General features: G+C 39.5%; 146 protein-coding genes, 3 tRNA genes and 2 riboswitches. Of the genes, 91 read left to right on the forward strand and 58 right to left on the reverse strand.

The features are described from left to right. The first annotated feature begins 134 nt into the window (after positions 1-134). The 25 genes from ACKTS5_RS04730 (at position 135) to ACKTS5_RS04850 (ending at position 30668) form a co-directional block, all read left to right on the forward strand. A complete protein-coding gene (locus ACKTS5_RS04730; protein ID WP_408042696.1) occupies positions 135-1058 on the forward strand; it encodes an RHS repeat domain-containing protein in 924 nt (307 codons plus the stop codon). A 442-nt stretch (positions 1059-1500) separates the two neighbouring features. Next, complete coding sequence (locus ACKTS5_RS04735; protein WP_408042697.1) at positions 1501-1779, forward strand: hypothetical protein; 279 nt, start codon at positions 1501-1503, stop codon at positions 1777-1779. Further along, positions 1776-2906: an RHS repeat-associated core domain-containing protein gene (locus tag ACKTS5_RS04740; RefSeq protein ID WP_408042698.1), complete on the forward strand. Its 1131-nt coding sequence runs from the start codon at positions 1776-1778 to the stop codon at positions 2904-2906. Before ACKTS5_RS04735 ends, ACKTS5_RS04740 begins: the two co-directional genes overlap by 4 nt. Before the next feature lie 9 nt (positions 2907-2915). Beyond that, positions 2916-3428, forward strand: a complete 513-nt coding sequence (locus ACKTS5_RS04745) for a hypothetical protein (protein ID WP_408042699.1) — start codon at positions 2916-2918, stop codon at positions 3426-3428. 787 nt (positions 3429-4215) lie between these two features. Next, a complete protein-coding gene (locus ACKTS5_RS04750) occupies positions 4216-5133 on the forward strand; it encodes an ABC transporter ATP-binding protein (RefSeq protein WP_408042700.1) in 918 nt (305 codons plus the stop codon). A 15-nt stretch (positions 5134-5148) separates the two neighbouring features. Then, a complete protein-coding gene (locus tag ACKTS5_RS04755; RefSeq protein ID WP_408042701.1) occupies positions 5149-7335 on the forward strand; it encodes a redoxin family protein in 2187 nt (728 codons plus the stop codon). A gap of 621 nt (positions 7336-7956) precedes the next feature. Beyond that, entirely contained in the window at positions 7957-8181 is a 225-nt protein-coding gene (locus tag ACKTS5_RS04760) for a hypothetical protein (RefSeq protein ID WP_408042702.1), read from the forward strand. 84 nt (positions 8182-8265) lie between these two features. Beyond that, the gene (locus ACKTS5_RS04765; protein ID WP_408042703.1) at positions 8266-9741 is read left to right on the forward strand and encodes a glycosyl hydrolase family 18 protein; all 1476 of its coding nucleotides are present in this window, start codon (positions 8266-8268) and stop codon (positions 9739-9741) included. 9 nt (positions 9742-9750) lie between these two features. Further along, a complete protein-coding gene (locus tag ACKTS5_RS04770; RefSeq protein ID WP_408042704.1) occupies positions 9751-10080 on the forward strand; it encodes a hypothetical protein in 330 nt (109 codons plus the stop codon). Between the two features lie 4 nt (positions 10081-10084). Next, positions 10085-10666, forward strand: a complete 582-nt coding sequence (locus ACKTS5_RS04775; protein WP_408042705.1) for a DUF4255 domain-containing protein — start codon at positions 10085-10087, stop codon at positions 10664-10666. Between the two features lie 3 nt (positions 10667-10669). Further along, positions 10670-11698 carry a hypothetical protein gene (locus ACKTS5_RS04780; protein WP_408042706.1) on the forward strand — a complete coding sequence of 343 codons (1029 nt, stop codon included), beginning with the start codon at positions 10670-10672 and terminating at the stop codon, positions 11696-11698. Between the two features lie 20 nt (positions 11699-11718). Continuing rightward, on the forward strand, positions 11719-13386 hold the full coding sequence (locus ACKTS5_RS04785) for a phage tail sheath family protein (protein WP_408042707.1): 1668 nt from the start codon (positions 11719-11721) through the stop codon (positions 13384-13386). Positions 13387-13441: 55 nt separating this feature from the next. After that, positions 13442-13903, forward strand: a complete 462-nt coding sequence (locus ACKTS5_RS04790) for a phage tail protein (RefSeq protein ID WP_408042708.1) — start codon at positions 13442-13444, stop codon at positions 13901-13903. Positions 13904-13906: 3 nt separating this feature from the next. Next, positions 13907-14353: a phage tail protein gene (locus ACKTS5_RS04795; RefSeq protein ID WP_408042709.1), complete on the forward strand. Its 447-nt coding sequence runs from the start codon at positions 13907-13909 to the stop codon at positions 14351-14353. 3 nt (positions 14354-14356) lie between these two features. After that, entirely contained in the window at positions 14357-14515 is a 159-nt protein-coding gene (locus ACKTS5_RS04800; RefSeq protein WP_408042710.1) for a DUF5908 family protein, read from the forward strand. Beyond that, complete coding sequence (locus ACKTS5_RS04805) at positions 14516-15196, forward strand: CIS tube protein (RefSeq protein WP_408042711.1); 681 nt, start codon at positions 14516-14518, stop codon at positions 15194-15196. A gap of 7 nt (positions 15197-15203) precedes the next feature. Next, positions 15204-16997, forward strand: a complete 1794-nt coding sequence (gene vgrG, locus ACKTS5_RS04810) for a type VI secretion system tip protein VgrG (RefSeq protein ID WP_408042712.1) — start codon at positions 15204-15206, stop codon at positions 16995-16997. Between the two features lie 3 nt (positions 16998-17000). Then, a complete protein-coding gene (locus tag ACKTS5_RS04815) occupies positions 17001-17516 on the forward strand; it encodes a GPW/gp25 family protein (RefSeq protein ID WP_408042713.1) in 516 nt (171 codons plus the stop codon). Positions 17517-17531: 15 nt separating this feature from the next. Next, positions 17532-21206: a hypothetical protein gene (locus ACKTS5_RS04820; RefSeq protein ID WP_408042714.1), complete on the forward strand. Its 3675-nt coding sequence runs from the start codon at positions 17532-17534 to the stop codon at positions 21204-21206. After that, positions 21196-21951 carry a hypothetical protein gene (locus tag ACKTS5_RS04825; RefSeq protein WP_408042715.1) on the forward strand — a complete coding sequence of 252 codons (756 nt, stop codon included), beginning with the start codon at positions 21196-21198 and terminating at the stop codon, positions 21949-21951. The genes ACKTS5_RS04820 and ACKTS5_RS04825 overlap by 11 nt, the downstream gene beginning before the upstream one ends. 8 nt (positions 21952-21959) lie before the next feature. Further along, entirely contained in the window at positions 21960-24833 is a 2874-nt protein-coding gene (locus ACKTS5_RS04830) for a hypothetical protein (protein WP_408042716.1), read from the forward strand. Between the two features lie 5 nt (positions 24834-24838). Then, positions 24839-28612, forward strand: a complete 3774-nt coding sequence (locus ACKTS5_RS04835) for a contractile injection system tape measure protein (protein ID WP_408042717.1) — start codon at positions 24839-24841, stop codon at positions 28610-28612. Beyond that, a complete protein-coding gene (locus ACKTS5_RS04840; RefSeq protein WP_408042718.1) occupies positions 28600-29949 on the forward strand; it encodes an ATP-binding protein in 1350 nt (449 codons plus the stop codon). The genes ACKTS5_RS04835 and ACKTS5_RS04840 overlap by 13 nt, the downstream gene beginning before the upstream one ends. Before the next feature lie 15 nt (positions 29950-29964). Further along, complete coding sequence (locus ACKTS5_RS04845) at positions 29965-30354, forward strand: DUF4280 domain-containing protein (RefSeq protein WP_408042719.1); 390 nt, start codon at positions 29965-29967, stop codon at positions 30352-30354. 56 nt (positions 30355-30410) lie between these two features. Next, positions 30411-30668: a hypothetical protein gene (locus tag ACKTS5_RS04850; protein ID WP_408042720.1), complete on the forward strand. Its 258-nt coding sequence runs from the start codon at positions 30411-30413 to the stop codon at positions 30666-30668. Positions 30669-30706: 38 nt separating this feature from the next. Here ACKTS5_RS04850 and ACKTS5_RS04855 read toward each other — a convergent pair whose 3' ends face one another. From ACKTS5_RS04855 to ACKTS5_RS04875, 5 genes are all read right to left on the reverse strand, one after another. Continuing rightward, positions 30707-31303 (reverse strand): hypothetical protein, encoded by a 597-nt coding sequence (locus tag ACKTS5_RS04855; RefSeq protein WP_408042721.1) that lies wholly within the window; start codon positions 31301-31303, stop codon positions 30707-30709. A gap of 27 nt (positions 31304-31330) precedes the next feature. After that, positions 31331-33055, reverse strand: coding sequence for an eCIS core domain-containing protein (locus ACKTS5_RS04860; RefSeq protein WP_408042722.1), 1725 nt, complete (start codon positions 33053-33055; stop codon positions 31331-31333). 196 nt (positions 33056-33251) lie between these two features. After that, on the reverse strand, positions 33252-35594 hold the full coding sequence (locus ACKTS5_RS04865; RefSeq protein WP_408042723.1) for an eCIS core domain-containing protein: 2343 nt from the start codon (positions 35592-35594) through the stop codon (positions 33252-33254). 134 nt (positions 35595-35728) lie between these two features. Further along, positions 35729-36286, reverse strand: a complete 558-nt coding sequence (locus tag ACKTS5_RS04870) for a hypothetical protein (RefSeq protein ID WP_408042724.1) — start codon at positions 36284-36286, stop codon at positions 35729-35731. Positions 36287-36465: 179 nt separating this feature from the next. Beyond that, a tRNA-Asp gene (locus ACKTS5_RS04875) sits at positions 36466-36539 on the reverse strand. Positions 36540-36775: 236 nt separating this feature from the next. Between ACKTS5_RS04875 and ACKTS5_RS04880 the strand changes: the two genes are divergently transcribed. Both ACKTS5_RS04880 and ACKTS5_RS04885 read left to right on the forward strand, forming a co-directional pair. Next, entirely contained in the window at positions 36776-37354 is a 579-nt protein-coding gene (locus ACKTS5_RS04880; RefSeq protein ID WP_408042725.1) for a Crp/Fnr family transcriptional regulator, read from the forward strand. A gap of 103 nt (positions 37355-37457) precedes the next feature. After that, positions 37458-37877: a MoaF-related domain-containing protein gene (locus tag ACKTS5_RS04885; protein ID WP_408042726.1), complete on the forward strand. Its 420-nt coding sequence runs from the start codon at positions 37458-37460 to the stop codon at positions 37875-37877. Positions 37878-37934: 57 nt separating this feature from the next. Here ACKTS5_RS04885 and ACKTS5_RS04890 read toward each other — a convergent pair. From ACKTS5_RS04890 to trxA, 5 genes are all read right to left on the reverse strand, one after another. Further along, positions 37935-38008, reverse strand: a tRNA-Asp gene (locus ACKTS5_RS04890). A gap of 80 nt (positions 38009-38088) precedes the next feature. Continuing rightward, positions 38089-38162: transfer RNA gene (locus ACKTS5_RS04895), tRNA-Asp, on the reverse strand. A 55-nt stretch (positions 38163-38217) separates the two neighbouring features. Next, on the reverse strand, positions 38218-39141 hold the full coding sequence (locus ACKTS5_RS04900; protein WP_408043123.1) for a DUF58 domain-containing protein: 924 nt from the start codon (positions 39139-39141) through the stop codon (positions 38218-38220). A gap of 57 nt (positions 39142-39198) precedes the next feature. Further along, entirely contained in the window at positions 39199-41736 is a 2538-nt protein-coding gene (locus tag ACKTS5_RS04905) for a M1 family aminopeptidase (protein WP_408042727.1), read from the reverse strand. 86 nt (positions 41737-41822) lie between these two features. After that, positions 41823-42140 carry a thioredoxin gene (gene trxA / locus ACKTS5_RS04910; protein ID WP_408042728.1) on the reverse strand — a complete coding sequence of 106 codons (318 nt, stop codon included), beginning with the start codon at positions 42138-42140 and terminating at the stop codon, positions 41823-41825. 297 nt (positions 42141-42437) lie between these two features. On the opposite strand from trxA, the gene metK reads away from it, so the two are divergent. Both metK and ACKTS5_RS04920 read left to right on the forward strand, forming a co-directional pair. Further along, the gene (gene metK / locus ACKTS5_RS04915; protein WP_408042729.1) at positions 42438-43691 is read left to right on the forward strand and encodes a methionine adenosyltransferase; all 1254 of its coding nucleotides are present in this window, start codon (positions 42438-42440) and stop codon (positions 43689-43691) included. A 1386-nt stretch (positions 43692-45077) separates the two neighbouring features. Then, positions 45078-45443, forward strand: a complete 366-nt coding sequence (locus tag ACKTS5_RS04920; protein ID WP_408042730.1) for a hypothetical protein — start codon at positions 45078-45080, stop codon at positions 45441-45443. On the opposite strand, the gene ACKTS5_RS04925 is transcribed toward ACKTS5_RS04920, so the two are convergent. After that, positions 45444-46421: a polyprenyl synthetase family protein gene (locus tag ACKTS5_RS04925; RefSeq protein ID WP_408042731.1), complete on the reverse strand. Its 978-nt coding sequence runs from the start codon at positions 46419-46421 to the stop codon at positions 45444-45446. A 64-nt stretch (positions 46422-46485) separates the two neighbouring features. On the opposite strand from ACKTS5_RS04925, the gene ACKTS5_RS04930 reads away from it, so the two are divergent. Beyond that, positions 46486-47001, forward strand: coding sequence for a hypothetical protein (locus ACKTS5_RS04930; RefSeq protein WP_408042732.1), 516 nt, complete (start codon positions 46486-46488; stop codon positions 46999-47001). Positions 47002-47106: 105 nt separating this feature from the next. Here the strand turns inward: ACKTS5_RS04930 and ACKTS5_RS04935 are convergent, their stop codons facing one another. The 11 genes from ACKTS5_RS04935 to ACKTS5_RS04985 form a co-directional block, all read right to left on the reverse strand. Then, positions 47107-47460 (reverse strand): hypothetical protein, encoded by a 354-nt coding sequence (locus ACKTS5_RS04935; protein WP_408042733.1) that lies wholly within the window; start codon positions 47458-47460, stop codon positions 47107-47109. Between the two features lie 941 nt (positions 47461-48401). Further along, positions 48402-50063 (reverse strand): hypothetical protein, encoded by a 1662-nt coding sequence (locus ACKTS5_RS04940; protein ID WP_408042734.1) that lies wholly within the window; start codon positions 50061-50063, stop codon positions 48402-48404. 353 nt (positions 50064-50416) lie between these two features. Beyond that, positions 50417-50995, reverse strand: coding sequence for a hypothetical protein (locus ACKTS5_RS04945; RefSeq protein ID WP_408042735.1), 579 nt, complete (start codon positions 50993-50995; stop codon positions 50417-50419). Positions 50996-51057: 62 nt separating this feature from the next. After that, positions 51058-52098, reverse strand: a complete 1041-nt coding sequence (gene rlmN, locus ACKTS5_RS04950) for a 23S rRNA (adenine(2503)-C(2))-methyltransferase RlmN (protein ID WP_408043124.1) — start codon at positions 52096-52098, stop codon at positions 51058-51060. A gap of 100 nt (positions 52099-52198) precedes the next feature. After that, positions 52199-53248 (reverse strand): tRNA preQ1(34) S-adenosylmethionine ribosyltransferase-isomerase QueA, encoded by a 1050-nt coding sequence (queA, locus tag ACKTS5_RS04955; protein WP_408042736.1) that lies wholly within the window; start codon positions 53246-53248, stop codon positions 52199-52201. 72 nt (positions 53249-53320) lie between these two features. Beyond that, positions 53321-54547: a 3-phosphoshikimate 1-carboxyvinyltransferase gene (locus ACKTS5_RS04960; RefSeq protein ID WP_408042737.1), complete on the reverse strand. Its 1227-nt coding sequence runs from the start codon at positions 54545-54547 to the stop codon at positions 53321-53323. A 4-nt stretch (positions 54548-54551) separates the two neighbouring features. Beyond that, positions 54552-54800, reverse strand: a complete 249-nt coding sequence (locus ACKTS5_RS04965) for a hypothetical protein (protein ID WP_408042738.1) — start codon at positions 54798-54800, stop codon at positions 54552-54554. Next, positions 54801-55127: a nucleotide pyrophosphohydrolase gene (locus ACKTS5_RS04970; protein ID WP_408042739.1), complete on the reverse strand. Its 327-nt coding sequence runs from the start codon at positions 55125-55127 to the stop codon at positions 54801-54803. It lies immediately after the preceding gene. Positions 55128-55441: 314 nt separating this feature from the next. Continuing rightward, entirely contained in the window at positions 55442-55819 is a 378-nt protein-coding gene (locus ACKTS5_RS04975; RefSeq protein ID WP_408042740.1) for a VOC family protein, read from the reverse strand. A gap of 48 nt (positions 55820-55867) precedes the next feature. Further along, positions 55868-57394: an MFS transporter gene (locus ACKTS5_RS04980; protein WP_408042741.1), complete on the reverse strand. Its 1527-nt coding sequence runs from the start codon at positions 57392-57394 to the stop codon at positions 55868-55870. Between the two features lie 333 nt (positions 57395-57727). Further along, a complete protein-coding gene (locus ACKTS5_RS04985; RefSeq protein ID WP_408042742.1) occupies positions 57728-58126 on the reverse strand; it encodes a rhodanese-like domain-containing protein in 399 nt (132 codons plus the stop codon). A 126-nt stretch (positions 58127-58252) separates the two neighbouring features. On the opposite strand from ACKTS5_RS04985, the gene ACKTS5_RS04990 reads away from it, so the two are divergent. Continuing rightward, positions 58253-59149 carry a LysR family transcriptional regulator gene (locus ACKTS5_RS04990; RefSeq protein ID WP_408042743.1) on the forward strand — a complete coding sequence of 299 codons (897 nt, stop codon included), beginning with the start codon at positions 58253-58255 and terminating at the stop codon, positions 59147-59149. A 463-nt stretch (positions 59150-59612) separates the two neighbouring features. Here the strand turns inward: ACKTS5_RS04990 and ACKTS5_RS04995 are convergent, their stop codons facing one another. Genes ACKTS5_RS04995 through ruvC form a run of 3 tightly spaced genes read right to left on the reverse strand, consistent with a single transcriptional unit; the run spans position 59613 to position 62094 of the window. Next, positions 59613-60362, reverse strand: a complete 750-nt coding sequence (locus ACKTS5_RS04995; RefSeq protein ID WP_408042744.1) for a cyclase family protein — start codon at positions 60360-60362, stop codon at positions 59613-59615. A gap of 13 nt (positions 60363-60375) precedes the next feature. After that, the gene (hemW, locus tag ACKTS5_RS05000) at positions 60376-61512 is read right to left on the reverse strand and encodes a radical SAM family heme chaperone HemW (RefSeq protein ID WP_408042745.1); all 1137 of its coding nucleotides are present in this window, start codon (positions 61510-61512) and stop codon (positions 60376-60378) included. Between the two features lie 24 nt (positions 61513-61536). Next, positions 61537-62094 (reverse strand): crossover junction endodeoxyribonuclease RuvC, encoded by a 558-nt coding sequence (gene ruvC / locus ACKTS5_RS05005; RefSeq protein WP_408042746.1) that lies wholly within the window; start codon positions 62092-62094, stop codon positions 61537-61539. Between the two features lie 177 nt (positions 62095-62271). Between ruvC and ACKTS5_RS05010 the strand changes: the two genes are divergently transcribed. From ACKTS5_RS05010 to ACKTS5_RS05055, 10 genes are all read left to right on the forward strand, one after another. Then, a complete protein-coding gene (locus tag ACKTS5_RS05010) occupies positions 62272-62757 on the forward strand; it encodes a hypothetical protein (protein ID WP_408042747.1) in 486 nt (161 codons plus the stop codon). A 91-nt stretch (positions 62758-62848) separates the two neighbouring features. Then, entirely contained in the window at positions 62849-64585 is a 1737-nt protein-coding gene (locus tag ACKTS5_RS05015; RefSeq protein ID WP_408042748.1) for an ATP-binding protein, read from the forward strand. Then, positions 64578-65324, forward strand: coding sequence for a LytR/AlgR family response regulator transcription factor (locus ACKTS5_RS05020; protein ID WP_408042749.1), 747 nt, complete (start codon positions 64578-64580; stop codon positions 65322-65324). The genes ACKTS5_RS05015 and ACKTS5_RS05020 overlap by 8 nt, the downstream gene beginning before the upstream one ends. A gap of 541 nt (positions 65325-65865) precedes the next feature. After that, the gene (locus ACKTS5_RS05025; protein ID WP_408042750.1) at positions 65866-66258 is read left to right on the forward strand and encodes a DUF1842 domain-containing protein; all 393 of its coding nucleotides are present in this window, start codon (positions 65866-65868) and stop codon (positions 66256-66258) included. 127 nt (positions 66259-66385) lie between these two features. Next, on the forward strand, positions 66386-67729 hold the full coding sequence (locus ACKTS5_RS05030; RefSeq protein ID WP_408042751.1) for a sensor histidine kinase: 1344 nt from the start codon (positions 66386-66388) through the stop codon (positions 67727-67729). Further along, a complete protein-coding gene (locus tag ACKTS5_RS05035) occupies positions 67726-68466 on the forward strand; it encodes a LytR/AlgR family response regulator transcription factor (RefSeq protein ID WP_408042752.1) in 741 nt (246 codons plus the stop codon). The genes ACKTS5_RS05030 and ACKTS5_RS05035 overlap by 4 nt, the downstream gene beginning before the upstream one ends. A 116-nt stretch (positions 68467-68582) precedes the next feature. Further along, positions 68583-75473, forward strand: coding sequence for an InlB B-repeat-containing protein (locus ACKTS5_RS05040; protein WP_408042753.1), 6891 nt, complete (start codon positions 68583-68585; stop codon positions 75471-75473). A 273-nt stretch (positions 75474-75746) separates the two neighbouring features. Further along, positions 75747-76325, forward strand: a complete 579-nt coding sequence (locus tag ACKTS5_RS05045) for an AidA/PixA family protein (RefSeq protein ID WP_408042754.1) — start codon at positions 75747-75749, stop codon at positions 76323-76325. 12 nt (positions 76326-76337) lie between these two features. Beyond that, positions 76338-76808, forward strand: a complete 471-nt coding sequence (locus tag ACKTS5_RS05050) for a hypothetical protein (protein ID WP_408042755.1) — start codon at positions 76338-76340, stop codon at positions 76806-76808. Between the two features lie 67 nt (positions 76809-76875). Further along, the gene (locus tag ACKTS5_RS05055; protein WP_408042756.1) at positions 76876-78228 is read left to right on the forward strand and encodes a beta-1,3-glucanase family protein; all 1353 of its coding nucleotides are present in this window, start codon (positions 76876-76878) and stop codon (positions 78226-78228) included. A gap of 49 nt (positions 78229-78277) precedes the next feature. Here ACKTS5_RS05055 and ade read toward each other — a convergent pair whose 3' ends face one another. The 3 genes from ade to ACKTS5_RS05070 form a co-directional block, all read right to left on the reverse strand. Further along, positions 78278-79900 carry an adenine deaminase gene (gene ade, locus ACKTS5_RS05060; protein WP_408042757.1) on the reverse strand — a complete coding sequence of 541 codons (1623 nt, stop codon included), beginning with the start codon at positions 79898-79900 and terminating at the stop codon, positions 78278-78280. A 79-nt stretch (positions 79901-79979) separates the two neighbouring features. Continuing rightward, positions 79980-81593, reverse strand: a complete 1614-nt coding sequence (gene pckA / locus ACKTS5_RS05065; RefSeq protein WP_408042758.1) for a phosphoenolpyruvate carboxykinase (ATP) — start codon at positions 81591-81593, stop codon at positions 79980-79982. 81 nt (positions 81594-81674) lie between these two features. Continuing rightward, positions 81675-82061 carry a DUF423 domain-containing protein gene (locus tag ACKTS5_RS05070; protein ID WP_408042759.1) on the reverse strand — a complete coding sequence of 129 codons (387 nt, stop codon included), beginning with the start codon at positions 82059-82061 and terminating at the stop codon, positions 81675-81677. Positions 82062-82143: 82 nt separating this feature from the next. Between ACKTS5_RS05070 and ACKTS5_RS05075 the strand changes: the two genes are divergently transcribed. Continuing rightward, positions 82144-83514: a saccharopine dehydrogenase family protein gene (locus tag ACKTS5_RS05075; RefSeq protein ID WP_408042760.1), complete on the forward strand. Its 1371-nt coding sequence runs from the start codon at positions 82144-82146 to the stop codon at positions 83512-83514. Positions 83515-83541: 27 nt separating this feature from the next. Here the strand turns inward: ACKTS5_RS05075 and ACKTS5_RS05080 are convergent, their stop codons facing one another. Together ACKTS5_RS05080 and ACKTS5_RS05085 are read right to left on the reverse strand one after the other, a co-directional pair. Beyond that, on the reverse strand, positions 83542-84261 hold the full coding sequence (locus ACKTS5_RS05080) for a tRNA1(Val) (adenine(37)-N6)-methyltransferase (protein WP_408042761.1): 720 nt from the start codon (positions 84259-84261) through the stop codon (positions 83542-83544). Next, on the reverse strand, positions 84262-84393 hold the full coding sequence (locus tag ACKTS5_RS05085) for a hypothetical protein (RefSeq protein WP_408042762.1): 132 nt from the start codon (positions 84391-84393) through the stop codon (positions 84262-84264). Positions 84394-84677: 284 nt separating this feature from the next. Between ACKTS5_RS05085 and ACKTS5_RS05090 the strand changes: the two genes are divergently transcribed. Genes ACKTS5_RS05090 through ACKTS5_RS05100 form a run of 3 tightly spaced genes read left to right on the forward strand, consistent with a single transcriptional unit; the run spans position 84678 to position 88669 of the window. Further along, positions 84678-85193 (forward strand): RNA polymerase sigma factor, encoded by a 516-nt coding sequence (locus ACKTS5_RS05090; RefSeq protein ID WP_408042763.1) that lies wholly within the window; start codon positions 84678-84680, stop codon positions 85191-85193. A gap of 2 nt (positions 85194-85195) precedes the next feature. Next, a complete protein-coding gene (locus tag ACKTS5_RS05095) occupies positions 85196-86104 on the forward strand; it encodes a FecR family protein (RefSeq protein ID WP_408042764.1) in 909 nt (302 codons plus the stop codon). 3 nt (positions 86105-86107) lie between these two features. Then, complete coding sequence (locus tag ACKTS5_RS05100) at positions 86108-88669, forward strand: TonB-dependent receptor (RefSeq protein ID WP_408042765.1); 2562 nt, start codon at positions 86108-86110, stop codon at positions 88667-88669. On the opposite strand, the gene mnmD is transcribed toward ACKTS5_RS05100, so the two are convergent. From mnmD to ACKTS5_RS05115, 3 genes are read right to left on the reverse strand one after another with little or no spacing between them, the layout of a single operon-like run. After that, positions 88666-89331, reverse strand: coding sequence for a tRNA (5-methylaminomethyl-2-thiouridine)(34)-methyltransferase MnmD (gene mnmD, locus ACKTS5_RS05105; RefSeq protein ID WP_408042766.1), 666 nt, complete (start codon positions 89329-89331; stop codon positions 88666-88668). The two genes, ACKTS5_RS05100 and mnmD, sit on opposite strands and share 4 nt — an antisense overlap. 1 nt (position 89332) lies before the next feature. Next, the gene (locus ACKTS5_RS05110) at positions 89333-89755 is read right to left on the reverse strand and encodes a hypothetical protein (RefSeq protein ID WP_408042767.1); all 423 of its coding nucleotides are present in this window, start codon (positions 89753-89755) and stop codon (positions 89333-89335) included. Further along, complete coding sequence (locus ACKTS5_RS05115) at positions 89755-90258, reverse strand: DUF4920 domain-containing protein (protein WP_408042768.1); 504 nt, start codon at positions 90256-90258, stop codon at positions 89755-89757. The genes ACKTS5_RS05110 and ACKTS5_RS05115 overlap by 1 nt, the downstream gene beginning before the upstream one ends. A 120-nt stretch (positions 90259-90378) precedes the next feature. Between ACKTS5_RS05115 and ACKTS5_RS05120 the strand changes: the two genes are divergently transcribed. Together ACKTS5_RS05120 and ACKTS5_RS05125 are read left to right on the forward strand one after the other, a co-directional pair. Then, positions 90379-91428, forward strand: coding sequence for a branched-chain amino acid aminotransferase (locus ACKTS5_RS05120; protein WP_408042769.1), 1050 nt, complete (start codon positions 90379-90381; stop codon positions 91426-91428). A gap of 51 nt (positions 91429-91479) precedes the next feature. After that, positions 91480-92307 carry a TlpA family protein disulfide reductase gene (locus ACKTS5_RS05125; protein ID WP_408042770.1) on the forward strand — a complete coding sequence of 276 codons (828 nt, stop codon included), beginning with the start codon at positions 91480-91482 and terminating at the stop codon, positions 92305-92307. A 10-nt stretch (positions 92308-92317) separates the two neighbouring features. Here ACKTS5_RS05125 and ACKTS5_RS05130 read toward each other — a convergent pair whose 3' ends face one another. From ACKTS5_RS05130 to ACKTS5_RS05140, 3 genes are read right to left on the reverse strand one after another with little or no spacing between them, the layout of a single operon-like run. Next, on the reverse strand, positions 92318-92704 hold the full coding sequence (locus ACKTS5_RS05130; protein WP_408042771.1) for a pyrophosphohydrolase domain-containing protein: 387 nt from the start codon (positions 92702-92704) through the stop codon (positions 92318-92320). Between the two features lie 5 nt (positions 92705-92709). Beyond that, positions 92710-93402, reverse strand: coding sequence for an HAD family hydrolase (locus tag ACKTS5_RS05135; RefSeq protein ID WP_408042772.1), 693 nt, complete (start codon positions 93400-93402; stop codon positions 92710-92712). Further along, positions 93402-94127, reverse strand: a complete 726-nt coding sequence (locus ACKTS5_RS05140; protein ID WP_408042773.1) for an SDR family NAD(P)-dependent oxidoreductase — start codon at positions 94125-94127, stop codon at positions 93402-93404. The genes ACKTS5_RS05135 and ACKTS5_RS05140 overlap by 1 nt, the downstream gene beginning before the upstream one ends. Positions 94128-94166: 39 nt before the next feature. Here ACKTS5_RS05140 and ACKTS5_RS05145 point away from each other — a divergent pair, with 39 nt between their 5' ends. Then, on the forward strand, positions 94167-94358 hold the full coding sequence (locus ACKTS5_RS05145) for a hypothetical protein (protein ID WP_408042774.1): 192 nt from the start codon (positions 94167-94169) through the stop codon (positions 94356-94358). Here the strand turns inward: ACKTS5_RS05145 and ACKTS5_RS05150 are convergent. The 3 genes from ACKTS5_RS05150 to ACKTS5_RS05160 all read right to left on the reverse strand — a co-directional run bounded on the left by ACKTS5_RS05150 (position 94355) and on the right by ACKTS5_RS05160 (position 98003). After that, positions 94355-95275 carry an ion channel gene (locus ACKTS5_RS05150; protein ID WP_408042775.1) on the reverse strand — a complete coding sequence of 307 codons (921 nt, stop codon included), beginning with the start codon at positions 95273-95275 and terminating at the stop codon, positions 94355-94357. The two genes, ACKTS5_RS05145 and ACKTS5_RS05150, sit on opposite strands and share 4 nt — an antisense overlap. 80 nt (positions 95276-95355) lie before the next feature. Then, positions 95356-97389 carry a dipeptidyl-peptidase 3 family protein gene (locus ACKTS5_RS05155; protein ID WP_408042776.1) on the reverse strand — a complete coding sequence of 678 codons (2034 nt, stop codon included), beginning with the start codon at positions 97387-97389 and terminating at the stop codon, positions 95356-95358. A gap of 50 nt (positions 97390-97439) precedes the next feature. Further along, positions 97440-98003 (reverse strand): DNA-3-methyladenine glycosylase I, encoded by a 564-nt coding sequence (locus tag ACKTS5_RS05160; protein ID WP_408042777.1) that lies wholly within the window; start codon positions 98001-98003, stop codon positions 97440-97442. Positions 98004-98107: 104 nt separating this feature from the next. On the opposite strand from ACKTS5_RS05160, the gene ACKTS5_RS05165 reads away from it, so the two are divergent. The 3 genes from ACKTS5_RS05165 (at position 98108) to ACKTS5_RS05175 (ending at position 101695) form a co-directional block, all read left to right on the forward strand. Beyond that, positions 98108-98518, forward strand: a complete 411-nt coding sequence (locus ACKTS5_RS05165) for a DUF6146 family protein (RefSeq protein WP_408042778.1) — start codon at positions 98108-98110, stop codon at positions 98516-98518. A 48-nt stretch (positions 98519-98566) separates the two neighbouring features. Next, positions 98567-100312, forward strand: coding sequence for a signal peptide peptidase SppA (gene sppA, locus ACKTS5_RS05170; RefSeq protein ID WP_408042779.1), 1746 nt, complete (start codon positions 98567-98569; stop codon positions 100310-100312). Positions 100313-100630: 318 nt separating this feature from the next. Next, complete coding sequence (locus ACKTS5_RS05175) at positions 100631-101695, forward strand: DUF3179 domain-containing protein (protein WP_408042780.1); 1065 nt, start codon at positions 100631-100633, stop codon at positions 101693-101695. 26 nt (positions 101696-101721) lie between these two features. Here ACKTS5_RS05175 and ACKTS5_RS05180 read toward each other — a convergent pair whose 3' ends face one another. The 11 genes from ACKTS5_RS05180 to miaB form a co-directional block, all read right to left on the reverse strand. After that, positions 101722-104136, reverse strand: coding sequence for a hypothetical protein (locus ACKTS5_RS05180; RefSeq protein ID WP_408042781.1), 2415 nt, complete (start codon positions 104134-104136; stop codon positions 101722-101724). A gap of 132 nt (positions 104137-104268) precedes the next feature. After that, entirely contained in the window at positions 104269-106728 is a 2460-nt protein-coding gene (locus ACKTS5_RS05185; RefSeq protein ID WP_408042782.1) for a hypothetical protein, read from the reverse strand. Between the two features lie 179 nt (positions 106729-106907). After that, positions 106908-109295, reverse strand: coding sequence for a hypothetical protein (locus tag ACKTS5_RS05190; RefSeq protein WP_408042783.1), 2388 nt, complete (start codon positions 109293-109295; stop codon positions 106908-106910). A gap of 158 nt (positions 109296-109453) precedes the next feature. Next, entirely contained in the window at positions 109454-111088 is a 1635-nt protein-coding gene (gene groL, locus ACKTS5_RS05195; RefSeq protein WP_408042784.1) for a chaperonin GroEL, read from the reverse strand. A 59-nt stretch (positions 111089-111147) separates the two neighbouring features. Continuing rightward, a complete protein-coding gene (locus ACKTS5_RS05200; protein WP_408042785.1) occupies positions 111148-111423 on the reverse strand; it encodes a co-chaperone GroES in 276 nt (91 codons plus the stop codon). A 161-nt stretch (positions 111424-111584) separates the two neighbouring features. Continuing rightward, positions 111585-111923 carry a preprotein translocase subunit SecG gene (secG, locus tag ACKTS5_RS05205; protein ID WP_408042786.1) on the reverse strand — a complete coding sequence of 113 codons (339 nt, stop codon included), beginning with the start codon at positions 111921-111923 and terminating at the stop codon, positions 111585-111587. Further along, entirely contained in the window at positions 111923-112651 is a 729-nt protein-coding gene (locus ACKTS5_RS05210; RefSeq protein ID WP_408042787.1) for a hypothetical protein, read from the reverse strand. Before ACKTS5_RS05210 ends, secG begins: the two co-directional genes overlap by 1 nt. Before the next feature lie 8 nt (positions 112652-112659). Further along, complete coding sequence (locus ACKTS5_RS05215) at positions 112660-113166, reverse strand: LptE family protein (RefSeq protein WP_408042788.1); 507 nt, start codon at positions 113164-113166, stop codon at positions 112660-112662. A gap of 7 nt (positions 113167-113173) precedes the next feature. Next, complete coding sequence (locus tag ACKTS5_RS05220) at positions 113174-114403, reverse strand: sigma-54 interaction domain-containing protein (RefSeq protein ID WP_408042789.1); 1230 nt, start codon at positions 114401-114403, stop codon at positions 113174-113176. Positions 114404-114409: 6 nt separating this feature from the next. Continuing rightward, the gene (locus ACKTS5_RS05225; RefSeq protein ID WP_408042790.1) at positions 114410-114556 is read right to left on the reverse strand and encodes a hypothetical protein; all 147 of its coding nucleotides are present in this window, start codon (positions 114554-114556) and stop codon (positions 114410-114412) included. Positions 114557-114577: 21 nt separating this feature from the next. After that, positions 114578-116032 carry a tRNA (N6-isopentenyl adenosine(37)-C2)-methylthiotransferase MiaB gene (miaB, locus tag ACKTS5_RS05230; RefSeq protein ID WP_408042791.1) on the reverse strand — a complete coding sequence of 485 codons (1455 nt, stop codon included), beginning with the start codon at positions 116030-116032 and terminating at the stop codon, positions 114578-114580. A gap of 219 nt (positions 116033-116251) precedes the next feature. On the opposite strand from miaB, the gene topA reads away from it, so the two are divergent. The 8 genes from topA (at position 116252) to ACKTS5_RS05270 (ending at position 127474) form a co-directional block, all read left to right on the forward strand. Further along, positions 116252-118726 carry a type I DNA topoisomerase gene (topA, locus tag ACKTS5_RS05235; RefSeq protein WP_408042792.1) on the forward strand — a complete coding sequence of 825 codons (2475 nt, stop codon included), beginning with the start codon at positions 116252-116254 and terminating at the stop codon, positions 118724-118726. Positions 118727-118789: 63 nt separating this feature from the next. Beyond that, positions 118790-119947 (forward strand): formimidoylglutamase, encoded by a 1158-nt coding sequence (locus ACKTS5_RS05240; RefSeq protein ID WP_408042793.1) that lies wholly within the window; start codon positions 118790-118792, stop codon positions 119945-119947. 101 nt (positions 119948-120048) lie between these two features. Further along, positions 120049-121416 carry a T9SS ring complex lipoprotein PorK/GldK gene (gene porK / locus ACKTS5_RS05245; protein ID WP_408042794.1) on the forward strand — a complete coding sequence of 456 codons (1368 nt, stop codon included), beginning with the start codon at positions 120049-120051 and terminating at the stop codon, positions 121414-121416. 63 nt (positions 121417-121479) lie between these two features. Beyond that, on the forward strand, positions 121480-122133 hold the full coding sequence (gene porL / locus ACKTS5_RS05250) for a type IX secretion system motor protein PorL/GldL (RefSeq protein ID WP_408042795.1): 654 nt from the start codon (positions 121480-121482) through the stop codon (positions 122131-122133). A gap of 43 nt (positions 122134-122176) precedes the next feature. Beyond that, positions 122177-123721: a type IX secretion system motor protein PorM/GldM gene (porM, locus tag ACKTS5_RS05255; protein WP_408042796.1), complete on the forward strand. Its 1545-nt coding sequence runs from the start codon at positions 122177-122179 to the stop codon at positions 123719-123721. A gap of 19 nt (positions 123722-123740) precedes the next feature. Then, complete coding sequence (porN, locus tag ACKTS5_RS05260; RefSeq protein WP_408042797.1) at positions 123741-124604, forward strand: type IX secretion system ring subunit PorN/GldN; 864 nt, start codon at positions 123741-123743, stop codon at positions 124602-124604. An 86-nt stretch (positions 124605-124690) separates the two neighbouring features. Further along, on the forward strand, positions 124691-124984 hold the full coding sequence (locus tag ACKTS5_RS05265) for a hypothetical protein (protein ID WP_408042798.1): 294 nt from the start codon (positions 124691-124693) through the stop codon (positions 124982-124984). A 9-nt stretch (positions 124985-124993) separates the two neighbouring features. Beyond that, positions 124994-127474 (forward strand): Hsp70 family protein, encoded by a 2481-nt coding sequence (locus ACKTS5_RS05270; RefSeq protein ID WP_408042799.1) that lies wholly within the window; start codon positions 124994-124996, stop codon positions 127472-127474. Between the two features lie 2 nt (positions 127475-127476). Here the strand turns inward: ACKTS5_RS05270 and ACKTS5_RS05275 are convergent, their stop codons facing one another. Next, positions 127477-129405, reverse strand: a complete 1929-nt coding sequence (locus ACKTS5_RS05275) for a hypothetical protein (RefSeq protein WP_408042800.1) — start codon at positions 129403-129405, stop codon at positions 127477-127479. A 101-nt stretch (positions 129406-129506) separates the two neighbouring features. Between ACKTS5_RS05275 and ACKTS5_RS05280 the strand changes: the two genes are divergently transcribed. Next, complete coding sequence (locus ACKTS5_RS05280) at positions 129507-130547, forward strand: NAD(P)/FAD-dependent oxidoreductase (protein WP_408042801.1); 1041 nt, start codon at positions 129507-129509, stop codon at positions 130545-130547. On the opposite strand, the gene ACKTS5_RS05285 is transcribed toward ACKTS5_RS05280, so the two are convergent. Continuing rightward, complete coding sequence (locus ACKTS5_RS05285; protein ID WP_408042802.1) at positions 130548-130943, reverse strand: DUF983 domain-containing protein; 396 nt, start codon at positions 130941-130943, stop codon at positions 130548-130550. Between the two features lie 117 nt (positions 130944-131060). Between ACKTS5_RS05285 and ACKTS5_RS05290 the strand changes: the two genes are divergently transcribed. From ACKTS5_RS05290 to ACKTS5_RS05300, 3 genes are read left to right on the forward strand one after another with little or no spacing between them, the layout of a single operon-like run. Beyond that, positions 131061-132980, forward strand: coding sequence for an ABC-F family ATP-binding cassette domain-containing protein (locus ACKTS5_RS05290; protein ID WP_408042803.1), 1920 nt, complete (start codon positions 131061-131063; stop codon positions 132978-132980). After that, entirely contained in the window at positions 132973-133917 is a 945-nt protein-coding gene (locus ACKTS5_RS05295) for a 1-aminocyclopropane-1-carboxylate deaminase/D-cysteine desulfhydrase (RefSeq protein WP_408042804.1), read from the forward strand. The genes ACKTS5_RS05290 and ACKTS5_RS05295 overlap by 8 nt, the downstream gene beginning before the upstream one ends. A 12-nt stretch (positions 133918-133929) precedes the next feature. Next, complete coding sequence (locus tag ACKTS5_RS05300; RefSeq protein ID WP_408042805.1) at positions 133930-134730, forward strand: glucosaminidase domain-containing protein; 801 nt, start codon at positions 133930-133932, stop codon at positions 134728-134730. Between the two features lie 51 nt (positions 134731-134781). Here ACKTS5_RS05300 and ACKTS5_RS05305 read toward each other — a convergent pair whose 3' ends face one another. Next, positions 134782-135909: a vWA domain-containing protein gene (locus ACKTS5_RS05305; protein WP_408042806.1), complete on the reverse strand. Its 1128-nt coding sequence runs from the start codon at positions 135907-135909 to the stop codon at positions 134782-134784. Positions 135910-136166: 257 nt separating this feature from the next. Here ACKTS5_RS05305 and ACKTS5_RS05310 point away from each other — a divergent pair, with 257 nt between their 5' ends. Genes ACKTS5_RS05310 through ACKTS5_RS05320 form a run of 3 tightly spaced genes read left to right on the forward strand, consistent with a single transcriptional unit; the run spans position 136167 to position 139639 of the window. Continuing rightward, complete coding sequence (locus ACKTS5_RS05310; protein ID WP_408042807.1) at positions 136167-138395, forward strand: histidine kinase; 2229 nt, start codon at positions 136167-136169, stop codon at positions 138393-138395. Beyond that, positions 138392-139123: a LytR/AlgR family response regulator transcription factor gene (locus ACKTS5_RS05315; protein WP_408042808.1), complete on the forward strand. Its 732-nt coding sequence runs from the start codon at positions 138392-138394 to the stop codon at positions 139121-139123. Before ACKTS5_RS05310 ends, ACKTS5_RS05315 begins: the two co-directional genes overlap by 4 nt. Beyond that, complete coding sequence (locus ACKTS5_RS05320) at positions 139124-139639, forward strand: gamma carbonic anhydrase family protein (RefSeq protein ID WP_408042809.1); 516 nt, start codon at positions 139124-139126, stop codon at positions 139637-139639. Positions 139640-139665: 26 nt separating this feature from the next. Here the strand turns inward: ACKTS5_RS05320 and ACKTS5_RS05325 are convergent, their stop codons facing one another. Beyond that, positions 139666-140838, reverse strand: a complete 1173-nt coding sequence (locus ACKTS5_RS05325) for a metallophosphoesterase (RefSeq protein WP_408042810.1) — start codon at positions 140836-140838, stop codon at positions 139666-139668. A 202-nt stretch (positions 140839-141040) separates the two neighbouring features. Between ACKTS5_RS05325 and ACKTS5_RS05330 the strand changes: the two genes are divergently transcribed. Together ACKTS5_RS05330 and ACKTS5_RS05335 are read left to right on the forward strand one after the other, a co-directional pair. Continuing rightward, positions 141041-141859 (forward strand): sensor histidine kinase, encoded by an 819-nt coding sequence (locus tag ACKTS5_RS05330; RefSeq protein ID WP_408042811.1) that lies wholly within the window; start codon positions 141041-141043, stop codon positions 141857-141859. Further along, on the forward strand, positions 141856-142563 hold the full coding sequence (locus ACKTS5_RS05335; RefSeq protein WP_408042812.1) for a LytR/AlgR family response regulator transcription factor: 708 nt from the start codon (positions 141856-141858) through the stop codon (positions 142561-142563). Before ACKTS5_RS05330 ends, ACKTS5_RS05335 begins: the two co-directional genes overlap by 4 nt. 74 nt (positions 142564-142637) lie before the next feature. On the opposite strand, the gene ACKTS5_RS05340 is transcribed toward ACKTS5_RS05335, so the two are convergent. Then, entirely contained in the window at positions 142638-143117 is a 480-nt protein-coding gene (locus ACKTS5_RS05340; RefSeq protein WP_408042813.1) for a hypothetical protein, read from the reverse strand. Positions 143118-143254: 137 nt separating this feature from the next. Here ACKTS5_RS05340 and ACKTS5_RS05345 point away from each other — a divergent pair, with 137 nt between their 5' ends. The 22 genes from ACKTS5_RS05345 to ACKTS5_RS05450 all read left to right on the forward strand — a co-directional run bounded on the left by ACKTS5_RS05345 (position 143255) and on the right by ACKTS5_RS05450 (position 168608). Next, on the forward strand, positions 143255-144235 hold the full coding sequence (locus ACKTS5_RS05345) for an endonuclease/exonuclease/phosphatase family protein (protein WP_408042814.1): 981 nt from the start codon (positions 143255-143257) through the stop codon (positions 144233-144235). Between the two features lie 104 nt (positions 144236-144339). Next, positions 144340-144455, forward strand: a riboswitch (SAM riboswitch). A gap of 128 nt (positions 144456-144583) precedes the next feature. Next, the gene (locus ACKTS5_RS05350) at positions 144584-145876 is read left to right on the forward strand and encodes an O-acetylhomoserine aminocarboxypropyltransferase/cysteine synthase family protein (protein ID WP_408042815.1); all 1293 of its coding nucleotides are present in this window, start codon (positions 144584-144586) and stop codon (positions 145874-145876) included. Positions 145877-145891: 15 nt separating this feature from the next. Beyond that, positions 145892-149293: a bifunctional aspartate kinase/homoserine dehydrogenase I gene (gene thrA, locus ACKTS5_RS05355; RefSeq protein WP_408042816.1), complete on the forward strand. Its 3402-nt coding sequence runs from the start codon at positions 145892-145894 to the stop codon at positions 149291-149293. A gap of 20 nt (positions 149294-149313) precedes the next feature. Next, the gene (locus tag ACKTS5_RS05360; RefSeq protein ID WP_408042817.1) at positions 149314-150480 is read left to right on the forward strand and encodes a trans-sulfuration enzyme family protein; all 1167 of its coding nucleotides are present in this window, start codon (positions 149314-149316) and stop codon (positions 150478-150480) included. Positions 150481-150506: 26 nt separating this feature from the next. Next, positions 150507-150914, forward strand: a complete 408-nt coding sequence (locus ACKTS5_RS05365; protein ID WP_408042818.1) for an RrF2 family transcriptional regulator — start codon at positions 150507-150509, stop codon at positions 150912-150914. 111 nt (positions 150915-151025) lie between these two features. Next, positions 151026-151280 (forward strand): DUF2061 domain-containing protein, encoded by a 255-nt coding sequence (locus ACKTS5_RS05370; protein WP_408042819.1) that lies wholly within the window; start codon positions 151026-151028, stop codon positions 151278-151280. An 11-nt stretch (positions 151281-151291) separates the two neighbouring features. Continuing rightward, positions 151292-151900, forward strand: a complete 609-nt coding sequence (locus tag ACKTS5_RS05375) for a phosphoadenosine phosphosulfate reductase domain-containing protein (protein ID WP_408042820.1) — start codon at positions 151292-151294, stop codon at positions 151898-151900. Positions 151901-151911: 11 nt separating this feature from the next. Beyond that, positions 151912-152817 carry a sulfate adenylyltransferase subunit CysD gene (cysD, locus tag ACKTS5_RS05380; protein WP_408042821.1) on the forward strand — a complete coding sequence of 302 codons (906 nt, stop codon included), beginning with the start codon at positions 151912-151914 and terminating at the stop codon, positions 152815-152817. 29 nt (positions 152818-152846) lie between these two features. Next, entirely contained in the window at positions 152847-154097 is a 1251-nt protein-coding gene (locus ACKTS5_RS05385) for a sulfate adenylyltransferase subunit 1 (RefSeq protein WP_408042822.1), read from the forward strand. A 20-nt stretch (positions 154098-154117) separates the two neighbouring features. Continuing rightward, complete coding sequence (locus tag ACKTS5_RS05390; protein ID WP_408042823.1) at positions 154118-154465, forward strand: 4Fe-4S dicluster domain-containing protein; 348 nt, start codon at positions 154118-154120, stop codon at positions 154463-154465. Positions 154466-154501: 36 nt separating this feature from the next. Then, positions 154502-156604, forward strand: a complete 2103-nt coding sequence (locus ACKTS5_RS05395; RefSeq protein ID WP_408042824.1) for a HEPN domain-containing protein — start codon at positions 154502-154504, stop codon at positions 156602-156604. A gap of 14 nt (positions 156605-156618) precedes the next feature. After that, complete coding sequence (cobA, locus tag ACKTS5_RS05400) at positions 156619-157386, forward strand: uroporphyrinogen-III C-methyltransferase (RefSeq protein WP_408042825.1); 768 nt, start codon at positions 156619-156621, stop codon at positions 157384-157386. After that, positions 157386-157967 carry a precorrin-2 dehydrogenase/sirohydrochlorin ferrochelatase family protein gene (locus ACKTS5_RS05405; protein ID WP_408042826.1) on the forward strand — a complete coding sequence of 194 codons (582 nt, stop codon included), beginning with the start codon at positions 157386-157388 and terminating at the stop codon, positions 157965-157967. The genes cobA and ACKTS5_RS05405 overlap by 1 nt, the downstream gene beginning before the upstream one ends. A gap of 5 nt (positions 157968-157972) precedes the next feature. Continuing rightward, positions 157973-159028: an NAD(P)/FAD-dependent oxidoreductase gene (locus ACKTS5_RS05410; RefSeq protein WP_408042827.1), complete on the forward strand. Its 1056-nt coding sequence runs from the start codon at positions 157973-157975 to the stop codon at positions 159026-159028. Further along, positions 159028-159360, forward strand: coding sequence for a 2Fe-2S iron-sulfur cluster-binding family protein (locus ACKTS5_RS05415; RefSeq protein ID WP_408042828.1), 333 nt, complete (start codon positions 159028-159030; stop codon positions 159358-159360). The genes ACKTS5_RS05410 and ACKTS5_RS05415 overlap by 1 nt, the downstream gene beginning before the upstream one ends. A gap of 32 nt (positions 159361-159392) precedes the next feature. After that, positions 159393-160154: a serine O-acetyltransferase EpsC gene (gene epsC, locus ACKTS5_RS05420; RefSeq protein WP_408042829.1), complete on the forward strand. Its 762-nt coding sequence runs from the start codon at positions 159393-159395 to the stop codon at positions 160152-160154. Beyond that, a complete protein-coding gene (cysM, locus tag ACKTS5_RS05425; RefSeq protein WP_408042830.1) occupies positions 160151-161038 on the forward strand; it encodes a cysteine synthase CysM in 888 nt (295 codons plus the stop codon). The genes epsC and cysM overlap by 4 nt, the downstream gene beginning before the upstream one ends. A gap of 212 nt (positions 161039-161250) precedes the next feature. Continuing rightward, positions 161251-162840, forward strand: coding sequence for a T9SS type A sorting domain-containing protein (locus ACKTS5_RS05430; protein WP_408042831.1), 1590 nt, complete (start codon positions 161251-161253; stop codon positions 162838-162840). Between the two features lie 136 nt (positions 162841-162976). Continuing rightward, a riboswitch (SAM riboswitch) is annotated at positions 162977-163081 on the forward strand. A 49-nt stretch (positions 163082-163130) separates the two neighbouring features. Next, positions 163131-164138, forward strand: coding sequence for a homocysteine S-methyltransferase family protein (locus ACKTS5_RS05435; protein WP_408042832.1), 1008 nt, complete (start codon positions 163131-163133; stop codon positions 164136-164138). Further along, positions 164128-166818, forward strand: coding sequence for a methionine synthase (gene metH / locus ACKTS5_RS05440; protein WP_408042833.1), 2691 nt, complete (start codon positions 164128-164130; stop codon positions 166816-166818). Before ACKTS5_RS05435 ends, metH begins: the two co-directional genes overlap by 11 nt. A gap of 39 nt (positions 166819-166857) precedes the next feature. Continuing rightward, a complete protein-coding gene (gene metF, locus ACKTS5_RS05445; protein ID WP_408042834.1) occupies positions 166858-167814 on the forward strand; it encodes a methylenetetrahydrofolate reductase [NAD(P)H] in 957 nt (318 codons plus the stop codon). A 161-nt stretch (positions 167815-167975) separates the two neighbouring features. Next, positions 167976-168608 carry a Crp/Fnr family transcriptional regulator gene (locus ACKTS5_RS05450; protein ID WP_408042835.1) on the forward strand — a complete coding sequence of 211 codons (633 nt, stop codon included), beginning with the start codon at positions 167976-167978 and terminating at the stop codon, positions 168606-168608. Here the strand turns inward: ACKTS5_RS05450 and ACKTS5_RS05455 are convergent. The 3 genes from ACKTS5_RS05455 to ACKTS5_RS05465 form a co-directional block, all read right to left on the reverse strand. Continuing rightward, positions 168605-168865 (reverse strand): hypothetical protein, encoded by a 261-nt coding sequence (locus ACKTS5_RS05455; protein ID WP_408042836.1) that lies wholly within the window; start codon positions 168863-168865, stop codon positions 168605-168607. The genes ACKTS5_RS05450 and ACKTS5_RS05455 overlap by 4 nt on opposite strands. Before the next feature lie 132 nt (positions 168866-168997). Further along, the gene (locus tag ACKTS5_RS05460) at positions 168998-170206 is read right to left on the reverse strand and encodes an acyltransferase family protein (RefSeq protein WP_408042837.1); all 1209 of its coding nucleotides are present in this window, start codon (positions 170204-170206) and stop codon (positions 168998-169000) included. 104 nt (positions 170207-170310) lie between these two features. Further along, positions 170311-171165: a LytR/AlgR family response regulator transcription factor gene (locus tag ACKTS5_RS05465; RefSeq protein WP_408042838.1), complete on the reverse strand. Its 855-nt coding sequence runs from the start codon at positions 171163-171165 to the stop codon at positions 170311-170313. A gap of 991 nt (positions 171166-172156) precedes the next feature. On the opposite strand from ACKTS5_RS05465, the gene ACKTS5_RS05470 reads away from it, so the two are divergent. After that, positions 172157-172702 (forward strand): VOC family protein, encoded by a 546-nt coding sequence (locus ACKTS5_RS05470; protein WP_408042839.1) that lies wholly within the window; start codon positions 172157-172159, stop codon positions 172700-172702. Positions 172703-173527: the final 825 nt, after the last annotated feature.

The raw sequence follows: 173527 nt of genomic DNA on the forward strand, positions 1-173527 counted from the left end.
CTTGAAAATTACCGGAACTGGAGGAGTTACTTCAAATAAAAGAATTGCTGAGGTCATTCAATAAAATGAGGAAAAACCAGATTAGGTAGTTGATGAGATAAAGTAATTACTATACCTTTGGACTCAGATACACAGTGTACAATAATGTAACGAATTCATTAGGTAATAGTGTTGCTCAGAAGTTTGAGGCTAATGGAAAAGAGTTAAACGAAGAACCAGGTATACAATGGCACGACTTCGGGGCTAGGAATTATGATGCTGCTTTAGGTAGATGGATGAATTTAGACCCTCTAGCTGAAAAATATTATGAATACACTCCATATAATTATGTCGGATCAAATCCGATAATAAGAACAGACCCTACGGGTATGGATTGGTATACAGATAAAGATGGTAATTATCATTTTAATCCTGAATTAAATGAAGAAAATTCTAAAGAAATTTTAAAGAAAGGGCAAAAATATGTAGGTCAAGAAAAATTTCTTTTTAGAAGTACTTATAAAGGACAGGGAGTCGGTGGTCAATCTTATATGCTGAATTCAGACGGATCAGTTACAGATTATAACAAAGATGATAATGGTGCCATTGATTCGGGAAGTTCAGTTGAGATTTGGGGTAAAACAATTACTGCGTATGACGACAAACCATCTGAAAACTTAACAAAAAATGGAGACACTTTTAAATCAATTGATGGAAATACTTATAAATTTCAGAACAATGAATGGGTTAAACTATCTGGAAATTTGATGGACGCTTCGTTTTTAAGAGTTGGTTCTACTGGTCTTGTTTCTGCTGGTAACAATACTATTATTATGGATCAGGCTCAAATTACTCAAATGATGAAATCGAACTTAAGTAATTTAACTGATATTCAGGGGTTTACTTCTGGGATGGTGATAGGAACTGTTGTAAGTAAAAAGCCTCCATTACCTAACGGGATTGCTGTAAGTTTGACTATTTTATATAATCAATGTAAAGGACTCTTTGATCAATTAGAACAGAATAAAACACATGATGTAAAAGTAGATAAGGCTAGAAAACAAATAAAAAAGAAATGATGAAAGTAAATAAGATAATAGGGTACTTTATATATTTAGTTGTGTTTTGTTTATTAGCAATACTAGTTAAATATATTTTTATGAGCATGAAAAACGAACAATTAGAAATGTTAGATTATATATTTGGAGGGGGATATGGTTTTATGATGTGGTTATTTTATTTGTTTTCAGGAAGGTTAAATAAATCTTAAATAATAGACATTTAATATTTGTGAATAAGTCTAATTCATCAAATGCTACTGTAGAAGGTAGTTCTTAGTAGTGAAGTAACATAATTAAAATAAACAAGAAGATGAACTTAGGTTCATCTTCTTGTTGTTTAGGGCTATAGTTTATTGGGGGTATTGTAATTTTATAAGGTTTAGAGATATAGGTCAAGTAAGGCTGAACGGGTTCTTATATATACAGACAGGATGCTTTTCGGATAACATTAGCCAAGACAGTGACCGGAAGTTTATCGAGTCCGGTAACCACGGAACACGACGGGAACTATATTTACAACAAGGTTTCGGGGCGTGGAGTGTCGGTGAACTTAGCCTTCTTTTACCACCCGGAGGGCTATGTAAGTAATGATAGTGGAAATTTAAACTATGTATACCAATACAAAGATCATTTTGAGGGCGGAGCGTTAATAAAAGGTAAGGTATACCTTTTTAGCGAACGAGCCAGCTGGCGAGTTGGCAAAGATTATCCTATACCGATGCGAACAAAGATGGAGTGATAACAGCTAGTTCCGAGATTGTTGAGGAAAATAACTATTATCCATTTGGGTTAAAACAAAAGGGATATAACAATGTAGTTAACTCTCTAGGAAATAGTGTTGCACAGAAGTTTGGGTACAATGGAATCGAATTAGAGGAATCTCTCGGGTTAAATCTAATGGAAATGGATTCCAGGCAATACGATTCAGCTTTAGGGAGATTTAATGGAATTGACCCTGTTACACATTATGATTTTTCTACTTTTAATGCTTTTGATAATAACCCTATATTATTTGCTGATCCGTCTGGTGCTGATGCCACTACCTTAGTTAATACATTATGGAATAAATCAGGTTCAGGAGCAACAACTTGGACTAATAATAATGGTACTTTTTCTGATGGTAATGGTAACGATGTAATAGTTGATCCAAATGGTAATGAAGCAAACTTTGCAGATGATTGGTATGCTGCTGTAGATGGTAATCTTGTAATGACAAATGGTACAGATTATCAAGTTTGGAATCCAAATACAGGAAAGTATGAAGCTGGTAGGAAACCTAAACATCATAGGGGATCTTCAGGTATGAATTATGATGAATTTCCTGATGATCTCCAAATTGGAGATACTTATTCTCAATATTTGTATGATCCATATGGAGTTTTATTTACTGCTGCTGGAGATTCAAGAACTTTATTATATTTAGGTGAGGAGAGTTGGTTAGTTGATAAGGATTTTTCGTCCGCAACAAATAGAAAGATCGCAGCAAGTTTCATGACCTTAGGATCTGGTCTAAGATGGGGAGGGAAACTACTTGGTTGGATTTCAAAGTTTAAAGCGGGAAAACAGATAATTTCACTTACTCAAAAAATAGGTAATAAATTAGCAATAAAGCTTAGGCAGACATATGGAGGTAATGTTACGGTAATGAAAAATGGAACTCCTGTTTTTAGAGTTCATCCACCTGGCACTCATGGACAAACGAATGCTTCAGTTTCTTGGTTTAGACAGGGTACTAGTCCTAATAATGGTAGAACTTTTAATATTCCAAATAAAACCACATCTCCATTTGATATGAAAACGCTTAAAATATTAAAAAAAGCATCAAAAGGAAAAGGAGGTTATAGTCTTAAAACAAGAGGAAGATAAAAATAAATTATGGATATAATTTTTATAGGAGTTTATAACTCTAAACAGAAAGATAAATTAGATCACTTAGTAAGCAACTTTAACTCATTAGAGTTAGTTTGGGATTTTCAAAATTATAAACTTGAAAGTGAGGAAGGAATTTCCTTATTAGAGGAGAAATTCAATTTAGAAACTATCGGTATATTAATTAAAAAAGATGAAAAGAAGCCTTTTAGTTCCTATCCTTTAATTTCTGAAATAACAGATTTTGTGATTAATCAAGAAGTTGAAAAACCTATTTTGATGAATTTCTTTGAAGCTCTAAAATCACTAAACATAGATAAACTAATTATTGCCTTTGCTAATGAATGGGATAGAGAGTCTTTGATTCGATTAGAAAATACTCATTTTAATGAAATCACTAATAGGATTAATAATCTTTATGTTTGGTGTGATTGCTATGTTAATCTTGAGAATAACTCCGAAATAAGGATCGATTATTACCCTTTGGTTTTAGATGTAAAAGAAACCCGCTCGCTCTGATATGCCGCACAAGTGATAGCCCAGATAGCTCGGATTTGCCACACGGGTGATAGCGCAGAAATGCTTTCTGTGCCGAGCAAGAGTAAGTAAAACGAAATATAAATTTAGAAAAGCACAGCAGTAGTGTTGTGGTTTTGTTTGTTTTATAACTTGTATTGCTTAATAAGGATAAAGTATTTTTAAATACTATTATTTTCATCTTGTCTTAGATACAAAACGAAACAAAAAATCAAGTCCAAACAAGGAAATTACTGCGTACCGCTCGATTTCGAAATTCCATGCTTTTGTGCTTTCGCACCGCAATTTCATTTCTTCACGCGCTATTTCTTAGTTTGTACAAATACTTACCTTCATAAGGTTACAAGCCGAAGATATATCTGCTCCCACTAGAATCCTTTATGGTGGTAATGACTAAAGAAAAAGGAATTAATTTAAAAAATAATACAAGATAAAGTCACAGCAGAGATGTTGTGATTTCCTGTTTTTGGAAACGAGATGGTTGGTTGTATTTATTAGCATTGCGATTCAGTGAAAAGAAAATTGAATGTTGAGAGTCTTTCTTCGATGCTGCAGGTAAGCGTGAGGAACTCTTTTTTAGTGTAACAAGGAAAGCTATATCTACAAATCGAACAGCTTAAGGCAAAAAACCGATTCATATTCCAAACGCACTTAGTACATGTCGAGTAAAATCAAGAGGTATTCGATCACTGCCCTTGTTTGGTCGATTATATTTTTTTGATTGATGATTCCATAGCACATTTGCTAGTGAATCCAGAAAATATAAGTGATGAGTCAGCAGCCTATCGTTGAAATTAAAGACCTAAGTTTTACGTATCCAGGTGCGAAAAGCCCCGTGATCAAAAATGTAAGCATGCGTATCCCGCAAGGTGCTATTTATGGTTTTTTAGGAGTTAATGGTGCAGGGAAATCAACCATGATGCAATTACTAACGGCCAGTTTAATCCCTGAGAAATCAGTAGACTTACAGTTGTTCGGAACTCCCCTCGAGCAGCAAATACCAGAAGTTTTCAAAAAAATGGGCTGCCTTATAGAGGCCCCAGCATTGTATACTCACCTTACTGCTCGCGAAAATTTACAGGTAGTAGCAAGCTTGAAAGACTCAGCGCCCACAGAGGTGGTAATTGTCCTGCAGCGGGTAGGACTGGAGGCTAAAGCTGATCAAAAGGTCAGCGAATTTTCTATGGGTATGAAACAGCGGTTGGGAATTGCCATGGCTTTGTTAGGGAGTCCTGAGTTATTAATTCTCGATGAACCTCTCAATAGCCTAGATCCACAAGGGGTCATCGATATCAGAACGCTGTTGCGTACCTTGAATGAGGAAGGTGTAACCATTGTGATCTCCAGTCATCTACTCGATGAAATAGAGAAGATATGTACTCATTTGGGCGTACTCGATAAAGGAGCATTAGTTTTTGAAGGATCATTAAACGAGCTACAGCGACAATTTCAGCAACATTTTGACCTGCGTATAGAAACGCAACCCTATGCGTATTGGTACCAATGGATATCCGAGCATTTTCCTGGAATTCCCGTGGAAATTGAAGCGTCAGCATTACTCGTTTCTCCCGCCTCTCAAGAGCAGCAAAATGCTTTACTCATAGCGCTGCTTAAAGCAGGTGCTGTCATAGAGAAACTGACGACACATAAAAGTTTAGAACACCTCTTTTTAAATCTCACGCAATAAGTAGCTACCACCATTATGAATGCAATTACTCAATTTTATAAGGCGTTACAAGCCGAAAAGATAAAAGTTAAAAGAACAGGAATCGTGCTGCTCGCCGTACTTATGGGAGCCTTGTCACCCATCATACTATTTGTATTTCGATGTATGGGCAGTACGAGGTTTATTCCTAAACAGCCACATAACCTGTTTGTGAACTACCTTGAAAACGCGTTGGAGATATTTGCTTATTATTTATTTCCCTTTGCAGTAATCTTGATAGCGAGCCGCTTAGCGTTTTTAGACCACAAGACAAACGGATGGCGTATGCTCGAAAGCTTACCGGTAAAACGCAGCTATTATTATACAGCCAAGTTTACGATACTCGTCCTGAACAATGCAATCATCGTTGCGTGTTTTTTATTGAGTAGTGTACTCTCTGTATATCTGTTGGCATTGCTGAATAAGGTACCTGTAGTAGGGCTACTAGAGTTACCGGTACTGTACGTGTGCGTCTTGTTTTTTAGACTGTGGCTGGGAAGCATATTTTTAGTAGCCTTCCAGTATGGATTGTCAGTGCGCTATTCAAATTTTTTATGGCCTTTGTGTATCGGACTTGTAGGTTTTGGGATAAATGCCTATTTAAATGAAGTGAATCTTGAAGTTAACTGGTTCCCCTATACTGGAATTGCCAATGTGTTTAACCATCCGGAGGGAAGTGCTATCGGACTTGTTTTGACTTATGTTGAATGGATTGCCCTGCTGTTAGGAGGGCTGGGAGTGTATTGGGGAGTATCCCTCTTTGTGGCGAAGTATCGATACACTAAAAAGCTACTGGTGCAAACAGTTGGCGTAATCGTAATGGGAGGGCTGGCGTATACAGTATTGGCCCAACCGAGATATATGGAGAAACATAAAACGACAGTTCTGAAAGGTAGTGTCGTTACAGATGTTCCAGTGACGAAAGTTTGGGTAGTGGAACCCTTCGTAAACGATACCGTTGCAACGATTCCCGTATTGAAGGGAACATTTTATCATCAATTTAAAAAAGAGTTACCCTTGAGCCGTTATGAATTACACTTTGGTCATCGCCTGCGGGCCAAGTTGTATTTTGGTAGTGAGGATAGCTTGAATGTAAAGGTTTTGGGCAATCGTAATCACGTGAAATTGGCAGTGACAGGGACACGGTTGGCTGAAAATACCTGGAACGGACAAAGAAACTATATGACCTGGCTAGGATATCGGTTAAAAGATACCGCAAATCTCATGGAACCTGATGAGTTTTTTAGATTGTTACGTTCAGAATGGTCACAGAACTCAGTATTCTTGGAGAGGTACAAAACTCCTGATAACTTTAGACTTCGCAACGATTTTAAAGCCTTACAAACGACGTTGTTCAAAGCTGAGTTCGACGATAAAATTCAGGAATATCAACAGCGATACAGGCTTAAATACCCCAATAAAAATTTGGTATTTCCAGCAGATTTAAAGAGCCTAAAAGAAGAATTGCCATACAGCAAAGCCATGCTGTTTTCGAGAAGGTATCAGGAGGTTATTAAAGAACAATTACTAAAAAGAGTAGCTGGAGATGAAGATCAGTTAACTAAGTTGATACAAGCTGTTGTCAGCATCAAAGATCGCGCTTTTAAGGAAGCTTACCTGTTTAAAATCTACAGTCAGCAGCTCAATGTGTCGAAAACGACCGATGACGTGGAGCAATGGTTAACCTCCGCTGCAAAAACCATCCATAATACAGTGTTCTTAGAACGATTGACAAATCAGGCGCAAGTGGTGAAGCGTTTAATGAAAGGAGAACCAGCACCCGACTTCAGGGCAGTGGATCGTCAGGGAAACCTTCGGAGCTTACAAGAATTCCAAGGACGTTATGTGCTGATAGATGTTTGGGCAAGTTGGTGTGGTCCTTGTAAACGCGATGCACCCTATTTTGAGAAATATGCAAAACGCTATCAGTCAAAAAAACTTGCTTTTCTTTCGTTGAGTGTTGACCGCAGTAAAACAGATTGGCTTTTAGAAGTTGCCGATAAACCCAAAGAAATCACTCAGTGGCGCGTGGAAAATAAAGATCAGTTCATGCGGCGTTTCAACATACAGTCCATTCCGAGGTACTTACTAATAGACCCGGAAGGAAGGATTGTACACTTGCAGTTGCCCAAACCGACGAAGCCCGCATTTGAGTGGATACTCAAAAAGGAACTTGGAATCTGATAAAACAGCACAGCGTGTTTTCGCATTTAATTGGTGAAGACACGTTGTTTTTTGTCCCTTTTGGTTCTGTATGGTGCCTGAAGGAAATAAAATAATCAAAAACTTTTTTCGTTTCTTAAGGTCTAAATAGAGGTGCTGCATGTCTGGAAGCAAGATTCTTACCAAAAAAGAGGCTTGTTTGCTTACAAAAGCATCTAAAATAGAGGGAAATTATTAATAGTACTCCTAACATTGGTAAAGAACCAGTTTGAATTTTTAAGCAGAATGATCAATCTGGTTTACAAAACCAAAATAAAATGAAAATTTATTAATAGAATAATGTTAAAAGGAGAGGGGCGAAAGCTTTGGCCTTATCAAAAAATAAGTATATTTACCTCCAATTATAGATATATAGAATACCCCCGAAAGGATATCGAATACCTATTAAGCTTCAAAAAAGCCTAATAACTTTCCATATAATTCTCAATATCTATACACCTTAAATTAGCAGACATTTTAGCTCTAACCAGTAGGTTAGAAGAAACTTGTGTCAATTTGCGATGAGTGGTCGTGAGTTGAGGGTGTATAGTAATGTCCATTTTTTAATGGCTTGAATTGTATAGTAAGTTAAATTGATTTGTAATGAGTTACAAAAGTGCTTTTTTAATGCTTGTCTTCTATTGGAGTGTCGCGATATCTTCGCAGGCGAGAGTATGGGCTTCCATACCTTTTCAAGATACTCCCAAAGCAACCAAAAAGAAAACGGCAGTAGGCAAGTTTATCTATAGTATCTTTCACCATAACGACTCTGCAAAACAGGCTAGGAAATTTATACATCAGCATCACAAGTTGCTGAAAGACAAGTAATCTTCAACCTTCATTGAAACACTGAGTCCGGTAAAGGCCGTAGCCGCAAATACACCGCATAATTTTCAGTTAAAATACGAAGTATTGGGATGGTACCCTTATTGGGAAAAAGACTATTATAAAAAGCTGAATTTATCACTACTTACGACCGTAGCCTATTTTTCGTACGAGGTAAATCCGAAAACCGGAGACCCCATTAGTGTTCACGATTGGGAAACAACTCCATTTATTGACACGCTCAAAACCAAAGGGAAAAGAGTGTTGTTAACTGTGAGTAATTTTGGGTTGCACAACAATAAGCGCTTTCTAAAAAATACTTCGGCTACCGAAGTGTTGATTGCGAACTTGATTAAATTGCTTAAAAAGCGAGGGGCTCATGGAGTGTGTATCGACTTCGAAGGGGTGTCTAAAAATGAAAAAACAGCGTATACGAACTTTTTGTTAACCCTCTCTAATAGACTCAAACAAGCAGATAAAAATTATCAGATCTACATGACCGTTCCCAATGTCAATTGGAGTGATGCAATTGATTTTAAAGCGATCAATCAGGCTATTGATTGTTTTGTAATTATGGGCTATGATTATTACGGTAAAGAGAGTAAAGTAGCGGGGCCAGTGGCCCCTATGGCAAGCGCGAAAACGTGGGAGCCATTCAACTTGACAACTACGGTTGATTACTATACCAAAAACCTTCCGAGCACGAAAATTTTATTGGCCTTACCTACCTATGGAAGTTTGTGGGAAACCAAAGATCTCAACTTGCAATCGAAGGTGAAAAAGTTTTTGGGGAGCAGGACGTTTAGCTATATCAAAACAAATATTGAAAAAAATGAGGCGGTATATATAGAGCCTATTAGTAAAAGTGCTTACAGCGTATATGCCGTAAAGGGCAAAAAAACAACCTACCGACAGTGTTGGTTTGAAAATGCTACTAGCTATGAGTACAAAACTCAGTTGATAAAAGATAAAAAGCTGCGAGGTCTGGGAATTTGGGCCCTGGGCTATGCAAAAGGATACAGTGATTACTGGGATGTAATTGCGAAACAACTCGGAGGAGTTCCAACGGCAACGACGGCTGGTGGTGGTTTGGCCGCTGGTGGTTTTGCAGGTGTCGGTGGAGGTACTGGAAGCAATGGGTTGGCGAGTAATACGGCTAATGGGGTAAATGCCCAGCAGTCGCCGACGGTAGTTTCCGCTGTGGTAAACACTCTTGGACTCAGAGACCCTAATAGTAAAATAAACAGAGTCGAAAAGAAACTGGTAACCGTAACCAATTATAAAACCATACTGTTATACGTAATGTCATTCGTGATTTTCTTTGCCTGTGTCGGGTTTGTAATTGCCATGTTTTCTGCCAATACAAGAAATAATTTTTTCAATAATGCAGCTTTAAAGAAATACTATGCCGCAACGGTATTGGTTTTGTTGATTGTCGTGTTTCGCATGCAAAATTGGATTACAAATGGAAATGTGCATATGATTATTGGTTTTGTGACCGGAGCCTATGCTTTTTACTTGATCAATAAATACATAGAGGAAAAACAAAAGGATTTACCGTAAATGGAGAAAATGCAGTTAAATACCAAAAGCTTACAGCAGGATACTGGAAAGTTTAAGAAGATTTTAAAAATGGTTCAAAAGACTGTTTCTAAGGAGTTCTTATGGATACTTTTTGTCGTGATTTTGAGTATTCCGTTAGCCTTAATTGTGTCCTATATCATCAGTGCCGATGCCAAATGGATCAATGCGCAAGTAGCGAAAGACTTTGAAGAAGTAGCGCAAATAATCAGTACCCAACACCCGCGATTTACGGTGGTGTTTGGCCTTTGTGCTGCCGGAATTTATTTTGCCAGAATGGTAGCGGCCGCGGTTAAAAATATGTTGGAGGATAAAAAATAGAAGTATGCTGGATAAGGTATTAGTGTTTATAAGTGATTTGTTGAATAAGGAACTAAAAATGGCCTTCGGATTAACCGACGATGTGGTCGTGGTAAGCAGTCTTATCAACCTCGACGGAACCATAACTCAAAACATAGAAAACAAAGTCATTTTATCGGTGATCAATCTTGAACAAGAACGCACCGTTAAAACGCAACAAGAATATTTGATGACAGGGTCAGGAGGGTTTAATAGAGTAAATCCACCAGTGTTTTTGAACATGTATTTGTTGGTGTCGGCCAATTATAATGCAGCCAATTATATCGAAGCTCTCAAGATGCTTTCAGCCGTGATCGGAATTTTTCAGACGTCAAAAGTCTTTACTCCAGAAAACAGCCCTGAACTCGACAATTCAATTGAACGATTGATTTTTGAAATATACAATGTGCCCATTCAGGAGTTGAGTCATTTATGGAGTGGTATCGGAGCAAAGTACGTGCCCTCAATGGTGTATAAAGTTCGCATGATAGGAATCCAAAAAGGACAAGTAAAAGGACAAGTGGCGGGTGTAGGACACTTACAGTCAAATACAAAAAAAAGTGAATAGTAAATGAGTAGTACGCAACAACATTGGTTTACACTGAGTTTGGCACATACCTATTTTGCCGAACAACAATGTAGAGTGTTTGAGGTAAAACCCACCCCGAGTACTCTCCGAATTTTAAAAAATTACGGAATACGCTTGCAAATGATAGGGAGCGTTATTCGCCTGCACGCTGAGGTAAGTCCTAATAGACAAGTATGGGAAGAACTCGCTACCGCGGAGGACCTCTATTTTCAATTGGTAAATACAGATCCAACTTTCGATAATTATACAGAGGTGGTACTTCCTAAAAAAGAAGATACGGTTGCTTATATGACCAATGCTGAGGTTAGCAATCGCCTTCACGAAGTAGATGCGACCATACCTACGTACAACCTGCCTATTTCTCCACTTCGTTTCGGAGTAGAGGTCGACAAAGATGCAGTGAATACCATACAACTAAAGCAGGGAGGACAGGTAGTGTACGAGGTGGTATCATTAAAAAAACAAGGAACGGCGCGTGTTGATATTTCGGCGCTTGGGCAAGGGGTATACGAGTTGTGGGTTGACGGGGATAAAAGACAACAATTTTTTGGGACCACCGATAGTCTAGAGTCCCAAGTATACGGATTGGTTCATATTAATATGAGAAATAGCGTAGAATCGTTAAAAGAAAATGCGATTCCAGAACTAAAAGTACAGTTTCAGGCACGAAAAACCTACCGTGAGTACGTCGTAGTGCTGTCTCCTGAAAAGATGATAGAAATTAAAAACATGGAAGTGGCGGGGACGAGTACCGAATTGTACGGTGAAATTGAAAAAAAAGAAATCATCGAAGGGCAAGGACTAACGGATGTCTTTAGGACTACCCAGCCCGTACCCCTCAGACAAAAGGCAACGGAGCATCCCGTACTAAAAATTCAGTACGTAAATCAATATTCAGATGTGATGTTGGATTTGGATATCAAACTGCCTGTGGCAGATGCTTCTATGGTGATCAATAGAAAGAAAAACAATGAGGATATTTATGTATCTCAAACAATAATTTATGTCTAACCTTTAAAAAAAAAAGACGAATGTCAGTAACAGAAATGAAAACGCCCGGAGTGTACATTCAAGAATTGGATGCATTTGGAAATGCGGTGGTACCTGTACCAACGGCGATTCCAGCATTTATTGGATACACGGCGAAAACCAGTTACAACGGTAAAAACCTGGTGAACAAAGCAGTGAGAATTACTTCATTGGCAGAGTTCAACGCGATTTTCGGAAGCCAGCCACCACAAATTCAATTTGGGGTAACGGTTGCCGGAGCACCTGCAGCAGATGCAAAGCCAGCACCAACCGACAATTCAAAGAAAAAAGGAGGAGATGCCCCTAAGGCAGACCCAGCAGCAGCAAAAGGACCCGCAGCCCCTGCCGATTTCCACATCGGAACAGATGCGTATTCCTTGGCGACAACAACGGTAAACTACCGCTTGTTTAGTGCTATCAAGTTTTTCTACGAAAATGGAGGAGGTACTTGTTATATCGTGTCTACAGGAGCGTATGATTACAGTGCAACGGCATTGACATCAACCAAGCCTTTTACCGATGCCTTAACGGTTTTAGAGAAAGAAACGGAACCAACCATGATTGTGATTCCAGACGCAGTAGAATTAGCCGATACTACGCAAACAGACCTGTCTAAAAAGTACGCTCTTTGCTATTCTTTGCAAAAGGACGCGATTAACCACTGTGGTGAATTAGCAACTCGTGTGGCAATTTTAGACGTACCAGGTGGGTACAGCGAGCCGTTGGTAGGAACTACTAGCGTGGAAGCTTTTAGAGATAATGTAGAGCCAATTTTACCGAAGTTTAATAGCTATGCGGCTACCTATTATCCTTGGTTACACACGACTATCAATCAGTTGACTGATATTTCTTATAAAAACATTGCACCTGCAAGTTATCCTGCAGTTAAAGCAATGCTCAACAAGGAATATCCTAATGTGATTGATCCAAAAACCAAAGCGAGTGTGCCAAATCCGATCAACAAATACATCGATGCGTTGTTTGGAGCGAAACCAGCAACCGATGAGGTAGCACAGGGAAAGGCCGATACCGTACTTAAAAACTTAAGTGCTTCGTATAAGTTGTTATTAAATCACATGTTAGAGAAGTTGAACTTGATGGCACCGAGTGCTGCGATGGCCGGACTCTATACTGTTGTTGACAACAACGAAGGAGTATGGGTTGCCCCTGCAAACATAGGTGTTCAAGGAGTAATTTCTCCATCAATTAGAATCGATTTAAAAGGTCAGGAAGATCTCAATATGCCTTTAGACGGGAAGTCTATTTGTGCTATCCGTTCATTCCCAGGAAAGGGCGTGTTGGTTTGGGGAGCGAGAACCCTTGATGGAAACTCTAACGATTGGCGTTACATCAACGTACGTAGAACGTTGATTTACATTGAGCAATCGGTAAAAGAGGCTGCCAGTGCGTATGTCTTTGCTCCAAACGACGCAAAAACATGGGTATCTGTAAAAAGTATGATTAGTAATTTCTTATTGGGCTTGTGGAACCAAGGAGGATTGGTTGGACCGAAACCAGCAGATGCCTTCTCTGTAACTGTAGGTTTGGGGAGTACCATGACCGGTGATGATATTTTGAATGGACGTATGATTGTCGCTGTAAAAGTGGCGGTATCGCATCCTGCAGAATTCATCGAAATTACCTTCCAACAAGAAATGCAGAAAGGATAAAAACTAGTAAATCGAATCTAAAAAAGAATAAAATAACCACTAAAACATAACTATTATGGCAGATGACGGATCAGCACAAGGCTCAATATGGCCATTAACTAAATTTTATTTTACAGTTAGTTTAGGCTCTCAAGACAATACCGCTTCGTTTCAAGAAGTATCAGGTTTAGATACCGAAACACAAGTTGTAGAATACCGACATGGTGATAGTAAAACCTTTAGTACGATAAAAATGCCAGGATTGGCGAAATTTAGTAACGTAACACTTAAAAAAGGGGTGTTCGTGAAGGATAACAACTTCTGGAAATGGTATGATGCTATTAAAATGAATACCATTAAAAGAGAAACTGTAGTGATCAAATTATTAGACGAAAAAGGATCACCTACAATGACTTGGACATTAACCAATGCTTGGCCAACAAAAATTACCGCTACCGATTTAAAGTCGGAAGCAAATGAGGTGGCTATAGAAACCTTAGAATTGGCTCACGAAGGCTTGACTATTGCTAATAGTTAACATATGAGTGATTATCCAATACCTGGGTTTTATTTTAGACTCACATTTCCATTGGAATTAGGACTTGCCGATACTTCTTTTAAAGAAGTGTCAGGCATGTCCATGGAAATGGGAATAGAAGAAATCGAAGAAGGCGGGGAAAATCGGTACAAACACCGAGTACCTACCGGAGCTAAATATCAGAATTTGGTGTTGAAACGCGGAGTTACGTCGAGTATCTCTGCTTTGTCTTTATGGTGCCAAGCTACGATTGGTGGCGGTTTGAGCTCTTCTATTATTACCCAAACAGTGATCGTAAGTTTGTTGAATGAAAACAGTTTCCCGATAAAAAACTGGAGTTTTGTCAACGCTTGGCCTGTAAAATGGGAGTTTTCACCATTGAATTCCATGAATAATGAAATATTAATCGAGTCACTTGAATTGTCGTACGATTATTCCATAGTTATATAAAAGATGCCCATAGAAATAAGAGAATTAGTGATTAAGGTGAAGGTGGAAGAAAATAACACACAGCCTACCGAAGCCATCGATATGAATGCCTTGAAAGAAACGGTTGCTAATTTGTGTAAGAAAGAAGTAAAGAGACAGTTGCAAAAACTAAAAGAACGCTAGATGTCAAAAGATCTAATGACCATCACTGCGTATTCCGATAACGAATACTCAAGTCAAACCGGTGACAGTTGTACGGTGCAAATTAATCCTGCATCTTATTCCCACGAACACAGTATTGAATACAACAAGTTTCAGCCTGTGGGGTCGCCTGGTACCTCGGTTTGGTATAAAGGAACACCGCCCGAAAAAGTGTCGTTCGATATTTTTTTCGATGCTACAGGGGCAATCAGTTCAAGTAGTTTGAGTAGTTTGTTGTCGACCAATACACCAGTGGCCGATCAGATAGATAGCTTTAAAAGTACCTGTTTTACGTATAACGGAAGTATCCACGAACCCAATTACCTGCTCCTCTCTTGGGGAACCTTGGTGTTCAAGTGTAAGTTGGTGTCTATGAATATTTCCTATACCCTGTTTCAAAGTGATGGTACTCCCTTGCGAGCAAAGTTGAGCGTGGCTTTTGAAAGTGCTATCTCTGCTGATGATATCGCCGCGGAGGCCGACAATCAGTCCCCCGATTTAACCCATTATATCGAGGTGAAAGAAGGAGATACCTTACCCTTATTGTGTTATAAAATATACGGAGATAGTAGCTACTATACCGAAGTAGCATCGTATAACAAGTTGTTGAATTTTAGAAATTTGGTACCGGGAACCAAATTGTATTTACCCCCCTTAAAGTAAAGAGTCCATGGCAAGCTCACCCATTATTAGCGGAAATAACCTCGTGTCTTTTACCATTACCTCAGAAGGAGCAGCAATCCCTGAGTCGTATGGTATTATGAGCGCGAGTATTACCCAAGAAATAGATTCGATTGCACAGGCTCAAATTACTGTTCGCGATGGAAACCCGTCGAAACAAATGTTTGAAATAGCCGATGCAACGACCTTCAAAATTGGAAATACCATTGAAATTGCACTGGGATATGCCAATGATACCACCACTATTTTTTCGGGAGAAGTAACCAAACAATCCATAAAAATAGACGAAGGTGGTACAACCTTTCAGGTTACCTGTAAAGACGCTTTGATAAAAGCAGTAAAAAGTAAAAGTAAGGTAGTCTTAACAGATTCCTTAGATAGCGACGCTATCAAACAGATTGCGGGGAATTTAGGAGTGAGTGTAGATATCACCGATACCACCGTAACGAAAGAAAAAATTATACAATATCAGGCCACGGATTGGGACTTTATAGTGAGCAGAGCGCAGCGAAACGGAATGGCAGTTGTGACCGATAACGGTTCGTTGAGCATTAGTGAAATATCCGTGGACAGCGAAGCCGTACTCGAATTAGAATACGGTCGTGATATTATGGAGATGGACGTAGAATTAGAGGCTGAAGAACAGCTCAACTCCATCGCTTACAATTCTTGGTCTTTGTCTGATCAGGCTTCTGTGAGTTCAGATGCTACAGAACCCTCGGTAAATGATCAAGGAGATGTGTCCGAGTCTGATTTGGAAGAGGTAATCGATGTCGATGAAACAATTTATACCTCGGTACCCCTTACCCAAGATGAAACTCAAGAATTGTCAGATGCCATGCTTTTGAGGTTGCGCATGTCTAAGTTTCGTGGGAGCATTACCTTTCCGGGGTCGGCAGCAGTAAAACCCAATACCCTGATCACCTTAAAAGGATTGGGAGAACTGATGGATGGAGACGCCTATGTATCTAGTGTACATCACAATATAACAGGAGGAAAGTGGATTACCGAAGTTCAAATAGGGGTTGTTCCTGAATTTCACAATCAGAAAGTAAAGAGTAATCCTTCGGAACCCCAAATTAAAGATACCTTAATTGATGTAAAAGGATTACAGGTGGGGATCGTACAAGATGTTTATGACGAAGATGGAGGTGAGTTTCGCGTGCAGGTAGAAATTCCTATGCTAAATGATACCACTGAATTTGTATGGGCACGCTTGGCTTCCTTTTACGCGAGTAATTCCTTTGGAGCCTATTTTTATCCCGAAGTAAACGATGAGGTAATCCTCGGTTTTATCGATGGGAACCCTGCGTATCCGGTGGTGCTAGGAAGTATGTACAGTAGTGCCTTACCACCAGCCGAATCCTTACAGCCAGCTGATAGTAATAACAATCTAAAGGCCTTGTTTACCAGGAGTAATTTACAAATGCAGTTTGATGATGAAAACATTATCATGACTTTCCTAACACCCAACGGAAATACAATGGTGTTAAGTGATCAGGATGAGAGTATTACCATCACCGATCAAAATAGCAATCAAATACTAATGAATGGTGATGGAGTAACGATTACAAGTGCTTCTGCAATGACCATAAAAGCAACCGACGATATGACCATACAGGCCTCGTCTATAACCATGACTGCTGACAATGATATCAGTATCAGTGGTAATGGTATCACAGTTTCTGCTGATGATTCCTTGTCAATGAGTGGGTCGAGTAGTGCCGATTTGAGCAGTAGTGGTGATACGAGTATCAGCGGAAGTACGGTTAATTTAAACTAACATATGAAAGTAAATAATAAAGACACGGAAAAGCACAACCTATTTTTAGGTACCGGTTGGAGTTTTCCTCCAACTTTTCACAAAGAAAGCTCTTTGGGCGTTGAAATGGTGTCTAATGAACGAGATATTCAACAATCGTTGCATATTTTGCTCAATACAAAACTCGGTGAACGCATTATGACACCGAGGTATGGGTGTGATATTTATACCTATTTGTTCGATACAATTTCGAATTCACGGGTACATGTGATCACCGAAATGATTCGTACCGCAATCCTCCGATATGAGCCTAGAATTAAACTGATCAAGGTATATGTCGATGAATCGGAGTATTTGGACGGAGTGATTAAGATAAATTTAGATTATAGAATTCCCCATACCAATAACCGCTTTAATTTGGTGTTCCCGTATTATAAAATTGAAGGGACGGATATTCCTAAATTGTTTAAGAAAACCCCAAAGCAACCTACGAGTTTGGCCGAATTAGTAGCGCTGCATAAATCGAAGAATAACCAGTAAGCTCATGGATAGCGAATGATGGAAAGAAGGAAAGGAACCATACAGCGTCGACGAGTTGAGAATCAGTTATTGAATCAGGAATTCAAAATTGATGAACGCTCCTTTGACGATTTGTTAGCGTATATAAGTGACTATGTAGCCTATATTAATTTTTATACCACCGAGAATGTAATCGATGGAAATTGGCGCAGCCTTATTGAGCAAGACCCACTTATCTATATCATAGGTATTGTTAAAGAGCCTATCAGCGACCTGCGTCTTGATGAACAAGACTCCGCAGTGGTAATCCCCGTGATGCTAAATTGGTACTACCGCATTGAAGGCTGGTACCAACAACTCTTGCATTTTGAAGAGCTCGTACTTGCCGATAAAATTAGGAATGTGTTGTACGATGTGTTGGAGCGTAAAAAAGACCTGTTACAAGCGGCGTTGGAAAACCAAGAGCGCAGTAGTGACGAAACCAGTTCTTTTGCTTCTACCTTGCAGTCCTATACCAATCCGGATGGACGTGGAACCGCTTTAGATTTGTCGGAAATGGTGCATACCTTCCGCAAAATGGTCATCTATATTCAAAATTTTACCAGTGCCTACGTAAAGGCGACATTGTTTGATAAAGATAACCATTTGCCTAACAATGCGATGTATATCGCATTTAGCATTTTAGTAAAGAAAATTCAAGATCAGCTCAATACCCTTGGGCAACGTCATCTCGACTTTTATTATAAAGAGGTGCTGAAACAGACTCCGAGTGAAGGTATTGAGACCAAATCAGTGGTTTGTTTTGATCTTATTCCTATATCAAAGGGGGCCTTGATTCCAGAAAAAACCCAACTTTCCGCGGGGAAACTGTTTGGGAGTAAAAAAAATACACTATTTGAAACGGTAAAACCACTGTTGGCAGTGCCTACGGTGATTGAAACGGTTCAGGCCTTCTATCTAAATCAAAGCCCGTTTATAAAAGTAGGAACTCAATACCCTACCATAGCAAATATTGTTAAAAATACCTTTGTCAGCAAAGGAAAACCGCAGGTAGTAGCGAACAGTTCGTTGTTCGGAGCTGATGAAAATTCAATTATAGATTCTGAAATCACAGAGAGCACCACTACGGATATCGGTTTTATGATCGGTTCCCAGGTGTTGTTTTTGGAGGAGGGCCGTCGCCAAATTACCTTGGTGTATCGCCTGGAAAAAGAATCGGCAAAGAACAGTTTGTGGAGGTTGCTACACGAAATGGAAGTCAATCAGGATTTGCCCATGGATATCGTGTTTAACGATGTTTTTGAAAAGGCTTTTGACATCGCCTATACCTCGCAAAAAGGTTGGGTGGTACTCGACGATTATTACGTAACTTTTGAGGAAGCGACTGATGAATTTAGGTTAAAGTTTGTACTTGAAAATACAGCGCCCGCAGTAGGATTGTTAGCAGGGGAATCACAGTTTGATTGGCCCATGATTCGTGTGGTGCTCTCAGAGTATGCACCGATTTATGCCTATTCTTATTTGAAGGGAGTGCGTATTGAAGAGCTGCGAATTGATGTGACCGTAGAAGGCATGAAAAACTTATCAGTGTATTCCGATGTTGGAAAGCTACCCTTAACGAAATCCTTCCCGATTTTTGGAAAACACCCCGAAGTGGGGAACCACCTATTGATAGGGAAAAGTGAATTGTTTAAAAAGGAATTGGATGCTCTCGATATCCATATCGAATGGGAACAAGTACCCGAGGATTACGGTGGATTTGAAACCTATTACCAAGGGTATTCGAAACCCTTTAGCAACAGTTCCTTTTTAGTGAATATCTCAGCCTTGTCCAATGGCTTTTGGATTCCTCAGCTGGAGCACGAGCGCGAAGTCACTACTTTGTTTAGTACCGTTCCGGCAAGAACTCCTGAAGGTTATGAAAGTATTTTACTGAGCAAACATCGTATTTTGAGTTTGCAAAACTTAGCCAAGTATCAGCTGAACAAAGATTTTCGCCTACGCGATCCATTGGTGTATGATATCCATGCCAATGACGGGTTTTTTAAATTGACTTTTTCAGCACCTCAAGAAGGTTTCGGAAAAGATTTGTACAAAGAAGACTATTTGCGCATTGCTACTTTTAATGCACAAAATAACGGACGAGAACCCTTGCCGAACAAGCCTTTTAATCCAAAGGTAAAGCAATTGACCTTGAGTTATCGAGCGAGCGACACGATTTATTTTAACAATTCTTTCGACGGTAGTTCTGATAATTTATTGGGCGCATACATACATATCACACCGTTTGGATTGCAGCAGACGGTGCAAGATAGCAAGGTGTTTAAAGACACGATGTTGTCTAATTTTGAAGGGGAAGGCTATTTGTATTTGAAATTGAAAAAAGTACAACCCGATACGACCATTACTTTGTTTTTTGATTTGGAAAGTAGTGTTGCCAGCCAGTGCGAAACCCCCAATAATATTCGTATCGAATACAAAAAACTCGATCAATGGGTGGCACTGCCCAAAAAGAATGTAGTATCAGACAGCACGGATCAGTTGAGTAAAGCCGGGATTGTAGAGTTATTAGTACCTCATTTTTCAACTGAATTTGCTTCTGATGAAATAGAATTCCGCTTTGTAGCGTTTCACGAAGCATTCCGCTATCCGGTGCTTAAAGGGATTTATCCCAATGCCGTTGAGGTCGTAGGGATTGATTCAGAAGAAACACATATAGGGAAAAAAGTACCTGCCGGAAGCATTCGAAAATTGACTGCTAAAATAGCCGACGTCAAAAAACTTACCCAGCCTCAAGATTCCTTTGGAGGAAAGTTGCCAACCAGTCCCGAACTTTTTTATACGGAAGTAAGCGAGCGTTTGCGCCATAAGGATCGAGCTTTGACCATCTGGGATTACGAACATTTGATATTGCAGTACTTCCACGAAGTAATGGCTGTAAAGTGTACGAACTTAAACCAGTTTTTTAAGCCTCAAGCGGGAAAAGTGCGTTTAGTGGTGCTTTCCAACCAGTGGAAACACGATAAGCATCATTATTTTAATGTCAATGAATTGGCTATTATCCATGAATTTATTCGAAAAAAAGCCAATTCGTTTATCAAAATACACGTACAGAATCCAGTAGTAGAGTGGCTGTTGGTGACCTGTATCGTCACCTTTGAAGCAAATGAGCAAGGAGGCTATTTTATCAATGCACTCAATGAAGAACTCAATAAGTACCTCTGCCCAGTAACTCATGACGCAACGACCAATGTTGAAGGTATAGGGGGGACTGTAGTTCCGAGGATGCTCAAGAGTCACCTAGAAAATTTATCCTATATCCAGTCGGTACAAAAGCTGGAAATAGAACACATAATAAAGAAGGGGATTGATAATTATTCTTTGAAAGTCCACAAAGAAAGTGAGGAAATAAAACCCACAACTCCCTGGTCCATGTTAGTGCCTAAATTGAGGCATAACATTTATTCATCAGCTATTTTAGAAGATGAAACGATTACCGAAATAGAAAGTCAAAATTTCCGCATTGGATTGGATTACATCATTGCCGATGATGCCGAAGAGCCTCAGGAAATTACGTTTTCACCCGATGAAGAAACTCCGCTGGAAGCATTTGATGAAACGGATGAAGAAGTGCGTGAAGAAGCCTTGACCACTATTTTGAATTTTAAATTAAACAAGCATTCAACCAAACAGAAAGACAGTGAAAATTAAGCTACTGAACAGACAAAGTTTAAAGGTATTGTTTACCGCTGGGGCAAGGCCTAAAGAGAGTAATTTCTTTAGCCTAATTGATTCTATGGTAAACAAGGTAGATGATGGTATTTCTAAAACCGAAGAAGACGGATTAATCCTATCTCCCGAAGGTAAAGAATCGGATCGCGTGATTAGCGTATATCAAAATGTAGAAGACGAACTACCCCAGTGGAGTGTTTCCTTACAACAAAAAGAAGACCGTTCATTAAGTATAGAGGCGCCGGTGACTAAAAATGATCAAAAGACAGTCATGTCGTTTCAGAAGTCAGGTGAAGTCGGTATCGGTACGCAAAAGCCGCGTACAACACTTGAAGTTGCTGGAGTATTAGGAGCTGAAACTCGTGTCGGAACCTATAAAATAGGACAGGTTAAGGCCGATGGTGAATGGCATAGTATCGTCACTGATTTAGACGGATGCATGGCTTTCGAAATCATGGCCCAAGTGGGTAAGAAAAAAACCGGCCGCTATGCCCTAATGCATGCACATGCACTGAGTACTTTTGGTAAATCACATCATAAAATTCGAAAAACCCAAGCTCACTACGGATGGTTTTGGAATAAAATCGATATACGATTTACGGGGAGTACGTATAATTACAAGCTACAACTTCGTACCCGTTCGAATTACGGCCCCGGACATATGATTAACTATCACATCACCAAACTTTGGGATGCCAATATGGATGCCCTGTTTAACGAATAGTCAGCTGAATGAATAGAAGCACGAAAGGATATATAGCTAAAAAGAAACCGGGTACTAGTCTGTACGAAAATCTGCACCAAGAGGCCTTGGAGTTATTGCAAAAACTCAGTGGTGCGACTTGGACAGATTACAACGAGCACGATCCCGGAGTAACGCTCCTTGAAAACATTGCATATGCAATGACTGAGGTGGCTTATAAAATAGCATTGCCCATTGAAGATATTTTGCATTCTTCTAAGGGAGCAGCGCTAGCATCAGGTGATAATGGCCTGTTTGAAGCAGCGGATATCTTGACCACCAGCCCCGTAACCTTTGAAGATTATCGCAAGCTTTGGATCGATGAAATTCCGAATATTAAAAATGTTTGGATTTATCCCGTTGATAGTTACGAAAAGGAACTCGCCAATATTAAGGGCTTACTCCACGTTTATGTGGAAAAGTATGAATACCACGCCAATCGGAAAAATGAGCAGCGTGAAAATGAGGAGATCAAACAGCAAATGCGATCATTGTATCAGGCAAATAGAAATCTCTGTGAAGACCTATACGCGATTGAGGTGTATAAACCTTTATCTTTAGTCATGGATTTTCATATTACCTTGTCTGATTTAGTTGAGGGAGAGGAAGTGCTGGCGAGTATTATCCATAAAATAAACGATTATCTAGCACCCGAAGTTACCTATCGCTCCTTAGGTCAAATGCAAGAGCAAGGCCATGCTGTCAATACCATTTTTAACGGACCGTCCTTAAATAATGGTTTTATTGAAGACGTCAGTTTAAAAGATCCTAAAAATTATATCAACATTCCAGAAATCATCAAGCTCATTTCTCGAATTCGTGGAGTGGTCAATATCAGTGATTTTAGCCTGAGCTTTTTAGATCCCGTGGCTAAGAAACAGCACGTAATCCGCGAGAGTCTGCGCATACCCAAAAACATGACGGCTCGGGTATTGTTTCCGAAAACGAATGAACAGTTAGTCTTTGAGAATTCAGGAGTGGTGTTTTACCCCGATTTAGTTCAAACTAAAAAGCAATTGTCCTTTATTCAGGCGTTGGATGCTAGCAAATTTAAAGCGGCTTCTCACGCCGATAATACGATTGATATCCCTACCGGAAGCGCCTTGGATATCGAGGAGTATTTTCCGATACGAAAGCAGTTACCAGAATTGTACGGAGTAGGAGATCACGGAATTAGCCAAGGCGCGAGTCCTCTGCGGCAAGCGCAAGTACAACAGTTAAAGGCATACCTATTGCCCTTTGATCAGTTGTTGGTGAACTTTTTAGCACAATTGAATAAACTCTACACTTTGTACGATGTTCGCACTGAGGATAAACAAACGTATTTTACCAATACACTTCCAGATGTTGCTGAACTGACCGAATTGTTAATGCCTCAAACTACCGATATGGAGTTGGAGGAATTAGAGCGGTATTGGTCGGTGGTTACGCATGAATTGATGCGTTATTTTGACAGACATGCCTCGTCGCGTTTGCACGCCATTGCCGACCAGTTATTAGCGAGGTACAGTGAGGTATTTCAGGGATATGCACTGGAAAAAATTAACAAGGCTAGCTACCTTGGGTTAATACCTGAAGAGACGTACAAAAACCAAATACTCAAATCGAAAAGACAACTTGTTGCCGAGTACGGAACGCTGAGTTATCAGCGTGCTAAATCGTTTGATTATACTGCTATAAAAACAGCATTGGGCGATCAGGAACAGCGGTGCTTAGCAGGGGTGTTTAAAAAAATAGCGATAGCAACGGGCATTGAGTCCCTCGAAATTAAGTCGTTTACCAAAACGGTTATGGACGCAGGGATCCACCTGCATGCCCCTACAGAAGAATTGGCTTTAAAAATTTCAGAAATAACCATCGATACTCCATTAGGTCAGGTCGAAATTGATGAGGTTTCTGTACAGTTTACACATGTAGAATTACAGCGCGAATTGCGAGAAGGGATGCATTTTGTGGGAGGTGATGAAGGGGTGTTAAGTACAGTACTCAAGGAGGGTATCAATGTTGAAAATTACAGTATTCAACCCCATCCTCACAAAGAAGGTGCCTATTTGGTATTGCATAGAAGCCGGGTAGGAGCCTATCATGTTGTGCACATCGCCACGAGCAAAGAGGCAGCAGTATCTGCCGTGCATCAGGCGGTAGCATATTTGCTGGAATTAAATAAGAGGTCTGAAGGGTTTTGGATAGTCGAGCACCTTTGGCTATTGCCAGATTTTAAAGCGGAAACCTTTGGCTTTTGCATCGATTTTTCGAAAATCGTTGCCAGTTTTGACCTGGTCTTGAACCAGTATAAAAAAATGAATTTCGCTACGAGAGATGAGCAAATTTCAAAATTATTACACGGAATTCAAGAGGGAACCGTTCAGTTTGAAGGTCTGAAACGAGAGGGCGGTTATGCTTGTTTGGTATTAGACGAAGGAGGAGAGGAGTTGGCCATTTCAGAAAATGTATACCCATCAGTTCCGGCCTTAGAAGAAGCCATTGGAGGACTCGCTAGGGTGCTAAAGAGTACAACTGTCGAAACGGTTGAAGAACTCACGACTTGTTATGTGTATTACGGGGACGAAAAAGTTGATGAAACTTTTTTTTCGTTTACCATGAGTTGGGTACTTCCAGCTTGGCCTGTTCGTTTTCAAAATGATAATTTCCGCAAGGTTTTTGAACACACGGTGTACGAAAGTTTACCCATCCATATCGTATCAGAATTTCATTGGTTGACCTTTGAACGCCTGCAGGCTTTTGAAGAACTGTATTTTCAATGGTCCGATTTGTTTCAACTACAAAGCGAAGATCCCTCGGTTATAGAGGCAAGGAATTTTTATGCGTTCGAATTGATTAAAATGTTACAAATGTTTGCTTAAAGCTGATGGAGGAAGAAGCGATACATATTATCCGACGACAGCGGTTTGAGCTCGAAATAGGAGATGCAGCTGAAGGACATGCGTATCAGTCGCGTGTCAGCCAGCTACAAGAACACAGCATTCAGCACGTGATACAACGCGTGTTGGATAAGTATCACTCTCCAAAATTTTTAGATGTATACAATGAAATAGAACTCGATTTAGGCAGTATTTCAGCGGTGAATTTTGAACGTGAGTTAACGTATAAGTTAGAAGAGGCTCTGGCGAGCTTTTTCAAATCAAATGTCTTTGAAAACACACTGCTCAGAGGTACTCGACAGCCTATACACAAAACACAAGTAGACCGCTTTATCTTTTTTCTGAAAAATGGGTATCTGCAATGGGATGTGCCTTCGGCTACCAACCCGGTGAGTTTATTAAAAGATGCCCTTCGAGATGATGCTGAAACTTTGATAGAGGTGCTGAAAGTAGAAGGAAAGAAAGAACGTATTCGAAAGCGTTTGATATCGCAGTTGCAAGATGAATCTCTAGAAGAAATTGTCACCGCAGTGAAAAGCGAAGAGGCTAGCTTTATCAACCAATCGAGAAGAGATATTATAGGATACCAACAGGAATATCGACTGGTGGAAACCAACCCGGGATATTTTCGCCAAGCTACCTGGGATATCGTGTTGGCCTATATTTTTACGGAGGTTTCTGGTTATGCCAATCAGAAGAACTTTTTGCAATACTTAATTAAGGAAGTTGCAGCGAAGTACAATTTGAGTTATGCGAGTTTATTGCAGAGTTTAGCGGCTGGAGTTCGTAAATCTCAACAAACAAACATCCCAAACTTCGGGAAGCTGGTTTTCCAGTTGGAAGAAGAATTACAGAAAACAACCATATCGACGACGACGAGTGCTAAAAGTTTGGTTAAAACAATAGGGTATTATTTACAGTACCAGTCCTTGCCCAGCAGTAGTAGCCTTTCGGAAGCGACTTTTTGGACCCAGGTTTCTGAATTAGTACACAAAGATCCGCGGGCTTTTAAGACCGTGTTTTATAAATTTCTTCAAGAGGATAGCGATCATATAACCTTGGTATTGCAGCGCATTTCCAGACAATTATTACGAAAAATAGCAAGGGTGCTTCAAGAGCAGCAAGTACAGCGATTGTTTCAGTTTTTTGAAGAATTACAACAGTATTCACAGCAACTTTCTTTGCTGTCTAAAACGCTACTTGTGGTAGAAGAACAACTTGAGCGAATGAGTTGGGCTGTATTTGCTAAAGAACAGCAATCCAAACAACCCTTGCTCGCTGCGTTCTTATGGGAATTGGTACAGGATTTTCGAATTGATGAAGATTTCGTGACGATTTTGGAGTTTTACGAACAAAAAAATACCACGAGTGTTCACAGGTGGTTACCTGATTTTATAAAATTACTTCGCAAGCAAAAGGGATTTGAACAACACGTTCAAAAAACCGTATATAGGCCAGTTGTATTGGAGCTGTCGGAGCAGTTGTATGCGTATTACAAAGCCAAACACAATGTGAGTCAGTTTACATTCTATGAGCAGCTGTTAGCACAGCAATATACTACCTCAAGTTTGAAGTTTGTATGTGCATTTATAGAAGCGTCACGAAAATCGGGAGGAAGCACCGAACGCTTATTACTGCATTGGAGTCTGGAACGTTTGCACGAGCTGGAAAAGAAAGGGGCGGAAGTGGCAGCAGTTTTACAAGAGGTAAAGCGCCTATTGCGTTCCTTGGAGATAACGCCGGTTATGAAAACGGTATTGGAGCGTTTAATAGCCCACTACCCAACAAAGTATGAATCTAAGGGAAAGTTGGTACAAGATAAAAGTACCAATGTTATGTTGCACCTAATTCCACAGGAAGCCTTTTTGAAATTACACCGTGAAATTGAACAGAGTTTTTATCAAAGATCTGAGGTTCATTTGTACCGTCACCTTCGAAATGTGATTCTCAGCTTTTATCAACAGCACGGGGTACGCTTGCAGTCGATTCGGGTTTTGTTAAATCAAGAAGCCTTTTTAAAACAGGCTAGTACATCGGTAATAGCCTTGATAGAACGTGTGATAGCTCATGAAGAAAAGTTAAAAAATCAAGTTGCCAAGCCCTTGAATTACGCTTGGGATATGTTGGTGTTTTTTTCTGAGAAAGGAGGACTTCCTTGGTGGGCAAAAGCAAAGACTCGAGAAGCCTTGCAAATTTGTATGACGGCAATGTTGCAAGAACAACCAAAACAGTTTGTAAAGTTATTTAAAAAATCAAAGTTCCAAAAACAATGGATCGAGCATATGACCTCGCAACTATTCCAGTTGTTTTTGTCCGAAATAACACCGATGAACTCAACGCTTATATCGGAGTTGTTTCTCAGTATTCAGGAGTTTGTGTTACGAGAGTTAGCTGGGCTGGTTCCCGTAACATCCACACTGTTGTTTGAGTTGAAAATAAAGCTGTTAAGCAGGTTGGCTAAAAATTCACAGGTGTCAATAGCAACTTTGGTGGATGAATTGTTAATAACTGTGTCTAATGTCCAAGGAATGAGTGTTTTGAAGCTGAGTCACTTATATGTGAGTTGGGTTGTTCAACAGCACGGGATGTTGTCTAACTTGTTGTCTAGTAGTGAGTTTGGGTTATTTTTGAATGCGAGAGAGAGTGCTTTTCAGGATGGAAATGAAGGTTATCAACAGTTGTTAATAACGTTGTTAACAAGTGAAGGAGGGTGGGGAGTTGTTAACAATCCGCAGCGTTCTCAACAGTCTTTGGAACGTTTAATTCAATGGAAATCGGAGCGGAAAAAAGATTTTGAAGTATTGATAAGGCATAAGGAGTTTCGAGCATTTGCCATCAACAAGCTTGAGGTGACAGCGCAACATTCTTTGTTGTTAATACTCGTTGATGATCGGAGTAAAAAAGAGTTGGGCTATGTTTATGAGTTGTTTAGAGTGTTTCAGAAAGAGCTATCTTCAAGTCACTACCAAAGTCTGTGGATGCGCTTTGTAACCTTAGTATTACAGAAGTTAAAGCTGGGACACAGCTCGACCTGGCAGGTAGCTGATTGGGCTTTGTTGCTACAGTCGAGTATGGAAGAATTACCGCGAGAACGCATGGGGCGTTTATTGGAGGTTTCTGAGAAATTTGTTGATAAGTACGATTTTTTAAAGCGTTTGTCAAAGCAAATTGTTAATAACGTGAAGAAAAAACATCAGGAGTTGTTTGAGCGAACTACGGAAGCAGTCCCAGTAGTAATAGAAAAGGAAACCATAGAGGGGACAGTATTTGTCGAAAACGCAGGGATGGTGTTATTAGGACCTTATATACCCATGTTATTCGAGCGAATGGGCTTACTGGAAAACAGGGTTTTTAAAGATTACCAGTCCCAACAAAAAGGGATGTATGCATTGCAATATGCGGTACACGGAACAAACAGCCCCGAAGAGCAGGAGTTGCTACTCAATAAACTCGTTTGCGGGGTGCCACTTCAGGAACCTTTGGGGCCAGAAGTAATGTTGACTGTGGATGAAAAAACCTTAATTGATGGGATGTTGCAAGCTATTATTAGCCATTGGAGTATCATAGGAAATACTTCGGTAGAAGGTTTGAGGGTGTCCTTTTTAGCAAGAGAGGGAAGCCTAGTTGAGGAAGAAAAAAAGTTTGTATTAACGGTTGAAAAAAAGTCGTTTGATATGTTGATAGATCAAATTCCATGGACCATAGGTCAATTGCGATTGAATTGGATGGAAAAATATATAGAAGTATTATGGAGAACGTAATGGTGAAACCGCTGACCTTGGCTTTAGATATTGCCTGGTTAGAGTCGGTAATCGATGTCGGAATAGCATTGTATTTTAAAAATGAAAGTCCCTTTAAAGCTGTACAAGAATTGGAAGTTCCGGAAGTACCTGAAGAGGATACTTCGGGCTATGCCGCCATAGTGCGAAAATACGGTGTCAGATTTGAGGAGCGCTTGATATTGGTGATGACCATGGCACGTTATATAAAACCCCAAAGTTTGGATTTGTTTTTGCTTAAAAACAAAACTATTGATGCGGAGTTTTCGGAGTTTGGTGGAGTAAAAGATGCCAATCATCACGGTTTTATTCCTACCCTAGAAACCGTTTGTTTTTTGCTAGGAGGAGCGGATGATGTACTTATTAGAATGAACTTTATGCGCGTGATTTACGATACTAGTTTACTGTACAAAGAAGGTGTGCTGGATGCTCATAAGTTCCCTGTTGAGTTGAAAGAACCTTTGCGTTTGTCAGAAGAGTACCTCAGTATGATTATTACGAATAAAAAGTACATACCGAAATACAATTCCAAATTTCCGGCAGAAGAGATCAGTACCAAATTGGAGTGGGATGATTTAATTTTGGAGTCGAGTATCAAAAGTCAATTGCAGGAAGTAAAGGCCTGGTTGCAGCACAGTGCGCTCATTTTAAACGAATGGAAACTCGACAAAACATTAAAGCCAGGATATCGCGTGTTGTTTTACGGTCCACCAGGGACAGGAAAGACTTTAGCGGCCTCTTTGTTGGGAAAGTCTATCGAGGCACCGGTATTTCGCGTAGATTTATCAGCGATAGTTTCGAAGTATATCGGTGAAACTGAAAAGAACCTCGGACAGTTGTTTGACACGGCAGCTTCGAAAGGATGGATTTTATTTTTTGACGAAGCTGATGCCTTGTTTAGTAAGCGTACGGATACGAGTTCGTCGAACGATCGACATGCCAATCAGGAAGTGGCATACTTACTGCAGCGCATTGAGAGTTTTGATGGTTTGGTGGTTTTAGCCACCAATTTACAGACAAATATTGACGAGGCTTTTTTACGTCGCTTTCAAAATACGATCAATTTTAGTAAACCGCGATACAGAGAGCGAAAGCTCTTGTGGCAGAAAATGATTGGTGAGGTGTTTGAAATAGAAGAAGGAATAGCGGTATTGGACAGTATTGCACAAAAATATGAGCTATCGGGAGGAGAGATGATCAATGTCGTCAGGTACTGTGCTATTAAGGCAGCGGAAAGTGGCGCAAAGCGAATTAGTCATAAACACATTATGACAGGAATAAAGCGGGAATACCAAAAGTCAAATAAAACGTTTAACTAACTATAAATTATACACATGGCGAATTTAACTTGTAGCGGAGCGAGCATTTCTTGTTCGTACGGAACGGCGACTTCTAGTTTAACCATATTACCCATTAATGAAGTAAACACCGATAAGATGCCAGCGGCAACAGTCAACGATTTTATTCCGTTGTTAAATATTATGTCGTTTGGAGAGTGTTCTTCAGAAACGAATCCGGCCGTGATTGCGGCAACGGCAGCAGCTAGTGGAGTAAAAACTCCGGCACCTTGTGTGCCGGCAACCGTTTCACCCTGGTCACCGGGAATAGAAGATGTATTGATAAACGGAATGAATGCCCTTGACGATGGTAGTACTTGTGATTGTCTTTGGGCTGGTTCGATTTCTTTTAGCAATGCAGGAGAAGAAGATGTCGATATTTCTTAAGTATATTTAGACCATTAAAAACTAACAACTACAGAACCCTTTTATAATTATTGTATATGAAGAAAGTGATGGGAATCATATCCAAGATAACAGAAAATCACTATGTGAATTTACTGATATCAATAGGATTAATAGTCATAGGATTTGAAGAATTGTACAAGCAAGATGTGCTTCATATCGAAATTCATTGGAAGCACGGTATTAGCATCTATGCTATTTTAATGTGTATTCGAGCTATTTATAAAATCATCAAAGGCTTTGTGGAAGCTTATAACCGCTTAACAAAGAAAGAAACGCCTGTAAAAGCTTCTTAAAAGTAAAAAGGATCGTGTTTTTCACGATCCTTTTATTGTTAATGTATGGTATCCAAACCGAGGATATTGTTCGCAAAGTACATGTGGTATTCTGTACTTTTATCTTCTAGTTTTTGAATTCGTTTTTTCGCCAATCTTACTTGTCTACCGTCTCCAGCATTTGCTCGTAAGTGTTGGTCACAAGCTCTGTTTAAATCTTGTGCCATGGCATGTGGAGATGTTGAAGTATGTCGAATGCTTCCGTTGAGGAAATTGTAATCGTGAGCGATGGTATTGAATCCGCTTCTAAGGTAAGCATCTTTCATTTCAATTAAACTTCTAAAAATACGTTGGAAATTTGCAATCACAAATTCGCGTCCTGCATTGAGCTCATTGAACAATTGCAACTTGAGCTCATCAACATAGGCTGAGTACCCCATTTCTTCAACTCCTTTAATACCTGAAGGTATGCGTTCAAAGATGCGTTCTGCTTCAAAGTATAGTTTGGATTTAAGTTCATTATAACGAGCATCGTCAATCTCTTTTTGTAGACGAAGATTTCCTCTACCTCCACCAGCGTCAATATGTTGGTTATAGGTGAAAATAGCTTTTCTTGCAGGGTCTGCCATCATTTCTTTTCTCGCTCCTAAATACATGGTGCTTCCTCCTCCGTATTTTTTTCTCTATGCCTCTGAGGCGTCATTATAACGACGCATAAAGTCGGCTTTGAAGTCAAAAAAGTCATATCGAGACATGGTATATTGGAAAAAGGCATCATCTTCTTCAAGTCGGTCACCGTGTAAGAAAAATTCCCAAGTATCATCAAATACATTCAGTCCCGAAGCGGCAAAACCTTCTATGGTTACAAAGTCGGTGTCATCGGCAAATATTTTGGTTGAAAAATGGGTGTGATCATCCGAGTGACTATTCATGAAAAAGCGCATTGAAAACGGCATGGGAGTATCCATGTCTGTTGGTTTTCCCATGGTGGTACCCGCAACAATGTCACAACCTCTCGGAAGCAGTAGCTCACCTCTTCCTTGTTGGGCTAATTGCCTGTTTAAATGTCCCTTGTTTACGAGGTGGGTGCTCGATGTGTCAGGAATATGTTGTAAGAAATTTTGCATTTCACCAGTGGTTTCCATGACTTTTATAAGCAGAGGGTTTACGGATACAAAAGGAAAGGAGTTGGTAAATAGTTGTAAAGCCTGAGCCACATCCGTTTTGTTAGCACCACCTTTAAAATAACGATTGATCACCTGATAGACAAGGATGAATTCACCTTTAACACGTTCAATAGTATCATCTCCTTTATCCGTATATCCTAATTGCGAAAGGCTTTTGCGAATAAATTCCGTTTTCATTTTAAATTCATACACATTTTCTGCCGGTCCTGTATTCGTGGTGAATTCTTGGGTTTTGGCTTCCTTGTCGTATTGAGCTTCAAAATCTGCGTCAAAGGTTTCATTGTTATAAGAGTTTGTCGCATCAAGTTGCGTTCTGTATTGTTTTTTTGCAAGATTGTTTACCAAGGTGTTTCGTATACCCACATCTAAGGCATCCGTGTCAATTGCGTTGTCTCCTTGAGTTTTGTGAATAGGCATAACCTTGTAGTACCTCTCGGCGGTATCGTTAAAGCTAATAGATCGAGCTCCTGCATTGGTAAAGCGCAGTAAACTGGCATCTAAATTGTTATTTAAGGCATCAATCATACCCGTATCTCGAATGTATAGCTCGTGGTTGGGGTATCCAAGTCCTACTAAAAAATGCCCGTTGTTAGATTTATTATAAACGGTCCCGGCATCGTCTTGAACTACGCTATAACGCTGAACAGGTTGGGCATTTGAACTGATACTTTTACGTTGCAAGGGAGCATGAGTATCGGTTCTCATTTGTAGCGCCTTGGCTCCCATTACATCTGCTTCTCTTTCTAAGCCTGCATCATCATTGATAGGAGTTTTTCCTTTGAGCTGAGTGGTTGCTTTGACGCGGCCTTGCTTTTGTTGTACCACGTGCCAAGCTTCGTGAGCCAAGTGTTTTTCTTGCCCAGGAGCTAGGTGGATGTCAGTACCTTGAGCATACGCATGAGCTTGTAACTGGGCAGGTTTCGCCGAGTTGTAATGTACTCGAGTATCACTCATATCCAGTCCTGATAATTGTTCGATGCCAGATTTTAATTGATCGGGTAAGCCAGTATTGTTTATCTGACGTTGTATTGGTGCCGTTGGAATTTGGCGAGCCTTTAATTGCATAGCTCCCATTTTGGGGCTCGAATCAATAGATTCTTGAGTGTCTTGTTGACGTTGGTGAAACTGGTTGTTGCTTTGAAGCTGCACAGTTTGCGCTTGCTTTTTTGAAGGGGGAGCAACAGTGGGTTTCTGCGATTTGGATTCGCGTAATGAACTCATGTTAGCGTAGTTTTTGTTGTCGTAAATAATTGTTTGATAATGTTAAAACGCTTGTAGTACGCTGGGTAGTATACGAGGGGTTTTAACTTTTTGAAGATAAGTAGATTTTTCTAAAAGCGAAAAACAAGGGGGACTTTTGTATGGAGAAGGCCAAAATAAAAACACCTCCCTAAAGGAAGGGAGGTGATGAAAATGCTTATACGATATGGTTGAGCCCTGTTAAATTATTGGCTAGATACAGGTCTAATTCTTGAAATTTTCTTTTAAGCTGGTTAACTTCGTTTTTGATAAGTGTGGCAGGTCCGTAACTGAGTTTGTTTTTACTGATACGGTTATTACAACCAGTAATCACATCGTCAGCTTTAGCATTAAAGCTCAAAGAACTGTCTTGTATGCTGTATTTTAAATAGTTTTTAGAATCTGCCAATTCGAGCAATCGGAATTCATGATAGCCCATTTTAGCCTTAACTAAGGTAGTAAGTGCTAACTGAAAACTATGGATTGTAGCATTTCTTCCACTATTTAGTACCCCCATCAACTCGGTGTTCATTCTGTTTTTTACCTCGGTATACGGAGTTTCGGTAACCGTTCTGTAACTAGCAGGAATTGCTTCGATAATCCTGTTAGCTTCATTGTACAAGAGCGGTTTTAAGCGGTTTAACTCTTCTAGATCTCTACGGGCTTTGGTTTTGAGCGTTTTTTGTCCTCCACCTGTGGCAATGTGTTCGTTGTAAAAGTCTACGGCTTTTTGGGCAGGATCGGCATCCATTTTTTTAAATACCCCTAATTGCATATAATCTCCTCCCGATCGATCATTCCTGCGTTCTTCCGTTAGGTTGTTGTAGGTATCCATATACGGTTTTTTGAAATCGAAAAAGTCATAACGTGCCATGGTATAGTCATTAAAGGAATCGACCTCCGTTTCGCGATTTCCATGTAAGAAGAATTCCCATGTATCGTCAAAAATATTGAGTCCAGAGGCTGCAAATCCTTCGATAGTAACAAAGTCCGTATCATCGCCAAAGATCTTGGTAGAGAAGTGTTTGTGGTCATCTCCTTGTGAGCTGTTCATGATAAAACGCATCGAAAAAGGAGTAGGCGTATTTTCATCTGTAGCCTTCCCCATGGTGGTCCCAGCAACAATATCACATCCGCGGGGTAGCAGTAATTCTCCTTGGTCCATTTGAGAAAACTGATGATTTAAATGTCCTTTTTTGACTAAAAAATCGGTTGAGGTATCTGGGATTTTTGGCAAAAAGTCCAGCATTTCTCCTGTCTTATACATGATTTTCTCAATCATAGGGTCTACAGAGAGTATTGGAATTTCATTTTTGAAACTCACGAGAGAAGTATTGACGTCTTTTTTGGTTTTTCCCGTACCTTTCAAGTAACTATTGATAACCGCATAGGTTTTGATATAGGCTTTTTTCGTGTCTTGAATTACATCCGTTTCATCGTGCGTATAGCCCATCTGAGATAAGGACTTTCGAACAAATTCAGCCATCAGTTTAAAACTGTAGATATTCATCGATGAGCCTGGGTCGTTGGTAAACTCAGCTCGCTTGTTTATGAGGTCAAATTGGTCGTTAAATTCAGAGTCTTTGTATTCTTGATCGTCATTGAGATTGTCTTTGTATTGTTTTTTAGCCAAGTTGTTAATGAGCGTATCCTTGATTCCAGTTCCTAAAGAAGCCTCATCAATGCGGTTTGGACCAGCGGTTTTATGCCCTGGGTATACTTTTACGTAGTCTTTGGTTTCGTTGTTAATGGTGATTTGGTGGGTCCCTTTGTTGACAAATTTTATCAAACTGGCATCCAAACGATCGTTGAGTTGCGTAATCATGTCTTCGTTTTGGACGTATAAATCGTGGTTAGGGTAACCGATTCCCACTAAGAAATGCCCGTTGGCCGATTTATTAAAAACTTTTCCATGACTATCCTGAACAACGCTGTAGCGCTGTACGGGTTGGTTTGTGTTTGCGATACTTTTTTGTTGAACGGTAGTTTGTGATGACGCCGTTATATGTAAAGCTTTCGCGCCCATGATGTCAGCTTCGCGTTCTAGACCAGCATCGTCGTTAATCGGCGTTTTTCCTTTTAATTGCGTGGTCGCTTTTACGCGTCCTTGTTTTTGTTGTACCACGTGCCAAGCTTCGTGAGCTAGGTGCTTTTCCTGGCCAGGAGCCAAATGTATATCCGTACCTTGTGCATAGGCATGGGCTTGTAATTGAGCGGGTTTGGCCGAGTTGTAGTGTACTCGTGTATCGCTCATATCCAGGCCTGATAATTGTTCAATACCAGATTTTAACTGATCGGGAAGTCCGGTGTTGTTTTCTCGACGCTGAACAGTACCCTGCTCAATTTGCTGTGCTTTGAGTTGTACAGCGTTCATGCGAGGGCTGGTAGCAATGGCATTCTCAGAGTCTTGAAGATTTTGATGTTGGGAATGCTGACTTTGCAGCTGTGCTGTTTGTTGTGATTTCTTTTCTTTTGAAAAGGCCGTTGTTGTTTGGCCTTTATTCGCTCTAATGGAACTCATAGTAGGGTTTTCATGTTTTTAGAATGCGTAATTCTCGGTTAGTTTGATTAGGTAAATATATTCTAAATGACTTAAAAAGTCTCACTTTTTTGCTTGAGAGTCTTAAAAAAACACGGTAACAGTACGAGGATGACTCAGTAAATGATACCGACCCCTAATCCTAACGAGAATTGATGTAAAAGAGTAGGGGAACTCGTGGACTGCAATGGGCTGTAATGTAGGTAGGGCGTAAAATAATATTGAAAAGGATAGGAGCTAAATATGGGAGCTTGAAACCCTGTACGGAAGTGCCCAAAATTGCTGTTCAGTTGATTGGTGCCTATAAGGTAGCTGGCTTGGATATAATAGTTGACCAGTTGTTTTGAGTCAAAATAAAATCGCAGTGAAGTTCCTAAATGTAGGCCTGCATATGGAGGTTTGTGAAATTTTTGATAGTTTATAAATAGCCCTATGGCAGTGTGAGCATTCATTCGGTAATTGATACTAGTACTGGCTTCAACGCTGTAGTTGAAACCTGAAATTTTATCTAGTTTGCCGTTGGTAATGCTATTTGTTACATGACTAGAAGAAAGTTCAAGTGTACTAAACCATTGATTTTTAGGGAGTGTAATGCTGTCCTTGGAAATGGTGTTTCCAAGTAAGGAATTTACTGACAAAAGTAGGGCAGTGAGAAGTGGCTTATATGCTTGCATAGCGGTGATTTTGACACGGTGAACGTATTCCTAAGTAGGACTCTGGACGTTTCGGATACTCAAATATACCAGGTGAATTGTTCGTTGCAGTGCGATTTGTAAAAACAGCCAAGTACGATGTAAATTTCGGAGGGAGAACGCATAAAAAAAAAGCTTCTCAAAAAATGAGAAGCTTTTCGCGGTCTGGACGGGACTCGAACCCGCGACCCCATGCGTGACAGGCATGTATTCTAACCAGCTGAACTACCAGACCGTTGCGTTTAGCGGTTGCAAATATAAGGAATGTTTTCGGTTCTGAAGCAATATTTTTAGGCTAATTTTATAGAAAAATCTCTGTTTGTTTATATCTGTCTGAGGGTGAGTTTGTTTACTTTGAAGTTTTTTCTCAGTTAGAATAATGAGGAGTGTCCTGTATTGATTTTTGGCTTTTAAGGTGTGTAAGTTGTGGCTAGCTTGGTTATAAGTGACGTAATTTTGTACCTTGCTTTGATGTCAATAGAAATGTTAGAAAAACACCTTCGGGGTCACTTAGAATTTGAGCCTCGTGTTTTGCGTAAAATCGTATCGAAGTTTCAAGAGAAGAGACTGGCAAAAAAAGAACACTTTGTTCATGCTGGTCAAATCCCGAACTACGAGGGGTATATAACCAAAGGCTTGGTAAGGCAATACGTGCTGGATGAGTCGGGAAAAGAGAGCACCATGTACTTTGCTGTTGCAGATTGGTGGGTGAGTGATATTGATGGTTTTTTATACCAGAAACCGGCTACAACCTATATACAGGCTTTGGAGGATAGTGAGTTACTCGTGATTTCTAAGGAAGATAAAGCAGCTTTGTTTGAGGAGTTTTTGGAGATGGAAAAACTATTTCGAATAATGACCCAAAAATCGCATGCAGCTTTGCAGCAACGGATGGTAGCCAATTTGATAAAGACAGCCGAAGAGCGCTATGTGGATTACATAACCAAGTACCCCCATATTGCAAAGCGATTAACCAACGTACAGCTCGCATCCTATTTGGGAATTTCTCATGAGTTTTTAAGTAAGATTAAAAGCAAACAAGTACGATAGTGTTGATTTCTGCTCCTGATTATCTTTTTCAATTGTTGAACTAGTTCAATGTTTTTCCTCGATCAGCAAACTACTTTTGCAAAGAATTTAATAGTTAGCATCCATGAAAAAAATAATGAGTACGCTTTTATGTGCTGGAGTTCTAATGAGTTCTTGTGTATCAAAGCAGGAGGGAAAGGAATCGAAATCAGTACAAGAGCAAACGGTAAAACCGGTAATTTTGGTAGGAGAAACCTTGAAGTATAATTATGGTGAAGATGTTTACCTCGTTTCGTTTAGGTCAAAAACTAAACTGCATTGGAAATGTTTGGAAGGTAGTGAACAGGGGAAAGAGGCTACGGAAACCTACAAGCTACAGCAAATAGGTACTCATAGGGTATTTATCGCCTGGGTGGAAGCCGACGGTTTGGGTGTGAGTCAGGTACTCGATTTAAAAACTAATAAGGTATACAGTTACTTAAAAATTGATCAGGAATTGGTGGCTTTAGAAGGAATAATCACGAAACCGACTACACGACAATAAAGGATTGAAAAAACATATAAAATGAAAAAAGCTTCTCAAAAATGAGAAGCTTTTTTGCGGTCTGGACGGGACTCGAACCCGCGACCCCATGCGTGACAGGCATGTATTCTAACCAGCTGAACTACCAGACCGTTGCATTTAGCAAATGTAACTTTCGTTACATAAAATTTAAAATAAAGAAATCGTTTAGAAATTTCTTTGTGAACTTTAGCGGTCTGGACGGGACTCGAACCCGCGACCCCATGCGTGACAGGCATGTATTCTAACCAGCTGAACTACCAGACCGTTGCGCTAAGCGGATGCAAATATATAACTTTATTTTAATTAAAAAAGCATTTTATTATAAAATTTTCCGTCTACTTATGAGATAGGAGGTTAAGATTTCGTTGTATCCTTGACGTATATCTACAGGGATGTAACTAATTTTGTATTGTAAGCATTTGTTTTTTAGTTTGTTGAAATAGTCGTTGATTAGGTTTTGATATTGCTCCTGAACATTTTCGGCGTATAAATTTATTTCCTCACCGGTTTCTACATCGACAAACTTTTTTTGGTTATTGTCAAAAGAGAAGTCCTTTTCCGTAGCACCGTCATAGGTATGAAACAAAATAACTTCGTGTTTGTTGTGTTTTAAATGTCGTAGTGCATCGAATAATTCCTCTTCACTTTTTTCTGTTTGAAACATATCCGTAAAGACAAATATCAAGGAACGTCGATGTATGTTTTCTGCAATTTCATGCAAGTATTCATAAGTATGGGTGGTAGAGGTTGTTGGTTGTGCGAGTAGCCCTTCTAATTGATGAAGTAACATTTTCCTATGTCGCTCACTACCTTTTTCGGGAGCGTAAAACTCGTACGAATCGGAGTAAATACTGAGTCCAACAGCATCTCGTTGCCTTTTTAATAATTCCATTAAACAGGCCGAAGCCACAGCAGAAAAACCTATTTTATTCAAGCTGTCTAAGCGTTGCTGCTTAACCTGAGGATAGTGCATGGAGGCAGAATTATCAATGATGATATGACAGCGTAAATTGGTTTCTTCTTCGTATTTTTTTGTGTATAGTTTTTCTGTTTTAGCAAAAAGCTTCCAGTCGATATGGCGGGTACTTTCTCCTTTGTTGTAAAGTTTGTGCTCTGAAAACTCTACAGAAAATCCATGAAATGGACTTTTGTGCATCCCTGTGATAAACCCTTCTACTACTTGCTTGGCAAGTAGGTCTAGATTTTTAATTTCAGCGGATACGGAATGGTTTAACGAAATCATAGTAGCCAAAATAAAAAAAGGTTTAGCAATAGCCAAACCTTTTTGTTGATACTTGTATTAATGTGCTTGTATGCGGTGCAGATTATCACTGACCATAAGGAGTTTTTTGCGTAAACTAGGATTGAGGTCAGGGTGCGATCCAATAAATTTCTCGACTATTTGATGGGCTGCTTCTGAGCGGTAATTACCGATGCTGCTTGCTAACCATCGTTTCGGAAAGAAAATGTCTCCCGTACGTTGAACTTCTTCTAAAAGGTCCAAGCACAATTCTAGGTGCTTTATACTCGATTTTTGGCGTAAGGGGTGGTGAATATGATTTAAAGCCGTCACTACCCACGACTCTTTTTCTCTGTTACTGGCCTCTTGGAAAGATAGCATGAAGTTATCGCGTTCCTTCTCATCTTTTGATAAAGAAGGTAAGAGCCATTGGAATCGTTCTTTTCTGTCTTTATTGTGTATGCGTTCTTTTTGTGCTCGTAATATCTCCTCTGCTTTTGGATGTTCATAAATTGCCAAATTACAGGCAAGATTCATATAGTCCGGCGTAGTTAAGGTCAGGTTTTTAGGAGTGTAATCACCCTTCCATATGTTGTATAATACGGACTTCCCTTTATCGGTATGGCCGATGTTCACGAGTAGGTCATACAGAGTTTTTTGGATGTTTTTCGGGTTTTTTTCATCCATCAATTGTTGGACCGTAGTGGGGAGTGTGTTAAAGGTTTCACGTTCTTTTGGCGTTAGAAAATACCAATACAATTGGTTGATTCTGCCTGTGATGTAGTTTAATATTAACTCATTGCGCTCTATTTTCAGTCCGTCAATATAGTACTTCAGTACCTCCGTGATGGCCATGTTTCCGTTGAGGGCATTTTCGTAGAGGTTGATATAGGCATATCCTCTTGCGGTATCGTCTTTTATCGATTTAGGTGCCTTTGTGTTCAAAGGAAACACACCATAGCCCAATCCGTTATAATTATAAATGATATTTTGAGGTTTCGGTAGTCCTATAGCGGCCTGTACTTTGGTTTCTTTAGCCAGAACACTGACGGGAATTTCATGGATGCTATCCTTGTAAACGAGTCCGATAGAAAACTGTTGCGGCCATAATTTTGGGGCTCCATCTTCAGATTTCTGGAATAACTGGAAAGATGTTATGTGCTCGTCTTTATATTCAATATTTTCTGAGAGTATGGGGCGGCTCGCTGAGTTTACCCATACATCACTCCATTGTGATACATTTTTCGGACTTATTTCATCGAAAATTCGGATGAGGTCATTCCAATCTGCATTTTCATTAGCGAAAGTTTTCATGTAGCGTTGAATCCCTTTCTTAAAATGCGCTTCACCAATAAAATGCTCTAATTGGCGCATCATTATGGGAGCTTTGTTATAGATAATTCTCCCGTACAAGGAACCGGCATTTTTCAAATTTTTTAATTTTTGTCTTATGGGGTGTGTTCCTTGGGTGCGATCTTCTGCATAGGCACTTGGATAGTGCGACATCATAAAATGCAAATCGTGGTTGGTATTTGGAAATACGGGGTTCATAATTTTATCAGCCATAAAATTGGCGAACACTTCTTTCATCCAAACATCGTCAAACCAGCGCATGGTTACCAGATTACCGAACCACATATGTGAGGTTTCGTGGGCTATTAATTTTGCTCTGCGCAACTTTCTTGTTTCCGTGGCATCGGCGTTTAAAAACAATTGATTTTCTCGGTATTGAATGGCTCCAGTATGTTCCATACCACCGTATTGAAATGGTGGTATAGCGGCGAAATCCATTTTTTGAAATGGAAATTCGTATTGGGTATATGTACTTAAAAAATCAAGAGCTTGTTGATGGGTGTCAAAGATAGTTTTTGTACTTGCTGCTATTTTGGATTCATCGGTTTCTCGGTATAAAAAACGCATGGGGAAAGCACCGGGATTATAGGTGGTTTCTTGGAATTTTCCAGCGACAAATGAGAAGAGGTAGGTACTCATCAAATCTGTTTTTGTAAACTTGTGTTCAAGGCTATTACCTTCCATAATGGTGTATTCTTCCTTGGCTCCGCAGAGTACTTTCCAGTCAAAGGGGGCGGTAACATTTAACTGATAATGAGCCTTAATATCTGGTTGGTCAAAACAAGGAAATAGGGTACTTGCTCTGTCAGGTACTAGTAATGTATATAGGAACTCTTGATTTCTGTTCAATGACAATTCACCTGCTTTGAATCCGATATTGATCATGTTTTCACCGAGGTCCAATGACTCTTTAGGAATGATGATGTGTTGGTTTTCATGAGCAATTGGTACGGGGCTACTGTTTACGACAAGTGCGTGAAGGAAAGAGGGTTTTTCATTAAAATCTAAAACGAGATCGCTGTTTAAGTTATTTACAGTACAGCTAATGGCAAGTGTAGCAGCTATGGGCGCTGTGCGGTCTTCTGGAATGGTAAAACTCAACTCATACAAAACATCGGACACCTGTTTTTTTCTGAGAATTGCTAGTTCATGAGAGACTCCTGATTCTATTTTTTTCCGTTTGGGTTTCGGGTTTTGGCAGGCCATCATCATTGCGATGAAGGAGATAAGGAGAAAATTTCGCATACGAGAAAGGTCAAGGTTCGTTGTTAAAAATAGCAAAAGGTTTGACCGTAGCCAAACCTTTTCAGAATATTATAAAAAATAGTTGCTTATAGCGCAGCATCAATTTTATCGGTATAGGCTTTTTTAGGAGCAGCACCAACTTGTTTGTCTACTACTTCTCCGTTTTTAAAGATCAATACGGTTGGGATGTTACGCACACCGTATTTTGCAGCGAATTCTTGGTTGTTGTCAACGTCAACTTTACCAACTACTGCTTTACCTTCGTACTCAGTGCTGATTTCATCAACGATAGGAGCTACCATTCTACAAGGTCCACACCAAGCTGCCCAAAAATCAACTAAAACAGGTTTGTCTGAGTTTAATACTACTTCTTGAAACGTAGCATCTGTAATTTCTAATGCCATATATCTTATATTTTATTGAGGTTAATTCTCGTTAAGTGTTTTATAGTACAAATGTACACAATTATTTTCCCAATACCGTTTTATAAAAATTAGTTTTTATTATCACAATATCAATTGTTTTTATTTGTTAAGGTTTTTCTAGTGTATAAAATTATCATTATTTTTGCCCTCTGAATTCGAGGAGAAATTTGTTCTGATTGCAACCTCATAAAAAAATGCTAAAGCAGTAGTTAGTACTTCTTTCGGCAGCAATCGGCCCAAGTTTCTTTAATTATAATAAATAAAAAGAAGCAAATTATGCCATATTTTTTTACCTCTGAAAGTGTTTCAGAAGGACATCCAGATAAAGTAGCGGATCAAATTTCAGATGCGCTTATCGATAACTTTTTAGCTTTTGACGCTGAGTCAAAGGTAGCTTGTGAAACGTTAGTTACAACTGGACAGGTGGTGTTGGCTGGTGAAGTGAAGTCTAATACGTACTTAGACGTTCAAAAGATTGCTCGTGACGTAATTAACAGAATTGGTTATACCAAAGGAGAATATATGTTTGACGGAAATTCATGTGGAGTGCTTTCGGCAATTCACGAACAGTCAGACGATATCAACCGTGGTGTTGATAGAAGTTCAAAAGAGGAACAGGGAGCAGGTGATCAGGGAATGATGTTTGGTTATGCAACCAAAGAGACTGAAAACTACATGCCTTTGGCTTTAGATTTATCGCATTTAATTTTAAAGGAGCTTGCGGTATTACGTAGAGAAAACGATGCGATTACTTACTTGCGTCCGGATGCAAAGAGTCAGGTTACTATTGAGTATTCAGACGATAATGTTCCGCAGCGTATTGAGGCGATTGTAGTGTCAACTCAGCACGATGATTTTGGTGATGACGAAGCGATGTTAGCCAAGATTCGCGAGGATATCGTAACGATTTTAATTCCTAGAGTAGTTGCTAAGTTACGTCCGGAAATTCAAGCTTTGTTTAACGATGAAATCAAGTACCACATTAATCCAACTGGAAAGTTTGTAATAGGTGGACCTCATGGAGATACAGGGTTAACTGGTCGAAAAATTATTGTAGATACTTATGGTGGAAAAGGAGCGCACGGAGGTGGAGCTTTTTCAGGAAAAGATCCGAGTAAGGTAGATCGTTCAGCTGCTTATGCCACGCGTCATATTGCAAAGAATTTAGTTGCTGCAGGTGTTGCTGATGAGGTATTGGTACAGGTATCTTATGCTATTGGAGTAGTAGAGCCAATGGGAATTTTTGTAGATACGTATGGAACGTCAAAAGTAGCCCTTAATGATGGTGCTATTGCTGAAAAGGTAGGTCAGATTTTTGACATGCGTCCTCATGCTATTGAGTCGCGATTAAAGTTACGTACTCCAATGTATAGTGAAACGGCTGCTTATGGTCATATGGGACGAACTAATGAAGTGGTAAGTAAAACATTTACACAACCAAATGGTGAACAAAAAACCATGGAAGTGGAGTTGTTTACTTGGGAGAAGTTAGATTATGTTGATCAGGTAAAAGAAGCTTTCGGATTATAATTTGAAAGTTAGTATAAAAATACAAAGGCCCTCGAAATATCGAGGGCTTTTTTGTTGCTTTTGGGGTTGATAGCTGTTTTGCTACATGGGGAATGTTATGATTGTTTTAAGCTAAAACATTTGGTTTAGCTTCTGTTTTTTTAGGTTTTTTGTTTTTAAGGATTTGTAATAAATATTGGAATCCAAGAGGCTACCTCGACATAGAGAAAAAGATTGTGACGTATAATAGTATGATTGAAGAGGTAGCCATTACATGGATTTTACAATTAGTGCGTACTATTTTGTGACTTGTTTATAATTTGATAAAGGACTATTGTTTTGTGGATAGAACCTTCAATCCAGTTTACTAATGAACGTAATTTGGATAGAAATGTGGTTATTGCATTGCATTACTTCCATATCCTAACAACAGTATTTTTTTATGATCACTGTAGTTATCTCATTAACTACAATACAACCTACTGACTGAGATAATTTTGGATCCTCATGTTTGCTGTTGTTTCCTAACTGTTGTATTTAGGGGTCCCTTTTTGGGACTCTGATTTTTTAGCTGTCGTATTTAGTGATCACTTTTTTGGGGGGCTATTTTCTAACTATCATGTTTATGGAATACCATTTTTTACTGTTATTGCCTAGCTGGCCTATTATGAAATCACTTTTTAGGGGGGGGCTTTCCTCGCTACCGTATTTTGGATCCCTTTTATGGGGTGCGAGGAGAAGAACCTATTGTTTAGTGGCCTTCATGTATATTTTGTCTTGAAAACATATTTCGCTTTTCATGGCATTGTGTCTTTTATGTTTTGTCTTCCACACTCACTTTGCCCTCTGCGCTGACTTTGGCTTCCAAGCTTATTTTGCTTTCCATGCTACTGTGTCATTCAAGTATGTTTTGTCTTCCAAGCTTATTTTACTTTCCATGCTACTCTGTCATTCAAGTATGTTTTGTTTTCCAAGCTTATTTTGCTTTCCATGCTACTCTGTCATTCAAGCGTATTTTGCCTTCCAGACTCACTTAACCTTCCATGCTGACTTTGTCTTCCAAGCTTATTTTGCTTTCCATGCTCATTGTGCCTAGCACGCTCATAGTGTCTTCTAGGCCCATTAGGAGTTAATTTGGACTCCTATTTTCTTCGCTCCTTAGTTTTCTTCATCCTTTTTTCTTTGCCCTTTATTTTTTTCGCTCATTATTTTCTTTGTCCTTTATTTTACTCCTTTTTACTCCTTTTTACTCCTTTTTACTCCTTTTTACTCCTTTTTGCTCCTTCTTGCTCCTTCTTGCTCCTTCTTGCCGCTATTTTCGCCGGGTATTGTAAAGGTGGATAAAAAAGTGTATTCATACAAAATGGATGTTCGGGAATGGGGGATAAAATGAATAAACGGGAGATTATGACGAATAAACGGAAAACTGCGTTTTTTTATGCGCATATTCCCTTTTTCACTGGAAACTGGGGACTTACCTTTGTAAAAAAGAAAGAAAAAATGGAAGAAATAATTTTTAGGGCTTTACAAGGGGAGCATCGATACAGCACTATAGACAACTTTATTCAAAGGTTTTTACAATCGGACACGGAGGGGCGATTCAACTATGAAATGGTAAAAGAGAGTCTCATAAAATTGGTATTGTATCGCTTTATAAAAATAGAGCCAGAAGCGCAACATGACTGTATTATAAAGCGTACAAATTTTTACCAAGCTTTAGACTTAGGTGGGGTGTCTACCTGGTTAGCCTATCGACGTTCGGAGCGTTGTTAACTAGATTTTTCGTTCCACCACATAGTCGATCATTTTCAACAATGAAGACTTATAATCAGAATCTGGAAAATTATTCAAGATAGCGATTGCTTTGTTTTTATAATCGTGCATTTTATTAGTGGTATATTCGAGTCCACCGTTTGCTTTTACGAAGGCGATGACTTCTTTTACGCGTTTTTTATTCTTATTGTGTTTCTTAACAGAATTAATCAGCCAATTCTTATCCTTTTCTGATACGGTATTAAGTGTATAGATTAGTGGCAAGGTCATTTTTTGTTCCTTGATATCTATTCCTGTAGGCTTACCAATTTTCTCTTCGGTGTAATCGAACAAATCATCTTTTATTTGAAAAGCGATACCGATATACTCACCAAATTTTCTCATTTGCTGCACTACTTCATTACTAGCTCCTACAGAGGCGGCACCGATACCGCAGCAAGCTGCAATTAAGGTTGCTGTTTTTTGTCGAATAATCTCAAAATAGACTTCTTCTGTGATATCTAATTTTCTAGCCTTTTCAATCTGTAGTAGCTCACCTTCACTCATTTCTCTCACAGCAATAGAAATGAGTTTTAAGATATCAAAATCTTCGTTATCGATCGACAATAAAAGGCCTTTTGACAATAAAAAATCACCTACTAGTACGGCAATCTTATTTTTCCAGAGGGCATTGATAGAGAAAAAGCCTCTTCGACGGTTACTATCGTCTACCACATCGTCGTGTACTAGGGTTGCTGTATGAATGAGTTCTACAACGGAAGCTCCGCGATAGGTACGCTCATCGAAGCCACCTTCAGAAACCATTTTCGCAACTAAAAATACGAACATGGGACGCATTTGTTTTCCTTTTCTTCGTACGATATAAAAGGTTATACGATTCAATAAGGGGACTTTAGACAACATGGCATCTTTGAATTTAGATTCAAAGAGTTCCATTTCTTTGGCGATGGGAAGTTTTATTTGCTCTACTGGCTTCATAATAGGTTGACAAAAATACGAATACTTTTGAGATTCTTATCTTTGAAAACTAAACAAAATTCCAATGAAACAGATTTTTCTTTTTTTGTGCTTGTTCGTATTTGTGCTGGCCAGTTACGGTCAGGATGCTCTAGTGTTTCCAGATGATTTTTTGGGAATCTATAAAGGGCAGTTGGAAATCACTACTCCTCGGGGGAAACAAAAAATACCCATGGAATTTCATTTACAAGTAACAGACTCATCAGCTGTTTATAACTATGTGTTAGTGTACAATGGTAAACCGAGAAATTACTCTTTAAAAGTTTTAGATAAAGAAAAAAAAGTATTCGAAATAGACGAAAATAATGGTATCGTACTACCTGTGAAATTTGTTGATAATACGCTGTATAGTTTTTTTGAGGTTCAGGGGAATTTTTTAAGTTCTCGCTTGGCTTTTCAGAGAACACAATTAGAATTTGAAATTCTATTCACAGCGATGAAGAACAAAGTTACCACTGGGAAAGGAACAAAAGAGATTCCTTTTGTTTACGGCTATCCTATCAATGTGGTACAGCGAGCCTTGTTGAGGCGACAAAAATAAGCAATGACTACAAGAACTGTTATCGATTATAAGGGGTAGGTTTGGGCTCATAATTAAGTGATAGCTTAGTGGAGGCTACATGTCTTGCCTATTGGTGGACTATGGCTACAGTTCTTCAGCAATGTAATGGTTTCCTGATTTGTATAAAAGCAATTTTTTACCGCCGTCTAGCTGCTTTTGTACGCATTTGGCGAAACTGATTCCTGACCCTTCACAGAGGATATCCCCTGGAGCCATTTTTGAAGAAAATCCATATTCAAAACCATTGAATTCTTTTGACGAAAGGCTGCCATTGTCATTTTGGTCAAGTTCAAAAACATTGGCATCGTTGAGTTTCGCGATTACTTTAGAAATACTGGCTAATGGGACCTCCGAGGGTACTTCTTCTTGACAGCTTATGGTAACTAATAAAAAAGAGATAAACGCGACGGTTACTGTAAATAAGGTTGATTTTTTCATGATGTATTTTTTTTGTGAATTGAATATCCGATGACGATGGCGAGTCTTTAGTGCTACCGAGCTGTTGACGTATACCTCCCATACTGTTTTAAAGTCAGTCTACTAGTATACTTTGGCAACTTGTTACCGGTTAACTATGTCATTTCAACCGTTTATTGCTGGCGTATTGCCGAACCTTAGCTACTTGTGCCCGGTTTACTGAGGTACTTGAATTGTTGATGACTTAGGAAACATACGAACTTCGCTGTTTATAACTGTTTTAAGTCGGGCTTCTAACGCTAGTTAAATGTTAGAATCTAGCCTTGGTCTAAGGGTATAGCCTAATACTAGTTAAATACCATGACCCAATTTCAGTCAATTGTTAGAACCTAGCCTTGGTTTAATGGTATAGCCTAATACTAGTTAAATAACATGGCTCAATTCCAGTTTAACGTTATCACCCAATACCGGTCTACTGCTGTGGCCCAATTTCAGTTAATTGTTAGAACATAGCCCAGGTCAAATGCTACTGCCCAATTTCAGTTTAATACTATCACCCAACACCGTTCTACTGCTGTGGCCCAATTCTAGTCAAATGTTAAAACCTAGCCCAGGTAAAATGCCATGACCCAATTCCGGTTTAATATTATCACCTAGCACTATTTCAATACTATGGCCTAATTTTAGTCAATTTTTAGGACCTAGCCTTGGTTTAACGCTATCGCCTCGGGTATGAACGAAGGTAAGAAAAATCTGTACCTGAATTAGAGTGTACGTTATTGAATGCTTGTATTAAGAGATAGGTGGGCGTTTGAATGGTTTGGTAGTAATTACAGCAGTACGTTGAATCTAAAAATAGGAATAGATATACAGATATTTATAATACAGGCAAGCACCTTGTAAAAACAAGGTGCTTGTAAAGTACTCAAAAAATACGGATACTTACTTGAGTATGTTGTGAATTAGTATTTTACCTTAAACTTTGATCCACCCCATTTACCGCCGTATTTTGCTCCAGACTCGATTTCGATATCTACTGAGTTTACCACGTTCCACTTCACTTTAAATCCGATACCGTACGAACGAGAATCTCCCTTATTAGAAAAGGCAAAAACGAGCTTATCTAACTTAGTATTTGAAGGAATATCAAAAGTACGACGGGCTATTGCTAAGCGCTTTACGGTTACTGTTTCACCAAATACGCTATAGGCCAATGGTGTGATCTTTTTTGTTTGAGGATCTTGACCAACGAAGGCGATTCCACCTGTTTGGTTTTTATCGAGCTTGATAAAATTCTTCTTCAAAGCATCAGCTGCCATTTTCAACAGTTTGGCGTTTGTTAACTTCACGACCTCTTTACCCATTACATTGATTACGATGGCTTTATTTACCTTTTGTCCAAAGAGGTTTTTTAAATTGACATCGATGTCCAAAAATGGTTTGTTTTGAGCTTTTGCAGGGGTAAGCATAGAACCATTATTACCTGATTGAATTAACTCTTCAAAAGTAGGTTGGTAATTTTTGGTCGTCTTGTTATCTATGTCATACACATTAGAAATGTATTGAATGGTCGACTTAGGTTTGCTTGTAAAGAAGGCAGTAATTTGATTGTAAATTTTGATGACATCTTTTTCTTTGGTATAGAAAAGAGGTACTTCAAACGTTCTTTCTTTTACCTTTAAAACTACTTTTTTGTTCTTTAAATACACGATGTCAGCATCGCGATCAGAGAACCATCCTAACCATGTTTTTTGCTTGAATTTCGCCTGTGCATAAACGTCGGTGAAAAAGTAGAAATCTTCAGCTGCGAATACTGTTCTCAGCTTTTTCTTGCTGTTAAATTTGTACTCACAAGCATAAGATTTTCCGAAGATATTATCAATCCAACCGTCCTTAGTATTTACACATACGTTGTAATGTTCGGTACTTGGGGGAGTCGTTGAAGAGGCTGTAGAGCTTCCGCCTCCTGTATACGATCCGCCACCACCGCCATTACCACAATCGTAATAGGATAATTCTTCGATTCTAATATCATTAGGACCACCGTTGCCACAATCGTCAATAGGGACAATTTTATATTCTGGTAAATTGGCTCTGTTAGGAACGTAATGACCAATTGCAGTTTTGTTGGCCACTAAACGTTGGTTTAACGGAAGCTGTTTTAAGAGTTCACGGTTCTTTTTGTCGGTAAAATAGAGTCCTTGATCCGTGTACTTGTAAATTTTATCACCTACCTGGATTTCTCCTTCTTCGTTTAACAAATTGGCAAACACATCGTTGACAATAAGGTCTTCTTTCGGATAGGTTTTACTGTTTCTACCGGCCAAACGCTCTTGTTTTTTGTAATGTAAGGCCTCTAATCGTTCTTCACTAACGTATCCCGATGGACGCAGTGGTAAAAAACCTTTATCGTAGTATTTTTCAAATACCTCATTAGGGTCTTTTAGTTCTTTCAACTCTTCATAGGCGGCGGTCATTTCTAATGGAGAATTGAAGCTGATAAGTTTTTCTTTTTCATCGAATTTTAGCTCGACTTCCTGTTCATAGCTCGCTTGAGGTTTTACCCCTTCTTCCTTACATGACATAAGGAACGCTATCATAGCAATTGCTGCTAGTTTTTTCATGTTAAAACAATTTAAATTTATTGATGGCAAAACTAGCTCCCACTATTGGTTTAAGGGTAAAGAATGAGCCTGCGTCGTGTTGGATTTATAAATTAAATAGTGAGTACTATACGGGATTTATGAATTGTGTAGTTCAGAAATCGATTTTAATGCGTTGTTTTTAATTTCTTTGGTGTCTTTATGGGGTTGAAATGAAAATGTAGTACAAACTTTAAACAAAAATGGACGAGGGCAATTTTTACAGCTCTTTAAGTTTACAAAGGAGGGTAGTTAAAGGCAAAATAGCGAGGTTGGTGAACAAAAAAAGCGCTCCTTTTTTCAGGAGCGCTCTGGTTTTTTTACAAAACTTTTATCTAAAACAAGACGTAGGAGAATTCTAAGCCTATGGCCGGGTGAATTTTACCTAGTTGAAAATGAAAATCGTAGGCATAGCCAATACCGGCGTATACGTTAAATAGCCAGTTTCCGCCTAAACTTCGTTGTAGTCCCCAATGTACTTCGGTAATTAAGGTGTTGTTCGCCGGTTTTTTTTGATCACTATCATCGCGTTGTGCAGTGGTAAGTAAGCTTTGTAAAGCCAAGTAATTTCCGGAATTGTAAGCTATGTTTTTTCCGGCTTTTAGGCGTTTCTCCCTGTTGTAAACGTACTTGACTTTTGTACGAAGACGCAGTGGAGGGAAAGATTCGAAAGAGAGGGCAGCACCGAGCTCTTTGGAATTTAAGAGTGTGGGGCGCACGTAGTTCCCAGCACCAATACCGATACCTCCTTCTAGTGAGAACGCATCGCTAATAGGGAGCTCATAGCTCGCTTCAAAAGCGAGAATTTGATAACTGATTTTGAATTGTTTTTGGAGCTTAGCGCTCGTTGTTTCTTGTCCCCAAGAGGTAAGTGCTGTGCAAAGCAAGCACAGGCTTAAGATGACTTTTTTCATACTGAAATTTTTAAAATTGCGAATATAAAATAAGTCTAGTCGGGAATTATTATTTTTTTTGGTTATGATTTATTTGCTAATTGTCCACAGGCCGCGTCGATATCTTTACCTCTTGATCTACGTACATTTACGACGATGTCGTTCATTTCTAAATTAGAAATATAATTGTTGAGCGCACGTTCAGAAGCTTGTTGGAATTCTCCATCGTCGATAGGATTGTATTCGATGAGATTTACCTTACAAGGAATGTGCTTACAAAATTGAATCAACGCATCGATATCTTCTTTGCGATCGTTAATTCCATTCCACACTACGTATTCATACGTCACCTTTCGCTTGGTTTTTTCGTACCAATATTTGAGTGAATCTGCTAAGTCGTGTAAGGGAAAGGTACTGTTAAAAGGCATGATGCTAGTTCGGACTTCATCGATTGCTGAGTGCAGTGAAACAGCGAGGTTAAAGCGAACTTCATCGTCAGCCATTTTCTTAATCATTTTAGGTACCCCAGAAGTCGATAAGGTAATTCTTCTGGCGGCCATCCCCAGCCCTTCAGGAGAGGTGATTTTATCAATAGCTTTGATAACGTTTTTGTAATTCATCAACGGTTCTCCCATTCCCATAAACACGATGTTTGAGAGCTTGTGGTTGTGATAATGACGGCTTTGTTTGTCAATAGCAACCACCTGATCGTAAATTTCGTCAGCGTTTAAATTACGCATGCGTTTCAAGCGTGCAGTAGCACAAAATTTACAATCCAAACTACAACCTACCTGGCTCGACACACAGGCTGTTGTACGGGTTTCTGTCGGGATTAGTACCGACTCAACAATCAATCCATCGTGAAGTTTAATGGCATTTTTAATCGTACCATCATTACTGCGTTGCATGGTGTCAACTTCAATGTGGTTGATCACGAAATTCTCATCCAACATCTGACGCGTAGCTTTTGACAAGTTAGTCATGTCATCAAAACTGTGTGCAGCTTTGTGCCATAACCACTCGTAAACTTGATTTCCTCGGAAAGCTTTGTCGTTGTTCCCGACAAAAAAATCACGTAATTGGTCTTTACTTAAGGCGCGTATATCTTTCTTATTGCTCAACAGTATAAAGGAATTAGTTAAAAACTTAGAATTGCAAAGGTACTATAAAAAAACTGGTAATCAGTAGTTGATTACCAGTTGTAATTGTATGTCGTATAGTTTGTTAGATGATTAACATCGCGTCACCATACGAGTAGAATTTGTATTTTTCTTTAACGGCTTCCTCATAGGCTTCCATAATGAAATCGTGACCAGCAAATGCTGACACCATCATTAATAAAGTAGATTTTGGCGTGTGGAAGTTTGTAACCATACAGTTAGCAATGCTAAAGTCATAAGGAGGGAAAATGAATTTGTTAGTCCATCCGTTGTATGGGTTTAAGCGCTTGCTAGCAGATACCGATGACTCTACAGTACGCATAACAGTAGTACCAATGGCACATACTTTACGTTTTTGATCAATGGCGTTGTTTACAATATCAACACTGTTTTGAGGAATGATAATTTGCTCCGAATCCATTTTGTGTTTCGATAAATCTTCTACCTCTACAGGGTTAAAGGTACCTAAACCTACGTGTAAGGTCATCTCGGCAAAATCTACACCTTTGATTTCTAAACGTTTCATTAAGTGCTTAGAAAAATGAAGTCCAGCAGTTGGGGCAGCAACGGCTCCTTCGTGCTTAGCAAAAATAGTTTGGTATCTACTTTCATCTTCTGGTTCTACCTCGCGTTTGATGTATTTTGGCAACGGAGTTTCTCCTAATAAGATTAATTTCTTGCGGAATTCTTCGTAAGATCCATCAAACAAAAAACGAAGCGTTCTACCTCTTGAAGTAGTGTTGTCAATAACTTCAGCAACTAGGCTATCGTCTTCACCGAAAAATAATTTGTTTCCAATTCTGATTTTACGAGCCGGGTCAACCAATACATCCCATAAACGATTTTCAGCGTTTAATTCACGAAGTAAAAATACTTCAATGCGAGCACCTGTTTTTTCCTTGTTACCGTACATACGAGCAGGGAAAACTTTTGTGTTGTTCAACATCATTACATCGCCCTCATCGAAATAATTGATCAAGTCTTTAAAGAGCTTGTGTTCAATTGTTTGCTTTTCGCGGTTTAAAACCATTAAGCGCGCTTCATCTCTGTGCTCTGAAGGATATTCTGCCAACAATTCTTGTGGCAAGTCAAAATCAAAATTTGATAACTTCATATGTGTAATTTTCTAAACGAGGGCAAATATACGATATCGCCCTAGGGGTTGTCAAGCTATTCCGCTTTTATTTTAGTGTTCTTGAATATGCATTCCTATTTTTTTCATATCGTTCCAAAAGTTTCGAAACGATTTAGTGACTACTTCGGCTTCCAATACAGTAAGTGAAGTTTTGAGTGCTAGGGGAGCAAAAGCCATGGCCATACGATGGTCGTTATAGGTAGCAATTGCGACATCAGCTTTAATTTGCCCACTTGCCTTTAGGTGCAAACTGTCATTCGTCACATGAATATCAGCGCCCAGTTTGGTAAGCTCTTCACGCAAGGCCTCTAAACGGTCGGTTTCTTTAATTTTTAAGGTATGTAAACCGGTTAGTTCACAGGCAATTCCTAATCCAAAACAGCTAACAGCAATGGTTTGAGCAATGTCTGGAGCATTTTTTAAATCGAGGACAAGGGGCGTGTTTTTACCCATGTCGGTTTTTGTCAAAATAACGCGATGCTCTTCAAATACTGTGGTTACGCCAAAATGCTGGTAGATACTGGCAAGGCAACTGTCTCCTTGTAAACTCGTTTCATTGTAGGCACTTAGGCTAACAGTTGAGTTGAGTTCACTCAAGGCAATAAGTGAATAGAAATAAGAAGCTGAACTCCAGTCAGATTCTACCACGAGTTGTTTGTCGTCGGTTTGTTGTAAAGGTTTGATATGGATAAATTGGCCTTCAAACGCAGCGTCAATACCGAGTTGGTGGAGGAGCGCTAAGGTCATGTTAATATACGGTACTGAAGTGATGGCTCCCAATAATTCAATGGTCAAGCCAGCCGGTAAACTCGGCGCAATGAGCATCAATGCAGAGATGTATTGACTACTGACATTTCCGTTGATGGCAACGGTACTTTTGTCGAGTATTGCTCCAGTGATCTTTAAGGGAGGGTACCCTTCTTTTTCAATATATTCTATTTGAGCCCCCATTTGGCGTAGCGCATCCACTAGAATTTTAATCGGGCGGTTGTGCATTCGTTCAGAGCCTTGCAGAATTTTTGTCTGACCTTCTTGCGTAGCAAAAAATGCCGTTAAAAATCGCATGGCAGTTCCAGCATGACCGATATCGGCTACGAGGTCATTGCCCTTCAAAGCCGCTTGTAAGTGATGTGTATCGTCAGAGTCTGAAAGGTTATCGATAGCTAAATTAGCATAAAGCTGTTGCAAAATCAATAGGCGATTTGATTCACTTTTTGATCCTGAAATTTGGATGTCTGCGTGAATGTTACTCGACGTGGTGTGTAAATCTAAATTCATAGTACTAAACCATTTTTTTGTTGGTGATCCAAATACTGTAGAAAAAACTAACGACTATTTTCATTGCCCAAAAGCGTTTCCATTTACCGTCTGCAAAGTTGAACTCGTATACAGCTTGAAAATCTCCCGAGAAAATATCGCTGGCATTGTTGAGGATGAGCGTGATGATTACCACGACCAAAAGAAAAGGAAGGGCTACTTTCCCAACATTTTTCCAAAATTCTAGTTTTTTAACGTTGTTTGCTAGGCTCATTTATTTTAGTTTTTCGTTGTTGTGATGACGATCGTGATCGCGTTTTGTTTTTAGGTCGAGTTTTTTGTCAAAAGCCTCTTGTAGGTTTACTCCCGTTTGATTGGCCAAACAAAGTACCACAAATACGACGTCGGCTAACTCTTCACCGAGATCTTTTGATTTATCGCTTTCCTTTTCACTTTGCTCACCGTAACGACGCGCTATAATTCGAGCAACCTCGCCAACTTCTTCTGTTAATTGGGCCATGTTTGTCAATTCGTTAAAATAGCGAACTCCGTGATTTTTAATCCATTCGTCAACCTGTTTTTGAGCGTCTTGTATGTTCATTTTAGTACTTTTTATAGTTTTTTAGGCCTTGCGCTAGGCAGTTTTGTGCTTTGCTGACCTTGTTGTTGTTATTGTTTTTAGTATTGCTTTTTATGATACTTCGGAAGTAATGGCCTATTCTTTAATTTGCTGTACTTTGACCTTAGGATGTTGAAAAAAGTAACTTACCAACAGCGATGATTGCATTACAAATTAAAAGGTATAAAAGCGCCTGTCGTTACCGGTCGTACTCTGTGAAAAGCAGGTGAACTTATTATTTTCTTTTTCGCTTGTTCATAGCTAATGATTTTAGCAAATATAAAAACTTGCAGTCCTTAATTGATTCTCCAAGGAGGATTTTTTCTGTTTTTCCCAGCCTTGTAAAGAATGAGTTGATTTCCATCCGGATCTTTTAAATGTGCTTCTTGCCAAAGCCAAGGTTGGTCGGTGGGGAGCAATTGAAATACAATCCCTTTCGAACGTAAATTACTGACGGTGGCGTCTAAATTTTCAACCTCAAAATACAAGGTAATTCCCTTTCCTTGAGGGAGGGATGTTTCGTGGTGTATAGAAAAGGTACTATCTCCTTTTGGCAATTCGAAGCGCGCATAACGAGGAAGGGCATCAACGATGAGCAAGAAACCGAGTTTCTGGTAAAAGGAAACTGCATTGGCTAGATTGCTTGACGGTATGGTAACTTGATTTAAATTCATGAGTATACAAAAAAGAGTCACGGCAAAACGTACCGTGACTTAGTGGTTTTATTTGACGGCGATTTTTATTTGATTGCCGTCAGGATCTGTGAGTTGTGCTTCGTTTTCACTTGCTGAGGTGCTGTGCGCGATGTTGTTCTTTTCGGCCAAAGCGAGTAATTTTTGCAGCTTTTTCTTTGAAGTCGCCACGCTTATTTGTTCAGTTTGTTGGACATTCATTACTTTCTGAATAGTAACTTCCTGTCTGCCATTTGCCGACCTTAACGACGTAACCTCAGGAGTTGTTTTTCCGAATACTTCGAAGCCTAAATCTTGATAAAAGGCAATAGATTTCTTCATATTAACCGTGGAAATATGAAAGAGTTGATTGAATTTTTTTTCATTTTTCAAAACCCATAATAAGGCAATTAAGGCCAACACTCCCAATCCTGAAAGGATGCTCATAATATTCCAAGTACTGTCGAATCCGATCTCTTTTACTAGTTGCATTCCCGTATTATGACCAAAAATATGTGAGGCAGAGAAGGCAATACTATAGTAAGCCATATACTCTCCTTGTTTTCCTTTTTTCGCACGTTCAATGACGAAGGCATTCGAGAAAGGGAAGGCAATCATTTCTCCTATGGTCATAAACAGCATTCCAATAACGAGGACCCCTGACCAAGTTGTGAGGTTCAGAACCACAAAACTCAATCCTACCAGCACGAGTCCAAATAAGATAAGTGCTGTTTTCGAGTACGAGCTTTTTTCGAGCCAACTAATCAGCGGCATCTCAAGTAGAAATATAATAAAACCATTCATTCCCATTAAGATTCCAATAGAGAGTTCTGTGAGCTGATGCCCGTCTCTGTAGTACAGCGGCATGGTTGAGAAGTACTGCAGAAAGATAAACCCAAACATAAACATTGCGAAAAAGAAGATCCAAAAGGGACGATCTTTATAAACAGATACCGGATTTTCAATAACTACTTTATCCGTAACTTTGGCTTTCTTCGGGTGTAATACATTGATCATTAATAGGGTGGCGAGTAAACAGGTAATTCCGTCTACCCAAAACAATCCTTGATAGCCAATTGAGGCAATGATAAGCCCTCCGATGGCAGGGCCGGCTGTAAATCCTAAATTAATAGCCAAGCGGATTAAGGTTACCGAACGCGTTTTGTTTTCTGGTTTACTATAGGCGTTTAGAGCGACAAACATGGCCGGTCTAAAGGTGTCCGCCACGAGCATAACAGCGAAGATTCCGATGATGAATCCCATATAGGTGTCGATGTACTGAAGTAGGACAAATAAGAGTCCTGTTAATAGTAAACTTACCTTCATTACTTTAAAGGAACCGATGCTGTCAGTAAGCTTTCCTCCGATGTACGATCCTGCTACAGAACCTAGTCCGAACGCAGTCATAATCCAACCTACTTGATGTAGGGTAAAGCCGAGGCTTTTGGTCAAGTACAGTGACAAAAATGGAATTACCATAGTCCCTGCACGGTTAATGAGTGTAATGAGCGCCAGCCACCAAACCTCTCTAGAGAGGCCCTCAAAGGTCTTGCGATAGTTGTTTAGTAGATTTTTCATAGTGCTTGTTTTGGTTGATTTTAGAGTGATATAAAAATAAAAAGTCCGACTGTGAAGTCGGACTTTTATATATTGTTATATTTTATGTTGATATAATTATAATACATAAATAGCCCGAGTGTCTCTGTATTTTACAGACCACTTACATTGCTTATATGTATAAAAAATTGTCATTTCGTATTTAATTGAAGTTCAAAGTTATAAAAAAAAGGATTCGGTCGACAAAAAACATTTGACAATTTATTGTTTAGAGTTGTTTTAAATAACAGTGCATTTTTATACACACCACGATACGTGAACTGACTGTACCAATGGCAATTCGTTGGTAGCGCTTTAGCAACCACAGCGAATACTTGTAGCTTCCGCATCAGTTGAAAGTTCAGTAGTCGTTGGATAACCGTCGCGTTTCCACCAGTCAAGACCTCCGATGAGTTCTTTTACTTGAAAACCTAAAAGGGAGAGCTGTAACGCTCCTTTTGTCGAAGCATTGCATCCAATACCATCACAATAGCAGACATAGGTTTTGCTAGGGGCTAGTTCGTTACACGTAGTACTATTCATAGATCGATGTGGAAGGTTAATGGCTTTTGGGAGGTGTTCTTGTGCATAGAATTCTGGTTTTCTGGTGTCTACAATGACGATTTCAGAGGCTGTTTGCAAGCTGTCAAATAAGTCGGAAGCGTCAATTTCAAATTTGAGTTTTTGACGGTAGTATAACTGTTGTTCGTTCATGATAGTTTTTTTTACAAAGCTCTGCGGATGAGACCGATTAAGAAAGCTAGTTAGTTGAGTATATTGCAGCTTAGGTTGAAATATATTCACAGTATTCCTGTGGTAATTTGTACTAACTTTGAAAATATGGAATTGAAGTATTTACGACTGATAAAAACGATAGCAGAGGAGGGGAATTTAGCTAATTCATCTAAAAAATTATTCCTCACTCAATCTGCACTGAGTCACCAATTGCGAGAACTCGAAACGCGATTACAGTGTAAAGTATTTGCGAGGAGACGCAATTTATGGGAATTGACAGAAGAAGGACAGGTATTGTATACAACGGCCTGTGAAGTAGTAGAACGCATAGATGTAGGATTGGCGGAGGTGAGAAATTTACAGTCAGGAGCTTCGGGTACAATTCGGTTTAGTACTGAGTGTTATTCGTTTTATAAGGGTATTCCAGCTTTTGTTCAGCTGATGAAACTCGTACATCCCACGGTGGAGGTTCAGTTGTCTTTAGAGGCAACGCATTATCCCATTCCTAAGTTATTAGGAAAAGAGATAGACATGGCGTTGGTGACCGATTGGTCTGAACAAATCAACTTAAAAAGTGAAGTCGTGTACGAAGATGAATTGTACCTACTCATGCACAGAGAACACGTTTTAAGTAACAAAGAGTATGTCGTACCACTCGATTTGTTGCATACAGAAATATTGATTCATTCCTATCCGCTGAGTTCGGTAGCCTTATTCAAGCATTTTTTGGAGCCTGCCGGGGTAGTGCCTATTAATATCACCGCAATTCCATTAACCGAAATAGCATTGGAGCTGGTGATGGCAAATAAGGGAGTTATGTGTTTGCCGAAATGGTGTTTAGAGAATTTTACAGCTTCCGCCGAGTTGCTATTTAAGAAAATGGGAGTACAGGGAACTAAGCGAACGCATTATTTGGTGTATAGGGCCGAAGATGACCACAAGCGATATATCAAAGATTTTGTTACGGGGTATCGAGAATTTGTAGGAGCGTTGGGAGGTTGATTACAAGACTAGTGGTGTCATTCGATGAATCGAGTAGAATTGCTGTTTTTTTTGGTATGAGTTTTGCATTGTTTTGATTAGGAGGGAACTAGTAATCTTACTTTTGTAGGTTCTAAATGTCTCTCAAAAGGTATTTTTTTCCACTGACCGATACTTATGGTCGATTGAGCTAATATCAGCACCAAAAACGAGAAGTCGGAAGTATCTTTGAAGTGTAAATGAAACATAAAGTAAACAACGCCGAACAGATAAGTTGTCCCTAAAAAGAAACATGTACACCGAGAAAAAGAAAAAATGATTGCTGTGAAAAGAGTGCCGAAAAGAAGTAATGAAACATAAAGTAAACAGCGCCGAATAGATATGCTGTCCCTAAAAAGAAACACGACTTCCAACTTTCAAAAATACACATCGTATTCTTTATGTCACGGTTTGAATAGGTATTATTTAGACTGCACTGTTACTCTTAGAGCATTGCATACAAAGTCGGTTTACTAGGTGTCGCATCGTTTTCAAAGGGAGCCACCATCAAATTTAACAAATACTTGCCATCCACAATGTGGTCATCCACAAAGATAAACTCCGTAATTGTAGCGTCTAACCGAGGGCTGTTTGCCGTATTCCAAAAGGCGTTATGAGCTAGTAATTTTCCTCCGTCTTTCTCTTTGTCAACTGATGGCAAATCGATTAACAAATGTTTAATGCCTTTGTTTTTTATATACTCAGCAGCTTCTACTGCTAGGTAGGGAGGATTGGTATTGGAATACCGAGTTGATTTTTTTGACTCCGAGTTGGGAAGTGTTCTGATAACGAGTGCTTCTCCGTCAAATAGGGCAATTTTTTCAGCTATGGTTTCTTTGGTAATTACACGATCACCATTTTCCATCAAACTCGGGATTACAGAAATTACAGCGCTAACAAAAAAGTACTTATTGAGATGCTCGTTGATCGAATAGAACTCGCGGGTAATATGACCTAAACATTCTGTATGTGTAATATGCGCATGTGGATTGAACTGGATATTATTAAAATTAACATCAGCACCTTGGGCAACACTTCCTGTCCATTCTCCTAGTGTTACGGGAGTTATTTCCGGGTCCTCGACATACCAGGCATTAATTCCCGGAGCTTTTGGGTCAACGGAAATAGAGAGGTCTAAAGGTTTGGATAAATCTACGGTAAAGGATTGTGTTCGGTGCTCTATGCTTGCTTTCATGTGCTAAATGTACTTAAATTCTAAATAAATCACTAGCGATTCCATCGGCTAGAAATTTTCCTTGGTGGGTGGTTTTTAGAATGATGTCGTTTTCGGTTTGTAAGAATTCTAAGACCCCTTGTTGTACAAATCGAGTAGCTTCGTTTTGTAGCAGTTTCACATAGTTGTTTCCAAAGTCATGGCTGACCTTGTTTAACGATATACCCCAAATGGTTCGCAGCCCAGTCATCAGGTATTCATTATAGCGATCTCGGGTTTCTAAAAATTCAATTTCAGCAGGGAGCTCATCTTTTTCTAGAGCTTTGATGTACTTGGCATTATTGGCGATGTTCCAGCTTCTATGGGTGGTGTTAAAAGAATGTGCTGAAGGACCAATACCGAGGTATTTTTTGCCCTGCCAATAACTTGTATTGTGCTTTGAAAAGTAACCGGGTTTACCAAAGTTGGAAATTTCGTAATGAACAAATCCTTGTGCTTCGGTTTCGGCAACGAGTATATCAAAGTGTTGCTTGGCAAGCGTCTCATCAATTTCTTTGTATTCCCCTTTTTTAATAAGGTGCTCCAGTTTCGTTTTAGGTTCTACGGTAAGCGCATACGACGAAATGTGTTGAATTCCGAAATCAAAAGTACGCTGCAAGGAGCTGCGCCAGTCAGCTTCGGACATGGTTGGTATCCCGTAAATAAGGTCAATGGTAATATTGTCAAAGAGTTTCGTTGCCAAGGTTAAGCACTGTTGAGCTTCCTGAGCATTGTGTGCTCTGTTCATCAAGGCGAGGTCCGCTTCGTTATACGATTGCACCCCGATACTCAAGCGATTGATGCCAGAGGCAGCTAATTCGGCTAATACGACTTCTGTAAGGTCATCAGGATTCGCTTCTAAGGTAATTTCGGGATCTCCAATTACTTGATAATTGGAATATATGGTACGCAGCAATACGTCGATTTCTCCAGTCGACAGCAAGCTGGGAGTACCACCTCCAAAGTAAATAGTTTCGACCACTTCGTTGTCAAATTCACCTTTTCGAATTTCGAGTTCTTTATGAAGGCATGCTAACAGGGCATCCTTCTTTTTTAAAGAAGTAGAAAAGTGAAAATCACAATAGAAACAGGCTTGTTTGCAAAAGGGAATATGTATATAAATACCAGCCATAAATGATGAACTTAGAAAACGGAATTATTTAGATCCAATTTTATTCGGATTTTGTTTTATAAATGATGCCCATCCCGAGTAATTTTTACCTCCTATTTTTTGTCCAGAATTGTAAAAGTGACACACGGCGGCAGCCAATCCATCGGTAGCATCCAAATTTTTGGGGAGCGTTTTTAAATTTAAGAGCGATTTGAGCATTAAGGCTACCTGTTCTTTACTGGCGTTCCCATTTCCTGTAATGGCCATTTTAATTTTTTTCGGTAGGTATTCCGTAACGGGTACCTGTCTGGCGAGTCCGGCGGCCATGGCAACTCCTTGCGCTCTACCTAGTTTGAGCATCGATTGTACGTTTTTACCAAAGAAAGGAGCTTCGAGGGCCATTTCGTCTGGGTGATACGTGTCAATGAGTTCTGTAGTGCGTTCGAAAATCAGCTTGAGCTTGATGTAAGGGTCCTTGTATTTATTCAATAACAATTCATTCATTTGAACAAATTCCATTTTTTTTCCAACGACCTTTATAATCCCAAATCCCATAATGGTTGTTCCCGGATCTACGCCTAGTATTATTTTTTCTGTCTTCAAATTCTTAAGTACTGTAATTGCAAAATTACGTATTAATACTGATAGTTTTTTATTCTTGAATTTTGAAACCTCATACTAGTATTATCGGGCTTTATTCCAAAATTTATCTGCAGATTAGAATATTGTCTTTAATTTACGGAAGAATAACATAAACATTAACATAAAACATAAACTAGTATGGAAGCTGTAAAAACGAATAAAGTAGCTACTCAGGTACCTGGGAAATTTTTGACTTTTGTAAAGGCTACGAAGGGCGCTGAGGTAAAATTTGCTATTTCAACACAAAGATTAGATAAGAGACCTTTGAGTCCGATGGTTTTAGGTACCTATAATAGCGAATGCCAAATAGTGATTTCGGCAGTTGTATTTGTACCCAAAACCTATGTTGAGGCTAAGCAGAAAAAAGACCCGAATTGGGATGGATCCATAGAATTTCAGGTAAATGTTGGTGAGCTGTCGAATACAGAAGGATTGGAGTTTCATATCGCTTACGACAATTCGCCTGGTTCGTTCAACGACTACTACGCCTACAATGTGAATTTTTCGACGGTGGAAGCCTATAAAGTTGAAAACAGAGAGGTCGAAGTGATTTTTTACGATGAAGATCCAGAAGGTTCTCGCGGAACGGTAACCACAGTAAAAGATCCGATGGGAGGTTCTTAAGAGAAAAGGATATTTTTAAATTGAAGAAGGTAGGATTTTTTTTCCTGCCTTTTTTCCGTTAAAAATATGTAATTTGCTTAAAACTTATTTTATGGAAAAAAGTTTTAGGCTGTTTTTTGGATTGTTGTTTTTTGCGATGGCTGTTTTTGGTCAGGATAAAAAATCGAAGACAAATTTTGAACTGGCAATAGACCAGCATACTCAAAAGTTTGACTCGAACCCCAGGTTTTTTAAGATAAAAGAGTTCTGTTTTGAAAATGAATGGGATTCGGTTTTGGTGTATTCGTCAAAAATATTAGCGAATCCTGTGAGTCAAGCAATAAAAAATCACACACATTTTCTGCGTGGCTATGCTTTTTTTAAAAAAAATCTAACGCAACAAGCTATCCGAGAGTTTGATGCCATTTATCCACCCTTTGTTTTTGAATTGAATGTTTCTATGTTAAAAGGGACCATAGCTTTAAAGAATAAGCAAATTCAGGAAGCGATCGGTTACTTCGAAAAATTGGAAAACGTGCGCGCTGCTGATTTGTTGGGGATAGAAAGAGATTTTGTTTTGTACAATTTGAGTATTTGCTATATGTATTTAAAGGATTACAAGACCTCGGAAAAATATTTATTGCAAAACATAGCCTCTGTGGAAAAGGGAAAAGATACCTTGGGTATGATTGAGTCGTATGGAAATATTGCGAATTTGTACTACGAGCAATACAAAGATGATTTGGCAATTCCCTATTTCAGAAAAGCCTACGGATTGGCTTTGAAAACTAGTAATTCAAAGTTTAAAGCAAGTACCGCGAGAAATATGGCAGTGGTAGAAGAAAATAGAAAGGATTTTGCCAAAGCCTTGTTGTATAAAAAGCAAGAAGCTCGTTGGAAAGATTCAGTGAATGATCAGAATAAGATTTGGGAGGTGGCTCAAGTAGAAAAGGAGTTCGCAGTGAAGCAAAAGCAAAAGGAAGTTCAGCTACTTCAGGCTGAGAATAAGGCTAAGATAGCGGAGCGAAATGGTTTTTTGTATTCGTTGTTAGCCGTTATCTCCTTACTCTTAACGGGTGTGTATTTTTACCGAGAAAAAGTGAAAAGCGCAGCCATCATTTCTAAACAGAATGAGCAACTCGATACCATGAATGCGACCAAAGACAAATTATTTTCCATAGTAAGTCATGATTTACGCGCTTCTGTAAATGCTTTAAAGCGCAGTAACGAAACGCTACAAATCAGTTTAGAGAATGAAGAACTAACAGCGGTGAAGTCACAGTTAGATACGAATGGTGCAATTGTAAATGGTGCCTATGGTTTATTGGACAATCTGTTAAACTGGGCACTGCTGCAAACCAAGCAAGGCTATTTTAACCCGAGTAAATTACCGCTAGCTCGAATTGTTGAGCACGTCGTTTTCAATTACGAAGCCATCTGTAAGGCTAAAGGACTTGCCATTCGCGTTAGCATTCCCCGAAAACTCAATGTGAAAGCAGACCAAGAATCGTTAAAAGTAGTACTGCGTAATTTATTGGATAATGCCATAAAATTTACTGATTCAGGAGGGAGTATTCATATTTATTCGGAAGAGCTTACGCCTGAATATGGGACTTTTATCGTTGAGGATACCGGTGTGGGGATGCGTGAAGATTTGCGTTTACAACTGTTGTCAGGTGAAGAACTACTGTTAAAAAAAGAACACGAATCAAAAATCGGAACGGGCTTAGGAATGCAACTCTGTAAATCGATGATTGCTAAAAATGGAGGTATTTTTGATATTCAAAGTACGGTAGGGATCGGAACTAAAATGATTGTATCTTTACCCTTAAACAATACCGATGGATAAAGTTAGAGTTTTTATTATTGAAGATACTCCTGCCGAAAGCGATGGTTTAATCAGCATGCTTGAGCGCAATAATTATGAAATTGCAGGGGTGGCGAGGAATTTTAAGCAAGCGTTGGAATTGTATTACAGCGTCCAAGTGGATGTCGTAATCATCGATATATTTTTAGACGGTGTTCCGGATGGTATTGCTTTTGCCGAAACAATTACGACCATTCCTCAAGCTACCAAGCCTTTCGTCTTTCTTACGAGTTCGACAGATCGTGAATTATTTGAACGCGCAAAACTCACCAAACCTTATAGCTATTTGTTAAAGCCATTTAATGAGTTAGAGGTACTGTATGCCGTAGAAATGGCTATGGAAAAATTTTATGAGCAGCAGGATGTGTTTATGGGCGATGATGAAGATACAGTTATCAGCGAAGAGTATTTATTCATCAAAAAAGGACGCAGCTTAAAAAAGGTTCACGTTTCTGAGATCATTTATATAGAGGTCGAAGAAAAATACTGTAATATTATTACTGAAAAAGAACGCTTTGTCATTTTGATTTCCCTGACAAAGATTTTGAACTTATTGGATAATGAACTGTTTTACAGAACCCATCGAAATTTTATCGTTAATGTCGATAAAATCTTAGAAATAGTACCCGCTGATAATTTGATTTTAGTTTCGGGGAACCACAAGGTAACCCTTAGTGATAAATACAAAGACTTCATAAAAAAAATGCGAACCTTGAAATAGGCGTGAATTTCGATAACAGCGTTGTGGTGCTTCTCGAATTTTCTTTATTAATGACAAGTAATACCGCTCTGGTACCATTTTTTATTGCTACTTGACAACCGCAACTTACCTTTGTCAAAACGCTATATGTTAAATACACGGCGTAAATTCAAGTATATCTACACAAACCAGCACGGATGTTCTTTAGTACACAACCTGACTAACTCTGAGGAATTTGTCAGCGTGTTTTAAAGAGTTCTGCTGTGTTGTGAATAATATGAAGACTATGCTTTTGGAGTATTAAGGGGATTTTTATTAAAAAAACCTTGTATACCACTAGTTTATGTTAGGGAAAAGGCCTCTGTATAGGGGCCTTTTTTAGTGAGTGTACTCCTTTTTTTATTCCATTAAATCCGCGTCTTGTTCCATTTTTATTCAAAAGCCTCTGGAATGCAGCTACCTTTAATTTTCAGAAAATGAGGTGGAGCAGTACCCACTGAAAAAAACGAGGCGGCATCCGAAAAGCCATACGAGTAGGAAATCAAATTAACCAAACATTAGTATGTCAACAACAACCGAAACACCCGTAGAAATTAAATCGTTAAGAGGAATTTTAGGAAGTGAAGTAAATTTTAATGCACCGTACGTGAAGTTTAACTTAACTACTGGAGCTACTCCGCACGAAGTACATGGAACAGTCCATATTTATATGGATCCACCAGGGAACAAACCTTATGTAGGAATGGTAAGTGGTAAGGTGTATGCAACAGGCTATAAACCCTATGTGCAGATCGTAACCTTAGAGGGACTCATTCCATCGAGAGATATTTATACTCCGTTGAATTTCCCATTTACCGCCTATATGGATTTAGAAGCCGATGGTAAAGGGGTAGGTGGATTTACCTTCCAAGGGAGAAAATTAGAGCAATTACCAGTAACCTATCAAGAATCATAAGACATTTGTCAAGAATTTTTGATGTTTTAGCAAGTGAAAAGGGCTTTTTAGAAAGTCCTTTTTTCTTTTTAGCAGTTGAAGTAGGTGCTATTTAAAAAGAATAAGGTATTTCGCAGTAACTATTTGGTTGCAAACAAAGCTAGTTGTGCCAGAGGCTACTGTAGAGCCGTGGGTACACAAAGCTGTTGAGAAATTTGAATTGATGGGGATAAAGCAATTTTGGCATACCGTAGTGAACATCGGGGTTTACGATACACACAAGCAAGAACACAAAAAGGTAAAACTTTTAAATTCGTTTTGCTTGACCTGGATGATTTCTATTGGCGTGTTTATGATTTTCGATCCTTTTTATTCACAGAATTTATATCGAAGTATTCCCTTGCATTTATGGTCGTTGGCTACCATAGGTGGCGTTTTGTACCTGCAAAAAATTAGGTGTTACACGGCAGCAAGAGTGCTGTTTATTAGTACCTTGATTGTGGTGACCTTTGTATTTGCAAACTTTATCGAACCTTCTCGCATGATGGAGAATTTTTATTTTGTGTACCCTTTAGTAGGCCTGATACTTATTGACAACCGCAAAATAACGATCGGAATTTTAGTACTCTGTTGGTTGTTGTATTACCTGCCCTATAAAATAATCCCCGGAATCTATCCCATAGAAATTTTTAATCCTGTTTTATTGTTAACCATATTTGTCGGTTGCTATGTGATTTTGAATTATTCGCAATCCTTAAATAGGGCTAATGAGTTGAAATTGTCAAAAGCAAATGAGCTTGTTCAGGAGCAAAAAACCGCTTTAGAGGAAGCTTATAAGGACTTGGAGGAACGAAAACAAGCAGAGTTGGCGCATTATCAGTTAAAATCGCTAAAAGCGCAGATGAACCCACATTTTATGTTCAATGCAATGAATTCAATACAGAATTTGGTGTTAAAAGGGAGTAAGTTAGAGGCTTATGATTACCTGACAAAGTTTTCTTCATTGATTCGCGAAAACCTGAATATGAGTGAAAAGAGTTTTGTGTATCTGGAGGAAGAATTGGCGTTGTTGCAGAAATATTTAGAATTGGAAAGGCTGCGGTTTCGAGAAAATTTCGAGTATCAGATAGTTGGTACCGAAGCAATGCCAGTATTAAAAATTCCATCCATGATTATTCAACCCTTTGTCGAAAATGCCATCAAGCACGGTCTCTTGCACAAAGATCGCGGTTTGAGAAGGGTGAAGCTCTGTTTTCAGTTAAAGAGCGACTATTTTGAATGTAGTATCGAAGATAACGGGGTGGGGCTCACTGCAGCAAAGGAAATAAAAATGGCCAACGGCATGGAATCTCAGTCGTTCTCAACCAAAGCAATAAAAGAGCGTTTGGATCTTTTAAAGGAGTATTACCAAACCGATATCGGGTTTCATTACGCGCCCATAGACCAAGGTACTAAAGTTGTTTTAAGAATCCCATATACGATAGAATTATGAAAGAGTTACGCGCTGTGCTAGTTGATGATGAAATTAACGCTCGTGAAAATTTACAGTATTTGCTCGAAGCATTTTGTAAAGAAGTAACTGTGGTTGCTGAGGCAGCTACCGTAGAAACAGCGGTAGCACAAATTCAAAAGCATCAACCAGACGTCGTTTTTTTAGATATCGAAATGCCTAGACAAAATGGATTCCAACTGCTCGATGCCTTTGAGTCTATAAATTTTGAAGTCGTTTTTATAACGGCTTATGACCAGCATGCGGTTCGCGCTTTTCAAGTGGCAGCAGTGGATTATTTGTTAAAACCTATCGATATTGGCTTGCTAAAAAAAGCCGTAGAGAAAGTAAAAGATCGAAGAGGACTTCAGAAAACCAATACCGGGGTAGACCTGTTGAAGCAGCAAAAAAAGCAAGTAGATAAAATAGCGATTCCTTATAAAAGCGATTACGTAATTGTCAGAGTAGAAGACATACTTTGTATTGAAGCAGATCGTATGTATTCGATCATACATACCATTGATAATAAACGCTATGTAGCAGCTAAAAAACTCAACTATTACGAGACCTTATTTGCCGATGCGGAGTTCTTTGTTCGCGTGCATCGCTCTTGGGGAATTAATACCAATCACATACTCAGTTATTCTAAAAAAGAACGAAAAGTGGCACTGTATTGCCAAAAACATATTCCCGTAAGTAAGGGCTATAAAGAACAGTTTGAAGAAGTGTTTATGTATTAGCTCTGTGGGCTTTTCGTTAGGAAGCTAAAACCGTACATTCGGAAGTTAAACCGATAATATCAGCTGTAATTACTATTCTTTTGCAGGAGAATAAACTTCTTAATTTACAGAATATTATGGTTAGAAAACTACTACTTTTTTGTGTGCTCTTCACCTTAGGGGTGCGGGCGCAAATACCTACTAATGGACTGCTGAATAGCTATGAGTTCACGAATGGTGCTTTAATGGGGCTAGGAAAAGTTGGGTCAAATGCAGTATTTGTGAATGATCGACTAGGACAAGCCAATAATGCAATTGCTCTTAATGGAGATCGATTGGTTAGAGGAGACGTAAGTTATGGAGCAAATCAGGCTACCATAAGTTTTTGGATTAAAACAACGACCAATACAGGAACTGTACAAACAATTTACGACGATGCTAACGGCAGAAATTCTGTGGCGGATAATCACAATTGGTCTGGGCATTATATCTTTTTACAATCTGGAAAGGTGGGGTATGTCGTTCAGCAATTGTATCAGTCATCCACTGTAGGGAATGGCGGTCGTGTGGGAATTAAAAAAGTTGGAGGTCCCGTTATCGCTGATGGTAATTGGCATCACGTGGCTTTAAAGTTTCGACAAACCATTACAGGTACCGGACAGTATATCGCAGGTAGAGAAGTCCGATCATATAAAACCTATGGATATTTGTTTGTTGACGGAACACAGGTGACTAGTTCTTATGATGCAAGAGGGAGTGAATACGGTTATAAAACCAATGGAAATTGGCATACCGTAGGGAATGTGACGATTGCTAGCAATAGAAGTAATAATTTACCTGGAGCCAATCGTTATACAGAAGTAATCGATGATATTCGCTTGTATAACAGGGAGCTTTCGAGTACTGAAATTTTAAATATGGCTCGTTTTAATAGTACGTGTTTCGTACTGCCGTTAAATACGATGAGTATTGCTAATATCGGAACTACTTCGGCTCAAGTACAATTGAGCCCAGCAGGTGTTTACGATGTAGCATATCACAAAAAGGGAGCGGCTTTTAGTACTGCAACGATTTTGACAGCACAAAATGCAGGAGCAATTTCAATGTCAAATTTAGATCCGTATACGGAGTATCAAGTTTATGTGAAAAAGAATCAAAGTTGCCAAAATTGGTCTGATGCGAAACTTTTTAAGACTGCTCGTCCGAACGTGCCGTATTTCGTAAATGCCAATGCAACAGGAGATGGAAGTGGAACCTCATGGGCCAATGCGTACACCAGTCTTCAAGCGGCTTTAAGCGCTGCTAGTACAAGTACAGCGGCGAACCCTCAAATTTGGGTGGCGAAAGGGCGTTATACGCCTGCATCAACTAGCCGAAATACTGCTTTTACTCTTAATAAATCTGGACTTCGCATTTACGGTGGTTTCGCAGGAAACGAAGCGACCTTAACGGCTCGTAATACGGAAGTATTACACAGTACGAATGCAACGATTTTAAGTGGTGATTTACTAGGGAATGATAATGCTACCGTTTCCTTTAACAATGCCTCACGTGCAGATAACAGTTATCGAGTGGTAAATGTAACTGCGAATGATGTGTTGATTGATGGTGTCATTATTTCTGGTGGATATGCAGATGCAGCTACAGGGGTATACCGATATGGAGCAGGACTATCTACAGAGGCAAACATTAATAAGTTTGAAATAACAAGAGTGTTGGTAAAAGATAATGTAGCCTATTGGGCAGCAGGATTGAACTTGTTTGGACAATCAAGTTCACCTATTAGCTTCGTGATAGATCGCTGTGTTTTTGATAATAATTTAACTTCCAATGCAGCATCAGGACTTTATGTGGTGCCTGCTGCAAATACGCAGATCAATGTGCAGTTGACAAATTCCTTGTTTAAAAAGAATGCAACCAAAGACAATGGTTCAAGAAAAGGAAAAGGGGTAAGTACTGCTTGGTTTAGAGCCTATAATTCCGGATCTTCTCTGAATACCACCATCGTTAATAATACATTTGTTAATAATAGCAATGCCGGTTCAGGAACCTCTGATTTTGCAACGTTAGGAATGAGTAGGCAGTCAGGAACCTTCAGCGGATTAGTACTTGCCAATAATATATTTTGGAATAACACAAATAAGACTGGAGCTACTGCAGTGTCGATAGGAAAAGCTGGAGATGCGAACCTGGCAAATGCACTAGCAGTGTCGAATAGTATTGATGAAGATAATTTTTCAAACATTACTAGTAAAACAAACACCTTTGATTCAAATCCATTGTTTGTAGATGCTGCAAATGACGATTTTAGAGTGCAAGCTTGTTCAAAGGCGGTGAATGGTGGAGATACTTCCAAACTGCCGGCTGGAGTAACTGTTGATTTGTCAGAAAATCAGCGCGTTGCAAATACTACCGTTGACATGGGAGCTTATGAGCAAACCAGTGTAGCTGTTTGTAAGGAGTTGACCCTAAATATCGTCGGGAACGGTGTTGTTAAGCACGGCGGAGCAGTGGTTAATTCGGGAGATACCTTTTCTGAAACGACAGTACTTTCCTTAGTGCCTGAGGCAGCATCGGGGTATCAGTTTGAGAAATGGACAGGAGCGGCTGTTGGAAATGCAAATCCCTTGTCGTTGTTGATGGATGCTGATAAAACGATTACCGTGACATTTAAGCAAACAATCACACCTATTTATGTAGATGTAAACGCCACCGGTGCGAACAACGGTTCGTCATGGGCCAATGCATACAGGAGTTTAACTTCAGCACTAGCCAATGTAACTGCACAGCGCAAAGTTATTTGGATGGCTGACGGTGTGTATAAAACAGGAGGAAACACCAATTCTTCTTTTTTCGTAAACTTAGAAGGGGTTGAAATTTACGGTGGTTTTAATGGTACGGAAACGAGTATAGCACAACGAAATTTTTATACGAATAAGACTATTTTAAGTGGTGATCGCAATGGGAATGACAGTGGAGCATTAGTGTTTAATAACAGTACGCGTTACGACAATAATCGCGCGATAATGAAAGTCACTAATAGCAATGTTATCATTGACGGGATCACGATCAAAGATGCGAATGCAGCAGTGCTAAATACCCATGGTGGCTCAGGAGGAGGTGCCATCACAATTTATGGTACGGTTAGTAATTTTACTTTGAGAAACTCGATACTTACCAATAACGTAAGTGATAAATCAGGACCTGTGGCCGGAGTTTTTTCAGTCGATACCAACATACGAATTGAGAATTGTACATTCTACAACAACTTAAGTGGTTATGGAACTTTGTATTTAGTTGAAAATGGAGCCAATAAAACAGCGAATTTCGAGGTAGTAAATTCCGCTTTTTATAAGAATAGAACTCAAAATGTACATTTACAATCTGGATTTACTGGAAGTTCTGTTTGGTTGCGTGCCAGCGCTGCAGGAACCACGGTAACGTCAAAACTTATCAATTGTACCTTCGCAAATAATACCGATGTAGGTACACGTGCAGCTACGGAGAAAGGAAGCGTTGCCTTGAGTAGAAGAGCAGATGGAACAAGTACCCATAACGCAGTATTAGATAATTGTATTATTTATGGGAACGTAGGTGCTGGAAATGCAACCACTGCTGATATTAATGCAGGACACACCATAGCAATTAATCAATTACTAGTGAGTAATTCAACAGGTGAAGGAAATTTTGCAGGAATTCCTGCCGGAAACTTAACGAGTACAAATAATACAGATCCGTTGTTTGTGAACCCCGGTGCAAATGATTTTAGTTTGCAAGCGAGCTCTCCGGCAAAAGATTCTGGAGCAAATGCAAAAGTTCAAGCGACGATGGTTACTGATATCGCTGGGAAATTACGTATTCACAACGGTACTGTTGACAGAGGAGCTTATGAAAATGGTTCAACGAATTACCAGCCTAGAAACTTGGTGATTAATGCTGTTGGAGGAACAGTAGCATCCAACCCTGGAAATGCAGGAGGAGTGTATCAGGACGGTACGGTAGTTAATTTGACCGCGACACCGGCTTCGGGCTATCAGTTTGATGGTTGGTCAGGGGCTGCTACAGGAACGAATGCAACCGTGAACATAACCATGGATGCCGATAAGACGGTAACGGCACTGTTTAGTAAAATACAAAGAACATTGACCATCACTGCGGTTAATGGAACGGTAACGAGCAATCCAACTCCTAATGGAGGTACGTATAATGACGGTGTTCAAGTGAGTTTGACCGCTACACCAGCAGCGGGTTACCAGTTTGATGGTTGGTCAGGGGCAGCAAGCGGAACCAATACTACAGTAAGTGTAACGATGGATGCTAATAAGGCGGTAACAGCGCTTTTCAGTAAAATTCAACGCAGTCTGATTATCAATGCCACCAACGGTACTGTAAGTACCAATCCAAATCCAACCAATGGAAAATATAATGATGGAACAGTAGTGAGTTTAACCGCTACACCAGCAGCGGGTTATCAGTTTGATGGCTGGTCGGGAGCTGTAACAGGAACCAATGCAACGGTAAGTGTAACGATGGATGCCGACAAGACGGTAACAGCGTTGTTTAGTAAAATCCAACGTAGCTTAACTATCAATGCCACCAACGGTACTGTAAGTACGAATCCGAATCCAACCAATGGGAAATACGATCATGGAACAGTAGTGAGTTTAACGGCTACACCAGCAGCAGGCTATCAGTTTGATGGTTGGTCAGGAGCTGTAACAGGAACCAATGCAACGGTAAGTGTTACCATGAATGCAGACAAAACGGTAACGGCGTTGTTTAGTAAAATCCAACGTAGCTTAACCATCAATGCAACCAACGGAACGGTGAGTTCGAATCCGAATCCAACCAATGGGAAATACGATCATGGAACAGTAGTGAGCTTAACGGCTACACCAGCAGCAGGCTATCAGTTTGACGGTTGGTCAGGAGCTGCAACAGGAACGAATGCTACGGTTAGTGTAACCATGGATGCCGACAAGACGGTAACAGCGTTATTTAGTAAAATTCAACGCACACTAACCATCAATGCGACCAACGGTACCGTAAGTACGAATCCGAATCCAACCAATGGGAAATACGCTCATGGAACGGTGGTAAGTTTAACGGCAACACCAGCAGCAGGCTATCAGTTTGACGGTTGGTCAGGAGCTGCAACAGGAACCAATGCAACGGTGAGTGTAACGATGGATGCCGACAAGACGGTAACAGCGTTGTTTAGTAAAATCCAACGTAGCTTAATCATCAATGCGACCAACGGAACGGTAAGTACGAATCCAAATCCAACCAATGGGAAATACGATCATGGTACAGTAGTGAGTTTAACGGCTACACCAGCAGCAGGCTATCAGTTTGACGGTTGGTCGGGAGCTGCAACAGGAACCAATGCAACGGTGAGTGTAACGATGGATGCCGACAAAACGGTAACAGCGTTGTTTAGTAAAATCCAACGTAGCTTAACCATCAATGCAACCAACGGAACGGTGAGTACGAATCCGAATCCAACCAATGGGAAATACGCTCATGGAACAGTAGTGAGTTTAACGGCTACACCAGCAGCAGGGTATCAATTTGACGGTTGGTCAGGAGCGGCAACAGGAACGAATGCTACGGTTAGTGTAACGATGGATGCCGACAAGACGGTAACAGCGTTATTTAGTAAAATTCAACGCACACTAACCATCAATGCGACCAATGGAACGGTGAGTACAAATCCGAATCCAACCAATGGGAAGTACGATACCGGAACGGTGGTGAGTTTAACAGCTACACCAGCTGTAGGGTATCAGTTTGATGGCTGGTCAGGAGCTGCAACAGGAACTAGTACAACGGTAAGTGTAACGATGGATGCTGACAAGACGGTAACGGCGTTGTTTAGTAAAATCCAGCGCAGTTTAACTATTAATGCAACCAACGGGTCGGTGAGTACGAATCCGAATCCAACCAATGGGAAATACGCTCATGGTACAGTGGTGAGTTTAACGGCTACACCAGCGGCAGGGTATCAATTTGACGGTTGGTCAGGAGCTGCGACAGGAACGAATGCTACGGTTAGTGTAACCATGGATGCCGACAAGACAGTGACAGCGATGTTCAGTAAAATTCAACGTACTTTAACTATCAATGCAACAAATGGAACTGTAAGTACGAATCCAAATCCAACCAACGGAAAATACGCAGACGGAGTGGTGGTAAGTTTGACAGCTACACCAGCGGCAGGGTATCAATTTGATGGTTGGTCAGGAGCTGCAACAGGAACGAACGCTACCGTAAGTGTAACGATGGATGCCGATAAAACGGTAACGGCGATGTTCAGTAAAATTCAACGCACTTTAACTGTTAATGCTACGAACGGAACGGTGAGTACGAATCCAAATCCAACCAATGGGAAATACGCTCATGGAACAGTAGTAAGTTTGACGGCTACACCAGCAGCAGGATATCAATTTGATGGCTGGTCAGGAGCTGCAAGTGGTAGCAATACAACGGTAAGTATAACGATGGATGCCGACAAGACGGTAACAGCGTTGTTTAGTAAAATTCAACGTACACTAACCATCAATGCAACCAATGGAACCGTAAGTACGAATCCGAATCCAGTAAATGGAACCTATGCTAACGGAGCAGTAGTAGTACTAACACCAACTCCAGCTAATGGTTACAGTTTTGTACGTTGGGTTTATGGTGTTACAGGAAGTAGTAGTACGCAAACGAGTACCAGTGCAACCTTAAGCATTACTATGAATGCAAATATGACAGTAACTGCTGAATTTGATACTACGGCGAGTGTTGATGATGAAACGGTATTGAAAAACTTTGAAGTGTATCCGAATCCGGCAGTTGAAATTGTTCGACTTAAGCTGAATGGAAGGGTAGCACGAGTGGAAGTTTTTGATCTAAAAGGACAGAGAATTAAGCTGTCAAAAGCTAAGGAAATTCAAGTTGGTGACCTCGCTGTTGGAGTGTATATGGTGAAAGTTACAACTGAAGATGGAAAGCAAGGAGTAAAGCGATTCATAAAGAAATAGAAACTTTCAAACATTAAAGGTTCGATATTAAAAACTCTCAAGACATAGTTCTTGGGAGTTTTTTTATACCCAATTTTTCCTGTTTTATAGAAAATAAGTACCGCTTTATGCCTATTTGAATCTTGGCTATGGAAGTAAAAAGTACTTTAGCTAGTGGTTGATCGAACGTGTTTTTTCAACGTTTTAGCTAACTAATGAGTGGAGTTGTACCACTGTAATAAACGAGGCGGAATCCGAAAAGCCTATGAGTAGGAATCTATTAACTAAACTATTATGGGAAATATAATTAATATTTTAACAGTCATTGATGTCGAAACGATATTGGCAAATAATGTGACGCCAGGAACCGCAGAGAATCCAACCTCTTTAGGTGCTTGGACAAGTTCAGATGCCTATGTGTATATGATTACTGCAAAAGGCTTTATCGATACGGATTCGAAAGGAAGAGCAGGCTCAGAATTAACTATTGACGCTGAAGTTAACGATGTTATTCGTTGGGAATTGACCTGTCCTGGCTCTGGATTAAACCACGATGCTATCATTGCGAATGTAAAAATTGGGAGTGAGAACATTCCAAATGCAATCACTAAGCCTGAAGGAAAAGTCGTAAATAGGCACGTATACGTGGAAGCAGGAAGTCCGGGGTATCAGGTAATTCAACAAACAGACTTTGTAGCCACGATTATGAAGGAAGCGTACATTCAATACACTATCACTTTTCAAATCATGGATAACAAAGGAAATAGCCTAGGGTTTTATTTCTGGGATCCTTTTATAAAAGTACTGGATACGAATGCTTATGAGCAGGCTAAAGAAGCTTTTCTAGACAAGAGAAATGTAGCAACCGTTTAAAACGTCGAAATTATGTCAACAAATGTTTTTCAAGTATCGGCGGTAAGTCAAAACGATCCAAAGGCCAATGATGGGAGCGCGTTGTATTGTGTTGTTAAGGAGGTAAAAGGAGCCACACTCCGTGAATCGGATAGTTTTCCGATTGGCACAGAAGTACATTTACCAACACCACCAGGGCAATCGGGTTCCGGACCCACACCGAATTGGTTCATGATTCCAACAGGAACCATGGAAGCTGTAATCTTAACAATGGAAGTGTTTTGTCCTACGAATGCGAAGTATCCTAAAACCACCATTACCATTAAAGCTGCTGACGTTTTGAAATGGGCTGAAATTCCAAAAGAACAGCGCAAAAATCAAATTTACGCAGAGGGAGCCGATGGAATATTCGGATATGCAACAAGCGGACGATTAGGCCCCATTTACACCATTACAGCCGGTGTTTTTGATCCTAAAGTTTCTGAGCATACCTATACTGTATAACCTACAGCAAAGCCTTTTTAGGCTTTGCTTTTTATAAATACCTAACCATAACATAAACGAAATTACCATGAGTGTATTAACCTTAAAATTTACCAACGAAAGTCAATTACCAGATTCAGAAGTCTACTTTGGATTCGTACCCGGGAGTACTACTGATAGCTTTGAAATCAGCTATATTCCAGATGTCTTGGCGCCAGTTCAAGAGGCAGTAAAGCCATTAAATACCGCAAAAGGACCTGGAAACTGGTACCGCTATGATCAATTGAAAAACGGAGTAGAAATCACCCATTTTAGCGGGAGAATCTATGTGAGTTACGGTCAAACTTGGGAGGTGTTAGATGCGTATTACGAGCCAGCGCAAAATGTAACCGATGCCAATTTTTTCTTGCGTTACGATAAAATGGAGTTGACTTTTAATGGAAAAACAACTGATGTGGCCGATTTGACTTCTATCGATTATTGGAGTATTCCTATGAAGTTGGAGACTTCGATAGATGGCATACCTGTGGCCTCTGATCAAGGAATTAAAAACGGAGTAGATTCTTTGGATATCTACAAAGCTTTGCGAAATTTAACACTGAACACACCTTCTGGTTTAGCCCAAGCGAAACCCGCGCTGGTACCAGGGAGTTTCCAACAGCACAAAGATCAAAAAGGAAAGGGATTTGCTCGAATTATAGGGCCGTCATCATACCCAGCTTTAAATGGAATTCCGGAAATTCCATACCACGTGTTCGATAGTTATTTAGCATTTTTATACGAACATTTCGGAGGTGAGCAAGCGCTTCCGATTTCTGGGGTAACCATTCCTGGTTTAGGAAATGGTGTCATGGCATTCATCAAAGGACATTTTGCAGGCGTAGGGCCGAATGTACCACCTACAGGTCCGCAAAGTGCTCAGGAATACGACCTTAAAGGAACGATAACAAAAGAAACTGCAGGTTATGTTGTTAGTTTGTCTGGAACCGTGGGAAGCGATTCCGTTAAGATGGTTTTTACCCAAGCGGAATTGACTAATCCAGCGGGGATTTACGGAGCAAATGCTCAATTTACACTTGAAGTAAATGGCGTTTCTAAGGGAACCATAGCACCTGCCAATGATGTGTATGGTTGGGTGTCAGGCGATTTGTTAGCCGGATTTAACATCGGAGCGTTAGGATCGATTGTTCAAATTTCCAATGAATATGTCGGAGCTATGAAAAGTAGTGACTGGTTTCAAAAAATTCCAAATACAGAACTTTTTGGAGCACTGCAATCAAATGCTGCGTTTTACAATCAGTACGCAGCTGCATTGCAATCGAAATCGGATGCTTATAATTTTGCCTATTCAGATCGTTTTGACGCTGTCCAAATTTCTTTAAATCCAGAAAAAGTGAATACGCTGGAGTTGACGGTAATGAACGTAACGACAGAGGGATAATAGCATAAAAGAAAAAAACAGATGAAGTAAATTCATCTGTTTTTTCATATTACTTTACTTCAACAGAGGTAAACTTAAAACTACCTCCGTCAAACAATCCTTTGTCGGAGAGTTTTAAGGCGGGGATTACCAGCAAGGCCATAAATGACAAGGTCATATACGGAGCCCTGAGGGTACTTCCTAATTCTTTAGCTAAGTTATCAAGAGCGGCATAGGCCTTACCTATTTCGGCGGCAGGTTGATCACTCATAATTCCGGCAACCGGTAAAGGCACTACTTCAGTAAGTTCGTCAGTAACGGCGCAAATTCCTCCCTTGTTTTCAATGAGGGTGTTTACCGCTTTTGCGATCATTTCATCTGTGGTACCCACAGCAATAATATTGTGTGAGTCGTGCCCAACAGAACTGGCAATAGCCCCTGATTTTAAACCAAAGTTTTTAATAAAAGCAATGGCAGGAGTAGCGTTCTTATAACGATTAACCACTGTCATTTTTAAAATGTCTTCGCTGGTGTTTGAAACTAAGTTTCCGTCTTTATGCAGGGCTTTGGCAATAACCTCATTGGTGACGAGTTCTCCGTCTAGCGCCTCGATGACGCGTATGGTATCGGCGGCAGAATGGAAACTGAAGTCTTCAGTTGTCTTGAAGTCGGTATCAAAGTTATTCAATACATCGAAAGGAACGGATGCTACAAAAGAAGCGCCTTTCTCTGCTACTAAAGCACCATCGATATAGGTAGCCAATACGTTGAACTCTTTCAGATTGTCAACGATGATAAAGTCGGCTTGATCTCCTTCTCGCAGTAGTCCAACATCTAAATTATAATGCTCTACAGGGTTTACACACGCTGCTCTCAGTACCTTAAATACATCAATTCCCTTGGCTACTGCACGAGCACAGAGTTCGTTGAGGTGCCCTAAGAGTAGGTCATCGGGATGTTTGTCATCCGAACAGAACATCATATTTTCGTAGTGTTCCGGCAATAGGTCAATCAAGGCTTCAAAATTCTTGGCAGCACTTCCTTCTCGAATGATGACTTTCATTCCTTTTTGAAGTTTTTCTAGTGCTTCGTCATAAGTAAAACACTCGTGATCGGTATAGATTCCAGCATTGATATACGTACTCAAATCATCTCCACGCAGTCCTGGAGCATGGCCATCAACGGGTTTGTTGTAGTGTTTTGCCCAGGCAATTTTTTTCATGACCTCTTCATCTTGATAAATAACACCAGGGTAATTCATCATCTCTGCTAAATATTTAATATCGGGATTGGCCAACATTTTTTTGATGTCGTCAGAGTCGATGATGGCACCTGCGCTTTCAAAAGAAGTGGCAGGAACGCATGACGGGGCACCGAAATTAAACTTTAAAGGTACTTTTTTACCGTTTTCTATCATAAAGTCTACTCCAGGTACGCCGAGGACATTGGCAATTTCGTGTGGATCGGAAACGGTAGCTACGGTTCCGTGGACCACAGCTATTTTTGCAAATTCTGACGGGACTAGCATCGAGCTTTCAATGTGGATATGTGCATCGACAAAACCGGGAATGATAAATCCTTCCTCATCGTGGTCAACTGCTCGTATTGAAGTAATGCGCCCATTGGCTACAGTGACTTCTCCTTTAAACATGGTATTGTTAAAAATATCAACAATAGTTCCTTTTATAGTCATCTAAATAGTTTAGGTTATGGTAAAAAATTGGGGCATGAATATAAAAAAAGCATCCTAATTAGGATGCTTTTTAAAGAATTTATTTTTCGATCACAGGAGGTCCTCCTGCTAAGATTTCGTCATTTGCGTATTCTTCGAATTTTTTGAAGTTCGCTCTAAATGAATCTGCTAATTTGTGGGCAGTTTCGTAGTAACCTTCATCATTGTTCCAAGCTTGACGTTGACTCAACAATTCACTTGGTACTCCAGGACATTGTCTTGGTTGTGCCAAACCGAATACAGAGTGAATATGGTAATTTTCGTGGGTAATTTCAGTAGGTAAACCTCCTGATAACGCCGCGTTGATCATGGCACGAGTGTACTTTAACTTCATGCGATCACCAACACCGTAAGGTCCTGCGAACCATCCGGTATTTACTAACCAAACATTAACTCCTGTTTCTTTCATCTTTTCGCTTAACATCTCTGCATAGCGGGTTGGGTGTAATGGCATAAATGGAGCACCAAAACACGCAGAGAAGCTAGGAAGAGGTTCTGTAACTCCGGCTTCTGTACCTGCTACCTTAGCCGTATATCCTGAAATAAAGTGATATGCAGCTTGCCCAGGTGTTAATTTTGAGATTGGAGGCAGTACTCCAAATGCATCTGCTGTTAAGAAGAAAATATTCTTTGGGTTACTTCCAGTTGAAGGAACTCTAATGTTTTCAATATGGTGAATAGGGTAGCTGACACGTGTATTCTGTGTAATACTCGTATTTTCGAAATCTACTTTACCAGCTTCGTCCATTACGATGTTTTCTAAAATAGCACCGCGTTTGATCGCTCCGTAAATTTCTGGCTCCTTTTCTTGTGACAAATCAATTACCTTAGCGTAACAACCACCTTCAAAATTGAATACGTTGTTCTCAGCGGTCCAACCGTGCTCATCATCACCGATCAAACTTCTAGTAGGATCTGTAGACAAGGTTGTTTTTCCAGTTCCTGATAAACCGAAAAAGATCGCTGTGTCTCCTTCACTTCCTACGTTAGCAGAACAGTGCATTGGTAAGGTATTTTTGAATACTGGTAAAATAAAGTTCAACGCAGAGAAAATACCTTTTTTAATCTCTCCAGTATACCCAGTACCTCCAATTAAGGCTACTTTTCTACTGAAATTTAAAATGGCAAAATTGTGTTGACGAGTCCCATCTACAGCAGGGTCAGCCATAAATCCAGGAGCGTTGATAACAGTCCATTCTGGGCTGAAACCTTTTAATTCTTCCTCCGTTGGACGTAAGAACATGTTGTATGCGAACATGTTACTCCAAGGATATTCGTTAACTACTCGTATGTTTAATTTATAGTTTTCATCGGCACAAGCGTAGCTGTCTCTCACAAAAACTTCTTTTTCTGAAAGATAGGCAGTCACTTTGTCGTAAAGCTTATCGAATTTTTCTGAATCAAATGGGATGTTGATATCTCCCCACCAGATTTCATCTTTAGTTACATCGTCTTTAACAATAAAACGATCCATTGGAGAACGACCAGTGAATTCACCAGTATTTACTGCTAATGCTCCAAAGCTAGAGTTTTTTCCTTGTCCTTTTTCAACGGTAATGTCGTGTAACTCGTCTGAAGTCAACTGATAACGAACGGTAGCATTATTTACTCCTAAATATTCTATCGAAATCGTTTTCGCATCAAGATTTGTCATCTTAAATTATTTTAGTTGTGTTTTATTTTCGACAAAAATAGTTCTTTTTGTTAAAACAAGTAGAACCTACCTGATTTTTATTCAGGAATCCTTGTTGATAACTTTTTTGGAAAGGTAATAGGTTGTAAATAACCATCCTACGATTAATAGGCTCCCTCCCAAAGGTGTAATGAACCAAATTTGTTTTGCCGGAACCCCCGCTAATTGAATCAAATAAATCGATCCTGAAAAGAAAAGTATTCCTACTATTACTAAGATACTAATAATTTTCTTTTGTTGCGCGTTGAAAATCGAGTTTGCGTTGACAAATAGTAAAAATAAAGCGTGATACATTTGGTAGGTAACCGCAGTTTCAAAACTGTCCAAGGCTTCAGGACTGAGCGTTTTTTTTAAGGCATGCGCTCCAAAAGCCCCTAAAATTACCGCCGTAGCTCCTAGGATACTAGCTGTTGTTAAATTTTTATACATATTTAAAGTTTTTGTTTAAAATTAAACTTTTTTACCGATATTGCTATCCGAAAATTAACAACGACAAAAGTACAGCATAGCGATGAGAAATATATTGATAATTGGAGCCGGAAGGTCGAGTTCTTCTTTGATAAAGTATTTATTGGAAAAATCTAGAACAGCAGACTTACACATTTGTATTGGAGATGTATCAAAGGAAGCAGCAGCTCAAAAAATTCAAGGGTATGAAAATGCTTCGGCAATTGAATTGGACGTGTTTATTAAAGAAGCAAGAGAGGCGGCGATTCAGCAGGCCGATGTTGTGATTTCAATGTTGCCAGCGCGTTTTCATATTGAGGTGGCCAAAGATTGTGTCCGCTTTGGAAAGCACATGGTAACAGCTTCTTATATTTCTGATGAAATGAAGGCACTGGATGAAGCAGCGAAAGAGAAAGGATTGGTTTTTATGAATGAGATCGGGTTGGATCCGGGAATCGACCATATGAGTGCTATGCAAATCATCGACCGAATTAAAGAAGACGGTGGTAATATGTTATTATTCGAATCGTTTTGTGGAGGTTTAGTTGCACCTGAAAGCGATACCAATTTGTGGAATTACAAGTTTACTTGGAATCCGAGAAATGTGGTATTAGCAGGACAAGGAGGTGCCTCGATGTTCATACAAGAAGGAACTTACAAGTACATTCCCTATCACAAACTTTTCAGAAGAACTGAGTTTTTGACCATCAACGGTAGCGGTAAGTTTGAGGCTTATGCCAATAGAGATTCATTGAAATACCGCAGTATTTACGGATTGGAAGACATCAAAACCATGTACCGTGGAACCGTGCGTAAAGTAGGCTTTTCAAGAGCATGGAATGTATTTGTGCAATTAGGAATGACCGACGATACGTACACGATAGAAAACTCAGAACATTTGAGTTACCGCGATTTCACCAATTTGTTTTTAGCGTATTCGCCAAGTGATTCCGTAGAATTGAAGTTCAGATCGTATTTAAAAATAGACCAAGACGATCTTATGTGGGAAAAATTCTTAGAACTCGATTTGTTCAATGCCTCGAAAAAAGTAGGCTTAAAGAATGCGACTCCTGCTCAGATTTTGCAGAAAATATTGATGGATTCTTGGACGTTAGAGTCTGACGACAAGGATATGATTGTAATGCACCACATCTTTGGGTATGAAAAAGACGGGACCAAGCATCAAATAGAAAGCAGCATGGTTATCAAAGGAGATGATCAGACCTATACCGCCATGGCAAAAACAGTAGGATTACCTGTGGCTATGGCCGCTTTGGCAATTCTGGACGGGAAAATCAAAACTCCAGGGGTACAACTGCCAATTAGAAAGGAAGTGTACGAGCCTATATTAAAAGAGTTAGAAGAGTACGGAATACTCTTTCACGAAAAGGAAGTCCCGTATTTAGGGTATAATCCAGAAAGTGTAAAAGGATAAAAAAAAGCTGAGCATTTGCTCAGTTTTTTACATTTTTAAGTAAAAGTCTTTGGTTAAGGCGATGTAATCTTCTGTGTATTGATGACGCGCCTTTTCGATAACTAAGGTGGTTATTTCAGGACTAGCTTCTTCAAAGCTAAATGCGAGCATACTGCGTTTTACCTCGCTGTTGGCCGTACCTTGCACACGACAAATACGCTGCGGATACAGTCCGAGTGTTGCTGCTGTATCGACAAAGTTTGATTCTTCTTTAAACGGAATAATCGTGGTGAAAACACCCGTATCAGCTAAAATTTTGGCGACACCTGTTAACAGTTGCTCAAAGCTAAGCGAACTCGTGAAACGCGCTTTATTTCTGGCCTCGTCGTCGGTTTTATAGTCGTCTGTATAAAAAGGAGGGTTGGAAACGATCAATTCGTAAGTTTCTTCATCTTCACTCATCTCCACTGCGAAGTCTTCAAAAGGGGCGTGGTAACAAAACAGGCGATCTCCCCAATCTGAACGTTCAAAATTTTCAACAGCCTGTTCGTAGGCATTTTCATCTAATTCGACGGAGTCTATAGTATTGGCATTGCATCGCTGTGCTAACATGAGTGCAATGATACCGGTACCTGCTCCTATATCCAACACCGTATCTGGGTAGTGCGACACAGAACTCCAGGCTCCCAACAATACGCCATCGGTACCTATTTTCATAGCAGTTTGGTCTTGAAGTACACTAAACTGTTTAAATTTAAATTCACTCATCTACAATATTTTGGTGATAATCTTTTCGGCATTAAACCACAAATAAATAACGACAACTAGCAGTACTACTAGGTAAAGACCCTTTTTAGGATTGGCCTTTTTTCGACGTCCATATCTTCTTTTAAACTCCATAATTCTCCTCGTTTGAGATTCGAAAGTAACCATAAGTTTGAAAAAAAATAAAAAAAAATAAAAAAAGTGTAGGGTTATTTCTCTTTGACGCGTATTAAGTATGTAGAGTGCATATTTCAAAAGCAGGTGGGAATCACAATTTCATTGCTAACAGAGCGTCTAATCCCTTGGTTTGACTTAATTAATGCTTTTAATTTTTAGGTGTGCTGTGGTAAATGAAATTGTTGTCCTACCTTAGTAATGATGAACAGTAAACTGTCGAATAAATAGTACTTTCGTAACCTATGGTGAGTAAAAATCAGTCAGTATGTAATCCTTCAGTTTTTGAAGGTATTTATAAAGAACACGTCGGTTCCTTGAGGAACTACCTATACTATAAATGTGGTGATGCGGATTTAGCAGAAGATCTCGTACAGGATTCCTTTATGAAAATTTGGAGGGATTGTGCTAAAATTGTACCCAAAACGGTTAAGGCGTTGCTCTATAAAATGTCGTACAATGCATTGATGAGTGTTTTTTCTCATAAAAAGGTGGTACTTGCTCATGAAAAGTTAGCCAACCCAGCGAGTATTACTCATGAAGACCCCGAGTTTATTATGGAAGAAAAAGAGTTTTTAGTAAAATTACAACGAGCAATAACAGAATTGCCAGATAAAGATAGAGAGGTTTTTCTGATGAACAGAATAGATAAAAAGAAGTATAAAGAAATTGCCGAGATTTTGGAAATTTCAATCAAAACGGTAGAGAAACGCATGAGTAGTGCTTTGAGGGCACTCCGCATGAAAATCGAACATATATAACCATGGATAACCAGGCATTTGAAAGTTTATTAGCAAAGTGGTTGAATGAGACCATCACTCAGGAGGAACGCATTCAATTAGAAAAGCATAAAGATTTCGCGAGTTATGCGAAAATTGCAAAATACACAGCTGAATTTTATGTGCCGGGGAATTCAGAGGATGTTTTGTACGATAAGTTTCTAGCCAAGGCAAGCAAAGAGAAGAAGAATACAGTTAGGTCTATACGACCTCTAGTTTGGTTATCGGGGTTAGCGGCGAGTATCGTTGCACTCATAGGCTTATTTCAGTTGTTTTCTGGGGGGAATGTGCATTTTGAAACGAGTTATGGAGAGCAGCTTGACTTGTGGTTACCCGATAGTTCCAAAGTAGTATTGAATTCAAAATCAACCTTGACGTTTAAGGGAAATTCTTGGGATAAAACACGTCGTGTAAAACTGGTAGGAGAAGGCTTTTTTAAAGTAAAAAAAGGTAGTAGCTTTGCCGTTGAAACACCACAAGGTACAGTGCGCGTGTTAGGAACTGCTTTTACAGTAAATGCCTACGATGAAATGCTGGAAGTGGTTTGTTTTGAAGGAGTGGTGCAGGTAGAACGAAATGGAGAAATACATTTGTTGAAAAAAGGAGCTGCCTTGCGTCAAATAGGGAATGACGCATTTGAGAATTGGCAGATTCAGCAACAAAGTCCTAGTTGGAGACACGGAGAGAAGACGTTTAACAATATTCCTTTGAAGTTTGTTTTGCAGAGCTTGGAGTACAGTTTTAATAAAAAAATGAAAGCGTCGAATCTCGATTTAGAGAAGCGTTTTACTGGAAGTTACCACACTACTGATTTAACTTTAGCATTGACAACCATAGCAGATGCAATGAATTTAAAGTTTAAAATAACTAAGGGGGAAGTGTTGTTTTACTAGTGTATGAAGAAATTATTCTGGACGTGTATTTGCTTGTGTTACGTGGTTGTAGCACAAGGACAAGTGGTTGATATTTCGAAAAAACCATTAAAAGAATTACTACATAAAATAGAGTCACACCACGGTGTTAAGTTCTCTTTCGCAGAAAAACTTATTGAGAAAAAAGCCTGTCCGGCCTTTGATTGCCGCAAACCGGTTAGTGAGTTTGTCGATTTATTGGAGGGAGCTGTAGGACTGTACGTCAATAAAATTAATGATCGCTACTATACCATAGTCGACCGATCGAGAAAGCGAATTGAAGTCAATGGAGTTGTCAGAGACCACCTGTTTAACGCTCCTATGGAAGGAACAACAGTGCAATCACAGGAGCAACCCAACCGAGGCGTAGTTACGCATAAAGACGGTCGTTTTAATTTTTCGAGAATAAGCTTGTCAGACACCTTAATGGTGTCTTTTTCCGGTTATAAACCGTTGCGAATTGCAGCAGCAAAGTTTTACAAACAACCGACCGTTTCTATAGTGCTATTTGAGCAATCCAATTTGTTAGAGGAGGTGGTGGTAAAAAACTATTTGAGTACACAAAGCTTAAAAACTAGTGACGGGGCGATAGTGATGCGTCCCAATAGTCAGGGGGTATTACCCGCTTCTTTGGACGGTGATGTGTTGCAGAGCACACAGCAAATTCCAGGAGTTCAAAGTCCGGTAGAGTCGGCTTCGGGAATTCACGTTCGCGGTGGAACACCCGACCAAAACTTAATTTTATTCGACGGCATTAAATTGTATAATACAGCGCACTTTTTTGGTGCCATATCAGCATTTAATCCGGCAGTAATTGACCGAGTTATCGTGTATAAAAATGCATCAAATGTTGCCTATGGTAACCATATAGCAGGAGTTGTAGATATGAGCACTTCAAATGTTGTGCCCGCTGCCATTGGCGGAAGCGTCGGAATGAGTATGACTGCTGCCGATGCAACATTGCGAGTACCCATCGGAAAGAAAGTAGGACTCCAAATGGCATTCCGTCGATCATTAGCCGATTTTGTGGAAACGCCTACCATGAACAACATCGCAACTAAAGTATTTCAAAACACCAGTATCGCTAAGGGTAAAAAATTGGCAGAGGAACCTTATGTAACCTCAGAAGATGATTTTGATTTTATCGATGCAACGGTAAAATTGAATTACCAGCCCAATGAGCGAAATCACTTGAGTTTTCAGCAAATTTTTATTCAAAATAACCTTACCTATACCTTGGAGAATAGCAATTTAGCCGATGTGAAAAGCGATGAGCTCAACGTGAAGAACTTAGGTTTGGGAGCTCAGTGGAATTCCGATTGGGGCAATGGATGGTCACATCATTTAAATGCTTATTTATCTAGCTATTTATTAAAGTATGACGGGAATAAGCAGCGTGAAAACTTGGTGTACGATTTCACTAAAAAAGACAATACAGTTGAAGAGGTTAGTGCAGAGCTAATGTTTCGTAAAATATGGAATGATCACAATAGCTTTCGTTTTGGTTACCAGTATAGTTATGATGATATCTATTTTAGCTTGCGCAAGAAGAATTCCGTGGTTTTTGCACAGAACAATACAGAAAGTCGACAGTATGCTGCAGTGCACAGTGCCATCGGGGAGTATCGCTGGAAGTTTGGGAAGAAGACTTCTGTTCATGCTGGACTCCGAACGAGTTATATTCCGAGATTTGACAAATGGCTGATAGAACCGCGTTTGTATACTCAGGTGGCTTTGCATAAGAATTTCTGGTTACACGCTTCGGCTGAATTAAAACAACAGTACACGAGTAAAATTGTGGAGTTTTTTACCGCCGATTTTGGATTGGAAAATAAGTTGTGGGCATTGTCAGATATGAATCAGATACCCATCTTACAAAGTAGGCAATATACCCTAGGGGCTACTTTGAATTATCAAGGTTGGTACCTAGATGTCGGTACGTACTACAAGACAATTAGTGGGTTGACTTCATTAACCTCTGGCTTTAACAATTATAGTAGAGGAATATTTAACGGTTCGGCAGTGAGCAAAGGACTTGATGTGATGCTTAAAAAACAATGGAGTAAAAAGTTGAGTACACGGGCTACCTACGCTTTTGGGAATACTGCCTTAACTTTTGATGGTTTTAATAATAACGAGGTGTTTAACGGGAGTTTCAATATCTCAAATGCGTTGTACATCGCACAGCATTTCACGAGTGACCATTGGGATGTTGCTTTAGGGTGGAACTTTAGATCAGGGCTTCCTTTTAGTTCTCTGATAGAGTTAAATCCGAATAACGGAGTTGTACTAAACCAATACAACAATGCCAACCTACCTGATTATCACCGCTTGGATATATCGGCAACGTATAAGTTTCACCTATCAAAAAAGCACAAGATCTCATCGAAGGTAGGTCTGTCTTTTTTAAATGTCTATAACAGAAAAAATATTTTAAAACGCACTTTTGATGTCGCCTATGATAATTCTTATCAGGCTACTTTACAAACGCTTGATACCTATTCATTGTCCTTCACGCCGAATGTTATATGGCGCATTGAGTTTTAAATAGGTTTTCGAGCTCGTAGCATTTCTCTTTTCCCCGGAGGACCAGGTAGGCGTTCTACTTCAAAGCCGACAGCGAGCATGGCTCTTCTAACACTACCTTTTGCGGCATAGGTAACCAATATACCTCCTGAGCGAAGGGCTTTAAACATGGCAGCAAAAATTTCTTCTGTCCATAATTCCGGTTGTACTCGCGCGCCAAAAGCATCGAAATAAACGAGGTCGTAAGCCTCTGAATCGTCGATGTCACTAAAAAACTTTTCTTGTTTGGTCAGTAAAAATTGCGGTGTTATCTCCTGTTGACTTTCCCAAGGACTGCTGTGGATATTGCTAAATACAGCTCGGTGATTTTCGGCTTTTAATTCGGATAGATAGTTGAGTTTTTCAATTTCTTCTGTCGCTACTGGATAGGCTTCAACACCGGTGTATTTTATGTGTAACGAGCTATCGAGACTACTCAAATAGGTGATAAAACAGTTGAGTCCTGTACCAAATCCGATTTCGAGTATGGCTATTTCTGAAGAAGATAGTTCCTGTAATCCCTGTTTGATAAATACGTGATAGGCTTCTTGGATGGCACCGTGTTTGGAGTGGTACTGTTCGTTCCATTCCGGAAGGTGTATCGTGGTCGAACCGTCGTCGGTAATGATGATTTCTCGCTTCAAATTACTGTTTTATTAGGAGTTTTTTAATTCTCGGAATTGGACCTCTACACGTGGTTTGATGACAGGCTATACAACTTTGAATCGCTTTGTTGAATTGCGCTTTTCGATCGGTAGGTAGGGTGTCAAATACACGACGCATTTCTCGAATGTAGTTGGCGGCAAAGGCATTAAATGCTGCGGTTCTATCTGTAGGATCTGTAAGTGTTGCAGTGTGAATGCTCAAGTAGCGCTCCGGAAAATTGGTCAAAGGCTTATTGTCTTCTATCTTTTCCTTAATTCCGGCATTCATATGGTACATAGTATTCATCAGAGCAGCCATTTCTGACTGCTCGTACATAATGAATTCCTTTTCTTTTTGAGGGCTAGAAGCACGTTTGCACTGGATAGAGCAAAGTGCTGTCACGATGACAAATAGGTACCTCATTACTTTTTTAGTCGTACGCCATCGGCTAAGAAGGCGTAGGTGTATTTAGGTTCTGTGATAGCTGCAATTTCTTCTTCCGACTTTCCAGCATCTTTGGCGTAGTGTTGTAATTCAGCAACTGGGGTTACTGTTACAAAGGCCTTCCCGTGTACTATAACTTCGCTCTTTGCTGAATTTAAAGGCATGAAAAATCCGTAGTCCTTAAAGTTAACCATCGATTCTTTTTCTTCACCAAGGTCGAGTTTCATCCAACATCCTTTCTTTTGACAAACGTCATTAATGGTCGAAGTAAAGCTCACGGCAAGCGTGTCTCCACTTTGTAGGTTTTCAAATTTAGCACGCATGTTCTCTTTGGTTAACGGAGCGTTTGCAGTGAATTCCTCACCAAAACTAACATAGGCAGTTTCTGCCGGTTTTGGAGTGGTCGTCGCTTCCTTTTTTTCGCTTTTACAAGAAGCTAAAAAACTAGCCATTAGGATGCTAGCTAGGAATAGTTTTTTCATAATCAGTTGTTTAAGTAGTATGAATTAACAAAGATAGAGATATTTGTTTGATTCTTAAAGGAAGTCGCATTTGTAAACTAGGTTTTTGTAACTTTGTGAAAAGTAAAAACAACACACCATATGGATATTAATATCACCCCAGTAAAAACCTCTAAAATTAAAGATATCGATTTTAGTAATTTGGCATTCGGACATGTATTTACAGACCACATGTTGGTATGTAACTACAAGAATGGAGCTTGGGAAGCACCTGAGATTATGCCATATGGACCGCTTTCTTTTGAACCTTCGGCACGAGTATTTCATTATGGACAAGCAGTGTTTGAAGGGATGAAAGCCTATAAAGATGAAGCAGGTGATTTGTTTTTATTCCGTCCAGACGAGAGTGTAAAGCGATTGAATAAATCGAGCGAGCGTTTGGCGATTCCGGCTTTACCAGAGGAGATTTTTCACAAAGGTTTGGCTGAGTTGTTACACTTAGAAAACGAATGGATAAAGCCAGGGAAAGGAAATTCGCTGTACATCCGTCCGTTCGTAATTGCTACAGAAGGGGCTATTGCAGCATCTCCAGCTCAGGAGTACAAATTTATTATTATCTGTTCTCCCGCCCAGGCGTATTACGCAGGGGAAGTACGCGTGTTAATCGCAGAGAAATTTAGTAGATCTGCCGATGGAGGTGTGGGGTATGCTAAAGCTGCAGGGAATTACGCCGCGCAGTTTTATCCGACATCCTTAGCCCATAAAGAAGGGTATCAGCAAATTATTTGGACCGATGCGAATACTCATGAATACCTTGAAGAAGCCGGTACTATGAACATATTTTTCCGCATAGGAGATACGCTTATTACAGCACCTACCAATGATAGAATTCTGGACGGTATTACCCGAAAGTCTATTGTACAGTTAGCGCAGGATGAAGGAGTCAATATGGAAGTTCGAGATTTCAGTGTAAAGGAACTTAAAGAGGCAGCAAGGTCAGGAGCTCTTAAGGAAATTTTTGGATCGGGAACAGCTGCTGTTGTTAACCCTATTAAAGGATTTAAGCACGGTGATGAAGTGTTTGAATTGCCTGAAGTTACCGACAGTTTTGCAGCGCGTTTTAAAGACAAATTACTCAATATTCAATACAATATCGAAGCAGATCCTTACGGATGGCGTGTGAAAATTTAGCTTTTGAAATTAATTCATTAAATTTATAAGTAATTGTAAAGTTACTAGGAAATGAAAAATGTTGTATTTGCCGTGCTTGCCATCTTGGTAGGTTTCGGGATAAGTATTTGGGTCATTGCTCCTTATTTAAGCGATGCCCCAACTAAAGAAAACGTAGCAGCTTCTGAAGAGAAGAGTGATGATAAAGAGGGGTTGGTGAAGGATATTGCTGCTTGGAGAGAGTACAGCAAAACCCACGTAGATTTGATGAGCAGTTTTCGCCCGTTAGACGATGCAGGGGCTGAGATTTCGAAAAGCATGTTTTTGAATTTATTGAAGTCCGGAATTTATATGCCCGTGCACTTAACAACGGAAAAGGAACTAACCTTTCAGTTACAAAGACTTCCAAAGACAACCGCTCCTAAGGTAGTAAAGAAGATTAAAAGTGATGCTATCATTGCCAATCATTACCTTTCGATGGAAGGCAGAAAACTTCCCGAGTATACTTTTGTGGATTTACAAGGTAAAGGATTTAATAAAGAAGATACGCAAGGGAAACTACTGGTATTAAAATGCTGGTTTATTACTTGTAAAGTTTGTGTGGAGGAATTTCCGGAGCTCAACGAATTGGTAGACGCGTACCGCGGTCAAGATGTGGCATTTGTGAGTTTGGCTTTTGATGAAAAAGAAAAACTTCAGACTTTTTTGGCACGAAAAGAGTTTAAATACGCAACCATTCCGCTTCAAAAGAAATACATGTCCAAAAAACTGAAAGTAAAGCAGTATCCTACGCATCTCATTGTGGCCGAGGATGGAACCATATTAAAAATGGTTAACAACGTAAAAACCTTGCGAAAAGAGTTGGAGAGGATACTACCTTTACATAGCGCTGCCAATTGAGGCACTGCCTTTATTCCGATAAAATCTTATCGATATTTGGCTTAAAATAGTTAGGCCCTTTTAAAACCTTACCGTCTTCGCGGTAGATAGGCTTTCCATCTTCGCCGAGCTTGCTCATATTACTGCGTTGGATTTCGTTAAAAACGGCTTCAATTTTGTCGTGCATTCCATGCTCGATGATAGTTCCGCAGAGGATGTACAACATGTCTCCCAAGGCATCGGCAATTTCGGTGAGATCCTCGTTTTTTGCCGCTTCTAAATACTCCTCATTTTCTTCTTTCATAAGTTCGTAACGCAATTGGAGACGATCGGTTCCAATAGCAGCGGTGGGAGTAGGTTTAATTCCGAGTCCAAAGGCTTCGTGAAAGGCCTTTACGGCTTTTAGTTTGTTTTCCATTTGTATCAATGAGTTGTTTTGATTTCTAAAAGTTGTTCTAACTGCTCTAAATTAAAATCTTTCCAATCTGGAAGTATAATTTGCGCACCATGAGCGGTGAGATCGGCTTGATTTTTTAGGTTGACGCCTACGAAATGGATGTTTAAGTTACGCGCAGTTTTTAAATCCCATAGCCCATCTCCAAATGAGATGATTTCATCAAATTGAGCGATCTGGTAGTAATCTTTTGCTTTTTCAATGGCGTTGCGAACGATTTCTTCCCGTGTAAAATGTGCGTTGGAATGCGCCAAAACTTCTACAGGATAGCTGATATTACTCTGTGTAAGTTTGAGGTGTGCAAGGGCACCTACCGATCCTGTTGCAAAGCAAACGGCATAGGAGCTGTTTTGTTGGATAGCATTGATAAGGGCAGCGGCACCTTTGATTTCAGTAGTGTCAGGATAACTTAAAAAGTGCTCAGTCATCACCTCTTCAAATTCAGACATGAATTCCATTTGAAAGGGTTTTTGATGAGTTTTTTCATAATTAGCACTGAAGACATAGCTATCCGTAGCATTGGCATACGTGCGCCAATCGGTATTGATGTCGGTGATCCCAAAATGATTCATACCACAGATAAGCGAATTCGTATGTTTTACTTCACTATTGGTTAGGGTGTCGTCAATATCAAACACCATTAGTTTGTTTTTTACAGGCATTAGGTAGCGAGTTTAAGTAGTTTAGCAGGGACAATTTTTAAGACCCAAGCTATGAGAATCCATCTTTTCGAGATATAGGCAACCCGTCTCTTTTTGTTGATGGCCGTATAAATTTGTCGGCTGGCTTTGTCCAGTGGTGTCAGCCAAAAGATACCATCACCCAGCGCCATGGCGGTGTCAACAAAGCCGGGACGTATATCTGTAATTGTTATGTTTTTAGAGGTTTTTGTTTTGAGGTACAAGCTTTCTAGATAGGCTTTTTGGTAAGCTTTGGAAGCGAAGTAGCCCGGAGCAAATCGATTTCCTCGTATAGAGGCGATGGACGAGATTCCGACTAACTGGCCCTTCCCTTGTTTGCGAAAGAGGTTATAGGCCAATCCGTACAATTTTGTCACACCGAGCACGTTGGTGTCAATGGTGTTCTTTTCCTTATCCCAGTCAAGTTTTGAGTTCGTATAACCAACACCGGACGATTGTATAATTAAGTCAATGGTTTCTAATTCACTTGCCAATTTGTTAAAGCTGTCTTCTAAGGAAGCTATTTCTCGGATATCGTTTTGGGCAATAATTGTTTGGTCCGGATAGGCTTGCTGAAGTTCTAGTAAGCATTCTTTTCTACGACCTGTGATGGCTACCCTGTATCCGTCGGCGAGTAGTAGTTCTGCAAGTTTTTTTCCAATTCCGGAAGTAGCACCGAAAACTATTGCCGTTTTAGTTTGTTTCATACTAAAATCATTCTTTAACTTTGCTAAAAATACAATTTTATGTTTACTCCGGGTCGAATTATTTTTGCCAGTTTATTTGTCGTAGTTTTTGTAGCAGCCATGATAATCAGTTATAAGAAAGATGCTAAAAGCAATAAAAAGCACTATCAAAATGGAGCTGTATACGTGGCAATCGCAATTGTGGTAACTATTTTGTTTTTATTCCTATTCAAATACATCAATAAACACTAAGCCATAGGTTCTATATCACTTAGGGTATCGTGATCTAACAAGGTATACCCCTCTGGTGAAAAACTCGACGATGGGCGGTATTTGACATCCGTTACCAAATCGTCAAAACTATAGGAACTTGCTTGGTATACCGTTTGTCCGAACGATTCTTCGTGGTATTTCAGGAGGATATAGATTTCTGCATCTAAAGATTGTAGTGCCGCTGTGTTGTAAGTATACAGTGGACTTGTGGAGTCTATTTCGTGTACAATGGTCCAAACGGTTGGTAAGTACATGATTTTGTCGCGTTCGAGTTGTAGGCGATAATAGGTGCGTTGATACTGATCGTTCTCATCTTTGATATTTAGCGAAAGGGTTACCGAGATTTCTGGTTCTATCATTACAGTTTTACGACTATTCATAAGCCGAAACATCAGCGCTTTTCCTTCTTTAAAATCGCGTACGACAAGATTGTCGCTAAATCGAATTGCCGCTTTCGCTTTGGAGAAACGACCGTACAATAATCCCGTAATAAACGAAAAACACAGCAAGCCTATCATAGCCTCAAAGGCAGCGATGATGTTAGCTGTTATCCCTTGCGGTGCAATGCCTCCGTATCCTACAGTAGTAAGCGTCTGTGCACTAAAAAAGAATCCGTTCAGGAAGTCGTCGAGTAGGTTCCCTCGTGAAGGAGTGATTTCTTCTATACCTATCGAGGTGTATATGGCTCCAAAAAATAAATTGAGGATGACGTAGCCTAGTAATACGAAAAAGAAAAACTTATACCATGAAAGTTCGATAAAAAAGGTATACAAGTCATCGACATTGAATTTCTTGTTTAAATGGATGACATTAGAGCTACCGTCTTTGTTCATGACCCCTCTGATGTTTTTTTGTGATTTGTGACCAAAACCTGGGTCTTTTGCCTTTTTTATCATGATTCGCCTATTTGTTGGGATAAAAATAAAAAAAAACCGACTCTTTTAAGAATCGGTTTTTGTGGTCTATTTATAGTGGCTTACTTCGTTAAAAAACTGTAGTTTTTAGCGTAGTTATTCATTTGTTCTTCAAAACTTCCTGGGTAGCTCACTTGGATGTCAACCAATTCTCCAGCCTCGTTTCGTTGAGGAGTAAGTACTGGGTTTACAAATCCTCCATAAGCTGGCGATTTAAATTTACTGCTTCTATCCAATACTTCCTTGTGAAGTTTTTGGTCAACCTTTACACCATAGCCTTCAACGAGTGCCTTAGCAGCTTCAAAATCACCTTCTGATTTGATGCGCTGTGTTTCTTTGAGTAGGCGACCGAAAATTTCGCGTAATTTGGTATAGTCATTTACAACAAAATAAGTTTTCCCTTCTTTGGTTACTTTTTCAATAACCTTGTCGGCTTTACCTTGTTCATAGGCCCAAGCAGATACCCACTGACGGTTTACCATGTGGTCTTCTTCGATGTCGTCTCCTAAGTTAATTCGGATAAGTTGGGTTACCAATCCGTTTCGGATGTATCCGTCGTACGCCGCTTTACCAACTTTTTCCCAATTATCCACTAATCCTAATTCTTGGAGTTTTGGGTCTAGTAAAAAGTACAAACCAACTAAATCTGCTCTTCCTTCTTCCATAGTAGAGGCGTAGTTCTTTAGTGTTTCTTTTGGCTGTCCTACTCCAGGGTTAATTTTTCCTGAGGCGTGTCCGATTACTTCGTGTAATGCGGTGTGTAACTTATCGGCGAGTTTACCATAGGCAAGTTCGAGGTCAATTTCTTCTTGGTCATGGGCAAATTCTTGGAGTTTTCCACTTCCTCCTGCATTGTTGTACGAATGAATGATGTTTCCTAAAGAAACCGATTTTGACCCGTGAACTTGACGAATCCAGTTGTTGTTCGGTAAATTAACCCCAATCGGTGTACTTGGTGAAGCGTCTCCGGCTTCTCCAGCAACATTGACGGTTTTATAACTCACTCCAACTACATTTTCTTTTTTATGTGCTGGGTCTAACGGTGAATTGTCTTCAAACCACTGAGCATTGTCTGACAATACCTTCATCTTTTTCGACATGTCAAAGTCTTTTATCTGAACGATGGTTTCGTAAGAACCGCGATAGCCTTTAGGATCGTTGTATACTTCGATAAATCCGTTAATCCAGTCAATATTTCCTTCTGTAGAGGCTACCCAAGCAATGGCGTATTGATCCCAAACATCGAGGCTTCCTGTTTTGTAGTATTCAATAAGCAATTCGAGTGCTTTTGCTTGTTTGTCATTTTCGGCAACACCGTGGGCTTTTTCAAGCCAAAAAATAATCTTGTCGATAGCACTACCGTACAATCCACCTGATTTCCATACTTTTTCTACGAGCTTGCCATTTTCTCGCACGAGTGTCGAGTTTAAACCAGCTTCTATAGGCTGTTTTGAGTCCTTTCCTTTGTAGGCTGTGGCGTAGAATTCATCGACGTCTTTGTTGGTGATGTCAGGACCGTAGAAGTTAATAGCAGAGGCCAAAACATTGTCAACTCCTGCCTTCTTATTTACTTTCTTGGTGTCTTTGTCATTAAAGATAACCTCGAATGCTTCTTCGTTAAGTGTCGTGTTTGTTTCCGTTAACAATTGACGTAAGTACTCTCTAGAAAACTCAGGAGTTAACTTGTCATTTGAATAATGGTGGTGAATACCGTTAGAGAACCACACGCGTTTTAGGTAGGTGGTAAACGCTTTAAAGTCTTCTGAATTGCGGTTTCCTTTAAAATCGTTATTGATTTTTTCTAAGGCTTGACGGATGGCCAAATTGTGACGGTAATTTTGATCCCACATAATATCGCGCCCAGCAAGTCCTGCCTGTGTGAGGTAATATACAAGTTGCTTTTCTTTCAGTGTCAAAGCATCAAAACCAGGTATCTGATAGCGCAATACTTGAACGTCAGCAAACTTTTCTACAAAATATTCAAATTTTTTAGCCGGTTTCTCCGGTGCTTGTTTGGCTGTTTTTTGGGTGTCTACATTACATGAAGACAATACTCCAACCGCTGCAGCAGCGCATAGTAGCCTCGTTAATTTCATAGTTAGATTTGTTTAAATTGGGTTTATCTAATTCCGTAAAATTACAAAAATTATACTTCGTGGTAGCGAAAACAATCAGTTGTGTGGTCATTGACCATACCGGTAGCCTGCATATGCGCATAGACCACCGTTGATCCGACAAATTTAAAGCCTCTTTTTTTGAGGTCTTTAGAGAGTGCGTCGGAGATTTCGGTGGTGGCCGGAACATCTTTAGTAGTTGCAAAGGAGTTTTTAATCGGACTTCCTTGAACAAAATCCCACATGTATTTTGAAAAAGACCCGAATTCGCGTTGGATGTCCATGAATGCTTTGGCATTGCTAACAGTGGCTTTTATTTTGAGTTTGTTACGTATGATACCAGGATTTTCAATGAGTTCTTGAAACTTTTCGTCGTCGTACTTTGCTATTTTTTGATAGTCAAAGTTATCGAAAGCGGCTCTGAAGTTTTCTCTTTTTTTAAGTACGGTAATCCAGCTGAGGCCGGCTTGAAAAGTTTCGAGTATCAAGAATTCGAAGAGTTTGTCATCGTCGTATACTGGAACTCCCCATTCTGTGTCGTGATAAGTAATATACAATGGGTCATCACTGACCCATGCACAGCGATTTTTGGTCATGGTTTTCTTGGCTTTTAGAGTTTAAAAATACTGTTAAATGCCTGAAAAAACATGGGGAACTCGATTATTTTTCGGAAATTAGGCTAAAGGTTAAAGTTGAGTGTATGAGTTATTTAGTTAGAAGTGTTTTAGGGGTGTGTTTGGGAGTTGGACTACTATGGGCCTGTGAAACTCCACGCAAAGCCATGACGAGTGCTAAAGAAGAACAACCCGTGGTGATTGCCAATGACAGTTTGGAATACGAAATTATTATTATAGATGTCGGATTTACAGGGTATTTGAATAGTATTGCCAAACCAGAAGGGTATCATTCACAAACCTATTTAGAAATAAAAAACAGGCAGTATGTTGCCGTGTGGAATGCACGAGTGGATAATGCTAGTATCTACGACCCCAATATTTATGAAAACAGGATTGATTACGATCCCCATGTCGATTACGGTTATGACGTGAATTACAAACTCTTTAATTATTTCGAATTTGCACAGTTGAAGTATCGCATGAGTTTGCGTTAAGTAACTGGCAAAAAAATTATATTTGCAGCTCTAAAATAATCGGTCGATATGAAGTTTTTAAGAAATTTAGTAGCCTCAATACTGGGGTTTTTTATAGCGCTTTTTTTATTGTTTATGTTTTTTGTATTCATCGGGGCACTGGTAGGCTCGGACGATGAAGTTCGCGTAAAACCCAAAACCGTACTTAGCTTGGATTTGAGCATGCCTGTAAAAGATTACGCTCCAAAAGATAACAGCCCGTTGGCAACTGTGTTAGAGTTAACCGAATCCAATGTTGGTTTAAACGCGTTGTTAAATGCTATAGAGAATGCAAAAACGGATGCCAATATTGAAGGAATCAGCATTCAGAGTACTTTTGTGAATGCCGGATTTGCGCAAACGCAGGCCATTAGAAAGAAATTAAAGGAATTTAAAGAGAGTGGAAAGTTTGTAGTTGCGTATAATGATTTCTACAGTCAAAAAAGTTATTATTTGAGTTCTGTAGCCGATAGTGTGTTTTTGAATCCAGTAGGAGCCATCGATTTTAAAGGACTTTCAACGGAAATTTTGTATTACAAAGATTTTGAAGATGCCTATGGTGTTCAAATGGAAGTAATCCGTCACGGAAAGTACAAAAGTGCCGTGGAACCATTTTTGAGTAATGAAATGAGTGAGGCTAATAGAGAACAAACGACCTCATTTTTGAAGTCTATTTGGGGAGAAGTCGTTTCGGATATTTCGACGAGTAGAAAAATTAGTGAGTCAAAATTGAATACCATTGCAAACGATGCTTTAGGGAGAAATGCAACCCTAGCTAATGAACACCAATTGATTGATGGAATCATCTACGAAGATGAGTATAAAAAGCGATTAAAATCAAGGGTGGATGGTGACTATGAGTCATTGAGTATTATTGATTATATGAGTACTGGAAAAGGACGTATTGCTACTTTTAGCCCTGATAAGGTTGCTGTGATTTTTGCACAGGGGTCTATAATTTACGGTGAAGGGAACGAACAAATGATCGGACAAGGGCTCATCAATAAGGCATTGAAAAAAGCCAGAGAAAATAAGAAGGTTAAGGCAGTGGTACTGCGTGTAAACTCTCCAGGAGGAAGTGCTCTCGCGTCGGAATTGATTTGGAGAGAAATCGAGTTGACCAAAAAGGAAAAGCCTGTAGTAGTATCTATGGGGAACTACGCCGCTTCTGGTGGCTATTACATAGCGTGTAACGCATCAAAAATCATTGCAGAACCCACTACGATAACCGGATCTATCGGTGTGTTTGGGATGCTGCCAAACATGCATAAACTGGCCGGTAAGTTAGGAATTAACGCCGAGCAGGTGAGTACCAATACTAGTCCTAGTTACAGCGTTTTTGAACCTATGGATGAAAAGTTTTACAAAGTAACACAGGAAGGAGTTGAACAAATTTATGAGACCTTTGTAACTCGAGTAGCCAATGGTAGAAATATGACCTATAAAGAAGTCGACGCAATTGCACAAGGTCGTGTATGGTCGGGGAAAGAAGCAGTAGCAGTAGGTTTAGTTGATCGTTTAGGTGGTTTAAGTGATGCGATACAAACAGCCGCGGAGTTGGCAAATATTGACACGTATAGCATTCGCAACTATCCGTCGTACGACAGAGACCTGAAATCGAAATTGAAGCTTTCTCCTTTTGCTAAAGCTTCCCAAGAAGAGGCAGTCAAGGAGTTGATAGGTGAGGAGGGGATGGTATTGTACCAGACGTTGAAAGAAATGAAAGCACTCAAAGGAATTCAAGCGCGAATGCCTTTTGTAATCGATATAAAATAATAGAGCTACGACCTAAATAGCATTAAACACCTTCCAATTTTGGAAGGTGTTTTGGGTTTAAGTGTTAAAATTTGTAAGGAAGTGTTGTTGAATCGACTAACATTCAGTTGGTTATTGTTGTTTGCCGTTTTTGTGTTCTCTGAATAGGTGCAAAAGCAATGGGTAACTACTTAGTTGAACCAGAACTGCAAAGCTAGATTGAACAGGCTGTGTTTTATTTTGCAGTAGGGAACTACACAGTGTAGACTGTGGTATTCAATTTCTTGAGATTGTCAATTAGGGGCTTTTGATCAATCTGCTTAATTCAAAACACGACAAATGAAAATACTATGCAGAATGCTGGTTGTTGCTGCCTTGATTACTTCGTGCGCAGCTGAGCCTATTGTTAATTCAGGAAACTCCGTTCAAGGAGCGGGAGCGGGAGTTATCTGGTCTATTCCCAAAGATAAAATAGTCGATGGAGGTGTAGGCGAAGATGGGATTCCTTCACTAGATGATCCGAAGTATTATAATTTTAACGATGTTACGTACATAGGAAATAATGAACTCGTAATAGGAGTGGTGATTGATGGTCAGGCACGTGCTTATCCGCATAAAATATTGGATTGGCATGAAATCGTCAATGACGATTTTGGCAAGTCGCAAAAAACAGTTTCCTATTGTCCATTAACAGGAACTGCTATGGGCTGGGAACGCGAAATTTCTGGACATGTATTAGATTTTGGTGTTTCTGGTTTGTTGTACAATGCAAATCTGATACTGTACGATAGACAAACGAAAAGTCGATGGAGTCAATTGTCGCGGAAGTGTGTTAATGGCGAATTGCTAGATACAGAAGCGGTCAGTTTTCCTGTGCTAGAAACCACTTGGGGGATGTGGAAACGAATGTACCCCAATACCATTGTACTATCCGATATACAAGGTTACAATTTTGATTATTCATTTTATCCCTATGGTTCTTATCGTTGGAATAATAATTACTTTATTTTTCCCGTAGATAATTTAGACACACGTCTTGGTGCAAAAGAACGCGTGCTCGTGCTTTATTACAAACAAATAGCTAGGGTGTACCGTTTTGAAAGTTTTGGAGGTGGAAAAGTAGTGAAACAACAGTTTTTTGAGAAGCATCACTTAATTGCGGGAACACCTGAGGTTATGGTAGCCTATGAGTTGGCGGAAGATCAACTGCATTTGGAATTTGAATTGATGCACTTTGGCCGCGCATTTTTAAAGGACAATGAAGGCAATACTTGGTCGTTGGGAGGAGTTGCATTGAGCGGACCAAGAAAAGGCCAAAAACTAGTTTTGGCCTCATCCTATATGTCCTATTGGTTTGCGGTGCCTCCGTTTTTTAATTGGACCACCATTATTGACGTATTATAAATTTGACTTTATTACACGGAGTTAAACTACGGTAAGGTGAGAACTACCTTTTTAGAAATTAGGATTCCAGATTCTGAAATTCCTTGGAGGTGTATTTCAAAATGCTCCTGAAGTTTAGGGTCGAAAGAGTAACTAATTTTTTGATTCTTTGATAAGTGTACCTCTGGTTCCCAGTGTACGGCACCAAAATGTTGAAATTCATTGCTCAAATACGATTTGAATTCAGGGCTGTAGTATTGTTTTACCTTGGCAAAACCACTTTTGGCAACAACAGATCTATCGCGGTAGTTGCGTTTTTTTGCTAATTGTTCAGGAGTTTTACTGTAAATATAGACATGTGCTCTACTTCGCATATCCAAAACAGGACCGAAGAAAATTTCGTCAGCTTCATCCAAGTACATGGATTCAATGATTCTAATATCGTGAGATATTTCTACGTCGTCTAAAAACACGCGCACAGGAGTAAAGAGTCCATCTTGTCCATCAGTTGCAATGTCAGGAGAGGTCGTTTCTGGGTCCGCATTTTTTGGATTTTTAGGGGTCAGGCTCATACGGTTGTGCATCATCCCTCTGGGTTTGAGTTGTAATTGACCTTCGTTATCAATAACTTGAAAACCTTTAAACATAACAAATCCTAAAACTGTTTCACCTGAGCCAACTATAAGCCTGTCTACTTTTTGATATTTGAGCATGCCTCCTGCATTATGATATCCTGGATTGTTGTTGGTAGTTCGTTTTTTAGAAATCGTTACCTCGTCTAAAAGTTCGTGTTTTTTAAACACCTTTTCTAGGTTATTCAATTTGTAGTTGAGTGTTACGGTAGGTGATTCTTCTGGAAGTTTTACTTGAGATTCAGCTAAAAAGCAGTCCGAAAATTGTAAAATAGGAGTAATAGCTTTGTAACCCTGCTTCTTTTTTAAAGCAAAGGTCATCTTCGCGTTTTTAGTGATGAACGACTTTGGAAATTTGATTTGATTATCTGTTACAGGGAGCTCCCTTAGTAAACTTCCATCGTCTGAAAAAACGAGTACTTTGCTGTTGTTCGGTAACTGTTGGTTGAATTTTCCAGTAATATCAATTCCATTTTCAAAGGCAAAAACCGTACTGGGAGGACTGTTAAAAATATGATCCCAGTTGTATTTACTCCAGCCTTGGGTGAGTAGGAGTAAATCTAAGTCTCTCAGTTTTTTAGGATTGGTGTTTTTAAAGTAGTATTCACTGTTTTGTATCGCTCCTTTGACATAGGGGCTTAGGACAAAACTCGAAAAAATATCCTGTTTAGGGCGGTTCCCTTTATGTCCTTTAGGCAAGATACTCGCACTTAAAAACAGACGTTCATTGAGTGGGTTTTGGATTTGGAGGGCCAAACTGTCTTTGGGATGTTGGTTTAGGCTAAGCTCTAAAGCTTTGCTCTTTTGGCTTTCTTTGTGCACGTATACCAAGCGTTCCATTACCGGGGTGTTTTTTTCATTAAATACTGTTACGATATGGATGCCTGGATGCATTTTTTCCTTTTCTACCAGTAATGCATATTGCAAGTCTTTACCGTTAAACGTAAATTCCTGTTGTTGAAATTGTCGGGTGTTGTGTATCAGTAACGTGTAGGATTTTCCTTTGAGTAAGGGGAGTGAGTTTTTGTTTGTTTTTACGGTTACTGTTAGTCGATTGCTATTCGAATTGACTACGCGAATACCGATGCCTCGTTCTTGAATAATAGGATTTTCTTGAGTGAGAACAATTCCGCTTTCGAGTTGAACTTCAAAGAGGTATTTTTTACCACTTCTCATAAATAAAACGGCATTTCCTAAACCAAAATTATTGGTGCTAAACTCTTTTATAACTACACCTTTTTCATCTTTGATAAGTCCTTTAGCGATTTTCAGGCCTTTATTATTTTGATCTTTGACCAAAATACCGATGTTATTGAAGTTGTTGGCAAGTAGGTGTCCACCTTCTGGAAATATTTTAAATTCATAAAACTGTTTTTGCCCGAGTTTAGTGGCGGTTTTTTGGGCTTGCATATTATTGATTATGTTGATTTCTTGAAGATAGGAATGATCTTCTTCAAAATTTCGCATCCAATTGGTAGAGGCCTTGATAAAATAGGTAGCTTTTTGTAGGGTAGAGTCTACAGCGATACTACCGCTTCCCATACCATTTTTTAAAGCAACTAGCTGTTGTTGTTGCAATACTCCTTCCTTGTCGTAAAGCGATATGTAGAGGTTGGAACTTGTTTTGTGTAACTTTTGTGAATTTTGCTCTAGTAAATAGGCTTTAAACCAAATCTCTTCTCCTTTAAAGAAACTCGTTTTGTTGAGGTGGAGAAATGGAATTTCTCGCGTGTTTTCAAAATAATTGTTGTAAGCCTCCGAAAGCGTTGATTTTTGTGCAACGGATTGCAGTCCCATAAGCAGGATTCCAAAGAATAGAATTTTTTTCATAGTAACTTCAAATTAGTTGTAGGTAAGATACAAAAAATAGGTCAATTTGGATGTGGATTCGATCGAAAACTGTTAGTTTACAGTACTTAAATAGCTACCCGAGAAATCGGGTAGCTACCTGTTGTAAGTGTTTTAAAAGTTTCTTTTAGGAGCGATATGTAGTTTTTGTGAAAAGAATTGACCACTTTCAGAAATCCCCTCAATAAATATGAGAAATTCTTGTTGTAGCTTTCCGTCAAAATGCAATTGTTGACTTCCCTTAGCAGAGATATGGGTTTCAGGTTGCCAATAAATGGCGCCGAAATGTTGAAATTCAGGACTCGTATAGGAGTTAAATTCAGGACTGTAATACTCTTTAATTTTTTCAAAACCTTTGTCAATAGTGATACTCGCATTACGACGATGTATTTTGCGTAGTTGGTTAAGGGGTTTTCTGTATAAGTAAATATGTTCAAGGCTTCGTAGTTCATAAACTCGGCCGTAGAATATTTCGTCAATCTCATCGAGATATATAGATTCTAACATCCAACTATTCTCTGTAATTTCTATGTTGTCTAAAAAAATACGAACTTGATAGGAGTTGGTGTTTTCACTGGCTAAATCTGGTGAGGCAATAACATCATCACTAGCTACGCTATTTCTTCTGTGGGTTAATTGGTTCCCCGCACCGAAGTTAGTGCTATTGGAAAAAGAGCTATTTTGAAGTGTCCCCCTATTTCCAGCTCTAGCCTGTAAAACTATATTTTCTTCATTGTTATACGTGGTGCGATAGCCTTGGTAATTTAAGTAGTTTAATACGGTCTCTCCTGAGCTTTTAGAAAGTTGGTCCGTCTTTTTTCTAGTTAAAAGTCCAGGGCTGGTATAAGCAGGTTGGTGTTTGGATTTTACTTTTTTGGTAACGGTAACCTCGTCAAGTATTTCTGTAGCTTTGAAGGTCCTTTCCATATCAGGTAGTTGGTAAGCTAGTTTGTAGCGTTTTTGTTGAGGGATATTTGTCAATTGATCATTGGCTAAGCTATTTTTACCAAACTGCAATACGGGAGTAACCGGTTTGTATCCTTTTTTAGTTTTTATCGCGAATGACATTTGCGAGTGTTTAGTGACAAAGGTCATTGGAAGTAGAAATTGGTTGTTAACCACCGTAGTTTGAGTCATTACTTTGCCGTCATCGGAATAGACGAGTAAAAGACTGTTGTCTGGGATGGAAGTGTTGAAGAATCCACGGATGTCAATACCATTCTCAAAGTGAAAGTTGGAGGTTGGCGGATTGTTGAATATTTGATGCCAACGATATTTACTCCAGCCCTGAGTCAGCATTAACAAGTCTAAATTTTTTAGTTTTTGATGATCAGGATTTTTCAGGTAATCAGCTGCCTGTTGCAGATTTCCACGCAAGTAAGGACGCAGTAAAAAATTAGTAATTATGGAATTTGTTGGGTTGTAGGCTTTTGTCTTTAACGGAAGTATACTAGTACTGAAATGCACCTTTTCATTTAGTGGGTTTTGAATGCTTAGCGCAATCGAATCGCTGTGGATCTCGGACTTCAGAATTAATTCATGACTAATTTGACTGCGGTAGTTAAATATACTTCGCTCGAGCAATGGGCGGTTCTCTTCGTCAAAGACGGTGATAATTGAAACACCATTAGGTAGTTGATTTTTAGGAACTAGTAAGGTGTACTGTTTGTTTTTAAGATTAAAAGTAAAAGGCTGTGATCGATATGCTCGAGTGTTGTGAATGAGAATTGTATACGTCTTTTTGTCTAACAGTGGTAAAGAGGCTTCGTTGGTTTTAACGGTAATATTGATATTGTCTTTATGACTGTTAACAACACGTATACCGATACCTAGGGGTTGAGGAGCTACGAGTTCCTCTTTGAGTATTATACCATTTTTTAGATGAGCCTCAAAATAGAGCTTTTCATCGCGTTCGATTGCAATCACAGTACTGCCGAGACCAAATTCGTTCGTATTGAATTCTTTAATAATTTTGCCTGCAGCGTTTTTAATAAATCCCTCTTCAATAGCAACTCCCATATTATTTTGATCTTTTAGGAGTATTCCCACATTATTCTGGATATTGGCTACGAGTTGTCCTCCTTCTGGTAACAGTTTGAATTCGTAATAGTCATTTTGATCTTTGGCAAGGGCAGTGCTTGATTTTTCACTGGAGTTTATGAGGGTGATTTCTTGAGAATAAGAAGTATCGTCACCGAAGTTTCGCATCCAATTGGTACTTGCTTTCAGATAGTATTTATCAGCAGTCAAGGTTGAGTCTAAGGCAATACTGCCCTGTCCCATACCATTTTTCAAAGCAACGAGTTGCTGACGTTGTAGTTTTCCTGTGCTGTCAAATAGAGAAACGTAGAGGTTGGTGCTTGTAGGATGAAGTTTTTCGGAGTTTTGTTCGAGTACATAGGCTTTGAACCAGAGTTCTTCGCCGTTGAAAAAAGTAGTTTTGTTTAGATGAAGATGTGGGATTTCTCGAGTGTTTTGGAAATAGGAATCATAGGCTTCGTGAAGGTTTTGATTCGTTTGTGCATTTGTCATGGTAGCAATTCCAAGACTCAATGCGAATAGTAGTTTTTTCATAGTTTTACAAAGTGTTTAAATTGGAATAAAGTTGTGGTTATGTCAATTTTTTTTAGCCCTAGTTCGATTGGTTTCGTTGTGGTGTGTAACTATTTTGACACCTAAAAAGAGCTACCTCCCCTTCATAGGTAGCCCTTGTAAACAAATAAATATAATTGAGAATAAGTGAGGGGGGTTGGTTAAATAGCGAATTTTTGGTAAATGAGTTTTCCTGATTCCGATATTCCCTGTACCTGAATAATCATAGATTCCTGTAACTTTGAGTCAATAGTAAACTCTTTGTTAGTAGCTTTATCGATATGCAATTCTGGTGACCAATGGATAACACCGTACTTTTGAAATTCGTCGCTCATATACGAAGAGAATTGAGGAGTGTAAAACTCCTTCGCTTTAGCAAATCCTCTTTGGATAATCAGACTGTTTTTTCTGTTTTTTACACGAGTCAATTGCTCTGGTGACTTTCTGTAGATATACACTTGTACACTACCGTTCATTCCGATGTTTGCCGAACTGCGATTACCGTAATAGATTTCGTCAATTTCATCTAAATAGGTGGTTTCTAACAACCAAGTTCCGTCAATTTCTACATTGTCGATAAAAAAACGAAAGGGACGATTGAGACCTTGTTGATTTCTTTGAGAGAGATCAGGGCTCCCGCTAGTACCTAAAGCATCGTATGGAGCAATCACTTGCCCATTGACAACACCGATACTGTTGTCTTCGTTCGAATCTGTTCTGCGAATTCTGAATCCTTTATAGTTTAAGAAGTCCAATACGGTTTCTCCCGAACCAACAATCCCATTGCTCACTTTGTTTCGTTTCAAGAAACTTTGATTGACAAAATTAGGGAGCTCTTTTTCTTCTTTTTTGGCACGTACGAGTACTTCGTCAAGTACTTCATAGTCTTTAAAAACATCGTTGATATTAGCGGTAAAACTGGTTGTGGTATACGGGTTTGTTTCGAGGTGTTCAGGAGCGAGACGCTCAGGTAAGACACTTTTAGAAAATTGTAAAACTGGTAGTACCGCTTTAAATTTTTTCTTTCCTTTTAAGGCAAAGTTTATACGTGTGTTTTTTAATAAATACGTTTCAGCCAATTCAAACTGATTGTTTTTAACCGTGGTTTGCGTGATAAAACGATTGTCGTGTGAGTAAACTAATAAGCTTTGATTGTCAGCGATATCCTTGTTAAAGCTACCTTTGATACGCAGTCCGTTCTCAAAAGGAAATTGTGTTTTTGGTGGCGCGTTGAAAATTTCATTCCAATCGTACTTACTCCAACCCTGAGTGATGAGTAATAAATCCAAATCGCGTAGCTTTTTACTTGACCCATTGGTAAAATAGTAATCCGGGTTTTGTATTTGTCCTTTGATATAGGGCTTTAAAAGAAAGCTACTTATGATAGAGTTTTTGGGCTTATTTCCAATGTGATTACTCGGTAAAATACTCGCACTGAGATACAGTTTTTCTTTCAATGGGTTGGTGACGTTTATCTTTAATGAATCCCCGTCTTTAACAGTGGTATTGACCGCAATGTTTTTAATCAAAGAATTCTTGTTTACAAAGACCAATCGCTCTAGTAAAGGTCTATTTTTTTCGTTAAAAACAGTGATGATGTTGATTCCAGCAGGCAATTCCGATTTGTTAACCAATAAGCTGTATCGATATTTCTCTTTTTTGAATGTAAAAGGTTGCTTTTTAAAGGCTCTGGTATTGTGGATAAGAATGGTGTATTCCTTGTGTTCCAGGTCGGCTAAGGACTCCTTGTTGGTTTTGACGGTAACGGTAAGTACTTTTGAATTGCTGTTCGTCACTCGTAAATTTACCCCTTGTAGTTGCGCGGGAGCAGTGCGCTGTGTCAGGATATTGCCATCGCTTAAATGAGCTTCAAAAGTGTACTGTGCAGTATTTTTGATGAATAGGACGCTGTTTCCTAGACCGAATTGATTGGTGCTAAATGTTTTGATTATGTGACCGTCTTGATCTTTGATGATACCTTTCTCAATAACGACTCCACGATTATTTTTGTCTTTGACCACCAAACCGAGGTTGTTAATGGTGTTTGCCAATAAGTGTCCGCCTTCGGGAAGGATTTGAAATTCGTATTGCTTAGCAGTTGACTTGGCGGCTAAATCACGACGTTTCTCAGAACTCAAGATGTCAACTTTTTGAACAAAAGCGCAGTCCTCACGAAAGTTTTTCATCCAATTGGTAGCAGCCTTTAGGTAATAGGTTTTTCCTTTGAAGCTGGTATCTATTTTAAAGCTTCCTTTTCCGAGTCCGTTTTTTAAGGCGATTAGTTGCTGACTTTTTAAAACCCCCTTTTCATCGAATAGCGATACGTAGAGGTTGGAACTTGTTTTGTGTAGTTTTTGAGAATTTTGCTCCAGCATATACGCCTTGAACCAAATTTCTTCACCGGGAAAAAAACTCGTTTTGTTGAGGTGTAAAAAAGGAATTTCTCGTGTATTTTCGAAGTACCTGTGATAGGAGTCTTCAATGGAGCTCTTCTGCGCGTTCGCGATGAAAGTAAACCCCAATAGCAACAGGGTAATGTATTTTTTCATAGTAATTTATTTGTAATTTTTATGAAAAAATTATCAAAGATTGTGCCGAAATACTAATTTTATGTTAAGGAATAGTGTTTTTTATTGTGTGATTATATGTAAAACGGCGTAATTCCTAGGAATTACGCCGTTTTGTGAAATATTGAAATGTTTTAGAATTACATCATTCCAGGCATTCCACCACCCATTGGAGGCATAGCTGCTGCTGGATTTTCTTCTTTGATATCTACTAAAGCACATTCTGTTGTCAAGATCATTCCAGAAACAGAAGCTGCGTTTTCTAAAGCCACACGTGTTACTTTTTTAGGATCGATAATCCCTGCGTCTAGCATATCTACATAGGCTTCTGATTTTGCATCGTATCCGAAATCTTTGTCTCCTTCCAATACTTTGTTGATTACTACAGATCCTTCTCCTCCTGCATTTTCTACGATAGTACGTAAAGGAGCTTCGATAGCTTTATTTACGATCTGGATTCCGGTAGTTTCATCTAAGTTGTCGGTAGTTAATGATTCCAATACTTTTTTAGCTCTTACTAAAGCTACACCACCTCCGGCAACGATACCTTCTTCTACAGCAGCTCTCGTTGCGTGAAGCGCATCGTCAACGCGGTCTTTCTTTTCTTTCATCTCTACTTCTGAAGCAGCTCCTACGTATAATACAGCAACTCCACCAGCTAATTTAGCCAAACGCTCTTGTAATTTCTCGCGATCGTAATCAGAAGTAGTCGTTTCGATTTGCGCTTTGATTTGATTAACGCGTGCTTTGATCTGAGCTTCTTCACCGGCACCATTTACAATAGTTGTATTGTCTTTGTCAATGGTTACAGTTTCAGCAGTTCCTAATAAGTCTAAGGTTGCATTTTCAAGAGAGAATCCTCTTTCTTCTGAAATTACAGTTCCTCCTGTTAAAATTGCGATATCTTCTAACATTGCTTTTCTACGATCTCCAAATCCTGGTGCTTTTACAGCAGCAATTTTCAATCCTCCACGCAATTTGTTAACTACTAATGTAGCCAATGCTTGTCCGTCTACATCTTCAGCGATGATTAATAACGGTTTTCCTGATTGTGCTACTGGCTCTAGTATAGGAAGAATTTCTTGTAAGTTAGAAATCTTTTTGTCGAATAATAAAATATACGGATTGTCTAAATCAGCAATCATTTTATCAGCATCCGTTACGAAGTAAGGAGATAAGTATCCTCTGTCGAATTGCATCCCTTCTACTACGTCAACATAAGTGTCTGTTCCTTTAGCTTCTTCTACAGTAATAACCCCTTCTTTACCAACTTTTCCGAAAGCTTCAGAAATTAAGTTACCGATAAAAGCGTCGTTATTTGCAGAAATAGAAGCTACTTGTTGGATTTTTTCTGAGCTGTCACCAACTTCTTTTGACTGTTTAGCCAAATCATCAGTGATAGCAGTTACAGCTTTGTCGATTCCTCTTTTTAAATCCATTGGATTTGCTCCAGCTGCTACGTTTTTCAATCCTTCTTTAACGATAGCTTGCGCTAATACAGTAGCGGTAGTAGTTCCGTCACCTGCTAAATCATTGGTTTTAGAAGCTACTTCTTTTACCATTTGTGCTCCCATGTTTTCAAGAGCATCTTCTAATTCAACTTCTTTTGCTACAGAAACTCCGTCTTTCGTTACGTGCGGAGCTCCAAAAGATTTAGAGATGATTACGTTTCTACCTTTAGGTCCTAAGGTTACTTTTACTGCATTTGCTAAAGCATCCACACCGCGTTTTAATCCTTCGCGCGCGTCTACGTCAAATTTTATATCTTTTGCCATGGTTTTTCGTTTGAAATTCTATGAATAGAATCGGTTATTAGTTTGAATTGTTTGTCGGATTAGATGATTGCGAAAATATCACTCTCACGCATGATCAAGTAATCTTTTCCTTCGTGTTTAAGTTCTGTTCCGGCGTACTTTCCGTATAAAACGGTATCGCCAACTGTCACTGTTAAAGGCTCGTCTTTCGTACCGTTACCAACGGCAACTACAGTACCTTTCTGAGGCTTTTCCTTAGCGTTATCTGGAATGATGATTCCCGATGCTGTGGTCGTTTCTGCTGCAGCTGGTTCTACGAGAACTCTGTCTGCCAAAGGCTTAATAGTTAATCCCATTTTATAGATGTTTTTTAATTTTAAATTTAGATATTTTTAGAATGTCAGAAACTGTGCCACGGCGGTGATGCTGACACAATTTCAAGAATAATAGGGTGTCGAGAAACAAAAAATGCCAACGTGTCATTACGTTGGCATTTTTTTCAGTATGTTGAAGTGTATTACTTTACACTGTCTTGTTGCGTAGTGGTAGTCGCTGGAGTTTGTGCCGGCGCTGTTTGAACACCTTCTAAGGTATTCTCTAATTGCGGAGCGTTTGCTGTCGTTTCTCTAGGAATAGCGAAGTTCGCCATCAATATCAACGCAAACATAGCAATGGCTAAGGTCCAAGTTGTATTGTCTAAAAAGGAATTTGTGTTTTGAACTCCTCCGATATTTTGCGCACCTCCACCAAATGAAGAAGACAATCCTCCTCCTTTAGGGTTTTGAACCATTACAATTAAGATTAAAGCTATCGCAATTATTAAAATTAAAATTAATACTAAATTATATGTAGTCATTATTTATTGTTTTGTAAAATTTTGATCTTTTTAACTTGGTCTGCAAAGAAACCACTTTTTTCTGGATATTTCAAACTTAATATTTTATAAGCCTGAATAGCACTGTCATATTTCTTTTGTGCCAGGTAAACTTTTGCTAAGGTTTCCGTGGCAAGCTGGTTGTTTTGTTTGTTTTCTGCGACTTTAAAATCACCGGTGTTGTGTTTGCTAGGACGGCTGATTTTAGGACTGGTTTCTATAAATCGATCGATTATTTTTTCCTGTTCTGTTTTCTCTTTAGGAATTTTCACTGCAGGTTTGCGCTGAATGGGCTTGCTCTGCGTTAACTCGAGCCATTGATTAAAAGAAAAGGAATCGTTTTGGGTGAACCGCAACGGCTGGTCAATACCCAATTCTTCAATTGCTTTTTTGACTGCTGGTTGACTTCCTTTGAGCAAGCGTTCCTTCAAGGGCTTTTTAGCAGCGACTTCTTTGTCTTTTGTTTGCGTACTAAAGTCAGTAGCCGTAATCAAATCGAATAAAACTGATCGGTCAACAGTATAGGCCGCTGTACGTTTAATTTCCTGATTAAATTTGTAGCTCTCTTTGGTTTGCAACAGTTTTAAGTACAGGGCACGTGCAGGTTGGAAATACGGGTATTTCTCAATGATTTCCTTGAGTGTGCTAGCATCTTCTTCTCGAAAGGAAGAGGCTTTGATCAGATTTGATATGTAATTAGGTGTTAACACGATTGCTGTTACCAGTTGGCCACCGAGGCATTAAAAATATCTTGTGTAATTCTCGTTAAAATTTCTTCAAGTGCTGTGTCCAAAAGTCCACCGACTAATTGCTGTGAAGCACCGTAGTCATAGTAGAATGAAAATTGTTTTTCGAAACTGTCTTTTTCCTTTAAATTGTTTGTAAAACGAACGTTGACTACGATGGTCAAACGGTTTTGAGCAGCCGTTTGATTGGCCGTGGCACTCATCGGTGTGATTCTGTAGTCTACAATTTCTCCTTCGAAGAGCAATTCACCACTATTATTAACCAAGGTCAGATTGGTTTGTCGGGTAAACAAATCTTGGAAATCTTGAGTGAAGCGTTGACTCAACGTCGGCTCTATAATGGGAGCCTGATTGGGGAAAAAGTTAATTTGTACGGTCTTGGCATTTCCCGTGTTTACTCCTGAAAATCCGTAAACACCGCAAGAAACTACGGTGAGCACTGTACAGAGTACGAGTAAGTATTTGATAACTATTTTCATTTTTTTTTTAAAGGTTGTACTGTTTTATTTTTCGGTAAAGTGTGCGTTCAGAAATTCCGAGTTCTTTGGCCGCTAATTTGCGCTTACCATTATTTTTTTCCAACGATTTTTTAATCATTTCCACCTCTTTTTCTTGAAGCGATAAATTTTCATCTTCCTCGATGGTCTCAATATAATCAAAAGTAGTGTGGTTAGATGTAGTTTCAGGTATTTGTACTACTTCTACCTCAGGTTGTGCAGCAGGAGCTTCTTGATAAATACGCTGTATTAAACGATGGTTGTTTTCTTGTACCTCGGCTGAATTTCCTTCTTTTAGCAGGTCTAAGGTCAACTTTTTTAAATCGTTGATATCGTTGCGCATGTCAAAGAGTATTTTATACATAATGTCGCGTTCACTCGCAAAGTCGTTTTGTGAACTTTGCGTGCTCCCCACTACGGCAGGTAAATTTCCTCGTAAGTTAGGCAAGTATTGTACCAGTTTGTCAGGTGTTATTAAACGATTTTCTTCCACCACAGAAATTTGTTCTGCGATATTTCGCAATTGTCGTATGTTTCCTGGAAAATTATAGGTCAATAACATTTTTACCGCATTTTCATCCAATCGGATAGTAGGCATTCGATATTTCTGGGCAAAATCAGCAGCAAATTTTCGGAACAGTAAATGGATGTCCTCTCCGCGTTCTCGCAAGGGAGGGAGTGGTATTTCAATCGTACTTAAACGGTAGTACAAGTCTTCCCTGAATTTTTCTTTGGCAATGGCCTCGTGCATATTTACATTGGTAGCAGCAACGATGCGGACATTGGTTTTTTGAACTTGAGAAGATCCTACTTTAATAAACTCACCGTTTTCCAACACGCGCAACAAACGTACCTGAGTTGTCAACGGTAGTTCTCCTACTTCGTCTAAAAATATGGTACCGCCGTCGGCCACTTCAAAATAGCCCTTACGCGTAGTAGTCGCTCCAGTAAAAGCTCCTTTTTCATGTCCGAACAATTCACTGTCTATGGTTCCTTCCGGAATTGCTCCACAGTTCACAGCAATGTACTTCGCGTGTTTGCGATGTGATAGGGCGTGTATAATTTTAGGGATACTCTCTTTCCCAACCCCACTTTCACCAACTACAAGTACGGAAATATCAGTCGGAGCTACTCGAATAGCCTTCTCAATAGCTCGGTTGAGCTGTAAGTCGTTTCCGATAATGCCGAAGCGCTGTTTTACTGCTTGAAGTGATTCCATAGTTACTTAGTACTTAAATTCTGCTGTATACGATAATATATGAGTTGCTTTTGTTTTACGTGCGCTTGCATCGCTATTGTCACCTTCGTTTTTTGAACAGGCACTCTTTAGCACTAAGCCTAGTAATAAGGCTTGTGTAATTTTCTTTTTCATAGTAATTTTTAAGTTGAATTATTAATTGTTCTCCGAATAATCCACAGCAGTTCCGATCAAGGTGGTAGAGGTACAACTTTCAATTTTTACATTGACAAAATCGCCCATCTTATAATGTTCCTTAGGGAATACTACTACAGTATTCTGAGTGTTTCTTCCTTTCCAGTGTTGGTCTGATTTTTTAGAAGTTCCTTCAATAAGTACTTCCTGAACTTTGCCTACGTGCTCTTGAGCTCTGAACAAACTGTGTTCTTGCTGTAAGTTGATAATCTCCTGAAGACGTCTCTTCTTAATCGCCAACGGAATATCGTCTTCCATCTTTTTGGCAGCCAAGGTACCTGGACGTTCAGAATAGGCAAACATAAATCCAAAACTGTATTTTACCTGACGCATTAAGTCGAGTGTGTCGAGGTGGTCTTCTTCTGATTCTCCACAGAAACCGGCAATCATGTCTTGACTCAGGTTCATTTCAGGAATGATCTCGTAAATGTTTTTCACCAACTCTAAGTATTCTTCACGGGTGTGTAAACGATTCATTGCTTTTAACATGGCATTACTACCACTCTGGATAGGCAAGTGAATGTATTTACAAATATTTTGATGTTTGGCCATTACTCGAATAACGTCTAAAGTCATGTCTTGAGGATTGGACGTCGAGAATCTAAAACGCATTTTTGGAAATTCGGTCGCACACATGTCTAATAACTGTGCAAAGTCAACAGCCGTAGCTTGCGCCATTTCAGAAGCTTTTTTGAAATCTTTCTTCAATCCACCTCCGTACCATAAATACGAATCTACATTTTGACCTAAGAGGGTAATCTCTTTAAAATTCTTTTCGTGCATCGAACGAATTTCTTCGATGATACTCTTCGGGTCTCTACTTCGTTCACGTCCACGTGTGAAAGGTACCACACAGAAGGTACACATGTTATCACAACCACGGGTAATCGAAACAAATGCCGACACTCCATTGGAGTTCAAACGCACAGGCGAAACATCGGCGTAGGTCTCTTCTTTTGACAAGATAACATTAACAGCGTCGCGACCTGCATCAACTTCTTCTATTAAGTTCGGTAAATCTCTGTAAGCATCTGGCCCAACAACGAGGTCTACAATTTTCTCTTCTTCTAAAAATTTAGCTTTTAATCGCTCTGCCATACACCCTAAAACTCCAACTTTCATTTTTGGGTTTTTTCGTTTGGCATGATTGTATTTTTGCAGTCTGTTGCGAACAGTTTGCTCCGCTTTTTCACGTATAGAACAGGTGTTCACCAAAACCAAATCGGCCTCGTTTATATCTCCAGTAGTATTGAAACCTTGCTCTGCTAAAATCGAAGCGACGATTTCACTGTCGTTCATATTCATTTGACAACCGTAACTCTCTATAAAGAGTTTTTTAGAATTGCCTTCCTTTTGCTCTGTTAATAACGGTTTTCCTTGAATTTTTTCGTCAATAACTTTCTCTACGTGTTCCATAAAATCCTAATATCGTGATGAAAAATAGACTGCAAAGATACAACCAAAATGTATAAGTTATGACAAGATGACAGAAATTAATTCGTAAATTCAGCTCGTTTTGGATTAAATAAATGTAAAATTTTAGAAGACGAGGTCTAATAAAAAAAAAGTGGCTACTTTTGCAAACTATAAAAGTTTACATGTAATAAGGTGTAGCTTAGATTAAGAGTAAGAATTATGGCAAAGAATTTAGTAATAGTTGAGTCACCAGCAAAGGCGAAGACTATTGAAAAGTTTTTAGGAAAAGACTATCAGGTAGAATCGAGTTTCGGACATATAGCGGATTTACCGTCGAAAGAATTAGGAGTAAATGTCGAAGGAGATTTTAAACCCAAATACATCGTATCTACAGACAAGAAGTCGGTTGTTAAAAAACTTAAGGATTTAGCCAAGAAAGCAGAAACGGTTTGGTTAGCATCCGATGAAGACCGCGAGGGAGAGGCCATTGCTTGGCACTTAGCGGAACAATTGAAGTTGAAAGAGGAAGGAACGAAACGTATCGTTTTTCACGAGATCACCAAAAAGGCCATATTGCACGCCGTTGAAAACCCTAGAACCATTAATTACAACTTGGTAAACGCCCAACAAGCACGACGCGTATTGGACCGTTTGGTAGGGTACGAATTGTCACCAGTACTTTGGAGAAAAGTAAAAGGAGGACTGTCTGCAGGACGTGTACAATCGGTAGCGGTTCGTTTGATTGTAGAACGCGAACGCCAGATTGAAGACTTTGTTCCCGTAGCGTCATACCGCGTTGATGCGGAGTTTGTTAATGCGCAAGGAAAACGTTTTAAAGCCAAATTAGGAAAGAATTTTGAAACTAAAGAAGAGGCAGAAGCCTTTTTGAATAGCTGTTTAAATGCGGAATTTAGCATTGCTGATTTACAGAAAAAGCCTGCTAAGAAATCGCCAGCACCACCGTTTACCACATCGACCTTACAGCAGGAAGCCTCGAGGAAATTAGGATTTCCGGTTGCGAAGACCATGATGATGGCACAGCGTTTATACGAAGCCGGTTTGATTACCTATATGAGAACGGATAGTGTAAACTTATCGGACGATGCAAAAAGCGCAGCTAAGGAAGAAATATCTAATTATTACGGACCGGAATACAGCAAGCCGAGAAATTACTCGACCAAGGCCAAAGGAGCACAAGAGGCACACGAGGCCATCCGTCCTACAGATATGACCAAGCACGAAGTACAAGTAGATTACGATCAGGACAGATTGTACAGCCTAATATGGAAAAGAACGCTTGCCTCTCAAATGAGTGATGCGCAATTGGAGCGTACCGCTGTGAAAATTCAAAATAATGCCAACGATAAGTTATTGGTAGCGAATGGAGAGGTGATAAAATTTGAAGGATTCCTAAAAGTATATTTGGAAGGAACCGATAATGAAGATGAAGAGCAAGCTGGAATGCTCCCTGCCTTACAGGTAGATGAGCGCGTAGAGAATACGTTTATCTCTGCAACCGAACGCTATACAAGACCTTCTGCAAGATATACGGAAGCCGCTTTGGTTAAGCGTCTGGAAGAACTCGGTATTGGACGTCCATCTACGTATGCGCCGACGATTTCAACTATTCAGCGACGTCAATATATCGAAAAAGGAACCGTAGAAGGTAAGGAGCGCGGATACGTGCAGTTAATGTTAAAAGACAACGCTGTTAAAGAGATGAACCTGACGGAAAAAGTTGGTTCTGACAAAGGTAAATTAGTACCTACGGACATTGGTAAAATTGTAAATGACTTCTTAGTTGAAAACTTTGAGTCTATCTTAGATTACGGATTTACGGCGAAAGTAGAGAACGAATTTGATGAAATAGCTTCAGGTAAAGAAGATTGGACGGAAATGATCCGTGATTTCTACAAAGGCTTTCACGTACGAGTAGAGGATGTTGCCGCAAATGCTGAGCGAGCGAGCGGACAACGTTTGTTAGGAATAGATCCGGACAGTGGGAAAAATGTATACGTGCGTTTGGGACGCTTTGGAGCCATGGTCCAAATTGGAGAGGCGACCGATGAAGAGAAGCCGAGATTTGCCAGTTTACAAGGCGATCAAAATATGAGTACCATTACTTATGAAGAAGCGATGGATCTCTTTAAATTACCTAAGGTTTTAGGACTGTATGAAGAAAAAGAAGTCGAAGTAGCAAACGGGCGTTTTGGACCGTATGTGAAATTTGATTCAAAATACGTATCTTTAGAAAAAGATGACAACCCAATGTCGGTTACTTTAGAGCGTGCTATAGAGCTTATTGAGCTCAAGCGTAAAGCAGATGCGCCCATAGCAGAATACGAAGGTATGCCAGTACAAAAGGGTGTGGGTAGATTTGGCCCGTATTTAAAATGGAATTCGATTTTTATCAACGTCAATAAAAAATACGACTTCGACAATTTGTCACAAGAAGACATCGAAACGTTGATTGAAGATAAAAAGAGAAAGGAAAGAGAAAAATTAATTCACAACTTCGAAGAAGTTGGAATTCGTGTGGAAAAAGCTCGATGGGGTAGATTCAATGTTATCAAAGGGAAAATTAAGGTAGAACTTCCTAAGACAACAGAGATAGAGAAACTTACTCAAGACGAGGCTGTTAAGATGATTGAGGCAAAAACACCTAAGAGGAAATCTGTGAAAAAAAAGAAATAAACTATTACTAGCAGAAGATAGTTTTTTTAGTATATTGCGATTCCTTTTAATCCCCTTAAATAGATGAATGTCGATTTTTTATCGCCGGTCAATAATACAGTAGTTGCCAATATTTTGGCACAATCCAACACCAGTCTTGGTGCTACTGTCCGTGTGTTTACGGAAAATGATGGCTTCCCTGATTTATCAGGGGTGCGTTTGGCTATTGTAGGGGTAGCTGAAGGTCGCGGGTCCGAACAGACTCACTGTGAAGAAGGACTTTACAGAATACGAAAGGCACTGTACGCTTTGTATCCAGGGAAATGGCATGCGCCAATCGCGGACATAGGTACAGTGAAACAAGGGAATACGGTAGAAGATACTTATTTTGCCGTACGTACCATACTTACAGCATTGTTGAAAAGGAATATTATTCCAATCCTCATTGGCGGTAGCCAAGATTTAACCTATGCCAACTATCGCGCTTATGATAGTTTGGAGCAGACGGTAAATTTGGTGGCTGTAGATAGTCGTTTTGATTTAGGAAAGGGAGAGCAAGTGCGCTTATCACAATCTTTTCTCAGTAGGATTATCATGGAAGAACCGAATAATTTGTTTAACTATAGCAATATCGGTTACCAAACCTATTTCAACTCACAAGAAGAAATTAATTTATTAGACAAACTGTACTTTGATGCATACCGCCTAGGACAAGTGAAAGACATTACTTTGGTTGAGCCTATCATGCGTGATGCAGATATCGTCAGTTTTGATATTGGGAGCATTCGTCAAAGCGACGCTCCTGGAAATGCACAAGGGGCTCCCAATGGTTTTCACGGGGAAGAAGCTTGTGCTATAGCACGTTATGCAGGAATAAGTGACAAAGTTACTTCATTTGGTGTCTATGAATATAGTAGCGCTTTGGATCGCAATGACCAAACGGCGCAGTTGATGGCTCAAATGATATGGTACTTTATAGAAGGAGTGAATTACCGTGCCAATGATTACCCGTATGCTACCAAAGAAAGTTATGAGAAGTATACTGTGGTATTAGAAGACGATGACCCAATGAACTTTTATAAAAGTGATAAGAGCGGTCGTTGGTGGATGGAAATAAATTTAATATCGAATAATAAACACAAAAGACACGCGTTAATACCATGTAGCTATCGAGATTATGAGCAAGCGCTGAGTCATAAAATACCAGAAAGATGGTTTAAGGCGTTGCAAAAGCTTGCTTAAAAGTAAGTTAGCTGTAAAAGGTCTAAAATTTATAACTCGAAATTGTTTTTTAATAAAAAAAATAATAGGTTTACGCCTCTTTTTATAAGAAAGAATAAAGTATGAAGAAATTAGCAGTATTTGCATTATTAGTGTCTATCGTTTACGCCTGTGGTTCTAGTGGCGATAGAGGAGAGTTGGTAGGAGTTAAATCCAAGAGGAAGTGGTTTGCTGAAAAACCTTACGGAATGGCAAAAATTCCAGGAGGTTCTTTTACTATGGGTAAACAAGATGAAGATCCCCTAGGAGCCATGAACGCACCGACAAAAACAGTTACTGTTCAGCCTTTTTATATGGATGAAACTGAAGTAACCAATACCGAATACAAACAGTTTGTGTTTTGGGTACGTGACTCGATTACCAGAACTAAGTTAGCTATGCAAGCTGAGTTCGCAACTACCGGTGATGAGGAACAAGGTAAAGCTGAAGGAATTCAAAAATATGCCTTTGCTTCGAAAGATACGGTAAACGAATCTGCTTATGACAAGTACATGCGTGAAAACTATTACGAACTAGGTGAAGGATTGGATTCTTTGAAGCCGTTGAACTGGCAAGAAGAAATTATCTGGGAGCAACAAGAGTATCCAGATGCCGATTACGTTGAAGTAATGGATTCTTTATACATCAAGAAAGACGAAGCGTTAAATGGTATCCGTACCTTTAATACAAAGTTGTTGAACTATAGATACTACTGGTTTGATAACGAAAAAGCTGCCCGTTCTGGAAAAGATAGAAAAGATTTTATGAAAGACGAGGTAATTAACATCTATCCAGATACCACAGTTTGGATCAAAGACTTTAACTATTCTTACAACGACCCTATGCACCAAGAGTACTTTGCGCACAAAGCATACGAAAACTATCCGGTAGTAGGGGTGAACTGGAGACAAGCAAAAGCGTTTTGTCACTGGAGAACACAAAATAAAAACAGTTACCAACGTTCTAAAAAGAAGTTAGGATTAGTACCAGCGTTCCGTTTACCTACGGAAGCAGAATGGGAATACGCTGCGCGTGGTGGATTGAACTATGCGAAGTATCCTTGGGGTGGTCCTACAACAACAAGTGACCGCGGATGTTTCTTGGCAAACTTTAAGCCTGTTCGTGGTGACTATGCAGCCGACGGTGCCTTGTATACTGTAGAAGCGCAGTCGTACAACCCGAATGAGTACGGATTGTACAATATGGCAGGAAACGTGGCAGAATGGACTGATACGGCATACAACCAAATGTCATATTACATGGGGTCAACAATGAACCCAAATGTTGAAAACCCTGAGAACAGAAGAAAAATTATCCGTGGAGGATCGTGGAAAGATGTCGCTTATTTCTTAGAAGTAAGTTCAAGAGACTGGGAGTACGCTGATACTGCAAGAAGTTATATCGGATTTAGAACTGTTCAAGATTACCTTGGAACAAACAAGAGTAAATAAAAGCAAGAACCCAAATAAATAATAAATAATAATCAAAATTAATTTCCCTTAAAAAGTAAAATTATGGCACAATCAAAAACAACTAAGAAATTATTTAACATGGCCTATGGTCTAGGTGCAGCTATCGTTATTGTAGGAGCTTTATTTAAAATTATGCACTTTAAATTCGGTTTTTTAACTGGAGGGTTGATGTTAACAATTGGTATGGCGGTTGAAGCATTAGTATTCGCACTTTCTGCTTTTGAACCAGTTGAAGAAGATTTAGATTGGACAAAAGTATATCCAGAATTGGCTGGAGGAACTTCATTAGGAGGTAGCAAGAAAAAAGAAGCTAGCCCAGACGAAGCACAATCTATGTTATCTCAAAAATTAGACAACATTTTAAAAGAAGCGAAATTAGATGCTACGTTAATCTCTAGCTTAGGAGATAGCATTAAGAATTTCCAAGGAGCTGCAGAAGGATTGACTTCTACTTCAGCAACTATTTCTTCTACTAACCAATACAACGAGCAAATGTCTATGGCAGCTGCTAAATTAGAATCGTTAAACAGCTTATACACTACGCAAGTAGAGAATGCTAGCAAGCAAGCTGATTTAAACTCTTCTTTAGTTGAAAATTCACAACGTTTACAAGAGCAAATGGATTCATTGGCATCTAACTTATCTTCGTTAAACGGAGTGTATGGTGGTATGTTATCTGCAATGTCTAACAAATAATTAGACCCTGATCTAATTATTAATTTTTAAAGAATAGAATCATATGGCAGGAGGAAAACTATCACCAAGGCAGAAGATGATTAACCTGATGTACCTAGTGTTCTTAGCGATGCTAGCAATGCAGATGGACAAAAAGGTATTATCATCTTTTGGATTTATGAAAGAAAAAATCGAGGATGCGAATATCATCGCAACTAAGAACAATACCAATGCGTTAAAAAGCCTTGAAACGAAAGCTTCAGAACAACGTGAAAAGTTTGGTCCAATTTATGACCAGGCCAAACGAGTAAATGAAGCTTCGAACGAGTTTTTTAGTTATTTAGCAGGATTGAAAGGGAAGATGTCTGAAGACATCGCTCCAGAAGACGAGAAAAATTACGAGTCTCAAAAAGGATCAAACAAAGTTGATGAATTGTTATTCGCTGGAGATAAATTTACACCAGAAGGTGATAAGTTTGTAGCGGAGATTAATAAGTACAACAAAGCATTAAAAGAAGTTTTAGGAGATAGTATTAGTACTACTTTATTGACAAACATCGATAAGCGTTTTAATACAAACCCCGACAAATCTGCGGAAGGTCAAGATATTCCTTGGTTAAAAAGTAGATATGAAGGAATGCCTTTGATTACATCAATCGCAAACGTAAGTCAAATTCAAGGAGACGTTCGTACTACGGAATCTGAAATTATCAACAGTTTAGTTGGAGGGCAATTAGAGGCAGAGGTTTCTATGAGCAAGTACAACGGTATCGTAGCCTTAGATAAGAATGCATTTTACCCAGGTGAAAAAGTTACTGGATCGGTAGTATTAGGTAGATACGATGCTACGTTAAAACCAACACGTGTTGAGTTTAATGAGAATAAAGATTACAAGAACTTTAAGGATGGTCACGTTGTAGTAGACATGCCAGCAGGTTCTGTAGGAGATAAGAAAATCAAAGGAACCATCTTCTTTACGGAAAAAGGAGAAGAAATTCCAGTTCCATTCGAAACTACTTACTCTGTAATCCCAAAACCTAACAGTGCAGTTATTTCAGCAGACAAAATGAATGTAGTCTACCGTGGGTTAGCCAACCCAATGACTATTTCGATTCCAGGAATACCTGGTAACAAAGTATCTGCTATTGCCCCAGGACTTAAGCGTACAAGTGGAGACAACTACGTAATGCGTCCAAAGGGAGGTAACGAGGTAGCGATTCGCGTAAGCGGTAAATTGCCTGACGGTTCACCGGTGAGCTCTGTAAAGAAATTTAGAATTAAAGACATTCCACCAGCAGCAGGAACAATCCGTAACCAATACGGTACGGTAAAAATGCCTAAAGCGAGTGTGGCGAAGATTGTAGTAGGAGCTGGACTACCAGATTTCTTATTTGATTTACGTTTAAAAGTATCGAGCTTTAAAATTAAAATTCCAGGGCAGGTTACAATACCTGTGTCAGGAACGCGTTTAAATGCTAGAGCCAAGAAAGCTTTACAAAGAGCTAGAAGAGGTGATATCATTACTATCTTCGGTATTAACGCATCGGTTGTTGGATCGGGAGTTAAAATCAAGAAGGTATTCAACGTAAATATTGAAATTACAAATTAATAAGTAAAATTATAGAAGTATGAATTGGAAGCGTTTTTATTTGGTTGCATTAACACTTGTCGCTACAAGTTATGCAAGTGCCCAAGCAAACCTTTTAAATGCTAAAAAGGTAAGCCAAATTGGATTTAAGTCTGAAGCTCAAATAGCTTCTGAGGATGATAAACCGTTGCCCTATGGTCACATTAGTGACAGAGATGTGCTTTGGTCTAAAGTAGTATGGGAGTATATAGATTTGAACCAAAAAATTAACTTACCTTACTATTATCCAATTGATACCGTGAGTGCTGGTAACAACCGTAAGTCATTATACGATACCTTGTTAAAAGGTATTAAAGACGGTGAAATTACTGAAGTATACGACGATTCGTATTTTACGACTAAGATAGGAACTCAGGAAATTTCTGAAAAAACTATCGACAAGCGTGATGATGGATATGGAAATATCGATGAGTACGAAATTAAGTCAGAATTAGTAAAAGGATATACGATTAAAGGAATCTGGTATTTCGATAAGCGTCAAGGAGAATTGAAATACCGTTTATTAGGTATCGCTCCAATGGCACCGGATGTACAGGTTATTGGTCGTGATGAAATCGATGATAAAGACAATGTATACGCGTTGTTCTGGGTATTCTATCCAGATGCTCGTGAAACATTGCACAAGTCAAAGGTATTTAATCCATTGAATTCTGCGCGTCCTATATCGTATGATAACCTATTGAATGCGAGAAGATTTACTTCGACAATCGAAAAAGAGGAAAACCTTTACGGAGATAGAACTATTAAAGACTATGTACGTGGAAATTCACTATTCCAATTGTTAGAAGCAAACCGTATCAAAGAAGGTATTCGTGACCGTGAAATGGATATGTGGAACTACTAGTATTTCTATAAAACAATATTGAAAAGAGCTTGCAACTGCAAGCTCTTTTTGTTTTTGTATATTTGAGTTCACTGCATTAAAATGTTATGATAGAATTATTAAATCAATTATTTGAAATCGAAGCCAAAACGGCGCGCTTAGAGGGTGTTAGTTTAAGTAGAAATATCCGTAGAATGTATCACGAGTTGGATGCCTGTGGCTTTGTAGCCAAGAATCCTATGGGTGAAAAGTTTACGGAACAACGTACCGATGTGGAGGCAAGTTTAACCTGTGATTACCACGATAAGATGAAAATTACGAGGGTATTGAAACCAATTGTGTACAAACGAGAAGGAGGAACGCTGGTACTCGTGCAGAAAGGAATTGTTATGGTCGCTTAATTAAGATATATGAAAACAGTAAATTTTGGAATAGACCTGGGTACAACCAATAGTATGATTGCTTGTTATCAAAATGGGAACTTAGAAGTGTTTAAAAATCCATTAGGCTTAAAGGCTACGTTAGCTTCGGCTGTAGCCTACAGAAAGAATAGAACGTTGATCGGTGATAAGGCACGGGAATTTTCGGAACGAGATCCCTTAAATGTGTTTACTTGTTTTAAGCGAAAAATGGGAACTTCTGACCGTTATTGGGTACCCAACAGAGACGCGGAAGTTAGTCCTATTGATCTGTCTTCTCAAATCTTGATGGAACTCAAAAATTTTATTCACACAGGAGAGAAACCGTCAGAGGTGGTGGTGACCATACCTGCTTCTTTTGATACCATCCAGTCCAACGCAACTAAGTTAGCGGGAGAAAAGGCTGGATTTAAAGAAGTTCACCTGTTGCAAGAACCTATCGCTGCGAGTTTGGCCTTTGCAAACAGGCAGCAATTAGATTTGTCAGCGGAAAAGCGTTGGTTGGTTTATGATTTTGGAGGAGGGACTTTTGATGTGGCGCTCTTAAAAATAGACGACCGAGAAATAGACGTATTGGACAATGCTGGTGATAATTTTTTAGGAGGATTGGACATTGATAATACGTTGGTAGAACAGGTGTTGATTCCTGTATTAGAAAAGGCCTTAGGCGTTCCTAATTTATGGGAAGAATGTCGTAAAAAAGAAGGGAAGTATAAAACCTTGTACTACGAGCTGTTGTACAAAGCAGAAGAGGCTAAAAAGGAACTCAGTGTTTTCGATAAAGTGGAAATAGAGTTGGAATACGATGACGAAGATGTTTATGAAACGGTCGAGATTTCGAGAGATCAGTTCAACCAATTGATTCGACCATTAGTGCAGCGTACGCTTGAGTTTACCAAATCTTTGCTAATGACTAATGGCCTGACGGCAGATAGTATTGATCGAATTTTGTTGGTAGGAGGAACCACGATGATTCCCTATGTGAAAACCTGCTTAGAAAATGAGTTTGGCATTGCGTTAGGGACGGAAGTAGACCCAACCGAAGCCGTAGGTATAGGTGCCGCGTATTTTGCAGGAACCAAACCCAAAAAACACACAGAAGACACAGCAGAGTCCCAACATGCAGCACTTGCAAAGGCGCAGGAGTTTGAGTTGGTATACGAACGAAGTTCTCGCGATGAGGAAGAACTGATTCACCTCACGGCTCAGGGTGATTTTAATGGGTTTTACCGCATTAAAAGAAGAGATGGAGGTTTCGATACCGGAAGTGTAGCATTTTCTAAAGAAGCCTTTGTATATGTCGATTTGCTACAAGGAGAGTTGAATACTTTTGAACTCCTCATTACCGATGCAGATCAACAAGAGGTATTTAAACACGGGGCCATCATCATTAATCAAGGGAAATATCAAGTAAAAGGTCAGGTATTGCCAATAGATATTTGCTTAGAAATTGACGATTTAACTCATGGAGTTACCCGTTTAGAACCCATATTTGCCAAGAATAGTCTGTTACCATTGAAACGAATGGTGTACAAAACACTTTCCAAATCAATTTTAAAAGACAGTGATGACAGTTTGCGAATTAACATAGTGGAAGGATCGAGTGTTGGACTTCCTAGTTCGGGGTTAACCATAGGTTTTGTCGAGATTTCAGGTAAGGCTTTAAAGGCGGATCTTATCAAAGGAACCGATATAGAACTTGAAATTACCCTGTCAGAATCGAGAGACTTAAAGGTCGATGTGTATCTCAACTTTACGGAGCAGGAGTTCAAAAATAACTTTACACCTTCGGAACGCTATCTCGAAAAATCAGAACTCGACAGAGATCTTGGGGCTTGTATCTACAAGTTAGAACAAGAGTTAAATATGCATGAGGATAACTATGAGTTCCTGGCTAAAATTAAGCATATTAAAGACGAATTAATAGAGTTGCAAATTGCGTTAACACTTGCACCTGACGATGATGTTAGTGATACGAAATACAGTATTGATAATCAGAAGAGAAAATTGATGAACGATTTTGATCTACTGACAAGACAACGCGCACTTAACGATGATCTCACTGAATACAGATGGGTGAAGGCTTCCGTACAAGCAGAACTCAATGAGGAAGCCAATGAATCGTATCGTCATCAGTTCGAAAAAATTATCGCAGATGAAAAGACAGTTTTAAATTCGGGAAACAAGTATCTAATCAAGGCCAAAGTAAAAGAAATGGAATCGCTGTTAGGAACGCTGTTCAACGCAGATGACCGCAATTTTATCGATGTTTTTATCAATTATAAAATGAACAGTGAGCAATTTACCGATAGCATAAAGGCCGATCGTATGTTCGAAGAAGGTGATCGAGCATTGGAACAACAGGATTACCGCCGATTAAAATCTGTAGTATATCAGTTGTTTAGTTTGCTACCTCGTGAGGACAAAGATAAATCGACCTTGCGAAAAAGCGATCAGACAGGATTGCAATAAACTTATTTTATGATGGTAATTTTATCTTTGTAGAACCTGAAAAACATATAAGGTTTAAAAATTTTTTTCATAGGGTATGGCTTTTTAGCCAATACCCTATTTTTATCGGTAAGGTACACCAGGGTGTCTCCTTTTTTACTCCTCCAGAGCTGGGGAGTACTGTAAAAGTACAAGGTATCTTTTTGCGGCTTTACTTTTATGCGAACCTGCTTTCCTGGAACCACATAGGTCGCGTAGTTACGCTCTTCAGGAGTATTGCGGTTAAAAACAAGTAGACCTTTTCGTTCATCGTTGTTTTTGACGATGATTTCTTGTCCTTCCAAGGTTTTGTGATCTTTGCCTTTGAATTGATTAGGATAGGGGTTGGCGCCGTTGCGCAATCGCAGTTTTCGCATGGTTCTTGGGCGAACAGACGACATTCGTAAAAGGCGTTTAAAAAAGGCGGTCTTAGGAGCGTTGATCACACTGAGATTTTCAGGCACGCGATACTTGGATAAATAGGTGTTTTTATAGCGGTCAAAAGAGATGTTATCGAACTGAACTCCTTTGTCGGTGATGCGTATTTTTGAAGAGTCATTGGCAATAAAAACTTTGTACTTATACTGAAGTGTAGCTAAGTCTTCTTTCGACATGCGTTTGTACGTACTTTCTGAGGCATCGGCATAAGAGAGCTGAGTATATTCATCACCTGTGTAAAAATAGTAATCCGTTTCTGTGCGGTGATGTATCTGGAGAGAATCACCAGGGGCTATGTAAGAATTGAAAAATACCGGTTGTTTTTTGTGCGTGCTAAACACAAAAGCTTGGTGATCACTGTCGTTGCGTATCCAAATAGGGCGCCCGTTTTTAATTTTAGTTAGCGAATTGAAATAGTTTTGTATCGATTGCCCTGTTTTAAAATTTGTAGAGATACTGTCGTAATAAACTTCATTGAGTATATAGGTCCGTCCAAATAGTTTTTTCATGTACCGCGTTTGGAAGTCTGAAAAGACATTTGACACTTGTTGATTGTAAACACTCGTTTCTTTGTATTGTACATCTCTACTCGGCACATACGAATTTTGGGCTCGGTTCATTTTTGCCACAAATACGATAACGCCGATAATGATAGCAAATATTTGTCCGGCGTAGCTCTTACTTTCTTTGTTCTGAGCTGTAGTTTGATACCCGGGTTCTTCGTAGCCCAATCGCGCTAAAACACTCAGGTGATCTTGTAGGTTGGGATCGTCAATTTCAATTGCGCTAAACAAGCGATAGGCATACTTCATATGCTCGTATTCACGGTTGGCTGTTTTGGTTTTATTATAGTATTCTACCAGGGCGTTGATATAATCGATTTTGACGCTTTTCACCTGTCCTATTGGAATTGCGTTGAGCAGTTTGATATGACTTTTATAAGTGACCTCAGGATGCGTTAGATACATCCTTCTAGCGGTAACCTCATGCATGGACTTTGCCAGTAACTCTGTTTGCTGAATTATATAATCGTATATAAATTGTAAGGTACTTACGGTAAACAGATAATCAGCACTGAGTGCTTGATTGATGATGTCAAAATTTTTGTTTCGATACGAGTTTTTTAGTATCGGAATAAACAAGGCCTCCATATATGGTGCTAGAAACGAGGCTAGGGAAGCAGGAATTTCCTCAGAGACACTATCAAAGTTAAATACCTTGGGAGCTGTGCACTCTCCGTTTTTTAAAAAGGTCTTGAAATGAGGGTAGCGTTCTACGAATAAAATACAGGCTCTGGTATCTTCTTGCTTCAGTTGATCTAGGAGTTCGAATTGCAGATCTTTATTATAGGCGGTATTGTTTTGTTGTCGGTGAATAAGACGCAAACGTTTTTCGAGCCTGATAATGGCTTTAGCATCTAAATTTTCGAGTTCAGAGATACTAATTTGTAGTAGATCAACAGGTGATTGATACATGGCAATTTTTATTGAGATAGCACGGCCTAAAATAGGAAAAAAAGAACAAGTTTCACGGAACGATCGCGATTTTTTCGAGCGAATGTTCGTATTTTTGACTTATGAAAATCGATTATATTATAGTAGGTTTAGGCTTGGCAGGAATGGCCTTTGCAGAGGAAGCTTTGGATAATGGTAAAACCGTTATGGTATTTGAAAATGCATCGCAAACCTCTTCGTTAATTGCAGGAGGGGTGTACAATCCGGTTATTTTAAAGCGATTTACTCCAGCTTGGAACGCGCATGAGCAGTTGCAGTACGCACTGCCGTTTTACGATGCCTTGGCCACTAAATTAGCGGTAGATGTCGATACGAAATTTGCTACGAAAAAGATGTTTACTTCAGTAGCAGATGAAAATAATTGGTTCGTTGCTTTGGACAAACCGAACTTAGGGGAGTATATGAATACGACCATAGAGCGATCGGAAATTCCAGGAGTGTTAGGAACTATGGGCTTCGGAACCTTGCGCGGAACCGGGCGGTTGAAAACAAAAGAGCTCGTGGCTGCCTACCAGCAGTTTCTCGAAAGTAAACAGAGTATTCGAAGAGAAAATTTCGACTACAATCAACTAGTAATAGGTGAAGAGCAATTGTCATACAAGGATCTAGAAGCTGGACATATCGTTTTTTGCGAAGGCTATGGAATCAAAGAAAACCCCTTTTTTAATCACTTGCCATTGATGGGAACCAAAGGAGAAATCATGGATATCCACGCTCCGGACCTAAAAATTGATTTTTTATTAAAAGCAGCAGTTTTTGTCATGCCATTAGGGAATGATCATTACAAAGTAGGGGCGACCTTTAACTGGACGGATAAAACTTCTGAACCAACGGAGGAGGGACGTTCCGAGTTGGTTGAAAAGCTCGATAAAGTAATTTCTGTTCCCTATACGATTGTAAAACAATCCGCAGGGATTCGTCCTACAGTAAAAGACAGAAGGCCTTTGGTAGGAACACATCCTGACCATCAGCGACTCGCAGTGCTCAATGGGTTGGGTACACGGGGGGTATTGATAGCACCAACGGTAGCAAAAGAACTTTTTTCACACATAGAACACAAAACGGCACTCGACAGTGAAATAGCCATCTCGCGTTTTGCCTAACTACTTTTCAGTTTGTAGCTCTTTAGCTTTTTTATCGTAAGCGACAAAAATATTAATCCAGATGATGCGCGATAGGCGTAAACTCACCGGGGTTAGCAATGTTGATACGACAACAACGGCAATAAAGCTGTGTAGGATGCTCATGCCTAAAAATACTTTAGAAATGATGAAAATTGCGACAAACAAGGCAACTGCAATTGCGTAATTTACATACATGGCACCAAAGAAAAAAGAAGGTTCCATCATGTATTTTAAATTACAACTCGGACAGTTATCGTGGAGTTTCGTAATTTTTTTTGGGTTAATTGTCAAGGGGTATTTAAAAAACTCTCCCTCGTGACAACGCGGGCATTTATTTCTAAAGATACTGTATAATTTGTAACCTTTTCCAAACATATCTCAGGGTATAAGTGTAATAACTATTTCGTTTTTGTAAGTTTGTGCAAATTTCTGGAAAAACCAAATTATTTGTTGTAACACGAGTTACAAAATCACGTTAATTGATCAAAATATATGCTAAACGTTCACAACTTAACTGTTTCGTTTATGGGAACTGATTTGTTCTCAGGAATCACGTTTAAATTAAATAAAGGAGATAGAATTGGACTTATTGGAAAAAATGGAGCGGGAAAATCTACCTTGTTAAAGGTGCTTTCTAAAGATATTGAAAGTAGTGGAGGAACCATGGCATTTGACAAAGACGTGTCGATTGGTTTTTTGCGTCAAGATATCGATTTTGTACAAGGACGCACCATTTTGGAAGAAGCGTATCAGGCATTTACTGAAATCAAAGCTATTGAGCTCGATTTGGAAGAAATCAATGCCCAACTAGCAGAACGCACCGACTATGAAAGTGAAGGCTACAACCAACTGATGATCGATTTAAACGAAAAGTCAGAACGCTATGAATTGTTAGGAGGGTATAATTACCAAGGAGAAACAGAGCGTATACTTCAGGGATTAGGGTTCCAACGAGAAGACTTTGACAAGTTGACTGATACCTTTTCAGGAGGGTGGCGCATGCGTATAGAGCTGGCAAAACTCCTGTTGCAGAACAACGATATTTTATTGCTGGATGAGCCTACCAACCACTTGGATATAGAGTCGATTATATGGTTGGAGAATTTTTTGAAAAATTATTCGGGAGCCATCGTGCTAGTATCGCACGATAAAATGTTTTTGGACAACGTGACAAATCGCACCATTGAAATTTCTCTTGGGCAAATTTACGACTATAAAAAGCCGTATTCTGAATTTTTGAAATTGCGCAATGAAATCAAAGAAAAACAGTTACAGGCGCAAAAAAATCAAGAAAAGGAAATAGAACATACACAAAAATTAATCGAAAAGTTTAGAGCCAAAGCCAATAAGGCTGCAATGGCCCAATCGCTGATTAAGAAATTGGATAAGGTAGAACGCATTGAGGTCGATCAGGACGATAATGCAGTGATGAATGTGCGTTTTGAAATTTCCAAAGAACCCGGAAAAATTATTGTTGAGGCAGAAAATTTGTCTAAAAATTACGGAGAGAAGCAGGTGCTATCCGGAGTAGATTTACTGATTGAACGCAATAGTAAAATTGCGTTTGTCGGACAAAACGGACAAGGAAAATCTACCTTGGCAAAAATGATGGTGGGAGAAATACCTTTTGACGGTAGTTTGAAATTAGGACATAATGTAGAGGTAGGATATTTTGCTCAAAATCAGTCAGAACACCTACCACCAGAGAAAACCGTTTTGGAAATTATGGAGGATGCCGCCAATGATACCAATCGAATTAAGGTACGCGATATGTTAGGGGCATTTCTCTTTGGTGGAGAAGCGGTAGACAAAAAAGCAAAAGTGCTATCTGGGGGAGAGCGAAACAGGTTGGCGTTGTGTAAATTGCTGTTGTCACCGTTTAATGTACTCATCATGGATGAGCCTACCAACCACCTTGATATAGCTTCGAAAAACGTGCTAAAGCAAGCGCTTAAAAACTTTGATGGAACGCTTATCATCGTATCGCACGATCGGGACTTTTTACAAGGCTTAACAACCACTGTTTACGGCTTTAAAGACAAGGTCGTAAAAGAATACTTGGGAGATATTGATTATTTCTTGGAGCAGCATCAAATGGAAAGTTTGCGCGATGCGGAACTGCGTACGGTGGTGAAAGAAACAAAAGACCCAAGTAAGAAAGAAGCTTACAAACTGTCAAAGGAACAGGCGAAGGAGGTAAAAAAGATGAAAAATCGTATCGGTAAAATTGAAAAGCTCATTGCCGATTTGGAGGAAGAAATTACAAAAATAGACCTAGCTCTTGCCGAGAATTATGACGAAGTAGCCTCACAAGAGAACTTCTTTGAAAACTACAAAGCTAAAAAGGCAGAAGTAGACCAATTGATGGAAGAGTGGGAAGAAATAGAAGAAAAATTAAGCGATTTTGAATAAGCTGTTCTCAGGAAAAACGAGTTCTAGAAATCAGTCTATTACCCATCCACTGCTACAGGCAAAGGGGATCCATTTGGTGATAAAAAGAGAAGATGAGTTACATCCAATAGTATCGGGAAATAAATTCAGAAAGCTAAAGTACAATGTATTAGAGGCGCTGAAGCAGCAAAAGAAAGTTCTTTTGACTTTTGGAGGAGCCTATTCGAACCATATTGCGGCGGCGGCAACTGCAGGGAAGTATTACGGAATACCCTCTGTAGGCGTGATTCGCGGGGAGGAATTGGCCGCAAAAATGCCTGAACTTCTCCAGCAGAATCCCACGTTAGCACACGCAGTATCGGAAGGTATGCATTTAAAGTTCGTTTCTCGCGAAGCCTATCGAAGTAAAACAACCCCTGAGTTTTTAGCAGCACTTGAAGAAGAATTTGGGAGTTATTACCTAGTTCCAGAAGGCGGTACAAATACCTTGGCTGTGAAGGGATGTGAGGAAATCCTTAGCGAAGAGGATAAAAAATTCCATTATATTTGTGCTGCAGTTGGTACAGGGGGAACCCTGTCAGGAATTATCAATGCTGCAGAAACTACCCAACACATATTGGGGTTTCCTGCATTAAAAGGTGATTTCCTGCAAGCGGAGTTGAAGCAATTCGTTACAGATAACACGAAACAATACCGATTAATTTCCGAGTATCACTTTGGAGGTTACGCGAAGTGGAATGACGCATTAATTTCTTTTATCAATGCGTTTAAATTGGCTACCTCAATTCCGTTGGAGCCTATTTATACCGGAAAAATGCTCTTTGGCCTGTTTGATATGATTGCCAAAGATCAATTTAAACCAGGTACGCGCATACTGGTAGTGCACACGGGAGGCTTACAAGGGATTGCAGGAATCAATCAACAATTAAAAAAGAAAAATAAGAACCTAATCGTATAAAGAGGGATAGAAATGAGTACAAGGAATACATCGTACCTGTTACTGCTAGTGATGGCAAGCGTATTAGCGAGTTGTGGATCGAGCAAACGCGTGGTGAGTAAGCAACGACCTGTGATAATTGAAGAACGAGAAGAAGTACCTGAAATACCACAGCTAGAACAAATTCAAAAGAAAACGAAGACAACCACCAACCATACGGTTGCTTATATTGAAAAGTTCGCACCTATTGCTGTCAAAAAAATGCATCAGTACAACATTCCTGCAAGTATTACTTTAGCCCAAGGAGTTCTGGAGTCAGGAAGCGGACGCAGCCCTCTAGCTATCCGATCAAACAACCACTTTGGAATTAAATGTCACCGAGGTTGGCAAGGAAAAAGTGTGACCCATGATGACGATGAAAAGGGCGAGTGTTTTAGAAAGTACAAATACCCAGAATCTTCATATGAAGATCACTCAAAGTTTTTACTGACGCGAAAGCGCTATGCGAGTCTTTTCCGTTTAAAGCACACCGATTATAAAGGATGGGCATACGGATTGCGAAGAGCGGGTTATGCGACTGATAAACGCTACCCACAAAAGCTGATAGGGATTATCAAAAAGTATAATTTGGCGAAATACGATCGTATAAAACCTGGAAAAATGAAAAAAGTGACTACTCCGTCTTACAGTATTGGAAAATATTACAAAGTAAAACAAGGAGATACGCTGTATTCAATAGCCAAGCGATTTAATTTGAGTGTTGATCAGCTTAAAAAAGTCAACGGGTTAAAAAATAACAACCTCAGTATCGGACAACACTTGTTGGTACAATAAACAAAAAGCGAAGTAGTTTACTACTTCGCTTTTTTCAACCAATCAACTAGGCTACCACGAAAAGCCTTTTTTCGTGGCCTGCTTTTTTATACTTGTGATCACAGCATTTTCCAACTCGTCGGCGTTGTTTTTCTCTTTCTGATGTTTGGCTATATAAGCGTTTCTTTTTTTGTTTAATATGCGTATTTGACGTTGCAAATCGCTGCGCTGTTTCGCCTTGTTGTTGATGATTGTTTTAAGTTCTTCTTCGGTTTTGTTTTGTAATTGTTTGGGGAGGTCAGACGATTTTAACTCGTTCAAATCGAATTTTTTGTCTTTTGAGGCGTCTACCAAATCCCAGTCGCCATTGCTGTATAAATATCCAGTTTTACTTACCGCGCGTTTTACGAGCACTTCTTGGTGTACGGTGAGTGCATTGTAATCCTGAACACTCTGATTTTTACTTTTTTTCCTGCCCGAACTTCCGTAGTACAGATAGGTGGTATTCAGTGTTTGGTTGAGCTGTAAAATCTCCTGATCATAGGGCGTTTCAACAGCGACAATATTCTTGTTGTGCTCGATCGTTAAATAATCGCCTTTTCCTAACATTGCTGCCGTTTTCCAACTTCCTTGAACTCCTAGCTGATAGTCGCCGCAAAAAATAGTATTTACTGTGATATCTTTTTCGTCGGCATCGGCTAAGGCCGATTTATAATGTACAGGACCTTGCGTAAAAGGTTCATTTCCTGCAATAAAAATCATACGTAAACCGGCTGTTTTCTGCGTCCAATCTAATCGAGACACCGCTGTTTGCAGCACTTGACCACAAAATTCGTCGCCTCCGTTGGTCGTTAAGGAAAACAATCCTTTAGAAATTTCGTCTAAATTGCTGGTAAAGGGTAATACTTGTCGCAAATACCCTTGACTCGATGACAAGCTGCTATTTCCGTATTCGTACAAGGCAATTTGTAAGCGCGGATTTTTTCCGTTCTTTTTTGCATACGAAAGTTGGTTGACAATTTCCCAAAGTTGAGCCTTGGCTTGATTAATTAAGCCGTCCATGCTATTACTGGTATCTAGTAAAAGTGCGACCTGTATAACGGGAGAGGCTGCAGTGGTATGGGGCTTTGCGCTGGCAATACTAGTCACGCAAAACATAAGACAAGTGATGAAGGTCTTTTTTAACATAGGTTGATTCATACAATTCGTGTTTGTGTTGGTACTCTTTTACGTTTGCTAGTTGATTGGGATGGGATAAAACTACTGTGAAGCTTTGGTAATGAAAAGCCAGAATGAGTGACCGCCCTAAATAGGCTAGTTAAAAAGGAAAACAAATGAGTAAAAGCGGTATTTTTACAAGTGTATTCTCGAGTTTCTTGAAAAGGCGATTTTTTTTATCGATTTTTTGATGATAAGTTTACGCTCGGAATACAACTGCTTTTATAATGTACAAACCTATGTGGAAGAAAATTTGTCTTATTGTAATGCTCCTGAGTTTTCAGGGGATATTGGCGCAACAATCGGAGTCTACGGATGCATCGGAAGGAACACAGTTTGTAGTAGAAGTTAAGATTCTTGACAAGGAAAACGACAAGCTTATAAGTACTGCGGATGTCAGTGTTAATGGTGCGATTTTTTCGTATGATATGATTTGGGAAGGGTATTTGATCAGAGCCAGAATTAATGATGAGCTGGTAGTACGACATCCAGATTTTAAAACGGTATATCACACGATAAAATCAAAGGAGAAGATTAAAATTTACGTAGTGCCAGAACCGTTAAAACGCGGACGAAAGAAAAGTAAACGCAAAAAGTGGTACAGCTTAGTAAAATCAAAAGGGAGTGCTTCTAATGTACTCTTCCAAAATTTTTTGGATTCAGCACGTTATTACAAAAAAAGAAGTATCGATAAGAGTTTATCGTATGTCGAGCTCATGCTCAAGGAAGATTTGAGCCCGGCCAGAAAGGCGAAGTCACTTGAAGTATTAGGTCAAATTTACAGTTATTGGAAACAGTACGATTTGGCTATAGAGAACTTTGAGGCTTCCTTGCGTGAAAAGGAGGATATTGAAGTTCGTTTGTTATTGGCGAGGACTCAGTTTTTGCACGGTGATTTCGAGGCGAGTGAGAAATCGTATCGAGTGCTGTTCAGGGTAAATAAGAGTCAGTACAACACGGTATTGATGTACGAAGGTTTAGGTGATGTAGCCATGGCTAAAGAAGATTATGCTGCAGCGGTAATCAATTTTGAAAAGGCCTTGATTACAGCGAACGAAAATTTAATCAGGCCCAAAATTACGGACCTCAATTCTAAATTGGCAGAAGTATATGCCAAACAAGGTCGCATAACTGAGGCAGATTCGCTATTTCAAAATTCCTTAGAACTCGCCCACAAAGAAAACCTAAAGCGCTCATTGGAGGAAGAAGAAAAAGTAGCTAATTTTTTTAATATCTCTCAGCGTTACGACGATGAAATAGAATTGCGAAAAAACAGTTTAAAAAAGACCGAAGGTGTTTCGATGAACGTAGAAGATAAGGAATCGCTGGTCGACTCCATTACTTCGCAAAAAATCAACTATAAAATTGGAAATGCGTATTTATTGAAAGACGAATACGGCAAAGCGATTCCGTTTTTTGAAAAGAGTATCGTAGAAGCGGACAAGAGTGAAGATTTGATAGTACAAAAGGATGCGACACGTAAACTGTCGGAGGTATATGAATCGGTTGGTGCCTATTCCAAAGCCTTTAAAGTGTACCGAGAATACGTAGAATTAGTAGATTCGTTATATGTTAAAAAAGAGCAGGAACTGCAACAGATTAAACGTTTTAACAAGCGAATAGCAGCGAAGCAAAATCGCATTGCCAGCTTGGAAAAAGATCGAGAACTCTCGGAAAGTAAAATAAATCTGGCCTATAAAGATCAACAATTGACCAACGAAAGTAATAGGAAACAGCAAGTTATCATTTATTCACTCATTGGAATGATGCTGCTTATTAGCTTTTTGGTGTATTTTTTATTTCGCTACATCCGCCAACAAAAATTGGCCAACAACTTACTCGCGTTAAAGTCCATGCGTTCACAAATGAATCCGCATTTTATATTTAACGCACTGAACTCTGTGAACAGTTTTATCGCGGTGAATGATGAGCGCAGTGCCAATAGGTATTTGTCAGAGTTTTCGATTTTGATGCGATCGGTACTGGAAAATTCAGAAGAAGATTTTATTCCCCTTTCCAAAGAGATTGAACTCTTACAATTGTACGTAAAACTAGAGCACAATAGGTTCCAAGATAAGTTTGATTACGAAGTGCGTATCGAAGAGGATATACCACAAGACTCGTTTTCCATACCTCCTATGCTATTGCAACCCTATATAGAGAATGCTATTTGGCACGGTTTGCGATACAAAAAGGATAAAGGACAATTGTCGATATATATGGAGTTAGCAGCAAACGATGTGTTGCGCATCCGAATTGAAGACGATGGTGTAGGCAGACAGAAGTCGATGGAAATGAAAACTAAAAATCAATTAAAACAAAAATCTAAGGGGATGAGTACCATTAAAAATCGCATTGATATTATGAATGATATGTACTCAGACATCATTGACGTACGTATTATGGATGCGGAAGCCGATGGATCGGGAACCGTAGTTTTGTTAGAACTTAAAAAAATGACACTGTGAAAATTTCAGCAATTATTATTGAAGATGAAAAAATAAGTAGGGATATCTTAAAGAATTACCTGAAAAAATACTGCCCTAATGTCGATTGTATGGGGGAGGCAGATAATATTCAAGATGGAAAAGAACTGATTGAAAGTACCCAACCAGACCTGGTGTTTTTAGATGTTGAAATGCCGTATGGAACGGGTTTCGATTTATTGGAACAATTGCCGGAGCGCAGTTTTGAAACGATTTTTGTAACAGCTTATGATCATTATGCAATTGAAGCGCTGAACAATCGCGCTTCTTATTATTTGTTAAAGCCTATTTCGATTGACGATTTAATCAAGGCCGTGGCGAGCATTGTGGAAGTAAAGGAGCGCGAAGTAGCTCTTGAAAATACGGTGTTAACAGCAAATACGAGCTTTACAAAAGGAAAAATTACCTTGCCACAGCAAGATGGTTTTGAAGTAATCGATGTCAATGATATTGTGTACTGTAAGGCAGATGATAATTATACAGAGGTACATTTGACATCGGGAAAACGTTTGGTTAGTAAAACCTTAAAGTATTTTGAAACCCTTTTACAAGAGTATCCGTTTGTTCGAGTTCACAAGTCGTATTTGGTAAACATCAATACCATTGTAAAGTACCGCAAAGGAAAAGGAGGGAGTGTTTTGTTGGAAAACGGACAAGAAATTATGGTTTCGGCAACGAAAAAAGCAAACTTATTATCGTATTTTAAATAAATGAAAATTATAAAAGCAGTACGAGGGAAATCCCCTCAAATTCCTGATGATTGCTACGTAGCTGAAAATGCTACCATCGTAGGAGATGTACAAATGGGAGCGGAATGTAGCGTTTGGTTTAATGCCGTTATTCGCGGTGATGTACATTTTATCAAAATGGGCAATAAAGTAAACGTTCAGGACGGAGCAGTAATCCATGCTACCTTTGAAAAATCACCGACAACCATTGGAAATAACGTGTCTATAGGCCATAATGCTATCGTACACGGTTGTACCATCCACGACAATGTTTTGGTAGGTATGGGAAGTATTATCATGGACGATTGTGTAGTAGAATCGAATTCTATCATAGCGGCAGGTGCCGTAGTGACAAAGAATACTCGTGTAGAAAGAGGAAGTGTTTATGCCGGTGTTCCAGCGGTGAAGGTTAAAGATATTTCAGAGGAGTTACTATCCGGTGAAATTGACAGAATAGCCAACAATTACGTCAAGTACGCCAGTTGGTTTCAAGAATAAATAAAAAGGGACGGATGTCCCTTTTTTTACAATGCTTCGAGGGTTCCATCACTAAAGGCTCGAAAAAACTTTCCGTCTTTAATGAGCAAGCCCTCTGAGGATTTAGAAGGCCAATTAGACTGATAGTCCTTAGGATGCTTTACGTCGATAGCATAGACTTGTCCGTCGTATAGTTTTTGTACACGTCGTTGAATGGTATGCCCGACAACGATTTGTTTCGCCTGATATTTTTGTAGCATTGGGCCTAACTTTTCGGGTTGAAAGTCACTTTTAAAATAACCGCGATACCAAGAGATTCCCGTTTTGGTCGAATTGATAAAATCCGATGCTCCTTGGGTTGTTCGGGGGTAATAGCCTTGGAAATAGTTCTCTCTTGCGATGTTGTTGATGGTGGAGAGTTCAAGGTTGTAGGTCGTAATGTCAGGATGCATACCTCCGTGAGTAAACAGGGTTCCATTGATGCGTTCGATACTGTTTTTGGTGGCGATCCACTGTCCTAAAAAGCTGTTCTTACCCCACAGTAATCCGGGATTGATTTCTAAAATGGTCGCGACACCCAAGTATTTTTTTGAGGCAGCTAGGTAGTTTCCTGCGAGGTTTTTAAGTTCGTGATTACCGAGAATAAAGTGAACTTGACCTCCCAATTTTTGGGCTTCTTGTTCTAGTTTATATATAAACCAAAGTACTTGCGTTGCGGAATTTCCGCGATCCATAAAATCACCGACCAATACCAAATGTCCTTTTCCAAAAGTCCATTGCAATTGCTTGTTAATAACACCATGAGCAATCAGAAAGTCTCTAAAGGTTTGGAATCCACTTTCTATATCTGAAATAGCGAGTATGCGCTCTTGGTCTGTATAGCTAGCAGGTGGAACTGCGGGGAGGTTTTCCAGCGTGAAATTAAACGTTGAAGGTTCTAAGGCAAAGTAACAAGACAGCGCTTGTCTATCTTTTAAGGCTACCCGTTGAGTGCTGCAACGGAAGCCGTCCGTTTTATTTCCCTTTAGGTAGTTGATAAGTGCCGTACTGTCGTTTTCTAAAAAGACATAAGGTCCTTCGTTATGAAGTTCTTTTGCTTTACTGTCTAAACTTCCTCCAATACTTCCGTTTAGGCTAAGTAGCACTAGTAAGCCAATGACCAACAGAGATATAAAGGTTCCTATGACGTGCTTTAAGTAGGTAATAATACGTGTTTTCATAAGTAAGATTTGTTTTTTAGCAAACCTAAAGGCCGTGTGCTTCACATTAAAATTCATGGGCTATACAGCAGCAAATTTTACCGAAACAACGGTTGAGCGATGCGTTTTGTTACAGGGTGGTCTATGACTGTTGTTGGTAACGAAATCGGGTTGTTTGTCCCAACTTTTATATCTTGTCCTTTTGGGAAGTTACTTTTGAACTATGAAAAAATGGAAATTACGACAGCGTATGCTCAGCTGGAAAGGAATTGTCTTGGTGAGTTTATTGGGGCCTTTAGTTGGCTTGTTTTATCAATTGGTTATCTTAAGTAAAGATTCTGTAGTCTTGTTTGCTGACACGCCGATAGTGTTAAGTCTATTAATTATAGGCTATTACTGCCTGCTATTTGTTTTCGGAATTGTGTGGTTCTTTAAACAGTTACAATCCTATTTTTCGATAAAAGAAGCCTTAAAGCAAAGCCAGCTGAACTACTTGAAATCACAGGTAAATCCACATTTTTTGTTCAACGTGTTAAACAAGCTTTACGGTGAAATAGATAAGGATACGAATCAAGCAAAAGAGGTGGTACTGCAATTGTCAGAGCTGCTGCGCTACGGAGTATATAAAGCACAGGCAGCGCGTGTTTCGTTACGGGAAGAAATTTCGTATTGCGAGAGTTTTATAGCACTTCAGCGCATGCGTTACCACCGGTCTGTTACCGTAAACTTTGAAGTAAATATCGATAGTGATTCCTATGAAATTATGCCTTTGGTATTTATCAATTTGTTAGAAAATGCCTTTAAACACGGCGTTGAAAAGCTGCGTAAAGAGGCGTATATAACGATAGTGTTGACAGCTAGTAAAGGACAAGTGCGATTTTTGATAAAAAATAATGTACCTGAAGAAACTGGGGTTTATACAACCGGAGTGGGACTGGACAACTTGGAAAAACGCCTGGCATTGGTATATCCGGATAGGCATGAATTTAAAATTTGTACCTTGGAAAACGAATTTACTGCAGAGCTAATACTGAAGGTATGACACGTTACTTAATTATTGATGATGAAGCCATAGCCCATGAAATTATTCGAGGGTATTGTGATAAAATCCCTGATTTTCAACTGGCGAAAAGTTGTTACGATGCGGTGGAGGCGTTGGCTTTTTTAGGAAGTAATACTGTTGACCTCATTTTTTTAGACTTAAATATGCCGATGCTAAAAGGCTTTGACTTTTTAAGAACCTTATCACATACGCCAAAAGTGATAGTTACGACAGCGTATGCAGAACATGCTTTGGAAGGTTATGAACTGAACGTCGTTGATTATTTATTAAAACCATTTGGTTTTGAGCGTTTTTTAAAGGCGGTAAACAAGGTAATGACAGAGGTCCCAGAGCGTGTACCAACTACTGAAAGCTCGGAAGAACCGCTATTTTTCAAAGTAAAAGGGAAACACGTTCAATTGCGTCCTCGTGAAATTTGCTATGTAGAATCGGTTGGGAACTATTGCAAAATAGTCACCCTGTCTAGAGAATTTTCGTTGCGAACCAGTTTGACTGATTTACTACAGTTACTGTCAGGTAGGGGGCTTCTTCAGGTACACAAATCTTTTGCGGTCTCACTGGAGAAAGTAGATGTTATTGAAGGGAATCGGATGTGCATCGGGAGCACCACTATTCCAGTGGGTAGGACGTATAAACTGCGAGTTCAGGATGTATTAAAAAAACAAAAAAGGCTCGATTTTTAATCGAGCCTTTACAAAACTAATCTACTAGCTAATTAACGTCGGGTGTCAATTAAGCCATCACTAACAAAGTGATTCTATTCATCGCGGTGGTCGCGATCCCTTCTGAGTTTTCGGTTGCGTTTGTGTTTTTCTTTTTTAATGCGTTTCGTCATTTTCATTTTTTTACGCATCATGGTCTTTTCAAAACGTTCAAATTGTTTTTCATCTAAAATGTTCATCATGGCGCGTTTGAATTCAATTTGCTTGTCTAAACGAGCATTCATAGCGTTAAAACGTTGATCAGCGGTTGGTTTTGCCTTCTTTTTCTTTAAGGCTTTACGCTGTTCTTTCATAGCTCTTCTATCGGCAATCTGAGCTTCTAACAAAGGTTGAATTTTGCGTTGTTGTGCGTTGTTTAAGTTTAATCGCAGTGTCATTTTTTTGACTGCGATGGTGGCTTGTTGTGCTACGGTCATCGGATTTCTTTCCTCATCCATTGCGCGTTCACCACGCTGTGCCTGAACGGCAGTTGAATAACTTAATACGAATATTAAAAAACCAATTACTTTTTTCATCTTTACTATTAATTTTAATTACACCTCTATGACTACCCTAAAGTAAAAAGGTTTAAATTTGAGGGAGATTATTAACAATTTTTTAGTAATCGCAATGTTCAATTAAGTAGTTATAATTAATCTAAAACAAGTTTCCAATGAAACGTTTTTTATCTTATTTAGTCGGTCTTCTCGTGATGTTATTATTGATTTCAACAGTGTTTTTTTATTGGGCATCTTCGTCCACACTCGATAGTGCATCCTATGCTAGTTTGCGCCAAAATTCGTTTGAAACAGCTGTCGATACCGATTCGGTTTACAGTATTGTTACTTATAATATTGGGTATTTGAGTGGGATGACGAACAACAAAGCTGTAGAAAAACCAAAATCTTTATTTGACACGCATTTAAAACGAGTTTTAGGAGCATTGGAAAAAGTGAATCCAGATATTATCGCCCTGCAAGAAATCGATTACGATGCTGAACGATCGCATCAAGTAAACCAAGAAGAGGCTATTGAAAAACTCGGGTATAAATACATTGCGAAAGGAGTAAATTGGGACGAACGTTATTTACCATTTCCCTATTGGCCACCGAGCATGCATTTTGGAAAAGTGGTTTCAGGTCAGTCGATTTTGAGTAAGTATCCTCTTAAAGATTATGAACGCATCGTATTGCCTCGCGTCGAGGATAGCCCATTTTATAGAGATGCTTTTTATTTGGAACGTTTGTTACAAGTGGTAAAAGTGACGATAGAGAATCGCGATGTGGTTTTGTTGAATGTCCATTTAGAGGCTTTCGATAAAAAAACACGTGCAATTCAGTTGGCAGCAGTAATGAAGGAATTTAAAAAATACAGCGCTTCCTATCCAACAATTTTATTGGGAGATTTCAATAGTGATCCGAAATATACCGATCCAGTAGTTCAAGAATTATTTGATGCTCCGGGGATAGGAAATGCTGCTTTTTCAAAAGATAATTACGATTTAACTTTTGATACAGCGAAGCCTTTTGAGCGATTAGATTATATTTTCTTTACAGAAAAAACCTTGCTTGAAGTGGAGGGTAAAGTACTTAAAGAATTTGGTCAAGCCTCTGATCACCTGCCTGTTGAGTTGCGTTTTAAATTCGTGAAATAGCAAGGACTCAAGGAAACATTTTGAAAAAAAATAAAATAATGTTTGGATTTTAATTTTTTATTTTGAAATCTTTGTACTCGTAAAAGTTCAAACACTTATTGACGATGTTATCAAGAAAGGTGGAGGGATTAGACCCTTTGAAGCCTTAGCAACCCTTTGCGCAATGCAAAGAAGGTGCTAAATTCTACCAGTTGTCACAGACAATTAGGATAGATAACACAAGAAGTTTCCTTTTTATACTACAGGGAACTCTATGTAATTTCTTAATAACATTTTTCTAGTAAGCAACACCTTAGGGTGTGTTTTGGCTTTTGGTTTAATTTTTAATTAACTCAAAAAACAAGAAAAATGAGTACACAACAATTCGCAACCCAAGCGTTGCACGCAGGACATGACGTAACAAGTACAAGTGGAACAAGAGCCGTTCCAATTTATCAAACAACTTCGTATGTTTTTGACAACGCAGATCATGCGGCAAATTTATTTTCGTTAAAAGAACTAGGGTTTATCTATACCCGTTTAAACAATCCGACGAATCAAATCTTACAAGACAGGCTGGCGGCTTTAGAAGGAGGGGTCGGAGCGGTAGTATTCGCCTCGGGGACAGCGGCCATCGCAACGGGATTGCTCACGTTACTAAAAAGCGGCGATCATATTGTTGCTTCGAGTAGCCTGTACGGAGGTACGTATAACTTGCTCAATGTAACCTTACCTCGTTTGGGGATAACTACCACTTTTGTCGATCCAAGTGATCCAGAGAATTTTGAGAAGGCGGTGCAAGCAAATACGAGAACTGTTTTCGTAGAATCACTCGGAAACCCGAAGCTAGACGTGTTGGACTTGAAAGCCATAGCTGCCGTAGCCAAAACAGCAGGAATTCCTTTTATAGTAGATAATACCGTTGCCACTCCAGCCTTGTTAAACCCGATAGAACACGGCGCTAACATCGTAATTCATTCACTGACGAAATATATTGGAGGGCAAGGGAATTCTCTAGGTGGGGTAATTATTGATGCCGGGAATTTTGATTGGTCGAACGGGAACTTTCCTGAATTTACAGAGCCTTCAAAAGGGTATCACGGTTTGGTATACCACGAAACGTTGGGGGCAGCTGCGTTTACGTTTAAATTAATTTTAGAAGGATTACGAGATTTTGGAGGCGCACTTAGCCCTACCAATGCCTTTAATATTTTACAAGGACTGGAAACGTTAGATATAAGAATTCAACAACACAGTAAAAATGCGCTAGCACTAGCAACTTGGTTGGAACAGCAAGAAGAAGTAGCGTGGGTGAATTATCCGGGCTTGGCTTCGAGCTCGTACAAAGAATTAGCCGATCAGTATTTGCCAAAAGGACAAAGTGGTATCGTTACCTTTGGTGCAAAAGGAGGTTTTGAGGCAGCGAAAACCATTGCCAATACAACAAAACTCTTTTCACTACTGGCAAACATAGGAGATACCAAATCACTGATCATTCATCCGGCAAGTACAACACATCAACAGTTAGATACGGCATCACAAGAAAGTACTGGGGTTACACCCGATTTGATACGTCTTTCGGTTGGATTGGAAAATCTAGAAGATTTAAAATCTGATTTAAAAGCAGCGTTCAGCGAACTAAAAAAAACAGTACTCGTTTAAAAAATAGGTCTCGTAATGGCAGTAAAGCAAGATTTACACAGTATTGAATTACTCAAATATACCGCAGAAAGCGGTGCCCAATTCCATCATTTACCGTTAAGTTATCAGTTGTTTGGTAAGCCTTTGGGTACTGCTCCTGTGGTTCTGATCAATCATGCTTTGACAGGAAACAGTGAGGTGGCAGGAGCATCAGGTTGGTGGAGTGCTTTGGTGTGTCCGAAGGGGGTTATTGATACAGAAAGGTTTTCTGTACTCTGTTTTAACATTCCAGGTAATGGATACGACGGTTTTATCATCGAAAACTACAAAGATTTAGTAGCTCGAGATATAGCAAAAATTTTTCTGAAAGGCTTGGAGCACCTCGGTATCGAGTCGTTGTACGCACTGATAGGTGGGTCCTTGGGAGGAGGTATTGCATGGGAAATGGCGGTGTTGCAACCGAAAATTACCCAACACTTGATTCCGATCGCAACGGATTGGAAATCCACAGATTGGCTCATCGCAAACTGTCAAATTCAAGAGCAAATTTTAACCAACTCAAAAGAACCAGTGCACGATGCGCGTATGCATGCCATGCTCTGCTATCGAACACCAGCCTCTTTTAAAAATAGGTTCCAACGTTCGGTCAACGAGGAGCTAGCAGTATTTAATGTTGAGAGCTGGCTTTTACATCACGGAAAAAAATTACAAGAGCGTTACCAGTTAGCCTCTTACAAATTGATGAATCAGTTGTTAAAAACGATTGATGTAACGAGAGGGCGCAGTTCGCGCGAAGTACTGGAGTCTATCCAAGCAGAGATTCATCTTATAGGTGTGGATTCTGACCTGTTTTTTACTGCAGAAGAGAATCGAGAAACACAACGAGATTTAGCAGCAGTACACCCACATATTACGTACAATGAAATTAATTCGCTTCACGGACACGATGCGTTTTTAATAGAGTACAAACAATTAAAAAAAATCATTTCAAAAATAATTGACGATACGTCAAATTCACGAAAAATGAAAGTATTAAAATTTGGAGGAAAGTCACTTTCGAATGAAGGTGTTGCAAAAGTTGTCGATATCATAGAAAAGAAAGTTCATGGAGGAGAGCGAATTGCAGTCATTGTATCTGCAAGAGGGAATGCGACAGACACTCTTGAGCAACTCCTTGAAAAAGCAGCAAAAAACGAAATATATCAAGATCAGCTAGAGGCTTTTAAATACGAACAATCGAAATTAACGCCTTTGTTAGATTATACCCAAGAGTTCGGAAGAATAGAGCAATTGCTAGCAGGAGTAGGACTTTTAGGAGATTATTCGTCAAAAATTAAGGATGAAATCCTAGCACAAGGAGAATTGTTATCCATAAAAACGGTGACAGAATTGTTGGAGCAAAAAGGAATTCCAGCTGTAGCTACAGATGCCAGACACCTGTTAAAAACGGATGGGAATTTTGGAAATGCACAACCATTACTCGATGTTTCAAAACAAAATGTGGAGCAATTTTTCGAAGTTAAGGCCGTGGAGAAAATTCCTGTAATTTCAGGTTTTATCGCTTCTACTTTGGAGGATGAAACCACTACCTTAGGAAGAAATGGAAGTAATTATACGGCGTCGTTGATCGCTAATTATTTAAATGCGGAAGAGCTTCAAAATTACACCCATGTAGACGGTATTTTTACAGCAAATCCTGACCTCGTTGCCGATGCTCAAAAGATTGAAGAGTTGAGCTATTCTGAAGCCAATGAGCTGGCAAATTTTGGTGCTAATATTTTACATGCAAAAACGATCATTCCGCTGTTGGAGAAAAATATCAACCTTCGTATCGTAAATACATTTAACCCAGCAGATAAAGGAACTTTGATCACCTCTAAATCCAATGCAAAAGGGATTAAATCAATCTCAGTTCTCGAACAAGTGGCTTTATTGAACTTTGAAGGAAGGGGCTTATTGGGAAAAGTAGGAGTTGACGCCCGTATTTTTAAGGCTTTGAGTAATAGAGGAATTAGTGTGAGTATTATTTCACAGGGTTCGTCAGAAAGAGGAATCGGCTTAGTAGTTGACAAGCAACAAGCAGAGGAGGCAGTAAAGGCATTGGAATTTGAGTTCGAACACGAACTGTATACCAAAGATGTGAGCAAAGTTTCCATCCTTGAAGATGTAGCTGTCATATCGATTATCGGGCAGGATTTAAGTGAGTTTCATCAGCCTTATAATGCCTTGATAAAGAATCAGGTGGTTCCGTTGTTGTTTAACAATACCATAACGGGGAAAAACGTATGTATGGTAGTGCGCAAAGCAGAGCTGACCAAAGCCTTGAATGTAATTCACGGTCAGGTATTTGGTGTAGCAAGAAAGATTAACATCGCAATTTTTGGAAAAGGACTGGTGGGAGGCGCTCTTATAGAACAGATTTTAGCCCAAACCGAAACAGTATTAAAGAGAAGAAAGGTGCAGCTGTCTATTGTAGCGATTGCAAATTCAAAGCAGGTAGTACTTGATAAGAATGGAATTTCGGGTAATTGGGAACAGCAGTTAGCAGCCTCGCCAACGGTGGAGTCTGGAGTTGCAGAGGTAATTTCGTATGCTCGCGAACATCATTTAGAGAATTTAATTGCGGTGGATAATACAGCGAGTGAGTCGTTTGTAAAAAACTATTTCCAATTGATACAAGCTGGTTTTGATTTGGTATCCTCGAACAAAATTGCCAATACGGTTTCGTACGACTTTTATAAAAATTTACGCGGTCAGTTGGATAAGTACAAAAAGCAGTATTTATATGAAACCAATGTAGGAGCAGGATTGCCACTGATTGATACCATTAAGTTACTGCACGATTCAGGTGAAAACATCACCCGTATACGCGGCGTGTTTTCCGGTTCGTTGAGCTACTTGTTTAACAGGTTCTCAAAAGAAGATGTTTCCTTTTCAGAAGTACTGGAAGCAGCCATCGAAAAAGGGTATACAGAACCAGATCCTAGAGAAGATTTGAGCGGAAACGACGTGGCCAGAAAACTCTTGATTTTATCAAGAGAACTCGATTTAGAAAATGAATTTAGTGATATACGCATAGAAAATTTAATTCCAAAAGATTTAGCCGATATATCAGTTGATGGGTTTTTAGATAATCTAAAAGTATTAAATAGCGGTTTTGATCAACTGAAGAAAGCGCAGCAACCAGGGCATGTGCTGCGCTACATCGGCGACCTGTACGGTGATTTACAACAAGCCAAAGGCGAACTGGAAGTATCCTTAGTTTCGGTACCGGAAAGCTCTCCCTTGGGAAGCTTACAAGGATCGGATGCGATATTCGAAATATATACCGATTCGTACGGAACCCAGCCTATTGTGATTCAGGGAGCTGGTGCAGGAGCACAAGTGACCGCACGTGGAGTATTTGGCGATATTTTACGATTGATAAACAACAACTAAACCTATTAAAAATAGTAACGATGAGTGATAAGTTCGAAACCTTAGCCGTGCGCACGCAAACTGAGAGAACCCAATTTGATGAACACGCAACACCGTTGTACCTCACTTCGAGTTTTGTCTTTCAAGATGCAGAAGATATGAGAGCTTCCTTTGCAGAGGAACGAGATAAGAATTTGTATAGCCGATTTTCAAACCCCAATACTACGGAGTTTGTGAATAAAATTGTCGCCATGGAAAAAGCGGAGGCAGGTTATGCTTTTGCAACCGGAATGGGAGCGGTATTCTCGACCTTTGCTGCGCTGTTAAATGCCGGAGATCACATTGTGTCTTCTCGATCGGTGTTCGGTTCTACCCACAGTTTGTTTACCAAGTATTTCCCGAAGTGGAATATTGAAACCAGCTACTTTAAAGTAGACGAACTCGATACCTTAGAGCAGCTAATTCAGCCGAATACAAAAATTCTCTATGCAGAGAGTCCTACCAATCCGGCCGTAGATGTGTTAGACTTGGAACTGTTGGGGAAATTGGCTAAAAAGCACAATTTATTGTTGGTGATTGATAATTGTTTTGCAACGCCGTACCTGCAAAATCCCATTGATTTTGGTGCAGATTTGGTCATTCATTCGGCTACTAAATTAATTGATGGACAAGGACGAGTACTAGGTGGCGTTACGGTAGGACGTGCCGATTTAATTCGAGAAATTTACCTGTTTGCCAGAAATACCGGACCTGCCTTGTCTCCTTTTAACGCTTGGGTATTGTCAAAGAGTTTGGAAACACTTTCACTACGCGTTGAGAAACACTGCCAAAATGCACTCGCAGTAGCGAAGTATTTAGAAGGGCATCCGGCGGTTAAGAAGGTTAAATATCCGTTTTTGCCAAGCCATCCAGCCTACGATATCGCCAAAAAGCAAATGCGCTTTGGGGGAAGTATCGTCGCCTTCGAAATTGAAGGAGGGATTGATGCAGGAAGGAAGTTTTTGAACAATATCAAAATGTGTTCGCTTTCAGCAAATTTAGGAGATACCAGAACCATCGTTACCCATCCGGCGTCCACAACACATAGCAAGTTGAGTGAAGCCGATCGCTTAGAGGTGGGGATTACTGACGGCCTCGTGCGTTGCTCTGTTGGTTTAGAGCACGTTGAGGATGTCATTGACGATTTAAAACAAGCACTCGATAGCTAGGATAAAAAAAAGTGTATTTTTGTAATATGCTTTCTAAGAAAACTAAATACGGAATAAAGGCATTGACATTCATTGCCAAACAAGAAATAGGGACCAAAGTACAAATTGCAACCATTTCGGAATCAGAGAATATTTCACATAAGTTTTTAGAGAGCATATTACTTACCTTACGAAAAGCTGGCGTTCTCGGAGCCAAAAAGGGAAAAGGAGGCGGTTATTATTTGTTGAAGTCCGCTGAAGCGATTAAAATGACCGAAGTTATCCGTACCCTAGAAGGTCCCATAGCCATGGTACCCTGTGTAAGCTTGAATTTTTATGAGAAATGTGACGATTGCCCGGACGAAGATGCCTGCGCAGTACACAAGTTAATGATTCAAGTTCGCGACAATACACTGGAGGTTTTGAGAAATACAACCCTAGCAGACCTAGTGTAAACATGTTACATAATTGTTAATTTACTAAATAGTTCTTTCATATTTGAAAAGAGTCTTTATATTTGCCAACTCTAAAACCTACTATTCCGATAGGGTAAAGGTGTTTTAAAAATGATTGTAGACGAAATACTAGAAAATAAAACCGATTTTAATAGCGATAAGCAGTCGGAAAAGCCGATACGAAGCATCGTGAAATCAATTAGTTGGAGGGTGGTTGGTACCATCGATACCGTATTGATTTCTTGGATTATAACAGGACAAATGACCACTGCCTTTTCAATAGGAGCAGTAGAGTTGGTAACAAAAATGCTCTTGTACTTTTTTCACGAACGCGTTTGGAATAAGATTAAATGGGGTAAAAAATAAGTGTAAAAATTATGGATTTAAAACAGATAAACAACGAGTTAAGAAATCAAACACCAGAAGCGATTGTAGCCTGGGCTGTAGCTTTGAATAAGAAATCAGTAATCACTACAAATTTCCGCCCTTACGAAGGAGCTATTTTGCATTTGGTTACAAAGCAGCAGCCTGGCATTGATGTAATTTGGTGTGATACAGGTTACAATACACCTCAAACCTATGCACATGCAGAGGACCTCATTGAAAAATTGAGCCTGACGATTCGTTTGTTTGTACCGAAACAAACGGTTGCGCATAGAAATGCAGTCTTGGGGTTACCTACCGTAGATGATCCTAAACACGAAGCGTTTACGAAGCAAGTAAAGTTAGAGCCTTTCCAACGCGCAATGCAGCAATACCAACCAGAAGTTTGGTTTACCAATTTACGCAAAGGACAAACAGCGTTTAGAGATAGCATTGATATCGTTTCCGTAAGCAAGGATGGAGTGCTAAAAGTAAGTCCTTTTTACCATTGGTCAGACGAAGCTTTAGACGCCTATTTAGAAGAACATAAGCTACCCAATGAGTTTAAATATTTTGATCCAACGAAGGTAGAGAGTAATAGAGAATGTGGTTTACATATTTAAAAAATAGAATTATGAATACAAATAGTATACAAGTAGGAGCATTAGAAAGTGAGGCTATTTTTATTATAAGAGAGGTAGCCGCGCAATTTGAAAAACCCGTCTTGCTCTTTTCAGGTGGGAAAGACAGCATCACCTTAGTGCGATTGGCACAAAAGGCTTTCTATCCAGCTAAAATTCCGTTTCCGTTAATGCACATTGATACGGGGCATAACTTTCCTGAAACCATTGAGTTTAGAGATCGCTTGGTGAAAGAATTAGGCGTAGAGCTTATCGTACGAGAAGTACAGACCAATATTGATGCAGGAAAAGTTAAGGAGGAAACAGGAAAGTACGCAAGTAGAAATGCTCTTCAAACAGAAACGTTACTAGATGCTATTGAAGAGTTTGGCTTTGATGCGTGTATCGGAGGAGCCCGAAGAGATGAAGAAAAGGCGCGTGCGAAAGAACGTATTTTTTCGGTACGTGACGATTTTGGACAGTGGGATGAGAAAAACCAACGACCTGAATTGTTCGATATGTTAAATGGACGCATCGATTTAGGACAAAATGTTCGTGTTTTTCCGATTTCAAATTGGACAGAATTGGATGTGTGGACTTACATACAACAAGAAAAAATAGAAATACCATCCATTTATTTCGCACACAAAAGAGCGACGTTTATTCGTGATGGTCTCATTTGGTCAGCCAATGATGAAGTAGTGTACAGAGAAGATGAGGAATTGGTAGAAGAACGCATGGTCCGTTTCAGAACGGTGGGAGATATGAGCTGTACTGCAGCAGTACTGTCAGAAGCCGTGGATATCGACACCATCGTACAAGAAATTAGAGTGTCTACTATTTCTGAGCGCGGAGCTCGTATTGATGATAAGCGATCCGAAGCAGCCATGGAGAAACGAAAGCAACAAGGATATTTTTAAAAAAACTACAACGACCTAAAAATAATAAAATGAACGTATTAAAAATAGCAACAGCAGGGAGCGTTGATGATGGGAAAAGTACTTTAATAGGTCGTATTTTATACGATACCCAATCATTAACAGATGATAAATTAGAAGCCATACGAGAGAAAAGTAAACAACGTGGATTTGATTATCTAGATTTTTCTTTGGCGACAGATGGGCTAGTTGCAGAACGCGAGCAGGGAATCACTATTGATGTGGCCCATATCTATTTTTCAACACCGAAGACCAGTTTTATCATTGCCGATACTCCAGGTCATATTGAGTATACGAGAAATATGGTAACAGGAGCATCGAATTCCGCCGCATCAATAGTTTTGGTAGATGCGCGAAACGGTGTTGTCGAACAAACCTATAGACATTTCTTTATCAATAATCTCTTACGCGTTCCGAATGTGATTATCGCTATCAATAAAATGGATCTCGTTGATTTTTCAGAGGATAAGTTTGAACAGATAAAAGGAGAAATAAGTTATTTGGCGGCTAAGAGTAATTTTAGTGAGCAACAGTTACACTTCATTCCAATTTCGGCATTGCACGGAGATAATGTGGTCGAGAAATCGGCTCGAATTGATTGGTATCATGGTCCGAGTTTGTTGGAGTACTTAGAAGAGGTAGCCGCTGTGAGTAAGGAGGAAGAAGCTGGAGTAGCGAGGTTTCCTGTACAAACGGTAATCAGACCAAAAACTGAAGAGTATCACGATTTTAGAGCCTATGCAGGAAAGCTATATGGAGGTGATATAGAGGTTGGTGATGAGGTATCTGTTTTACCTTCGGGAACCACCTCTAAAGTAAAGAGCATTCATTTCTTCGATCAGGAATACCAATGGGCACGTAAAGGGAGCTCCATTACGCTCACCTTGGAAGACGATGTCAATATCAGTAGAGGTGATTTGTTGGTGAAAAGCGAAACCCCACCGACCGTGACAAAATCCTTTGAGGCTACAGTATGTTGGATGGATAAAGCGGCCCTCACACCTGGAGCTAAATTTTATATCAAGCACGGGGTGACGGATGCTCAAGCAAAAATAACGAGTTTGGACAGTGTAATTCATACCGATTTTTCAGGAGCGACACCAACACCAACGGCATTGGAGCTAAACCAAATAGGAAAAGTGCAGATAAAGGTGAGTAAACCTCTGGCTGTAGATGCTTATGAACAGCATAAGGCCAATGGTGCTTTTATTTTAATTGATCCTAAAACCAACAATACTTCGGGGGTAGGATTTATTCAATAACCAGTAACACAAAGATAAACATGGCTATTATCATAACCGATGAATGCATCAACTGTGGTGCATGTGAACCAGAATGTCCCAACACGGCCATTTATGAAGGAGCCGTTGATTGGAATTACAGTGAAGGAACGAGTTTGGCAGGAGAAGTTACCTTGACCAGTGGTACTGTGGTAGACGCGAATGCTGAGCAAGCACCGATTTCAGACGAGTACTATTTTATTGTTCCTGATAAATGTACGGAGTGTAAAGGATTTCACGAAGAACCTCAATGTGCAGCCGTTTGCCCTGTTGATTGCTGTGTTCCGGATGAAGAAAATGTGGAAACGGAAGAAGAATTACTGAGCAAACAACAACTATTACATCAATAACAACACACTTGATAAAGTGAACTAAGTAACAAGGACATGCAAAGTTTTAGATCAGAAATAGAAAATCCCATCGTAGAAAAAGATATACTAGAATTAGAACGTAAAATACGTTTGTTTAAAGAAGGGAAAGTAGACGAAGAGCGTTTTCGAAGTCTTCGTTTAGCTCGAGGAGTATATGGACAACGTCAGTTAGGGGTTCAAATGATTAGAATCAAATTGCCCTACGGAAGAGTCAGCAGTGAACAGTTGCACAGAATAGCAAATGTATCTGATGAGTATTCACGAGGAAGACTGCATATAACCACGCGTCAAGATATTCAAATTCACCACGTGAGCTTGGACAGAACTCCTGAGCTATGGGCTGAATTAGAAAAAGACGATATCACCTTGAGAGAAGCCTGTGGAAATGCCGTAAGAAATGTGACCGCCTCGGAAACGGCAGGGATTGACCCAGCAGAAGCATTTGATGTGACACCTTATGCACATGCGACGTTTCAGTTTTTCTTGAGAAATCCAATTTGTCAAGAGATGGGACGAAAGTTTAAAATGTCTTTCTCAGCAACAGAAGGAGATACTGCCTTGAGTTTTATCCACGATCTAGGATTTATTGCAAAAACGAAAGAGGTTAATGGTGAGCAGCTAAAAGGGTTTAAGGTGATGTTAGCCGGTGGGCTTGGGTCACAACCTCGTCAGGCAGATGTCATGTACGATTTTCTAGAAACGGATTTACTCATTCCGACTATTGAGGGAGTCTTACGTGTATTTGACCGTCATGGAGAACGTGCGAAACGAGCCAAAGCGCGATTGAAATTTTTGGTGAAAGGACTCGGATTAGATGCTTTTCTTTCTTTAGTAGAGCAGGAGCGTAAGGCTTTGGCATATCAGTCATACCCGATTGATACAACCGCTTTTGAAGGGGAGCCTCAATTTGAGGAACTTCAAGTGCCTGAAGTTCGAATTACCGATCAAGAACAATTTGAGGCTTGGAAAAATACCAATGTTATTGCGCAAAAGCAAGCCGGACTTTTTGCTGTAGGGATTAAAGTACACCTGGGTGATTTTTATACTGATAAGGCGAGAAAGTTGGCAGACTTGATTAAGAAGTACGCTGCGAATGAGCTGCGTTTTACCCTGCGACAAAACATACTGATTCGTCATGTACGAGAGGCTTTATTGCCATTTTTCTATCAAGAGTTAGCAGCGTTAGGCTTTGCAGATCCTGGGTATAATAGTACAGCTGACATTACAGCTTGTCCGGGAACCGACACCTGTAATTTAGGTATCGCAAGTAGCACGGGTATCGCTGCCGAACTGGAGCGTGTATTGAAATCAGAATACCCAGCGTATGTAGGAAATGAAGACATCACCATTAAGATTAGTGGATGTATGAATGCCTGCGGACAGCACAATATGGCGCATATTGGCTTCCAGGGAATGTCAATTAAGGTAGGAAATTTACTAGCACCTGCTTTACAAGTTCTAGTAGGTGGCGGCGTGTTAGGTAATGGTAACGGGAAATTTGCTGATAAGTTGATTAAAATTCCTAGTAAAAAAGGGCCCGATGCCTTGAGAATTTTACTCGATGATTTTGAAGCACATCGCGACGAACACAACTTTTTGACTTATTACGAATCACGTGGTAAAACCTATTTCTACGAGTTGTTGAAGCATTTGTCTGATACCACAAACTTATCGGAAGACGACTATATTGACTGGGGGCATAACGAAAAGTACGTGAAAGCCATTGGAGTAGGAGAATGTGCGGGAGTGGTTATCGATTTGGTTGCCACCTTGCTCTTTGAAAGTGAAGAAAAGTTAGGAAATGCCAAAGAAGCTTTAGAAGCAGGATTGTGGTCGGATAGTATTTACCACGCTTATGCAGCAATGATTAATACAGCGAAGGCTTTATTGACTGGAGAAAGCGCTAAAACCAATACGCAAGCTAGTATCGTAAAGAGCTTTGATGAGGTATTTGTAGCCACCAAAAAAGTGGTGTTGCCAAATTCGTTCAGCGATTTGGTATTTCAAATTAATAAAAATGAACCAACAGCAGCATTTGCAAAGCAGTATCTATTAGATGCACAGTCGTTTTTTACTACGATTTCTGCTTATAGAAGCTTGGTGTTGGCAGAACAATAAATAAGATAAGGCTCATGAAGATAGATCCGAAATTAACCGTTGTAGGTGCAGGTCCGGGAGATCCGGAGTTGATCACCTTAAAAGCCATTAACGCTTTAAAAAGTGCAGCTGTCGTTTTGTATGATGCACTGGTAAATCCGACGTTGTTAGACTATGTGAACCCCAATGCCGAATTAATTTTCGTGGGGAAGCGCAGAGGCTGTTATCGTTATCAACAAGAACAAATTAACGAGTTGATTGTTGCCAGAGGTCATTCGCATGGACATGTTGTGCGTTTAAAAGGAGGAGACCCTTTCATATTTGGAAGAGGGGCTGAAGAAATGGAATACGCTGCGTCACGTGGTTTAGCTGTTGCAATGGTACCTGGAATATCGTCTTCATTAGCAGTACCGGCAAATCAAAACATTCCATTGACCAAACGAGGTAGTGCGGAGAGCTTTTGGGTGATCACAGGAACGACAAAAAAACACGAATTATCTGCAGATGTTCGATTGGCAGCCAAGTCAAATGCGACTGTAGTAATTTTAATGGGGATGGGAAAACTCAGTGAGATTCTTAGGTTGTTTAAGAAGGAAGGTAAAGGAGATTTACCCGTAGCCATCGTACAAAACGGAACAACGATTCACGAAAAAGTCGGAATTGGCACCGTTGATACCATGGAAGCGATAGTACAACGAGATAAGCTGAGTAATCCCGCCATTATTGTCTTAGGTGAAGTTGTGCGTCACCGTCAAGAGTTGGCATTAATTCAGCGTGAAATAACCTTAAAAGAAGTCGTGTAATGAGAGAAGAAAGAAACAACTTGTATCCCATATTTTTAAAGACAAGCGAACTTCAGGTTTTAATTGTCGGTGGTGGATTTGTGGCCGAAGAAAAGTTACATTTTTTATTAAAATCAAGCCCGGATGCCAAAGTCACGATGGTTGCTCCGATGTATAGAGAAGCAACGGTAGCCTTGGCCAATTCGGCAAATGTAGTTCAGATAGAAGCGGCGTACGATGCGCAGTTTCTAGAAGGTAAACATTTGGTAATCGCTACCACCGACATCCCTGAGGTTAACGAAGAAGTATACTGGGATTGTAAACAGCGAAACCTCTTAGTAAATGTGGCGGATAATCCACCGTATTGCGATTTTTATATGGGAGGAATTGTCACTAAAGGAAACGTAAAAGTAGCGATTTCAACTAATGGGAAATCACCAACAACGGCAAAGCGTTTACGTCAGTTTTTTGAAGCTATTTTGCCAGAAGATATTAACAAACTAGTGCAAAATTTGAATACGTATAGAAATACAATTCAAGGAAATTTTGCAAAAAAAGTACAAACACTAAATAAACTTACAGAGAGTTTAGCTAAAAATTAGAAAGCATGATCAAGACGGATATATTAATTATAGGAGCAGGACCGACAGGGTTGTTTACCGTATTTGAAGCAGGATTGTTAAAGTTGCGCTGTCATCTTATTGACGCCTTGGCACAGCCAGGTGGGCAGTGTTCAGAGATTTACCCGAAGAAGCCAATTTACGATATTCCTGCCTATCCAGAAATATTAGCCGGTGATTTGACCGATAGACTTATGGAGCAAATAAAGCAGTTCGAGCCCGGTTTTACCTTAGGAGAACGCGCAGATACTATCGAAAAGCAAGACGATGGTTCTTTTATTGTCACGACGAATAAGGGAACAAAACACCACGCTCCCGTTGTAGCCATTGCGGGAGGATTAGGAAGTTTTGAACCGAGAAAACCGCAAATTGAAAACTTGGCAAACTTTGAAGATAATGGTGTAGAGTACATCATTAAAGAACCTGAACTTTATCGAGACAAAGACGTTGTGATTGCAGGAGGAGGTGACTCGGCATTGGACTGGTCTATATTTTTGAGTGATGTAGCTAAATCAGTGACGTTAATTCACAGGAGAAACGAGTTTAGAGGAGCATTGGACTCGGTTGAGAAAGTACAGGAGTTAAAAAACTTAGGGAAAATAAATCTAATTACTCCGGCAGAAGTTACAGGGATTTTAGGAAAAGAACAGGTGACCGGCGTGGTAGTGAGTAAAAAAGGAGAAGAACCGTATATCGTAGATACGGATCACTTTATTCCGTTGTTTGGTTTAGCACCGAAACTAGGACCTATTGCAAATTGGGGCTTGGAAATAGAGAAAAATGCGATTAAAGTGAACAACTCCTTAGATTATCAAACCAACATTCCAGGTATTTATGCCATCGGCGATGTGAATACGTATCCAGGGAAATTAAAACTAATCCTTTGTGGGTTCCACGAGGCCACACTCATGTGTCAAAGTGCTTACCAACGCATTCATCCAGATAAAAAGTACGTGATGAAGTACACCACAGTTGGAGGAGTTACTGGATTTGATGGAACTAAAAAAGAAGCACCGAAAGCGGTAGTTAAAGCAATAGAATAATGAGTTTAGACATAACAGTACATATAACAGACAGAGAAGGAGAGGTACACAGTGTCCTCGCTCCGACTGATATGGCCATGAATTTAATGGAGCTGGTTCGTTCGTACGAGTTAGCTCCTGAGGGAACCATAGGAGTATGTGGCGGCATGGCGATGTGCGCTTCTTGTCAATGTTATGTAAATTCGGATCACGAGCTACCAGAGATGACTGATGACGAAGATGCCATGCTTGCAGAGGCATTCGACGTGAAAGCAAATAGTCGTCTCGGTTGTCAAATTCAACTCGCTCCGGAATTGGAAGGATTGAAAATTGTTTTAGCTCCCGAGAGTTAATTGTTTTTTTGTATATTAAGTAAAACTGTTATATGACTTTTACGCACTATGATTTATCGTTGAAAGACGATGTTGAGATTTTTACCAAACAGTTGTTTTACGCACTGTTTAACGATGTTTGTCAAGAGAAAGCAGCGCATCTAGAAAGCTTGTTTTTAAAAATAACTTCGGGATTAGCCATACCCGATGGATTGCAACTGTGGAGTACGTATCAACAACATTTTTGTTCCATTCGTGAGCAATTGGATCTTGATGCACTCGCATTTGAACAAACCGATCCCGCTTGTAAAAGTTTAGGTGAAGTGTACTTGGCCTATCCCGGTTTTCACGCTATTGCTATTTATCGTTTAAGCCATGAATTGTATTTGATGAATATCCCAATTTTACCGAGAATGATGAGCGAATACGCACACGGAATCACGGGTACGGACATTCATCCAGGGGCCGCTATTGGAGCGTCATTTTTTATAGATCATGCAACGGGAATTGTAATAGGAGAAACTACGGTGATCAAAGATCACGTAAAAATTTATCAAGGAGTAACACTGGGAGGAATCCAGGTAAAAAAGGAATTGGCGGAACAAAAAAGACATCCAACCATTGAAAATAATGTAACAATCTATGCCAACGCTACTATTTTAGGAGGAGAGGTTGTCATCGGTGAAAACAGTATCATAGGAGCCAATGTATGCATTACAAATTCTGTAAATCCCGGTTCCATTGTAACTTATGAATCAGAGAATAGAATTACGAAACGCAAATCGTATCTATCACAAAAAACGGATCAAACATGAAAACGAAAACGATAACAGATAGCATTGGGAATACTCCTCTGGTGGAAATTTCTCATTTAATAAATAAAGAAAATGTACGCGTACTACTAAAATTAGAAGGGAATAATCCGGGAGGTAGTGTAAAAGATAGAGCCGCCTATAATATGATTTCGGAAGCCATACGTCGACAAAATATTCGAAAAGGAGATGTTTTAGTAGAGGCGACCAGTGGAAATACAGGAATAGCATTGGCATTAATGGCAAAAGTATTGGGGGTGAAAATGGTACTGGTAATGCCCGAAAATGCTACTGAAGAACGCGTAAAAACCATGAAAGCCTATGGTGCCGAGGTGATGTTAACACCCGCTGATAAAGGAATCGAAGGTTCACGAGATAAAGCACTAGAACTGCGCTATAAAAAGGGGTATTTTATGTTGAACCAGTTTGAGAACAACGATAATTGGAAAGCTCATTACAAAACGACAGGACCTGAAATTTGGCGAGATACTGAAGGTGAGGTCACCCATTTTGTGTCTGCTATGGGAACTACCGGAACCATCATGGGAGTATCGACCTATTTAAAGGAGCAAAACAAAGAGGTACAAATTGTCGGAGCTCAGCCAAAAGAAGGATCGAGAATTCCTGGAATTCGAAGGTGGTCGCCTGAATACCTTCCAAAAATATTTGATCGCAGTAAAGTAGATCAGATTTACGAAGTGAGCCAGGAAGAGGCCACTGCGGCCACACGACAGCTTGCCAATACTGAAGGTATTATGGCAGGAATGAGTAGTGGCGGAGCACTACACATAGCATTGCAGGTGGCGGAACGCATTGATAAAGGAGTGATAGTCGCGATTGTTTGTGATCGCGGAGACCGATATTTGTCTTCTCCTCTGTATTCGTAATACTAGTGGTTTTGGGACCTTTTTTTGCTTGTAGTGAGGTTGAAATCATAGATAACTTTACGAGGAGAGACATTTAAATGATCTATAAAATGGGATACAGCTTTTAGAAGTTGTATCCCATTTTTCAGAAATCGGGCTTAGTGACTTGATGATTAAGGAGGTATTCTTGTGCTCAATTAATAATCAACCCCCCCCGAAAAAAATCATTTAAAATGAAAAAATTAAACTTCGTACAATTAGGTCTCGCACTGACCTTCTTGTTTAGCGCCGTCAGTACGGCAACTGCACAAGCACCCTACCGTATGGTAAATGAGAACTTTGAGAATTTGTATTCTGGAGGTTCTGGTTTTTTTACAGGTCTTCGATTAGGACCGAGTTGGCATGCACATAAAGGAAAACCGAGATTGAGCTCTAATGGAGGTAATAACGGATACACCTGTGGACCCTGTGGTAATGGAAGTCGCTTTTTAACGCTTGAAGCTAGCAATTCATCAGGACAAGCAGCAGGGAGTTCTGTGTTTTTATACTATCCGATGAAAGCGGGAGCTCAGTACTCTTTAGAGTTTGATTATCGCAAACGCAATACGGGAACACTGTATGTAATTGCTACTAACAGTGCCACTACCAATTACAATGATAACAGCCCTATCATGGAATCAATTGGAACCGTGAACGCGGCAGGAGTATACAGCGAATTACCAGCCAACGATCAGCAGTTGGTAAGGAAAATTACGACAGCAACGCAGTCGGTAAATTGGACTGGTCACGGAAATCATGTTCCGAGCCCAAACTTCACATTTACACCGACCAAAGATTACAATCAGCTAGTGTTCCTTTTTGTGAGTTCGAGTTCAGTGTATTCACAAACCGTACACTTAGACGGTTTTGAATTTTCAGGTCCTTTAAATCCAACGCAGGGAAAGGTGTCGATGAAAGTAAATGGGGTGGATGCCGATGCACAAACACCGATTACTATCTGTAGTGGTGAACCTGTACTTTTAGATGGGAAAGGAACTACAGACCCAAGTTTTGATCACAGTGGACGTGTACAGTTTTTTACCGGAGTGTATCGCAAAGATGCCAATGGAAACTTTAGTGCAGGGAAGAATGCCTGGAACAATGGGGTTCCTTATGGAACGATGGATTTACAAAAGCAATTTCCATTGACTTCACCGCAGGGGGTAACTACAGAATATCAAGTAAAGTTGGCAATTTCAGGGAAATCGAATCTTTGGATTGAGAAAACGATGGTAGTCAGAGTTGTTGGGAAACCTGGGTTTTATATTTCTGGGAACTTTATTGCAGGGCCAGGACAAACGTTGCATTTAAAGGTTCAAGGGTTACCTACAGGAGGTAATTTTAGTTACAAATGGTTCAGAGTTGGAACTACCAACGTCTTAAATACCACACGAATCTTACCTGTTACCCACGGAGCCGTAGGAAACTACGAATACAGAGTGGAGGTAACTGATAACACTACAGGGTGTACGACTACCCGTAATATTATGACGCGTTACATGTCGATAATAACGATAGATCCACTGGATATTAAGAAAAAGAAATTTCCTCGTATGGCAGAAACTACAGCACTCACAGTGTATCCGAATCCGGCTCAAAACGAGATTGTAGCGACGGCAAAAGAAGACATTTCATCAGTAGCAGTTTATTCGTTACAAGGAGCAAAGCTCAAAGAGCAGCAAGGAGCCAAAGTGACGATTGCAGCTTTACCAAAAGGGGTGTATATACTCAAGGCGTTTAAGGGGAAAAGATTGCTAAACCAAGCAAAATTTGTCAAAGAGTAATCCCGATGCATACTTTCTAGCATGCGTACCCCACTTGATTGAAAAATTGAGTGGGGTTTTTTGTGAAAACAGAAAAAAACTTTTGTTATTTCAGCGGAATCCAATAGATTTGCACCATAGTTCATTAACTTTAATGGTGTTATCAAGAAAGGTGGAGGGAATAGACCCTTTGAAACCTTAGCAACCCTTTGTGCAAACAAAGAAGGTGCTAAATTCTACTGTAGAAACAGAGAGATAACGAAAAGACTTTACTTCTTCTTTTCCTGATAACCACAAGCATATTATCAGGAATGTCAAAAATTTATCAGGTTATACAACAGAGAATCCTAGTGCTCGATGGAGCCATGGGAACCATGCTACAGGAATATCAATTTTCTGAAGAAGATTTTCGCGGAGAGCGATTTAAAGAGTATCCAATACCTCTTAAAGGGAACAATGATTTATTGTCGATTACGCAACCCGAAGCTGTAAAGGAAGTACATAGGAAGTACTTTAAGGCTGGGGCCGATATCGTCGAAACGAATACTTTTTCAGGAACGACCATCGCCATGGCCGATTACCAAATGGAAGACCTTGTGTACGAGTTAAACTATCAGTCAGCAAAAATTGCTCGTGAAGTAGCCGACGAGTTTGCTGTATCAGAACCCGATAAACCTCGTTTTGTTGCCGGGTCTATAGGTCCTACGAATAGAACCGCAAGCATGTCACCAGATGTAAATGATCCGGGCTACAGAGCCGTAACTTTTGATGAATTGCGCATAGCCTACAAGCAACAAGTAGAGGCACTTTTGGATGGTGGCGCAGACATTTTATTGGTAGAAACGGTATTTGATACCTTGAATGCGAAGGCGGCACTCTTTGCTATTGAAGAGGTCAAAGCGGAACGCAATGAGCAAATTCCAGTGATGGTTTCAGGGACGATAACAGATGCTTCAGGGCGTACCTTATCCGGACAAACGGCAGAAGCATTTTTAATTTCTATTTCGCATATTCCACTGTTATCTGTTGGGTTTAATTGTGCGTTAGGTGCCAATTTACTACAGCCACATTTAGAGGCTATCGCTTCTAAAACACAATTTGCGGTTTCAGCCCACCCCAATGCAGGCTTACCAAATGCGTTTGGGGAATACGATGAAACTCCCGAAGAAACAGCAGCGCAAATAGAAGCTTATTTACAGAAGAATTTAATTAATATCATCGGAGGTTGTTGCGGAACCACCCCTGCACATATCAAAGCAATTGCTGAAGTGGCGGAGAAATACCAACCGAGAAAAATTATAAAAAGTTATGTTGGATAATACGGGAGCTCACGAAAATAGGCGTCCTATGAGATTGTCGGGCTTGGAGCCTTTAATAATTACGGCCGAGAGTAATTTTATTAATGTAGGTGAACGCACCAATGTAGCGGGTTCTCGCAAATTTCTGAGGCTAGTAAAAGAGGAAAAATTTGATGAGGCCTTGGCCATTGCAAGGCATCAGGTAGAAGGAGGAGCACAGATCATCGATATTAATATGGATGATGGACTTATTGATGGAAAGGAGGCGATGATTCGATTTTTGAATTTGATTGCTGCGGAACCTGATATTGCCAGAGTACCGATCATGATTGACAGTTCTAAATGGGAAATCATTGAAGCAGGCTTACAGGTAGTTCAAGGGAAATCAGTAGTCAATTCAATATCCTTAAAAGAAGGTGAAGAAAAGTTCATTTGGGAGGCAACGCAAATTAAGCGTTATGGAGCCGCAGTTATCGTGATGGCTTTTGACGAGGTGGGGCAGGCCGATACCTATGAACGACGTATAGAAATTGCCAAGCGATCTTATGAAGTTTTAGTAGAAAAGGTGCATTTTCCGCCAGAAGACATCATTTTCGATTTGAATATTTTTCCTGTTGCGACCGGAATGGAAGAGCATCGTAAAAATGCCATTGACTTTATTGAAGCTACGCGTTGGGTACGTGAAAACCTACCACATGTCAGTGTGAGTGGAGGAGTGAGCAATGTGTCGTTTTCCTTTCGAGGAAACAATGTAGTTCGCGAGGCAATGCACTCTGTTTTTCTCTACTACGCCATCCAAGCAGGAATGAATATGGGGATCGTAAATCCGGCACTTTTAGAAGTCTACGACGATATCCCGAAGGAATTGTTGGAGCATGTCGAAGACGTAATTCTGGATCGTAGAACCGATGCTACGGAGCGCTTATTAGAATTTGCAGAAACTGTAAAAGGGAAGAAAAAAGAAGACAGTACGCAGGCACTTGCATGGCGTTCTTTGAGCTTACAAGAGCGAATTACCCATTCCTTAGTGAAGGGAATTGATACTTTTATTATAGAAGATGCTGAAGAAGCTCGACAAAGTGTGACCAGACCTCTTGAGGTGATCGAAGGGCACTTGATGTCGGGAATGAACGTTGTTGGGGATCTTTTTGGTGAAGGAAAAATGTTCTTGCCTCAGGTAGTAAAATCGGCAAGGGTAATGAAAAAGGCAGTAGCCTACCTAAATCCATTTATAGAAGCGGAGAAAAGTGAAGAGCAGAAAGCCTTAGGGAAAATTTTGATGGCAACCGTAAAAGGAGATGTGCATGACATCGGTAAAAATATCGTCAGTGTTGTGTTGGGCTGTAACAACTATGAGATTGTAGATTTAGGAGTGATGGTTCCGCCAGAAAAAATTATAGAAACGGCAAAAAAAGAACAGGTAGATGCTATTGGTTTGAGTGGTTTAATCACCCCTTCTTTAGATGAAATGGTGTACTTGGCAAAGGAAATGGAACGACAAAATTTTGAAATTCCATTGCTCATCGGTGGAGCCACGACTTCAAAAGCTCATACAGCAGTGAAAATTGATACGGAATACAAAAATGCCGTAGTCCATGTAAATGATGCTTCGAGGGCTGTAACCGTGGTTGGTGATTTGTTGAATGCCAATACTAAAAATGCCTATGTAGCGAAGCTCAAAAAAGATTACGAATCGTTTCGAGAAAAGTTTTTAAACCGAAGTAAACAGAAACAATACGTAGCCTTAGGTACTGCTCGAAAGCAAAAATTTCAAATCGACTGGCAAAAATCGAATATTGTGAAACCCAGAGAAATGGGAATACAGAAACTAGAGCAACTGAGCTTAAAAGAGCTACTGCCGTTTTTCGATTGGAGTCCTTTTTTTAGGTCTTGGGACTTACACGGGAAGTATCCTGAAATCCTAACAGATCAGGTGGTAGGAGAGCAAGCCACTAGTTTGTTTGAGGATGCGCAGAAAATGCTTCGCACGATAATAGACAAGCAACAATTGAAGGCCAAGGGGATTTTCGGATTGTTTGCGGCCAACACCGTGAATGATGACGATATTTCAGTACGTAAAAAAGGAAAGGAAATTGCCGTTTTGAGAACCCTTAGACAACAACTTAAAAAGTCGCAGGGCAAACCAAATTTGGCCTTAGCTGATTTTATTGCACCGGAAGCTAGTGGACGCGAAGATTATATCGGTGTTTTTTGCACGGCTATTTTCGGTGCTGATGTACTGGCTAATAGCTTCAAGGAAGCACACGATGATTACAATGCTATTATGGTACAGGCGCTAGCAGATAGATTTGCCGAAGCTTTTGCTGAGTATTTACACCTACAAATCAGAAGTAAACACTGGGGGTACGCTGCGGAAGAACAGTTGACTAATGAAGAATTAATTAAAGAAGCGTATAAAGGAATCAGACCCGCTCCTGGGTATCCTGCTTGCCCCGATCATTTGGAAAAGGAAACGATTTGGGAACTCTTACAGGTTGAGGAACAAATAGGAGTCAGCTTGACTGAGAGTTTAGCCATGTGGCCTGCAGCAGCTGTTTCTGGATATTACTTTGCCAATGAAGAAGCCAAGTATTTTGGACTGGGTAAAATCACAGACGACCAGGTACAAGACTTTGCAACTCGTAAAGGGATTTCCTTAGCCAAAGCGCGAAAATGGTTACACCCTAATATTTCGAGTTAAGCCCTATACAACACCTTATTCATGCAGTAGATAAACATTATGAAAGTTACAGAACACATAAAAAAAGCAAAAGGAAAAACGCTTTTTTCTTTTGAAATAGTTCCACCACAGAAAGGACAAAATATTCAAGAATTATACAATAATATCGATCCTTTAATGGAATTTAAACCTCCATTTATCGATGTGACAACCTCTCGTGAAGAATATATTTATATTCCAAAAGAGCAAGGGTTATTGGAGAAAAAAGTAACGCGAATGCGCCCCGGTACGGTGGGTATTTGTGCTTCATTAAAGTACAAATACGATGTAGATGCCATTCCTCATGTATTGTGTGGGGGATTTACCAAAGAAGAAACGGAATACGTATTGGTAGATTGTCATTATTTAGGCTTAGATAATGTCATGGCTTTACGGGGTGATGCCCGAAAAGATGAGCAGTATTTCAAAGCATCTCAAGGAGGTAATCAGTACGCTTCTGATTTGGTAAAACAAATTAAAAACTTAAATGAAGGGAAGTACTTACACGAAATTATTGAAACCCCTCACAAAGCAAACTTTTGTATCGGGGTAGCGGGATACCCAGAAAAGCACCTAGAATCTCCTAGCTTGGCAAGTGATTTAAAACGCTTGAAAGAAAAGGTAGACGCAGGAGCTGATTACGTAGTTACCCAAATGTTTTTTGATAACAAAAAGTATTTTGAATTTGTAAAAGAGGCACGTGCGCTCGGAATTAAAGTGCCTATTATTCCGGGTATTAAACCCTTGGCAGTGAAGAGGCATTTACACATCTTACCGCAAATATTTCGTTTAGACTTACCACAAGAACTAGTAGAGGCTGTCGAGAACTGTAAGGATAATAAAGCAGTTAGAAAAGTAGGAATAGACTGGGCCATTCAGCAAAGTAAAGAATTGATACAAGCGGGGGTTCCCGTAGTGCATTATTACTCGATGGGGAAATCGAGTAATATCAAAGCAATAGCTAAGGAAATTTTCTAAGGTTATTCATTCAAGTAGTATGAACCTTCTATCAACGATAGGAGGTTTTTTTATTAATATAGGTTAAGTAATGCTGAAAAATGTGGAAGTTTGGGGGGATTTGTACGATTTCTACTTGTTTTTAGGATTAATGCAGTAATTTTGCATGAGAAGAATTCACTATGAGCCAAGAAAACCAATTATTTTCTTTATTCCTTTCCCAACGTAAATTTGTGGAACCTGAATTGATTGCCGCTTTAAAACAGCACAGTTGTGTCAAACGTCACGACAAAGATGTATTGTTGTTGGAGTCGGGAGAGTATATCACCGCCTTGACCATCTTGTTGGCAGGGAAAATGCGTGTATATCAGGAAAATAATGAAAAAGAAATTTTACTGTACCACTTACAACCCTTTGAAACCTGCCCACTTTCGTTATCGTCGTGTATTGAACTCTGTCAAAGTGAGGCAAATATCGTTACCAGTGAAGAAAGTATTATCTTGAGCATTCCAGCGCATCTGGCCAAAGAATGGAAGGATAAATATACCTCTTGGAGAGATTATATGTTTGAAGTATATAAGCAACAGTATACTTCATTGTTGGGGAATTATGCAAATTTGGCCTTTTTGACCTTGGAAGAGCGCCTGCTGAACTACTTGAAGCAACAGCAACGTAATCATATTGTCAATGAGTCTCACCAAGAAATTGCGAATCAGTTAGCAGCGTCACGTGTGGCGATTTCTAGATTGTTAAAGCGCTTTCAACACCGCGGAATAATCGAGATGAAATCGAAAGAAATAACGGTGTTGGTTTAAGCTTGCGACAAAGTGAGCATTTCTTCAAACAAGGCCTCTGGCGGCAGCCCTTTTACGAGTTTTTTGAGCTTCGCTTCTTCTTTTTGAAGCTCGCTAAACAAACTGTGTTTGAGTCCCATATCATGAATTCGTTTTATGTGGTATTCAATAGCGCTAATGTTTTGGAATCGCCTCCATTGATCAGCGTTTAATACCGGAACTCCCTTAGTTTTCAATACTGTGGAGAAATAGAGTAAGTATGAACTTGTGTATGCCATGATGTAAGTATTAAAAACAGTCGAACTGCTAGGGTACGACTGTTACGGAATAGTGAATTCTATATTGAATTTATACGGAAGTTACTACCTTGAATGTTAAAAAATGGCAATTTATAGATGACAGAAGGAAAGCTATCGATAAATGGTTTTGCGTTTTTTGGCTCCTGTGAGATTGAACTTACTTGGAGGGGTTTGATTGTTAAAATTAGGCTCGGTAAAATCATCCTTTTGGGGAGTTGGGTAAGCCTTCATACCAAATAAAAATCGAACCAGAGGAAAGGGTTTGATTAGCATGAGGTAGATAAAACTAATAACACTAAAGGAACTGCTCAGCAAGAGTACGATTTTTACGGGGATTCCAGCAGGGATTTTTACGATATAGAAAGCGAATACAACAATGATGGTTTGATGTAACATATAAAAAGGGTAGACTGCTTCATTTAGATGTTTTAGGAACCTATTAGAATGAGAAAACCAAATTTGAGCGTATCCTACAATGGTTATCAACACTGACCATGAGACTAGGGATGATGTAAAGTACCATAGCTGCCAGCGTAGCGTTAAACTCATATAAGGAGCTATCCATTCACCGGGGACAAAGTAATAGGCATAAAACAAAATCGTAGCAATCAGTGCGAAACGCGCATTTTTCTTCCTTTTCGTAGCCGTTATTTTCCACAGTCCTGCGAGGTTTTCAAAAAGTATTCCAGCAATGAAAAAGAACGAGTAGTAAACAGTTGAAGAGAGGTTAAATATACTTTTAGAGGAACTAGGGAAAAAGAATTTACTGATCATCACCAAAATAGCTAAGCTTACACCCCAACTAATCAATCCGACATTGTTGGTAGCCGCTGAAATTCTTTCTTTTAATCTTTTGCTTTTGGGTGATCTTAGAAAAAGTAATATGGGAACACAGCATATAGAGAGGTAAAACAAGTTTTCAATAAACCAAAGGTGGTTTACCTTTAGGGCTGCTACGCATTGAAGGTAGCGTTCCCAAAAAGGTTCGTTAGTGGCGTACTCTTCAAAATAGATCTGTGGAGGAACTAGCAGTATTACACCGACAGTAAGTGGAATGAACAAGCGTAAAAATCGCTTATATACAAATCCTTTCCACGATCTTTTTCTCAAGGTAAAACAGGTGCTTACTCCTGAAATAAAAAACAGCAGGGGCAGTCTAAATTGCTCAAAGTACACCATGAGGTCATCTAAAGTTTTACTGTGCTCAGCATTGGTGATATGAAACTCATCGCCGTTGAAAGGCATAAGAACATGATGAAGGAAAACTGCGAATACAGAGAAAATGCGCAACCAGTCTAAATGATATCTTCGGTGGGTCATAATACTACATTAAGTTGATGGCAAATGTAGGTTAGCGCGGAGTGTTTTATGACTGTAGTCAATGATTTGGGATGAATAGCAACAGATATGTTACCAGTAGCAGGCTAGGTGTTTAGCGCTTGTAGTTTTTTTTCAAAGCTCTCAATTTGATTTCTCGAAACAGGTACGGTTGTAGTGCTGTTTTTTAAGCTGAGTTGATAGCCTTGTGCGTTGCCGGTGATTGAAGAAATTGCTTTTAAGTTAACGAGGTAAGAACGATGTGTTTGCTGTATTTCTGGGAACTGAATGAGCTGCTCTTTAAAGCTTTTTAAACTGATACGCTTCAAGAGTTTTTGCTCAGGCAATTGAATTTCTAAATAATTTTTATCGGCTTTGGCATACAAGAAATCAGCGATCTTCAAGGTGAAATTATCTGATTGGACTTGAGTTTGTATCGTAACTACTTGGTTTGAGATCTCGTGAGTATTGAGTTCAGGGATGTGAATACAGGAACTTTTTACAACATGACTGACTTTGAGTTTTTCGAGGAGGGCAGTGGTTAGGACTAGCGCGAATAAACCTCCAATGAGTACCGTATTCTTAACTTCTGTCAACAAATAGCGCCAGGACCAATTATTGGGGTTGTCGTAGATAAAGTCTCGAATTAAGAATTGACCAATTCCAATGCAGATGAGCACGGTAAAGATAAAAATTAACTCGTGCACTAATGTCCAATGATAAGGGGCAGTTCTTACCAATGGCAATAGCAACGTAAGTCCAAAAAATAAGATAAAAGAAACCAAACTGTGCACTAGAGCCGTTTCAGGGTAATTCAAGATGAGTTCTTTCTCGTTAATTTCAAATGGCCGGAATAAAAACAAAAACAAAAAGGTAATTCCAAATAAAATAATGTTGATTATGAGTGCCGTACGGAAATCGTAAAAAAAAGGATATGGAGTTCGTAAGGAAGAGCGGAACATGTTTTTTTGTGAAAAGTACAGAAAAAAAATGAGTCGAAGTAAAAGAGAATAGGAAGTATTGTTGTTAAGTGTATGTATTTGTGTGTTTTACTTGTTTTTGTCTATTTATTTTTGTATATTTAAGGAGTGGAAATACAGATTTCTCTACATAAATAAGAGTTTCCATTCTGTAAAAAATCATTTTAACACTGGAGAAGACCTAGGAATTGATTTTTTGGAAATTTTGGGCAACTTATGGCTCATACTCCAGTTTGTGGATTACTATTCGCAAACTGGAGTATGAGTTTTTTTGTACCGATTGTATTTGGGGGCAGATACCAATTTTTTATGTAGGCGGAAGTCTAAAAATGGATTTTATAGAATAACTAGAGCAATAGTTATTTAGGTGAAACTAGCTGCGTATTCCTTGAGATATGGGGGGACTTATTAAGAGGTATTGCAGTACGCAGTTAGGCCTTCGCCGACTACTTCAAGAAAACAAAAAATAAGTGAAATTTTGATGGGTACTTAAATAGCATGTAAACTAACGGTGCGCTCTGTTCGTATGAAGAAATTGGGATTAGGGAACACACCGTTAGTATTATTACCCCTGTAATCTATATAATCTATAAGATTGATGTAAAGTAACGCAATTAAACTTAGTGTAAGTGCTAATAAAACGTTAAACACGAGGATGAAAACGTTAATATGAGTATTAAAATTCCTACTGGAGTAGCACAGCCTAAATTAGTATGCAAAGCAAAAAATAGTGCTCCCCCCGGAACACTATTTTTTAAACTAACTAAAAACTACTATAACTAAAACTACAAGACAAAGATAGACGTCATTGTTCGGTAATTACGAGTAAATACGGTGAGTTGCAGCTGGCTGCTGTTGAGTGAACTGATAGGTTCTATGAATTGTTAGTATCTTTATACTGTCCGTGAGGATATGTTTTTTGTTTCCTACTAGTATTGAGTAGGGTTTATAGTTGTATTTAAAGTCTAGTAATATGAAAAAAATAGTGATTGTAATGTTTTGTACCTTATGTATTCTGAGTTGTACAAAGGTGAAAAGTAATGACCAAACTAAGGAGTTAACTCAATTACGAGCTGAGATTGATAGTTTAAAAAAGGCAAGTACATTACAAAAAGCAAAAAAAGAAGGGCAGATTGCCACTTTTTTGACTTTTCAGAAGGAAGATGCTGAACGAGCCATGAATTTTTATGTCAGTTTGTTTGAGGATGCTAAAATTATTGATATTCAACGTTGGGGAAAAGCGAGTTCCAGTAAAGAAGGGACGATCATGTATGCCAGTTTTAAGCTAAAAGATCAGTTGTTTATGTGCAGTGATAGTCCCGCGATTCACAAATGGGGATTTACACCAGCGATTTCAATTTACCTAGAATGCAATGACGAAACTGAACAAAAGCGTCTCTTTACAAGTTTGTCAGAAAAAGGAACTGTTTTGATGCCATTGAATAATTATGGTTTTAGTAAACAATTCGGGTTTGTCCAAGATCAATTTGGAGTGTCATGGCAACTTAATCTTCAGTAAGTATTATTAAATAGAGATAAAAAAGAAGCGCTCCCCCCGGAACGCTTCTTTTGTATTAACTAATAACTACTATAACTAAAACTACAAGTCAAAGATAGTAGGGAACTGAGGTGTATGGGGTTGAAATACGATGATGGGCAGTGAACTGTAGCTGGATGGTTGGAATCGCAAAACGATAGGTATTTTAAGTACGATAGGAATGCGGGCTTGCTAATGAGATAAAAAAAAGAAGCGATCCCCCCGGAACACTTCTTTTAAACTAACTAATAACTACTATAACTAAAACTACAATTCAAAGATAGTAGAGAACTGAGGTGTATTGGGTTTAAATCCGATGATGGGCAATGAATTGTAGATGGATGGTAGGAATGGCAAAACGATAGGTATTTTAAGTACGATAGGAATGCGGGCTTGCTAATGAGATAAAAAAAGAAGCGCTCCCCCCGGAACACTTCTTTTAAACTAACTAATAACTACTATAACTAAAACTACAATTCAAAGATAGCCGTGAACTGAGGTGTATGGGGTTGAAATCCGATGATGAGTAACTAACTGTAGCTGGATGGTTGGAATCGCAAAACGACAGGCATTTTAAGTACGAAGTGACTTCCGGTCTTGGTGACGAGATAAAAGAAAAGAAGCGCTCCCCCCGGAACACTTCTTTTATACTAACTAATAACTACTATAACTAAAACTACAAGTCAAAGATAGTAGGGAACTGAGGTGTATGGGGTTGAAATACGATGATGGGCAATGAATTGTAGATGGATGGTTGGAATTGCAAAACGATAGGTGTTTTAAATGCGATAGGAATGCTGGCTTGCT

The organism is Tenacibaculum litopenaei (assembly GCF_964514025.1).
Lineage (GTDB): Bacteria > Bacteroidota > Bacteroidia > Flavobacteriales > Flavobacteriaceae > Polaribacter > Polaribacter litopenaei.

What these genes read in the sequence shown, in the direction of transcription:
- ACKTS5_RS04745 (WP_408042699.1), top strand. Translation starts at nt 2,916, where the DNA reads ATGGATATAATTTTTATAGGAGTTTATAACTCTAAACAGAAAGATAAA.
- ACKTS5_RS04750 (WP_408042700.1), top strand. Translation starts at nt 4,216, where the DNA reads ATGAGTCAGCAGCCTATCGTTGAAATTAAAGACCTAAGTTTTACGTAT.
- ACKTS5_RS04755 (WP_408042701.1), top strand. Translation starts at nt 5,149, where the DNA reads ATGAATGCAATTACTCAATTTTATAAGGCGTTACAAGCCGAAAAGATA.
- ACKTS5_RS04760 (WP_408042702.1), top strand. Translation starts at nt 7,957, where the DNA reads ATGAGTTACAAAAGTGCTTTTTTAATGCTTGTCTTCTATTGGAGTGTC.
- ACKTS5_RS04770 (WP_408042704.1), top strand. Translation starts at nt 9,751, where the DNA reads ATGCAGTTAAATACCAAAAGCTTACAGCAGGATACTGGAAAGTTTAAG.
- ACKTS5_RS04775 (WP_408042705.1), top strand. Translation starts at nt 10,085, where the DNA reads ATGCTGGATAAGGTATTAGTGTTTATAAGTGATTTGTTGAATAAGGAA.
- ACKTS5_RS04780 (WP_408042706.1), top strand. Translation starts at nt 10,670, where the DNA reads ATGAGTAGTACGCAACAACATTGGTTTACACTGAGTTTGGCACATACC.
- ACKTS5_RS04785 (WP_408042707.1), top strand. Translation starts at nt 11,719, where the DNA reads ATGTCAGTAACAGAAATGAAAACGCCCGGAGTGTACATTCAAGAATTG.
- ACKTS5_RS04790 (WP_408042708.1), top strand. Translation starts at nt 13,442, where the DNA reads ATGGCAGATGACGGATCAGCACAAGGCTCAATATGGCCATTAACTAAA.
- ACKTS5_RS04795 (WP_408042709.1), top strand. Translation starts at nt 13,907, where the DNA reads ATGAGTGATTATCCAATACCTGGGTTTTATTTTAGACTCACATTTCCA.
- ACKTS5_RS04800 (WP_408042710.1), top strand. Translation starts at nt 14,357, where the DNA reads ATGCCCATAGAAATAAGAGAATTAGTGATTAAGGTGAAGGTGGAAGAA.
- ACKTS5_RS04805 (WP_408042711.1), top strand. Translation starts at nt 14,516, where the DNA reads ATGTCAAAAGATCTAATGACCATCACTGCGTATTCCGATAACGAATAC.
- vgrG (WP_408042712.1), top strand. Translation starts at nt 15,204, where the DNA reads ATGGCAAGCTCACCCATTATTAGCGGAAATAACCTCGTGTCTTTTACC.
- ACKTS5_RS04815 (WP_408042713.1), top strand. Translation starts at nt 17,001, where the DNA reads ATGAAAGTAAATAATAAAGACACGGAAAAGCACAACCTATTTTTAGGT.
- ACKTS5_RS04820 (WP_408042714.1), top strand. Translation starts at nt 17,532, where the DNA reads ATGATGGAAAGAAGGAAAGGAACCATACAGCGTCGACGAGTTGAGAAT.
- ACKTS5_RS04830 (WP_408042716.1), top strand. Translation starts at nt 21,960, where the DNA reads ATGAATAGAAGCACGAAAGGATATATAGCTAAAAAGAAACCGGGTACT.
- ACKTS5_RS04835 (WP_408042717.1), top strand. Translation starts at nt 24,839, where the DNA reads ATGGAGGAAGAAGCGATACATATTATCCGACGACAGCGGTTTGAGCTC.
- ACKTS5_RS04840 (WP_408042718.1), top strand. Translation starts at nt 28,600, where the DNA reads ATGGAGAACGTAATGGTGAAACCGCTGACCTTGGCTTTAGATATTGCC.
- ACKTS5_RS04845 (WP_408042719.1), top strand. Translation starts at nt 29,965, where the DNA reads ATGGCGAATTTAACTTGTAGCGGAGCGAGCATTTCTTGTTCGTACGGA.
- ACKTS5_RS04850 (WP_408042720.1), top strand. Translation starts at nt 30,411, where the DNA reads ATGAAGAAAGTGATGGGAATCATATCCAAGATAACAGAAAATCACTAT.
- ACKTS5_RS04855 (WP_408042721.1), bottom strand. Translation starts at nt 31,303, where the DNA reads ATGTATTTAGGAGCGAGAAAAGAAATGATGGCAGACCCTGCAAGAAAA.
- ACKTS5_RS04860 (WP_408042722.1), bottom strand. Translation starts at nt 33,055, where the DNA reads ATGAGTTCATTACGCGAATCCAAATCGCAGAAACCCACTGTTGCTCCC.
- ACKTS5_RS04865 (WP_408042723.1), bottom strand. Translation starts at nt 35,594, where the DNA reads ATGAGTTCCATTAGAGCGAATAAAGGCCAAACAACAACGGCCTTTTCA.
- ACKTS5_RS04870 (WP_408042724.1), bottom strand. Translation starts at nt 36,286, where the DNA reads ATGCAAGCATATAAGCCACTTCTCACTGCCCTACTTTTGTCAGTAAAT.
- ACKTS5_RS04880 (WP_408042725.1), top strand. Translation starts at nt 36,776, where the DNA reads ATGTCAATAGAAATGTTAGAAAAACACCTTCGGGGTCACTTAGAATTT.
- ACKTS5_RS04885 (WP_408042726.1), top strand. Translation starts at nt 37,458, where the DNA reads ATGAAAAAAATAATGAGTACGCTTTTATGTGCTGGAGTTCTAATGAGT.
- ACKTS5_RS04900 (WP_408043123.1), bottom strand. Translation starts at nt 39,141, where the DNA reads ATGATTTCGTTAAACCATTCCGTATCCGCTGAAATTAAAAATCTAGAC.
- ACKTS5_RS04905 (WP_408042727.1), bottom strand. Translation starts at nt 41,736, where the DNA reads ATGCGAAATTTTCTCCTTATCTCCTTCATCGCAATGATGATGGCCTGC.
- trxA (WP_408042728.1), bottom strand. Translation starts at nt 42,140, where the DNA reads ATGGCATTAGAAATTACAGATGCTACGTTTCAAGAAGTAGTATTAAAC.
- metK (WP_408042729.1), top strand. Translation starts at nt 42,438, where the DNA reads ATGCCATATTTTTTTACCTCTGAAAGTGTTTCAGAAGGACATCCAGAT.
- ACKTS5_RS04920 (WP_408042730.1), top strand. Translation starts at nt 45,078, where the DNA reads ATGACGAATAAACGGAAAACTGCGTTTTTTTATGCGCATATTCCCTTT.
- ACKTS5_RS04925 (WP_408042731.1), bottom strand. Translation starts at nt 46,421, where the DNA reads ATGAAGCCAGTAGAGCAAATAAAACTTCCCATCGCCAAAGAAATGGAA.
- ACKTS5_RS04930 (WP_408042732.1), top strand. Translation starts at nt 46,486, where the DNA reads ATGAAACAGATTTTTCTTTTTTTGTGCTTGTTCGTATTTGTGCTGGCC.
- ACKTS5_RS04935 (WP_408042733.1), bottom strand. Translation starts at nt 47,460, where the DNA reads ATGAAAAAATCAACCTTATTTACAGTAACCGTCGCGTTTATCTCTTTT.
- ACKTS5_RS04940 (WP_408042734.1), bottom strand. Translation starts at nt 50,063, where the DNA reads ATGAAAAAACTAGCAGCAATTGCTATGATAGCGTTCCTTATGTCATGT.
- ACKTS5_RS04945 (WP_408042735.1), bottom strand. Translation starts at nt 50,995, where the DNA reads ATGAAAAAAGTCATCTTAAGCCTGTGCTTGCTTTGCACAGCACTTACC.
- queA (WP_408042736.1), bottom strand. Translation starts at nt 53,248, where the DNA reads ATGAAGTTATCAAATTTTGATTTTGACTTGCCACAAGAATTGTTGGCA.
- ACKTS5_RS04960 (WP_408042737.1), bottom strand. Translation starts at nt 54,547, where the DNA reads ATGAATTTAGATTTACACACCACGTCGAGTAACATTCACGCAGACATC.
- ACKTS5_RS04965 (WP_408042738.1), bottom strand. Translation starts at nt 54,800, where the DNA reads ATGAGCCTAGCAAACAACGTTAAAAAACTAGAATTTTGGAAAAATGTT.
- ACKTS5_RS04970 (WP_408042739.1), bottom strand. Translation starts at nt 55,127, where the DNA reads ATGAACATACAAGACGCTCAAAAACAGGTTGACGAATGGATTAAAAAT.
- ACKTS5_RS04975 (WP_408042740.1), bottom strand. Translation starts at nt 55,819, where the DNA reads ATGAATTTAAATCAAGTTACCATACCGTCAAGCAATCTAGCCAATGCA.
- ACKTS5_RS04980 (WP_408042741.1), bottom strand. Translation starts at nt 57,394, where the DNA reads ATGAAAAATCTACTAAACAACTATCGCAAGACCTTTGAGGGCCTCTCT.
- ACKTS5_RS04985 (WP_408042742.1), bottom strand. Translation starts at nt 58,126, where the DNA reads ATGAACGAACAACAGTTATACTACCGTCAAAAACTCAAATTTGAAATT.
- ACKTS5_RS04990 (WP_408042743.1), top strand. Translation starts at nt 58,253, where the DNA reads ATGGAATTGAAGTATTTACGACTGATAAAAACGATAGCAGAGGAGGGG.
- ACKTS5_RS04995 (WP_408042744.1), bottom strand. Translation starts at nt 60,362, where the DNA reads ATGAAAGCAAGCATAGAGCACCGAACACAATCCTTTACCGTAGATTTA.
- hemW (WP_408042745.1), bottom strand. Translation starts at nt 61,512, where the DNA reads ATGGCTGGTATTTATATACATATTCCCTTTTGCAAACAAGCCTGTTTC.
- ACKTS5_RS05010 (WP_408042747.1), top strand. Translation starts at nt 62,272, where the DNA reads ATGGAAGCTGTAAAAACGAATAAAGTAGCTACTCAGGTACCTGGGAAA.
- ACKTS5_RS05015 (WP_408042748.1), top strand. Translation starts at nt 62,849, where the DNA reads ATGGAAAAAAGTTTTAGGCTGTTTTTTGGATTGTTGTTTTTTGCGATG.
- ACKTS5_RS05020 (WP_408042749.1), top strand. Translation starts at nt 64,578, where the DNA reads ATGGATAAAGTTAGAGTTTTTATTATTGAAGATACTCCTGCCGAAAGC.
- ACKTS5_RS05025 (WP_408042750.1), top strand. Translation starts at nt 65,866, where the DNA reads ATGTCAACAACAACCGAAACACCCGTAGAAATTAAATCGTTAAGAGGA.
- ACKTS5_RS05035 (WP_408042752.1), top strand. Translation starts at nt 67,726, where the DNA reads ATGAAAGAGTTACGCGCTGTGCTAGTTGATGATGAAATTAACGCTCGT.
- ACKTS5_RS05040 (WP_408042753.1), top strand. Translation starts at nt 68,583, where the DNA reads ATGGTTAGAAAACTACTACTTTTTTGTGTGCTCTTCACCTTAGGGGTG.
- ACKTS5_RS05045 (WP_408042754.1), top strand. Translation starts at nt 75,747, where the DNA reads ATGGGAAATATAATTAATATTTTAACAGTCATTGATGTCGAAACGATA.
- ACKTS5_RS05050 (WP_408042755.1), top strand. Translation starts at nt 76,338, where the DNA reads ATGTCAACAAATGTTTTTCAAGTATCGGCGGTAAGTCAAAACGATCCA.
- ACKTS5_RS05055 (WP_408042756.1), top strand. Translation starts at nt 76,876, where the DNA reads ATGAGTGTATTAACCTTAAAATTTACCAACGAAAGTCAATTACCAGAT.
- ade (WP_408042757.1), bottom strand. Translation starts at nt 79,900, where the DNA reads ATGACTATAAAAGGAACTATTGTTGATATTTTTAACAATACCATGTTT.
- pckA (WP_408042758.1), bottom strand. Translation starts at nt 81,593, where the DNA reads ATGACAAATCTTGATGCGAAAACGATTTCGATAGAATATTTAGGAGTA.
- ACKTS5_RS05070 (WP_408042759.1), bottom strand. Translation starts at nt 82,061, where the DNA reads ATGTATAAAAATTTAACAACAGCTAGTATCCTAGGAGCTACGGCGGTA.
- ACKTS5_RS05075 (WP_408042760.1), top strand. Translation starts at nt 82,144, where the DNA reads ATGAGAAATATATTGATAATTGGAGCCGGAAGGTCGAGTTCTTCTTTG.
- ACKTS5_RS05080 (WP_408042761.1), bottom strand. Translation starts at nt 84,261, where the DNA reads ATGAGTGAATTTAAATTTAAACAGTTTAGTGTACTTCAAGACCAAACT.
- ACKTS5_RS05085 (WP_408042762.1), bottom strand. Translation starts at nt 84,393, where the DNA reads ATGGAGTTTAAAAGAAGATATGGACGTCGAAAAAAGGCCAATCCTAAA.
- ACKTS5_RS05090 (WP_408042763.1), top strand. Translation starts at nt 84,678, where the DNA reads ATGGTGAGTAAAAATCAGTCAGTATGTAATCCTTCAGTTTTTGAAGGT.
- ACKTS5_RS05095 (WP_408042764.1), top strand. Translation starts at nt 85,196, where the DNA reads ATGGATAACCAGGCATTTGAAAGTTTATTAGCAAAGTGGTTGAATGAG.
- ACKTS5_RS05100 (WP_408042765.1), top strand. Translation starts at nt 86,108, where the DNA reads ATGAAGAAATTATTCTGGACGTGTATTTGCTTGTGTTACGTGGTTGTA.
- ACKTS5_RS05110 (WP_408042767.1), bottom strand. Translation starts at nt 89,755, where the DNA reads ATGAGGTACCTATTTGTCATCGTGACAGCACTTTGCTCTATCCAGTGC.
- ACKTS5_RS05115 (WP_408042768.1), bottom strand. Translation starts at nt 90,258, where the DNA reads ATGAAAAAACTATTCCTAGCTAGCATCCTAATGGCTAGTTTTTTAGCT.
- ACKTS5_RS05120 (WP_408042769.1), top strand. Translation starts at nt 90,379, where the DNA reads ATGGATATTAATATCACCCCAGTAAAAACCTCTAAAATTAAAGATATC.
- ACKTS5_RS05125 (WP_408042770.1), top strand. Translation starts at nt 91,480, where the DNA reads ATGAAAAATGTTGTATTTGCCGTGCTTGCCATCTTGGTAGGTTTCGGG.
- ACKTS5_RS05130 (WP_408042771.1), bottom strand. Translation starts at nt 92,704, where the DNA reads ATGGAAAACAAACTAAAAGCCGTAAAGGCCTTTCACGAAGCCTTTGGA.
- ACKTS5_RS05135 (WP_408042772.1), bottom strand. Translation starts at nt 93,402, where the DNA reads ATGCCTGTAAAAAACAAACTAATGGTGTTTGATATTGACGACACCCTA.
- ACKTS5_RS05140 (WP_408042773.1), bottom strand. Translation starts at nt 94,127, where the DNA reads ATGAAACAAACTAAAACGGCAATAGTTTTCGGTGCTACTTCCGGAATT.
- ACKTS5_RS05145 (WP_408042774.1), top strand. Translation starts at nt 94,167, where the DNA reads ATGTTTACTCCGGGTCGAATTATTTTTGCCAGTTTATTTGTCGTAGTT.
- ACKTS5_RS05150 (WP_408042775.1), bottom strand. Translation starts at nt 95,275, where the DNA reads ATGATAAAAAAGGCAAAAGACCCAGGTTTTGGTCACAAATCACAAAAA.
- ACKTS5_RS05155 (WP_408042776.1), bottom strand. Translation starts at nt 97,389, where the DNA reads ATGAAATTAACGAGGCTACTATGCGCTGCTGCAGCGGTTGGAGTATTG.
- ACKTS5_RS05160 (WP_408042777.1), bottom strand. Translation starts at nt 98,003, where the DNA reads ATGACCAAAAATCGCTGTGCATGGGTCAGTGATGACCCATTGTATATT.
- ACKTS5_RS05165 (WP_408042778.1), top strand. Translation starts at nt 98,108, where the DNA reads ATGAGTTATTTAGTTAGAAGTGTTTTAGGGGTGTGTTTGGGAGTTGGA.
- sppA (WP_408042779.1), top strand. Translation starts at nt 98,567, where the DNA reads ATGAAGTTTTTAAGAAATTTAGTAGCCTCAATACTGGGGTTTTTTATA.
- ACKTS5_RS05175 (WP_408042780.1), top strand. Translation starts at nt 100,631, where the DNA reads ATGAAAATACTATGCAGAATGCTGGTTGTTGCTGCCTTGATTACTTCG.
- ACKTS5_RS05180 (WP_408042781.1), bottom strand. Translation starts at nt 104,136, where the DNA reads ATGAAAAAAATTCTATTCTTTGGAATCCTGCTTATGGGACTGCAATCC.
- ACKTS5_RS05185 (WP_408042782.1), bottom strand. Translation starts at nt 106,728, where the DNA reads ATGAAAAAACTACTATTCGCATTGAGTCTTGGAATTGCTACCATGACA.
- ACKTS5_RS05190 (WP_408042783.1), bottom strand. Translation starts at nt 109,295, where the DNA reads ATGAAAAAATACATTACCCTGTTGCTATTGGGGTTTACTTTCATCGCG.
- groL (WP_408042784.1), bottom strand. Translation starts at nt 111,088, where the DNA reads ATGGCAAAAGATATAAAATTTGACGTAGACGCGCGCGAAGGATTAAAA.
- ACKTS5_RS05200 (WP_408042785.1), bottom strand. Translation starts at nt 111,423, where the DNA reads ATGGGATTAACTATTAAGCCTTTGGCAGACAGAGTTCTCGTAGAACCA.
- secG (WP_408042786.1), bottom strand. Translation starts at nt 111,923, where the DNA reads ATGACTACATATAATTTAGTATTAATTTTAATTTTAATAATTGCGATA.
- ACKTS5_RS05215 (WP_408042788.1), bottom strand. Translation starts at nt 113,166, where the DNA reads ATGAAAATAGTTATCAAATACTTACTCGTACTCTGTACAGTGCTCACC.
- ACKTS5_RS05220 (WP_408042789.1), bottom strand. Translation starts at nt 114,403, where the DNA reads ATGGAATCACTTCAAGCAGTAAAACAGCGCTTCGGCATTATCGGAAAC.
- ACKTS5_RS05225 (WP_408042790.1), bottom strand. Translation starts at nt 114,556, where the DNA reads ATGAAAAAGAAAATTACACAAGCCTTATTACTAGGCTTAGTGCTAAAG.
- miaB (WP_408042791.1), bottom strand. Translation starts at nt 116,032, where the DNA reads ATGGAACACGTAGAGAAAGTTATTGACGAAAAAATTCAAGGAAAACCG.
- topA (WP_408042792.1), top strand. Translation starts at nt 116,252, where the DNA reads ATGGCAAAGAATTTAGTAATAGTTGAGTCACCAGCAAAGGCGAAGACT.
- ACKTS5_RS05240 (WP_408042793.1), top strand. Translation starts at nt 118,790, where the DNA reads ATGAATGTCGATTTTTTATCGCCGGTCAATAATACAGTAGTTGCCAAT.
- porK (WP_408042794.1), top strand. Translation starts at nt 120,049, where the DNA reads ATGAAGAAATTAGCAGTATTTGCATTATTAGTGTCTATCGTTTACGCC.
- porL (WP_408042795.1), top strand. Translation starts at nt 121,480, where the DNA reads ATGGCACAATCAAAAACAACTAAGAAATTATTTAACATGGCCTATGGT.
- porM (WP_408042796.1), top strand. Translation starts at nt 122,177, where the DNA reads ATGGCAGGAGGAAAACTATCACCAAGGCAGAAGATGATTAACCTGATG.
- porN (WP_408042797.1), top strand. Translation starts at nt 123,741, where the DNA reads ATGAATTGGAAGCGTTTTTATTTGGTTGCATTAACACTTGTCGCTACA.
- ACKTS5_RS05265 (WP_408042798.1), top strand. Translation starts at nt 124,691, where the DNA reads ATGATAGAATTATTAAATCAATTATTTGAAATCGAAGCCAAAACGGCG.
- ACKTS5_RS05270 (WP_408042799.1), top strand. Translation starts at nt 124,994, where the DNA reads ATGAAAACAGTAAATTTTGGAATAGACCTGGGTACAACCAATAGTATG.
- ACKTS5_RS05275 (WP_408042800.1), bottom strand. Translation starts at nt 129,405, where the DNA reads ATGTATCAATCACCTGTTGATCTACTACAAATTAGTATCTCTGAACTC.
- ACKTS5_RS05280 (WP_408042801.1), top strand. Translation starts at nt 129,507, where the DNA reads ATGAAAATCGATTATATTATAGTAGGTTTAGGCTTGGCAGGAATGGCC.
- ACKTS5_RS05285 (WP_408042802.1), bottom strand. Translation starts at nt 130,943, where the DNA reads ATGTTTGGAAAAGGTTACAAATTATACAGTATCTTTAGAAATAAATGC.
- ACKTS5_RS05290 (WP_408042803.1), top strand. Translation starts at nt 131,061, where the DNA reads ATGCTAAACGTTCACAACTTAACTGTTTCGTTTATGGGAACTGATTTG.
- ACKTS5_RS05300 (WP_408042805.1), top strand. Translation starts at nt 133,930, where the DNA reads ATGAGTACAAGGAATACATCGTACCTGTTACTGCTAGTGATGGCAAGC.
- ACKTS5_RS05305 (WP_408042806.1), bottom strand. Translation starts at nt 135,909, where the DNA reads ATGAATCAACCTATGTTAAAAAAGACCTTCATCACTTGTCTTATGTTT.
- ACKTS5_RS05310 (WP_408042807.1), top strand. Translation starts at nt 136,167, where the DNA reads ATGTGGAAGAAAATTTGTCTTATTGTAATGCTCCTGAGTTTTCAGGGG.
- ACKTS5_RS05320 (WP_408042809.1), top strand. Translation starts at nt 139,124, where the DNA reads ATGAAAATTATAAAAGCAGTACGAGGGAAATCCCCTCAAATTCCTGAT.
- ACKTS5_RS05325 (WP_408042810.1), bottom strand. Translation starts at nt 140,838, where the DNA reads ATGAAAACACGTATTATTACCTACTTAAAGCACGTCATAGGAACCTTT.
- ACKTS5_RS05330 (WP_408042811.1), top strand. Translation starts at nt 141,041, where the DNA reads ATGAAAAAATGGAAATTACGACAGCGTATGCTCAGCTGGAAAGGAATT.
- ACKTS5_RS05335 (WP_408042812.1), top strand. Translation starts at nt 141,856, where the DNA reads ATGACACGTTACTTAATTATTGATGATGAAGCCATAGCCCATGAAATT.
- ACKTS5_RS05340 (WP_408042813.1), bottom strand. Translation starts at nt 143,117, where the DNA reads ATGAAAAAAGTAATTGGTTTTTTAATATTCGTATTAAGTTATTCAACT.
- ACKTS5_RS05345 (WP_408042814.1), top strand. Translation starts at nt 143,255, where the DNA reads ATGAAACGTTTTTTATCTTATTTAGTCGGTCTTCTCGTGATGTTATTA.
- ACKTS5_RS05350 (WP_408042815.1), top strand. Translation starts at nt 144,584, where the DNA reads ATGAGTACACAACAATTCGCAACCCAAGCGTTGCACGCAGGACATGAC.
- thrA (WP_408042816.1), top strand. Translation starts at nt 145,892, where the DNA reads ATGGCAGTAAAGCAAGATTTACACAGTATTGAATTACTCAAATATACC.
- ACKTS5_RS05360 (WP_408042817.1), top strand. Translation starts at nt 149,314, where the DNA reads ATGAGTGATAAGTTCGAAACCTTAGCCGTGCGCACGCAAACTGAGAGA.
- ACKTS5_RS05365 (WP_408042818.1), top strand. Translation starts at nt 150,507, where the DNA reads ATGCTTTCTAAGAAAACTAAATACGGAATAAAGGCATTGACATTCATT.
- ACKTS5_RS05370 (WP_408042819.1), top strand. Translation starts at nt 151,026, where the DNA reads ATGATTGTAGACGAAATACTAGAAAATAAAACCGATTTTAATAGCGAT.
- ACKTS5_RS05375 (WP_408042820.1), top strand. Translation starts at nt 151,292, where the DNA reads ATGGATTTAAAACAGATAAACAACGAGTTAAGAAATCAAACACCAGAA.
- cysD (WP_408042821.1), top strand. Translation starts at nt 151,912, where the DNA reads ATGAATACAAATAGTATACAAGTAGGAGCATTAGAAAGTGAGGCTATT.
- ACKTS5_RS05385 (WP_408042822.1), top strand. Translation starts at nt 152,847, where the DNA reads ATGAACGTATTAAAAATAGCAACAGCAGGGAGCGTTGATGATGGGAAA.
- ACKTS5_RS05390 (WP_408042823.1), top strand. Translation starts at nt 154,118, where the DNA reads ATGGCTATTATCATAACCGATGAATGCATCAACTGTGGTGCATGTGAA.
- ACKTS5_RS05395 (WP_408042824.1), top strand. Translation starts at nt 154,502, where the DNA reads ATGCAAAGTTTTAGATCAGAAATAGAAAATCCCATCGTAGAAAAAGAT.
- cobA (WP_408042825.1), top strand. Translation starts at nt 156,619, where the DNA reads ATGAAGATAGATCCGAAATTAACCGTTGTAGGTGCAGGTCCGGGAGAT.
- ACKTS5_RS05405 (WP_408042826.1), top strand. Translation starts at nt 157,386, where the DNA reads ATGAGAGAAGAAAGAAACAACTTGTATCCCATATTTTTAAAGACAAGC.
- ACKTS5_RS05410 (WP_408042827.1), top strand. Translation starts at nt 157,973, where the DNA reads ATGATCAAGACGGATATATTAATTATAGGAGCAGGACCGACAGGGTTG.
- ACKTS5_RS05415 (WP_408042828.1), top strand. Translation starts at nt 159,028, where the DNA reads ATGAGTTTAGACATAACAGTACATATAACAGACAGAGAAGGAGAGGTA.
- epsC (WP_408042829.1), top strand. Translation starts at nt 159,393, where the DNA reads ATGACTTTTACGCACTATGATTTATCGTTGAAAGACGATGTTGAGATT.
- cysM (WP_408042830.1), top strand. Translation starts at nt 160,151, where the DNA reads ATGAAAACGAAAACGATAACAGATAGCATTGGGAATACTCCTCTGGTG.
- ACKTS5_RS05430 (WP_408042831.1), top strand. Translation starts at nt 161,251, where the DNA reads ATGAAAAAATTAAACTTCGTACAATTAGGTCTCGCACTGACCTTCTTG.
- ACKTS5_RS05435 (WP_408042832.1), top strand. Translation starts at nt 163,131, where the DNA reads ATGTCAAAAATTTATCAGGTTATACAACAGAGAATCCTAGTGCTCGAT.
- metH (WP_408042833.1), top strand. Translation starts at nt 164,128, where the DNA reads ATGTTGGATAATACGGGAGCTCACGAAAATAGGCGTCCTATGAGATTG.
- metF (WP_408042834.1), top strand. Translation starts at nt 166,858, where the DNA reads ATGAAAGTTACAGAACACATAAAAAAAGCAAAAGGAAAAACGCTTTTT.
- ACKTS5_RS05450 (WP_408042835.1), top strand. Translation starts at nt 167,976, where the DNA reads ATGAGCCAAGAAAACCAATTATTTTCTTTATTCCTTTCCCAACGTAAA.
- ACKTS5_RS05455 (WP_408042836.1), bottom strand. Translation starts at nt 168,865, where the DNA reads ATGGCATACACAAGTTCATACTTACTCTATTTCTCCACAGTATTGAAA.
- ACKTS5_RS05460 (WP_408042837.1), bottom strand. Translation starts at nt 170,206, where the DNA reads ATGACCCACCGAAGATATCATTTAGACTGGTTGCGCATTTTCTCTGTA.
- ACKTS5_RS05465 (WP_408042838.1), bottom strand. Translation starts at nt 171,165, where the DNA reads ATGTTCCGCTCTTCCTTACGAACTCCATATCCTTTTTTTTACGATTTC.
- ACKTS5_RS05470 (WP_408042839.1), top strand. Translation starts at nt 172,157, where the DNA reads ATGAAAAAAATAGTGATTGTAATGTTTTGTACCTTATGTATTCTGAGT.